Annotated in this window: 191 protein-coding genes (2 of these 191 cut by a window edge); 110 read left to right on the top strand and 81 right to left on the bottom strand. The window is 68.7% G+C overall.

Annotated features, from left to right (window positions below):
* A protein-coding gene (locus CBM2594_RS23205; RefSeq protein WP_116359138.1) for a methyl-accepting chemotaxis protein crosses the window boundary here: on the bottom strand, nt 1-943 show its 5' portion. It extends 149 nt beyond the left edge of the window; 943 of the gene's 1,092 nt are visible here — the first part of the coding sequence; its start codon is at nt 941-943; its stop codon lies beyond the left edge, outside the window.
* A gap of 114 nt (nt 944-1,057) precedes the next feature.
* On the opposite strand from CBM2594_RS23205, the gene CBM2594_RS23200 reads away from it, so the two are divergent.
* From CBM2594_RS23200 to CBM2594_RS23180, 5 genes are all read left to right on the top strand, one after another.
* The gene (locus CBM2594_RS23200; protein ID WP_116359137.1) at nt 1,058-1,489 is read left to right on the top strand and encodes a hypothetical protein; all 432 of its coding nucleotides are present in this window, start codon (nt 1,058-1,060) and stop codon (nt 1,487-1,489) included.
* A gap of 134 nt (nt 1,490-1,623) precedes the next feature.
* Nucleotides 1,624-3,735, top strand: a complete 2,112-nt coding sequence (locus CBM2594_RS23195; RefSeq protein ID WP_116359136.1) for a TonB-dependent receptor — start codon at nt 1,624-1,626, stop codon at nt 3,733-3,735.
* A 21-nt stretch (nt 3,736-3,756) separates the two neighbouring features.
* Entirely contained in the window at nt 3,757-4,473 is a 717-nt protein-coding gene (locus CBM2594_RS23190) for an ABC transporter ATP-binding protein (protein ID WP_116359135.1), read from the top strand.
* Nucleotides 4,470-5,888 (top strand): ABC transporter permease, encoded by a 1,419-nt coding sequence (locus tag CBM2594_RS23185; protein ID WP_116359134.1) that lies wholly within the window; start codon nt 4,470-4,472, stop codon nt 5,886-5,888. Before CBM2594_RS23190 ends, CBM2594_RS23185 begins: the two co-directional genes overlap by 4 nt.
* A complete protein-coding gene (locus tag CBM2594_RS23180; RefSeq protein WP_116359133.1) occupies nt 5,885-7,285 on the top strand; it encodes a DUF3526 domain-containing protein in 1,401 nt (466 codons plus the stop codon). The genes CBM2594_RS23185 and CBM2594_RS23180 overlap by 4 nt, the downstream gene beginning before the upstream one ends.
* Nucleotides 7,286-7,295: 10 nt before the next feature.
* On the opposite strand, the gene CBM2594_RS23175 is transcribed toward CBM2594_RS23180, so the two are convergent.
* Nucleotides 7,296-7,916 carry a flavodoxin family protein gene (locus tag CBM2594_RS23175; RefSeq protein WP_116359740.1) on the bottom strand — a complete coding sequence of 207 codons (621 nt, stop codon included), beginning with the start codon at nt 7,914-7,916 and terminating at the stop codon, nt 7,296-7,298.
* A gap of 306 nt (nt 7,917-8,222) precedes the next feature.
* On the opposite strand from CBM2594_RS23175, the gene CBM2594_RS23170 reads away from it, so the two are divergent.
* The 3 genes from CBM2594_RS23170 (at nt 8,223) to treF (ending at nt 13,813) form a co-directional block, all read left to right on the top strand.
* On the top strand, nt 8,223-10,412 hold the full coding sequence (locus CBM2594_RS23170) for a TonB-dependent receptor family protein (RefSeq protein WP_116359132.1): 2,190 nt from the start codon (nt 8,223-8,225) through the stop codon (nt 10,410-10,412).
* Between the two features lie 102 nt (nt 10,413-10,514).
* On the top strand, nt 10,515-11,939 hold the full coding sequence (gene mdtD / locus CBM2594_RS23165; RefSeq protein WP_116359131.1) for a multidrug transporter subunit MdtD: 1,425 nt from the start codon (nt 10,515-10,517) through the stop codon (nt 11,937-11,939).
* A gap of 80 nt (nt 11,940-12,019) precedes the next feature.
* Entirely contained in the window at nt 12,020-13,813 is a 1,794-nt protein-coding gene (treF, locus tag CBM2594_RS23160) for an alpha,alpha-trehalase TreF (RefSeq protein ID WP_116359130.1), read from the top strand.
* A gap of 18 nt (nt 13,814-13,831) precedes the next feature.
* On the opposite strand, the gene CBM2594_RS23155 is transcribed toward treF, so the two are convergent.
* Both CBM2594_RS23155 and CBM2594_RS23150 read right to left on the bottom strand, forming a co-directional pair.
* Entirely contained in the window at nt 13,832-14,761 is a 930-nt protein-coding gene (locus CBM2594_RS23155) for a siderophore ABC transporter substrate-binding protein (protein ID WP_116359129.1), read from the bottom strand.
* Nucleotides 14,762-14,830: 69 nt separating this feature from the next.
* Nucleotides 14,831-16,819 carry a ligand-gated channel protein gene (locus CBM2594_RS23150; protein ID WP_116359128.1) on the bottom strand — a complete coding sequence of 663 codons (1,989 nt, stop codon included), beginning with the start codon at nt 16,817-16,819 and terminating at the stop codon, nt 14,831-14,833.
* A gap of 221 nt (nt 16,820-17,040) precedes the next feature.
* Here CBM2594_RS23150 and CBM2594_RS23145 point away from each other — a divergent pair, with 221 nt between their 5' ends.
* The 9 genes from CBM2594_RS23145 to CBM2594_RS23105 all read left to right on the top strand — a co-directional run bounded on the left by CBM2594_RS23145 (nt 17,041) and on the right by CBM2594_RS23105 (nt 32,327).
* Nucleotides 17,041-17,760: a response regulator transcription factor gene (locus CBM2594_RS23145; protein ID WP_116359127.1), complete on the top strand. Its 720-nt coding sequence runs from the start codon at nt 17,041-17,043 to the stop codon at nt 17,758-17,760.
* A complete protein-coding gene (locus CBM2594_RS23140) occupies nt 17,757-19,166 on the top strand; it encodes an ATP-binding protein (RefSeq protein WP_116359126.1) in 1,410 nt (469 codons plus the stop codon). Before CBM2594_RS23145 ends, CBM2594_RS23140 begins: the two co-directional genes overlap by 4 nt.
* Before the next feature lie 375 nt (nt 19,167-19,541).
* On the top strand, nt 19,542-20,096 hold the full coding sequence (locus tag CBM2594_RS23135; RefSeq protein ID WP_116359125.1) for a fimbrial protein: 555 nt from the start codon (nt 19,542-19,544) through the stop codon (nt 20,094-20,096).
* A 132-nt stretch (nt 20,097-20,228) separates the two neighbouring features.
* Complete coding sequence (locus CBM2594_RS23130) at nt 20,229-20,999, top strand: fimbria/pilus periplasmic chaperone (protein WP_116359124.1); 771 nt, start codon at nt 20,229-20,231, stop codon at nt 20,997-20,999.
* Nucleotides 21,000-21,113: 114 nt separating this feature from the next.
* Nucleotides 21,114-23,696, top strand: coding sequence for a fimbria/pilus outer membrane usher protein (locus CBM2594_RS23125; protein ID WP_116359123.1), 2,583 nt, complete (start codon nt 21,114-21,116; stop codon nt 23,694-23,696).
* A 191-nt stretch (nt 23,697-23,887) separates the two neighbouring features.
* Complete coding sequence (locus CBM2594_RS27045; protein WP_116359122.1) at nt 23,888-27,244, top strand: ATP-binding protein; 3,357 nt, start codon at nt 23,888-23,890, stop codon at nt 27,242-27,244.
* A 133-nt stretch (nt 27,245-27,377) separates the two neighbouring features.
* Nucleotides 27,378-28,019: a response regulator transcription factor gene (locus CBM2594_RS23115; protein WP_111516845.1), complete on the top strand. Its 642-nt coding sequence runs from the start codon at nt 27,378-27,380 to the stop codon at nt 28,017-28,019.
* A gap of 133 nt (nt 28,020-28,152) precedes the next feature.
* On the top strand, nt 28,153-28,926 hold the full coding sequence (locus tag CBM2594_RS23110) for a LuxR C-terminal-related transcriptional regulator (protein WP_232346719.1): 774 nt from the start codon (nt 28,153-28,155) through the stop codon (nt 28,924-28,926).
* 92 nt (nt 28,927-29,018) lie between these two features.
* A complete protein-coding gene (locus CBM2594_RS23105) occupies nt 29,019-32,327 on the top strand; it encodes a hybrid sensor histidine kinase/response regulator (protein ID WP_116359120.1) in 3,309 nt (1,102 codons plus the stop codon).
* A gap of 25 nt (nt 32,328-32,352) precedes the next feature.
* Here CBM2594_RS23105 and CBM2594_RS23100 read toward each other — a convergent pair whose 3' ends face one another.
* On the bottom strand, nt 32,353-33,264 hold the full coding sequence (locus tag CBM2594_RS23100; RefSeq protein ID WP_116359119.1) for a LysR substrate-binding domain-containing protein: 912 nt from the start codon (nt 33,262-33,264) through the stop codon (nt 32,353-32,355).
* Nucleotides 33,265-33,571: 307 nt separating this feature from the next.
* Here CBM2594_RS23100 and CBM2594_RS23095 point away from each other — a divergent pair, with 307 nt between their 5' ends.
* The 5 genes from CBM2594_RS23095 to CBM2594_RS23075 all read left to right on the top strand — a co-directional run bounded on the left by CBM2594_RS23095 (nt 33,572) and on the right by CBM2594_RS23075 (nt 38,846).
* Nucleotides 33,572-34,537 (top strand): pyridoxal-phosphate dependent enzyme, encoded by a 966-nt coding sequence (locus CBM2594_RS23095; RefSeq protein ID WP_232346718.1) that lies wholly within the window; start codon nt 33,572-33,574, stop codon nt 34,535-34,537.
* A gap of 26 nt (nt 34,538-34,563) precedes the next feature.
* Nucleotides 34,564-35,532 (top strand): tripartite tricarboxylate transporter substrate binding protein, encoded by a 969-nt coding sequence (locus CBM2594_RS23090; protein WP_116359117.1) that lies wholly within the window; start codon nt 34,564-34,566, stop codon nt 35,530-35,532.
* Between the two features lie 304 nt (nt 35,533-35,836).
* Nucleotides 35,837-36,592, top strand: a complete 756-nt coding sequence (locus CBM2594_RS23085; protein ID WP_116359116.1) for a Crp/Fnr family transcriptional regulator — start codon at nt 35,837-35,839, stop codon at nt 36,590-36,592.
* A gap of 164 nt (nt 36,593-36,756) precedes the next feature.
* Nucleotides 36,757-38,352 carry an MDR family MFS transporter gene (locus tag CBM2594_RS23080; protein WP_116359115.1) on the top strand — a complete coding sequence of 532 codons (1,596 nt, stop codon included), beginning with the start codon at nt 36,757-36,759 and terminating at the stop codon, nt 38,350-38,352.
* A 32-nt stretch (nt 38,353-38,384) separates the two neighbouring features.
* Nucleotides 38,385-38,846: a MarR family winged helix-turn-helix transcriptional regulator gene (locus CBM2594_RS23075; RefSeq protein WP_116359114.1), complete on the top strand. Its 462-nt coding sequence runs from the start codon at nt 38,385-38,387 to the stop codon at nt 38,844-38,846.
* A 48-nt stretch (nt 38,847-38,894) separates the two neighbouring features.
* Here the strand turns inward: CBM2594_RS23075 and CBM2594_RS23070 are convergent, their stop codons facing one another.
* On the bottom strand, nt 38,895-39,560 hold the full coding sequence (locus CBM2594_RS23070) for a response regulator (RefSeq protein WP_116359113.1): 666 nt from the start codon (nt 39,558-39,560) through the stop codon (nt 38,895-38,897).
* A 391-nt stretch (nt 39,561-39,951) separates the two neighbouring features.
* Nucleotides 39,952-40,911, bottom strand: coding sequence for a LysR family transcriptional regulator (locus CBM2594_RS23065; RefSeq protein ID WP_116359112.1), 960 nt, complete (start codon nt 40,909-40,911; stop codon nt 39,952-39,954).
* Nucleotides 40,912-41,731: 820 nt separating this feature from the next.
* On the opposite strand from CBM2594_RS23065, the gene CBM2594_RS23060 reads away from it, so the two are divergent.
* The 5 genes from CBM2594_RS23060 (at nt 41,732) to CBM2594_RS23040 (ending at nt 45,988) form a co-directional block, all read left to right on the top strand.
* Nucleotides 41,732-42,022, top strand: coding sequence for a transposase (locus tag CBM2594_RS23060; protein ID WP_174077344.1), 291 nt, complete (start codon nt 41,732-41,734; stop codon nt 42,020-42,022).
* Nucleotides 42,023-42,091: 69 nt separating this feature from the next.
* Entirely contained in the window at nt 42,092-42,472 is a 381-nt protein-coding gene (locus CBM2594_RS23055) for a hypothetical protein (protein ID WP_174077343.1), read from the top strand.
* A gap of 52 nt (nt 42,473-42,524) precedes the next feature.
* Complete coding sequence (locus tag CBM2594_RS23050; RefSeq protein WP_116359110.1) at nt 42,525-43,871, top strand: DUF3300 domain-containing protein; 1,347 nt, start codon at nt 42,525-42,527, stop codon at nt 43,869-43,871.
* A gap of 3 nt (nt 43,872-43,874) precedes the next feature.
* On the top strand, nt 43,875-44,753 hold the full coding sequence (locus CBM2594_RS23045) for a DUF2950 domain-containing protein (protein ID WP_116359109.1): 879 nt from the start codon (nt 43,875-43,877) through the stop codon (nt 44,751-44,753).
* A gap of 155 nt (nt 44,754-44,908) precedes the next feature.
* Nucleotides 44,909-45,988 (top strand): extracellular catalytic domain type 1 short-chain-length polyhydroxyalkanoate depolymerase, encoded by a 1,080-nt coding sequence (locus tag CBM2594_RS23040; protein ID WP_116359108.1) that lies wholly within the window; start codon nt 44,909-44,911, stop codon nt 45,986-45,988.
* A gap of 187 nt (nt 45,989-46,175) precedes the next feature.
* Here the strand turns inward: CBM2594_RS23040 and CBM2594_RS23035 are convergent, their stop codons facing one another.
* Nucleotides 46,176-47,150, bottom strand: coding sequence for a Bug family tripartite tricarboxylate transporter substrate binding protein (locus CBM2594_RS23035; RefSeq protein ID WP_232346717.1), 975 nt, complete (start codon nt 47,148-47,150; stop codon nt 46,176-46,178).
* Nucleotides 47,151-47,241: 91 nt separating this feature from the next.
* Nucleotides 47,242-48,282, bottom strand: coding sequence for a mannonate dehydratase (gene uxuA / locus CBM2594_RS23030; protein ID WP_116359106.1), 1,041 nt, complete (start codon nt 48,280-48,282; stop codon nt 47,242-47,244).
* Between the two features lie 259 nt (nt 48,283-48,541).
* On the opposite strand from uxuA, the gene CBM2594_RS23025 reads away from it, so the two are divergent.
* The gene (locus tag CBM2594_RS23025; RefSeq protein ID WP_116359105.1) at nt 48,542-49,282 is read left to right on the top strand and encodes a FadR/GntR family transcriptional regulator; all 741 of its coding nucleotides are present in this window, start codon (nt 48,542-48,544) and stop codon (nt 49,280-49,282) included.
* 182 nt (nt 49,283-49,464) lie between these two features.
* Here the strand turns inward: CBM2594_RS23025 and CBM2594_RS23020 are convergent, their stop codons facing one another.
* Complete coding sequence (locus CBM2594_RS23020) at nt 49,465-50,775, bottom strand: MFS transporter (protein WP_116359104.1); 1,311 nt, start codon at nt 50,773-50,775, stop codon at nt 49,465-49,467.
* Nucleotides 50,776-51,088: 313 nt separating this feature from the next.
* Here CBM2594_RS23020 and CBM2594_RS23015 point away from each other — a divergent pair, with 313 nt between their 5' ends.
* Both CBM2594_RS23015 and CBM2594_RS23010 read left to right on the top strand, forming a co-directional pair.
* On the top strand, nt 51,089-55,042 hold the full coding sequence (locus CBM2594_RS23015; protein WP_116359103.1) for a DUF748 domain-containing protein: 3,954 nt from the start codon (nt 51,089-51,091) through the stop codon (nt 55,040-55,042).
* Nucleotides 55,043-55,148: 106 nt separating this feature from the next.
* A complete protein-coding gene (locus tag CBM2594_RS23010; protein ID WP_116359102.1) occupies nt 55,149-55,346 on the top strand; it encodes a rubredoxin in 198 nt (65 codons plus the stop codon).
* A 76-nt stretch (nt 55,347-55,422) separates the two neighbouring features.
* On the opposite strand, the gene gabT is transcribed toward CBM2594_RS23010, so the two are convergent.
* The 3 genes from gabT to CBM2594_RS22995 all read right to left on the bottom strand — a co-directional run bounded on the left by gabT (nt 55,423) and on the right by CBM2594_RS22995 (nt 59,119).
* Complete coding sequence (gabT, locus tag CBM2594_RS23005; protein WP_116359101.1) at nt 55,423-56,688, bottom strand: 4-aminobutyrate--2-oxoglutarate transaminase; 1,266 nt, start codon at nt 56,686-56,688, stop codon at nt 55,423-55,425.
* A gap of 67 nt (nt 56,689-56,755) precedes the next feature.
* Nucleotides 56,756-57,784 carry a histone deacetylase family protein gene (locus tag CBM2594_RS23000; RefSeq protein WP_116359100.1) on the bottom strand — a complete coding sequence of 343 codons (1,029 nt, stop codon included), beginning with the start codon at nt 57,782-57,784 and terminating at the stop codon, nt 56,756-56,758.
* 27 nt (nt 57,785-57,811) lie between these two features.
* Nucleotides 57,812-59,119: an MFS transporter gene (locus CBM2594_RS22995; RefSeq protein WP_116359099.1), complete on the bottom strand. Its 1,308-nt coding sequence runs from the start codon at nt 59,117-59,119 to the stop codon at nt 57,812-57,814.
* A gap of 129 nt (nt 59,120-59,248) precedes the next feature.
* On the opposite strand from CBM2594_RS22995, the gene CBM2594_RS22990 reads away from it, so the two are divergent.
* The gene (locus CBM2594_RS22990; protein WP_116359098.1) at nt 59,249-60,253 is read left to right on the top strand and encodes a LysR family transcriptional regulator; all 1,005 of its coding nucleotides are present in this window, start codon (nt 59,249-59,251) and stop codon (nt 60,251-60,253) included.
* 7 nt (nt 60,254-60,260) lie between these two features.
* Here the strand turns inward: CBM2594_RS22990 and CBM2594_RS22985 are convergent, their stop codons facing one another.
* Nucleotides 60,261-60,425 (bottom strand): hypothetical protein, encoded by a 165-nt coding sequence (locus tag CBM2594_RS22985; protein WP_198048200.1) that lies wholly within the window; start codon nt 60,423-60,425, stop codon nt 60,261-60,263.
* A gap of 46 nt (nt 60,426-60,471) precedes the next feature.
* Complete coding sequence (locus CBM2594_RS22980) at nt 60,472-60,651, bottom strand: hypothetical protein (RefSeq protein ID WP_041228702.1); 180 nt, start codon at nt 60,649-60,651, stop codon at nt 60,472-60,474.
* A 281-nt stretch (nt 60,652-60,932) separates the two neighbouring features.
* Between CBM2594_RS22980 and CBM2594_RS22975 the strand changes: the two genes are divergently transcribed.
* The 6 genes from CBM2594_RS22975 (at nt 60,933) to CBM2594_RS22950 (ending at nt 66,558) form a co-directional block, all read left to right on the top strand.
* Nucleotides 60,933-61,436, top strand: a complete 504-nt coding sequence (locus CBM2594_RS22975; protein WP_116359097.1) for a hypothetical protein — start codon at nt 60,933-60,935, stop codon at nt 61,434-61,436.
* Between the two features lie 204 nt (nt 61,437-61,640).
* On the top strand, nt 61,641-62,999 hold the full coding sequence (locus CBM2594_RS22970) for a cytochrome c oxidase subunit II (RefSeq protein ID WP_116359096.1): 1,359 nt from the start codon (nt 61,641-61,643) through the stop codon (nt 62,997-62,999).
* Between the two features lie 10 nt (nt 63,000-63,009).
* Complete coding sequence (gene ctaD, locus CBM2594_RS22965; protein WP_116359095.1) at nt 63,010-64,767, top strand: cytochrome c oxidase subunit I; 1,758 nt, start codon at nt 63,010-63,012, stop codon at nt 64,765-64,767.
* Nucleotides 64,764-65,411 (top strand): bb3-type cytochrome oxidase subunit III, encoded by a 648-nt coding sequence (locus CBM2594_RS22960; protein WP_116359094.1) that lies wholly within the window; start codon nt 64,764-64,766, stop codon nt 65,409-65,411. The genes ctaD and CBM2594_RS22960 overlap by 4 nt, the downstream gene beginning before the upstream one ends.
* Before the next feature lie 23 nt (nt 65,412-65,434).
* Nucleotides 65,435-66,151 (top strand): heme-copper oxidase subunit III family protein, encoded by a 717-nt coding sequence (locus CBM2594_RS22955; RefSeq protein WP_116359093.1) that lies wholly within the window; start codon nt 65,435-65,437, stop codon nt 66,149-66,151.
* An 8-nt stretch (nt 66,152-66,159) separates the two neighbouring features.
* Nucleotides 66,160-66,558 (top strand): cytochrome C oxidase subunit IV family protein, encoded by a 399-nt coding sequence (locus CBM2594_RS22950; RefSeq protein ID WP_116359092.1) that lies wholly within the window; start codon nt 66,160-66,162, stop codon nt 66,556-66,558.
* 44 nt (nt 66,559-66,602) lie between these two features.
* Here the strand turns inward: CBM2594_RS22950 and CBM2594_RS22945 are convergent, their stop codons facing one another.
* Nucleotides 66,603-68,030: an NAD-dependent succinate-semialdehyde dehydrogenase gene (locus tag CBM2594_RS22945; protein WP_116359091.1), complete on the bottom strand. Its 1,428-nt coding sequence runs from the start codon at nt 68,028-68,030 to the stop codon at nt 66,603-66,605.
* A 167-nt stretch (nt 68,031-68,197) separates the two neighbouring features.
* Nucleotides 68,198-68,989 carry an MHYT domain-containing protein gene (locus CBM2594_RS22940; protein ID WP_116359090.1) on the bottom strand — a complete coding sequence of 264 codons (792 nt, stop codon included), beginning with the start codon at nt 68,987-68,989 and terminating at the stop codon, nt 68,198-68,200.
* Nucleotides 68,990-69,368: 379 nt separating this feature from the next.
* Between CBM2594_RS22940 and CBM2594_RS22935 the strand changes: the two genes are divergently transcribed.
* The 4 genes from CBM2594_RS22935 (at nt 69,369) to CBM2594_RS22920 (ending at nt 73,851) form a co-directional block, all read left to right on the top strand.
* Nucleotides 69,369-70,859: an MATE family efflux transporter gene (locus tag CBM2594_RS22935; RefSeq protein ID WP_116359089.1), complete on the top strand. Its 1,491-nt coding sequence runs from the start codon at nt 69,369-69,371 to the stop codon at nt 70,857-70,859.
* Between the two features lie 469 nt (nt 70,860-71,328).
* Nucleotides 71,329-71,790 carry a tripartite tricarboxylate transporter TctB family protein gene (locus tag CBM2594_RS22930; protein ID WP_062803477.1) on the top strand — a complete coding sequence of 154 codons (462 nt, stop codon included), beginning with the start codon at nt 71,329-71,331 and terminating at the stop codon, nt 71,788-71,790.
* A gap of 13 nt (nt 71,791-71,803) precedes the next feature.
* Complete coding sequence (locus CBM2594_RS22925; protein WP_116359088.1) at nt 71,804-73,306, top strand: tripartite tricarboxylate transporter permease; 1,503 nt, start codon at nt 71,804-71,806, stop codon at nt 73,304-73,306.
* 218 nt (nt 73,307-73,524) lie between these two features.
* Nucleotides 73,525-73,851, top strand: coding sequence for a helix-turn-helix transcriptional regulator (locus tag CBM2594_RS22920; RefSeq protein WP_116359087.1), 327 nt, complete (start codon nt 73,525-73,527; stop codon nt 73,849-73,851).
* Between the two features lie 103 nt (nt 73,852-73,954).
* Here the strand turns inward: CBM2594_RS22920 and CBM2594_RS22915 are convergent, their stop codons facing one another.
* The 8 genes from CBM2594_RS22915 to CBM2594_RS22880 all read right to left on the bottom strand — a co-directional run bounded on the left by CBM2594_RS22915 (nt 73,955) and on the right by CBM2594_RS22880 (nt 83,606).
* Nucleotides 73,955-74,734 (bottom strand): DUF4397 domain-containing protein, encoded by a 780-nt coding sequence (locus CBM2594_RS22915; protein ID WP_116359086.1) that lies wholly within the window; start codon nt 74,732-74,734, stop codon nt 73,955-73,957.
* A 317-nt stretch (nt 74,735-75,051) separates the two neighbouring features.
* Complete coding sequence (locus CBM2594_RS22910) at nt 75,052-76,086, bottom strand: diguanylate cyclase (RefSeq protein ID WP_284497082.1); 1,035 nt, start codon at nt 76,084-76,086, stop codon at nt 75,052-75,054.
* A 52-nt stretch (nt 76,087-76,138) separates the two neighbouring features.
* Complete coding sequence (locus CBM2594_RS22905) at nt 76,139-77,176, bottom strand: chemotaxis response regulator protein-glutamate methylesterase (RefSeq protein ID WP_116359084.1); 1,038 nt, start codon at nt 77,174-77,176, stop codon at nt 76,139-76,141.
* Nucleotides 77,173-79,479: a hybrid sensor histidine kinase/response regulator gene (locus tag CBM2594_RS22900; protein ID WP_116359083.1), complete on the bottom strand. Its 2,307-nt coding sequence runs from the start codon at nt 79,477-79,479 to the stop codon at nt 77,173-77,175. The genes CBM2594_RS22905 and CBM2594_RS22900 overlap by 4 nt, the downstream gene beginning before the upstream one ends.
* Nucleotides 79,476-80,171 (bottom strand): chemotaxis protein CheW, encoded by a 696-nt coding sequence (locus tag CBM2594_RS22895; RefSeq protein WP_116359738.1) that lies wholly within the window; start codon nt 80,169-80,171, stop codon nt 79,476-79,478. Before CBM2594_RS22895 ends, CBM2594_RS22900 begins: the two co-directional genes overlap by 4 nt.
* Nucleotides 80,164-81,483: a CheR family methyltransferase gene (locus CBM2594_RS22890; protein ID WP_116359082.1), complete on the bottom strand. Its 1,320-nt coding sequence runs from the start codon at nt 81,481-81,483 to the stop codon at nt 80,164-80,166. The genes CBM2594_RS22895 and CBM2594_RS22890 overlap by 8 nt, the downstream gene beginning before the upstream one ends.
* Nucleotides 81,480-81,950, bottom strand: coding sequence for a chemotaxis protein CheW (locus CBM2594_RS22885; protein WP_116359081.1), 471 nt, complete (start codon nt 81,948-81,950; stop codon nt 81,480-81,482). The genes CBM2594_RS22890 and CBM2594_RS22885 overlap by 4 nt, the downstream gene beginning before the upstream one ends.
* A 39-nt stretch (nt 81,951-81,989) precedes the next feature.
* Nucleotides 81,990-83,606: a methyl-accepting chemotaxis protein gene (locus tag CBM2594_RS22880; protein WP_116359080.1), complete on the bottom strand. Its 1,617-nt coding sequence runs from the start codon at nt 83,604-83,606 to the stop codon at nt 81,990-81,992.
* Between the two features lie 287 nt (nt 83,607-83,893).
* Here CBM2594_RS22880 and CBM2594_RS22875 point away from each other — a divergent pair, with 287 nt between their 5' ends.
* Nucleotides 83,894-85,222, top strand: coding sequence for a putative bifunctional diguanylate cyclase/phosphodiesterase (locus tag CBM2594_RS22875; RefSeq protein ID WP_116359079.1), 1,329 nt, complete (start codon nt 83,894-83,896; stop codon nt 85,220-85,222).
* Between the two features lie 304 nt (nt 85,223-85,526).
* Nucleotides 85,527-88,151, top strand: a complete 2,625-nt coding sequence (locus tag CBM2594_RS22870; protein ID WP_116359078.1) for a DUF6600 domain-containing protein — start codon at nt 85,527-85,529, stop codon at nt 88,149-88,151.
* Nucleotides 88,152-88,244: 93 nt separating this feature from the next.
* Here CBM2594_RS22870 and CBM2594_RS22865 read toward each other — a convergent pair whose 3' ends face one another.
* From CBM2594_RS22865 to CBM2594_RS22840, 6 genes are all read right to left on the bottom strand, one after another.
* A complete protein-coding gene (locus tag CBM2594_RS22865) occupies nt 88,245-89,417 on the bottom strand; it encodes an ABC transporter substrate-binding protein (protein ID WP_116359077.1) in 1,173 nt (390 codons plus the stop codon).
* Between the two features lie 215 nt (nt 89,418-89,632).
* Nucleotides 89,633-90,340 carry an ABC transporter ATP-binding protein gene (locus CBM2594_RS22860; protein ID WP_116359076.1) on the bottom strand — a complete coding sequence of 236 codons (708 nt, stop codon included), beginning with the start codon at nt 90,338-90,340 and terminating at the stop codon, nt 89,633-89,635.
* Nucleotides 90,327-91,091: an ABC transporter ATP-binding protein gene (locus CBM2594_RS22855; protein WP_012356559.1), complete on the bottom strand. Its 765-nt coding sequence runs from the start codon at nt 91,089-91,091 to the stop codon at nt 90,327-90,329. The genes CBM2594_RS22860 and CBM2594_RS22855 overlap by 14 nt, the downstream gene beginning before the upstream one ends.
* Nucleotides 91,084-92,142, bottom strand: coding sequence for a branched-chain amino acid ABC transporter permease (locus CBM2594_RS22850; RefSeq protein WP_116359075.1), 1,059 nt, complete (start codon nt 92,140-92,142; stop codon nt 91,084-91,086). The genes CBM2594_RS22855 and CBM2594_RS22850 overlap by 8 nt, the downstream gene beginning before the upstream one ends.
* A gap of 13 nt (nt 92,143-92,155) precedes the next feature.
* Entirely contained in the window at nt 92,156-93,019 is an 864-nt protein-coding gene (locus tag CBM2594_RS22845) for a branched-chain amino acid ABC transporter permease (protein ID WP_116359074.1), read from the bottom strand.
* A gap of 111 nt (nt 93,020-93,130) precedes the next feature.
* Nucleotides 93,131-93,286, bottom strand: coding sequence for a hypothetical protein (locus CBM2594_RS22840; protein WP_198048199.1), 156 nt, complete (start codon nt 93,284-93,286; stop codon nt 93,131-93,133).
* Between the two features lie 368 nt (nt 93,287-93,654).
* Between CBM2594_RS22840 and CBM2594_RS22835 the strand changes: the two genes are divergently transcribed.
* Nucleotides 93,655-94,734 carry a glycosyltransferase family 4 protein gene (locus CBM2594_RS22835; RefSeq protein WP_116359073.1) on the top strand — a complete coding sequence of 360 codons (1,080 nt, stop codon included), beginning with the start codon at nt 93,655-93,657 and terminating at the stop codon, nt 94,732-94,734.
* Nucleotides 94,735-94,766: 32 nt separating this feature from the next.
* Nucleotides 94,767-96,977, top strand: a complete 2,211-nt coding sequence (locus CBM2594_RS22830; RefSeq protein WP_116359072.1) for an amylo-alpha-1,6-glucosidase — start codon at nt 94,767-94,769, stop codon at nt 96,975-96,977.
* Nucleotides 96,978-97,025: 48 nt separating this feature from the next.
* Here the strand turns inward: CBM2594_RS22830 and CBM2594_RS22825 are convergent, their stop codons facing one another.
* Nucleotides 97,026-97,976, bottom strand: a complete 951-nt coding sequence (locus CBM2594_RS22825; RefSeq protein ID WP_116359071.1) for a LysR family transcriptional regulator — start codon at nt 97,974-97,976, stop codon at nt 97,026-97,028.
* Nucleotides 97,977-98,108: 132 nt separating this feature from the next.
* Here CBM2594_RS22825 and CBM2594_RS22820 point away from each other — a divergent pair, with 132 nt between their 5' ends.
* From CBM2594_RS22820 to CBM2594_RS22810, 3 genes are all read left to right on the top strand, one after another.
* Nucleotides 98,109-99,938: a gamma-glutamyltransferase family protein gene (locus CBM2594_RS22820; RefSeq protein ID WP_116359070.1), complete on the top strand. Its 1,830-nt coding sequence runs from the start codon at nt 98,109-98,111 to the stop codon at nt 99,936-99,938.
* A 67-nt stretch (nt 99,939-100,005) separates the two neighbouring features.
* Nucleotides 100,006-100,974: a Bug family tripartite tricarboxylate transporter substrate binding protein gene (locus CBM2594_RS22815; RefSeq protein ID WP_373457616.1), complete on the top strand. Its 969-nt coding sequence runs from the start codon at nt 100,006-100,008 to the stop codon at nt 100,972-100,974.
* A gap of 1 nt (nt 100,975) precedes the next feature.
* Complete coding sequence (locus CBM2594_RS22810; RefSeq protein WP_116359068.1) at nt 100,976-101,488, top strand: GAF domain-containing protein; 513 nt, start codon at nt 100,976-100,978, stop codon at nt 101,486-101,488.
* 86 nt (nt 101,489-101,574) lie between these two features.
* On the opposite strand, the gene CBM2594_RS22805 is transcribed toward CBM2594_RS22810, so the two are convergent.
* A complete protein-coding gene (locus CBM2594_RS22805) occupies nt 101,575-102,762 on the bottom strand; it encodes a CaiB/BaiF CoA transferase family protein (protein ID WP_116359067.1) in 1,188 nt (395 codons plus the stop codon).
* Between the two features lie 90 nt (nt 102,763-102,852).
* On the opposite strand from CBM2594_RS22805, the gene CBM2594_RS22800 reads away from it, so the two are divergent.
* The 6 genes from CBM2594_RS22800 to CBM2594_RS22775 all read left to right on the top strand — a co-directional run bounded on the left by CBM2594_RS22800 (nt 102,853) and on the right by CBM2594_RS22775 (nt 108,604).
* The gene (locus CBM2594_RS22800; protein ID WP_116359066.1) at nt 102,853-103,992 is read left to right on the top strand and encodes an acyl-CoA dehydrogenase family protein; all 1,140 of its coding nucleotides are present in this window, start codon (nt 102,853-102,855) and stop codon (nt 103,990-103,992) included.
* Between the two features lie 8 nt (nt 103,993-104,000).
* Nucleotides 104,001-105,146: an acyl-CoA dehydrogenase family protein gene (locus tag CBM2594_RS22795; RefSeq protein ID WP_232346716.1), complete on the top strand. Its 1,146-nt coding sequence runs from the start codon at nt 104,001-104,003 to the stop codon at nt 105,144-105,146.
* Nucleotides 105,139-105,921, top strand: a complete 783-nt coding sequence (locus tag CBM2594_RS22790; protein ID WP_116359064.1) for an enoyl-CoA hydratase/isomerase family protein — start codon at nt 105,139-105,141, stop codon at nt 105,919-105,921. Before CBM2594_RS22795 ends, CBM2594_RS22790 begins: the two co-directional genes overlap by 8 nt.
* A 45-nt stretch (nt 105,922-105,966) precedes the next feature.
* Nucleotides 105,967-106,929: a tripartite tricarboxylate transporter substrate binding protein gene (locus CBM2594_RS22785; RefSeq protein WP_116359063.1), complete on the top strand. Its 963-nt coding sequence runs from the start codon at nt 105,967-105,969 to the stop codon at nt 106,927-106,929.
* 211 nt (nt 106,930-107,140) lie between these two features.
* Nucleotides 107,141-107,749, top strand: coding sequence for a TetR/AcrR family transcriptional regulator (locus CBM2594_RS22780; protein ID WP_232346715.1), 609 nt, complete (start codon nt 107,141-107,143; stop codon nt 107,747-107,749).
* A 150-nt stretch (nt 107,750-107,899) separates the two neighbouring features.
* Nucleotides 107,900-108,604 (top strand): IclR family transcriptional regulator, encoded by a 705-nt coding sequence (locus CBM2594_RS22775; RefSeq protein ID WP_232346714.1) that lies wholly within the window; start codon nt 107,900-107,902, stop codon nt 108,602-108,604.
* 16 nt (nt 108,605-108,620) lie between these two features.
* Here the strand turns inward: CBM2594_RS22775 and CBM2594_RS22770 are convergent, their stop codons facing one another.
* A complete protein-coding gene (locus CBM2594_RS22770) occupies nt 108,621-109,529 on the bottom strand; it encodes an HpcH/HpaI aldolase/citrate lyase family protein (protein ID WP_116359061.1) in 909 nt (302 codons plus the stop codon).
* A gap of 252 nt (nt 109,530-109,781) precedes the next feature.
* Here CBM2594_RS22770 and CBM2594_RS22765 point away from each other — a divergent pair, with 252 nt between their 5' ends.
* The 13 genes from CBM2594_RS22765 (at nt 109,782) to CBM2594_RS22705 (ending at nt 121,809) form a co-directional block, all read left to right on the top strand.
* Nucleotides 109,782-111,152, top strand: coding sequence for an MmgE/PrpD family protein (locus CBM2594_RS22765; RefSeq protein ID WP_116359060.1), 1,371 nt, complete (start codon nt 109,782-109,784; stop codon nt 111,150-111,152).
* Nucleotides 111,149-111,685: a MaoC family dehydratase gene (locus tag CBM2594_RS22760; RefSeq protein WP_198048198.1), complete on the top strand. Its 537-nt coding sequence runs from the start codon at nt 111,149-111,151 to the stop codon at nt 111,683-111,685. The genes CBM2594_RS22765 and CBM2594_RS22760 overlap by 4 nt, the downstream gene beginning before the upstream one ends.
* A gap of 26 nt (nt 111,686-111,711) precedes the next feature.
* The gene (locus CBM2594_RS22755) at nt 111,712-112,926 is read left to right on the top strand and encodes an acyl-CoA dehydrogenase family protein (protein ID WP_232346713.1); all 1,215 of its coding nucleotides are present in this window, start codon (nt 111,712-111,714) and stop codon (nt 112,924-112,926) included.
* Complete coding sequence (locus CBM2594_RS22750) at nt 112,923-113,411, top strand: MaoC family dehydratase (protein WP_116359058.1); 489 nt, start codon at nt 112,923-112,925, stop codon at nt 113,409-113,411. The genes CBM2594_RS22755 and CBM2594_RS22750 overlap by 4 nt, the downstream gene beginning before the upstream one ends.
* Nucleotides 113,408-114,661 carry a CaiB/BaiF CoA transferase family protein gene (locus CBM2594_RS22745; RefSeq protein WP_116359057.1) on the top strand — a complete coding sequence of 418 codons (1,254 nt, stop codon included), beginning with the start codon at nt 113,408-113,410 and terminating at the stop codon, nt 114,659-114,661. The genes CBM2594_RS22750 and CBM2594_RS22745 overlap by 4 nt, the downstream gene beginning before the upstream one ends.
* 52 nt (nt 114,662-114,713) lie before the next feature.
* Nucleotides 114,714-115,625: an HpcH/HpaI aldolase/citrate lyase family protein gene (locus tag CBM2594_RS22740; protein ID WP_116359056.1), complete on the top strand. Its 912-nt coding sequence runs from the start codon at nt 114,714-114,716 to the stop codon at nt 115,623-115,625.
* Between the two features lie 99 nt (nt 115,626-115,724).
* Nucleotides 115,725-116,762 (top strand): Bug family tripartite tricarboxylate transporter substrate binding protein, encoded by a 1,038-nt coding sequence (locus CBM2594_RS22735; protein ID WP_116359055.1) that lies wholly within the window; start codon nt 115,725-115,727, stop codon nt 116,760-116,762.
* 290 nt (nt 116,763-117,052) lie between these two features.
* Entirely contained in the window at nt 117,053-117,406 is a 354-nt protein-coding gene (locus CBM2594_RS22730; protein ID WP_116359735.1) for a cyclophilin-like fold protein, read from the top strand.
* A 17-nt stretch (nt 117,407-117,423) separates the two neighbouring features.
* A complete protein-coding gene (locus CBM2594_RS22725; protein WP_198048197.1) occupies nt 117,424-117,924 on the top strand; it encodes a (R)-mandelonitrile lyase in 501 nt (166 codons plus the stop codon).
* 106 nt (nt 117,925-118,030) lie between these two features.
* Entirely contained in the window at nt 118,031-118,711 is a 681-nt protein-coding gene (locus CBM2594_RS22720; protein WP_116359734.1) for a carboxymuconolactone decarboxylase family protein, read from the top strand.
* A 239-nt stretch (nt 118,712-118,950) separates the two neighbouring features.
* Nucleotides 118,951-119,874, top strand: coding sequence for an IclR family transcriptional regulator (locus CBM2594_RS22715; protein ID WP_116359054.1), 924 nt, complete (start codon nt 118,951-118,953; stop codon nt 119,872-119,874).
* A gap of 49 nt (nt 119,875-119,923) precedes the next feature.
* Nucleotides 119,924-120,736: an SDR family oxidoreductase gene (locus CBM2594_RS22710; protein ID WP_116359053.1), complete on the top strand. Its 813-nt coding sequence runs from the start codon at nt 119,924-119,926 to the stop codon at nt 120,734-120,736.
* A 95-nt stretch (nt 120,737-120,831) separates the two neighbouring features.
* The gene (locus tag CBM2594_RS22705; RefSeq protein ID WP_116359052.1) at nt 120,832-121,809 is read left to right on the top strand and encodes a Bug family tripartite tricarboxylate transporter substrate binding protein; all 978 of its coding nucleotides are present in this window, start codon (nt 120,832-120,834) and stop codon (nt 121,807-121,809) included.
* Nucleotides 121,810-122,013: 204 nt separating this feature from the next.
* Here CBM2594_RS22705 and CBM2594_RS22700 read toward each other — a convergent pair whose 3' ends face one another.
* The 3 genes from CBM2594_RS22700 to CBM2594_RS22690 form a co-directional block, all read right to left on the bottom strand.
* Nucleotides 122,014-123,405, bottom strand: coding sequence for an MFS transporter (locus CBM2594_RS22700; protein WP_116359050.1), 1,392 nt, complete (start codon nt 123,403-123,405; stop codon nt 122,014-122,016).
* Between the two features lie 130 nt (nt 123,406-123,535).
* Entirely contained in the window at nt 123,536-126,946 is a 3,411-nt protein-coding gene (locus CBM2594_RS22695; RefSeq protein WP_116359048.1) for an ATP-binding protein, read from the bottom strand.
* A gap of 35 nt (nt 126,947-126,981) precedes the next feature.
* Nucleotides 126,982-127,629, bottom strand: coding sequence for a response regulator transcription factor (locus CBM2594_RS22690; protein ID WP_116359046.1), 648 nt, complete (start codon nt 127,627-127,629; stop codon nt 126,982-126,984).
* 420 nt (nt 127,630-128,049) lie between these two features.
* Here CBM2594_RS22690 and CBM2594_RS22685 point away from each other — a divergent pair, with 420 nt between their 5' ends.
* Together CBM2594_RS22685 and CBM2594_RS22680 are read left to right on the top strand one after the other, a co-directional pair.
* Entirely contained in the window at nt 128,050-128,214 is a 165-nt protein-coding gene (locus tag CBM2594_RS22685) for an FmdB family zinc ribbon protein (RefSeq protein WP_116359044.1), read from the top strand.
* A 144-nt stretch (nt 128,215-128,358) separates the two neighbouring features.
* Nucleotides 128,359-128,613: a hypothetical protein gene (locus tag CBM2594_RS22680; protein WP_116359043.1), complete on the top strand. Its 255-nt coding sequence runs from the start codon at nt 128,359-128,361 to the stop codon at nt 128,611-128,613.
* Between the two features lie 40 nt (nt 128,614-128,653).
* Here the strand turns inward: CBM2594_RS22680 and CBM2594_RS22675 are convergent, their stop codons facing one another.
* Together CBM2594_RS22675 and folE are read right to left on the bottom strand one after the other, a co-directional pair.
* Nucleotides 128,654-129,097 carry a BLUF domain-containing protein gene (locus CBM2594_RS22675; RefSeq protein WP_116359041.1) on the bottom strand — a complete coding sequence of 148 codons (444 nt, stop codon included), beginning with the start codon at nt 129,095-129,097 and terminating at the stop codon, nt 128,654-128,656.
* Nucleotides 129,098-129,135: 38 nt separating this feature from the next.
* A complete protein-coding gene (gene folE, locus CBM2594_RS22670; RefSeq protein ID WP_116359039.1) occupies nt 129,136-129,882 on the bottom strand; it encodes a GTP cyclohydrolase I in 747 nt (248 codons plus the stop codon).
* A gap of 296 nt (nt 129,883-130,178) precedes the next feature.
* Here folE and CBM2594_RS22665 point away from each other — a divergent pair, with 296 nt between their 5' ends.
* The gene (locus CBM2594_RS22665) at nt 130,179-130,370 is read left to right on the top strand and encodes an arsenite efflux pump ArsB (protein WP_116359037.1); all 192 of its coding nucleotides are present in this window, start codon (nt 130,179-130,181) and stop codon (nt 130,368-130,370) included.
* A gap of 9 nt (nt 130,371-130,379) precedes the next feature.
* Here CBM2594_RS22665 and CBM2594_RS22660 read toward each other — a convergent pair whose 3' ends face one another.
* From CBM2594_RS22660 to CBM2594_RS22650, 3 genes are read right to left on the bottom strand one after another with little or no spacing between them, the layout of a single operon-like run.
* Complete coding sequence (locus CBM2594_RS22660; protein ID WP_116359035.1) at nt 130,380-131,633, bottom strand: arsenic transporter; 1,254 nt, start codon at nt 131,631-131,633, stop codon at nt 130,380-130,382.
* Between the two features lie 34 nt (nt 131,634-131,667).
* Nucleotides 131,668-133,791 carry a PBP1A family penicillin-binding protein gene (locus CBM2594_RS22655; RefSeq protein WP_116359033.1) on the bottom strand — a complete coding sequence of 708 codons (2,124 nt, stop codon included), beginning with the start codon at nt 133,789-133,791 and terminating at the stop codon, nt 131,668-131,670.
* A 57-nt stretch (nt 133,792-133,848) separates the two neighbouring features.
* Nucleotides 133,849-134,781 carry an alpha/beta hydrolase gene (locus tag CBM2594_RS22650; protein ID WP_116359031.1) on the bottom strand — a complete coding sequence of 311 codons (933 nt, stop codon included), beginning with the start codon at nt 134,779-134,781 and terminating at the stop codon, nt 133,849-133,851.
* Nucleotides 134,782-134,971: 190 nt separating this feature from the next.
* Between CBM2594_RS22650 and CBM2594_RS22645 the strand changes: the two genes are divergently transcribed.
* Entirely contained in the window at nt 134,972-135,214 is a 243-nt protein-coding gene (locus tag CBM2594_RS22645; RefSeq protein WP_112775693.1) for a hypothetical protein, read from the top strand.
* Nucleotides 135,215-135,296: 82 nt separating this feature from the next.
* On the opposite strand, the gene CBM2594_RS22640 is transcribed toward CBM2594_RS22645, so the two are convergent.
* From CBM2594_RS22640 to CBM2594_RS22585, 12 genes are all read right to left on the bottom strand, one after another.
* Nucleotides 135,297-135,692 (bottom strand): DUF779 domain-containing protein, encoded by a 396-nt coding sequence (locus tag CBM2594_RS22640; protein WP_116359030.1) that lies wholly within the window; start codon nt 135,690-135,692, stop codon nt 135,297-135,299.
* Nucleotides 135,693-135,706: 14 nt separating this feature from the next.
* Entirely contained in the window at nt 135,707-136,735 is a 1,029-nt protein-coding gene (gene adhP, locus CBM2594_RS22635) for an alcohol dehydrogenase AdhP (protein ID WP_116359028.1), read from the bottom strand.
* A 114-nt stretch (nt 136,736-136,849) separates the two neighbouring features.
* Nucleotides 136,850-138,370: an aldehyde dehydrogenase gene (gene adh / locus CBM2594_RS22630; protein WP_116359026.1), complete on the bottom strand. Its 1,521-nt coding sequence runs from the start codon at nt 138,368-138,370 to the stop codon at nt 136,850-136,852.
* 403 nt (nt 138,371-138,773) lie between these two features.
* Entirely contained in the window at nt 138,774-140,057 is a 1,284-nt protein-coding gene (locus CBM2594_RS22625; protein ID WP_116359024.1) for a cytochrome c, read from the bottom strand.
* Nucleotides 140,057-140,617: a (2Fe-2S)-binding protein gene (locus CBM2594_RS22620; RefSeq protein WP_116359022.1), complete on the bottom strand. Its 561-nt coding sequence runs from the start codon at nt 140,615-140,617 to the stop codon at nt 140,057-140,059. The genes CBM2594_RS22625 and CBM2594_RS22620 overlap by 1 nt, the downstream gene beginning before the upstream one ends.
* A complete protein-coding gene (locus CBM2594_RS22615; protein WP_116359020.1) occupies nt 140,614-143,457 on the bottom strand; it encodes a xanthine dehydrogenase family protein molybdopterin-binding subunit in 2,844 nt (947 codons plus the stop codon). Before CBM2594_RS22615 ends, CBM2594_RS22620 begins: the two co-directional genes overlap by 4 nt.
* A gap of 313 nt (nt 143,458-143,770) precedes the next feature.
* Nucleotides 143,771-146,257: a GcvT family protein gene (locus CBM2594_RS22610; RefSeq protein WP_116359018.1), complete on the bottom strand. Its 2,487-nt coding sequence runs from the start codon at nt 146,255-146,257 to the stop codon at nt 143,771-143,773.
* A gap of 90 nt (nt 146,258-146,347) precedes the next feature.
* Nucleotides 146,348-147,199, bottom strand: a complete 852-nt coding sequence (locus CBM2594_RS22605) for an EamA family transporter (RefSeq protein WP_116359016.1) — start codon at nt 147,197-147,199, stop codon at nt 146,348-146,350.
* A 210-nt stretch (nt 147,200-147,409) separates the two neighbouring features.
* Nucleotides 147,410-148,543: a 2-aminoethylphosphonate--pyruvate transaminase gene (locus CBM2594_RS22600; RefSeq protein ID WP_116359014.1), complete on the bottom strand. Its 1,134-nt coding sequence runs from the start codon at nt 148,541-148,543 to the stop codon at nt 147,410-147,412.
* A 37-nt stretch (nt 148,544-148,580) separates the two neighbouring features.
* On the bottom strand, nt 148,581-150,407 hold the full coding sequence (locus CBM2594_RS22595) for a putative 2-aminoethylphosphonate ABC transporter permease subunit (protein ID WP_116359012.1): 1,827 nt from the start codon (nt 150,405-150,407) through the stop codon (nt 148,581-148,583).
* The gene (locus CBM2594_RS22590; RefSeq protein WP_116359011.1) at nt 150,398-151,510 is read right to left on the bottom strand and encodes a putative 2-aminoethylphosphonate ABC transporter ATP-binding protein; all 1,113 of its coding nucleotides are present in this window, start codon (nt 151,508-151,510) and stop codon (nt 150,398-150,400) included. The genes CBM2594_RS22595 and CBM2594_RS22590 overlap by 10 nt, the downstream gene beginning before the upstream one ends.
* Before the next feature lie 92 nt (nt 151,511-151,602).
* On the bottom strand, nt 151,603-152,637 hold the full coding sequence (locus CBM2594_RS22585; protein ID WP_116359009.1) for a putative 2-aminoethylphosphonate ABC transporter substrate-binding protein: 1,035 nt from the start codon (nt 152,635-152,637) through the stop codon (nt 151,603-151,605).
* 265 nt (nt 152,638-152,902) lie between these two features.
* Here CBM2594_RS22585 and CBM2594_RS22580 point away from each other — a divergent pair, with 265 nt between their 5' ends.
* The 10 genes from CBM2594_RS22580 to CBM2594_RS22535 all read left to right on the top strand — a co-directional run bounded on the left by CBM2594_RS22580 (nt 152,903) and on the right by CBM2594_RS22535 (nt 166,184).
* A complete protein-coding gene (locus tag CBM2594_RS22580; RefSeq protein WP_116359007.1) occupies nt 152,903-153,625 on the top strand; it encodes a phosphonate utilization associated transcriptional regulator in 723 nt (240 codons plus the stop codon).
* An 83-nt stretch (nt 153,626-153,708) separates the two neighbouring features.
* Nucleotides 153,709-154,971 carry a phosphonoacetate hydrolase gene (gene phnA, locus CBM2594_RS22575; protein WP_116359005.1) on the top strand — a complete coding sequence of 421 codons (1,263 nt, stop codon included), beginning with the start codon at nt 153,709-153,711 and terminating at the stop codon, nt 154,969-154,971.
* Nucleotides 154,972-155,013: 42 nt separating this feature from the next.
* Nucleotides 155,014-156,477, top strand: a complete 1,464-nt coding sequence (phnY, locus tag CBM2594_RS22570; RefSeq protein ID WP_116359003.1) for a phosphonoacetaldehyde dehydrogenase — start codon at nt 155,014-155,016, stop codon at nt 156,475-156,477.
* A gap of 256 nt (nt 156,478-156,733) precedes the next feature.
* Nucleotides 156,734-157,489 carry a DeoR/GlpR family DNA-binding transcription regulator gene (locus tag CBM2594_RS22565; RefSeq protein WP_116359001.1) on the top strand — a complete coding sequence of 252 codons (756 nt, stop codon included), beginning with the start codon at nt 156,734-156,736 and terminating at the stop codon, nt 157,487-157,489.
* A gap of 287 nt (nt 157,490-157,776) precedes the next feature.
* Nucleotides 157,777-159,120, top strand: a complete 1,344-nt coding sequence (gene gdhA, locus CBM2594_RS22560; protein ID WP_116358999.1) for an NADP-specific glutamate dehydrogenase — start codon at nt 157,777-157,779, stop codon at nt 159,118-159,120.
* 333 nt (nt 159,121-159,453) lie between these two features.
* Entirely contained in the window at nt 159,454-160,140 is a 687-nt protein-coding gene (locus tag CBM2594_RS22555) for a hydrolase (protein ID WP_116358997.1), read from the top strand.
* Nucleotides 160,141-160,212: 72 nt separating this feature from the next.
* Nucleotides 160,213-161,034 (top strand): alpha/beta fold hydrolase, encoded by an 822-nt coding sequence (locus CBM2594_RS22550; RefSeq protein ID WP_116358995.1) that lies wholly within the window; start codon nt 160,213-160,215, stop codon nt 161,032-161,034.
* Nucleotides 161,035-161,040: 6 nt separating this feature from the next.
* Nucleotides 161,041-162,981: an amidohydrolase gene (locus CBM2594_RS22545; RefSeq protein ID WP_116358993.1), complete on the top strand. Its 1,941-nt coding sequence runs from the start codon at nt 161,041-161,043 to the stop codon at nt 162,979-162,981.
* Nucleotides 162,982-163,017: 36 nt separating this feature from the next.
* Entirely contained in the window at nt 163,018-164,637 is a 1,620-nt protein-coding gene (locus CBM2594_RS22540; protein WP_116358991.1) for an MFS transporter, read from the top strand.
* A 95-nt stretch (nt 164,638-164,732) separates the two neighbouring features.
* Complete coding sequence (locus tag CBM2594_RS22535; RefSeq protein ID WP_116358989.1) at nt 164,733-166,184, top strand: aldehyde dehydrogenase family protein; 1,452 nt, start codon at nt 164,733-164,735, stop codon at nt 166,182-166,184.
* 7 nt (nt 166,185-166,191) lie between these two features.
* Here the strand turns inward: CBM2594_RS22535 and CBM2594_RS22530 are convergent, their stop codons facing one another.
* Nucleotides 166,192-167,166, bottom strand: a complete 975-nt coding sequence (locus CBM2594_RS22530; RefSeq protein WP_116358987.1) for a tripartite tricarboxylate transporter substrate-binding protein — start codon at nt 167,164-167,166, stop codon at nt 166,192-166,194.
* Nucleotides 167,167-167,350: 184 nt separating this feature from the next.
* Between CBM2594_RS22530 and CBM2594_RS22525 the strand changes: the two genes are divergently transcribed.
* On the top strand, nt 167,351-168,280 hold the full coding sequence (locus CBM2594_RS22525) for a LysR family transcriptional regulator (RefSeq protein WP_116359732.1): 930 nt from the start codon (nt 167,351-167,353) through the stop codon (nt 168,278-168,280).
* 112 nt (nt 168,281-168,392) lie between these two features.
* Nucleotides 168,393-168,698 carry a DUF1272 domain-containing protein gene (locus CBM2594_RS22520; protein ID WP_116358985.1) on the top strand — a complete coding sequence of 102 codons (306 nt, stop codon included), beginning with the start codon at nt 168,393-168,395 and terminating at the stop codon, nt 168,696-168,698.
* 12 nt (nt 168,699-168,710) lie between these two features.
* Here the strand turns inward: CBM2594_RS22520 and CBM2594_RS22515 are convergent, their stop codons facing one another.
* The gene (locus tag CBM2594_RS22515; RefSeq protein ID WP_116358983.1) at nt 168,711-169,139 is read right to left on the bottom strand and encodes a phasin family protein; all 429 of its coding nucleotides are present in this window, start codon (nt 169,137-169,139) and stop codon (nt 168,711-168,713) included.
* Between the two features lie 283 nt (nt 169,140-169,422).
* On the opposite strand from CBM2594_RS22515, the gene CBM2594_RS22510 reads away from it, so the two are divergent.
* Nucleotides 169,423-170,964 (top strand): methyl-accepting chemotaxis protein, encoded by a 1,542-nt coding sequence (locus CBM2594_RS22510; protein WP_116358981.1) that lies wholly within the window; start codon nt 169,423-169,425, stop codon nt 170,962-170,964.
* Nucleotides 170,965-171,416: 452 nt separating this feature from the next.
* Entirely contained in the window at nt 171,417-173,654 is a 2,238-nt protein-coding gene (locus CBM2594_RS22505) for an NADP-dependent isocitrate dehydrogenase (protein ID WP_116358980.1), read from the top strand.
* A gap of 84 nt (nt 173,655-173,738) precedes the next feature.
* Here the strand turns inward: CBM2594_RS22505 and CBM2594_RS22500 are convergent, their stop codons facing one another.
* A complete protein-coding gene (locus CBM2594_RS22500) occupies nt 173,739-173,966 on the bottom strand; it encodes a hypothetical protein (RefSeq protein WP_116358978.1) in 228 nt (75 codons plus the stop codon).
* A gap of 282 nt (nt 173,967-174,248) precedes the next feature.
* Between CBM2594_RS22500 and CBM2594_RS22495 the strand changes: the two genes are divergently transcribed.
* From CBM2594_RS22495 to CBM2594_RS22480, 4 genes are all read left to right on the top strand, one after another.
* Nucleotides 174,249-174,452: a cold-shock protein gene (locus CBM2594_RS22495; protein WP_112775604.1), complete on the top strand. Its 204-nt coding sequence runs from the start codon at nt 174,249-174,251 to the stop codon at nt 174,450-174,452.
* A gap of 179 nt (nt 174,453-174,631) precedes the next feature.
* Nucleotides 174,632-174,931 (top strand): hypothetical protein, encoded by a 300-nt coding sequence (locus tag CBM2594_RS22490; protein ID WP_116358977.1) that lies wholly within the window; start codon nt 174,632-174,634, stop codon nt 174,929-174,931.
* Nucleotides 174,932-174,996: 65 nt separating this feature from the next.
* Entirely contained in the window at nt 174,997-175,323 is a 327-nt protein-coding gene (locus CBM2594_RS22485) for a hypothetical protein (RefSeq protein ID WP_116359731.1), read from the top strand.
* A gap of 104 nt (nt 175,324-175,427) precedes the next feature.
* Nucleotides 175,428-175,802 (top strand): hypothetical protein, encoded by a 375-nt coding sequence (locus CBM2594_RS22480; protein WP_116358975.1) that lies wholly within the window; start codon nt 175,428-175,430, stop codon nt 175,800-175,802.
* 78 nt (nt 175,803-175,880) lie between these two features.
* On the opposite strand, the gene CBM2594_RS22475 is transcribed toward CBM2594_RS22480, so the two are convergent.
* The 4 genes from CBM2594_RS22475 to CBM2594_RS22460 all read right to left on the bottom strand — a co-directional run bounded on the left by CBM2594_RS22475 (nt 175,881) and on the right by CBM2594_RS22460 (nt 178,143).
* Nucleotides 175,881-176,135 carry a translation initiation factor 1 gene (locus tag CBM2594_RS22475; protein WP_116358973.1) on the bottom strand — a complete coding sequence of 85 codons (255 nt, stop codon included), beginning with the start codon at nt 176,133-176,135 and terminating at the stop codon, nt 175,881-175,883.
* An 84-nt stretch (nt 176,136-176,219) separates the two neighbouring features.
* Nucleotides 176,220-176,441, bottom strand: a complete 222-nt coding sequence (gene infA / locus CBM2594_RS22470; protein ID WP_008646230.1) for a translation initiation factor IF-1 — start codon at nt 176,439-176,441, stop codon at nt 176,220-176,222.
* An 89-nt stretch (nt 176,442-176,530) separates the two neighbouring features.
* Nucleotides 176,531-176,764 carry an isochorismatase gene (locus CBM2594_RS22465; RefSeq protein ID WP_116358971.1) on the bottom strand — a complete coding sequence of 78 codons (234 nt, stop codon included), beginning with the start codon at nt 176,762-176,764 and terminating at the stop codon, nt 176,531-176,533.
* 470 nt (nt 176,765-177,234) lie between these two features.
* Complete coding sequence (locus tag CBM2594_RS22460) at nt 177,235-178,143, bottom strand: LysR family transcriptional regulator (RefSeq protein WP_116358969.1); 909 nt, start codon at nt 178,141-178,143, stop codon at nt 177,235-177,237.
* Between the two features lie 148 nt (nt 178,144-178,291).
* On the opposite strand from CBM2594_RS22460, the gene CBM2594_RS22455 reads away from it, so the two are divergent.
* Nucleotides 178,292-178,969, top strand: coding sequence for a hydrolase (locus tag CBM2594_RS22455; protein WP_116358967.1), 678 nt, complete (start codon nt 178,292-178,294; stop codon nt 178,967-178,969).
* 222 nt (nt 178,970-179,191) lie between these two features.
* On the opposite strand, the gene CBM2594_RS22450 is transcribed toward CBM2594_RS22455, so the two are convergent.
* The 3 genes from CBM2594_RS22450 to CBM2594_RS22440 all read right to left on the bottom strand — a co-directional run bounded on the left by CBM2594_RS22450 (nt 179,192) and on the right by CBM2594_RS22440 (nt 183,830).
* The gene (locus tag CBM2594_RS22450; protein ID WP_116358965.1) at nt 179,192-180,547 is read right to left on the bottom strand and encodes an MFS transporter; all 1,356 of its coding nucleotides are present in this window, start codon (nt 180,545-180,547) and stop codon (nt 179,192-179,194) included.
* A gap of 47 nt (nt 180,548-180,594) precedes the next feature.
* A complete protein-coding gene (locus tag CBM2594_RS22445) occupies nt 180,595-182,199 on the bottom strand; it encodes a benzoate-CoA ligase family protein (RefSeq protein WP_116358963.1) in 1,605 nt (534 codons plus the stop codon).
* An 83-nt stretch (nt 182,200-182,282) separates the two neighbouring features.
* Nucleotides 182,283-183,830 carry a 3,4-dehydroadipyl-CoA semialdehyde dehydrogenase gene (locus CBM2594_RS22440; RefSeq protein ID WP_116358961.1) on the bottom strand — a complete coding sequence of 516 codons (1,548 nt, stop codon included), beginning with the start codon at nt 183,828-183,830 and terminating at the stop codon, nt 182,283-182,285.
* Between the two features lie 448 nt (nt 183,831-184,278).
* Between CBM2594_RS22440 and boxC the strand changes: the two genes are divergently transcribed.
* The 3 genes from boxC (at nt 184,279) to boxA (ending at nt 188,930) form a co-directional block, all read left to right on the top strand.
* A complete protein-coding gene (gene boxC / locus CBM2594_RS22435; RefSeq protein WP_116358959.1) occupies nt 184,279-185,937 on the top strand; it encodes a 2,3-epoxybenzoyl-CoA dihydrolase in 1,659 nt (552 codons plus the stop codon).
* 84 nt (nt 185,938-186,021) lie between these two features.
* The gene (gene boxB / locus CBM2594_RS22430; protein WP_116358957.1) at nt 186,022-187,449 is read left to right on the top strand and encodes a benzoyl-CoA 2,3-epoxidase subunit BoxB; all 1,428 of its coding nucleotides are present in this window, start codon (nt 186,022-186,024) and stop codon (nt 187,447-187,449) included.
* 200 nt (nt 187,450-187,649) lie between these two features.
* A complete protein-coding gene (boxA, locus tag CBM2594_RS22425) occupies nt 187,650-188,930 on the top strand; it encodes a benzoyl-CoA 2,3-epoxidase subunit BoxA (protein ID WP_116358956.1) in 1,281 nt (426 codons plus the stop codon).
* 292 nt (nt 188,931-189,222) lie between these two features.
* Here boxA and fusA read toward each other — a convergent pair whose 3' ends face one another.
* Complete coding sequence (gene fusA, locus CBM2594_RS22420; RefSeq protein WP_116358955.1) at nt 189,223-191,286, bottom strand: elongation factor G; 2,064 nt, start codon at nt 191,284-191,286, stop codon at nt 189,223-189,225.
* A gap of 783 nt (nt 191,287-192,069) precedes the next feature.
* On the opposite strand from fusA, the gene CBM2594_RS22415 reads away from it, so the two are divergent.
* A complete protein-coding gene (locus tag CBM2594_RS22415; RefSeq protein WP_116358954.1) occupies nt 192,070-192,843 on the top strand; it encodes an SDR family NAD(P)-dependent oxidoreductase in 774 nt (257 codons plus the stop codon).
* Here the strand turns inward: CBM2594_RS22415 and pdeM are convergent.
* The 8 genes from pdeM to CBM2594_RS22375 all read right to left on the bottom strand — a co-directional run bounded on the left by pdeM (nt 192,828) and on the right by CBM2594_RS22375 (nt 204,629).
* The gene (gene pdeM / locus CBM2594_RS22410) at nt 192,828-193,547 is read right to left on the bottom strand and encodes a ligase-associated DNA damage response endonuclease PdeM (protein ID WP_116358953.1); all 720 of its coding nucleotides are present in this window, start codon (nt 193,545-193,547) and stop codon (nt 192,828-192,830) included. The two genes, CBM2594_RS22415 and pdeM, sit on opposite strands and share 16 nt — an antisense overlap.
* Nucleotides 193,544-196,261: a ligase-associated DNA damage response DEXH box helicase gene (locus tag CBM2594_RS22405; RefSeq protein WP_198048195.1), complete on the bottom strand. Its 2,718-nt coding sequence runs from the start codon at nt 196,259-196,261 to the stop codon at nt 193,544-193,546. The genes pdeM and CBM2594_RS22405 overlap by 4 nt, the downstream gene beginning before the upstream one ends.
* Nucleotides 196,258-197,931 carry an ATP-dependent DNA ligase gene (locus CBM2594_RS22400; protein ID WP_116358952.1) on the bottom strand — a complete coding sequence of 558 codons (1,674 nt, stop codon included), beginning with the start codon at nt 197,929-197,931 and terminating at the stop codon, nt 196,258-196,260. The genes CBM2594_RS22405 and CBM2594_RS22400 overlap by 4 nt, the downstream gene beginning before the upstream one ends.
* Complete coding sequence (locus CBM2594_RS22395) at nt 197,928-199,046, bottom strand: ligase-associated DNA damage response exonuclease (RefSeq protein ID WP_116358951.1); 1,119 nt, start codon at nt 199,044-199,046, stop codon at nt 197,928-197,930. The genes CBM2594_RS22400 and CBM2594_RS22395 overlap by 4 nt, the downstream gene beginning before the upstream one ends.
* Before the next feature lie 455 nt (nt 199,047-199,501).
* Nucleotides 199,502-200,947, bottom strand: coding sequence for an NAD(P)/FAD-dependent oxidoreductase (locus tag CBM2594_RS22390; protein ID WP_116358950.1), 1,446 nt, complete (start codon nt 200,945-200,947; stop codon nt 199,502-199,504).
* Nucleotides 200,948-200,962: 15 nt separating this feature from the next.
* Complete coding sequence (locus tag CBM2594_RS22385) at nt 200,963-201,364, bottom strand: nuclear transport factor 2 family protein (protein WP_116358949.1); 402 nt, start codon at nt 201,362-201,364, stop codon at nt 200,963-200,965.
* Nucleotides 201,365-201,504: 140 nt separating this feature from the next.
* Nucleotides 201,505-203,067: a MocR-like pyridoxine biosynthesis transcription factor PdxR gene (gene pdxR, locus CBM2594_RS22380; protein WP_116358948.1), complete on the bottom strand. Its 1,563-nt coding sequence runs from the start codon at nt 203,065-203,067 to the stop codon at nt 201,505-201,507.
* Nucleotides 203,068-203,198: 131 nt separating this feature from the next.
* Nucleotides 203,199-204,629, bottom strand: a complete 1,431-nt coding sequence (locus tag CBM2594_RS22375) for an amino acid permease (protein ID WP_198048194.1) — start codon at nt 204,627-204,629, stop codon at nt 203,199-203,201.
* Nucleotides 204,630-204,962: 333 nt separating this feature from the next.
* Here CBM2594_RS22375 and CBM2594_RS22370 point away from each other — a divergent pair, with 333 nt between their 5' ends.
* The 3 genes from CBM2594_RS22370 to CBM2594_RS22360 are packed head-to-tail and all read left to right on the top strand — an operon-like array spanning nt 204,963 to nt 208,605.
* Nucleotides 204,963-205,811 (top strand): IclR family transcriptional regulator, encoded by an 849-nt coding sequence (locus CBM2594_RS22370; protein ID WP_116359728.1) that lies wholly within the window; start codon nt 204,963-204,965, stop codon nt 205,809-205,811.
* A 47-nt stretch (nt 205,812-205,858) separates the two neighbouring features.
* Nucleotides 205,859-206,887 carry an AAA family ATPase gene (locus tag CBM2594_RS22365; RefSeq protein ID WP_116358947.1) on the top strand — a complete coding sequence of 343 codons (1,029 nt, stop codon included), beginning with the start codon at nt 205,859-205,861 and terminating at the stop codon, nt 206,885-206,887.
* Nucleotides 206,884-208,605 (top strand): cobaltochelatase CobT-related protein, encoded by a 1,722-nt coding sequence (locus tag CBM2594_RS22360; RefSeq protein ID WP_116358946.1) that lies wholly within the window; start codon nt 206,884-206,886, stop codon nt 208,603-208,605. The genes CBM2594_RS22365 and CBM2594_RS22360 overlap by 4 nt, the downstream gene beginning before the upstream one ends.
* 39 nt (nt 208,606-208,644) lie before the next feature.
* Here CBM2594_RS22360 and CBM2594_RS22355 read toward each other — a convergent pair whose 3' ends face one another.
* Genes CBM2594_RS22355 through CBM2594_RS22340 form a run of 4 tightly spaced genes read right to left on the bottom strand, consistent with a single transcriptional unit; the run spans nt 208,645 to nt 211,261 of the window.
* Nucleotides 208,645-208,974 carry a 2Fe-2S iron-sulfur cluster-binding protein gene (locus CBM2594_RS22355; RefSeq protein ID WP_116358945.1) on the bottom strand — a complete coding sequence of 110 codons (330 nt, stop codon included), beginning with the start codon at nt 208,972-208,974 and terminating at the stop codon, nt 208,645-208,647.
* A 33-nt stretch (nt 208,975-209,007) separates the two neighbouring features.
* Nucleotides 209,008-209,325, bottom strand: a complete 318-nt coding sequence (locus CBM2594_RS22350) for a ferredoxin (protein WP_116358944.1) — start codon at nt 209,323-209,325, stop codon at nt 209,008-209,010.
* 1 nt (nt 209,326) lies between these two features.
* Nucleotides 209,327-209,662 (bottom strand): 2Fe-2S iron-sulfur cluster-binding protein, encoded by a 336-nt coding sequence (locus CBM2594_RS22345; protein ID WP_116359727.1) that lies wholly within the window; start codon nt 209,660-209,662, stop codon nt 209,327-209,329.
* Nucleotides 209,663-209,722: 60 nt separating this feature from the next.
* Nucleotides 209,723-211,261 carry a hypothetical protein gene (locus CBM2594_RS22340; protein ID WP_116358943.1) on the bottom strand — a complete coding sequence of 513 codons (1,539 nt, stop codon included), beginning with the start codon at nt 211,259-211,261 and terminating at the stop codon, nt 209,723-209,725.
* 359 nt (nt 211,262-211,620) lie between these two features.
* Here CBM2594_RS22340 and CBM2594_RS22335 point away from each other — a divergent pair, with 359 nt between their 5' ends.
* From CBM2594_RS22335 to CBM2594_RS22290, 10 genes are all read left to right on the top strand, one after another.
* Nucleotides 211,621-212,388, top strand: coding sequence for a sulfite exporter TauE/SafE family protein (locus CBM2594_RS22335; protein ID WP_232346770.1), 768 nt, complete (start codon nt 211,621-211,623; stop codon nt 212,386-212,388).
* Nucleotides 212,389-212,446: 58 nt separating this feature from the next.
* Nucleotides 212,447-213,379, top strand: a complete 933-nt coding sequence (locus CBM2594_RS22330; protein ID WP_116358942.1) for an ornithine cyclodeaminase family protein — start codon at nt 212,447-212,449, stop codon at nt 213,377-213,379.
* Nucleotides 213,380-213,537: 158 nt separating this feature from the next.
* Nucleotides 213,538-214,269, top strand: a complete 732-nt coding sequence (locus CBM2594_RS22325) for a TenA family transcriptional regulator (RefSeq protein WP_116358941.1) — start codon at nt 213,538-213,540, stop codon at nt 214,267-214,269.
* 25 nt (nt 214,270-214,294) lie between these two features.
* Nucleotides 214,295-215,740: an aldehyde dehydrogenase family protein gene (locus CBM2594_RS22320; RefSeq protein WP_116358940.1), complete on the top strand. Its 1,446-nt coding sequence runs from the start codon at nt 214,295-214,297 to the stop codon at nt 215,738-215,740.
* Between the two features lie 28 nt (nt 215,741-215,768).
* Nucleotides 215,769-216,248 carry a GlcG/HbpS family heme-binding protein gene (locus tag CBM2594_RS22315; protein ID WP_116358939.1) on the top strand — a complete coding sequence of 160 codons (480 nt, stop codon included), beginning with the start codon at nt 215,769-215,771 and terminating at the stop codon, nt 216,246-216,248.
* Nucleotides 216,249-216,269: 21 nt separating this feature from the next.
* Complete coding sequence (locus tag CBM2594_RS22310; protein WP_116358938.1) at nt 216,270-217,271, top strand: 2Fe-2S iron-sulfur cluster-binding protein; 1,002 nt, start codon at nt 216,270-216,272, stop codon at nt 217,269-217,271.
* Between the two features lie 70 nt (nt 217,272-217,341).
* The gene (locus tag CBM2594_RS22305) at nt 217,342-218,052 is read left to right on the top strand and encodes a GntR family transcriptional regulator (protein ID WP_116358937.1); all 711 of its coding nucleotides are present in this window, start codon (nt 217,342-217,344) and stop codon (nt 218,050-218,052) included.
* A gap of 171 nt (nt 218,053-218,223) precedes the next feature.
* On the top strand, nt 218,224-218,400 hold the full coding sequence (locus CBM2594_RS22300) for a hypothetical protein (RefSeq protein WP_198048192.1): 177 nt from the start codon (nt 218,224-218,226) through the stop codon (nt 218,398-218,400).
* Between the two features lie 253 nt (nt 218,401-218,653).
* Nucleotides 218,654-220,156, top strand: a complete 1,503-nt coding sequence (locus tag CBM2594_RS22295) for an amidase (RefSeq protein WP_116358936.1) — start codon at nt 218,654-218,656, stop codon at nt 220,154-220,156.
* Nucleotides 220,157-220,199: 43 nt separating this feature from the next.
* Nucleotides 220,200-221,504: an MFS transporter gene (locus tag CBM2594_RS22290; protein ID WP_116359725.1), complete on the top strand. Its 1,305-nt coding sequence runs from the start codon at nt 220,200-220,202 to the stop codon at nt 221,502-221,504.
* A gap of 34 nt (nt 221,505-221,538) precedes the next feature.
* Here the strand turns inward: CBM2594_RS22290 and CBM2594_RS22285 are convergent, their stop codons facing one another.
* Together CBM2594_RS22285 and CBM2594_RS22280 are read right to left on the bottom strand one after the other, a co-directional pair.
* Nucleotides 221,539-222,513, bottom strand: a complete 975-nt coding sequence (locus tag CBM2594_RS22285; RefSeq protein WP_116358935.1) for a Bug family tripartite tricarboxylate transporter substrate binding protein — start codon at nt 222,511-222,513, stop codon at nt 221,539-221,541.
* Nucleotides 222,514-222,570: 57 nt separating this feature from the next.
* Entirely contained in the window at nt 222,571-224,169 is a 1,599-nt protein-coding gene (locus CBM2594_RS22280) for a sulfatase-like hydrolase/transferase (RefSeq protein ID WP_116359724.1), read from the bottom strand.
* Between the two features lie 132 nt (nt 224,170-224,301).
* Between CBM2594_RS22280 and CBM2594_RS22275 the strand changes: the two genes are divergently transcribed.
* From CBM2594_RS22275 to CBM2594_RS22265, 3 genes are all read left to right on the top strand, one after another.
* Nucleotides 224,302-225,210 carry a LysR substrate-binding domain-containing protein gene (locus CBM2594_RS22275; RefSeq protein WP_198048191.1) on the top strand — a complete coding sequence of 303 codons (909 nt, stop codon included), beginning with the start codon at nt 224,302-224,304 and terminating at the stop codon, nt 225,208-225,210.
* Nucleotides 225,211-225,334: 124 nt separating this feature from the next.
* Entirely contained in the window at nt 225,335-226,378 is a 1,044-nt protein-coding gene (locus tag CBM2594_RS22270; protein WP_198048190.1) for a type IV toxin-antitoxin system AbiEi family antitoxin, read from the top strand.
* Entirely contained in the window at nt 226,362-227,264 is a 903-nt protein-coding gene (locus CBM2594_RS22265; RefSeq protein ID WP_116358932.1) for a nucleotidyl transferase AbiEii/AbiGii toxin family protein, read from the top strand. The genes CBM2594_RS22270 and CBM2594_RS22265 overlap by 17 nt, the downstream gene beginning before the upstream one ends.
* A gap of 35 nt (nt 227,265-227,299) precedes the next feature.
* Here CBM2594_RS22265 and CBM2594_RS22260 read toward each other — a convergent pair whose 3' ends face one another.
* Both CBM2594_RS22260 and pta read right to left on the bottom strand, forming a co-directional pair.
* A complete protein-coding gene (locus CBM2594_RS22260; protein WP_116358931.1) occupies nt 227,300-228,070 on the bottom strand; it encodes a sulfite exporter TauE/SafE family protein in 771 nt (256 codons plus the stop codon).
* Nucleotides 228,067-228,942, bottom strand: partial view of a phosphate acetyltransferase gene (gene pta, locus CBM2594_RS22255; RefSeq protein ID WP_116358930.1) — the 3' portion only. 159 nt of this gene lie beyond the right edge of the window; the window shows 876 of its 1,035 coding nt (coding positions 160-1,035); its start codon lies beyond the right edge, outside the window; its stop codon occupies nt 228,067-228,069. Before pta ends, CBM2594_RS22260 begins: the two co-directional genes overlap by 4 nt.

The raw sequence follows: 228,942 nt of genomic DNA, 5'->3' as shown, positions 1-228,942 counted from the left end.
CGGCGCTTTGCTGTTCCGATGCCGTGGTGATCTCGCCCAGCAGACCGGTGACGCTGGCCACTGCCTGCACGATCTCCTGCATGGTGGCGCCGGCCTGGCCCACCAGCGCCGAGCCGCTGTCGACCTGCTGCACCGAAGCATCGATCAGCTGCTTGATCTCGCGCGCCGCGGCGGCGCTGCGTTGCGCCAGCGTGCGCACCTCGCCGGCGACCACGGCGAAGCCGCGGCCCTGTTCGCCCGCGCGCGCGGCTTCCACCGCGGCGTTCAGCGCCAGGATATTGGTCTGGAAGGCGATGCCCTCGATCACTTCGATGATGTCGGTGACCTTGCGCGAGCTGGCGCTGATCGCCGACATGGTCTGCACCACGTTGCCGACCACTTCGCCGCCGCGCGCGGCGATGCCCGACGCGCTGGCTGCCATGCCGTTGGCTGCACGGGCGCGTTCGGTGTTCTGCTGCACCATGGCGGTCAGCTCGCCCATGCTCGACGCGGTTTGCTGCAGCGCCGCGGCCTGTTCCTCGGTGCGCTGCGACAGGTCGGTATTGCCTGCGGCAATCTGGTGCGACGCATCGGTAATGGAATCAGTGGCGGTGCGGATGCGCGTGACCAGGTCGGTCAGCATGTCCTCCATCTCGCCCAGGCCGCCCAGCAGCCGGCCGAACTCGCCGCCGCGCTCGGTGTTGAACTCCTGGCTGAGGTCGCCGGCGGCCACGGTCTCGGCGATGTGGACGGCTTCGGACAGCGGCGCCTCGATGCTGCGCGCAAGCCCCCATACCGCGCCCACGGCCAGGCATAGCCCGGCCCCGGCCAGCGCGATCAGCAGGCGCCGCGCGTCGGCGGCGTCCTGCAGGCGCGGCACGGCCACCGCGGTCCCGATCGCCATCAGCGACCACATGGCGCCAAACGCCGCGCCCAGGCGTATGCGTATCCCCAGGTTCTGCATCTTCGCTCCCGTCTCCGTCCCGTCTTGTCCTGATCCGACCCCATTGCTTAACGGCGGGGAAGGGCAAAGGCTTTAGCGCGCGGCCTTCGCTTACATTTGCAATTGAGTTGCGTTATGATGGCGCCCGTCGATCTCGCCAGCGCCATCTCAATGCGTCTGCATGCCAACCTCGTGCGTCTCGCCTGGGCCGTGCTCCTGCTCGTTCTCGTGCAGGCGTGGGCGTCGGTGATGCACGTGCATGCAACGCCGGAGACGCGGGCGCAGAGCGCGAGCCTGGCCGTAGCCGCCGACCGGTACGAAGACGCCGGGAACATCGACGCCGACCGCGCGCCGGCCGAAGGCGAGACGGAGTGCGATTGCCTGTGGTGCTCGCCCAGGCTGCACCTGTTCCTGTGCATCGCGCTCGCGGCGTCGCTGCTGGGCGTGATCCGGCGCTTGCGGTCGCGCATGCCGCCGGTCGATGTCGCCGCGCCGCCCTGGCGCACCCGCTTCCTGTCTCCACCCACCTTGCGCGCGCCGCCGGCGCTGCCCCGCGCCGCCGGCTGACCGCCGCGGCGCCCCCTCCCTTTACGTCTGATTCCGCGCCCGCGCCATGCCGGCGCGCGGCTTGCTCACGTCTGGATTTGGTACGGCCAGCCCGGTGCCCGTAGCGGCTACCGCCCGCGCTGCCGCAAGGGTTCATGAACAACAACGAATACACGGGTACCGCGCGCGCCCTCGCTTGCGCGCTGTTGCCGCTGGCCTCTGGCGTGCTTAGCCAGGCCGCATCGGCCCAGGCCGGGCATGTGGAACTGCCGCAAGTCAGCGTGGTGGCGACGCAGGACGAGCGCCCGCATGACCAGCGCAATGTCGTCACGACCGACAGCGCGGGGCTGCCCGCAGCGGTGTCGGTGGTCACCGCCGACGAGCTGGCCACGATCAATATCGGCCGCGACATCTCCAACATGTTCCGCCGCGTGCCCGGCGTGGTGGCCAATAACATCGACCAGGGCGATACCGGCAATGGCTTTCGCATGCGCGGCTTTGCCACGCAGGGCACGCACGGGGCCGACACCGCGGTCTATGTCGACGGGGTGCCGCAGAACATGCCGTCCAGCCAGGCCGGGGCCGGGCATGGACCGGCGTTCCTGGAATGGCTGACGCCGGACATGATCGGCCAGATCGACGTGATCAAGGGACCGGTATCGGCGTTGTACGGCGACCAGAACCGCGCGGGCGCGGTGCCGATCCAGACCCAGTCCGGCGACGTGCCGTCGAGCTTCGGCATCGGGCTGGAGCGCTACGACGGCAAGCGCGCCACGCTTGTGCTGTCGGGCCGCCACGCGCTGCGGCCCGAGTCGGAACCGATCCAGTCGCTGTTCGTGGCGGACCTGTACCGCACGCACAGCTACCGCTACGACGGCAGCACCGAGCGCGACAACCTGTTCTGGAAGCTGTCGACCCGGATCGGCGACGGCCTGTACAGCCTGCGCCTGAATCACTATCGCGCCGAATCGACGGCGGCCGGCTACCTGCTGCTGAGCGACCTGCAATCCGGCAAGGTGGACCCGCGCTCGACGCAGTACGGCCTGCCCGGCTTCGGCAGCGGCAAGCGCTCGATGTTCGCGCTGAACCGCGCGCCGGCGCATGGCGAAGAAGGCTGGTACGCGACCTTGTACGGCGAAGCCTTCGAGCGCGAGCGCGGCATCGCCACCAGCAGCGTGCAGCATACGGTCGGGTCGGACGACCGGAATATCTTCGGCGGCCGGCTCGCCGCCAACCTCACCTTCACCGACCGGGCCGCGCTGATGGCCGGGCTGGAAGTGCGCCGCGACCACGGCGACGCGCAGCGCCAGATCTGGCTGCGGGGCGCGCCGACGGCCAACTATGTCAACGCCCAGCGGCTCAGCCTGCTGACCTACGGGCTGTTCGTGCAGGGGCAGATCAAGCCGGTCGATTCGGTCAAGCTGAGCGCCGGCCTGCGGCGCGACTGGTTCGACTACGACATCGTCAACCGCAAGCTGCCGGCCGCGAGCACGGACTATTTCAAAGGGGTCACCACGCCGAAGATCGGCGCGGCGTGGACCGTGCTGCCGGGGCTGGACCTGTTCGCCAATGTCGCGCAGGGCTTCCGTTCGCCTGCGGCGGAGCAGATCAGCAGCAGCGGCGCGCCCGGGCCGCTGGGCGCGCCTGGCGGCACGGTCCATGACGTATCGCCGTCGAAGGTGAAGTCCTACGACGTGGGCTTTACCGCAAGCCCGGCCCGCAACCTGACGCTCACCGCCGCGGCCTACTACACGCTGAACCAGGACGAGATCGTGGGCCAGCCCGACGGATCGTTCCGCTCGGTGGGGGACACGACCCGCAAGGGCTATGAGGTGGAGGCGCGCTGGCGGCCGCTGCGGCCGGTGTCGCTCTACGCCAGCTACGGACACATCATCCAGGCCGAGGCCAACAACCCGCTGCCCAACACGGGCGCCAGGCTGTCGGTGCCGCGCCACCAGCTCAAGATCGGGGCGGAGTACCGGCAGCGGCTGCACGGCGCGCAGCTGACCGTCAATGCCGATGCCTACCTGACCACCGGCATCCCGTATTACATGGGAACGCCGCAGACCCAGCTGCGCTTTATGCCGGCCTACACGCGCTTCGACCTGCGCGGGGTGCTGGACTGGAAGCAATACCAGCTGTCGCTGTTCGCGGTGCTGCAGCCGCACCGGTTCTCGACCGAGGCGGCCTATGGCGCGGCGGCCGGGCTGCTGGTATCGCCGCAGCCGAAATGGCAATTTGGCATGGCGGCACGCTACTTTTTCTGACCTGTCCGACGGAGACCCGACATGCTTGAAATCCGTGACCTGGTGGTGCTGCGCGACGGGCGTCGCGCGGTCGACCGCCTGGATCTTTGCGTACCCGCAGGCTGTGTCTATGCCTTGCTGGGCGGCAATGGCGCCGGCAAGACCACGACCATCGACGCGATCCTGGGCTTTGTCCCGCCGGCGGGCGGCATCGTGCGCGTGGACGGTTTATCGCCCGTGGCCGACCCCGTGGCAGTGCGGCGGCGCGTGGCCTACCTGCCGGAAAACGTCGCGCTGTATCCCTACCTGTCTGGCGTGGAAAACCTGGACTACTTCTGCGCGATGGCGGGGATTGCGCTGTCGCGCGCCGAGGCCGCCGCGCTGCTGGACCGCGCCGGGCTGGCGCGCGAGGCGCAGGGCCGGCGCGTCGGTGCCTACTCGAAGGGCATGCGCCAGAAGGTCGGGCTGGCGATTGCCCAGGCCAGGGCGGCGTCGCTGCTGCTGCTCGATGAGCCGACCTCGGGACTGGACCCGGCCGCGGCCGACGACATGGCGCGCCGCGTGCGCGAGGCCGCCGATGCCGGCATGGCGGTGCTGATGGCCACGCATGACCTCTACAACGCCAGGCAGCTTGCCGACCGCATCGGCATCCTGCGCGCCGGCGTGCTGGTGGCCGAGCTCGACGCGGCCACGCTCGACCACCAGGCGCTGACCGCCGCCTACCTGGCGCATGCGCGCGCAACGGAGGCGGCATCATGATCGGGGCCGTGTTGCGCAAGGAACTCAGGGCGATGGCCAGGGAGGGGCGCATCGCCGTACTGCTGGGCGTGGGCGCGGTGGTGCTGGCGATCGCCATGCTGATGTCGCTGCAGCGCCATGCCACGCGTGCCGGCGAGGTGGCGCAGGTCGCCGCATCGACCCGGCAGCAGTGGGACGACCAGGGCGACAAGCACCCGCATCGCGCCGCGCACTTCGGCCTCTATGTGTTCCGGCCGGCGTCGCCGCTGACGGCGATCGAGCCGGGGCTGGGCGATTACTTCGGCCAGGCGCTGTGGCTGGAGCCGCACCGGCGCAATGTCGCGCGCTTCGAGCCCGCGCAGGACGCGCTGCCATCCGCGCGCCTTGGCGACCTGAGCGCCGGCTTCGTGTTCGCGGCGCTGTTGCCGCTGCTGGTGCTTGCCGTCAGCTTCGATGCCGTCAGCGGCGAGCGCCAGCGCGGCACGCTGCGGATGCTGCACGGCGCCGGCATGGCCCCGCCCAGCCTGCTGGCCGGCAAGTTCCTGGCGCTGGCCGCGGTCTTTGCCGGCTTTGCGCTCGCGCTGGCGGCGGCGCCGGTGGCGGCGAGCTATGCGCAGGGCGCGCTCGATGCCGGGGTGTGGTGGCGCGCCGCGGGCCTGGGCGCCGGCTACCTGCTCTACATCGCCATCCTGGTGGGCGTGGGGCTGGCGGTCTCGACGTGGATGGCCGACGGCAGGAGCGCGTTGCTGGCGCTGGCGGGATTGTGGCTGGCCTTTGTCTTCGTCATTCCGGGCGCCGGCGCGGCCGTAGCGCGGCATGCCGTGCCGCTGCCATCGGCGCAAGCCTTCTGGGCCGGGATCCAGCACGACTACCAGCAAGGGCTGCCGGGCGACGGCAACCTGGCCGCGCGCACCGCGCGCCATGACGCGGCGCTGCTGGCGCGCTACGGCGTGACGCGCCTGGCCGACCTGCCGGTGGGCGCGGCGCCGCTGCGCAGGCTGGAGCGCGACGCCTACGCCGACCGCGTCCACGCGCTGCATTTCGATGCGCTGTGGCAGCGCTACGCGGCGCAGGAGAACGTGATGCGTGCGGCCGCGCTGCTCAGCCCGACGCTGGCGATCCGCAACTTCGCCATGAGGATGGCCGGCACGGACCTCGCGCACCAGCGCCACTTCGAGACCGCAGCGGAGCGCTACCGGCAAACCGTCAATACGGCCATCGACACCTGGGACGCAAGCCATACCCGCGGCCTGACCTCGTTCGACGAGAAATATGCCGGCGCATCGCTGTGGCGCGCGATCCGGCCCTTTGCCTACACCATGCCGCCGGCGCAGTTCGCGCTGCGCGCGGCGTGGCCCGAGATCGCATGCCTGCTGTGGTGGTGCGGGCTGGCCGTGGCCGGGCTATACGGTTCCCTGCGGAGGCTTAAGCCATGAATGTCACCAAACAGACCGGGCGACTCCTGTCCGCCCAGTGGCGCGCGCTGTGGGCCGCGCGTGGTGCACGGTGGGCGCTGTTGCTGTGCGCTGTTGCGCTGTGCGCCTGCGCGGTGGTGTCGGGGCTGAATGCGCGTGCGTGGCAGGCCAGGTTCCAGCAACTGGACGCCGGCGCACAAGCCGCCTTGCATCAGGCCGGGTCGCGGGCGTTGCCAGCGGCGCCGGATGAAGCCGCCATGGCGGCGTTCCGTTTTGCCCGGGCGCATGCGCCGGCGGCGCTGCTGCCCGCCGCGGGCGGCCGGGCGCTGACCAGCGGCATGCTCGAGCTGCTGCCGCCAGCCATCCGCGTCACCGTGGAAAGCCGTTATACCGACGCGCGCAACGAGGAAAAGCTGGGCAACCCGCTGCTGCAGCGCTATGGCATGGTGGACCTGGCGACAGCGCTTGCGTTGCTGGTGCCGCTGCTGCTGGTGTGCCTGGGCGCGGGCGTGGTCCAGGGCGAGCGCGAGCGCGGTACGTGGCGGATGTCGCTGGCGCAGGGCGCAGCCGGCTGGCGGCTGCTGCTTGGCGCGATGGCGGTGCGGGCGGGCGCGGTGTGGGGGGTGGCGATGCTGGCTTCGCTGCTGGCGTTCATGCTGGACCCGGCGGCGACGCTGCGCGCCTTCGGGGCGTGGGTGTTCTGCATCAGCGTGTTCGTCGTGTTCTGGAGCGCAGCCAGCGCATGGCTGAACCTGCTGCCGGGTTCCGCCGCCACGGCGGTGCTGGCCGGCCTGGGCCTGTGGGCCGCCGTTACCTTCGGCGCTCCGGCGGTGATCGCGGCGGCGGCGGACCGCAGCGCGCCGATGCCGTCGCGGCTGGCCGCGATCGTGCAGATGCGCGCCGCCCAGCAGGACGCCGAAGCCGCCGCGGCGGACCTGGTGCGGGCATGGTATCGCGCCAATCCGCAATGGGCGCCGGCCGCGCCGCGCCAGCACAGCTGGCCAGTTTCATTCATGCCGCGCTATCTCGAGCAGGCCGCGCGCATCGAACCGGTCGCGGCCGCGTTCGACCGCACGCGCGCGCAGCGGTTCGAGTACGCGGAAAACTTGGCGTGGCTGTCGCCGCCGCTGTCACTGCTGCTCGCGGCGGAACGGCTGGCGGGGCACGATGCCCCGCGCTACGCCCGCTACATGGAGCAGGTGAACCGCTTCGAAACGCAGTGGCGGGACTTCTTCGTGCCGCGCATCATGAGCTATCGCGGCGTGTTGCCGCACGACTACGCCAACGCGCCGCGCTTCGCCTGGGCGGACAATCCCTCATGGCGCGCAGTGTGGCGTGGCGGGCTGCAGCAACTGGCATTGGCCGCTGCGCTGCTGGGCCTGCTGTGGCGGTGCCGGGCCCGGCTGGCCCGGCCCTGACGCGCTGCGCTCAGGCGGCTTCCTTCAGCGCTGCCAGCGCCTGCCGGCCCGCGACCAGCTGCTGCGCCACTTCGGCCACGCGGGCGCCCAGGTGTTCAGCGGTACGCAGGTCGGCCGGCGGCGGCGCGACTTCGGCGCTGACATCCGCATCCGATTGCGCGGCCGCGCCCAGGAAGAAGCCATGGCGGTTCAGCGTGTCCTCGGTCGACCTGGAGTTGTTGTGGCCCGAAGTCAGGCCCAGGTTGACCCAGTGCATGCCGTGCTGCGCCGCGAAGATGGCGATCTGCTGCAGCGTGGCGAGCTTGTCGCCGGAGCGCGAGGCGGCGTTGGTAAAGCCGGCGGCGACCTTGTTGGCCCACTTGCCGCCCTTGGCGAACACGTTGCGCGAGGTCGCGTCCATGAAGCCCTTGAACTGGGCCGAGGCGCTGCCCATGTAGGTCGGCGCGCCGAAGACGATGGCGTCGACCTGTTCCAGCGTGTCCCAGTGCTGGTCGATGTCCTCGACCGGGATCAGCAGGCTCTCGGCGCCCGCGACACTGCCGGCGCCGCGCGCGACGGCCTGGGCCTGCCTGGCGGTGTGGCCGTAGCCGCTGTGGTAGACGATGGCAACGCGGGTGGGGGCGGTGGTCATGATTTCGATCCTTTTGATTTCGAAAATCTGAATATCGTTATGCTGCATTGCCTGGGTAGAAGTTTGCGGGCTGCAGCGGCTGGTGAAGAAAGTGTAGGGGCGCGAAGCGGGGCCGGCAGGGGGCGCTGCGCAATAAGTTGTTGAAATTCTCTGAACGTTGGTTTCGACGAGCCTCCGGCGCCGGTCCACGGGTTTTCCCCGCGCCTCGGCGCGTAGCCATCGGGCCACGGCCGGGATAAAGTTGCGCCATATCCACCCACGCCCCGGCGCTGCCCGACTTCGCGCCCCCAACCGCTTTCGATTCCCATGAACCCAGGCGGCAGGCAGATTCCGGCGATGCGGCAGCAGCGCCGCTTCCCTTATCGTTTCCCGGCACTTTCTGCGCTGGCGTGCGCGGCGCTGCTGCTGGCCAGCGCCGCCGCGCGCGCGGCGGATGCGCCCGACACGGCCGTGGCCGCGGCCACCGGCGAGACCCTGCCCGACGTGGTGGTCAGCGCCACCCGCAGCGAGCAGCGCCGCTTCGATGCGCCCGCCGCGATCGACAGCGTGCCGGTCGATCCCCTGCGCAGCGCCACGCCGCTGGTGAACCTGTCGGAAGTGCTGGCCGGCGTACCGGGCGTGGCGGTGCGCGACCGCCAGAACTATTCGCAGGACCTGCAGCTGGCGGTGCGCGGCTTCGGCACGCGCTCGACCTTCGGCGTGCGCGGTGTGCGGCTTTATGTTGACGGCATTCCCGCCACCATGCCGGACGGGCAGGGGCAGGCGTCCACCGCCGACCTGGCCAATGCCAGCCGTGTCGAGGTGCTGCGCGGCCCGTTCGCGCAGCTGTATGGCAATGCCTCGGGCGGGGTGGTGCAGGTGTTCACGCCGGATCCGCCGAAGGACGGCTTCACCGGGCGCGTATCGACCGGCTTCGGTGCCGACGGCCAGTGGCAGGCCGGCGTGGCGCTGGCCGGCGGCAATGACCGGCTCGGCGCGTCGCTCGATGCATGGACCTACCAGACCGACGGCTACCGCGAGCACAGCGCGGCGCGCCGCTACCAGCTCAATGCCAGAGTGGTGGCGCAGCCGGCCAGCGGCACGCGCGTGACCGGCCAGTTCAACTACTTCAACCAGCCGCTGGCGCAGGACCCGCTCGGCCTCACCCGGGCGCAGGCCGATGCCGATCCGCGCCAGGCCGTGGCCGCGGCGACGCAGTTCGATACCGGCAAGAGTGTCGAGCAGGCCCAGGCCGGGGTGGCGGTGGACCACCAGCTCAGCGAGACCGACAGCCTGTCGGCACGCCTGTACGGCGGCACCCGCAACCTGTACCAGCGGCTGGGCTTCAGCGGCGCCGCGCTCACGTCGTCCGGCGGCATCGTCGACCTCGACCGCACTTACGGCGGCGCCGCGCTGTCCTGGAGCCGGCGCACCACCACGGCCGCGGGTTTGCCCTTGCTGTGGAGCGCCGGGCTTGAAGCCAACGGCATGCGCGATGGCCGCAACGGCTACGTCAACCAGAACGGCACGCAGGGCGCGCTGCGCCGCGATGAAACCAATACCGCGACCGACCTCGGCGCCTTCGCTCAGTTCGACTGGACTTTCCATCCGGCCTGGCAACTGGTGGGCGGGGCGCGCGCCAGCCGGGTGCGGCTGGGCATCGACGACCATTTCATCACCGCGGCCAGCCCCGATGACAGCGGCCATGCCAGCTACAGCAACGTCAGCCCGGTGCTGGGCCTGGTCTGGCATGCGCTGGATTCCCTCAACGTCTACGCCAACCTCGGCCGCGGCTTCGAGACCCCGACGCTGACCGAGGTGGCCTACGGGCCCGGCGGCGTCGGCAGCAACCTGGGCCTGCAGGCCTCGACCAGCCGCCAGGGCGAGATCGGCATCAAGTGGCAGGCGGCGGGCCAGCGGCTGGAAGCGGCGCTGTTCGATGCCGACAGTCATGACGAGGTGGTGCCGCTGGCCAACAATGCCGGGCGCACCGTCTACCAGAACGTCAGCGGCGTGCGCCGGCGCGGGCTGGAGCTGGGCTGGCGCGGCGGCTTTCTCGATCAGGTCGGCACGCCGGGCCAGGGCGGCGGCAGCCGGATCGAGGCCGGGCTGGCCTATACCTGGCTCGACGCCTACTTTGGCGACGGCTTTACCAACGCGCAGGGCCAGGCGGTGGCGGCCGGCAACCGGCTGCCCGGCACCGCGCGCCACAGCCTTGCCGCCGACCTGTCGTGGCGGCCGCTCGCGCCGCTGACGCTGGGGGCCGAGCTGCGCGTCGACAGCCGGGTCTATGCCGACGACCTCAACACCCAGGCCGCGCCGGGCTATGCCGTGATCAACCTGCGCGCCGGCTATGCCTTCCGCATCGGCCCGACGCACTTTTACCTGTTCGGGCGCATCGACAACCTGGCCGACCGGCGCTACATCGGCTCGGTGATCGTCAACGAGGCCAACGGGCGCTACTTCGAGCCGGCACCGGGCCGGCGCTTCTTCATCGGGCTGCGCGCAGCGCTGTAAGCCTCGCGCCGATTGCCTCGGCTGTCGTTGCCCTTTAAGGTGTTGGCTTTGGCCGGCGCCCCCACCGGGTTGGACAGCGCAGGCCGGACCCGGAGCCGCACCATGACCTCGCCCGCGCCCGACGACCGCACCCGCCGCATCATGCTGTGGGTGGTGGCGGTCGGTTTCTTCATGCAGACGCTGGACTCGACCATCGTCAACACCGCGCTGCCGTCGATGGCGCACAGCCTGGGCGAGAGCCCGCTGCGGATGCAGTCGGTGGTGATTGCCTACTCGCTGACGATGGCGGTGATCATCCCGGCCTCGGGCTGGCTGGCCGACCGCTTCGGCACCCGCACCATCTTCCAGACCGCGATCGCGCTGTTCGTCGCCGGCTCGCTGCTGTGCGCCTACGCGCCGACGCTGAACTTTCTGATCGGCGCGCGCGTGGTGCAGGGCGTGGGCGGCGCGATGCTGCTGCCGGTGGGGCGGCTCTCGGTGCTGCGCACCTTTCCGCGCGAGCAATACCTGCAGGCGCTCAGCTTCGTCGCCATTCCCGGCATGATCGGCCCGCTGATCGGCCCCACGCTGGGCGGCTGGCTGACCCAGGCGCTGTCCTGGCACTGGATCTTCCTGATCAACGTGCCGGTGGGCGTGCTGGGCGCGCTGGCCACCGTGCGCTACATGCCCAACGCGCGGCTGGCCGGCGTCGGCCGCTTCGACCTTGCGGGCTACCTGTTGCTGGCCACCGCCATGCTGGCGCTGTCGTTCTCGCTCGACGGGCTCGCCGGGCTGGGCTTCCAGCACGCCACCGTGCTGATGCTGCTGATCGGCAGCATGGCCGCGCTGACCGCCTACGGGCTGCACGCCAACCGCAGCAAGCAGCCGCTGTTCCCGTTGCGGCTGTTCCGCATCCACAGCTTCAGCGTCGGGCTGCTGGGCAACCTGTTCGCGCGCATCGGCAACGGCTCGATGCCGTTCCTGATCCCGCTGACGCTGCAGGTCAGCCTGGGCTATGCGCCGCTCGATGCCGGCCTGATGATGCTGCCGGTCACCGCCGCCGGCATGGCGTCCAAGCGGCTCGCCACGCGACTGATCCAGCGCCATGGGTATCGGCGCGTGCTGGTGTCGAATACGTTCGTGGTAGGGGTGGTGATGGCGGGATTTGCGCTGATCACGCCGCAGCTGCCGCTATGGCTGCTGGTGCCGCTGCTGGCCGTGTTCGGCATGGTCAATTCGATCCAGTTTACGGCGATGAACACGGTCACGCTGAAGGACCTCAGCGGCGCCGGCGCCAGCAGCGGCAACAGCATGCTGTCGATGGTGCAGATGCTGTCGATGAGCCTGGCCGTGACCGCGGCCGGCGCGTTGCTGGCAACCTTCCAGCACCGCTTTGGCGGCGATCCCGCCGCGGTGCTGCCGGCCTTCCATGCCACCTTTATCTGCATGGGGCTGATCACCTGCGCGTCGGCCTGGATCTTCATGCAGCTGGGCGTGCGCGAGGCCGCGCCGGCGCTGCCGGTGCAGCATGGCGAGAAGGAGGTGTAGCGCCCGGAACTTACCGTGCGCTGCGCGGCTCCTATTTCTATCCCGTTGAAGCCGGCCGCGGCCGGTACCAGGAGGCGCCCATGCGGCCGACCGGCAAGCCCGACTCCGAACCCGCGGTGTCATCACCCGGCGCCGCCGCCAGCGCCAGCGGCAGCACGGTGCCGCGCAGCGCCCCGGCCACGCCGGACGGCGCCGGCGCCGTGGCCGGGCCCGCGGCGGCGCCCGGCAAGATCCACGCGGCGGCGCGCCCGCGATTGATCACACACCGCGACTGCCCGCCGCCGCACACGCTGCCGGGCTGTGCCTGCGCCGACATGCTGTCGCCCGCGGCGCGCTATGGCGAGCTGTTCGTCGACGTCCAGCACAGCGGCCTGTTCGCCGACAGCAAGACCTTCCCTGACTGCATTCCCAACTGCGACCCGGACCTGATCGTGGCGCGCTATCGCGAGCTGCGCGGCACCCCCGGCTTCTCGCTGGCGGATTTCGTGGAGTCGTATTTCACCCGGGCCACCGTGCCGGACAGCCACTACGTGTCCGATCCCGCCAGCACCCTGCGCGAGCATATCGACAGCCTGTGGCCGGTGCTGACGCGCGCGCCCGTGGCCCATCCGCCGCTGTCGTCGCTGTTGCCGCTGCCGCACCGCTACGTGGTGCCGGGCGGCCGCTTCGGGGAACTCTATTACTGGGATTCCTACTTCACCATGGAGGGGTTGGCCGGCAGCGGGCACGACGACCTGATGGTGGAGATGACGCGCAATTTCGCCTACCTGATCGACACCTACGGGCTGGTGCCGAACGGTACCCGCAACTACTACCTGAGCCGCTCGCAGCCGCCGGTGTTTGCGCTGATGGTGGACCTGCTCGAACGCGAGCAGTTGGCCCGCGCGCTCGACTTCCTGCCGCAGCTGCGCCGCGAATACGCCTTCTGGATGGACGGCGCCGACGGCCTGGGTCCCGGCCACGCGCACCGCCGCGTGGTCTGCCTGCCCGACGGCGCGTTGCTCAACCGCTACTGGGACGACCGCGCCTGGCCGCGCGAGGAGGCGTTCCTGGAAGATATGGAGACCGCGCTGCGCAGCGGCCGGCCGCACCATATGGTGTTCCGCGACCTGCGCGCCGCGGCGGAGTCGGGCTGGGACTTCAGCTCGCGCTGGCTCGATGCGCCTGACTTGCCCGACGGCCAGCCCGCTGACCTTGCCACCATCCGCACCACGGCGCTGCTGCCGGTCGATCTCAATGCGCTGCTGTGGCACCTGGAAACGCGCCTTGCCGCGCTGTGCGATCAGGCCGCCGACGCCGCCGCGGCAGCAACTTACCGCGCCGCGGCGCAACGGCGCAAGGCGGCCATCCGGCAATACCTGTGGCACGGCGCGGCGGGTGTCTTTGTCGATTACGACTGGTGCCGCGGCGCGCCGCGCCGGCATCTCACCGCGGCCACCGTGATGCCGCTCTATCTCGGCCTGGCCAGTCCGGCGCAGGCGCAGGCGGTGGCGCAGGCGCTGCAGGACCGGCTGCTGGTCGACGGCGGGCTGGCCACCACGGAGTGCACCTCGGGCCAGCAATGGGACCATCCCAACGGCTGGGCCCCGCTGCAATGGCTGGCGGTATGCGGCCTGGAGCGCTATGGCCATAAGGCCCTCGCAGGCGAGATTGCGCGGCGCTGGCTGGCTACCGTGGCCAGCCTGTACACCCACGAATGCAAGCTGGTCGAGAAATACCGCATCCGGCGTATCGAAGGCGCCGCCCAGGGTGGGGGCGGTGGCGAGTATCCGCTGCAGGACGGCTTTGGCTGGACCAATGCGATTGCCGGCGCGCTGATGGCACGCTACGGCGAGGTGCCGGCAACGTGCCGCGCGGATGACGTGGCCGCCTGAGCCGCGGATGCGCTGGGCTCAGCATTGCCGCGCGAGCGCGTCGGCGATCTGCTTCACATTGTCCTGCATGGCGCCCAGCCCGGCGCCGCCGAGCAGGTACCAGCTGGCCGGATCGAGATACACCACCTGTCCGCGCTGCCAGGCACGCCCGCCATGCAGCGGCGCCACGTCGAGCAGTTCTTTTGCCGACGGGCCGGCGCGGCCGATGGCGGCATCGCGGTCGATCACCAGCAGCCAGTCCGGATCGGCCTGGCGGATATCCGCCGGCGTCACCGGCATGCCGCGCGCGCCGGCTTCGGGAGCGGCGGCCAGCGCCGGGCGCAGGCCGAAGGCCGCATGGATGACGCCAAAGCGCGTGCCTGGCGGCTGCGCGCTGATCTTGCCGCCGGTGGTCAGCAGCACCAGCGCGGTACCGGCGCCCGCTGCCTGCGCCTGCAGGCGCGCCACCGCCGCGCGCAGCGCCGCCACCTGCTGCGCGGCCCGTGCCTGGCGGCCGGTCAGCTGGCCCAGCAGCGCCGCCTGCGCGGCGACGCTGCCTACCAGGTCGTCGCGGGACGGGCTCAGGTCCAGCGTGGGGGCCAGCTTCGCCAGCGCTTCATACTTCGATGCCGAGCGCCCGCCGACCACGATCAGCTGTGGCGCCAGCGCGCGCAGCGCGTCCATGTCGGGCTCGCCCGCGGACCCGATGCGGGTGTAGCGCGCGTCCTCGTAGACGCCCAGCCTGCCCGGCAGCTTGCCGTCGGGCACGCCGGCCACCGGGGCGTCCAGCACGCGCAGCGTGTCGAGCGTGGCCAGGTCGAACACCGCGATGCTGGCGGGATGGTCGGGCACCTCGGCGAGGCCTTGTGCATGCCTGACCTGCAGCGCGCGGGCGGGCAGGGCGGGCGCCAGCAAGGCCGCCGCGCAGGCGGCCAGCAGGCGCCGCCGGGTGGATTGGTGCTTCGTCATGGAATTCCTCTTTGAGATCAAGGCGCCGCCCGGCCCGCACGGGGCGAGCGGGAGCACGCCAACAGGGGCTCAGAACTTGACCGCCACGCTCATCCAGTAGCGCCGGCCGTCCTCGACATAGCCGTAGTCGGTGTAGTTCACCTGCTTGTCGAACAGGTTGTAGATGCCGGCGAACACCGACACGTTCTTGGTCAGCGCGTAGGTCGCGCCGAGGTCGACGAAGGTGTAAGACGGCGCCACCACGGTGCTCGACGACGGCCCGGTGATCGGCTGGCTCTCCTTGCCGCGGTAGTTGACGCGCGCCCACGCGTTGACCTTCTCGCTCGGCCGCCAGTTCAGCGTGGCCACCAGCAGGTGCATCGGCAGCTGGTTCAGCGGCTGCCCCTGGTACTGCCCGGTCTTCTGTTCCGAGCGGGTATAGGTATAGCTGCCGGTCAGCGACCACGCCTGCGCGATGGGCCAGCGCAGGCTGGCTTCCACGCCGCGCGAGTAGGCGCGGTCCACGTTCATGTAGGTGGTCGGGGCGGCGCCGAACTGGTTGGGGCCGTCGGTGCATTGCGTGAGCGGGCAGGCCACGCGCGTGATCTTGTCCTTGAAGTCATTGTTGAACAGCGTCACGCCGGCCTGCAGGCCGTTGCCCTTGTCGTAGAGCAGACCCAGTTCCTGCGACACCATGGTCTCGGGCTTCAGGTCCGGGTTGCCGTACATATTGCCGCCGCGGCTGGTCTGGCCCCAGCCGGCCACGGTCTGGCGCAGGTCCGGCGCACGGAAGCCGGTGGACACGCCGCCCTTGACGGTCCACCGCTCGGCCGCGTGCCACACGCCGTACAGGCGCGGGCTGTAGTGCTGGCCGAAGTTCTGGTCATGGTCCATGCGCACGCCGCCGGTCAGCGCAAAGCTCTGCGCCAGGCGCCATTCGTCCTCGGCGAACAGGGCCCACTGGTAGCGCTCGACCTGGCTGGGGCCGCCGGCGATCTGGTTGCCGGTCTGGTCGTTCAGGCGCTGGTTCAGGTATTCGGCGCCGACCGACAGCATGTGGTTGCCCAGCGGCATGGCCCAGCTGGTGCGCGCATCCAGGTTCTTGATCTTCATCCGGCGGCTGCGGTTGTCGAATTCCTCCTGCTGGATATAGCTGTCGGAGACGCCGAAGCCCCAGCGGCCGGTGTGCGACAGCGCGTATTTCTCGCTGCGGTAATCGGTCTCGGACGACGTGGGGCAGCCGGTGCGCGGGCACGGCGTGCCGGGCGGCAGCGGCGGCAAGGTCTTGCCCACGGTCTCGCTGCGCTGCTGGCGCATGCCGGTGGCCTCGAACACGATGTCGTGCTGGCGCGTGGGCGTCAGCGCCAGCTTGGCGGTCAGGCTTTCGGCGCGGCGGCCGCGGAAGCCGTAGTCGATCTCGTCCTCGACGCGGTGGGTGCTCTGGCCGTACAGCTGCAGCCCCAGCAGGTCGCTCTTGAGCGGGCCGGCCAGGTAGAAGTTGCCCTGGTACTGGTTGCCGGAGTCGCTGTGCTGCTGCAGCGTGGCATCGCCGCGCAGCTCGCCGGTCCATTGCTTCGGCACCTTGCGCGTGATGATGTTGACCACGCCGCCCATGGCATCGGAGCCATACAGCGACGACATCGGCCCGCGCACCACCTCGATCCGCTCGATCGCGGCCAGCGGCGGGGTCCAGCTGCTCTCGACGCCGGACGAGTCGGAGTTGGTGCGGGTCTCGCGCGAACTCTGGCGCTTGCCGTCGATCAGCACCTGGGTGTACTTGGCGCCCATGCCGCGCAGGCTGATATCGGTGCGGTCGCCGCCGCCGCTGACGATCACGCCCGGCACCTCCACCAGTGCGTCGTTGATGTCGCGGTAGGCCTTGTTCTCCAGCTCCGAACGCGTGACCACGCTGATCGAAGCGGGCGCGTCGCGGATGTCCTGCGCGCTGCCCGCCGCGGTCACCACCACGGTGGCGAGCGTGGCTTCCGTCCTGGAATCCTGCGGCTGCGCCCCGGCCCCCGCCATGCCCGAGGCCGCGCATATCGCGGCTAGCCCCTTGGCCCATGGCCCCCGCGGCATGCCCGCCGCTTGTGCTGCCGCCTTCAATGCCAACCCGCTTGCGGCTGCCTGCCTGTCCTTCATTATTTTCCCCGCTTCATGCAAATAACAATCATTCTCATATTAGAATTGGGGGCGCAAATTGCTTACCAGTCACTTTGGAAAGCTTTTGTTTTCTTGACGTTTCTTGACGGAACCGGGAGCCGGCGGCAGTCCCTCGCCCGCCAGGCCCGGCAAGCTGCATGCTGATGTGTTCTGACCCGCCGCCTGCGCGCGTGCTGCTGATCGACGACGACCTGGAACTGGCGCAGATGCTGCGCGAGTACCTGGAGCCCGACCACTGCACCGTCACGCTGGCGCATACCCGCGCCCAGGGCGAGACCCTGCTGGCCCGCGATGACTACGATGTCGCGCTGCTGGACCTGATGCTGCCCGACGGCAACGGGCTGGAGCTGCTGCGGCGGCATCGCGCGCGCTCGCAGCGCCCGGTGATCATGTTTACCGCGCATGGCGACGAGACCGACCGCGTGCTCGGGCTGGAACTGGGTGCCGACGACTACCTGAGCAAGCCCTTCAGCCCGCGCGAACTGCGCGCGCGCATGCATGCGGTGCTGCGCCGGTTCCGCTGCGCGCTGCCGGCCACCGGTGCCAGCCCGTGGCTGGAGACCGGCGCGCTGCGCCTGAACCTGGCTTCCGGCGAAGCCATGCACGGCCCGGCGCGGGCCGTGCTGACCGGCGCCGAGCAGCGCGTGCTGGAAATCCTGATGCGTTCGGCGGGCCGGGTGGTGACGCGCGAGGAGATCGGGCGCTTCGCGCTGGGACGCGCCCCGGAGCGCTACGACCGCAGCCTCGACACGCATGTCAGCGCGCTGCGCCGCAAGCTCGCGCTCGACGGCACCGCCGCGCCGCTGCGCATCCGCAACCTGCGCGGCCAGGGCTACCTGCTGGTGCAGGCGCCGTGAACGGCTGGCGTCGCGTGCGCGCGCTGTTTCCGCTGTCGCTGTTCTGGCGCAACTTCCTGGCGTTCTGGCTGGGCATGGCCGCGATCGTCGGCATCGGCATGGCGCTGACGGCCGCGGTGGCGTGGTACCGCTTCGAGGCGCTCGACGGCCTGAGCCCCGCCGCGCTGACCGCGGACGCGGTCGAGGTGGCGCGCACCCACGGCCGTCCCGGACTGCGGCGCTGGCTGCGGGCGATGGACTCGCATGCGTCGGCGCTGGACGTCTATATCGTCGACCACGCGCTGCACGACATGCTGGGCCGCCAGCTGCCGGCGCGGCTGCGCAACCATCTCGCCGACCGCATCGTGCCGATGTGGGGCGCGGGCATGATCGGCCAGGCGGTCGCGCAGGTGCCGCGGCCCGGCGCGCGTGTGTCCTGGTGGGATCCGCAACCGATCACGCTGCCGGACGGCAGCGAAGTGCTGATGCTGTTCCTGCCGTTCGACTCGTCGCGCTGGGAGGTTTTGCACCTGTCGCCGGTGGCGCTGGCGCTCGGCCTGTTCGCGCTGGCGGTCTCGGCGCCGCTGTGCTGGGCCCTGACGCGGCACGTGAGCGGCCCGGTGCGCCGCCTGCGCGAAGCCACGCAGGCCCTTGCCGACGGCGAACTGGCCACGCGCACGCCGCCGGTGCTGGCGCGCCGCGCCGACGAGCTGGGCCAGCTCGCTCGCGATTTCGATGCCATGGCGGACCGGCTGCAGCGCCTGGTCGACTGGCGCGAGCAGCTGCTGCGCAATATCGCGCATGAACTGCGCTCGCCGCTGGGGCGGCTGCGCCTGTCGCTGGAACTGGCGCGCCGCCGCGACGCCACGCTCGAACTGCAGTTCGAGCGCATCGAGCGCGAGACGGAGCGGCTCGATGCCCTGGTCGAGCGCACGCTGCAGCTGGCGCGGCTGCACGCGATGGCGCCGGTGCGCAGCGCCATCGACCTCGCCGGACTGGTCGACGTGATCGTGGCCGATGCCCGCTTCGAGGCCGCGGCCCGCGGCGTGGCGATCCGCTGGACCGCGCCCGACGAACTGCGCTTCGACGCCGATGCCGCGGCGCTGGGCAGCGCCATCGAGAACATCCTGCGCAATGCCATCCGCTACACCGACCCGGCCGCGCCGGTGAGCGTGACGTTGCGGGCCGACGCGCAAGCGATCCGGCTCGACATCGTCGACGGCGGCCCGGGCGTGCCGGCCGAAGCGCTGGCCAGCCTGTTCGAACCGTTCTATCGCGTGCGCAGCGGGCCGGGCCAGCCGGCCGGCGCGGGACTGGGGCTCAGCATCGCGCAGGCGGGCATCGCCGCGCATGGCGGCACGGTGTGCGCGCGCAATGCCGCGCCGCGCGGGCTGGCGGTGTCGGTTTGCCTGCCGCGCGCGGCATGACCTACGGACTGGCGACCCTGCAATAGGGCGCCCTGCAAGGCGCCCTGCAAGCGGCGCCGGCCGTGCCCTTGGCGGCACATCGCATTTGCCGCGCCGGCCTTGTCCGGCGCCGGATCCAGCCGGTGACCGGCAACCCTGCCCCGCCTCGGGTGACGTCTACGCATGATGAGATTGCATTGGCGTGTCAAAGGGAAAATTCCGAACCAGATCTAAGGCTTGCCTGATTGGTGGCATTAAGCCCCATCCCTATATTCCACATGTCCCCGGGGCGGCCGGCAACTGCGCACCCTCATCGGCAATTGCACGCGGCACGGGGCAGGGCGGGATCCGCCGGATCCGCATGCCATTGACCTACCAACCTTCGAATCACCCATCATGACCAATAACAAGCTTCTCGCCGCACTGATCGTCGCCGGTACCGCCATGGGCGCGCAGTTTGCCCATGCCACCGATGGCACCATCACGTTCAATGGCAAGATCGTGGGCCAGACCTGCACTATCAACGGCAACGGTAATGGCCCCGGCATTGCCAGCTTTACCGTGCAGTTGCCGACGGTCTCGACCTCGACCCTGAACCAGCCCGGCAACGTTGCCGGACAGACGCCCTTCAACATCGCGCTGACCAACTGCACGCCGGACAGCGGCAACGTGCATACCTTCTTCGAGGCAGGCCCGACCACCGACGCCACCACCGGCAACCTGATCCTGGATGCGGGCGGCGCCCAGAACGTGCAGATCCGCCTGCTGAACGGCGGCACCGCCAACACCCCGATCAAGGCCGGCTTCACCGATGCGGCGCAGAATTCGAACTCCGTTTCCATCCTCGGCGGCGCGGCCACGATGTGGTACTACGCGCAGTACTACGCCACCGGCGTGGCAACTGTCGGTCCGGCGAACTCCAGCGTGATGTATTCCATCTCCTACGAGTAAGCCTGGGGCCCCAGGGTGCGGAGCGTGTTACCGGCGCGCTCCGCGCCTTGCACTACCCGACGTCGCGCCGGTAAATCAATCTGGCGGTCCATCAGGTTGCCGGTTCCTCGGAACCATGCACCCGCTGCCATCATGAACATGACGATCAAGTCCCTGATTTCCGCCGGCGTTGTTGCGCTGGGACTCTTGAGTGCAGTGCAAGCGCAGGCCTCCGTGGTCATCGCCGGTACGCGGGTCATCTATCGCGCCCAGGAGACCGAGGTCACCATCAAGCTGACCAACGAAGGCAAGGCGCCTGCGTTGACGCAAACGTGGATCGACAAGGGCGATCCCAAGGCGGCGCCGGCCGCCATCGAAGTCCCATTTACCGTGACCCCGCCCGTGTCGCGCATCGACCCGGGCAAGGGGCAGACGCTGCGCATCCTCTACACCGGCGAGCCGCTGGCGCAGGACCGGGAATCCGTGTTCTGGCTCAACGTGCTCGAAATCCCGCCCAAGCCATCGGCGGAAGAGGCCGAGACCAACAAGCTGCAACTGGCGTTTCGCTCGCGCATCAAGCTGTTCTTTCGACCTGCGGGCCTGCAGGGCACGGCGGAAGAGGCGCCGCGCACGATCCGCTGGCGCATCGTCCAGGCGGGCGGCAAGCCTGCGCTGGAAGGCAGCAATCCCAGCGAGTATCACGTCTCTTTTTCCAGGATCGAAGTGGTCGGAGGCGGCAAGACCGCGCGCTTTGAAGAGGGCGGCATGATCGCGCCGGGCGAAACCCGGAGCTTCCCGCTGACCGGCGAGGTGGCGCAGGGCCCGGACACCAAAATCCGCTTCAACACCATCAACGATTACGGCGGCGCCGCGCACGGTGAAGCCGCGCTTGACGGCGGCGCCACCCAGGCAGTTTCACGCTGACCTTGCGCCGGGCGGCGCCCGGCGATCTTCCAGGCTGATTCCTTCGATTGACGATGCCGCGCAGGCGGCAGGGGCAAGTCTTGCCCGCGCAGTGCCAGAAATCCGGCATATATCATGAAATTCAAGAAGACCTCGTCGTTCCCGTCGCGGCTGCGTCCGGCCAGCGCGGTGGTGTTGTCCTTGTTTGCCAGCGTGAGTGCGTGGGGAGCGCCCGGCAGTTCCAGCGGTTCGGCGCTGGTCGCCGAAGTCGAGTTCAACGACACCTTCCTGCAACAGCCCGGCGGGGTCCGCATCGACATCAGCCGCTTCAACAAGGGCAACGTGGCCTTGCCCGGCAACTATCGCGCCGAGCTCTACGTGAACGGCATCTGGCTGGGCCGGACCGAGGCGACGCTGCGCCAGGTGGGCGACGACACCCGCAATGTGCAGCCGTGCTTTGACCGCGCCGCGGTCGAGCGCACGGGGATCGACCTGGCGAAGCTCTCGCCCGAGGCCACGGCAAAGCTGGTGGCAGGCTGCGTGGCGTTGCCCGAGCTGGTGCCCGACGCCACCGCCAGCTTCGACAATGGCGAGCAACGGCTGGACCTGACCGTGCCGCAGATTGCCATGTCGCGCACGGCGCGGGGCTATGTCGACCCCAAGTACTGGGACGACGGCGTCACCGCGGCGCGGCTGCAGTACAACGCCAACGTCTACCACTCGGATGCAAGCGGGCTGTCGACCACGCAGAGCTACGTCGGCCTGAACGCCGGCTTCAACTTTGGCGGCTGGCGCTTCCGTCATGTCGGCAACCTGACCCATGGCGATTTCGAAGGCACCCGCTACCAGAGCGTGCAGACCAGCCTGCAGCGCTCGCTGGCGCCGATCCGCAGCCAGCTGGTGATAGGAGAGGCCTATACCGACGGGGCGCTGTTCGACAGCTTCGGCTTTCGCGGCGTGCAGGTCGCCAGCGACGACCGCATGTATCCGGAATCGCAACGCGGCTACGCACCGGTGGTGCGCGGCATTGCCAACAGCAATGCCCGCGTGCAGGTGCGCCAGAGCGGCAACATCATCTACGAAACCACGGTCGCTCCCGGCGCGTTCGAAATCACCGACCTGTACCCGACCGGCTATGGCGGCGACCTGGAACTGGTGATCACGGAAGCCGACGGCAGCGTGCGCACCTCGCGCCTGCCCTTTGCCGCGGCCGTCAATGCGCTGCGCCCGGGCATCACGCGCTACAGCATTACCGTGGGGCAGTACCGCAATGTCTCGCTGCAAAGCCGGCCGATGATGATGCAGGCAACGGTCCAGCACGGCATCAACAATATGGTGACCGGCTACGGCGGCTTTATCGCGGCGCAGGACTACACCGCGGTGATGGGCGGCGGGGCGCTGAACACCGACCTGGGTGCGTTCGGTGCCGACATCACGCAAGCCTGGACCACCCTGGAGGCGGGCGGGCGCAGCGGCCAGAGCGTGCGGCTGTCGTACAGCAAGCTGGTGGCGCCGACCAACACCAACCTGACGCTGGCCGCCTACCGCTACTCCAGCAGCGGCTACCTCAGCATGGCCGATGCCATGGCGCTGCGCGATCTGGAACAGCGCGGCATGGCCGCGGGCATGTTCATGGGCGGAATCCAGCGCGGGCGGCTGCAGATGACCATCAACCAGATGCTGCCGCAGGGCTACGGCTCGTTCTACCTGACCGGGTCCACGCAGAACTACTGGAACCGCAGCGGCAGCGACACCCAGTTCCAGGCGGGCTACAACAACAGCTACAAGCGCATCAACTACGGCGTCTCGGCATCGCGCCAGTTCAACGTCAACGCCGGCAAGTGGGATAACCGGGTGATGCTGACGGTGGGCATCCCGCTCGGCACCGGCCAGCATGCCCCTTACTCGATGACCAGCGTGTCGCACGACTCCAATGGCGGCACGTCGCTGCAGGAGGCGGTGACCGGCACGCTGGGCCTCGACAATGCGTTCACCTACGGGGTCAACGCCGGCTACACCGGCGGCGGCAACAGTACCGACACCGCCACCGTCGGTGCCAATGTCGGCTATCTGTCGCCCTTCGCCGCCCTTACCGCCAGCGCGAGCAAGGGGCGCAACTACTCGCAGGCCGGCTTCGGCATCAGCGGCGGCATCGTCGCCTATGCCGGCGGCGTGGCGTTCACGCCGATGCCTGGCGACACCATGGCCATCGTCGAGGCCGCGGACGCAGCCGGCGCGCGCCTGACCAACGGCAGCGGCCTGCGCGTGGACCCGTGGGGCCACGCCATCGTGCCAAGCCTGACGCCGTTCTCGACCAACCAGGTCGAGATCGACCCCAAGGGGCTGCCGATCAGCGTGGCGCTGAAGACCACGCAGCAGAACACGGCACCCACCGCCGGCGCCATCGTGAAAATGAAGTTCGAGACCGAGAACCCCGGGCGTGCCGCGATCCTGCGGGTCATGGGGCCGGATGGCACGCCGGTGCCGTTCGGGGCGGAGGTCACCGACGCGCAGGGCCAGGCGGCCGGCACCGTGGGGCAGGGCGGGCGCATCATCGTGCGCGGGCTGAAGCAGGACAGCGGCGAGCTGCTGGTGAAATGGGGTAGCGATGCAAAATCCTCATGCGCGCTGCACTATGCGCTGCCGCCCGAAGCCGCGAGCAAGGCCAACCCGTTTACGGTGCTCGACGCGGCGTGCGTGGCATCGGCGGCGCGGTAACCTGGGGCATGACATTGCCCGTGGCCATCCGCCGGCCCAGGCGACGCGGCTGTCTGGCGGGGTGAGCCGGGATGAGCCCGGATGAGGCGGGATGTTGATGCATAATCCATAGGCAATTCCCTAGCCACCGGGCGCCGGGCGAACCGGGCCCCGGGCGGCATCCGGCAGGTTGCTGAGAAGGAGCTTCGCCAATGACCAATTGGCTGTCTCGCGCAAACAAGCAGTTTTCCGGTCGCCTTCTCGCCGTCGTCGTTGCCCTGCTGATCGTGGTGATCAGCGGCTGTCTCGCCTTGTTTCTGCATAGCCGGTTCCAGCGCGTCGTATGGGAGCAGGCGTGGGCCGCGCGCCAGCACTTCGGCGCCGTGCTGGCGGCCAAGGCCACCCATGAGTACTTTATCCGGCGCATGGCCGAGATCACCGGGCCGGAGTACCGGCTGGTGCGCAACGACCGGCCCGCGACCCAGCTCGACGCTTTGCTGAGGGCCGTGCCGGCCGGCAGCGCGCGTGCCGTCGCGTTGCCCGGACTGATCAATCCCGCGACCCTGATGCGGGGCGCGCCGGTGCCCGGCGCGGACCGCTCCGTGGCGGTGTCGCACATCATCCGCTTTGCCATCTTCGAGCGCGCGTATTGGGGCACGGCGCCGCAGGGCGTGCGCTCGGTATTTCTGCTGGCCGACGGCAGCGAGGCGCTGGTGACGCCCGCGGTGCCGGCGGCGCTGCCGCTGAGCGGGCCGCTGGTTGCCGATGCGGTCAGCAACTGGGCCAAGGCGCTGGCGCGCCGCTCGCACGAGGCGCGCGCGTCGACGCCGGCAGGCACGCCGCTGTGGGCCGGGCCCTACCCTGGCGTGATCGGGCAGGAAACGATGCTGAGCTGCTTCCTGCCGGTTCACGATGCCGCGGGCACGCTGCTGGGCTATGCCGCGACCGCCATTCCCGTGCGCGCGCTGATGGGCGATGTCAGCATGCCGGCGGGCCAGGTGGGGCAGGTGGGCCAGCCGGTATCCGGCAAGCGCGCCGTCTTCTTCGATGAACGCGGCAAGCTGCTGTTCCAGGGCCGCGATGCCGGCTGGTTGCGTCCACACGCCCTCAACGAGCGGGTCGCGCGCGAGCTGGCCGCCAGCGAGCAGGGCGTGGCCTACTGGTTCGAACAAGGCAGCCTGATGATCGGCAGCATGGGGCGCGACCACGGCTGGCGCGCGGCCTATGCTTATCCGCTGTCGCAAGCGCTGGCCGACCACGGACTGGCGCTGGCGGCGGCGCTGCTGCTCTATGGGCTGGGCATCGCCGCGGTGCTGCAAGGCGCGCGCATGGTCCGGCGCCGGGTCCTGGTGCCGATGCAGCGCAACGCCGAACGCATCGAGGACAGCGAGCGCTTCAACCGCACCGTGATGCAGGCCGCGCCGGTGGGCCTGCGCGTGGTGCGCACCGCCGATGCGCACGTGCGCGCCGAGAACGCGCTGGCCGCGCAATGGCTGCCGCTCGATGCACGCACCCAGGGCCGGCCATGGCTGGACGCCATCCTCGCGCTGCGCGGCGATGCGCCGGTGCGGCTGGAAGTGCGCGTGCCGGCAGGCACCGGTGCCGCGCGCGACGTGCTGGTGATCGGCTGCCGTACCCGCTTCGAAGGCGAGGACGTGTTGCTGTGCGCGATCCATGACGTCACCGACGAACGCGAGGCGCACCGCAAGCTGGCACGCGCCCGCCAGCTTGCCGACGAGGCCAGCGCCGCCAAGCTGCGCTTCCTGGCCACCATGAGCCATGAGATCCGCACGCCGTTGTACGGCATGCTGGGCACGCTGGAACTGCTGTCGCTGACCAGCCTGGCGCACAGCCAGCGCGAGATGCTGTCGACCATCCGGTCCTCGTCGCAGGTCCTGCTGCAGATCCTGGACGACCTGCTCGATTACTCGCGCGCGGAAGCGGGCCAGATGCAACTGGACAGCGTGCCGTTCGATCCGGTCGACCTGCTCGAGTCGACGGTGCGCGCGCAGGCGCCGATTGCGCTGCAAAAGGGCCTGGCGCTGTCGTGCTATCCGGAGCCTGGCCTGCCCTGCCTGGCCGGCGACCCGGTGCGGGTGCGCCAGATCATCGGCAACCTGCTCGGCAATGCGCTGAAGTTCACCGCCACGGGCCATGTCATCGTGCGCCTGGGGCGCGCGCAGGGTAGCGAGGCGGCCCACGCCGCAGGCCGGCTCACGATTCAGCTCGAGGTCGCGGATACCGGGCCCGGCATCGCGCCCGAGATACAGGAAAAGCTGTTCGAGCCGTTCGTGCAGGCTGACCCCTCCACCGCCAGGCGGTATGGCGGGACCGGCCTGGGCTTGTCGATCTGCCGGCGCCTGGCCGCGCTGATGGATGGCAGCGTTTCCGTGCACAGCGAGCCGGGTAAGGGCAGCGTGTTCCGCGTCTTGCTGAGGTTGCCGCAGGCGGGCCCGCGCACGGCGCTGGAGCCGGTGCTGCCGCCGGTGGCCGTGCTGGCCGATGACGGCGACATCCGCCAGCATGCCATCGACACGCTGCGCGCGCTGGGCGGCAAGGCGATCGCCTGCAGCGGGTCGGCGCCGGAGGCGGGCATGGTGCTGTTCGTCGGCACCCGCCGTATCACGGCCATTCCGGAGGGCTATGCCGGCGTGGTGTTCGGACGCGCCGATGGCCCCACTGAACCGCAGGTGGTCGGCGGCAGCTGGGTGGTCAACGCCTACCACCAGGCCGGCATCCTGCGCGCGCTGTGCCTGGCCGCCGGCATGACGCCGGCGAGCGCGCCGCCAGTGGCCGCGGCCGCCGATCCGGTGCCGCAGCTGGGCCTGGAAATCCTGGTGGTCGACGACCATCCCTACAACCGCCTGCTGATGCAGCAGCAACTCGACCGCCTGGGCTGCCGCGCCACGCTGGCGGCCGGTGGCGAAGAAGCGCTGGCGCTGTGGCAGCAGCGCAAGTTCGACCTGGTGCTGACCGACGTCCACATGCCCGGCATGGACGGCAATGAACTGAGCCGCAGGCTGCGCGCGCAAGGCGCCACCGTACCCATCGTGGGCCTGACCGCGAGCATCGCGCAGGGCGAGGCCGAGCGCTGCATGGAAGCCGGCATGGACCGCTACCTGTCCAAGCCGGTGCTGCTGGGCCCCCTTGCCGATTGCCTGCGCGCCGTGCTGCCGGCGCGTGCCGCCGCTGCGGCGCAGCCGGCGGTCGAGGCAGCGGAATTGCCGCGGCTGAACGACAGCATCGTCAGCCAGGCGCTGCTGGCGCACACCATGCGCGAAGATTTCGCGGCGCTGTCTGCTGCCGCGCGCAGCGGCGAACTGAAGACGATCCGCCACCACGCCCATCGCATGCGCGGCGCCATGTCGCTCGCCGAAGACGGCGACGAAATCGTCGCGTTGTGCCGGGACCTGGAACTGGATGTGACCCAGGCGCAGGAGGCGGTGCAGGCCCATGTCGATAACCTGGCTTTGTATCTTGCCGCGTACTTTGACGGGCCCGACGATCCGGCAAACAGCCAGCATGGCAGCGGGAACGGCCACGCCGGCGATCGGCGGAGTAGTATTTAAGGAATACCTTAATTCAGGTTTTTCGGAAGACTCCTAATATTCAAGGCAGCGAAGATGACCGGTATCGAATACCGGCTCAGTTCCCCGGCACACCGGTGCGTGGCCGTGGAACCAAAAAAATCAGGGGGTAAGCATGATCAAGATAATCATCGCCGATGACCACCCCGTCGTCCTGGACGGAATGAGCCGCGTGCTGGCGCTTGAAGTGGGCATGCAGGTCGTGGGCAGCGCCACCAATTCGACGCAACTGGTCGCGTTGCTCGAAAGCACCGATTGCGACGTCATCGTGACCGATTATTCCATGCCCGGCGGGCAGTTTGGCGACGGTCTGCCGATGCTGCAGATGCTGCGGCGCCGCTATCCCACCACGCGCATCGTGGTGATGACCATGCTGGATAATCCGGCGCTGATCCGCAATATCCAGAAGGTCGGCATCTCGGTAATCCTTAACAAGACCGATCCGGTGCAGGAACTGATTCCCGCGGTGCGCGCCGCGTTCAGCGGCCTGAGCTACCAGCCGGCGTCGGTGCGCGCCATCCTCGCCTCTGGCGGTCTCGATGAGCTGTCGCGTCGGCCGATCCTGACGCGGCGGGAACTCGAAGTGATCCGGCAGTGCGCGGCCGGCGTGCCGGTCATCGAGATTGCGCGCCAGGCCAATCGCAGCAGCAAGACCATCAGCGCACAAAAGAGCATTGCCATGAAAAAGCTGGGCCTGGCAAACGATTATGAGCTTTACGAATATGCCCGCACCAACGGCCTGCTTGGCGGTGCGTGATAATCGCGGCCGCCGCGCGGCCGCACTTGCGTAAGCGTCCCCTTTCCGCTTCTCATTCCCCCTCTCGTTTTCACTGCCGATTTCCGTGCGGGCGCCGGCCCGTTGCGAATTGCCGGTTTGCGTTCGCGCCCGCGTGGCCTCGGCAAGTGCTGATCAGAAAATACCGCGAACATTTCAGGCTTGGCTGATTCCGAAAGCGCGTCGCTTGGCTCATCCTGAAGCCGGGACAACGCTGGAGCGTAAGGCGGCCATGGAAAAAATCCGGGTGATCGTCGCGGACTCGCAACCTGTGATGCGGCGGCTGTTGGGCCGGCGACTCGCGGCCAGTGCCTGCATCGAACTCGCCGGCCTGGTGGCCGATGAACGTGGCCTGATGCAGGCGCTGGGGCAGGGCGCCTGCGATGTGGTGGCGCTGCGCTTCCCGCTCTGCAACGGCAACGGCCGCGGCGCGGCCGGCTACGCCCACCTGGGCGAGCGGCTGGCCGCGCTGGGCCGCCAGCGCGTGGTCGCCATCGCCAACATCGCGGATCGCGCCGGCGTGCTGCAGCTGATCAAGGACGGCTGCCGCAATGTCGTCACCGCCCGCGACCACGCCGACGAGGTCGTCAAGGCGGTCCGGCTGGCGCACCTGGAACTGGCCTCGGTCTCGGAAATTGCCTGTGACCTGATCTGGGGGCGGCGCTGCCGCAGCCTGGGCGACTGCGACGACTGGGCCGAGCTGCTCACCACCCGCGAAAGCGAAGTCCTGCGGCTCTATCTGTCCGGCTTGTCCGTGACCGAGATCGCCGTGCGTACCGGGCGCACCGTCAAGACGATCAGCACGCAAAAGCAGAGCGTCATGCGCAAGGTCGGCGCCGACAACGACGTCGAGCTCGCCGCCTTCGCCATCCAGCGCGGCATGTTGTGAAGGGCCGGCGCTGCGCGCGCCCGTTTCTCGTCACAACCATTTTCAACCGGCCGGACGCTCCGGCCGGTCGCGATTTCTATACGAGGTATGTCATGAAAAGGCTGATGCCGGCCGACAACAGCGCCGCATTGCCGCTGAGCATTCGCCAGATCCGTTATCTGGTTTATCTGTTCTCGGCCTGCGTGGTGGGCCTGACCGTGTTGTCCTGGGGCGTGCTGCTGCATTACCGCCTGCGCGAGGCGATCGACCGGCAGGGCATGGTGCTGCGCGTGCAGTCCGAACAGCTGCAGGCGACGCTGCACCGGGCCGAAGCGCTGACCGTGCGCGCGCAGGGATCGCTGACGCGGCTGTCCGATATCGGCCTTGCCGACGAAGTCGCGGCTGTCCGCGACGCGCAATGGACCGACCGCCTGCAGCGCCGCGGCGACCGGCCGTATATCGCCTTGCCGGTCCCGCCAGCGCCCCCCAGCGTGCCGCGCAAGCGGCTCAGGGACCTGGCCGAAGTGATGATGTTCACCTTTCGCGTCAACAACCTGCAGTACCGCGACGTGCAGAACGCTTACCTGATCGACCTGCAGGCCGACCAGCTGTACGTGATCCCGCGCCGGCTCAATCCGGCGCGCGCGCTGTTGCAGCGCGAAGACGCGCGCCAGACCTTCCTGAGCGACACCCTGCAGCGGCTGCGCAACGACGCGCTGGTGGCGCGCCTGCGCGCACATCCGGGCCAGGCGGTGATGCTGCCGCCGGGACAGGACTGGATCAGCGGCATCCGCACCGTCACCTTTGCCACGCTGGTGCAGGACGGCGGCGAGGCTGACGCGGTGCTGGCGATGGAATTCCCGCTGTCGCCGATGCTGCCCGACGGGCAGGCCATGGAGGGCGACTTCATGCTGCTGACCGACGCCGGCATGGTGCTGGGCGCCGACGGCATGCCGGCCGGCCCGCTCGATGCGCCCGTCGCCGCGGCGCTGGCGTCCGACGGCGCGCAGCCGGGTACGGTGCGTTCCGCGCTGGTGCGGCACGGGCTGCTGCAGCATGAGGTGGTGCTGGAGTACCCGCTCGACGCCTGGGGCTGGCGCACCGTGGCCGTGGTCGAGGTCGGCCGCGTGTGGCGGCAGTTCCGGGAGAACACCTTGTGGATGCTGGGGCTGACCGGTTCGCTGTCGCTGCTGATCTTCGGCTGGATCCGGCTGATCGACCGGCGCATCATGCGCCCGGCGCAGCGCCAGTCCCGGCGCCTGCAGGAAAGCGACGCGCTGGGGCGCTTCGTGATCGAAGTGGCGGGGGTGGGCCTGATGATCGTCGAGCGCAATACGCGCCAGGTGCTGCTGGCCAATGCCGCGGCGCAGTCGCTGATCGGCCAGGCCACGCCCGCCGCGCTGGCGCAATTGCAGGACGCTTGCGAAACGCGACTGGCGAGTTGCGATGCCAGCGCCGAGGGACCGCCGCAGGTGCTGCCCTGCTTCGACGTCGACATGGCCTGCAGCAACGGCGAGACGCGCTACCTGGAAGTCCGCCTGGTGCAGATCACCTACGAGGTCCGCGCGGCGCTGCTGTGCGCGCTCAACGATGTCACCGAGGCGCGGCGCGGCGAGGCGCGCCTGCGCGAGGCCATCCGCGCCGCGGATGCCGCCAACCGGGCCAAGTCTTCGTTCCTGGCCACCATGAGCCATGAAATCCGCACCCCGCTGAACGGCATGCTGGGCAGCATCGAGCTGCTGAGCATGACCCGGCTCGACCCGCGCCAGCGCGACCAGCTGGCCGTGATGCAGCACGCCTCGCAATCGCTGATCGACATCATCAACGACGTGCTCGACTTCAGCAAGATCGAGGCCGGGCAGATGTCGCTGCAGCCGCGGCCGTGCCGCCTCGATGAGGTGGTCGAGGAAGTGACGCGGGGCTTTGCCGCCGAAGCCGCGCGCAAGCACCTGCGCCTGCTGTGCATCAACGATCCGGCGCTGTCCGAACCGGTGATGGCCGACGTGGTCAAGCTGGAGCAGATCCTGAACAACCTGGTCAGCAACGCGGTCAAGTTCACCGAACAGGGCAAGGTAATCATCGTGGCCAGGCGCATGCGGCCGGCGCAGGGTGGCGGCGAAGGTGTCGAGATCCGCGTGGTCGATACCGGCATCGGCATCGCGGCGCACGACCAGCGCCGCCTGTTCGAGCCGTTCGTGCAGGCCGAGCAGCCGGATACGCGCCACTATGGCGGCACGGGGCTGGGCTTGTCGATCTGCCGGCGGCTGGTCGAGCTGATGCACGGCGAGATCCGCGTGGTCAGCGAACCGGGGCTGGGCAGTTGCTTTATCGTCAGCCTGCCGCTGGCCGGTGCCGGCATCGCCGCGCCCGCGGAGGCATGGCCGCAGGCTGCGCTGCGCGGGCTGACCGTCGGCCTGAACGTCACCCTGCACGAGCTTTATCAGGGCATCGAGCAACTGCTGCGGTTCTACGGCGCGCGCGCGGTCCGGTACGATCCCGGCGCGCCCCCGGTGACACCGGTCGACGTGCTGGTCTGCGACGCCGAGGCGCTGTCGGCCTGCCCCGACGCCGATGTGGTGATTTCCGCGCTGGCGCCGATCACTCCGGACCTGACCCAGAGCCCGGTGGTGGCCTCGCCGTACGCCTGGCAAGGCCTGGTCGCCGCGATCGCGGCCGCGGCGGGCGCGGAAGTGGCGGCGGTGCCCACCGTGGCGCCGGCCCGCGCCGAGGCGCCCGCCGCGCAACTGGCCTTGCTGCTGGTGGAAGACCACCCCATCAACCAGGTCGTCATGCGCGAGCAGCTGGAAAGCCTGGGGCAATCGGTCGACCTGGCCAGCGACGGCCCCGAGGCCCTGTCGCTGGCGTCGGGGCGGCACTACGACCTGATCCTGACCGACCTGCAGATGCCGGGCATGGACGGCTTCACGCTGGCGCGGCGCCTGCGCGAGGCGGGACATGCCATGCCCATCGTCGCCATTACCGCGAGCGTGGGGCCCGATGTGTCCGAGCGCTGCCGGCAGGCCGGCATCGACCGCTGCCTGACCAAGCCGGTCGGCCTGGCCACGCTGCGCGAGCTGCTCGAGGAGTTCTCCGGCACGCGCGTGGGCGCACGCGCCGTGCCCGAGCGGCATGCCGGCGGCGGCGCCGTGCTGCATGCCGAGGCGCTGCGCAGCGACCAGCGCGCCCTGGCCGAGGCGCTGCTCGCCGGCGATGCCGAGACCTTCGCCCAGCGCCTGCACGGGCTGGCCGGCGCGCTGGCGGTAATGGGCCATTCGGTGCAGAGCCAGGCCTGCCGCTGGCTGGAGCAGACCGTGCGGCGCGCCGGGCTGGGCGCGATCGGTGCCGACTGGCAAGCCATCCATGCCGAACTGGAGCAACTGGCGGAGCGGCTGGAAGCGCAGTGCGGCAGCCACGCCGCCTGATGCCGGCGCCGCGGTCGCGCGTGCATTACTGCAGATCGGCGAGCCGCTGGCGGCACAGGCTCACGAACTGCTGGGCCGCGGTGGATTGGCCCAGGCCCGGATGGAAGGCCAGGATGGCGCGGAACCGGACCGGCGCGGTCAGCGGTACGCTGCGCAGCCCGAGCGCGACATAGGTGCGGGCAACCAGGGGATTGGTGATGGCCAGCCCGGCACCGGCCAGCGCCAGCGAGCACTGCGTATGGCTGTACGGCGTCGTCGCGACGAAACGCGGCGCGATGCCGAGTTCGGCAAAGCAGGCCTGCAGCCGGCGTTGCGCGGGGTCCGCGGCATCCAGTCCGATCAGCGGTACGTCGACCAGGTCCTCGATACCGATTTTTGCGCGGGCCGCGAACGGATGCGTTGCCGGCGCGACGCAAACTGCCTGCACCGCATAGAATTCGGAAGCGGTCAGGCCGCTGGTGTCCGCTTCGTCGCCCATGAATGCGATATCGAGTTCGCGCTGCAGCAGGCGCTCGCGCAGGCCGCGGGAACTGTCCACCTCGAGCTGGCAGCGAACGCGCGGATAGTGGTGGACGAAGTCCGCCACCGCCGCCGGCATCACGCTGGACGCCATGGCGTGCAGCACTCCCACGCGCAGCACCGTATCCTCATGGGTGCGCAATTGATCGATCCTGCGCTGCACGGCGTCGAGGCCGACATAGACGCGTTCGACTTCGTCCATCAGCGACGCCGCCTCGGGCGTCGGCACCATGCGCCCCTTGCTGCGATCGAACAGCCGCAGCCGCGCCGCCTTTTCCAGTTGCAGCACGATCTGTGTCACGGCGGGCTGGCTGATATGCAGCGCCTCGGCGGCGCGTCGCGCCGATCCCAGGCGCATGACCATGCGGAACACCTCGATCTGGCGGGCGCTGATGCCTGTGTCTGCGGCAGTTTCCATCTCTACCCTATAAGTTTTGCTTAAGTTGATCATCTACCCGCCTGCGCAACGGGGCCGTGGCCTGGCATAGACTCAAGCCACTTTCACTCCGGCCTTTGCCATGCACGCCAGCCGCACTCCGTCCCCGATCAAACCGCTCATCAATCCGGCGATGCAGGGGCTGCGATGCATCACCTGCGAGGCCCGCTATCCGCTCGAAGACATGCCGGAAGGCTGCCCGGCCTGCGCCGCCGCAGGTCAGCCGAGCAGCCTTGAAGCGGTCTACGAAGCCCGGGCACTGGATTTTGCACCGAAAAGCGGAAGTTATATGTGGGGCCACTGGCAGCCATACCTGGACGGCATGTCCCTGGGCGAGGGCGCCACGCCATGCGTGCCGGTGCCTGCGCTGGCTTCGCTGGCCGACGTGGCGTCCGTCTGGATCAAGAATGAAGGCGCCAACCCGACCGGCTCGCACAAGGACCGCATGTCGGCGCAGGCCATCAGCCGGGCCCTCGATATCGGCGCGCGCGAGGTGGTGCTGGCGTCGAGCGGCAACGCCGCCGTCTCGGCCGCGGCCTATTGCGCCGCCGCGGGGCTGGACTGCGAGGTCGCGACTTACCAGGCGCTACCCGCCGTATTCGACACGGCGTTGCGCTATTACGGCGCGCGGCGTGTCGTCTGCGACGACGGCCACGCGCGCTGGGCGCATGTGCGCCGGCGCGTGGAGCACGAGGGCGCCTTCGCGCTGACCAACTACAGCGTGCCCGCGGTGGGCAGCCCTGTATTCGGGGTGGAAGGGTACCGGGCCGTGGCACTGGAGTGGGTGGCGCAAGGATGCCGGCCCGACCATGTCATCGTGCCGACCGCGCGCGGCGACCTGTTGTGGGGCATCTACAGCGCGCTACGGGATCTCGTCGCGCTGGGGCACCTGCCGGGCATGCCGCGACTCTGGGCCGTCGAGCCGTTTCCGCGGCTTTCGCGGGTGCTGGCGGGCGCATCGCAGCAGGCTGACTTCGCTGGCACGACCCGGCAATTCTCCACGGCCGGCTCGACCGTGACCGCGCAACAGGTGCTTGCCGTCAGGCGCTCGGGCGGCGGCGCGGTGGTCGTCGGCGACGCGGCGGCACGCGACGGCACCCGCCATCTCGCTGCCGCGGGATTCTGGGCCGAACTGTGCGCCGGCGCGGGATTTGCCGCGACGCAGGCACTGCGCGCCGACGGGCGCATCGGCAGGACGGATGCCGTGATGCTGATGCTGACCGCGCGCGGCGACCGCGATCCGGGACAAGCCTGAACTTCAAACACCTTGGGGAGACACTGATGAAGCTGCGTTACCTGTTGACTGCCATCGTCTGCAGCCTGGCCGCCCACGCGCCTTCGGCGCAGGCCGGCTATCCGGAAAAATCGATCCGGCTGATCGTGCCCTGGGCCGCCGGCGGCAGCACCGATGCGCTGGCCCGCGCGGTTGCGCAGCGCATGAGCGAATCGATGGGCCAGCCCGTGGTGGTCGACAACCGCGCGGGCGCCTCCGGCCGCATCGGCGCCGACATGCTGGCCAAGTCCGCGCCAGACGGCTATACGCTCGGCGTCATCGAACTGGCGCACACCGTGGCGCCGTCGGTGTTCCGCCAGATGCCCTACGATGTGCTGCGCGACTTCACGCCGGTTTCGCTGCTGGGCGAGGCGCCGCTGGTCCTGTTCGCCGACAGCGCGCAATACCGCGCCGGAGAGATCCAGCGTTTCCTGGCGGACGCGCGCAAGGCCGGAAAGCCGCTGCAGCTTGCCACCAGCGGCAATGGCTCGATCAGCCACCTGGCCGCCAAGATGCTGGAAAGCCAGGCCGGCATCCCGGTCGACCCCGTCCCGTACCGGGGCTCGGCGCCGGCGCTGACCGATGTCTCGGCGCAATTGGTCAAGGGGCATTTCGCCACGCTGGCAAGCGGCAGCAGCTTGCTAGGCGGCAACAAGATCTCGGCGTTGATGGTGACGGGCCCGGCGCGCGTGCCCGCGCTTCCCGGCGTGCCGACCGCAGCCGAAGCCAGGCTGCCAGACCTGCAGGTCAGCCAGTGGTGGGCCCTGGTGGCGCCCGCGCGGACACCGACGGCGGTGGTGACGAGGCTTGCCGATGAAGTCCGCTCGGCGTTGGCCAATCCGCAGACCAAGGCCCGGCTCGACACGCAGGGCATCGAACTCAAGGCGTCGACGCCCGCGCAACTCGGTGACCGGCTGCGCACGGAGGTGGAGCGATGGGGCGGCCTGGTGAAGCAGGCGGGTATTCAACCGGAATGAGTCGGGCGCCTGCGCCGGTTATGGCGATGTCTCTGCTCAGCGCCGTGAGGATGATCGGCAGGCTTCCGGCCGAACGGGTGTTGGGTCGACGACCGGCATCGACAGCGGCCTGGCCACGGTGAATGCCGATTTCGTTCAACCGATTGAAAAAAACATTCACTTCCGAGCTTGTGTGCGGATCCTTAAGATGGGGCCCATCTAGCAGGCGGGCGTGCGGGCATCGGGGAAACGTGATGGAGGGCCCGCCGGTTGGCGCTGCCAGATTCGCTTGCAGCCCGCTTGCAGTCTTCACACGGCCTTCCCAATGTCTGCTCCGCTGTCCGAACCGGCTTGCCACCTGTGCATGCTCGACCCGGTCTGCGCTGCGCGCGCAGGCCGGGCCGCCGCCCCGATTCAGCCGCGACAGCGCAATCTGCGCGCCGGCGACCCGCTGTACCGCCAGGAGCGGCCTGCACTGGCCGCGTTCGCGCTGCGTGCCGGCGCTGCCAAGCTGGTGTACCGGGCAGCCTCGGGCCGCGACCAGGTTATCGACTATGCGTTGGCCGGGGACGTGCTGGGTATCGGGCTTTGCCCGGACAGCGCCCAGTACGCGGAGAGTGCAACGGCCTTGCAGCCGAGCGTGGTGTGCGAGGTGCCGGTCGAAGCGTTGCGCAGCGCGCTGGCCCACGGCGCCGTGCACGCCGCCATGCGCGCCGCGGTCCAGCGCGCCGACCAGCGGCGGCGCACGCAGCTGGTGTCGCTGGGTTCGCTGAGCGGTCCGCAGCGCCTCGCCACCTTGCTGCTGGACCTGCAGGCCGAGCATGCCCGGCGCGGACTGCCCGCGCCGATCACGCTGCCCCTGTCCCGGACCGATATCGCCAGCTATATCGGCGTGACGCTGGAGACGGTGTCGCGGCTGGTGACGCGCTTCGCCGGCGCGGGACTGATCCAGGTGCAGCAACGGTTCGTGCGCATCATCGACCCTGCCGGCCTGCAATGGCTGCTGGCCGGCGACGGCGACTCCCCCAGGATTGCAGCGCCGCTGGCGTCTCCCATGGCCGGAGAAGACGTTACCGCCTGATGCCGGCTTCGCCGGTGCGCCTGCAGTCACCGTCGCACGAACGCGAGCCGGTCCGCGTTGATGGTCCCCGCGTTGTGTCGCGCCAAGCTTCGCTTTTCCCTCCGGCAATGCATCCGGACTTGCCCTATAATTCTTGACAATGCAACGATTGACCGAGCAATAAAATGAATCCCGAGCCACACAGCGTCCCGCCCGCCGGCCAGGTCCTGCCTTTTCGCGAATCGCTGATGGCCATGCTGGGCGTGGCCTTCGTGGTGATGCTGGTGGCGCTGGACCAGACCGTGGTCGGCACCGCGCTGCCCACGGTGGTGGCGGAGTTGCAGGGGTTCGAGTACTACGCGTGGGTTGCCACCGCCTACCTGCTGACCTCGGTGATCACCGTGCCGGTGTTCGGCCGCCTGGGGGACTATTACGGGCGCAAGCCGTTCGTGCTGGCGTCGATTGTGGTGTTCTCGGTGGCGTCCGCGCTGTGCGGCATGGCGCCGAGCATGCCGTTCCTGGTAGTGGCGCGCGCGCTGCAGGGCATCGGCGGCGGCATGCTGGTCGGTACCGCCTTTGCCTGCATTGCCGATCTGTTTCCGGATTCGCATGTGCGGCTGCGCTGGCAGGTGATGCTGAGCGCGGCGTTCGGCATTGCCAATGCGGTGGGGCCGTCGCTGGGCGGCCTGCTGACCGAGTGGTATGGCTGGCGCGCGGTGTTCTACGTCAACCTGCCGGTGGGCGTGCTGGGGCTGTGGTTCGCCTGGCGTTACCTGCCGCATCTGCGCCAGCAGTCGCACCGCGGGCCGATCCGCGTGGACTGGCTGGGGGCGCTGCTGATTGCGGCGGGCCTCGGCAGCTTGCAGATGAGCGTGGAATTGCTGCCGGCGCGCGGCCTCGATGCCTACACCGCGGGGCTGCTCGTGCTGGCAGCGGTGGCGCTGGTGGCGCTGTGGCAATGGGAGCGGCGCTGCGCCAATCCGATCCTGCCGGTCGAAATGTTCCGCGATCCGGGTCTGGCGCCGTTGTTCAAGCTGTCGGTGTTCGCCGGCTTCACCATGTTTGCGCTGCTGCTGTACGCACCGCTGCTGTTCCAGGGCGGCTTCGGCTACTCGCCGAAAGAGGCGGGCCTATTGATCACGCCGCTGGTGGTTTGCATCACCATCGGCAGCATCCTGAACGGCCGCATCGTGACCCGCATCCGCCGGCCGAACACCATGCTCTATGCCGGCTTCGGCATGCTGGCGCTGGCGTGCCTGGGCCTGTCGCAGGCCACGCGCGGCATGCCGCACGGCGTGTTGATGGCGATCATGCTGGTCGGCGGGCTGGGCCTGGGCTTTATCATGCCCAACCTGACAGTGTTCGCGCAGCAGACCGCGGGACGCGAGCACCTTGGCATCGCCACGGCCATGCTGCAGTCTTTGCGCATGGTCGGCGGCATGGTCGGCACGGCGATCGTGGGCACGCTGGTGACGCGCACCTACACTGGTGGCGTCGAGCAGGCGCTGTCCGGCGCCAATGCCAGCCAGTGGGCGTCGCGCATGGCCGACCCGCAGGTGCTGATCGACAAGGCGTCGCAGCTGGCGCTGCTCGGCCAGCTGGACCAGGCCGGGCACAATGGCGCATTGCTGCTGGAGCAGGCGCGGGTGTCGCTGGTGGGGTCGATCCACCTCGGCCTGGTGGTGGCGGGGGCGGCGGCCGCGCTGGGCGTGTGGTGCGCGCGCCAGGTGCCGTCGATCAAGCTGACCCGCGGCGCTGCGCCGGCGATGGCGGCCGACTGAAGCCCGCCGCCAACTTACCCTGAGGAGAACGGATGGAACTGGAGCGACAAAGCGTGGCCGTATTGCAGCAGTTCGGCCGGACCTACCGCGCCTATGCGGGGGCGTTCGAGCAGCGCATGGGACTGCCCTTGCCGCGCTGGCGCATCCTGCATGCGCTGCATCACCAGGAGGGCGCCATCGGCCAGAAGGCACTGGCCGACCTCGTCGTGATGGATCCCGGCGCGCTGACACGCCAGCTCAAGGCCATGCAGGAACTGGGCTGGGTCGAGCGCACCACGTCCGAGCGCGACAATCGCGTGACCCATGTCACGCTGTCTGCGGCCGGGCGCGAGGTGGTGGCGCGCGCCATGCCGCTGCGCTCGGCGTTTCTCGAGGACGTGCTGTCCGAAGTCTCGCCCACGACCATGCGCGAACTGTCGCGCGGCCTGGCGCGCCTGGAGGCGGGCATCGCCCACGCGCAGGCCCGCGCGACGGAGCAGGCCGACGCGGCCTGATACCGTGGCCGCACAGGCCGCACAGGCCGCACAGGCCGCGCGCTGCGCTCACCCGCTCAGCAGCAACCCGTTGAGCGCCGCAAACTCGAACAGCTCGCGGTCGTTGCTGACGCCGAGCTTCTGCATGGCGCAGTTCTTTTGCCGGCTGATGGTCTTGACGCTGCGGCATATCTGGATCGCGATCTCGCTGACCGAGCGCCCGGTCAGGTATAGCCGCAAGACCTCCATCTCACGCCGCGACAGGCGTTCCGCGCCGGCCAGGCCCGCACCCAGTGTGCTGCCCGGGTCGGCCTGCGACAGGACTTCCATGGCCGACTTGCCGATGTAGTGAAAACCGCGCTGGATGCGGTACACCACCGTGACCAGTTCGGTCAGTGGGGCGTCTTTCAGCACCAGCCCATGCACCTGGGTGTCGAGGATGGAGCGCAGCACCAGCGGGTTGGTGATCATGGTCAGCACGATCACCGCCATCGACGGATGCCGCCGCCGCAGGCTGGCGAGCAGCCGCAGTCCGTCGCAGTTGCGCTCGCCCTGCGCGGGCATGTGGTAGTCGGTGATGACGACATCGGGGCGCAGGCTGTCGATGCTGTTGAGCAGCGCTGTCGCGCTGGTCACGCTGCCGCAGACTTCCCAGCCGGTCTGGGTGTGCAGGCGGTCGGCGACGGCCGCCGAGACCAGCGGGTGGTCGTCGGCAAGCAGGATCCTCAGTGCCATCGGGTTGGTCCTCGATTCTGGTTCAGGCGGCGCAGCCTTCGGCGAACGTCAAGAAAACGCCGCACGCCAAGGGGACGTGCGGCGCAAAATGACGCCAGACAGGGAGGCGCCGGACAACTGCTCGCATTGCCGCCGGTCCGGGCCAAACGGGAGACGGCCGGACTGCGGCAATGCCATGGCAGCATAGCGGCGCGTCAGTACGGCGGAACTAGGAGGATTCGTAAATCACTGCACGAGACGATGCCTGCGCCGGTTAATGCGCGAGGCTAGCGTGCGCCTGTGGCCGGAAAAGCTGTCTCAGGGAACGAGATGAATGACGTGTCGTCGCCGATCGGTGACACGATGAGCGCTGGCGCCTTACGGCGGACAGCGCCTCGATCATGCCTTAGCCTCAGGTGGTCGCGGTCTCGGCCTCGACTGCAGGGCGGCCGTTGCGGCGCCCGTCGATGGCCCTGAGCGGGTCGCGCAGCACCGCGCTGCCGACCTCCATGACATCGTGCAGCACGCCCTGGTCGCGGCTGCGCTCCGGGCCCCAGAAATGCAGGGCGGCCCATTCCGGGAAGCTGCTGGGCGGTGCCAGCAGCCGGGTCTTGCGCTCGCGCGTCACCAGCGGCACGTTGAAATCCAGCACCGGGCAGATCCCGCCGGCGGAATGCAGCAGCGTGATCTGCGTATGCCAGGACGGCACCACGGTCTCGCGATGGCCAGGCGTGCTGGCCTGCCGGCTCAGGAAGGCACGCAGCGGGCTGCCGGCCTCGCTGTCTTCCTGCAACAGGATCCAGGCGCTCTCGCTTTCATCCTGGCTGCCGCCGCGCGTGGCGCTGACCAGCCGGCGCGGCGTGGCCATGATGTTGTGCTGGCGCACGCGTTCCGGGTCATGCCCGCTGTCGACGACGAAGGCGCAGTCGAGTTCGCCGTCGCCCAGTTGGCCGGCAAGGGCGGCGTCCGCTATCACCGGACGCGTGACAAAGCTGTCTTGTGGAAACTGCTCGCACAGCGCGGTCAGGATTTCGGTGATGACGGGATCGCCGATCGATGAGGAAAAGCCGATGGAGACACGCCTGCCGCCGTCGCGCCGTTTGCTCAGGCCGGGTTCGCCGGGCCGCACCAGGTGATTCCACTTGGCCAGGATCTGGCGCGCGGTCTGCTCCAGGCGCAGCGCGTGCGGCGTGGGCTCGAGCATGCCGTTGCGCTTGACGAACAAGGGGTCGCCGGTGATCTCGCGCAAGCGCGCCAGGCTGTAGGCAACGGTAGGCACGCGTCCCTGGGTACAGGCGGCAACCGCGCTCAGGTCACGGTACTCCATGACCAGAACAAAGACATGCAACAACTTCGTGCTGACATGACGCATTCCGACTTCTCCCGATACAGGACTTTGCTTTCTTTTTTTTCGGCCCGGCGCGAACAGCGATGCGCCAGTCATGGGGCGCATGAAACCAGGACACCCCGCGGCGCTTTTGGCCGCGGTGGCTCACTATTGGCGCCACGCGATGCGAGTCGAGTCAAGTGGACCAGTACGAAGTCCTGCATGCAAAGGCTTCGGCAGGATGCTTCATTACCCGTGTGACACGCTGGTGTCCGCCTGGCTTCGAGCCACTGCGTAGCGACGCTTTGTCCATCAAGGCCGGCGTAATGCCGGCGGCCGCGATGGGCACCGGTGTACTGCGCGGCTTTTCGTTGCTGCGCGTTGCCGGGCCGCGCTTCGGCCGGTGCCGCAAGGGCGCCGTGCGAAGGCGTCTGAAATTTAGTTGTGCCGAGGAATCTTAATACATGCTTAGAAAAAGTCATAGAAACTTGAATTGATGACTGACTTGTCAATTCTTTTTCGGCGCTTTTGTATCACGCCTGATACATGGCTTGAAATCAGCGTTTCCGGGCGGGTCTGGCGTCAAATACCGCTGTTTGAACCGGCGGCGCATCCCCCGCGTGGGTGACATTTCGGGACTTTCGGTGGCAGTCAGTCCACGCGCTTTCCAAATTGGAATAACGAAATTTGGTAATGCATGCCGGGTGCGTGCGATCGCCGCTGGCGATAATTTTCTTAACTCGCACTGCGAAGACACTGAATTGCCTTTTGCGGCGGCCCTGGGCTAACTTACGGCGAGAGTCGGCACGGTTGGCGTCGCGGCTGTGCGACGCCTGGGCCCCGCCGTTGCGAAGCGGAGAGATTCGTGAACAGACGGTATTCGGAAGAGCAGATCCGCGGTTATCTCGCCGAAGCGGCCAGCGGCGTGCCGGTGCGCGAGTTGTGCGCGCGCTATGGTTTCAGCGACGCGTCGTTCTACGGATGGCGCAGCCGCTACGGCCAGCCAGCCAACGGCGAGGCGCGCGACGGGCGCAAGCTGCGCGAACTGCAGGAAGAGAATGCCCGGCTGAAGAGTATGCTTGCGGATGCGCTGCTCAAGCTTGAGTTGATGCGCAACCGTACCGGCCGCCGCGGCGGCAGCGGCAAGGATCGCTAGCGGCGGACGGTTCCCGCAACACGCCCACGGCAGGCGCGGATTTGCCGTGGACGGCTCTGGAGTATGGGTTTGACGAAGTTTTGGATCAAGGCGGGCATGCTGGCCTGCACCGCCATGGCGGCTGCCCCGTTGTGGGCCGCTGGCAATGTCACAGCGGCATCGGCCGCGGCGGCCGGCGCGCCGATGGTGGCGCCGCCGCCGCCGCGGATGCTGGATGAGGCCACGGCAGTGGTGGAAGGGCCTGGCGGTACGCTCTCGGCGTCGCAGCGGCAGCACTGCCAGGGTTTGCTCGACCAGATCAATGCATTGCCCGGCGGGCCGCAGTGGTCCAGCGGCAAAGGCTCGGTCACCACGGCCGACGGGCGCACCTACCCGACCCTGGAACGCCAGGCGGATCGCAAGCGCCTGGAAGAAGCGTATCGCCAGCAGTGCGCGCAGGAGCGCCGCTGAGCGGTTCTCCCCGGACGGCCGGCTGTCACTTGCGGACTTGTGGAGCGTCAACATGCATCGTCTTCAACAATTCTTCGCATGGTGCCTGGCACTGATGCTGATGGCGCCCCTGCAGCCCGCACTGGCGCAAACCACGCTGAGCCAGGCGCAGCTGGACCAGCTGACCGCGCCGGTTGCGCTGTATCCGGATGCGCTGCTGTCGCAGGTGCTGATGGCCGCCACCTATCCGGCCGACGTGGCCGCGGCGGCGCAATGGTCCAAGGCCAATCCCAGCCTGTCCGGCGACGCCGCGACCAAGGCGGTGGCCAGCCAGAACTGGGATCCCAGCGTGCAGTCGCTGGCCGCCTTCCCCTCGGTGCTCGACATGATGGGACGCCAGCCGCAGTGGGTTCAGTCGATCGGCGATGCATTCCTGGCGCAGCCCAACGACGTCATGGACTCGGTGCAGCGGCTGCGCGTGCAAGCGCAGAACGCGGGCACGCTCAAGACCACCGAGCAGCAGAAGGTGGTGACACAAAGCTCCGGCGGCACCACCATCGTGCAGATCGAGCCTGCCAATCCGCAAGTGGTCTACGTGCCCACCTATAACCCGACCACGGTCTACGGCACCTGGCCGTATCCGGCCTATCCGCCGGCGTATTACCCGCCGCCGCCGGGCTCGGTGTTCGCCACGGCGCTGGTGTCCGGCATCGGCTTCGGGCTGGGCGTGGCCGCGGTCGATGCGATGTGGGGCGGATTCGACTGGCACGACCACGATGTCAACATCAACGTGAACCGCTACAACAACATCAATGTCAACCAGCGCCTGGACGTGAATCGCGCCAACGTGAACTGGCAGCACAACCCGGCCCGGCGCGGCAATGTGCCCTACAACAACGCCGCGGTGCGCGGGCGCTTTGACCAGCAGCGCCAGGCCGGCCTGGCCAATCGCCAGGCAGGCGCGCAGCCGGGCCAGCGCATCGGCGGCGCCGGGGCCGTGCAGCGCGAGCCGTCGGCGCGCGACCAGGCCCGCGATCGCGCCGCGCGCTCGTTCGAAGGCCGTACCGGCCAGGCGATTCCCGGCCATGCCGGCGGCGTGGCCGGCCGCACCGAGGGCGCGCGCCCCGGCGCGGGCGGCGCCGGCGCGCGCAATCCGCGCCCCGCGGGGGCCGAGCACCAGCGCGCGGACCAGGCCGCGGCGCGCGACCGCGCGCGCCATGCCAATCGGGACAGCGCGCTGCGCGATGCCGGCAATGGCGACCGCCTGCGCCAGCAGACGCAGCGCGCCGGCATGGCGCACCGCGAGGCGGCGCCGGTGCGCCCGGCCGGCCTCAACCAGGGCGGCATGCGCCACGGCGGCGGGCTGGGCGGCGGCGGCCGGCCGCGCGGCGGTGAACACTTTGGCCATGGCCGGAGGTAAAGCATGATGCGCAAGACCGGTAACCTGATTTCCGCCGTCTCGTTCGCCCGCGGCGCCCGTTTGCTGCCGCTGCTGGCCGCTACCGTAGCCCTGTCGCTCGCCATGCCTGCCGCGGCCCAGCAGGTCTACCCGAGCCCGGAAGCGGCGGCCGAAGCGCTCGGCGATGCCATCGCGCGCAGCGACGGCGACGCGCTGCAACGCGTGCTGGGCCGGCAATACCAGTCACTGGTGCCACAAGGCTCGATCAACCAGGACGACGTCTATGACTTCCTGGGCGCATGGGCGCGCCACCACGCCGTGCAGCCCGAAGGCGACAACCGCGCGCGCATCGCGGTGGGGGAGAGCGGATGGACCTTCCCCGTGCCGCTGGCCCGGCACAAGGACGGCTGGCAGTTCGACCTGCGCGCCGGCCAGCAGGAAGTGCGCCGCCGCCGCCTCGGGCGCAATGAACTGGTCACCATGGAAACCCTGCTGCAGCTGGCCGACGCCCAGCAGCGCTATGCCGATCAGGTAGGCCAGGGCCGCTACGCCAGGCGGCTGGTCAGCACGCCGGGCAAGACCGACGGACTCTACTGGCCCGCCGCCAGCGAGCAGGACGCCAGCCCCGTCGGCCCCGACGCGCTGGCGATGGGCCCTGAAACGCCCGCCGCCGACGCGTTCTACGGCTATCACTACCGCATCCTGCCCCCGGCCAGGGGCGGCGACGCCGCATACGGCCTGATCGCGTGGCCGGCCCGCTACGGCGATACCGGCGTCCATACCTTCATGCTCGGCAGCGACCGCGTCTTCTATGAACGCGACCTCGGGCCCGGTACGGCAGCGCGCGCCAAAGCCATGCGCAGGTTCTCGCCCGACGGCTGGCAGCGGGTGGCCGATCGCTGATTTTTCCGGCCTTCTGCGGCCGGCGGCTAGGCACGCCGCGTCTTTCCCCACCTGACCACACGTGGCCGCCAATGGCGGGTGGGCTTCTCATGGCTGTGGTATGCTGCAACGCAACAATAAGGCATAGGAGGAGATTCCGTCATACAGGAGTCCTCATGACCAAGAGCCTTGCCGCCGACTGGCATGCCCGCATGCGGCGTTTGAGCCGTGCGCAGGCCCGCACGGAAGCCCAGGTAAAGTCCTGGCTCGAGCGCATGGATTCGCTGAATCCGCTCACCCCCACGCGCCAGCCCGACGCCCCCAGACCCTTACGGCCGGCCGCCGAACCCGCCCGCCTGCGCGGCACCTGGCAGGCACACCGGCTGCGCCTGGCGCCCATGCCGGGCGAACTGGTGCCGCAACTGTCTTATCACCTCTACGTGCCGTCAAAGGCCCATCGTGGCCCGCTGCCGGTCGTGGTGGTGCTGCACGGCTGCCGCCAGACCCCGGATGACCTTGCCGCCGGCACGCGCCTGAATGCGCTCGCCGAACGCGAGGGCTTTATCGTCGCCTACCCGCAACAGCCCTTGCGCCGCCAGGTGCAGCGTTGCTGGCAGTGGTTCGACCTTGGCGCAGCCGACGGCGGACGCGAGGCGCAGGCAATCGCCATGCTGATCGACGCCCTGGCGGCGCGCCATGACGTGCGCGATCGCGAGATCTACCTGGCTGGCATGTCCGCCGGCGCCGCCATGGCCGCGGTGGTGGCGCTGCGCTATCCCGACAAGGTAGCCGCCGTAGCGCTTCATTCCGGCGTGGTCATCGGCGCCGCCGGCAACCCTCGCGCCGGCCTGCGCGCCATGCAGGAAGGCTCAGAGGCCGAACCCGCCTGGCTGCTCGACGCCGCCGGCGTCACGCCGGGCGGCCCCGAGATGCCCGCGCTGGTGATCCATGGCCTGGCCGACGACGCGGTCCATCCGGTCAACGGCCGCCTGCTGGCGCGGCAGTTCCTGGCCTACAACGGCCTGGAAGACCGCCTCGCCGGCCACCCCCCGCGCTTCGAGGCCGAAGGCGATCTCTCGGGGCGGTCGCATGAATACCGCTTCGGCCGCTGGCATCGAGACCTGGTGACGTTGGTCGAGGTGGAAGGCCTGGGGCACGCGTGGAGTGGTGGCGATGACCGCTACAGTTATCACAGCGATATCGGGCCGGATGCGAGCGCGATGATGTGGGGGTTCTTTCGGCAGTACCGGCGCTGAGCGGCGCCAGAGCGCCTGCGCATAAACAAGAAGGGAGGGCGCCAGCCCTCTCTTTGGCTGTCTGCTTGCATCGGAGGCGGCATTTGCCACGCGACCGCTTCTTGACGAACAACGCCATGCGATTTGCCAGCTTGCCGTTTCCGAACTTGGCCTGGCGACAGGCCGGCATTAACCGGCCTGCGCGACCTCAATCAGCCGTGATGTTGTTCGCCTTCACCACCTCGCCCCACATCTTGTAATGGGTGCGGGTCAGCGTTGCGAGCTGCTCGGGCGTGCCGCCGCCGGGCTCGTCGCCGCGGTCGACGATGCTCTTGACGACGGCCGGGTCCTTCAGCGCCGTATTCAATGCACCGTTGGCTTTCCTGACGATTTCAGGGCCCAGGCCCGGCGGTCCGTACAGGCCGATGAACGAGATGATGGTGAAGTCCTTGATGCCGCTCTCGGTGGCGGTTGGCACGTCCGGGATCATTGCCACGCGCTTGGGTCCCGTGACCATCAGCGGCCGCAACTGGCCCGACTTGATGAACGGCGCGACGACCGACGTGGCATCGAACATCGCATCCAGGCGTCCGGCCATCAGGTCGACCATAGCCGGGCTGCTGCCTTTGTAGGGCACATGGTTCATCCTGGGGCCGCCCATGCGCTCGCGCAGCAGTTCCATCGTGACATGCGGCAATGCGCCGGTACCGCCCGAGCCATAGTCGACGGTCTTGCCCGACTTGTCGCGCGCCTTGACCTCTTCGACGAACTGCGCGTAAGTCTTGATGGGCGAACTGGCGGGCACGACCAGGACCAGCGGCGACTGCAGCATCACGCCTATGGGCGTCAGCTTCTGCGGATCGACGATGCCAAGCTTGGTGTAGACATGCGGCATGATCGTCATCGAGCCGTTGCCTACCAGCAGCTTGTTCCCGTCGGGCGCCGCGCGCATGACCTCAATGGAGGCGATATTGCCGTTCACGCCGGCCTTGTTGTCGATGACAAACGACTGGCCGAGCGAACTCTGCAAGCCGTTAAGCAGCGCACGTCCCGCGAAGTCGGTCTGGCCACCGGGCGGAAAGCCGACCAGCAGTGTCACCGGCTTGGTTGGCCAGGTGGTCTGCGCCCACGCGGCCGTCGTCGCCAGCGCGCCAAGGCCGAGCGCGGCGACGCTCAGGATCAATGCGGAACGGCGCGAATTGACGGGCGATTTCTTGGTGATTGTCATGACAGGTCTCCGATTATGTTTTGAATGGACCGCAGCCCAAGGCGCTTCAGGCCGTCTTTTCCATCGCTTCCCACATCCCGTTGATATAGACCGCGCCGAGGGCCCGGTCATAGAGGCCGTATCCCGGCTTGCCCGTCTCGCCCCAGATCATGCGGCCGTGGTCGGGGCGGTAATAGCCCTGGAAGCCGACGTCGTGGTACGCCTTGACGATCGCGGCAATATCCAGTGATCCGCAACTCGACAGGTGGGCGGTTTCCTCGAAATCGCCTTCCGGCGTGATCTTGACGTTGCGGATATGGGCGAAATGGATGCGTCCCATGCCGCCGAACTCGCGCACCAGTGCCTCGACGTTGTTCTGCGGGCCGGCGCCAAGCGAGCCGGAGCACAGCGTCAGGCCGTTTGCCGGCGTGTCGACGATCCCCAGGATGCGCGCCAGGTCGTCGCGGTTCTTGACGATGCGCGGCAGTCCGAAGATGGGGCGCGGCGGATCGTCCGGATGAATGGCCATCTTGATGCCGCACGCCTGGGCCACCGGAATGATCGCGCGCAGGAAATGCTCCAGGTGCTCCCAGAGCCTGCCTTCGTCGATGCCACGGTATTCGGCCAGCAGCGACTGCAGTTCTGCTGGCGCGTAGCTCGAATCCCAGCCGGGCAGGGCGATACCCTGGCTGACGTCGACCCGTTCGACCTCGCGGGTGCTGAAGGCAAGGCAGGTCGAGCCGTCATCGAGCTTTTTTGCCAGTTCCGTACGGGTCCAGTCGAACACCGGCATGAAGTTGTAGCAGATGACCTCGATGCCCGCGGCGGCCAGATTCCTGATGTTCTGCTGGTAGTTCGCGATCAGCCGCTCGCGCGTCGGCTTGCCGAGCTTGATGTCCTCATGGACCGGAACCGACTCCACCACCTTGAACTGCAGCCCCGCCGCCTCGATGGTGGACTTGAGCGCCAGGATCTTTTCCAGCGGCCATACCTCTCCGACCGGTTCGTCGTAGATGGCCGAGACGATATGGGTCATGCCCGGGATCTGCCGGATGTATTCGAGGGGGATGGGGTCGGTCGGGCCAAACCAGCGGAACGACATCTTCATGGGTGGGGCTTCCTTGGGGCGACTCTGATGCGGCAGAAGAGGGCGGAAAAATAATCCGTCCCGGACCGCCGCGTTTTGGCCGGGAGTCCACGCGGCATTGGTGTACCGGATCGGACTATCTGGTTCACCAATTATGAACAGGTTGCCCAATTTTGCCGTCATGGTTTACCATGGTGTGCATCAGGCACTGCCCGGCCATGTCTTCTCGTGGCGAGTGATCAACCGGTGATCACATGGGTCAGCCGCCGCCTTACCTGCGATGCCACATTCCACCAGCAATCTTGCAACCCGTCCGTCAGTCGATAACCCGCCAGCGGCCAGCGACCGTTCGTACCTGAGCCTGGCCAGCCAGGTGCAGGGATTGATCGCATCCGGAGAGTTCTCTGCAGGCATGCGGCTGCCGTCCGAACGCACGCTGGCCGAGCGGTTCAGCGTCAGTCGTACCCTGGTGCGCGAGGCCATCATCGCGCTGGAGGTGCAGGGGCTGGTCGAAGTGCGCGGCGGCTCCGGGATCTACGTCTGCGCAGAGGCGCCCGCGCCCGGTCGCGAGCCGTTTGAGATGCCCTGGCGGCCGGGGCCGATAGAATCGCTGCGCGCCCGGGCGCTGATCGAATCAGAAATCGCCGGCCTGGCGGCCAGCGAGCGCAAGGACGGCGACCTCGACCGCATGTTCGCGGCCCTGAGCCTGATGCGCGAGCACATGGACGACAAGCAGGCCAACGAGGCGGCGGACCGGCAGTTCCACCTGTGCCTGGCCGAATCGACCGGCAACAGGGTTCTGCTGCATATGGTCACCGCACTGTGGGACAGCGGGCGCAGCGATCCGCTATGGGGCAAGATTGAGGAACACTTCCATACCACGGCGCTGCGCGAGGCATCGCAGGAAGACCATCAGCGAATCTTCGCGGCGGTGATGGCGCGCGACGCGACAGCGGCGCGGGCGGCAATGCGTAACCACCTGGAGAGGGTGATCAGCGAGTTCACGCAGGCGTGGCGTTGAGGGATAGCCCGTTGGGCCAGTTGGGCCAGTTGGGAATCTGTTGCGCCGGGCCGCTCAGCCGATTTACGCAATCAGCCGCACGACCCCGTTCACGACAGGCGGTGTCGCCGGCATCTTCTTCTGGCCGGCAGATACGCGAAAGAGGCGCCCCAGCCCTCTCTCCGCCTGCCGCGACAGCCCCCTCACCCCCTCGTCCGATCCTTAACAAACAACGCCGTCCCCATCCCCACCACACACAGCGCCACCACGTAATGCGCCGGCGCCAGCGGATCGTTCTTCAGCATCAGCGTCACCACCATCGGCGTCAATCCGCCGAAGATCGCATAGGACACGTTGTACGAGAACGATAGCCCCGAGAACCGCACCTGCGCCGGGAACGCATTGACCAGCACGAACGGCACCGCGCCGATGGTGCCGACCAGGAAGCCCGCCAGCGCGTACAGCGGCAGCAGCAGGTCGGGGCGGGTGAAGATGGTGGTGTAGAACGCGTAGGCGCAGAGCGCCAGCAGCAGGCCGCCGAAGAACAGCGTGCGGCGCGCGCCGATGCGGTCGGCGAGCGCGCCCGAGACGATGCAGCCGACGGTCAGGCACAGCGTGGCGACGCTGTTGGCGACCAGTGCGGTGCGTGCGTCGAAGCCATACAGTTTCTGCAGGAAAGTGGGGGTCATCAGGATCACCACCACGATGCCGGCCGACAGCATCCAGGTCAGCAGCATCGATACCGCGACGCTGCCGCCGTGGTCGCGCATCACCGACTTCAGCGGCATTTCCGCGGCCAGCGCCTTGCGCTGCTGCAGTTCGGCAAAGACCGGGGTTTCATGCAGCCAGCGCCGCAGGTACATCGAGGCAATGCCGAACACGCCGCCGATCAGGAAGGGCACGCGCCAGCCGTAGTCGGCCAGCTCGGCCGGGGTGAAGACCGTGTTGATGCCGGTGGCCACCAGCGAGCCGAGCAGGATGCCTGCGGTCAGCCCCGCGGTCAGCGTGCCGCAGGCATAGCCGACATGGCGCGCCGGCACGTGCTCGGAGACGAAGACCCAGGCGCCCGGCACTTCGCCGCCCACGGCCGCGCCTTGCAAGATGCGCAGCACCAGCAGCAGCACCGGCGCGGCCAGCCCGATCGACTGGTAGGTCGGCATCAGGCCCATCAGCAGCGTGGGCACGGACATCAGCAGGATCGACAGCGTGAACATCTTCTTGCGGCCGAGCAGGTCGCCGAAGTGCGCCATGATGATGCCGCCCAGCGGCCGCGCCAGGTAGCCGGCCGCGAAAATGCCGAAGGTCTGCAGCTGGCGCAGCCAGTCGGGCACAGACGGCGGGAAGAACAGCTGGCCGATCACCGTCGCGAAGAACACGAAGATGATGAAGTCGTAGAATTCGAGCGCGCCGCCCAGTGCGGCAAGGGAAAGGGTCTTGTAATCCTGGCCGGTGAGCGCGCGCGCGCCGGCGCGCGGCGTGCCGGCACCCGCGGCGGTACTGCTGGTGGTAGACATGGAATGGACTCGCATGGAAGAGGAACGCATGCGAAGCGCGCAGCACGGAATAACGTGATGGGTGTGGCCGGAGGGTACAGCGCAGGAGAGGCAGGCACGACGCGGCGGGTAAGCCACAGGCTTGCGACGGAACGCTTCGCAAAGGCCGTAAAGATACCAGATCGGCCCACCGGCCGTTGAGCCGTCAAAACCGGGGCCGGAATCGATATCTTTGCTTTGTCCGGAAGCGTTGCCATAATGTCGAAAAATGTGAAATCCGGGGCACAAAGAATCGTGCAACGCCGGTGCGCGGGGTCAGAATTTCTGGAACGTCATGGCATTCAAGCAATCCATCCAGGCGGCCGCCACGGTGGCTGCCACGCCGCGCGGCCGGCTGGCCGTGCGCATTGCGGGCGGCGTGGCGGCGGCGCTGGCGGTGTTCGGGCTGGCGGGGTATTTCGGCGGGCCGCCGCTGATCAAGTACCTGGTCGAAAAGAACGCGACCGAGGCGCTCGGGCGCAAGGTCACACTGGGGCAGGCGCATGTGCGTCCGTTCGAACTGGCGGCCACGCTGACCGACCTGACCATCTACGAGCGTGACGGCAAGACGCCGGCGCTGACGCTGGGCGAAGCGCAGGCCAATACCTCGCTGGCCTCGCTGTGGCACCTGGCGCCGGTGGTGGACAACCTGCATGTCGATCGCCTGGCCGTGCACGTGGTGCGCGGCGCCGATGGCCGCATGAGCTTCGCCGATGTGCAGGAGAAGTTTGCGGCGCTGCCGCCCAAGCCGGCCGATGCCAAGCCGGCACGCTTCTCGGTGAACAACATCGCGTTGACCGGCAGCAGCCTGCGCTACGACGACAAGCTGCTCGATACCACGCTGCGCGTCGACAACCTGACGCTGACACTGCCGTTCCTGTCCAACCTGCCGCACGATGTCGAGATCGTGACCCGGCCCACGCTGAGCGCGCAGGTCAACGGCACGCCGCTGGCGCTGGACGGCGAGGTGCTGCCTTTCGCCGATTCGCGCCAGACCCGGCTCAATATCAACCTGGACGGGCTCGAGGTGGCGCGGATGATGGCGTTCGCGCCGCCGTTGCGCGATGCCGAGGTCAAGGCCGGCAAGCTCGATACGCGCCTGACGGTGGCCTTCCGCCAGCAGCAGGACACGCAGGAGATGGTGGTGATGGGCACCGCCGCGCTGCGCGATGCCGACGTGCGCACGCGCGCCGGCCAGCCGCTCGTCCGCAGCGGCAAGCTGGCGGTCGATATCGCCAGGCTGGAGCCGCTGGCGCACCGCGCGCAGCTGCGCAGCGTCGAGATCGACGGGCTGGCGGTGGAGGCGGCGCGGCGCGCGGATGGCTCGCTGAACCTGGCCACGGCGTTCCTGCCGCAGGCGGTGAGCCGATCGACCGATGGCGTGGCGGCGGCACCGGCGCCGGCCTCGGCGCCTGCTGCTGCGTCGGCTGCGTCGGCTGCATCGGCCGCCCCGGCGACGGCCGCGCCCAAGGAAGTGCCGTGGCGCTATGCGGTCGACCGCATCGCAATCAGGCAGGCCCGGGTGGGATTCGAAGACGCGCTGGCGCCCTCGGGCCCGGGCAAGCTTGCGCTCGGGCCGCTCGATGCCGAGGTCAAGGGCTTTGCCGGCACCGACGGCGACAAGCCCGTGCGCGTCGAGGCCACGCTGACCGTGGCCGATGGCCAGACCCTGCACCACAGCGGCGACCTGCTGCTGCGCGACGGCTCGATGGCCGGCACGCTGGAAACTACCGGCTTGCGGCCGCAGGGGTTTGCGGCCTGGTGGCCGCGCGAGCTGCGCAGCCAGTTCGGCACCACCGCAGTCAACGCGGAGCTGCATTACCGCATGGCATGGGGCACGCCGCAGTTCCAGTTCGTGCTGGAAAAATCGCGGCTGGAGCTGGCGCCGCTGTACGTCGCCACGCGCGACCCGGTGGTGATGCCGGCCGCCGCACCGCGCGGCGATGCAGCCAATGCGCCCGCCGCGGACCGGGCCGGGCGCGCCGGCCGACGCATGCGCGACCGCGCAGGCGACCGTGAAGGTGCCGCACTGCCGCTGCTGCAGGCGCAGAAGCTGGTGCTGGACGATATCCAGTTCGACCTCGCCAAACAGACCTTTGCCACCAGCCAGGTCACGCTGGCGCAGCCGCAGATCGCCGCCACGCGCGATCATCGCGGCGAGCTGATCGAGATGGCGCGGCTGTGGGCGAGCGAATCCGCGCAGCAGGCGCGCGGCACGCCGCGACGCGCGGCGCCGGCCAGCGCCAACGGCGCTGCCGCGGGCGGTGGCTGGAAGGCCAATATCGGCAAGGTGGTAGTGGAGCGCGGCAACGCGCGCCTGGCGGACTACCAGCCGGCGCAGGCCAACCGAGGCCGCCCGGTGATCCACCAGTTCCGCAATATCGGCCTGACCACCGGCGCGGTGGCCTGGCCGCTGACGCCGGCGGCGGTGCCGATCAAGCTGCATGCCGAATCGGGCCGCCGCGGCGTGATCGGCATCGATGGCACGGTGTTGCCTGCCGTCCCGGCCAGCCGGCTGCAGCTGGACCTGCGCCAGGTCGACGTAAGCCCGTTGCAGCCCTACCTGGCTGACCGCTTCAACGCGGCGCTGCGCAGCGGCACGCTCTCGGTCAAGGGCAGGCTCAATGTCGATGCGCCCACCGGCAAGCCGCTCGCCGCGCATTTCAGCGGCAATGTGCAGACCGGCAATGTGCGCACGGTGGACCGCGTCAGCGGCGACGACTTCCTGCGCTGGCGCGCGCTGGCGGTCTCCGGCATCGACTTTGCGATGGACGAGAGCAAGGGGCCGATGCGCGTGAGCCTGGGCAATATCGCGCTGTCCGACTTCTACGCCCGCGTGATCCTGAACGCCAACGGCCGCCTGAACCTGCAGGACGTGCTGGCCGGCGGCGCGGAGAAGGGCGAGGCGGCGCCGGCCACCAGCCTGACGCAGGCCAATCCCGCGTCGGCCCCGGCCGCGGCACCGGTGCAGGCCGGCGACACGCGCACGGCCCAGGTCGAGCAGAAACCGGGCGGGCCCAAGCCGCAGATCCGCATCGGCGGGGTCTCGGTCGACCGCGGCAACATCAATTTCTCGGACTTCTTCGTCAAGCCCAACTACACCGCCAACCTGACCGGCATGAAGGGCTCGGTGTCCAAGGTGTCGTCGGGCGATCCCACGCCGGCCGACCTGGTGCTGGACGGCCGCATCGACGACGACGCGCCGGTCAATATCAGCGGCAAGCTCAATCCGCTGGGCGAGCAGCTGTTCCTCGATATTGCGGCGAAGGCCTCGGGCGTCGAGCTGACGCGGCTCACGCCCTACGCCGCCAAGTACGCGGGCTACCCCATCACCAAGGGCAAGCTGACCGTCGACGTGGCCTACAAGATCGAAAACGGCAAGCTCGATGCGCGCAACCACCTGTTCCTGGACCAGCTGACCTTCGGCGAGCGCGTCGACAGCCCCGATGCGACCAAGCTGCCGGTGCTGCTGGCGGTGTCGCTGCTCAAGGACCGCAATGGCGTGATCGACGTGAACCTGCCGGTGTCGGGCTCGCTATCGGACCCGGAATTCAGCATTGGCGGCGTGATCGTGCGCGTGATCGTCAACCTGCTGACCAAGGCGATCACGTCGCCGTTCTCGCTGATCGCCTCGGCCTTCGGCGGCAGCGGCGAGGAGCTGGGCTACGTCGAGTTCGCGCCCGGCACCGCCACGCTGACGCCGGCGGCGAAAGACAAGATCGCGAAGCTCGGCCAGGCGCTCAATGACCGGCCCTCGCTGCGGCTGGAAATCAGCGGCCGCATCGATCCCGCCACCGACGAGGCCGGCGCGCGCCGCGCCTGGCTGGATGCTCGCGTCGCCGAGCAGAAGCGGCGCGACCTGCGCGACAACGCGCAGGCCGGCGCCGAAGCCGGCGACGACGAGGCCGGCGAGCAGGGCGCCGAGGTCAAGGTCTCGAAGGCGGAGTACCCGAAGTACCTGGAGCACGTCTACAAGCGCACCTCGATGAAAAAGCCGCGCAACTTCGTCGGCTTTGCCAAGACCCTGCCGCCCGAGGAGATGGAAAAGCTGCTGATGGCCAACGCCACCGTCACCGAGGCCGACCTCAAGCGCCTGGCGGAACAGCGCGCGCTGGTGGTCAAGCAGGCGCTCGAGCGCGAAGGCAAGGTGCCCGAGAGCCGGCTGTTCCTGACCGCGCCCAAGCTCAGCGCCGACGGCGTCAAGGACAAGGGCGCGCCCAACCGCGTGGACTTCTCCATTCGCAGCTAACCCGGGTGTCGGTGCCGCAGCGCGCGGCGCCGACACGGGCCTGGCTGCGAAAACCGGTATGATTCGGCCCGGACAATCCGTTCCATCGCCGAATCAGGAGTGAGTTTTGCAGCAGGAGCCAATCGAAGCCGCCGTCGCCTACAAGACGTGGGTGTGCGTGATCTGCGGCTGGGTGTACGACGAAGAGCAGGGCTGGCCGGAAGACGGCATCGCCCCCGGCACGCGCTGGGAAGACATCCCCGATGACTGGCGCTGCCCGGAATGCGACGTCGGCAAGGGCGAATTCGCGATGATCGAGCTGTAACGGCGCAGGCACTTCGCGGCGCGTCTTCCAGATGCTTGCCGCCATGACTTGGACTCAGGCCGCACTCAGGCCGCACTCAGGCCGCAGTCAGGGCGCGCGCCAGCATGTCCAGCCCTTCGTCCATTACCGCATCGGGGATGGTGAGCGGGAACAAGAAGCGGATCACGTTGCCGTGCACGCCGCAGGTCAGCAACAGCAGGCCCTGGTCCAGCGCGCGGCGCTGTACCTGCCTGGTGAACCCGGGATCGGGGCTGCCATCGCGGCCGCGGAATTCGACCGCCACCATCGCGCCCACGCCGCGCACCTCGGCAATCTCGGGCACGCTTGTTTTCAGGCCTTCGAGCCGCTCCTGCAGGCGGCGGCCAAGCGCGATGCCGCGCTCGGGCAAACCTTCGCTTTCCAGCACGTCGATCACCGCCAGCGCCGCGGCGACGGCAAGCGGGTTGCCGGCATAGGTGCCGCCCAGGCCGCCGGGCGCGGGTGCGTCCATTAGCTCGGCCCGGCCGCACACCGCCGACAGCGGGAAGCCGCCGGCGAGGCTCTTGGCCATGGTGGTCAGGTCGGCGGCCACGTCGTAGTGCTCCATGGCGAAGAGCTTGCCGGTGCGGCCGAAGCCGGTCTGGACTTCATCTGCAATCAACACGATGCCGTGCTCGTCGCAAATTGCGCGCAGCGCGCGCACGAACGCCGGCGGGGCAATATTGAAGCCGCCTTCGCCCTGCACCGGCTCGAAGATGATCGCGGCCACGCGCCGGGGATCGACATCCGCCTTGAACAGCTGGCGCAGCGCGCCGATGCTGTCCTCGACGCTGATGCCGTGCAGGGCTTGCGGGTACGGCACATGGAAGACCTCGGCGGGGAAGGGGCCGAAGCCGAGCTTGTACGGCTCGACCTTGCCCGTCAGCGCCATGCCCATCATGGTGCGGCCATGGAAGCCGCCGGAGAACGCGATCACGCCGGCGCGGCCGGTGGCGGCGCGGGCGATCTTGACTGCGTTCTCGACCGCCTCGGCGCCGGTGGTGAAGAGCGCGGTCTTCTTGGTCCAGGCGCCAGGGACGCGCTGGTTGATCTGCTCCGCCAGCTGGATATAGCCGGCGTAGGGAACGACCTGGTAAGCGGTATGGGTAAAGCGCTGCAACTGCTCCTGCACCGCCTGCATCAGGCGCGGATGCCGGTGCCCGGTGTTCAGCACGGCAATGCCCGCGGCGAAGTCGATATAGCGGCGGCCCTCGATGTCCCAGAGCTCAGCGTTCTCGGCGCGCTCCGCGTAGAAGTTGCACATGACCCCGACGCCGCGGGGAATGGCGGCGTCCTTGCGCTGCGCCAGGTCGGCATTTTTCATGATGGCTCCGATGGGTAGGTCTTGCCGGCACCGCGCTGGCGCCGGCGTGGATCTGTAAACGGGCGCGCTAGCCGGCGACGCTTGCGCCGATGCCGCCGAAGAAGGCGCTGGCATTGGCGGCGAGCGAGTCGAGGTGGTAACCGCCTTCCTGCACCACCAGCGTGGGCAGGCCCAGTGCGGCAACGGCGCGGCCGAGGCGGCCAAAGCCCGCGGTGGACACGTCCACCTGTGATTGCGGATCTTCGCGGTAGATGTCGAAGCCGAGCGACAGCACCAGCACCTCGGGCGCAAAGCGTTCGATCGCGCCGCGCGCGGCGTCCAGCTTGTCGAAGAAGACCGGCTCGGCAGAACGGTGCGGCATCGGCAGGTTGAGGTTGTGCCCGGCGCCCGCGCCGCTGCCGCGCTCATCGTCGAAGCCCGCGACCGCCGGATAGAAGTTGGTCGGGTCGCCGTGGATCGACACGTACAGCACGTCGGCCCGCTCGTAGAAGATCTCCTGGATGCCCTGGCCGTGGTGCATGTCGGTATCGAGGATGGCCACGCGGCCAAAGCGCGCGCGCAGCGCCTGCGCGGCGATGGCGGCATTGTTCAGGTAGCAGAAGCCGCCCGCCGCGTCGCGCCGCGCGTGATGGCCGGGCGGACGGCACAGGGCATAGGCGCGGCGCTCGCCGTCCAGCAACGCCCGCGCGCCGGCCACCGCGCTCTGCGCCGACCAGTAGGCCGAGCGCCAGGTGTGCGGGCCCACCGGGCAGCTGCCGTCGGCAAGGTAGCGCGCGGCTTGCGCCAGCACGCCGCGCAGGGCGTTGGGCTCGCGCACGAAGATGTTCGACATGACTTCGTCGCCCCAGTCTTCCGGCAGTTCGCGCCAGCGGCCATGCGCGTGTTGCAGGAACTGCAGGTAGCGTTGGTCGTGCACCGCGGCCAGCGGCGCCAGGCCATGGTCGGCGGGAGCGTGCAGCGCAAAGCCCAGCGCCTGGACCGCCTGCACCAGCCGCTGCGCGCGCGCGGGCAGCTCCTGCGGCGCGCGCATGCGGCCGCGCGAGAAGTAGCTCTGTGGATGGTGCAGCAGTTGCTCGGGATGGAAAAACGTCAGCATGGGCTTGCAGTCTCGGGTTGCCGGCGCTCAGGCCTGCGCCGCTTGCGCGGTGGGGTGCTGCTGGCGCTGGCGCGCATCGACGCAAACGATGCACAGCAGCGATACGCCGGCCAGCAAGGTGTAGAACACGGCCAGCGGCCACCATTGGCCCTGGAAGCGCTGCGCCAGGATGGTCCCGACCAGCGGCGTCAGCCCGCCCGCGATCGCGCCGCAGACCTGGTAGGACAGCGAGATCGCCGAGTAGCGCACGCGGGTCTCGAAGACCCCGCTGACAAAACCCGCGATCACCGAATAGAAGCTCGCCATGCACACCACTGCCAGCGCGATGCCCAGCACGATCGCGGGCGCCTCGCGGGTCTGCACCAGCAGGAACATCGGGTAGGGCGAAGCCATGGCCAGCAGCGCGGCCAGCTTGAGGAAGCGCGCCCCGCCAAGCTTTTCCGCGAGCCAGGCGGCCAGCGGCTGCGACAGGAACTGGATGATGGCGACGGCAAACAGGCAGTCGAGGATCAGGGTCCGCGACAGCGACAGGTATTGCGTGGTGTAGGCGATCATGAAGGTGTTGGTGAAGTACACCCCGGCGATGCCGATGGTATTGGCGCCGATGCACAGCAGCACCGGCACGCGCGCGGTGCGCCAGACTTCGGCAAGCGGCAGCCTGGCGGTCTTGCGCTGCGCCTGCACCTGCGCGAATTCGGGCGATTCATTCACGCCCAGGCGGATCGCCACGCCCACCAGCAGCAGCGCCGCGCTGGCCAGGAACGGCAGGCGCCAGCCCCAGTCCATGAACGCGTCGCGCTCCATCGACGTCACCGCGCGGAAGGCCAGCAGCGACAGGATCAGGCCGGCGGGGCTGCCGAGCTGCGCGAACGAGGCGAAGAAGGTGCGGCGGCCGCGCGGCGCGTGCTCGCCCGCCATCAGCACCGCGCCGCCCCATTCGCCGCCGACGGCGATGCCCTGCACCACGCGCAGCAGCACCAGCAGTACCGGCGCGATCGCGCCGGCGGTGGCGTAGGTCGGCAGCAGGCCGATGCCGATGGTGGCCACGCCCATCATCATCAGCGTGACCATCAGCGCCTGCTTGCGGCCGATGCGGTCGCCCCAGTGGCCGAACACGATGCCACCGAGCGGGCGCGCGAAGAAGCCGACCGCGAAGGTGCCGAACGACGCCAGCGTGCTCAGGAAGGGATCGCCACCGGGGAAGAACAGCGGGCCGAACACCAGCGCGGCCGCGGTGGCGTAGATGTAGAAGTCGTACCACTCGATCATGGTGCCGACAAAGGCGGCGGTGGCAGCGCGCACGGGCTGGCGCTTGCCGGCTGGGGATACGGGCATGGACGGTCTCCTCACGATTTGCGTGTCGCTGCATCGGGGCAGCTGTGGGAGTAGTTAGCGCCCGTTGACAGGCATCAGTCAAATTTCTAGTATTTATATTTTACATAACTTCAACTTATAGGTGAGGTCATGGAGCGTTCTGCGCTGGACCGGGCCTTGCTCACCGACCGGCTCGACTGGAACCTGCTGCGCACCTTCCTGACCATCGTCCATGAGCGCAGCCTTAGCCGTGCCGCGGTGCGGCTGCATATCACCCAGCCTGCCGTGAGCCTGGCACTGCGCCGTCTCGAGGAACACCTGGGGCACACGCTGATCGAACGGCGCGGCAGCGCTTTCCGGCTGACCCGGCCCGGGGAAGAGGTGCTGCGCATTGCCACCGAGGTCTATGGCAGCATTGCGCGCCTGGGAGCGGAACTGACGGGGCAGCAGGACGAGGTGAGTGGGCTGCTGCGGCTGCTGACAGTCAGCCGCATCCACTCCGGCGTCTATGACGAATGCCTGGCCGCGTTCCATCGCCAGCATCCGCGCGTCACGCTGCAGGTGGACGTGTTGCGCAGCAGCGAAATCGTGGACGCGCTGGCGCAGAAGGCGGGCGGCGTGGGCCTGAGCCTGTATCGGCAGGCGGGCGACAGGCTCGCTCACATGCTGTTCCTGCGCCAGCGCTACGCCATCTTCTGCGGGCGTCATCACCGGCTCTTTGGCCGCACCGGGCTTGGCATTTCCGACCTTCTGGCCGAGCACTTCGTGTCATTCAGCAGCGACCAGCTTGGCGACGTGCTCGCGCCATTGGCGGTATTCCGCGACCAGCACGGCTTCTCGGGGCGCATCGTGGCGACGTCGTCCAGTCTCGATGAAATCCGGCGGCTGGTGTTCGCGGGCTATGGCATTGGCTGCCTGCCCGAACATATCGTGGCAGACGACGTGGCGCAGCAACGGCTGTGGCGCCTGCCGCCGGAAGAGGGCGTGGCCGATATCGACCTGTACCTGCTGTGGAACGCTGAGCGCCGCCAGACGCCGGCCGAGGCGGCGTTCATCGCGCACTTCCGCCACTATGTGGCCCGCTACTCGTTGATGGAGCGCCTGGGGGACGCCGTGAACGCGCCCCTGGCCGCGCTGCGCACGCCGACGGTTTAGGCGGCGTTCAGCCGTGCCTGCGCTGCGTATGCCGGCACAGCCCCGCGCGCTGACGCTGCGCAGCGCAGCGCCGATACCGCATCCGGTACGGATGGCTGCAGCGCCACAGCGCCCGCAATACGGTAATGCACAGCAATGCCGCCATGATGGCGGCAAGCAGGCCGATCGACATGGCGGCCTCCTCCCCGGATGCTGCGTGGACCGGACTCCGGGCGGGGTCAGATCAGCAGCGGTAATGCCTCCAGCACCAGCACTGCGACCAGCGCGCCGATCAGCGCGCCCATGGTGCGGCAACTGATGCGCAGGAACTTGGCGGTCACCGGGATCGAACCCATGGCGATCACGCCTACCAGCGCCATCGGAATCAGGAATACAAGATCATGCGCGGTGAAGTGCATGGCGGTCTCCTGTCTCTCTCTTTTGTGATTCCAGTATAGGCAGTGTGTGCCGGATGCACGGTGTGCGCATCGGGATTGTCCCGGATGCGGCGCTTGCGCTCGCACGGGCAGGTATCGAAGCACGCACTTGCCCGTGCCCGGGCGTTGTGCCACGTACGCATTGCGAGCCTTTTTTCGGCGTGCCGGCCCGAACCGCGAAACCGGTGTCCTATGCTGAGCAAAGACGCGGGGCGTGTTTCCCCTTTCGTGCGATGCCCCGCCGACGAGAGACGGAGGTGGCTATGGAACTTCACATGCAATCGCACCACTACGTGCGGCGACTGCCGGACTGGACCGCGGCAGCGGTGTCGGGGCTGGCGGCGGGCGCGTTGCTGCTGGTGCTGGAACTGTTCTGGTCGTCGATGGTGTCGGGCGTGAACCCCTGGGTGGCCACGCGCATGATCGCGGCGATCGTGATGGGGCCTGACGTGCTGCAGACCTCGCTGTTCAGCGTCGGCACCGTGGCCGCGGCACTGGTGATCCACTTCGTGCTGGGCGCCGTGCTGGGCATGATCCTGGCGGCGATCCTGGCGCCGTTCACGCTGGATTCGAGCCTGGGCCTGGCCATGCTGGCGGGCGCGGTGTTCGGCGTGCTGGTCTATGTCTTCAACTTCTATGTGATGACGCGGGCGTTCCCGTGGTTTGTCGAGGTGCGTGGCTGGCATACCTTCGTCGGGCACCTGATCTTTGGCATCGCGGCGGCGGCGTGCTACTGGAAGCTGGAAAGCAAGGACGTGTCGCACTGAGCCGGCAGCGGGAGCCTGCACAATCGCGCCGCGGCGGCGGGGACTACGGGTTCCCGCCGCCGCTTTTTCTTGTGCCGCACGCTTGTGCAGTGCGACACCGATGCCCCGGCGTGTCGCCTTGCAGTGACCTGACGGCATGCACTAGTCTTATCTCTACCTGCGTGACTTGCGCATCCCTCGCCGCGTGCGAGGAGGAGGGTGGATATGGCGATGGCCATCGCACTCGTCGTCATGGTTGCCGCTTCGGTGCTCTTCCATTTCCTGAGCCCGTGGTGGGCAACGCCGCTGGCGTCCAACTGGAAACAGATGGACGACACGCTGACCATTACCCTCGTCATCACCGGCATCTTCTTCATCGGCATCAACCTGTTCGTCGGCTACATCGTCTGGCGCTTCCGCCATGATGCGCCGCATCCCAACGGCGGCAGCGGGCACCGCGCGTCCTACCACCCCGAGAACGGCAAGCTTGAACTCTGGCTGATCGGCGGCACCACGCTGGGCGTAATCCTGCTGCTGGCACCGGGCCTGTTCGTCTACGCCGACTACGTGCGCCCGCCGCGCGAGGCGATGGTGATGGAAGTGGTCGGGCAGCAGTGGTCGTGGGCCTTCCGCTTTCCCGGCAAGAGCGGGCAGCTGGGCGCCTCCGACGCGCGCTTCGTCACCGGCGCGAATCCGCTCGGGCTGGACCCGGACGACCCGCGCGGGCTCGACAACATCATCATCGTCGGCCCCGAGGTGCACCTGCCGCTGAACAAGCCGGTCAAGGTGCTGCTGCGCTCCAAGGACGTGCTGCATGACTTCTACGTGCCGCCGTTTCGCGCGCGCATGAACATGGTGCCGGGCATGGTGACGTCGTTCTGGTTCACGCCGACGCAGCCGGGCCGCTTCGACATCCTGTGCGCGCAGCTGTGCGGCGTGGGCCACTACAACATGCGCGGCACGGTGGTGGTGGAAGAGCCCGCCGCCTACGAAGCCTGGCTGGCCAAGCAGCAGACCTTTGCCATGACGCTGGCGAAGGCCGCGGCGCCGCCGGCGGCGATGGCCGCGGCCGCCCCCGGCGCGGCGGGCGCGGCCGGCACCATCGAGAAGGGCCGCGCACTGGCGCAGAGCAAGGGCTGCGTCGGCTGCCACAGCATCGACGGCAATCCGGGCGTGGGACCGACCTGGAAGGGCCTGTACGGCAAGACCGAGACCTTTGCCGACGGCAGCAGCGCAAAGGTCGACGATGCCTTCCTGCACAAGGAGATCGCCGATCCGCATGCGCGGCTGGTCAAGGGCTACGGTCCGGTGATGCCGAAGGTGCCGATCAGCGACGACGAGGTCGCGGCGCTGACCGCGTATATCAGATCCGTGGGCAGCGGTGCGCCAGAGGCCGGCATGGTGGCGCCGGTCGCTCCGGCGGACGTGCCCGCCGGAGCCGCCGCCACCACCAGCGCCGCGACCACGGCGGCCGCCGGTTCGGCAGCGCCCGCGGCCACCGCCGGCGCCGCGTCCGGCACCTATACCACTTCGACGGCCGTCGCGGTGCCGCCCACGGCCGCGCCCGCGCCGCCGCGCCAGTGAGGAGACCTGCATGGCCTACGCCGATGACGCCGCCCATCATGCGCCGCAGAGCTTCTGGACGCGCTATGTCTGGAGCCAGGACCACAAGGTCATCGCCGTGCAGTACACCATCGTGGCGATCGTGGTGGGGCTGGTGGGAGTGGCGCTGTCCAACCTGATGCGCATGCAGCTGGGCTTCCCCGGCCGCTTCGAGTTCATCGACGCCAACCGCTACTACCAGTTCGTCACCATGCACGGCATGATCATGGTGATCTACCTGCTGACCGCGCTGTTCCTGGGCGGCTTCGGCAACTACCTGATCCCGCTGATGGTGGGCGCGCGCGACATGGTGTTCCCCTACCTCAACATGCTCAGCTTCTGGGTCTACCTGCTGTCGGTGATCGTGCTGCTGGCCAGCTTCTTCGTGCCGGGCGGGCCCACCGGCGCGGGCTGGACGCTGTATCCGCCGCAGGCCATCCTGCCCGGCACGCCCGGGCACGACTGGGGCATCATCCTGATGCTGGTGTCGCTGGCGATCTTTATCGTCGCGGCGACCATGGGCGGGCTCAACTACGTCACCACGGTGCTGCAGGCGCGCACCGAGGGCATGACGCTGCTGCGCATGCCGCTGTCGGTGTGGGGCATCTTCATGGCCACCATCCTGGCGCTGCTGGCGTTTCCGGCGCTGTTCGTGTCGGCGGTGATGATGCTGCTCGACAAGACCATGGGCACCAGCTTCTTCATGCCGGCGATGGTGTCGATGGGCCAGCAGCTGCAGTACAAGGGCGGCAGCCCGCTGCTGTTCCAGCATCTGTTCTGGTTCTTCGGCCACCCGGAGGTGTATATCGTCGCGCTGCCGGCGTTCGGCATCGTCTCGGACCTGGTCAGCGTGCATTCGCGCAAGAGCATCTTCGGGTACCGCACCATGGTCTGGGCGATCCTGGCGATCGGCGTGCTGTCGGTGGTGGTGTGGGCGCACCATATGTTCGTCAGCGGCATGAACCCGTACTTCGGCTTCTTCTTCGCCACCACCACGCTGATCATCGCGATCCCGACCGCGATCAAGGTCTACAACTGGGTCATCACGCTGTGGCGCGGCGATATCCACTTCACCGTGCCGATGCTGTTCGCCATCGCCTTTATCAGCACCTTCATCATCGGCGGGCTGACCGGGCTGTTCCTGGGCAACGTCAGCGTCGATATCCCGCTGTCGAACACGTACTTCGTGGTGGCGCACTTCCACATGGTGATGGGCGTGTCGCCGATCCTGGTGGTGTTCGGCGGCCTCTACCACTGGTATCCCAAGGTCACCGGGCGGATGCTGAACGACAGCATGGGCCGCATCCATTTCTGGGTGACCTTCGTCGGCACCTATGCCATCTTCTTCCCGATGCATTACCTGGGCGTGCTGGGCATGCCGCGGCGCTACTACGCCTACGAGAACTACGCCTTTATCCCGGAGTCGGCGCATGTGATGAACATGTATATCTCGGTGGCCGCGTTCGTCGTTGCCACGGCGCAGCTGCTCTTCGTCTTCAACCTGTTCTGGAGCCTGCGGCACGGGCAAAAGGCCGACGGCAACCCCTGGCGCGCGGCCTCGCTGGAATGGCAGACGCCGCAGACGCCGCCGGCGCACGGCAACTGGGGCCCGCACCTGCCGGTGGTGTACCGCTGGGCCTACGCCTACAGCGTGCCGGGCGCGCGCGAGGACTTTATCGCGCAGAACGCGCCGCCGGAAGAGGGCGGTGCCGAGCCTGAACCGCACGCCAGCCGCGGAGCCGTAGCATGAACGCCGACGCCGTCTACAAGGTCAGCCGCGACGACTTCGGCGGCAACCCTTCCGGCGAGAACGCCGCCAACCGCCACCCGCAGCGCCGCGCGCCGGCGAGCATCGGGCTGTGGGTGTTTATGGGCGTGGTCACGTCGCTGTTCGCGCTGTTCCTGACCGCCTATGCGCTGCGCATGGACAGCCCGGACTGGCACCGCATCGCGCTGCCGTGGCAGGTATGGCTGTCGACCGCGCTGCTGGCCGCGGGCAGCGTGGCGATGGCGGCGGCCGCGCGCGCCGCGGCCCGGGGCGAGATGGCCGCAGCAAGGCGCGCGCTGCGCCTGGGCGGGCTGGGCGCGGCCGGCTTTGTCGCCTCGCAGCTGTGGGCGTGGCAGGCGCTGGGCGCGATGCAGGTGATGCCGGCCGGCAACCCCGCCGGCAGCTTCTTCTACCTGCTGACGGCGATGCACGGCCTGCACGTGCTGGGCGGACTGGCCGGCTGGGGCGTTGCCATGACGGCGCGCGGCAGCGGCGAGGCCGCGGTGCTGCGCCTGCGGCTGTGTGCGCGCTACTGGCATTTCCTGCTGGCGGTCTGGGCGGTGCTGCTGGCGGCGCTGGGCTGGCTCACGCCCGAGCTGGTGCGATACATCTGCGGCACGGCCTAGCGGCGGCGGCAAGGAGGAGCGGCATGTCCACGCAACTGTCTTCACCATCGGCCACCCCGGCGGTGGCACCTGCTGCGCCTGCGCCAGCGGTCGGCGGCGTGCGCGGCATGCTGGCCGACTGGTCGTCGGACCAGCAGGCCTTCAAGGTGTCGTGGGGCAAGGCGATGATGTGGATCTTCCTGCTGTCCGACACCTTCGTCTTCAGCTGCTTCCTGACCGGCTACATGACCGTGCGCATGTCGACCACGGTGCCGTGGCCCAACCCGAGCGAGGTGTTCGCGCTGCACGTGGGCGGCGCCGACATCCCGCTGCTGCTGATCGCGATCATGACCTTCGTGCTGATTACCAGCAGCGGCACCATGGCGATGGCGGTCAACTTTGCCTACCGGCGCGCGCGCCGCGAATGCGCGCTGCTGATGTTCGCCACCGCGACGTTCGGCGTGCTGTTCGTCGGCATGCAGGCCTTCGAATGGACCAAGCTGATCGTCGACGAGGGCGTGCGGCCCTGGGGCAACCCGATGGGGGCGGCGCAGTTCGGCTCGACCTTCTTCATGATCACGGGCTTCCACGGCCTGCACGTGTCATGCGGCGTGATCTACCTGCTGGTGGTGGCCACGCGCGTGCTGCGCGGGCGCTACGAAGCCGCGGGCAACTACCAGATCGTCGAGATCGCCGGGCTGTACTGGCACTTCGTCGACCTGGTGTGGGTATTCATCTTTGCGCTGTTCTATCTCTGGTGAGGGTGGCCATGGCATCTAACCCGGCAACACCCGCGGCAACTCCCGCGGCGCCGGCAACGCCGGCACAGCACGGCTCCGGCCATGACGCCGGGCACGGCGCGCATTCCGGCCAGCAGCACCCGATCGGGCTCTACCTGAAGATCTGGCTGCTGCTGTTCGTGCTGTCCGCGCTGTCCTACATGGTCGATTACTTCCATGTCAGCGGCTACCTGCGCTGGACCCTGATCCTGCTGTTCATGGGGCTGAAGGCCGGGCTGATCGTCGCGGTGTTCATGCACATGGCATGGGAGCGCATGGCGCTGATCTGCGCCATCCTGATCCCGCCGCTATGCCTGCTGGTGCTGGTGTGGCTGATGGCGGAAGAAGCGAATCACACGTTCCTGACGCGCGGCATCTTCTTCCGCTGACGGGGCGGCACGCCGTGCTGGCGTGCGCCCGCGTGCCGGGCCGCTCAGGCCTGGGTGATGAACTTGGTGACCAGGTAGCCGTCGAAGGTCTCCTGGCCGCCTTCGCTGCCGATGCCCGAGTCCTTGATGCCGCCGAACGGGGTCTCGGCCAGCGCCATGCCGAAGTGGTTGATGTTGACCATGCCGGCTTCGAGGCCGTTGGACACTTCGGTCGCGGTCTTCAGCGAGTTGGTGAAGACATACGACGCCAGCCCGAAGGGCAGGCTGTTGGCGCGGCGCAGCACCTCGGCGGTGTCCTTGAAGCGCGTTACCGGCGCCACCGGGCCGAACGGCTCGTCGGTCATCAGGCGCGCGTCGTCGGGCAGGTCGGTGACCACGGTCGGGGCGAAGAAGTAGCCCTTGTCGCCCAGTCGCGAGCCGCCCGCGACCACCTTGCCGCCGCGCTGGCTGGCATCGTCCAGGAACTGTTCCATCGAGAGCACGCGGCGCTCGTGCGCGAGCGGGCCCATCTGGGTGCCGTCTTCCAGGCCGTTGCCGACCTTGATCGAGCCGATCACCTCGGTGAAGCGCGCCAGGAAGCGGTCATACGCTTTCTCCTGGACGTAGAAGCGCGTGGGCGACACGCACACCTGGCCGGCGTTGCGCAGCTTGAAGCGCGCCAGCATCTCGGCGGCCGGGTCGATATCGGCATCGTCGAACACCAGCACCGGCGAATGCCCGCCCAGCTCCATGGTCACGCGCTTCATGTGCGCGCCGGCCAGCGCCGCCAGCTGCTTGCCCACCGGCACCGAGCCGGTGAACGAGATCTTGCGCACGATCGGCGATTCGATCAGGTAGGTCGAGACCTCGGCCGGAACGCCCCAGACGATGTTCAGCACGCCCGGCGGCAGGCCGGCATCGTGGAACAGCTGCGCCAGCGCCACCACCGCGCTGGGAGAGTCCTCCGGTCCCTTCAGGATCAGCGTGCAGCCCGCGCCCACCGCGGCGACGATCTTGCGGATGGCCTGGTTGAAGGGGAAGTTCCACGGGGTGAAGGCGGCGCAGACGCCGATCGGCTCGCGCACCACCAGCTGGCGCACATTGGGCTGGCGCGGCGGGATCACGCGGCCGTAGATGCGGCGGCATTCCTCGGCGTGCCAGTCGGCGTGCTCGGCGCAGACCATGATCTCGCCGACCGCCTCGGCCAGCGGCTTGCCCTGGTCCAGCGTGATATTGCGGCCGATGTCGCGGGCGCGCTCGCGCGCCAGTTCGCCGACGCGGCGCAGGATCTTGCCGCGCTCCAGCGGCGAGGTCTTCTTCCAGGTTTCAAAGGCGCGCTGCGCGGCGGCCAGCGCGCGGTCCAGGTCGGCGCGCGTGGCGTGCGGCAGCTGGCCCAGCACTTCCTGCGTGGCCGGGTTGATGACCTCCTGCCCGCGCCGGTCGCCTCCCTTGATGAATTCTCCGTCGATATAGAGGGCGAGATCCTGGTACATGCGTGTTCTCCTGGTGGGCGGTGAAACCGCAAGCTTAACCCGGCCGCCGCGTTCATGCAGCGCGCCGGGTGGGTGCCCGCCAGGAATGTGCGGGAACGGGCGCGCCGGCCCGTTCCGTTGGTCGGGAGTCCGTCAGGCCGTTTGTCCGTCAGCCCGCCGATCCGGTCTCAGGCGGGATCGCGCGTGCGCGCCATGGCGACGGTTCCGGCCGCGCCGGCGCGCGTGGCCTCCACCACCAGGATCACCAGCAGCGTGATCAGGCTCAGCCCGAACACCGCATAGCCGATGCTGTCGCCCTCGATCGCAAACAGGCTGGGCGCGTAGGTCGGGCTGGTGCAGATCATGGTGCCGGCCGACATGCCGGTGTAGTGCATGCCGCAGACCGCCACGCCCATCACCACGGCCGCCACCAGCTGCTTGCCGGCGGTCTTCACCGTGATGGCCAGCCACAGCGCCACCACCGACACCACCACGGCGATCACCACCGACAGCCCGATGACGGCGATGTCCCAGTCGAAGCGGGTATTGGAGCGGATCGCCGCCATGCCGGTGTAGTGCATCGCAACCACGCCCAGCCCGGTCAGCACGCCGCCCTGCACCACGTTGCGGGTGCGGCTGCCGCGCGGGCGCGACGCGAGCGCCAGCCCGGCCCCGGCCAGCACCATCACCACCAGCAGCGAGGCCAGCGTGGTGAACAGGCCGAACTCGCGGTGGGTCGGGGTCTGGTAGGCCACCATGCCGATGAAATGCATCGACCAGACCGCGCCGCCGCCCAGCGCCACGCTGGCGCACAGCAGCCGGTCGACGTCCAGGCGACCGTCGGGCAGGCGCACCCGGCGCGACCAGCGCAGGCCGACATAGGCGCCGCACACCGAGATCAGGAACGACAGGCCCACCATCGGCCAGTCATAGGCAAACGGCACCAGGGCGCCGGCAACAGGCTCGAAACCGACAAACATGACCCCACCTCCTTGTTTTGACTGCGACGGAAGGCGCTCGCGCATGCCGGATCCATCCGGACAAGCCCGGATAACCCCGATAACCCCCGGATAACCCCGTCCGGCAGCCGGCCCGGGACGCGCTGGTCCCTGCCGGAGTATGCGGCGGCGGTCGTTGTCCGGAAATAACTCATTCAGGTAAAAAGGGCGGTCGCAGCCGGTCATGCCGTTCAGTGAAGGCATCAAACACTACCGTCATTCCCGCGTAGGCGGGAATCCAGCGTCTTTAAAGGTCACTGGGTTCCCGCCTTCGCGGGAACGACGGTGGTTTAGGGTCTGCGTGCTTGTACGCCCCCGGGGGCAGGAATAGACTGGGCGGATTTCCCCCGCGCGACCCCCCATGAAGCCCGATGCCAGACTGACCACCGGCCCGATCGGCCGGACCTTGCTGCTGTTCTCGCTGCCGGTGCTGGGCAGCAACATCCTGCAGTCGCTCAACGCCTCGATCAATTCGGTCTGGGTCGGGCGCTTCCTGGGCGAGGCCGCGCTGACCGCCACCTCCAACGCCAACATCATCCTGTTCTTCCTGCTGGGCGTGGTGTTCGGCATCAGCATGGCCAACACCATCATGATCGGCCAGGCCGTCGGCGCGCGCGACGTGGACGAGGCGCGCCGCGTGGTCGGCACCAGCACCACCTTCTTCGTCGCGCTGTCGGTGCTGGCGTCTGCGCTCGGCTACATCTACACGCCCGACATCCTGGCCGCGATGCGCACCCCCGCCGACGCCGCGCCGCTGGCGGTGGCCTACCTGCGCATCATCTTCCTGGCGCTGCCGTTCATGTACTTCTACAACTTCGTGATGATGACGCTGCGCGGCGCCGGCGATTCGCGCACGCCGTTCTGGTTCATGCTGCTGTCAGTGGTGCTGGACGTGGTGCTCAACCCGGTGCTGATCTTCGGCGTGGGCCCGATCCCCGCCATGGGCATCGCGGGCTCGGCGCTGGCCACGCTGATCGCCCAGCTGGCGAGCCTGGCGGCGATGATGGTGCTGCTGTACCGGCGCCGGCATTTCCTGCTGCTGCATCGCGGCCAGCTGGCGCTGCTGGTGCCGGACCCGGCGATCCTGCGCGCGCTGGTGGTCAAGGGCCTGCCGATGGGCCTGCAGATGGTGGTGATCTCGTCGTCGGCCATCGTGATGATGGCGCTGGTCAACGCCTATGGCTCGCAGACCACCGCCGCCTACGGCGTGGCGTCCCAGCTCTGGACCTATGTGCAGATGCCCGCGCTGGCGGTGGGCGCCAGCGTGTCGTCGATGGTGGCGCAGAACGTCGGCGCCGGGCTGTGGCAGCGCGTGGCGCGCATCACGCGCATGGGGCTGCTGTTCAACGTGGCGATGACCGGCGCGCTGGTGGCGCTGATCTACCTGTTCAACCGCCATTCGCTGGGCCTGTTCCTGGGCACCGACAGCGTCGCCATCGGCATCGCCCAGCATATCAACGTGGTGGTGCTGTGGTCGTTCATCCTGTTCGGCTTCACCATCGTCATCTTCGGCACGGTGCGCGCCACCGGCGCGGTGATGGCGCCGCTGGTGATCCTGTTCCTGTCGATGTGGGTGATCCGGCTGCCGTTCGCGTGGGTGCTGGGTCCGCGCATCGGCGCCGACGCGATCTGGTGGAGCTTCCCGCTGGGCTCGGTGGTGTCGCTGGCGCTGGCGATCGGCTACTACCGCTTCGGTAACTGGCGCCGCAGCCAGATCCTGCCCGCCGCGCCGCACCCGGCAGGGGCCGTGGGGCAGGCGCCCGATACCAGCATGGGCACGCCCTGCGAAGACGCCGGCGATGTTGTCGACGCGGACGACGCCGCAACGCCCGCGGCCCAAGCCGCGCGGTGATGACATCGAAGTCCGGCATCGGAATTCGGCATCGGGCGCTGCGTTGAAAGCCTTCCGAAAGATCGATGTGTCATCGTGTCGCTGCTGGCTCTCCCTTCCAGCGTACGCGCGGCCTGCCGGCACGCATGGGCGCGCGTTTTTTCGGCCGCGCCTTGCGTTGATGCAAGGGCGCGCGCCGTCTTGTTCGCCTGACGTTCCTGTCGATTTTCCCCCTCTGTTTTTTTTCGCGCAAATACATCACAACGTGATGTATTTTTTCGCGCCACGCGGCCGGATTTGCCTTGTTTTCAGGGGGTATCGGTAAATACCCCTAAAACAGGACAAATGAAAGGCACCTGAAAGATCACGTCTCTAAGGTTCGGGTCAACCGTCGGGGAGCATGCCTTGTTGCATGCCAGCTCGCATGCCTTGCGCGCCTGAGCCAGTGCGCCCCCGGCACGGCATTTCGTGAACTTTGAGGAGAATCGTTTTGCGCATACGCAGCCAAAAGGACTTTGCCTCCGGCCTGATGTTCATTCTGGTCGGGCTGGGCTTTTCCTGGGTCGCTCGCGGCTATTCCATGGGGACAGCCGCCAAGATGGGACCCGGATACTTTCCATTCCTGCTGGGACTGGTGCTGGCAGTGCTGGGGGCAGTGGTGCTGCTGGCCTCGATGTCGCCCAAGGGCGAGCAGGACCACCTGGCCCGCTGGGACCTGAAGACGTTGCTGTGGATCCTCGGCTCGGTGGTGCTGTTCGGCCTGCTGCTCAAGCCGCTGGGCATGGTGCTGTCGGTGTTCGTGCTGGTGCTGGTGTCGTCGATGGCCAGCCATGAGTTCAGCTGGAAGGGCGCGCTGCTCAACGCGGTGGTGCTGGTGCTGATCAGCCTGGGCGCGTTCGTGTACGGCATCAACCTGCAGATGCCGGTGTGGCCGGCCTTCATTACCGGTTAAGGAGCGCCGCATCATGGAATTGTTTGATCACCTTGCGCTGGGTTTTTCCACCGCGCTGTCGCTGCAGAACCTGGCCTACGCCTTCCTCGGCTGCGTGCTGGGCACGCTGATCGGGGTGCTGCCGGGCCTGGGGCCGCTGGCCACCATCGCCATGCTGCTGCCGATCACCTACACGCTGCCGCCGGTGGCGGCGCTGATCATGCTGGCCGGCATCTACTACGGTGCGCAGTATGGCGGCTCGACCACCGCCATCCTGGTGAACCTGCCCGGTGAATCGTCGTCGGTGGTGACCACCATCGACGGCTACCAGATGGCCAGGCGAGGACGAGCGGGGGTGGCACTGGCCACTGCCGGACTGGGCTCGTTCTTCGCCGGCTGCGTCGCCACGCTGATCCTTGCCGCGTTCGCCACGCCGCTGTCGGAAATCGCCTTCAAGTTCGGTCCCGCCGAGTACTTCTCGCTGATGGTGCTGGGCCTGATCGGCGCGGTGGTGCTGGCTTCGGGCTCGCTGCCCAAGGCCATCGCCATGATCGTGCTGGGCCTGCTGCTGGGCCTGATCGGCACCGACGTCAACTCGGGCGCCGCGCGCTTCTCGTTCGACGTGCCGGAGCTCACCGACGGCATCGACTTCGTCGCACTGGCGATGGGCATGTTCGGCTTCGCCGAGATCATCGCCAACCTGGAGCAGAAGGAAGCCCGCGAGACCTTCACCAACAAGGTCACCAACCTGTTCCCGACCAAGGAAGACTTCAAGCGCATGATTCCCGCGGTGCTGCGCGGCACCGTGCTGGGCTCGGCGCTGGGCATCCTGCCGGGCGGCGGCGCCTCGCTGGCTTCGTTCGCGGCGTATTCGCTGGAGAAGAAGACGTCCAGGAACGCGCATGAATTCGGCAAGGGCGCGATCGAAGGCGTGGCCGGTCCGGAATCGGCCAACAACGCGGCTGCGCAGACCTCGTTCATCCCGCTGCTGACGCTGGGCATTCCGCCCAATGCGGTGATGGCGCTGATGGTGGGTGCGATGACCATCCACAACATCCAGCCCGGCCCGCAGGTGATGACCAGCAATCCGTCGCTGTTCTGGGGCCTGATCGCTTCGATGTGGATCGGCAACCTGATGCTGATCATCCTGAACCTGCCGATGATCGGCATCTGGGTCAAGCTGCTGACCGTGCCGTACCGCTTCCTGTACCCGGCCATCCTGGTGTTCTGCGGCATCGGCGTGTACTCGGTCAACAACCAGACCTTCGACGTGTTCATGGCCGCTGGCTTCGGCGTGATCGGCTACCTGTTCCTGAAGCTGAAGTGCGAACCCGCGCCGCTGCTGCTCGGCTTCGTGCTGGGGCCGATGATGGAAGAGAACTTCCGCCGCACGCTGCTGCTGTCGCGTGGCGACTTCAGCGTGTTCGTGACCCGTCCGCTGTCGGTCGGCCTGCTGATCGCCGCGGCCGCGCTGGTGGCCGTGGTGGCGCTGCCGTCGATCAAGGCCAAGCGCGAGGAAGCGTTCCAGGAAGACTAGCCCCGGCCGCGCCCCGGAACGGCGCCGGCGCCATGCGGCGCCCGGCGCCTGCAATGCAAGCATTCGGGGTGCCTTAGCGCACCCCGTTTTCTTTCGCGGGCGCGGCGCGCGCCGCGCATCCCGCCCGCCTTACCCCGAGAGTGCCCGACTGCGGCAGCAGTCATGGGCTGCGCATGATGATCAGGATTCCCGCACCATCGGGTGCGCCGACAGCGCCCATGAAACCGCCTACCCTTGACCGGTTTTTCTCACGCATCTATGTGCTCAAGCTGGTCCAGTCCAGCCCGTCGACCGTGCTCAGCCTGGTCGAACGCCTGCGCGAGCGCGGCATCGACAAGAACATCCGCTCGCTGCGGCCGATCCTGCGCAGCCTGATGATGGCCCGCGCCATCACCGCGGAACTGGTCGAAGGCAGCGGCCGCGTGTATTGCATCACCGCGCAGGGGCGCGCCGAGCTGGAGGCCTATATCTCGCACCTGGCGGTGCTGAAGGCGGAGCTGGAGCCTGTCACCGATAACGCAGCAAGCAGGCTGCCACCGAACTAAAGTCGGGTTCGTCGCAAAAAAGAGGCCGGTCCCTCCGGACCGGCCTGTTCGCATGCTGCCCGCCTGCCACGGGCCACCGCGACAGCGGTTATCGCATCAGCGCTTATTGCGTCACCAGTTCCAGACCGGCTTGCGATTCGTCGTCGCCACGCGCCACCAGCACCTTGATCTTGTTCGGCGTCAGGCCGGCGATGCCATCCGTCGGGATGGTGGTGATCAGCCAGTCGGCATTGTTGGCCAGCGTCAGCGCCCCCGAGTCGAAGATCACGGTCTTGGTGCCGGCGGTGGTGATGCGCAGGCGGTAGGTGGTGTTGCCGTCCAGCTCGATCGAATCCTGGCCCGATGCCGGCGAGGCCTGCTTGTAGCCCACCGCGGCAAAGGTCGGCGCGACCGTGTTCAGGTCGATCGCGGGCATGGTGATGTAGACGTCGATGTTCTGCGCATTGAACGAGGCGTTCAGCGAGCGCACGCGCGCCTTGTTCGACAGCAGGCCCTTGCCGAACGGATCATCGATGGTCACCGTCTCCGCGGTGGCCGCTCCCGGCAGCGCCACCACGGTGTACTTGTGGCCGGTGGCGGCGACCAGGCTGGCGCGGCCCAGTTCGGTCTGCGTGCCGGCGGTGTTGAACGAGATCAGCTGGTTGCCGGTCTCGACGTTGAAGTAGGTCGAGACGAACTTGTAGGGCTTGTTGACCATGCTGGTCAGCGTGCCGTTCTGCAGCACGTCGACATTGGGGCCGCCGGTCACGGCGTGGATCACGCGCACGCTCGGCTTGCTCAGGCCGACGCGGTCGTCGATGCCGTCATCGCCGCCGCCGCAGGCTGTCAGCACGGCGGTCGCGGCCAGCGCGAGGCCGAGGAAAAGGGTCTTGGATCGAAGCATGGGTCACCTCTTGCTGTTGGATTCAGAGACGAGCTGGCCCATGCCCGCGCGCGCATTGCGGCGGCCGCGTGGCCAGTTGCTATCTGTATGCAGGCGCGGGATCACGCTTGCCGTGATGCAACGATAGGTTTGAACCGGTAGGCCAGGCAGGCGCAACGCTCCGAATTCAATGTCGGACGATTCCGACAGGAAGTGGTGCCTGCGCGGGACCGGGGGCGGCCGGCCTTGGCGGCGCAAGGCCCCGTGGCGCGGCGGCTGCGGCCGCGCAACCGCGATGCCGGGCGAGGAGATGTGTAACCGGTTGTTGCGGGCGCGGTTCAGCCTTGCGCCATCATCACCTGGTTGCGGCCATTGCGCTTGGCCTGGTACAGGCCGGCATCGGCCGCTTCCACCAGCGTGGCTGGCTGTGCGCCGGGCTGCGGCACCAGCACCGCGCCGCCGATGCTGACGGTGACGCAGTCGAGCGTGGACGAGCCGCTGTGGGCGATGGCCAGCCCCTGCACCGCGCGCCGCACCTTCTCCGCCAGCAGCCGCACGCCGCCGGGCGAGGTCGCCGGCAGCACCATGGCGAACTCCTCGCCGCCGAAGCGCGCGGGCAGGTCGGTGGCGCGCACGCAGTTGTCGCGGATCACCGCGGCGATGCGGCGCAGCACCTCGTCGCCGGCGACGTGGCCGTAGGTGTCGTTGTAGGCCTTGAAGGCATCGACATCGATCATCAGCAGCGCCACCTGGCTTTGTTCGCGCAGCGCGCGCCGCCATTCCGCGCCGAGGTACTCGTCGAAATAACGCCGGTTGGACAAGCCGGTCAGCCCGTCTGAGTTGGTCAGGCGCTGCAGCTCCAGATTGGTCTCGAGCAGCTGCTGCTGGCTTTGCCGCAGCGCGCGGTAGGCTTCGTCGCGCTGCAGCTGGTTCAGGTACGAGCGCGAGTGATAGCGGATGCGCGCAATCAGCTCGATGCTGTCCGGCAGCTTGACCAGGTAGTCGTTGGCGCCGGCGGCAAACGCCGCGCCCTTGGTCGCGGCCTCTTCCTTGGTCGACAGCACGATGATCGGGATATCGCGCGTGGCGGGGTTGTCGCGATAGCGCTGCACCAGCGTCAGGCCGTCCACGCCCGGCATCACCAGGTCTTGCAGGATCACGGTGGGCTTGGTGCGCTGCGCCACGGCCACCGCTTCGTCCGGCTGCGCGCAGTAATGGAAGTCGATATCCGGCTCGGTGGCCAGCGCGCGGCGCACCGCTTCGCCGACCATGGCCTGGTCGTCCACCAGCAGCACCATGGCAAGGTACTCCTGCCGGTCGGCAGCGAGTGCCGGCGCGGGCACGGCGGGTGGGTTGGAGGATTCGGGTTGCATGTTCAATTCCTGTTGTCGCGGTCCCGGCGTGGCCGGAACCCGTTGCATGCTTTCAGGCGGGCGGCGCGGGCCACGGCAGCGCGGCGGGGCCGCACGCCTGCACCAGCCGCGGGGCGATGCGCGGCAGCGGCAGGATCTCGGCGGCGGCGCCGAGCGCGGCGGCGGCCTTGGGCATGCCGTACACGGCGCTGGTGGCGCGGTCCTGGGCGATGGTCAGGAAGCCGCGCTCGCGCATCGCCTTCAGGCCAAGCGCGCCGTCGCGTCCCATGCCGGTCAGCAGCACGCCGATCACGTCGCCGCGCCACTGTTCCACCACGCTTTCGAAGAATACGTCGATGGAGGGGCGATAAAGGTAATCGCAGGGTTGTTCGGTGTAGGCCAGCCGGCTTGGGGTGGCCAGGCGCAGGTGGTCGTTGGTGCCGGCCAGCAGCACGGTGCCGGCCTGCGGGGTCTCGCCGGCGCGGGCGATGCGCACCGGCAGCGCGCACTGCCCGTCGAGCCAGTCGGCCATGCCGGCGGCAAAGGCCTCGTCGACATGCTGCACGGTGACCACCGCGGCACTGAAGTCCGCCGGCAGCGCGCCCAGCAGCGTGGCCAGCGCGGCCGGGCCGCCGGCCGACGCGCCGATTGCCACCAGCCGCGGCGCGCTGACCGCGCGCGGCGCCACCGCCAGCGCGTGCTGCGGCGCCACCCGGCCCGCGAGCAGCCGTGCGATATTGCGCAGCTTGCGCAGCAGCGGCCCGGCGGCAAGCTGGGCATCGGCCTCGGCCAGCGTGGGCGTGTCGACCGCGTCGATGGCGCCATGGCTCATCGCGTCGAAGACTTGGGTGGCGTTGCGGCCCAGATCCATGGTCACCACCACGATGGCGCAGGGGGTGGCGGCCATGATCCGGCGCGTGGCCTCGACCCCGTCCATCACCGGCATCAGCAGGTCCATCAGGATCAGGTCCGGGGTCTGGCGCGCGGCCATCTGCACCGCCTGGGCGCCGTCGCCGGCAATCCACGCGACCTCGAACGACGGATCCAGCGCCAGCGCGCGGCGCAGCGCGGCGACCGCGAGCGCGGAATCATTGACGATGCCGATTTTCATGGACGTGCCTCGCCGATCAGGTCCTGGACCGCGTCGAGCAACGCGGCGTCGTGGAAACTGCCCTTGGCCAGATAATAGTCCGCGCCGGCCTCCAGGCCGCGCTGGCGGTCCTGCTCGCGGTCCTTGTACGACACCACCATCACCGGCAGCTGGCGCAGCGCCGCGTCCTGGCGGATGCGGCGCACCAGCTCGATGCCGTCCATGCGCGGCATGTCGATGTCGGTGATGACCAGGTCGAAGGGCTCGGCGCGCAGCACGTTCCAGCCGTCCATGCCGTCGACCGCGACCGTCACGTCATAGCCGCGCCCGGCCAGCAGCTTGCGCTGCAGCTCGCGCACGGTCAGCGAGTCGTCCACCACCAGCACGCGCCGCGCGCGCGCCTGCGTGATGGCCGCGGCCGGCTGCCGCACGCCTTCGATGCGGCCCTCGGACACCAGCTTCTCGACCGAGCGGATCATGTCCTCGACATCGAAGATCAGCACCGGCGTACCGTCGTCGGTCAGGCTGCCGGCGGCAATGTCGCGCACCTTGCCCAGCGCCGCGGGCAGCGGCTGCACCACCAGCAGGCGTTCGCCCAGCATGCGCTCGACGGCAATGCCATAGGTGCGCTCGCCCTCGCCGATGATGACCACCGGGACCCGCTCGCGCGCGTCGCCAGGGTCCGCCCCGGCCCGCTGCAGCACCTGCGCCGCGCTGATCAGCCCGATGGCGCGGCCCTCGTGGCGGAAATGCTGGTGGCCCTCGGTCTGTTCGATCTCGCCGCGCGCCACCGAGGTCGCGCGCAGCACGCGGCCCAGCGGAAAGGCATAGGCTTCGCCGGCGACATCCACCAGCAGCGTGCGCACCACCGACAGCGTCAGCGGCAGCTCCAGGCTGAAGTGCAGCCCCTGGCCCGGCTGCTGCGTCAGGCGCAGGCTGCCGCGCACGCGCCGCACCATCTCCTGCACCGCGTCGAGGCCGACGCCGCGGCCCGAGACTTCGGAGACGGTGTCGCGCATGCTGAAGCCGGGCAGCAGCAGGAAGTCGAGCAGCTCGGCCTGCGACAGCCGCGCCGCGGTCTCTTCGGAGGCCAGCCGCCGCCGCACGATGGCGCGCCGCAGCGCTTCGAGGTCGACCCCGGCGCCGTCGTCGGAGATCTCGATCTGCAGCCGGCCGGCGTTGTGGCGCGCGTGCAGCGTGACGCGGCCCTCCGCGGGTTTGCCGAGTGCCTCGCGCACCGCCGGGGCTTCGATGCCATGGTCGACGGCATTGCGCAGCAGGTGTGCCAGCGGCGCGTCCAGCGCCTCGAGGATGTCGCGGTCGACCTGCGTGCCGGCGCCGGATAGTTCCAGATGCACGGACTTGCCCAGCGCGCGGCCCAGGTCACGCACCATGCGCGCGTAGCCGGCCAGGCCGTCGGACAGCGGGCGCATGCGCGACGCCAGCGCGCTGTCATAGAGCCGGCGCGCCAGCCGCGTGGCGCGGTGGTCGTACTGCTCGAACTCGTCCAGCCGCGCGGCCAGTTGCTGGTGGCCATCGTCGAGCAGCTGGCGCAGCTCGGCCAGCGCCGCCTGGGCCGCGGATAACGCCTGCGCGCCGCCGGACTCCTGCGTTTCGCGCAGGGCCTGCTGCAGCGTGTCGGCCGCGCGCAGCGCACGCGCCTGCTGGCGCCGCGCCTTTTGCAGCGATGCGCCGAAGGGGCGCAGCCAGTGCGACTCGACCATGGCCTCGCCCGACAGCGCCAGCAGCTGGTCCAGCGCATCGGCATTGATGCGCAGCATGCGCTCGGGGCCGTCCGCGGTGTGCGCGGCCAACGGTGCCAGTGGCGCCGGTTCGGGGTCGAGGGGAGGTGGCGCGGCGGAGGTGCGGAGCGGCGATGCCACGGACGCGTCAGTTGTGGCGGGCTGCGCCGGCGCGTTGCCGCCGTCGAGCGAATGCAGCCGCTGCACCACCGCGTCGATCTCGGCACGGCCGGCGTGCTCGGACCAGTCCGGGTCGCCGCCGGGAGGATGGCCGATGCGCAGCAGCAGGTCGGTGCCCTGCAGCAGCGCATCGATATGCGCGGCAGCCAGCGGCATGCCGCCCTGGGCGGCGACCAGGCAGTCTTCCATGGCATGCGCCAGCCGCACGCCGCCGTCGAGCCCGACAATGCGCGCCGCGCCCTTGAGCGAGTGGGCCGCGCGCATGCACGCTTCAAGCTGCCCGGGCGCGCCCGGGTTGCGCTCCAGCGCCAGCAGGCCGGCGTTGAGGATCTCGGCCTGCGCGTCGGCTTCGAGCGCAAACAGCTCCAGCAGCGAGGCGTCGCGCAATTGTTCGGGGTTCATGCCAGGCTCCGTGCCAGCGCCTGGCGGACCTGCGCGGCGTCGAGCAGGCCGACGCTGCGCCCGTGGTCGAGGAACAGCGCCTGTGTATAGCGCGCCGAGCCGCGCGCCAGCGTGGCCGGCAGCGGCAGCAGCGCGGCGCGCTGCACGCGCACGATGCCGGAAACCTCCGCCACCGGCAGCGCGATCGCGGCGCGGCCTTGCCCCAGGACCAGGAAGCGGCTGCCGGCGGCGTCGGGCTCGGCGCGCGCGGCGCCGGCGTCGAACAGGTGCGCCAGCGACAGGCAGGCCAGCAGGTTGCCGCGCACCGCGGCCAGCCCCAGCACGGCGGCGTCGCGCCGGTGCGGCAGCGAATGGACCGGGCACGGCGCGGTGACTTCGCCCAGCGCGGCGGTGGGCAGCGCCAGCCATTCATCGCCGATGCGGAACACCAGGCAGGCCAGCGCGGTGGCGCTGTCGGTGCTGCCGTGGCTGTCCGCGCCGGCGGCCTCGGGCAGGTCCTGCAGGTCTTGCTCCAGCTGGCGGGCATCCAGCAACATGGCCGCGGCCTGCGCATAAGTCGGGCAATTGCGGCAGTGGGCGTGCTCGGCCAGCGCCGGGCAGCTGCCGTCGCCGCGCACGCCGATGCGCCGCCAGCAGTCGTCGACCTCGGCGCGCACCACGGTGGCAAAGGGATGGACCGGGGTTTCAGCCATGGTGCTTGCGGGAGTGGCGCTGCGCGCGCTGGCGCAGGCGGGTGGCGCCGTCATGGTCGCCTTCGGTGTCGAGCAGCGCGGCCAGGTGATACAGGCTTTCCTGGTGCGACGGATCCAGGTACAGCGCCTTGCGGTAGGCCGCGTGCGCCTGGGCGACACGGCCGGCGGCGTCGTGCAGCACGCCGAGCATGCAATAGGCATTGGCCATGGCGCCGCCGCCGGCATCCGGCGCGGCGTGGTCGAGCAGCGCCAGGCATGCGGCGGTGGCCGCGTCCAGTTCGCCGCGGTCGGCCATGGCGGCGATCGCGGCCAGCGCGGCGGCGTGCGCATCGGCCGCTGGCGCAGCGGTCGGCGCTGCCCCCGGTGATGCTGGCGGCGTTGGCGAGCGCACCGCCACCGGACGCATCGATGCCGGCGGGCGCGGCAGTCGCGGCGGCGCGGCCATGCGGGGCGGCAGGGTGGCGTGCGGCGGCGGGTGGGACGGGGCCCTCGCCCGCGCCGCCGCGGCCGCCGGCTTGCGGAAGGCAAAGGTCAGCGGGATGCCGACCGGCTCCAGCCCCTGCGCGCTCAGCACGCTGGCCTCGGCCGGCCCGACGAAGAGCAGGCCGTCGGCCATGGTCAGGCGCACCAGCGTCTGTACCGCCTGCCGCTGCCCGGCGGCGTCGAAGTAGATCAGCAGGTTGCGGCAGAACACAAAGTCATAGGGCGCTTCGCCCGCCAGCAGGCCGGGCTCGACCAGGTTGCCCTGCAGCAGCCGCACCTGCGCGCGCACGCGCGCATCCAGCGCATAGCCGGCGGGCGTGGCGGTGAAGTAGCGGTCGCGGAAGTCCAGCGGCGCGCTGCGGAAGGCGTTCGCGCTGTATTGCGCCTGGCGGGCAAGGGCCAGCGCACGCGCGCTGATGTCCACCGCGTCGATATAGAAGCGCCCCGGCGGCACGCCCGCATCGAGCAGCGCCATGGCGATCGAATACGGTTCTTCGCCGGTGGAGCAGGGCAGGCTCAGCAGCCGCAGCGTGCGCCTGCCGTCGGCAAAGGCGCGTTCGGCGGCAAAGCGGCCCAGCGTCAGCAAGGCTTCGCGGTGGCGGAAGAACCAGGTCTCGGGCACCACCACGGCCTCGATCAGCGCCTGGAATTCGTCGGCGGTGCCTTGCAGCAGCTGCCAATAGGCCTCGGCATCGGGCGCTTGCCGCGCCTGCTGGCGCTCGCGCACGGCGCGCGCCACCGCGCCGCTGCCGATGGCGCCGGCGTCCAGGCCGATGCGGGCCTTCAGCAAGGCTTCGATATGCGCGGCGGTGTGCGCGGCGGTGCTCACGCGGGCTCCCCGGCGTCGGCGAACAGCATGGCGTGGACCACGTCCGGCAGCAGGGCGCCGACCCTGACCCATTGCACCAGCCCGCGCGCATCCTGCCGCACCGGTCCGAGATAGCGCGGGCTGGCGCCGGACATGCCGGCGTCGACGAACGAATCCGCCGGGCAGCGCAGCGTCTGGGTGGCCGCTTCCAGGCGCAGGCCCAGCAGCCGCACGGGCTCGCTTTGATCGCGGCGGTAATGGACCAGCACCGTGCGCGTGCTGGTGCGCAGCGCCGCGGGCACGCCGGTGGCGAGCGCGGGCAGGTCGATCACCGGCACCGGCTGGCCGCGCCGCTGCAGCAGCCCGGCCACCCAGGCCGGCGCGCCGGGGATCTGCTTCAGCCGGGTGAGCGGCAGCACCTCGGCCACCTCGGCGGCATCGAGCGCGTAGTGGTCGGCGCCAAGGCGGAACAGCAGGAAGAGTTTCATGGCGGCGGCGCGCAACGGCCCGGTGCGGGAACCGGCAGCCTAGACCTTGAAGCGCGACACGCCGCTGCGCAGGTCGTTGGCGACCAGCGTCAGCTCGTCGATCGCCTGGCTCGACTGGCGCAGCGATTCGACGGTCTGCTGCGCGGCCTCGGACAACTGCATCAGCGCCTGGTTGATCTGCTCGGCGCCGCCGGCCTGCGCCTGCATGCCTTCATTGACCATCAGCACGCGCGGCGCCAGCGACTGCACCTGGGCGATGATCTGCGACAGCTGGTCGCCCACCTGCGTGACCTCGGACATGCCGCGGCGCACCTCCTCCGAGAACTTGTCCATGCCCATCACGCCGGCCGACACCGCCGACTGGATCTCGCGCACCATCTGCTCGATGTCGTAGGTGGCCACCGCGGTCTGGTCGGCCAGGCGGCGGATCTCGGTGGCCACCACGGCAAAGCCGCGGCCGTATTCGCCGGCCTTCTCGGCCTCGATCGCGGCGTTCAGCGACAGCAGGTTGGTCTGGTCGGCGACCTTGGCGATGGTGGTCACCACCTGGTTGATATTGCCGGCCTTCTCGTTGAGCGTGGCCAGCTTGGCGTTGACCGAGCCGGCGGCATCCATCACATGCTGCATGGTGCCTTCCATGCGCGACAGCCCGACCTGCCCGGTGCCGGCCAGCGCCGCGGCCTGCTCGGCCGCGCTGGAGACTTCGTGGATGGTGCGCACCAGGTCGCGCGCGGTGGCCGAGATCTCGCGCGAGGTGGCGCCGATCTGCGTGGTGGTGGCGGCGGTCTCGGTGGCGGTGGCCTGCTGCTGGCGCGCCGTGGCGGCGATCTCGTTGACCGAGGTGGTGACTTGGATCGCGGTGCGCTGCGCCTGGCCCACCAGCGAGGTCAGCTCGCCGGTCATCTGGTTGAAGCCTTCCTCCACTTCCTGGAACTCGTCCTTGCGGCGCAGCGCCATGCGCAGGCGCAGGTCGCCGCCGCGGATGCCGGCCAGCAGGCCGACGATCGACTGCATCGGCACCGTGATCGCGCGCAGCAGCAGGTAGCCGCAGACCAGTGCCACCACCAGCGCGACGATCAGCGCGGCTTCGATGCCGATCTTGGCGGCATTGACGGCATCGTCGATGCCCTGCGCGGCGCGCGCGTTGACCGCGTTGTTGTCGTCCACCAGGCGCTGGGTGGCCTTGCGCGCCTCCATCCAGTGGTCATGCGCCTCGCCGCGCAGCGCCGCCGCGGCGGCGACGGCGTTCCACTCCGCCTGGCCCGACAGCACCTGGGCCGCCTGCTCGTAGCGCGCGCGCATGTCGCGATAGACCTTGAACGCGGCGCGGTCGTCGTCGCGCGTGATCGAGGCTTCGTACTGCTGCTCGAGCTTGTCCAGGCGGCCGGCCGCGTCCTGGCCCTGCTGCTGGAAGCGGCGCCGCTCGGCCTCGCTGGTGGCGTTGATGGTCTGCCAGGCCAGCACATAGCGCTCGCCCCAGACGCCGCGGATGCCGGTGCTGTAGTTCAGTCCGGGCAGCGCGTCACGCAGCATCAGCGCGGTTTCGCGCTCGATCGCGACCAGGCGGGTATAGGCAACCACGCCCATCAGTGCCATGACCAGCAAGATCAGCGAGAAGCTTGCCAGGATGCGCGTGCGGATGGTCCATTCATTCACGGTGAGATCCCGGTGATGTTCTTGTTCCGGGCGCGGCCGGATGCCGGCAAGGCTGGCCGCGGGGGCGCAGTGGAACCATGCGGCGGGCGGGGGCGCCCCTGATGCGCGGTAGGGTACTGTATGCGGCCGGCCGATTCAACGCGCAGCAGCATGCCGGCGGGCCCGGCGTTGCGCCGGCGCCCAGGGGTTTTGGCGCGTATCGGAACTGCTTGATTTTTTCCAAGTTTTCGTCACACTTGCTAAATTGCTAGCGGGTAACAATGTCGACAATTACAGATGGGGCAGGGATGGTGGCCAAGTCGGGGGCGAAGTCGGCTGGCGCCTCGCCAGGCTCGGATCTCGATCCGCTGACCGGCGTTGACAAGCGCCAGGGCTTTCTGGAGCGGCTGGAGGCACGCCTGCATAGCGAGGCGGTGCCGCGCTGCGCATTGCTGCTGATCGGCATCGACGACTTCCGCGCCTTCAACGACATGCACGGCCATGCCGAAGGCGACATCATCCTGCAGCGCGTGGCCCGCCGCCTGCGCGATGCCTCGCCCCGCGACGCCGTCATCGGCCGCATCGGCAGCGACGAGTTCGGCGTGCTGCTGCCCTCCATTGCCGACCCCACGCTGGTGCGCCACGTCAGCGCCGCGATCCTGTCGATGCTGTCCTCCCCCCACGAACATGCCGGGCGCCGCCATCACGTGCTGGCCAGCATCGGCGCCTGCGTGGCGCCCGCGGCCGGCGAGCAGGGCTCGGACATGCTGGCGGCGGCCAGCCTGGCGCTGGCGCGGGCCAAGCACGACGGCGGCCGCACCATCCGCTTCTTCAAGCCGCAGATGCGCTCGGACGTGACCACGCGGCTGTCGCTGGTGCAGGCCCTGCACGAAGCCTACGCCCAGCGCCAGTTCGAGCTGCTGTACCAGCCCCAGGTCGACCTGCGCGACGGCCGCGTCCATGGCGCCGAGGCGCTGATGCGCTGGCGCCATCCCACCCGCGGGCTGCTGTCGCCGGCCGCCTTCATCGACGCGCTGGCCGGCAGCAGCATCGCCAGCGATGTCGGCATGTGGCTGCTGCAGACCGCCTGCGCGCAGGCGCGCGCGTGGTCGCTGTCGTTTGCGCGGCCGCCGCGCGTGGCGATCAACCTGTTCGCGGCCCAGCTCTCCGAAAGCCGCCTGCTGACCGAGGTGCGCCACGTGCTGCGTGCGCTGGAGCTGGCGCCCGACTGCCTCGAGATCGAGATCACCGAGACCATCGCCCTGCAACAGGGCGACGAGGTCTCGGACCAGCTGCAGGCGCTGCGCCGCGACGGCGTCACGCTGACCTGCGATGACTTCGGCACCGGCTATGCGTCGCTCAGCTTCCTGAAATCGTTCCCGGTGGACCGGCTCAAGATCGACCAGTCCTTTATCCGCAACGTGACCGAAGACCCGGTCGACGCGGCCATCGTGCGCTCGGTGATCAATGTGGGCGCCAGCCTGCACATCGGCGTGGTCGCCGAAGGCGTGGAAACCGTCGAGCAGCGCGATTTCCTGCTCGCCAACGGCTGCCATGAGGCGCAGGGCTACCTGTACGGGCGCCCGATGCCCGCCGAGCGCCTGACCGAAATGCTGCGCCAGCAAGCCGGCGGCTGAGCGGCCTGCGCGCCGCGGCTGCCCGCCCCGGGCAGCGAAGTTGTTTCCACCTTTGACGGCGAAGCGGCCCCCTTTGCGGCGGCGCCGACCGCCGGCCCGCCCGCAGCCTGCCCAGCGCACCGGCTGGCCCGCCCGCTCCCTGCGCATGGCGAAATACGAGCTTACAAACTGTGCCGCGCCGGACGCGCCGCGGCATCCCGGGCCATGTATGGTGACAATAGGGTGGCCGCCGGCGTGGGCCGGCCTGCCCCGCTACCCGGCGCTACCCGGCGCTGTCCCCGGTGCTGTCTCGCTCCTGCCTTTCATGTCCGATCCTTCCCAATCCGCTGGCTTCATTCCCGCTCGCTCCGGCAGTCGCACCCGTGGCCGGCGGGCGCTGACCGCGCTGGCAGCCGCAGCCGGCCTTGCCGTGGCGGCTGCTGCACTGGCGCAGGCGCCCGCCGCCCCGGGCGAACCCTATCTCGACGCGCCGGCTGCCGACGCCGCGCTGCAGCAGGCCGACCCTTCCTCGCGCATTGCCACGCTGACCGCGGTCGACGGCAACCTCAGCTTTGCGCCCGCCGGCTCGGATGCCTGGGCCGCGGCCGGGCTGAACCGGCCGGTCACCACCGGCGACCGGCTCTGGACCGAGCCGGGCGGACGCGCCGAACTGCACGCCGGCACGGTGGCGCTGCGCATGGGCGGCGCCACCGCCGCCAGCATCCTGAACCTGGACGACAGCACCACGCAGGTCAAGCTGACGCAGGGCACGCTGCAAGTGCGCGTGCGCGCGTTGCCGCCGGGCCAGACCGTCGAGGTCGATACCCCCAACCTGGCCTTCGTGCCGCGCGAGCCCGGCGACTACCGGCTGGACGTGGCGCCCGACGGCAGCACCACCACCGTGACCCTGCGCCACGGCAGCGCGGTGGTCTACGGCGACAGCCGCACCATCGAGCTGCAGCGCGGCGACCGCATGCGCTTTGCCGGCACCGACCTGGCCGATGCGGGCGGCGGCGGCGCGGCGGAAGACGCGTTCGACCGCTGGACCGCGGCGCGCGACGCGCGCGAAGACGCGTCGCCGTCGGCGCGCTATGTGCCGCGCGAGATGCCGGGCTACGCCGCGCTGGACGGCTATGGCGACTGGCAGGAAGACCCCGGCTACGGCGCGGTGTGGTTCCCGCGCGTGGTCAGCGCGGGCTGGGCGCCGTACAGCGCCGGCCACTGGGCCTGGATCGCGCCGTGGGGCTGGACCTGGATCGACGATGCGCCATGGGGCTTCGCGCCGTCGCACTATGGCCGCTGGGCCTATGTGGGATCGCGCTGGGGCTGGGTCCCCGGGCCGCGCGTGCGCCCGTGCTATGCGCCGGCGCTGGTGGCCTTTGTCGGCGCCGCCGGGCCGAACTGGAGCGTGCGCGTAGGCAGCGGACCGGCCGTGGCCTGGTATCCGCTGGGGCCGCGCGACGCCTACCGGCCGGTCTATCGCGCCAGTCCCACCTACGTGGCGCGCATCAACCGGGTGACGGTCAACAACTTTGTCATGGGCGAGCGCCGCCCGCCGCCTTACGTCAACCGCACCGTGCCCGGCGCCATCACCGGCATGCCGGCGCGCAACTTTGTCGAAGGCCGCCCCGCGCGCGGCCTGCACCGCCCCGAATGGCGCAACGTGCCGGCGGGCGAGGCCCACGGCGCGCCGCCGGTGGCGCCGGTCAAGGGCAGCCTGGTGGGCGCGGCGCCGCTGCGGCCGCTGCCGCCGCAGGCGCGCCATGGCTTTGAACGCCAGGCGATTGCCGCGCGCGCGCCGGGCCGCCCGGCCACGGAAGACCTGGCGCGGCGCTTTGCGCGCGAAGGCGGGGTCGTGCCCGGTGCCGGCCCGGCCTGGCGCGGCGGCAACGAACGGCGGCCCGGCCGCGACGCACGGCCGGTGCCCGATGTGCGCATGAGCCAGGCCGCGATCGGATCGCGCGACCACGTCCAGGCCCAGCCGCGCCCCGGGCGTATCGATGCCGACGGCGACGGCCGCGCGGATCGCAATGATGCGAATGCGCGGGGCGAGCCATGGCGTGGCCCTGGCCGCAGCCAGAGCACCCGGCCCGACGAGGCGCGCGGCTTTGCCGGACAGCCGGGCGCGCCGGGCGACGTCCAGCGCCAGCAACAAGCCATGCAGCGCGAGCAGCAGCGCCAGCAGATGGAGCAGCAGCGTGAGCAGCAAGTTGAGCAGCAGCGCGCCCTGCGTGAGCAGCAACGGCACCTGGACCAGCAGCGCCAGCAGCGCATGCCGCCGCGCCAGTGGGCCGACGGGCAGGAGCGCCCCGACCCGGCGCGGCAATCGCAGGAGATGCAGCGCCAGCGCTTCGAACAGCAGCGCCAGATGCAGGAAGGGCAGCAGCGCCAGGCCGAACAGCAGCAGCGGCAGATGCAGGAGCAGCAGCGCGCGGCGCAGGAGCAGCAGCGCCAGCAGGCCATGCAGCGCCAGTCCGAGCAGCAGCGGCAGATGCAGGATCAGCAGCGCGCCGTGCAGGAACAGCAGCGCCAGCAGGCCATGCAGCGGCAGGCCGAGCAGCAGCAGCGCCAGATGCATGAGCAGCAACGGGCCATGCAAGAGCAGCAGCGCCAGCAAGCCACGCAGCGTCAGGCCGAGCAACAGCGGCAGATGCAGGAGCAGCAGCGCGCGGTGCAGGAGCAGCAGCGCCAGCAGGCAATGCAGCGGCAGGCCGAGCAGCAGCGCCAGATGCACGAGCAGCAGCGCGCCATGGAGGAGCAGCAGCGCCAGCAGGCGATGCAGCGGCAGGCCGAGCAGCAGCAACGGCAGATGCACGAGCAGCAACGGCAGATGCACGAGCGCCAGCGTCAGCAGATGGACCAGCAGCGGCAGATGCAACAACAGCAACGCGCGCAGCAAGAGCGCGGCCAGATGGAGGCACGCCAGGGCCGTGACGGCGATCGCCGCTAGTCGCGCCTTGCCGCCGCAATGAAAAACCCCGGCAGGCCTCGCGGCCTGCCGGGGTTTGCGCTGCGCGCCGTGGTGCCGGCAGCGTGTCTCGCTTTACTTGGCCAGTTCCGACAGGCGCACCTGCGAGATCTTGCCGTTTTGCACCCAGCCGACCACGGTGTCGGCCATCGAGCCGCCCTTGGCATCGATGCCGTCGACTTCGTTGGGGTTGACCTCCTTGGCCAGGCCCTTGACCGCATCCGGCATCTTCGCGCGGATCGCCGCGGCATCGCTGGTGGTGCCGGCCAGCTTCATCGCCCCGGCCAGCGCATACACCATGGTGTAGTTCAGCGACATCTCGGTGGTGGCATCGCGCCCGTCATGCAGCTTCTTGTAGCGGGCGTTGAAGTTCTGCGCGGCGGGGCGGCTGTCATTGACCAGCGGCAGCACGCCGATCGAGCCCTCCAGCATGCCCAGGCCGTTGGTGACCCTGGCCATCTCGTCCATCTTGGCCTGGTCCATCACGATAAAGCCGCCCTTGAAGCCCAGTTCGCGCGCCTGCTTGACGACCAGCGCGGTGGGCTCCGACGGGCCGCCGACGAACATCACGTCCGGCTTCTCGCTGATGGCGCGCGACACGCCGCTGTAGAAGTCGGTGGCCTTGGTGTACGACATCGGGTTGTTCGCCACCACCTTGCCGCCGGCGGCTTCCCACGCCGGCAGGAAGGCCTGCACCCACGCCTTGGCGTAGTCGTGGTCGGCCGGGGCCAGCGCCACGTTCTTGCCATAGCGCTTCATCTGCGCCTTGATGAACGGCTCGATATAGCCGGTATAGGCCGGCGGGATGCGGATGGTCAGCTTGTTGCCGGCGTCGGTGATGCGCGGCACGCTGGAGTAGGCCATCACCAGGAACTTCTCCTGCTCGTTGAACGCCTGCAGCGCGAAGATGCCGCCCGAATGCGGCACGAACACCGCCGGGGTCTTGTGCTGCTGCACCAGGCGGCGCCCGTTGATCGCGGCCTCGGCGGGCGAGTACTTGTCGTCCAGCGCCACCACTTCCAGCTTGACCTTCTTGCCCTTGACCTCCAGGCCCGAGGCATTGATTTCGTCCACCGCCATCTGCACGCCGGACAGCACGTTCTTGCCATACAGCGCGGCGCCGCCGGAAAGCGGGCCGGTATAGCCGATCTTGACCACTTCCTGCGCCAGCGCGGCGCCAGAGGCCAGCATCGCGGCCACGGCGGTGGCGGCCAGCGGGAAGATGCGGCGCATGATGTTGTTTTGCATGGTTTGTCTCCTGAAAGTACGGCTTGTCAGTTCCGGTTGTCTTCAATGACCCCTCGGTTTTCTCCCCTCTCCCGCTTGCGGGAGAGGGGCAGGGGGTGAGGGCAGGACGTCGCTATGCCAACGTGTTGACTTCGTTGCCGCGCCCGGCCCCCACCCCAACCCTCTCCCGCAAGCGGGAGAGGGAGCACGCAATTGGTAGTGGAAGCCTTTCGGATTCAGCCCCCGATATACGCCTTGCGAATCCCTTCATCCTTCAACAACGTATCCCTGTCCCCCTCCATCACGATCCTGCCGCTCTCGATCACATACGCGCGATGCGCGATCCCCAGCGCCGCGTAGGCATTCTGTTCCGCCAGCAGCACCGTCGTCCCCGCGCGGTTGATGCGCTGGATGATCTCGAACATCTGCTTGACCACCAGCGGCGCCAGCCCCAGCGACGGTTCGTCCAGCAGCAGCGCGCGCGGGCGGCTCATCAGGGCGCGGCCCAGCGCGACCATCTGCTGCTGCCCGCCGGACAGCGAACCGGCAGGGTCGTCCTTCTTCTGCCGCAGGATCGGAAAGAGTTCATAGACCTCGTCCAGCGTCTTGCGGATGCCCGCGCCATCCCGCCGGTGCACGTATGCGCCCAGCACCAGGTTCTTTTCCACGCTCATCGCCGGGAACAGCTTGCGGCCCTCCGGGCAGTGCACCAGCCCCGCCTGAACGATCTGCGACGGCTTCATGCCGGACAGCTCGCGCCCGTCGAAGCGCATGCTGCCGCCGCTGATTCGGTGGATCGCGCTCATCGCCAGGAAGATCGAACTCTTGCCGGCACCATTGGCGCCCAGCAGCACCACCAGCTCGCCGGCGCCGGCGTGCAGGGTGATGTTGTCCAGCGCGCGGAAGCTGCCGTACGACAGCGAGACGCGTTCAAGCTGCAACATGGTCGGCTCCCAGGTAGGCCTCGATGACATGCGGATCCTGCTGGATCTGCGCGGGCGTGCCTTCGGCGATCTTCTCGCCATAGTTCAGCACCATGATCTTGTCGGCCAGGCGCATGATCATGTCCATCTTGTGTTCGATCAGGCAGACCGTCTTGCCATGCCGAACCATCTTGCGGATCAGCTCGGCCAGGCCGACGGTCTCTTCCGGGTTGACGCCGCCGGCGGGCTCGTCGAGCAGCAGCAGTTCCGGGTCGGTCGCCAGCGCCAGCGCGAACGCCACGCGCTTGCGCGCCTCCTGCGTGATATCGGCGGCAACCTCGTGCGCCAGGTGCGACAGGCCGACGAAGTCCAGCGCGGCCTCGGCCTTGTCGCGGCACAGCCGCTCTTCTTCACGCAGGCGCCGGGTGTTGAACAGCACGTCGCCCAGTCCCGAGCGCGTGCGCAGGCGGTGGCCGACGATCAGGTTGTCGAGCACCGTGGCGCGGTCGAACAGCGCCGTCGCCTGGAAGGTGCGCGCCACGCCCAGGCGCGCGATCTGGTCGGCGCGCAGGCCGGCGACGTCCTGCCCCTTGAACAGGATCTGGCCGGAACTGGGCGCATGGGTGCCCGCGACCAGGTTGAAGAAGGTGGTCTTGCCGGCGCCGTTGGGCCCGATGATGGCGTTGATATGGCCTTGCTCGAACGTCACCGAGACATCGTGCACCGCGGTCAGGCCGCCGAATTTCTTGGTCAGGTTGCGGATCTCAAGCATGGTCGGCTCCGGCGCGGGTGGTGGGGACGGGGGCTGCGGCGTTCTGCGTAGCGGACTGCCCTGCGGGCTGGCTGACGGACTGGGCGGCCAGCTTGCCGCGCCGCTCGGCGGCTGCCTTGCGCGCCTGCTTCTTCAGGTAGGAGCCGACGATGCCGTCCGGCACGAAGATGATCAGCAGGATCAGCACCGGGCCGAACACCAGCATGCGGTAGTCCTGCATGAACTGCAGCGACTGCGTGATCCACGGCACCAGCACCGCGCCAAGCAGCGGCCCGAACAGCGTGCCGATGCCGCCCACCAGCATCGACATCACCATGTCGAAGGTCAGGTCGGTGCGGGCGATGTCCGGGCCCAGGAAACGCACCTGCCCCGCGTACAGCGCCCCGGCAAAGCCGGCGTAGCCCACCGACAGCACGAACGACAGCACCTTGGTGCGCATCAGGTTGATGCCCAGCGCCTCGGCCAGCGCGTCGCTGTTGCGCACGGCCATGAAGCTGCGCCCCACCAGCGAGGTGACGATGCGGTGCATCAGGAACACGCCGACCGCCAGGAACGCCAGTACCAGGTAATACTGCGCCTGCACGCTGTCAAAGCTGAGCGGCCCGATCGCCGCCGGCACCGGAATGCCGATCAGGCCCACGGTGCCGTGCGTCAGGCTTTCCCATTTTTCGATCAGCAGGTAGATGATGTAGCCCACGCACATGGTGAAGATCGAGAAGTAATGGCCCTTCAGGCGCAGCGACACCACGCCGACCACATAGCCCAGCACCATGCAGATCACCCCGGCCAGCGCGAAGGCCAGCCAGAACGGCACCTGGTGGTCCACGGTCAGGATGCCCAGCGTGTAGGCGCCGATGGCCATGAAGCCGCCATGGGCCAGGTTCAGCTGGCCGGTGTAGCCGGTGATCAGGTTCAGCCCGAGCGTGGCGATGGCATAGATGAAGGCCAGCGTCATCACGGTCAGGTAGTAGCTGTTGGGCGTGACCAGCGGGAACGCGATGGCGAGAGCCAGCAACAGCATCCAGCCGGTCTTTCCTTGCAGTGCTTTCATGTCTTGAGACTCCTCAGGCTGCCTTGCCGGCAAACAGGCCCTGCGGCCGGATCGACAGGATCACCACCAGCAGCACGAAGGCGATGATGTCCTTGTAGTCGGTGGAAACGTAGAAGCCGCCGAAGCTCTCGGCCATGCCGATGATCAGCCCGCCGACGATGGCGCCCGGAATGCTGCCCATGCCGCCCAGGATGATGATGACGAAGGCCTTGGTGATCACCAGGTTGCCCATGCTTGGGTAGACCAGGTTGATCGGCGCGTAGAGCGTGGCGGCGATCGCGGCGAGCGCGCCGGAGATGGCAAAGACCAGCAGCGTTACGCGGGTGGCGTCGATGCCGACCAGCGCAGCGCCCTCGCGGTTCTGCGCCATCGCCATGATGGTGGCGCCGGTCATGGTGCGCGTCAGGAACAGGTGCAGCAGCACCATCAGCGCAAACGCTGCGCCGATGATCAGCAGGCGCTGCAGCGGCGCGGTCAGGCCGAACACCTCGACGATCTGTCCGTACGGCGTGGGCATGCGGTGGAAGTCCGCGCCCCACAGCGCCTGCGCGCCGGCTTCCAGGAACAGCAGGATGCCGATCGCGGCGATCATGTCGTGCAGCTCGGGCGAATTGCGCAGCGGGTGGAACACCAGCCGGTCGGCCAGCATCGACAGCACCGCCACCACCAGCGCCGCGCCCAGCATCGCCAGCCAGTAGTTCACGCCCAGCGTGGTCATCAGGTAGTACGACACGTAGGCGCCGGCCATGTAGAAGGCGCCGTGCGCAAAGTTGGGCACGTGCAGGATGCCGTAGACCAGCGTCAGGCCAAGCGCCACCAGGCTGTACACACCGCCCAGCGTCAGGCCGTTCAGAATCTGTTGAAGGAACAATGCCACAGGGGTACCTCGTACGGTTCGGGAAACCAGGCACGCGCCGGCACGGGCCGCGCGTGTTCCGCCGCGGCGGCGCCAGGCGCGGCCGCGCAGAAAAAAATCAGGTGCGCGGGATCAGGCGGGCAGCGCCCGCTGTCGTGCGTCGTCGTGCGCCGCGGTGCGTGTGGGAATGAGTACGGTGGTGCGCCGGCTCGGGCCCATATGCGGGCCCTGCGGGCCGTGCGGGCCGCGGCAATGGCGCTGCGCAATGGTGTGCTGCGGATGCTGCATGGCGGTGTCTCCTGTGCGATGCGGCGCGGTGGCCGCCCGGCAAGCCGGACGGCGTTGCGCCCGGTGACGCCGTGTCGGGAAGTGTTCCCGCACGATCGTTCGTTTTCGCCGACTTTTGCATAGGCCCGCGGGCACCGTCAAGGAAAGCGGCCCGCTATTCCGCACCGCGAAATAGCAAAACACGCGCCTCCGGGTAAGTCCTGACGCGCGGGCCTGCCACCATCGCTGCGCTACATGGTTGCCATGCCGCGCCTGCATGGTCCGGGCCATCTTGAAAAAGCCGCCGCCGCTTTCTATGGTGCCTTCATCAGCCAAGGCACTGTCGCGGCAAGCCACCCTGCAGTTTGCTGATGAGCCGGGGGAAGCCGATGAAGATTGCGCAGATAGCACCACTCGCCGAGCGCTGCCCGCCCAGCCTGTACGGCGGCACCGAGCGCATCGTTTCGTACCTGACTGAAGAACTGGTGCGCCAGGGCCACGAGGTCACGCTGTTCGCCAGCGGAGACTCGGTCACGCGCGCCGAGCTGGTGCCGTGCTGCGACATGGCGCTGCGCCTCGATGCACGCGTGGGCGACCACCTGCCCTACTACGTGATGATGCTGGACCGCGTGATGGCGTGCGCAAGCCGCTTCGACGTGCTGCATTTCCATATCGACATGCTGCATTGCCCGCTGCTGCGGCGCATGCCGGTGCGGGCGGTGACCACGCTGCACGGCCGCCTGGACCTGCCGGAGCTGCAGCCTTTCTATGCGCACTTCCCGGATTTTCCGCTGGTGTCGGTCTCCGACGCGCAGCGCGCGCCGATGCCGCCGGTGAACTGGGTGGGCACGGTGCACCACGGCATCCCGGGGACGCTGCTGGACTACTGCGCCCATCCCGCCGGCGACTACCTCGCGTTCCTCGGCCGGATTTCCCCGGAGAAGCGGCCGGACCACGCGATCGAGGTCGCCGCGCGCGCGGGCCTGCCGCTGAAGATCGCGGCCAAGATCGACCGCGTCGACCGCGCCTACTGGCAGGAGGTGATCCGCCCGCTGGTGGCGGCCCATGCCAACGTCGAGTACATCGGCGAGATCGACGAGGCGGCGAAGTCCGCCTTCCTTGGCAATGCGCGCGCGCTGCTGTTCCCGATCGCGTGGCCGGAGCCGTTCGGGCTGGTGATGATCGAGGCCATGGCGTGCGGCACGCCGGTGATCGCGTTCTCGTGCGGCTCGGTGCCGGAAGTGATCGAGCCCGGCGTCAGCGGCTATATCGTGCACAGCGTCGATGAAGCGGTCGCCGCCGTCGCCAGCGTGGCCAGCCTGCCGCGCGCCGGCGTGCGCGCCGCGTTCGACAAACGCTTTACCGCGGACCGGATGGCGCGTGACTACGTGCGCATCTACCAGGGCTTGTCGTGTCCCGGCGACACCGGCGCGGCACATGGCGAGGCCGGTGAACTGGCGCTCGCGTAACCGGACACGACCACTGCTGGAGAAACCCCCTCATGTCTGCGGATCCCACGGAACATCCCAACCGCTCGGTGGCGGTCGCCGGCGCCAGCGACGTCGCGCAGTTCTATATCCCGGCGGCGGCGTCGCTGCAGGAGCGGCGCCCGCGCACGCTCAAGCATGGCGACACTTTCGCGCTGTTCGACCATAACGGCGACGCCATCGGTGCGCCGGGCAGCCCCGAGGGGCTGTTCCATTTCGATACCCGCCATCTTTCCTTCCTGCGGCTCACGGTGGAAGGGCAGCGGCCAATGCTGCTGTCATCCACGCTGCGCGACGACAACGCCGCGCTGACCTGCGACCTGACCAACCCCGACCTGTTCGACCCGGAGGGCGCGCTGTGGCTGGAGCACGACCTGATCCACCTGCGCCGCTCGCGCTTCCTGTGGAACGGCGCCTGCTATGAACGCCTGAGCTTGCGCAACTTCGACGACCGGCCGCGCCACGTGCGCATCGACATCGCCTTCGATGCGGACTTTGCCGACCTGTTCGAAGTGCGCGGCACGCAGCGGCTGCGGCGCGGCACCCTGCATGCGCCGCAGGTCGACGGCGCGGCGGTCACGCTCAGCTATACCGGCCTGGACCAGGCGCGGCGCGAGACCCGGATCTCGTTCGATCCGCTGCCGCAGGCGCTGAGCGGCAACCAGGCCAGCTTCACGCTGCTGCTCAAGCCGTCCTGCGTGCAGCTGCTGCGCATGGAGATCCGCTGCCAGTCCGTCGATCGCGAGAGCGACGACCCGCAGCCCTTCCTCGGCGCGCTGCTGCAGTCCAGGCGCGAGCTGCGGCGCTCATCCGGGCGCGCGGCGGCGATCACCACCTCGAACGAGCTGTTCAACGAAGTCGCGCGGCGCAGCATTTCGGACCTGTATATGCTGCTGACCAACACCGTGCACGGACCCTACCCGTATGCCGGCATCCCGTGGTTCAGCACGGTGTTCGGCCGGGACGCGCTGATCACCGCGTTGCAGACGCTGTGGCTCGACCCCGAGATCGCGCGCGGCGTGCTGCAGTACCTGGCCGCGATGCAGGCCGAAACGGTCGACCCGCACGCCGATGCCGAGCCCGGCAAGATCCTGCACGAAATGCGCCACGGCGAGATGGCGCGCCTGGGCGAGGTGCCGTTCGCGCTCTACTACGGCAGCGTCGACGCCACGCCGCTGTTCGTGCTGCTGGCCGGCGCCTACCTGCGGCGCACCGGCGATATCGACACCATCCGCGCGCTGTGGCCGAACCTGCAGGCGGCGCTGGACTGGATCAGCGATTACGGCGACCGCGACGGTGACTTGTTCGTCGAATACGGCCGGCTGTCGCCGGAAGGCCTGATCAACCAGGGCTGGAAGGACAGCCGCGACTCAGTGTTCCATGAAGACGGCCGGCTCGCCGCCGGCCCGATCGCGCTGGCCGAGGTGCAGGCCTACACCTACGGCGCCTGGCTGGCCGCGGCGCAGATCCGCGCGGCGCTGGACGACAGCGAGGGCGCCGCCATCTATGCCGCCAGGGCCGAAGTGCTGCGCGACGCCTTCGACGCGCGCTTCTATGACCCAGCGCTGGGCACCTACGTGCTGGCCCTCGACGGCAGCAAGCAGCCGTGCCGCATCCGCGCCTCCAACGCCGGCCATACGCTCTTCACCGGCATCGCGCTGCCGGAGCGCGCGCCGTCGGTAGTGGCCGCGCTGATGCAAAGCACGTCCTTCTGCGGCTGGGGCATCCGCACCGTCGCCGCCGATGCCGCGCGCTTCAACCCGATGAGCTACCACAACGGCTCGGTATGGCCGCACGACAACGCCCTGATCGCGGCCGGCATGGCGCGCTACGGCTACCACCCCGAAGCCAACCGCATCTTCGAAGGCCTGTTCGCGGCATCGAGCTATATCGACCTGCGCCGCCTGCCCGAACTGTTCTGCGGCTTCGCGCGCCAGCGCAGCCAGGGCCCGACCTTCTACCCGGTGGCCTGCGCACCGCAGGCCTGGGCCGCGGCCGCGCCGCTGCTGATGCTGCAGGCCTGCCTGGGGCTGGACTTCGACACGCAGCAACCGGCGATCACGTTCGAGAACCCTTCGCTGCCGCCGTTCCTGGATGAGGTGGTGTTCCGCAACCTGGGGGTCGGTGGCGGCAGCGCGGATGTGGCGGTGCGGCGCTCCGGCGAGCGGGTGGTGGTGGATGTGCTGGAGCGGCGGGGGCCGGTGCGGGTGTTGACGCGGAATTAGTCAGTAGCGCTCAGCGGGCGCAGGCGTGGTCCGGGCGCGAGCCGCGGGCTAGGCGAGGTCTGCCGGCAGCGCGCGCAGGCAGGCCACCAGCGCTGCCACCACATCGTCCTCCACCGGCTGGCGCCGCCACATCACGCCTACCGGCGGCAAATCCCAGCTCAGCGCATGCGGCAGCGCCACCGCCCCCCTGGCCTCGGCCAGTTCGCCAGCGACCGCCCTGGGTACGATGGTTGTCGCCGCCGGATGCTTGCGCATCAGCGTGGCCATGGTCTTGATCGAATAGGTCTCGACGATCGGCGTGGGCTGCGCCACGCCCGCCACCGCGAAGATGGTATTGATGGTGCGCCGGATCGGCGTGTTGGGTGGCGGCAGGATCCAGTCGCGTTCGGCCAGCTGGTGCCAGTCGAGCGCGCCGCGCGACAGCCGCGTGGCGGCCGCGGTGGGCACGACCAGTGCCGGCTCTTCGCGATACAGCGCTTGCTGCACGATGTCCGCGCCCGGCGCAAAGAAGGTGCGCGCGATGACGCAGTCCAGCTCATGCTCGCGCAGCGCGCTGACCAGCTCGTCGGTGGTGCCTTCGCGCACCAGCACCGATACCCGCGGGGTCTGCGCCAGCCCGAAGGTGCAGGCCGTGTCGAGCACGCTGCGGCTGATGTAGGGAATCACGCCGAGGCGCAGCCGGCCCGACAGCCCCGCTTCGATCGCCGCCAGTTCGCGCCCGAGCGCATCAGCGTCGGCCAGGGTCAGCCTGGCATGCGCCAGCACCGCGTGGCCGGTGGGCGTGGGCTCCAGTCCGCGCCGGGTGCGGGTGAACAGCGGCACCATGAAGATGTCTTCGATCTCGCGCAGGGTCTTGGTGACGGCCGGTTGCGACAGGTTGAGCTCGGCCGCCACGCGCGACACCGAGCGCTGCCGCGCCAGCGCGAGCAGCAGCGGCAGGTGCCGCAGGCGCAGGCGCGATACCAGGTTGTGGACCAGCTTGTCGGGGGCGACGGACATGGGGGCTTGCGACGACGGGCGCGCTAGCGGGGCGCGGTGAAATTATTACCGGATGGTAATACCACAATAACCAAACAGGCGCATCTGGTTATTCGGCAAACCTATACTGGCCGGCATCACAGGAGCATCCCCATGTTCACCACCCGTCCCGAGATTGTTGGCACCTTTGGCGTTGCGGCTTCCACGCACTGGCTGGCCACGCAGACCGCCATGGGCGTGCTGGAGCGCGGCGGCAACGCCTTCGACGCCGCAGTCGCCGCGGGCTTTGTGCTGCAGGTGGTCGAGCCGCACCTGAACGGCCCCGGCGGCGAAGTGCCGATCCTGTACTGGAGCGAGCGCGAGCGCGCCATGCGCTCGGTATGCGGGCAGGGCCCGGCGCCGGCGCTGGCCGATCCCGCCGCGCTGCGCGCCATGGGCCTGGACCTGGTGCCCGGCATCGGCCTGATACCGGCCGCCGTGCCCGGCGCCTTCGGCGCATGGCTGACCATGCTGCGCGAGCATGGCACCTGGTCGCTCGCCGATGTGCTGGCGCCCGCCATCGGCTATGCGCGCGACGGCTTTCCACTAGTGCCGCGCATCGTGCGCGCGATCCTGGCAGTGCAGGCGCTGTTCCGCGATGAATGGCACAGCTCTGCCCAGACCTGGCTGCCCGACGGCAAGGTGCCGCGCCCCGGCAGCCTGCATACGCTGCCGGTGCTGGCCGCTACCTATACGCGCATCGTCGAAGAGGCGCAGCGCCGCAGCGATACCCGCACCGGGCAGATCGACGCGGCGCTGGACTGCTGGTACCGCGGCTTCGTCGCGCAGGAGATCGATGCGTACTGCCGCGATACGCCGGTGCGCGACACCACCGGCGACAAGCACGCCGGCCTGCTGCGCTTCGAAGACATGGCCGGCTGGACGGCCGAGACCGAAACCCCGGTGACCCTGGATTTCGGCCGCTATACCGTTGCCAAGTGCGGCATCTGGAGCCAGGGGCCGGTGTTCCTGCAGCAACTTGGCATGCTGCGCCATGCCGGCCTCGAGCAATATGCGCCGGAATCGCCGGAGTTCGTGCACCGCATTGCCGAGGCCGCCAAGCTGGCCATGGCCGACCGGCTGGCGTGGTACGGCGATCCGCATTTCGCCGCCAGCCCGCTGGCGGGTTTGCTGGACGACGGCTACCTGGCCGCGCGCGCGCAGTGCATCGGCGCGCAGGCGGCGCAATCGATCGAGCCGGGTACGGTCAACGGCGTTGCGCCGCGCCTGCCAGACCTGGCCGCGGCCACGCGCACGCTGCAGCGCGCCGACGTGCGCTTCGGCGTGGGCGAGCCGACGTTTGCCGAACTGCCGCCGGTCGCCGAATGGGCCGAACAGGAGCTCTTTGTCGGCGATACCTGCCATATCGACGTGATCGACCGCCACGGCAACATGGTCGCCGCTACGCCGTCGGGCGGATGGCTGTCGTCGAGCCCGACCATCCCGGCGCTCGGCTTTGCGCTGAACACCCGCCTGCAGATGACGTGGCTTGAGCCGGGCCTGCCCAATACCCTGGCGCCCGGCAAGCGGCCTTGCACCACGTTGTCGCCGTCGCTGGCACTGCGCGACGGCGAACCCTACATGGTGTTCGGCACGCCCGGCGGCGACCAGCAGGACCAGTGGTCGCTGGCGTTCTTCCTGCGCCATGCCGTGCATGGCATGAACCTGCAGGAGGCGATCGACGCGCCGGCCTGGCATGTCGACCACTTCCCGGCTTCGTTCTGGCCGCGCCAGACCGTGCTCAACCGCATCAGCATCGAATCGCGCTTCCCGGAAAGCACGCTCGCGGCGCTGCGCGCGCGCGGCCACGACGTGCGCGTGGGCGAGCCGTGGTCCGAGGGCCGCATGTCGGCGTGCTCGCGCCAGTTCGACGCCCGGGGCCGGCTGGTGCTGCGCGCCGGCGCCAATCCGCGCGGCATGCAGGGCTATGCCGCCGGGCGCTGATGCGTTACCAGGTCACCCCAAAAAAGATAGACAGACACGAAGACGGAGGAATCACACCATGCGATGGATGACCAAGACCCTGCTGGGCGGCATGGCCGCGCTGGCGATGTGCCTGAGCGGCGCCGCGCGCGCGGCCGACAGCTGGCCGCAGAAGCCGATCACGCTGATCGTGCCGTGGGCCGCCGGCGGCTCGACCGATATCCTGGCGCGCGTGCTGTCCGAGCATCTGACGCGCTCGCTCGGCCAGCCGGTGATCGTCGACAACAAGCCCGGGGCCTCGGGCAATATCGGCTCGGCCATGGTGGCGCGCGCGCGGCCCGACGGCTACACGCTGCTGGTCGGTTCGATGAGTACCCACGCCATGAACCCGGCGCTGATGCCCAACATGCCGTTCCGCGGCGTGGAAGACTTCACGCCGCTGGGCCTGCTGGCCTACGTGACCAACACGCTGGTGGTGCACCCGTCGGTGCCGGCGCAGAACGTCAAGGAACTGATCGCCTACGCCAGGGCCAATCCCGGCAAGCTGGCCTACGCCAGCGCCGGCCCCGGCTCGACCAATCACCTGAGCGCGGTGCTGTTCGAGAAGATGGCCGGCGTGCAGATGCTGCACGTGCCGTACAAGGGCGGCGCACCCGCAGTGGTCGATACCGTGGCGGGCCAGACCCAGCTGCTGTTCTCCGCGGGTACCCAGACGCTGCCGCACGTGAAGGGCGGCAAGCTGCGCCTGCTGGCCGTCACCGAGGGCAAGCGCTCGCCATTGCTGCCCAATGTGCCGACCGTCGCCGAAACGGTGCCAGGCTATGAACTGGCGGTCTGGTACGGTGCCTTCGGTCCGAAGGGGATGCCGGCCGAACTGGCCGCGCGCCTGAACCGCGAGATCAACGCGGTGATGTCGCTGCCCGAGGTCAGGTCCAAGATGAACGCCATCGGCGTCGAGACCGCGACCTCCACGCCGCAGCAATTCGGCGCCATCCTGCAGCGCGATGCCGACCGCTACGGCAAGCTGATCCGCGAACTCGGCATCAAGGGGGAATGACATGAGCCTGCTGCGCACCGCCTCGCTGGTGGCCGCGGCCAACATGCTGTGCGACCAGCTGCAGCAGGCCAGCGATCCCGGCGCCGCGTTCGACGCGATCGGCGCCGCCACCCTGCAGGCGCTCGGGCCGGGCCTGCTGACCATCAACGCCTGGCACGCCGGGCCGGCCCAGATCGAACGCCTGTGGTCTTCTCACCCATCCGCGTACCCGGTCGGCGGACGCAAGTCGAAGGGCGACAGCCCCTGGCGGCGCCAGCTGCTGGAACGCGGTGAGCTTTTTGTTGGCGAGGGCGACGCCGCGCTGGCGGCGGTGTTCGATGACGTGCAGGTTATTCGCGAGCTGGGCTGCACGGCGGTGGTCAATGTGCCGCTGTGCTACCAGTCGCGCGTGACAGGCACCTTCAACTATCTGGCGGATCGCTCCGCATGGTCGCCGGCGGAGCTAGCGGCGTTGCGTGTGCTGGCCGCGCTGGCCGCGGCCGCCGTGCGCGACTGGCTGGCGGCGCAAGGCTGACGGCAGCGCCTGGTACCGCTGCCCGGCGCTGGCATGACAGGCTTGCATTGCCCTGTGTGGGAGTGTTGTTGGATACGCCCGTCGCGTCACAGCGCGGGATTCAGGATACGTTCGGTATCCTCGCCCAGATTGGGAGCGGCCTTATAGATGGATGCAGGCGTTCTCGAAAAAAGCGCAGTCGGCCGGGTCGTCACCACTTCGCCTTCGGTGGGGTGCGTCATGGTCTGGAACAAGCCGATGCTCTGCACCTGGGGATGGTTCTGGATAGTGTCGATCGAGTACATCTGCGCGACCGGGATGTCCATCTCCCGGCAAACGTCGATCATTTCCTGGGTGGTGTATTGCGCGGTGATATTTCGCAACTCCGCGTAGATTGCCTGGATGTTCTTGTTGCGCTCGATGCGGCTGCTGATATTGAACTGTTCGATGAACTCGCCGCGCCCGAAGCGGTGGAAGAAGGCCTTCCAGTGCTGCTCCGTGTAGGGCAGCACGGCGATATAGCCATCCCGTGTCGGCGAGGGCTTGCGCCCGCCCTTGAGCAGGCGCGCATAGCCGGCATCGCCGATGGGCGGATGGAAACCACGGCCGCCCAGGTGTTCCGTCATGGTAAAGGCAACCATAGTCTCGAACATCGGCACTTCCACGTACTGGCCTTCGCCGGTGCGGGCCTTGTGCACCAGTGCGCCGAGAATGGCGTTGGCCGTGGCCAGGCCGGCAATCTTGTCGGCCAATAGCGTGGGCGGATAGTCGGGTACGCCGCTCTCGTGGCCCACCAGATGGGCCAGGCCGCAGGCCCCCTGAATGATGTCGTCGAACGCAGGCTGGCCGGCAAAGGCGCCGCTCTCGCCAAAACCGGTGGCGGCGCAGTAGACGATGCCCGGGTTGATCTGTGCCACCGCATCGTAGTCAAAGCACAGCCGCTGGATCGCCTTGACGCGGATGTTATGCACCAGCACGTCGCACCGCGCAATCAGCCGGCGCAGCTGCGCCTTGCCTTGCTCCGTCTTCAGGTCGATGCAGACCGAGCTCTTGTTGCGGTTGATATTCATGAAGGTCGAGCTCATGCCGGGCGTGCGGCTTACGCCGTTGGCACGCATCAGGTCGCCCTCGGGCGGCTCCACCTTGATCACTTCGGCCCCGTAGTCCGCCAGCACCTGCGTGGCGACCGGACCGAGCACCACGGCGGTCAGGTCCAGCACGCGGATACCGGCGAGGGGGCCGCGGGGAACCGTGGCGTGAGGTTGCGTCGGGTCGGTCGTGTCGCTTGCTTTCATGATGGACTGGCTTCTCCTCGTAATTACCTAGAGCGGACTCGATGCATTGACTATAAAGTTTTGCTTGTTCGCAAGCAAGTAAGGATAAACATGGATACGTTGCACATCTCGGTAGGCGACCTGCCGCCGGAATGCGAAGCGCTGCGCGAGGAAGCCAGGGCGTTTGCCAAAGAGCACATGACCAAGTATTCCCGCGTCGAGCGCGCGCACAACTGGGCCGGGCGGGACCCCGCATTCTCGAAGAAGATGGGGGAGAAGGGTTGGCTCGGCATGACTTGGCCGACCGAGGTCGGCGGCGGCGGCAAGAGCATGCTGGAGCGCTATGTGATGCTCGAGGAACTGCTCGCAGTGGGCGCGCCGATGGGCGCGCACTGGGCCGCGGACCGGCAGATGGGGCCCCTGCTGATCCGCTACAGCCGCGACAAGCTTGCCCCGAAGATCATTCCGCAGATCCGCCGCGGCGAGGCCTTTATCTGCATCGGCATGAGCGAGCCGGACTCGGGTTCCGACCTGGCTTCCATCCGCACCCGCGGCACCCGGGTGGAAGGCGGCTGGAAGATCAACGGCCGCAAGGTATGGACCTCGGGTGCCCACCATGCGCACTACATGGTGGCACTGGTGCGCACCAGCGAGCGCGGCGATGACCGCCACGCCGGCATGAGCCAGATCTTCATCGAGATGGACCGGCCTGGCGTGACCGTGCGCCCGATCGTGTCGCAACTGGGCACGCGCATCTTCAACGAGGTGATCCTCGACGATGTCATTGTTCCCGACGACCACCTCGTCGGCGAAGAGGGCAAGGGCTGGAGCCAGGTCATCAACGAGCTGAAGTACGAGCGCTCCGGCGCGGAGCGCTTCCTGAGCAGCACGCAGTTGTTGCTGGAGATGCTCGATGCCGCCGATGCCGGCAACCGTCAGCAGGCGGTGGCGCTTGGCAAGGTGATCGCGCGCTATGCCACCTTGCGGCAAATGTCGCAGGGCATCGCGCTGATGCTGGCCGAGGGTCAGGATCCGTCGTTAGCCGCCTCCATCGTCAAGGACCAGGGCGCGCTACTGGAACAGTCGCTGCCCGACATTGCCTATGAGGTATTCCCTGACCGGCTTGGCGACGGCAGCGAGTTTGACCAGGTGTTGAACCTGGTAACGCTCGCGGCGCCGTCGTTCTCGCTGCGCGGGGGCACGAGAGAGATTTTGCGCGGGATTATCGCGAAAGGACTGGGACTGCGATGAGCGACAACATGATTGAAGAAACGGTCAGGCGACTGCTGGCCAACGAGGTGAGCCGCGAACTGCTGACGGCGGTCGAGGCCGGCGCATTCGCCGGCCAGCTGTGGCAAGCCATCGCCGACGGCGGCATGACCAAGATCCTGTGCCGCGAGGCGCACGGCGGAATCGAGGCGACCTGGCCCGAGGCGTTGCCGCTGTTCTACCAGGTGGGCTACACGCAGGCGCCGGTACCGCTGGCGCAGGCCGTGGTGGGCCAGTACCTGGCATCGCGCTGCGGGCTCGACCTGGCCGCCGAGAGCGTGTTCGCGCTTGCTGCGGGGGCGCAGACCCGGTCATTGGTATTGACCAGCCATGAAGCCAGCAAGCCGGCCACCCTGTCCGGCAAGATCTCCGCCGTGAAGTGGGCGCGCCATGCCCACTGGCTGCTGGTCGAGGCGGCTGGCTACCTTGCGCTGGTGGATGCCAAGGGGCCCGGCGTGCGGATAGAGCCCAAGGCCGATGCCGCATCGCTTCCGGCCGATACGGTGGTGCTGGATCAGGCTGCGGTTTCTCATGCGTTGGCTGCCGACATTGCGGGCCTGAGCCGGCCGCTGGAAGTGTGCTACGCCGCCACTACCGCGGCGCAGCTGACCGGCGCACTGGACTACGCGCTAGACCTGGCGGTGCAGTATGCGAAGGACCGCGTGCAGTTCGGCAAGCCCATCGGCAAGAACCAGGCGATCCAGCAGCAACTGGCGGTGCTGGCCGGCGAAGTGGCCTGCAGTTATGCGGCGGCCACGACGGCGCTGCGCGACCTGCCAGCGATCCACCAGCACAGTGCGCCGCAGGCGGAATTCAGCGCCGCGGTCGCCAAGGTGACGACCAGCGACGCGGTGCGCACCGGGGCCTCGATCGCGCACCAGGTCCATGGCGCCATTGGCTTCACCTACGAATACCCGCTGAACTTCGCCACCCGGCGCCTGTGGGCCTGGCGCGCCGAGGCCGGCACCAGCACCGAATGGGCCGAGCGCCTGGGCCAGGCCTTTATCCAGGCCGGCTCCGGGCAGTTCTGGCCGAACCTGACGGCGCGCACCCTGCCATCCGCAGAGGACGCGGCCAGCCCGGCTGCCAGGCAAGCCGAATCGATGCAAGTAGAAAGGAACGCGAACCATGCCTGACACGAAGGAACCCCTCGTGCTGAGCCGACGCGATGGCCATGTCGCCATCCTCGAGCTGAACCGCCCGCCGCACAATTTTTTCGATGTGGACATGATCGCCTGGATCGCCGACGAGCTGGACCTGCTGCAGGGCGACAAGACCTGCCGCGCGGTGCTGCTGCAAGCGGGCGGCAGCGCATTCTGCGCGGGTGCGGATTTTTCGCGGCGCGACGGCGCCGCGGCACCGCGCAGCGCCTCGCGCATCAATCCCATTTATCTCGAGGCCTTGCGCATCTTCAGCTTCTCCAAGCCGATCGTGGCGGCGATCGAGGGGGCGGCAATCGGTGGCGGCCTGGGCTTGGCCCTGGCGGCGGATTTTCGTGTGTCGTGCGCGCAGGCGCGCTTTTCCGCCAACTTCAACCGTCTCGGTTTCCATCCCGGGTTTGCCCTCTCGTACACGCTGCCCGCGCTGATCGGCAAGCAGATGGCGGCGTGGATGCTCTACACCGGCACCCGCGTCGATGGAGCACGCGCCCGGGAGATGGGGCTGGTGGACTTCATCGTGCCCAAGGCAGAGGTGCGCGGCGCCGCGCTGGCACTGGCGCGGGAACTGGCCGCTTCGTCGCCACGGGCACTGCAGTCCACCCGCCAGACCTTGAAGGCCGACTCCCTCAGCCATATCCGCAATGCCATCTCGCGCGAGAGCGCGGAGCAGGCGGTCCAGTTTGCCGGGCCGGACCTTGCCGAGGGGGTGAAGGCCATGGCTGAAAGGCGCCCCCCGGTCTTTGAAGACTGAAGCCTGCAGGACAGGCGCGGACGATGATAAAAAGGAGACAAAGACATGCAACGCAGACAATTCGGCGCCACCCTGATGGCGGGCGCGGCAACGCTGGCATTTCCCGGCATCGCCCGGGCGCAGGGCAAGGCGATTCGCGTGATCGTGCCCTTCACGGCGGGTAGCGGCTCGGACGAGGGCGCGCGCTTTTACGCAGAGCAGATCGGCAAGGCCCTGGGCCGCGCCATCGTGGTCGAGAACAAGCCGGGCGCCAGCGGCCTCATCGCCGTGCGCACCGTGCTGGCGGAGCCGGCTGACGGCAACACCATTCTGCTGGCCAGCAACTCCCTGATCGCGGTGAACCCGGTGATGGTGCAAAACCTGGGCTACGATCCGTTCAAGGACCTGGTGCCGCTGCACGGCCTGGGCATCTCTGCCGCGGCCTTCGTCGCCAGCAACGATTCGCCGTACCACACCATTGCCGACGTAGTGGCCCGCTACAAGGCCACCGGCAAGCCGATCTCGGTGGGTAACTATTCCGAAGGCTACCGACTGGTGGGCGAGTGGCTGGCGCAGGCGACGGGCATCAAGACCACGCCCGTGCCCTACAAGGGCGGCGCGCCGATGGTGACGGACGTGATCGGCAACCGGCTCGACATCGGCCTGAACGATATCACCGGCATCGCGCCCATGGAAAAGGCCAGGAAGCTGCGCGTGCTCGCCATCACCGGCGCAGAGCGCGACAAGCTGTTGCCCAATGCCCCGACCATGAAGGAACTGGGCTACACAGACTTCGAGTCCTACGTGTGGGCGTCCTTCTCGATGAAGGCCGGCACCCCGCAGGACAAGCTCAGCGAGCTTGCCGCAGCCATCTCCGCCGCGCAGAAGACCCAGGAGGCAAAGGCTTACCAAGGCAAGCGCGCCGGCACCTTCCTCAACAAGTCGCTTGGCGAGCTGGGCGAATTCCAGCGCGCGGAATATCTGCGCTTCAAGCGTGTGGCGGAAAAGGCCAATATCCAGGCGGGCTGAACCGCCGGGCACCGCGGTTGCGCCGGCGATTTGCGAACTCGGCGGCCGGCGTTGCCTGCGTGGCAGGCCGGCGCTGCCTGGAAAGCGACCTTTTCCCTTCGGTACAATCTGGCTGCGGCACAACTTCGCGTTGAACCAGCCGGACCCTTGGTCAACGCGAGGCACGGCGACACTACCGATCATCCGCAGGCGCGCATCACATTCACCACCTATGAAGCAGCGATCCAATCGCACCCAGGAGCAACGGCGCGAAGAGTCCGTCGGCCGCATGGTGCAGGCCGCTATCGAGCTGATTTCCGAGAAAGGTCTGGCGGGGCTGACCATGAATGAAGTCGGAACCAAGGCCGGCTATAGCCGCGGCCTGGCGCATACGCACTTCGGCTCCAAGGAAAAGCTGCTGGCGGAGTGCCTGGAACAGTTGTCGCGTGAATTCAATGCCCAGCGCAAGAAGGATGGCAGCGATACCAGCGGCATTCGCGGCATCTATTCGTTGGTGGATGCCTACACCCAGCGCCCGGAAAGCGCGGTCAACAATATCCGGGCGATGTTCTTCATCGTGCTCGATTCGTCCGTGGCCGACTCTCCGCTGCACGGCTTTGTCCACGACTACAATGAAAAGAACATGGCCTACGTCGAGTACAAGCTCAACGAGGCCAAGGCCCTCGGGCAGATCCGGGCGGACGTCGATGCAAAATCCGCAGCCTTTATCCTGATGAGCCTGCTGCGCGGTATCTCCGTGCATCGCCTGAACCGGGCCTCCATGGATCCGGCTGCAGTAAAGGCGGAAATCCTGCGGATGATCGGGGAGTGGTTGCTGTAGAAGAACCATCGCCATGGCGATGGCCAAGGGTGGGGTGCAGGGCAAGCACCCGGGCTCGGCCGCCCCGAAGCATGGCAAAGGCAGCGCCGCAGCGGCGCGGGCCAGGGAGGGACTGCTATGGACAGCGGAACGGTCAAATCCGCAAATCGCGTGTTTGACCTGCTCGAACTGTTCGAGCGGGTGCGCCGGCCGCTGCGCGTCGGCGAGATTGGCGAGCGGTTAGGCATCCCCCAGTCCAGTGTCTCGATGCTGCTGCGGACCATGGTGGCGCGCGGCTACCTGGAGTTTGACGCGCAGCTGCGCACCTATTGCCCCTCGGTGCGGGTGGCGTTCCTGTGCGGATGGACCACGCGCAAGCCGGGAGCGGGCGCGTCCGTGCACGACGCCATGCGCCGGCTGTCGAGCGAGACCGGCGAGACCGTACTGCTTGGCCGCCAGAGCGGCAACATGCTGCAATACCTGTCCGTGATCGAATCCAGCCATGCTTTGCGCCTGTCGGTCTCGTCGGGCACGATTCGGCCCATGCATCGGACCGCGATCGGCATCATGCTGATGAGCCGGATGGAAGACGAACAGATCGGGCGCCTGCTGCGCCGCTATAACGCCGAGGCAGCGCCCGGCGAGTCGCTGGCCCGGCCGGGCGAGGTCCTGCGCGAAGTCGAGGTGGCGCGCCGCCAGGGCTACTACGAGTCGGCCAGCCTGGCGTCGCCGGGGGCCGGCGTGATCGCCACGCTGGTGGCGACCCCGATCCGCGGGCAGTGGCTGGGTATCGGCACCGGCGGCCCGGTCGCGCGACTGCACGCGCGCCGGAAAAAACTGCTGGCCGCGGTGCTGGCCGTGGCGCAGGACTGCTGAACGCCGCCGCGTGCGTTCAGCAGCCGGGCCGTTGCCGGCGCGCCCGGATGGCATCCATCCGCGCCAGCAGGCGCGTGGCCTGTTCCAGGTGCAGGCGCTCGACCATGCGCCCGTCCAGGTTGATGACCCCCGCCGCGGCATGCTCGGGCCGGGCGAAGGCCGCGACGATGGCCTGCGCCTCGGCGGTGGCTGCGTCCGACGGGGTGAACGCCGCATTGGCCGGATCGACCTGCGTCGGGTGGATCAGCGTCTTGCCGTCAAAGCCCATCCTGACTGACTGCAGCACTTCCTGGGCGAAGCCCGCGCGATCGCCGAAGTCATTCCACACGCCGTCGAGCACGTCGGTGCCGTAGCGCCTGGCCGCCAGCACCACCGACATCAGCCAGGGCAGAAGATAGACGCGCTGGTCGCCCGGATAGACGCCGGTTTCCTTGGCCAGGTCATTGGTGCCCACCACCAGGCAGTCAAGCTGCACCTGCCGGCGCCGGCCGGCTTGCAGGATGCCGTCGATGTGATGGACCGCGGCAGCCGTTTCGATCATGGCCCACAGCTTCGGCACCGGGCCCTTGCCGAAGGCGCCGATGGCCGCGGCATAGCGCTCCAGGTCCGCACCGGTGTCCACCTTCGGCAGCAGGATGGCATCGGCCCCGCAGGCGGCGGCAGCGCGCAGGTCGGCATCGAACTCCGCGGTACCCAGCGCATTGATGCGGATCACCGTTTCATGCGCCGCGAACGGCTGCGCGGCAAACGCGCTGGCCAGGCTGTCCCTGGCCTGGGCTTTCATCGCCGGCGCCACGGCGTCTTCCAGGTCGAACACGATGGCGTCGCAGGGCAGGTTGCGGGCCTTCTCGATGGCGCGGGTATTGGTTGCGGGCACATACAGCACGGAGCGGCGGGGCGTGGTCAGGTTCGCGTTGTTGGTCATGGGCAATAGCGTCGTCGCTGGCGACGCGGGGTATCAAGGATTGAACGGGATGTGCGGCCGTGGCGCGACACGATGCGGCGCGCCTGGCTGCAGTCGAAAGTCTGGCTGCCGCGCGCTCCCGCCGCCATCACATACGTGATGGATGCCGGCAGCCGGCATTCATCACATATGTGATGCCGTGCCTGCCGGCGTTCGCCAATACTCGGTTCATCGACAACAACACGGCGCCGACCAACGCGGCGATGCTTCCGAGTGGAACCTGACCCTACCAACGACAAGACAGCGGACGGCGCCGGCTTTACCCGCGCGCTGGCCGGCTGGATCAGCACGGTCGACGATGCCGAGCTTGGCGCGCCGGCTTTCACCTGGGCACGCCATGCCATGCTCGACTGGATCGCGGTGACCCTTGCCGCCGCCCGCGAGCCGCTGGTCGAAATGCTCGTTGCCGAATATGCCGGCTTGCGCGACCTGCCATGCGCGCTGGTGGGCAGCCCGCTGCGCGCCGAACCCGCGCAGGCCGCGCTGATCAACGGCGCCGCGGGCCATGCCCTCGACTTCGACGACGTTGCCTCGGCCATGCGCGGCCACCCGACCGTGCCGGTGGCACCCGCGGCGCTGGCGGTGGCCCAGGTGGCCGGCGCGAGCGGCAAGGACCTGCTGCGCGCGCTGATCCTGGGCCATGAAGTCGAAAGCCGCATCGGCGAAGTGGTGGGGGACGAGCAGTATCGGCTCGGGCTGCACCCGACCGGCACCACCGGCACGCTCGGCGCGGCGGCCGCCTGTGCGCGGCTGGGTGGGCTCGATCCCGCCGCCACGGCCAATGCACTGGGTCTCGCCGCGACGCAGGCGGCCGGGCTCAAATGCATGTTCGGCACCATGGCCAAGCCGCTGCACGCGGGCAAGGCGGCCATGAACGGCGTGATCGCGGCGCGCCTGGCCGCGCGCGGGTTCACCGCCAACGCCAACGGCATCGAGTGCGAGCAAGGTTTCGGCCGCACCCAGGCGGCCGCCGCGCCAGCGTTCCCGGCCACGTTCGAGCGCCGCGCCGGCATGGCGATCGAACGCACGCTGTTCAAGTTCCACGCGTCCTGCTACCTCACGCACTCCACCATCGAAGCCGTGCGCCAGGCCTGCCGCGAGCACCGCATCGACCTGGACATGCTGGAATCGATGACGATCCTGGTCTCGGGGCCGCATCGCGGCGTGTGCGATATCGCCAACCCGCAGACCGGCCTGGAGATCAAGTTCGCGATCCAGCATCTTGCGGCGCTGGCGATGGACGGCGCGCCTACCGCATCGCTTGCCCTCTATTCGCCAGAGACCGCGCTGGCGCCGCGCTATGTCAGGGCGCGCCAGCGCATCGCGCTGCAGGTCGTGCCCGGTCCGGACCGCAACGCCGCCACCGTGGAGATCCTGACGCGCGACGGCCGCACGCTGCGCGCGCAGGCCAACGTGGCGGTGCCGGCGGCCGACCTTGCCATGCAATGGCGGCGCCTGGTCGACAAGGCGCAGGCCATCGTCGTGCCGCGCATTGGTGCGGCCAAGTTCGCGAAGCTGGTGTCGGTGGTCGACACGCTGGACCGGCTTCCTTCCGTCGAACCCTTGTTTGAGGCCATGCAATGACAACCATCGACCCCGCCATCGCAGGCGCACCCGCGGTCCCTGCCGACCCCGTGGTCGCCCGCCTGAAAGCCGAGGCCACGCTGCGCAGCCGCGGCAACCGTTATGAGGATTTCGAGCCCGGCCGGCGCTTCGCCCATCACTGGGGCCGCACCGTTACCGCAGCGGACAACACCATGTTCTCGGTGCTGACGCTGCACTACAACCCGCAATACACCAATGCCGACGCGGCCCGGGCCAACGGCCACCCCGGCGTGCCGGTCAATCCGCTGCTGTTGTTCAACACCGTGTTCGGCCTGTCGGTCGAAGACCTGTCCGAGGGCGGTGGTCCGTTTCTGGGCGTCGACGAGCTGGCCTATCTGCGGCCGGTGTATCCCGGCGAGACGCTCTATGCCAGCTCCGTCGTGGTGTCGCGCAGGCCGGCCAGCAACCGGCCCGGCTACGGCATCGTGACGTGGCACACGCGTGGCGCCAACCAGCAGGGCGATGCCGTGATCGAATTCAAGCGTACCAATCTGGTCAGGATGAGGGGATAAGCATGTCAGGAGACGGTCTGGGGTACATGACGGAAGCGCGTTGCATGATCCGCGATGCGGCGCGCGAGTTCACGATGAAGGAGGTGCTGCCGGTGGCCAACGCGCTGGACGGCCCGGATGCGGAGATCCCGATGTCGCTGCGCGACAAGATGGCCGAGATGGGCTACTTCGGCATCACCATCCCGGAGGAATATGGCGGCCTGGGCCTTGGCATCTTCGAGTACTGCCTGATCTGCGAGCAGCTGTCGCGCGGCTGGATGTCGGTGGCGTCGATCGTGGCGCGCGCGCAGGGCGGCTGGATCATGAAGTCGATGCCGGAAGACATGCGGCGCGAATACCTGCCGCGCGTGGTGCGTGGCGACTTCCTCAACGCCAGCGCGCTGTCCGAGCCGGATACCGGTTCCGACCTGGCGTCGATCTCGTGCCGCGCGGTGCTGGAGGGCGACGAGTGGGTGCTGACCGGCAACAAGTACTGGTGCACCTTTGCCGACGGCGCCGACTACCTGATCGTGTTCGCGCGGACCTCGGCGCCGCCGTCGCCCGACAAGCGCTGGGAAGGCATTTCCTGCTTCATGATCGAGAAACAGCGCGGCGCCTTCCCGCCCGGCATGACCGGCTCGCCGATCCCGAAGATCGGGTACTTCGGCTGGAAGACCTTCGAGCTTGCGCTCGACGGCGTGCGCGTGCCCAAGCGCAACCTGATGGGGCCGGAAGGCAAGGCCTTCCTGCTGATGGCCAAGGGGCTGGAGGGCGCCCGCGCGCATACCGCGGCGCGGGCGATCGGCCTGGCGCAGGGCGCGCTGGAAGACGCGACGGCCTACGCGCTGGAGCGGCGCCAGTTCGGCATGCCGATCGCCGAGTACCAGGCGATCCGCTTCAAGATCGCCACCATGGCGACCGAGATCGAGGCCGCGCGCCAGCTGCTCTACTTCGTCTGCAACGAGATCGACAGCGGGCGCCGCTGCGACAAGGAGGCGTCGATGGTGAAGTACTTCGCCTCGGAGATGGCCGAGCGCGTGACCTCGTCGGCGCTGCAGATTTTCGGCGGGGCGGGCTATACCAAGCTGTTCGCGGTGGAGCGCTACTGGCGCGATGCGCGCCTCACCAAGATCTTCGAGGGCACTTCCGAGATCCAGCAACGCATCATCGCCAACAGCCTGCTCGGCAAGTCCGAAGTCGAGGGCATGATCGCCAGCCGCGCCTTCGGCGGCCAGGTCCGGCAGTCGAAGGAGGCAGCATGAAGCTCTGCGAACTGACCAGCCCGGATGGATACTTCGAGCACTTCGAGCCCGGCATGCTGATCCGCCATGCGCGCGGCAAGACCGTCACCGAGATGGACAACGTCATGCTGACCAACATGGTCATGAACACGGCCGAAGGGCACTTCAACGAAGATGCCATGCGGCGTGCCGCCGGCGGCATCTTCGCGCAGCGCGTGGTCTTCGGTGGCATCAACCTGTCGATGGTGCTCGGGCTCGCGGCGCAGGACACCGCCGAGCACTGCCTGCAGGAGCTGGGGCTCGACAAGATCCGGCTGTCGCATCCGGTCTTCCACGGCGACACGCTCTATGCCTATACCGAAGTGCTGGGCAAGGAAGACGGCGACCGCGAAGATGCCGGCATCGTGCGTTTCCGCCACTACGGCGTGAACCAGGACGACAAGCTGTGCGTGCAGGCGGAGCGTACCGTTCTGATCCAGCGCAAGAGCCACTGGGGCGGGCGATGAGCGCGGATGGTAGCGCTGAGGGGCGCACAAGCGGTGCTTTGCATGGCATGGTAGTGCTCGACCTGACCCAGATGCTTGCCGGCCCTTATTGCTCGATGATGCTCGCCGACCAGGGCGCGCGCGTGATCAAGATCGAGCCGCCCGGCGGCGACCAGACGCGGCGCAACGGCCCGCATCTCGACGGGGCCTTGCGGATCGAATCCGGCGGCTTTGGCGGCTACTTCGGCTCGATCAACCGCAACAAGGAATCGCTGGTGCTGGACCTGAAGCAGCCCGCCGGGCGCGAGACCCTGCTGCGGCTGGTGCGCGGCGCCGACGTGCTGGTCGAAAACTACCGCGCCGGCGTGATGGAGCGCTTCGGGCTGGGCTACGAACGGCTCGCCGAGGAAAACCCCCGGCTGGTCTACGCGGCGCTGCGCGGCTTCGGCGACCCGCGCAGCGGCGAAAGCCCCTACGCCGGTTGGCCCGCCTACGATCCGGTCGCGCAGGCCATGGGCGGCATCATGGGCATCACCGGTCCGCAGCGCGGCGGCGCGCCGACCAAGATCGGTCCCGGCGTCGGCGATATCGTGCCGGCCATGTTCCTGGCCTACGGCATCGCGGCGGCTTGCTGGCATGCCGAACGCACCGGCCGCGGGCAGTTCGTCGACGTGGCCATGGTCGACGCCGTGCTGGCCGTATGCGAGCGCATGGTGTTCCAGTACAGCGCCTCGGCGCAGGCACCCGGACCCGAGGGCAATGGCCATCCGCTGCTGTGCCCGTTCGGCCTGTTCCCCGCCAGCGATGGCTTTATCAGCCTGGGGGTGCCGAACGACCGCTTCTGGCGCTTGCTGGTGGAGCGCATGGGCCATCCGCAATGGGCCGACGACCCGCGCTTTGCCACCAACGAACTGCGCGTGCGGCACCGCGCCGAGGTGGAGCAAGCAGTCGGCGCCTGGACCGCACGCCACACCAAGCGCGCGCTGGCCGAGATGCTGGGCGGCGAGGTGCCGTTCGGCCCCGTGTTCGACGCCGCCGACATTTTCGACGATCCGCATTTCCGCATCCGCGCGATGCTGGTCGACACCGAGCAGCCCGGTGCGCACAAGCCCCTGACCATTGCCGGCAGTCCGGTGCGGATGAGCGCCACCCCTGGCGGTGTACGGCGCCGGGCGCCGATGACCGGTGAACACACCGACCGGACCCTGGCCGGCCTCGGCTTCGATGCGCGCGAGATTGCCGCGCTGCGCGCGGACGGCGTGGTGCAGTAGGACCACGCCACCGCAAAGAACAACATCCCTATAACAGACAGGAGACAACATCATGCAGGAACGAACCAGGCGGCTGCGCCGCTGCCAGCTGTCCGTGCCGGGATCGAGCGAGAAGATGATGGCCAAGGCCGCGGGCATGGGCGTGGACTTCGTCTTCCTTGACCTGGAGGACGCGGTCGCGCCCAGCGAAAAGCGCCCGGCACGGCGCAAGATCGTCGAGGCCCTCAACGGGCTGGACTGGGGCCGCACCACGCGCTGCGTGCGCATCAACGACCTGACTACCGAATACGCCTACGAGGACATCATCGAAGTGGTGGAAGGCGCCGGCCGCAACCTCGATGTCATCATGCTGCCCAAGGCGATGTCGGCCGCGGACGTGCAGTTTGTCGACAAGCTGCTGTCGATGATGGAGAAGAAGCTCGGCCTGCAGCACCGCATCGGCATCGACGTGCTGATCGAAGAAGTGGAGGCGATGATGAACGTCGAGGCCATCGCCGCATCGACGCCGCGGCTGGAATGCCTGATCTTCGGCATGGGTGACTATTCGGCCAGCCAGGGCGTATCGATGCGCGACATCGGCGGGGGCGGCGGCTATCCGGGCGATATCTGGCACTACCAGCGCCAGCGGCTGACGATCGCCGCGCGTGCCCACCGGCTCGACGCGGTCGACGGCCCGTTCGCCGACTTCCGCAGCCCTGATGCGTTCCGCGAGGAAGCACGCCGCGCCATGATCCTCGGCATGGTCGGCAAGTGGGCCATCCACCCGTCGCAAGTGGAACTCGCGCAGGATGTCTTCTCGCCGGCCGCCGCCGACGTGGCGCGGGCGCGCGACATGATCCGCGCCTACGACGAAGCCCTATCGCAGGGGCTGGGCGCGGTCCAGTACGAGGGCAAGATGATCGACATTGCCTCGGTCCGCATCGTCAGGAACCTGGTGCAGCGCGCCGACCTGATCGGCATGTAGCAGCACGCCCTGCGTGCCGGCCGTGGCAAGGCGCCGCGGCCAACCGGCGTGCCCGCGTGCCATCGCGGGCACAGGCTTGAAGCTTTCGGGAGAAGATTCATGCGTTCCATTGCTGGTTCGGGCAAGGACTTGCCCGCGGATGCCGTCGACCTGCGGCGGCGCCAGATGCTGGGTGCGGCGGCCGGGGCCGCCGCGTTGCCGTGGCTGCTGCCACGCCATGCGCTGGCCAGCGACTGGCCGTCACGCCCCATCCGCATCATTGCCGCGCAGGCGCCGGGTTCGTCCAACGACAGCACCGCGCGGGCGTTTGCGGAGTTCTTTTCCGCCAGGCTGAAGGTGCCGGTGTTGGTCGAGAACAAGCCCGGCGGCATCGGCATGATCGCCGCCGAGGCGGTGGCCCGCGCCAGGCCCGACGGATACACGCTGCTCTGTACCTTGCACAGCCAGCTGGCGCAGGCGCCGGTGTTGCTGAAGAAGCCGCCCATCGATCCGTCGCGCGACCTCACGCCGGTGGCGTCGATCAGCACCGGCGTCGGCGTGATGGTGGCCAACAAGGGTCTGCCGGCCAGCACGTTCAAGGAGCTGCTCGCGCTGGCACAGAAGCGGCCCGTCAGCGTCGGCAACTACGGCATCGGCTCGGGCTGGCAACTGATGGTGGCCCAGCTGAAGAAGCTGACCGGGGCCCAGCTCGACATCATCAACTACAAGGGCACCGGTGCGATGATCGGCGACCTGCTGGCCGGGCATATCGATATCGGCGCCGGCTCGCTGCTCGGCATGTCAGGCGGACTGGCGTCCGGCGGCCTCAAGCCGCTGCTGGTGATCTCGGGGCCGCGCTCCGCCAAGCTGCCGGGCGTGCCGACCTGGACCGACGAGGGCATTTCCGATCCGGTCTTCAGCAACCTTGCCGAGTGCAACATGCTGCTGGGCCCCGCCGGCCTGCCGGCCGGCATCGTCGCCGGCCTCGCCACGCTGGTACGGCAGTCGGTCACCGAGTCGGAGGCCGTCAGGAACGTGCGCGAACAGCTTGGCAGCCAGGACACGCCCCTGACCGGCGAAGCGCTGCAGCGGTTCATCGGGCGCACCTGGCCAACCTACCAGGCCATGACCAGGACGGTGGGACTCAAGATGGAGTGAGGGTCAGGGCGGAACCGGTGCCGCGGTGGCTGGCTGGTGGGAGTCATCTGATGGCCGGCGCGGCGACCATTGATTAGCCTGGCTTATAAGGCCTTTAAGCACCCATTTGCTACTCAGGCCGGCGTGAATCCGCGAAGATGCAGCGGATGACAACGCGCCTCTCTCGTCCACGGAACCCGTTGCGCCGCGGCATGCTGCTGTTGCTTGCCAGTTCTCTGCTTGCACCGGCAGCGTGCTTCCCGACCCATTCCGTGGCCCAGCTGCGGGCGCCCGGTTCCAACAAGGCCCGCATGCAGATTCGGCTGACCGTCAACGGCCAAAGCGCCACGGCAACGCTGTACGACAACGCCACCGCGCGCGATTTCGCCGCACTGCTGCCGCTATCGCTGACGATGGAGGACTACGCCGCCATCGAGCGCGTGTCCAGCTTGCCGCGCAAGCTGTCCACGCAGGGTGCACCGGATGGCATGGCACCCGTGGCCGGCGAACTGACGCATTACGCGCCGTGGGGCAACCTGGCGCTTTTCATCAAGGGCCGGTCCTATGCGCGCGGCCTGCTGCCGCTCGGCAAGGTCGACGAAGGCCTGCCCTTGCTGGCGCAAGCGGGCCCGTACCAGGTGCGGATCGAGCGGGTCGAACCCTGATTTCATCAAGGAGCCTCATGCACGCTCTCAAGACAATCGCCTTGTGCGCCACAGTCATGCCGTGCGCGATCGCCTGCGCGGCAGGTGGGCAGGCGGGTTCGGCGACGGCCGCACCCACCCAGCAGATCGCACGCGCCGGCAGCCAGCCCTCGATAGCCGGCCCTGCCGACTACTTTACCGGCCGGGCCCGGATCGATCCGGTGTGGCCGGCCGACCCGCATATCAACGCCTCCGGCGGGTTGGTGACGTTCGAGCCCGGCGCGCGCTCGGCCTGGCACACACACCCGGCCGGGCAGCGGCTGGTAGTGATATCGGGCGTGGGGCTCACGCAGGAATGGGGCAAGCCCGTGCAGGAAATCCGCCCCGGCGATGTGGTCTGGTGTCCCCCCGGCGTCAAACACTGGCACGGCGCGGCGCCCACGACCGCGATGACTCACCTTGCCGTCACCGGCACCGTGGAGGGGACGAACGTCACCTGGATGGAGAAGGTCACCGATGCGCAATACAACGCCCGCTAGGCTGTGCAACCGGCGTCGCGGGGCCGGCGTAATCATGCTGGCCGTCGGCTGCGTGCTTGCGACCGCCATCAGCCATGCCGCCCCCACAGCGCAGGAATCCCGGAACATGACCAGCACACCAGCCGCCGCACCCAGCCCCGCTGAAACCCTGACCGCGCGCCAGCAGGCCATCGCACCGATTGGCGCGCTTGGTGCCGCAGGCGATATCGCCAGATTGAACGGCGCCTTGAACCAGGGGCTGGATGCCGGCCTGACGGTCAATGAAGCCAAGGAAATCCTGGTGCAGCTCTACGCTTATGCGGGATTTCCGCGCAGCCTCAATGCGCTGGCCGAATTGATGAAGGTGGTGGAGGCGCGCGGGCAGCGTGGCATCGACGACGCTGCAGGCGCGTTGCCCAGCCGTGCCGCGCCGAAGGGCGACGCGCTGCTGGCGGCGGGGACGGCCAACCAGACCCGCTTGTCCGGCGCGCCGGTGACTGGCGCGCTGTTTGATTTCGCGCCGGCCATCGATGAATACCTGAAGACCCACTTGTTCGGCGATATCTTCGAGCGCGACAACCTGGACTGGCAAAGCCGTGAGCTGGCCACGGTCGGCATGCTGTCGGCACTCCCTGGAGCCGAGTCGCAATTGCAGGCGCATATGCGTATCAGCCTGAACGTCGGACTCACGGCCGGCCAGCTGCGGCAGCTTGCCCGGGTACTGGCCGAACGCGTGGATGCCGACAGCGCGCGCAGGGCAGGCGAGGCCCTGGCACGGCATCTGGCCCGTTCCTCCGGGGCGAAATAGAACGCTTGCCGGGGCGGCGCCGCAGCCGCGGGGGAGTACAGCGCAATACTGTGCTCCCCGCCCGCGCATTTGCACACACCGGCCAGCCCGCCGGAAATCTGCTCTGGTGCCACAAACAGGCCGCATCGTCCCGGATCGGCCCCATGAACACCGTTTCTAGGGCACATGCTTTCCCTACATAGCGCCCCCGCGCAGCCGCGTTTCCTGCAATCTAATAGGCTCGCCCCAAGCCGCCGCCCATGAAACGCACCACCACCATTCCCACGCCGCCGCCCGATGCCGCACATATCCTGGTGCCGGCCGACGTGCCCGCGGGCAATGGAAGTGCCGATGACCGCAATTTCGTCACGGCACTGGCGCGCGGCATGGAGCTGTTGCGCGCGTTCGGGCCCCAGGACGATTACCTGGGCAATGCCGAGCTGTCGCGGCGCACGGGCATTCCGCGGCCCACGGTGTCGCGGCTGACCTATACGCTGGCCACGCTGGGCTACCTGACCTATATCGAGGCGACCGAGAAGTACCGGCTGGGGCAGGGCGCGATGGTGCTGGGGCACCGCTATGTCGGCGGCGCCGGCATCCGCGAGATCGCGCAGCCGCTGATGCAGTCGCTGGCGTTCGCGACGGACTGCACGGTGGCGCTGGCGATGCCGGACCGCCATGCCATGGTCTACCTGGAAAGCTGCCAGCCGCGCGGTGCGCTGGTGATCCGGCTGGCGCCCGGGGCGCGGCTGCCGATGGCGACCTCGGCGATCGGGCGGGCGTGGCTGGCGGGACTCGATGCCGATCACCGCGAGGCCGCGCTGGCGGAGCTGGCGCGCCACTACGGCGCGCGCTGGCCGGCGGTGCGCGCTGGCGTGGACCGTGCGCTGCGCGACCATGCCCGGCGCGGCTTCTGCGTGGCGCATGCGGAATGGGACCGCACCGTCAGCGGCGCCGCCGCGCCGCTGCGGCTGGCGGGCAGCAGCGAGGTGCTGGCGCTGAATATCGGCGGCGCCGCGGCGCGGCTGTCGCCGGAAATCCTGGAAGCCAACCTGGGTCCGCGCGTGCGCGAGCTGGCGCAGACCCTGCAGGCGCGGCTGTGGCAGCCTGGCGGCGCGCGTGCGACGGCACGCTTTGCCTCCGCGCAGCCTGAACCTGACCCGGGTCCGGCGAACGCGGCGTAATACGTTTGGCCGCTGACGCCGGCAATCGAATTCAACGAGGAGACAACCCATGGAAGTTCGCAACAAGACCGTCGTGGTGACCGGCGCGGCCACCGGCATCGGCCGCGCGCTGGCACTGGCCTTTGCGCAGGCGGGCGCGCGCGGCGTGGCCGTGGCTGACCTGAACGCGGCCGGCGCCGCCGCGGTGGCCGCCGAGGTCCAGGCCGCCGCGCCCGCCTGCCAGGTGTTTGCGCAGCCGGTCGACGTGGCCGACGCGGCCGCGGTGCAGGGGCTGGCCGACCTGGCGACGCAGCGCTTCGGCCAGGTCGATATCTTCTGCTCCAACGCCGGCATCATCCTGCGCAAGGGACTGGACGCCAGCGCCGACGAGTGGCAGCGCATCTGGGAAATCAACGTGATGGCGCATATCCACGCGGCGCGCGCGGTGCTGCCGCAGATGCTGGAGCGCGGCGACGGCTACTTCGTCAACACGGTGTCGGCGGCGGGCTTGCTGTCGCAGATCGGCTCGGCGCCTTATGCGGTGACCAAGCACGCGGCCATCGGCTTTGCCGAGTGGCTGTCGATTACCTATGGCGAGCGCGGCATCAAGGTCAGCTGCATCTGCCCGCAGGGCGTGCAGACCAATATGCTGTTCGGCGAGAACGGCGAGCGCAAGGGCTTCCTGCAGGAAGGCTCGGTCACCGCCGAGCATGTCGCCGCGGTGACGCTGGAAGGCGTGGCCGACGAGCGCTTCCTGATCTTGCCGCACCCCGAAGTGCTTGAGTACTATCGCCGCAAGGGCCAGGACTATGACCGCTGGCTGCGCGGCATGCGCCGCCTGCATGACAAGGTGATGCAGGAGTTCGGCGGCATCGCGGTCTGAAGGGAACGGCAGACTGGCAGGTTTCGGCGGCGGCTTTGCCGCCGCTTTCACAATGCGCGCCGCCACGCAGCCGCGCGCAACCGGAGGAGCATCCCATGCGTTTCGGTACCGTTGCCGCGGCGGCAGTGCTTGCCGCATCCACCGTGATCAGCCCCGCCGCCGCGCAGGCACAGGGCTATCCCGCCAAGCCCATCCGCATCGTGGTGGGCTTTCCCACTGGCGGCGCGCCCGACACGCTGGCGCGCATCGTCTCGGAGAAGATCTCGCCCGCCTGGGGCCAGCCCGTGGTGGTCGACAACAAGCCGGGCGCGGGCGGCAATATCGGCGCCGAGGCCGTGGCCCACGCGCCGGCCGACGGCCATACCCTGGCGCTCGGCACCGTCGGCACGCATTCGATCAACGGCGCGCTTTACAGCAAGATGCCGTACGACATGGTCAAGGACTTCACGCCGGTGGTCCTGATCGCCTCGACGCCCAACGTGCTGGTGGTCAATCCCGGCGTGCCGGCGAAGAACGTGGCGGAGCTGATCGCGCTGGCCAAGGCCAAGCCGGGCGGCCTGACCTTCGGCACGCCGGGCATCGGCACCTCGCCGCATGTGGCGGGGGAGATGTTCAATGCGATGGCGGGCGTCAAGATCACGCACGTCCCATACAAGGGCCGCGCCATGGCCATCCCGGATTTGCTTGGCGGCCATATCACCATGATGTTCGACAACCTGCCGTCGGCGCTTCCGGTGGTGCGCGAGGGCAAGCTGCGCGCGCTGGGCATTACCAGCGCAAAGCGCTCGGCTTCGGCGCCGGATATCCCGACGCTGGCGGAGCAGGGCTTGCCGGGCTTCGAGGCGGATTCGTGGTTCGCGGTGTTCGCGCCGGCGAATACGCCGAAGGAGGTCGTTGTCAAACTGAATGCCGAGCTCAACCGCATTTTCACGCTGCCTGACGTGCAGGCGAAGCTGAAGACGCTGGGGCTGGACCCGGTGCTGGGCACGCCGGAAAAACTGGCGGCGTACCAGCGGCAGGAAATTGCGAAGTGGGCGCGGGTGGTGAAGGAGTCCGGGGCGAAGGCGGAGTAGTTGCAGCGCTGGTGCGTGCAGCGCTGGTGCGGAGCATTTATCTACCGATTGTGTACTCCCTCTCCCGCAAGCGGGAGAGGGGAGCAAACCAGCAGCGGAATCATTGCCTCGAACTTTCCAATTCCCGCTTGTGTACTCCCTCTCCCGCAAGCGGGAGAGGAGAGCAAACCGGCAGGAACGGATGCGTTCGTAGCGCACTTCCCTCTACGCATCCGGCTCCACCGACTCCCGCCCCATCGTCTCGCCGCTGGTACCACGCAACCGGCTCAGGCTGATCATCGCCCCCACTGCCGCCACCGCCGCCGCCACATACAACGCCATGCGCGCCGCGCCGGCCGGCGACAGGCTGAACAGCAGCGCCACCAATGCCGTGCCGGTGGTCTGCCCCAGCAGCCGCGTCGTCGCCTGCGCGCCGCTGGCGCCGCCGCTGCGTTCCGGAGGGGTGGCGCCGATCATGGCGCGGTTGTTGGGGGACTGGAAGAAGCCGAAGCCGGTGCCGCACATGGCCATGCGCCAGGCGATGTCGAAGCTGCCGGCGTCGGGCCCCAGCGTCGCCAGCCCGACCAGGCCGCCGCCCAGCATGGCCAGGCCGATGCCGGCGAGGATGCTGGCCGGATAGCGGTCGGACAACCGGCCCGAGACTGCCGCCATCACCGCCACCATCAAGGGCCACGGCGTAATCAGCAGGCCGGTCTCCTGCAGCGAGCGGCCGAGCTGGTACTCCAGATAGAACGGCAGCGCCACGAACGACAACATCTGCGTCATGAACGAGCAGAACGAGGTGCCCACCGCCAGCGTAAAGGCCCGGCTGGCGAACAGGTCCACCGGCACCAGCGGCGCGGCGCGCCCGCGCTGGCGCCGCATCAGCAGCCAGCCCAGCACCACCGCGAGCGCCACGCCCGCGCTGCCGGCCAGGCGCCAGCCGGGGTGGCCCAGGCCGTCGACGCTCAGGATAAACATGCCGAACACCAGCGCCGACAGCAGCGCGCTGGGGTAGTCGAAAGCGCGCGGCTGCGGCGGCGTGGCCGGCAGCGCGGTGCGGCTCAGCGCCAGCGCGGCGATGGCGACCGGCACATTGACCGCGAACAGCCATGGCCAGCTGGCCACCGCCAAAATCAGCGCGCCCAGCGACGGCCCCACGGCGATGGTCACGCCCACCACCAGGGCATTGAGGCCGATGCCGCGGCCCAGGCGCGTGGGCGGATAGATAAAGCGCACCAGCGCGGTGTTGACGCTCATGATGCCGGCGCCGCCGATGCCCTGCAGCACGCGCGCGGCCACCAGCATCGGCAGGTTGACCGCCAGCGCGCACAGCAGCGACCCCACCAGGAAGGTGGCAAGCCCCGCCCGGTAGACCCGCTTGTAGCCAAGGATATCGCCCAGCGACGACAGCGGCAGCAGGCACACGGTGACCGTGAGCTGGTAGGCGTTGACGACCCAGATGGTGCTGGCGGGATCGGCCTGCAGTTCGCGCGAGATCGAGGGCAGCGCGATATTGGCGATCGAGCCGTCGAGCACGGCCATGATCAGGCCGAAGAAAACGGTGAGGATCGCCCAGGTGCGCTGGGGTTGGGGAAGGCCTTGTTCTGGCTGCATGAGGGAGACATTGGAGACAATGCCGCGCCCGGATCGGATAAGCCTGGCCAGGCGGCCACGGCGCGGCGTTGCCATTATGGTCGCGCGTGGGGCTGCTCGCAAATCCGCCAATTGTGGTAATTCGAGGCTGCTAGGGCGCGGCCGCGGCGCCGAGCGCGTAGCGCTGCAGCCGCTGGTACAGGGCGCTGGCGGCTTCCGTCATGGCCGGGGCCCAGGCCGGGGCTGCTTCGCACAGTGCTTCGACCGCCCGGCATTCCCTGACGATGGACTGCCGCCGCACGATCATGAAGGCGCCTGCCGCGGCATGCACCCAGTGCCGCAGGCCGGCCAGGTCCTGCTGCGCGACGATGCGCGACAGCGCCGGCAGGTCTTGCCGCAGCTGCCGGCGCAGCATGTCTTCGTAGCGGCGGCGCGGGGCCTGCACCGGCGCGGCCGGCTCGCCTTGTGGCGCGGTCGGGCCGGCGTGGCCGGCGGGTACTGGCAGGCTGCGCAGGCAGGCTTCGAGGTCCTGCAGCGAGGCGGGCTTGGCGAGGTAGCCGGAGAAGCCTTGCAGGTGCCAGTCCTGCGCGGGATCGCTGCACGCCAGCGCGCTGAAGGCCAGCACGGGCAGGCCCGGATGCCGGGCTTGTACCGCGTGCAGCAATGCGTGGCCGTCCATGCCAGGCATATGCAGGTCGGTCAGCAGCGCGTCGACGCGCGCGTGCTCCAGCACCGCCAGCGCCTGCTTGCCGTTGCCGGTGACGATAGGGTGGCAGCCGAGCGCCTGCAGTTGCTCGGCGATCAGCGACTGGTTCAGCGGGTTGTCCTCGGCGACAAGGATGGTCAGCGGCGCGGCTGAGGGCGCGGGCAGCGCCGGCAACGCGGGCGCGGGCCCGGCGGTCGTCGCCGTTTGCGTCTCGCCGCAGGCTGCCGCCACGGCGTCGAGCAGCGCGCGATGGCTGAACGCCGACGCCTCCAGCATGCCGGGCCCGCGCTGCCGCGGACGATGCGGGCCGTCGGCCGACAGCCACACCAGCGCCACCGGCGCGGCGCGGCGCAGCGTGGCCAGCGCCGCCGCGGCGAACTCGTCGGTCGCGACCACGGCTGCAGGCGCGTGGCGCTGCACGCGTTCCTGCGCCGCCGCCAAAGACGCGACGCCCTCGGTGCGCCAGCCCGCGGTCCTGAGCCACGCTTCGATCGAGGCGCCGCTGCGTTCGTCCTGGGACAGCACCAGCACATGGCCACGGTGCGCCACGCTGGCCGCCGCGGGTTCCTGCCGGTCTTTATCGGCCGGCTGCAGCGGCAACGATACCGTGAACGCGCTGCCCACCCCCGGCACGCTGTCCACGACGATGCTGCCGCCCATCAGCTCGCACAGCCTGGCGCAGATCGACAGCCCCAGCCCGGTGCCGCCATAGCGGCTGGCGGCGCCGGCATCGCCCTGCACGAACGGCTGGAACACGCGTGCCGCCAGCGCCGGCGCCATGCCGATGCCGGAATCGCTGACGCGGCAGACCAGCCGCTGCATGCCCGGCTTTCCCGGCAGATCGGCCTGCAGTTCGCCGCTCAGCGTGATGCGGCCGCTGGCGGTGAACTTGAAGGCGTTGTTCAGCAGGTTGCCGAAGACCTGCATCAGCCGCGTGCGATCGCCCATGACTTCGGTGTCCAGCGTGGGCGATAGCTGCAGGCACAAGCGGACCGGGCGGTCCGCCGCCATGGGCGCATAGGCCAGTGCCAGGCTCTCCAGCGCCTCGACGGGACGAAATGGAGCATCGACCAGCGCCAGCTGGCCCGCATCGATCTTGGAGAAGTCCAGCACGTCGTTGACGATGCGGCGCAGCGACCCGGCGGCGGTTTCCAGCGCGCGCAGCCGCGCCGCATGCGGCTCCAGCCCGCCGCTGCGCGCCAGCAGTTCCAGGTTGCCCAGCAGCGCATTCAGCGGCGTGCGGATCTCGTGGCTCATCGCGGCGAAGAAGTTCGAGCGCACCCGCAGCATGGCTTCGGTGGCCTGCTGGGCGGAGCGCAGCTGCTGTTGCAGCGCCTGTTGCGCGGTGCAGTCCTGCACCGCGCAGAACAGCACGGCTTCATCGCGGTAGCGCGCTGGCGCATAGGTGATCTGCAGGAAGCGCGGCGCCGCGTCGGCAGGGCCGGGCGGCTCAGGGGCCGCGACGGTGATGGTGGAGACGGAGGCGGGGCCACCGCCGGCGCCGCACGGCTGCCGGTCCAGCGCGTCAGCCACCGCGGCGGGCAGGGGCTGGTGCGGCCGCGCCGGCAGCAGCGACGCCGCCAGCGGATTGCACGCCAGCACGGCGTGGTCGTGCTGGCGCACGATGCACAGGCCGACCGGCGTGGCGGTGACCAGCACCTGGTTCATCAACTCGCTTTCCAGCGCGCGCCGCGCTTCGGCATGCGAGCGCCGCAGCAGCTGCCGGCTCCAGTAGCGCGCCGCGAGCACGATGGCGCCGGTCAGCAGCAGCATGGCGCCGCCGATCACCGCCAGTTCGGCGGCCAGCGCGTTGGCCAGCAGCCGGTACGGCAGCTGGTAGACCAGCAGGCCGAAGCCGCCCTGCAATGGCTGCACCAGCACGACGCCCGCGCGCGTCAGGCGCATCGCGTTGTGCGGCAGGCCGCGGCCGCGCGCGGCGATGCCGCGGGCGCTGGCCAGGCTGAGGGCGGCGGCATGCGGCCACACGTCGATCAGTTGATCCGTGTCGTTGAGCAGCGCCAGGCCGGCGTGGTCCGGTGGCGGCGGCAGGCCAGCCAGGAACGCCTGCACCGGCACGCAGGTCGCCACCAGCATGGTGGCGCGATCGCCGGCATAGGCGGCGCCGGCCAATACCATGACGGGGGTGTCGTCGACGGGATCGCGCAGCGGCCCCAGCCACACCGGCTGGTCGCGCGCGGGCACGGCGTGGCCGGTGCGGTCCAGCAGCGCGCGCGTCAGCTGCGTGCGCAAGAGCGGGATCAGCGCCGGATCCAGCGCCCGCGGCGCGCCCGCGCCGGCTTGCGGCTGGCGGATCACGACCGCGCTGTCTTCGTCCAGCGAGACTGCATAGGCGCCATGACCGAGATCGAAGGCCTGCTGCGTGGCCACCGTGGCCAGCGCGATTTGGCGCAGCCGCGCGAATTGCATGGGCAGGCTGGCGCCCCATGCCTGGCGCGTGGCGTCGGCGGCGAGCAGATGGTAGTCCTTGCGCACGGCCTCGACATGGGCCGCGGCCGCGCCGGTGCGGCGCAAGGCATCGAGGCCGGGGTCGCGCGACGGGTCCGGCGCGGCGGTGCCAAGATGGTAGCGGATGCTCAGCGCGGTCCGGCGCACGAACGACGCTTCGTTATGCAACCGCTGCGACACCGTGCCGACATAGTGCGCGACCTGGCTGCGGCGATAGTCCAGGTGCTGGTCCGCCGCCAGCCCGGCCAGCAGCGTGCCGGCGCACAGCACGATGGCGATCAGCGTCGCGACGGTCACCGAATACAGGCGTTGCTGGCGGCGCGCGTGGCCGGCAAGCGCGTCGAAGGTGCTGGTCAGGCTGTCGCGGGTGCGGTCGGGGTCTTGCTGCATGGTCGTGGAGGGCTGCGGGCCGGGTCGAAGCCCGGTCAGATCAACCCGCTTTCATAGGCATAGCGGATCAGCCCGGTATTGGTCTGCACCCCCAGCTTGCGCATGGCCACGGTCTTCTGGCTGGAGATGGTGCTGACCGAGCGGCCCAGCTTGGCGGCGATCTCGGTCAGCTGCGCGCCCTGCGCATAGAGCCGGATCACCTCGAGCTCGCGCTGGGTCGGCTCCCGCGCGGGCGAGCCGGCCAGCGCCGCGCGCTGCAGCACGCGCTGCACCGCGGGCGAGCAGAAGCAGCCCCGGCCGAACGCGGCGTGGGCGCAGGCGCGCACCACTTCATCGAGCGGATCTTCCTTGCTGACGAAGCCGCGCACGCCCAGCTTCATGGCGCGGCGGACGATGGCGGCGTTGGAGCGGGCGCTGATCACCACCACCCGCGTCGCGGGATGGCGCCGCGCCAGGCGGCTGAGCAGGTTGAAGCCGTCCAGCGAGGCGTCGCCGTGGCCCATGCAGAAATCGGTGATGGCGATATCGGCGGGATGCCGCGCCAGCGAGCCCAGCAGCTCGGTGCCGTTGCGGCATTCGCCGCTGATCTGGACGCGCGCGCTGCGCTGCAGGCAGTCGCGCAGCGCAGCCACCACCAGCGGGTGGTCGTCGGCCAGGGCAACGCGCAGGACTCGTTCGTTCATCGGCAATCTCCGGGTGAGGCGGCAACCGGTTGCTGCCGGCAGCGCGGGGCGGTGGCGTCATCACAAGACTCGCATTCTGGCCAGATTCCACGCCCCGCTGAATCGGAATTCCGCTAGTTCATGGCGCCCCGGCGGGGATGCGCAGCGGACCGGATCCGGCCAATGCAATGACATGCCTGCATGATCGGTGCTATGCCGCGCCGGCTTGGCCCGGGTTTGCGCAGGAACCCTGCCTTTGTCTTGCGCTACACCCATTGCGGGAGATCAATGCACGGCAAAGTGCGGCGGCGGCGACATTGCCGGCGGACTTCCGGCGGACTTCCGGCGGGCCGGAATTTTTGCCGCTTGGCGGCGCGGACCGCTGTCCTAGAATGAAGCTGACACGCGCCCCGCGGCGTGTGCACCGCGTGGGGGAATGCCATGCCCGTCTATCAATACCGCTGCGAGAAGTGCGGCCATATGTTCGAGAAAACCGAGCATCTCGCGGAACATGCCTCTGCCCATCCACCGTGCCCGAATTGCGGCAGCCAGTCCGTGCAGCACGCACCGGCGCCGTTCGTGGCGGTGACCCAGCGCAAGAGCTGAGTTTCGAACAATAACCTTGCAGGAGGGTGCGGACGCGCCGCCGGCCGGCTGCCGGCGCGCGTCCTGCTTCATGCGTGGCGCCCGCGGTGCCACGCGCGTTCGCGCTGCGCGCAAGCGGCGATCTCAACCTTGACGGAGGATGCCATGGCAACGAGACCGTTCACCGAATTTCCCGCCGACGAGCAGCAGCAGGTCCTGGACGCATGCCGGCATGTCGGGCTGGCGGCGGAGATGTTCGACATTACCGACGAGCGCGACGGCGACGGCGCGCGGCGCGTCAGCGTGCGCCGCGTCGGCACCGACAAGACCAGCGTCTACGAGGCCGGCGCCGGCACGGCGTGGATGGAAGAGTTCGAGAGCGACCTGGAGTGCGGCCTGTACGGGCCAGTCACGGTCTAGCGGCGGTCTAGCGGCGGTCTAGCGGCGCCGCCGGCGCGGCTCAGTGCCGTGCGCGCTCGCCGGTGCGCGACACCACCGACGCGCCGGCGATCAGTTCCTTGAGCAGCGCCAGCGAGGCCGCGCCGCCGGTGCGGTAGGGATCGAGCTCGGCGCGCGCCGAGAACTTGAGCAGGGTGGCCGCATTGAGCCGCGCCGCATTGACCTGCCCCATGGCCCAGCCGGCAAAGTCGCGCGTGCAGGTTTCCTCGAAATGCAGCAGGGTCACGTCGTGGTGGCGCGGATCGCGCGCGATCGACTGGAACAGCTGCGACACCTCCTGCCGGTCGCCTTCCAGCGCCTGCAGGAAGATGCCGTTGCCATGGCACAGCACCCCGGTGATGCCGTGGCGCGGGTTGCGCTCCAGGCTGGTGGCCAGGATGGCATCGAGCAGGGCGGCATCGATGGCCTGGCGGGCACGGCTGGCATAGAGCAGGCGGACTAGCATGGTCGTGGCGCTCGGTGGTGGCGGCCGCGGGCAGGCCGCTAGCCGCGGTTATGGTTCAGCAGCGTGAGGAATTCGCGGCGCAGGCTGTCGTCCTTCAGAAAAGAGCCGCGCATCACGCTGTTGGTCATCTTGGCGTCGGTGTCGCGCACGCCGCGCCAGTGCATGCAGAAGTGCTCGGCCTCCATCACGATGGCCAGCCCGTCGGGACTCATCTTTTCCTGCAGCAGGTCGGCCACCTGCGCCACCGCCTCTTCCTGGATCTGCGGGCGGCACATGATCCATTCGGCCAGCCGCGCGTACTTGGACAGCCCGATCAGGTTGGAATGCTGGTTCGGCATCACGCCGATCCACAGCTTGCCGATGATGGGACACAGGTGGTGCGAGCAGGCGCTGCGCACGCGCAGCGGCCCCACGATCATCAGTTCGTTGAGCTGGCCGACGTTGGGGAATTCCGTCACCGGCGGGGCCTTGGCATAGCGGCCGGCAAAGATCTCCTTCAGGTACATCTTGGCGACGCGGCGCGCGGTTTCCTGCGTGTTGTGGTCGTTGTCGACGTCGATCACCAGCGCCCGCAGCACGTCCTGCAGGCGCGCCTGGACTTCGGCCTGCAGCTGTTCCATCTCGCCCGGCTCAATATAGCGGGCGATATTGTCGTTGGCGTGGAAGCGCTCCTGCGCGGCCTCCAGCCGCGCGCGGATGCGGGCCGAGACGCTGCCGGCGGGATGGCTGGCACCTTCGCCGGCGTTGCTGTCCTGTGCGCGGTGCGCGGCGTCCTTGCTGGTCATGGATCGGTGTGGTGATGGCGTGATTGGCGGCGCAGCGGGGGTGTGCCGGATTCACTATATGGCAGATGCCGTGGCCTCACAACCCGCGCGGTGGCCGGCAAAGGACGTTGCGGTGGGCCGGATACGCCACAACCGATGCGCGCTCGATGAAGAGTTCGTGACATCGCTCAAGCCCGCCCCGCACGGCGCCGACAAGCCCACATAATGTCTGCACAACACCAGGCGGCCCGTCGCAGGCCGCCGGCCCCCGGCCGCGGCCATGCGCGGCCTGACGCTTTGTCGGGATCCACCTCATCATGCCGATCGCCTTTCCGTGCAGCAGCCTGATGTTGCTCCATGTGGTGACAGTGCCGGTACCTGCCACGCCGGTGGAAACCGGTGTGGCGGAACACCATGCCCGCGCCGTGCGCCAGGGCGCGGGCGGACTGCGCCGGCCGCTGTCGCCGGCGCCGCGCAGCCCGGCCGCGGAAGTCCCCGCCAGCGGCTGAAGCTGCGGTCTAAAGCAGCAGCAGCGCCAGCGCCGGCAGCATGGCCGCCGGCATGACCACCGCGCCCACGCGCAGGAACTGCCCGGCGCTGACCTGCAGCCCGTCGCGCCGCAGCGCCGTCAGCCACAGCAGCGTGGCGAGCGAGCCGGTGACGGACAGGTTGGGGCCCAGGTCGATGCCGACCAGCACCGCGCCGCTGACCGCATGCGAGGCCTGCCCGGCATCCAGCGCCGACGCGGCAATCAGCCCCGCCGGCAGGTTGTTGGCGAGATTGCCCGCCAGCGCCACCACCGCGCCCACGCCCAGCAGCGCCAGCGCGCCGCCATCGCGCGAGGCCGCGGCAACGGCGTCGGCAAGGTGGCGGATCACAGCAGTCTGCTCCAGCGCCGCCACCAGCACGAACAGCCCCGCCACCATCGGCAGCACGCCCCATGACACCCCGCGCAGCGTCGGCCACATTAGTTCGCGCCGGGTGGCGCAGACCAGCAGCAGCGTGGCCACGCCGGCGGCGCAGGTGGGCCAGCCCAGCGCGCTGCCGCGCAGCGAGGCCACCAGCAGCACCAGCCCGGTCAGCACGATGCCCAGCGCGCTCAGCCACGCCTGGCGGGACAGCGGCGGCACCGGCACGTCCTGCGCGATGGGCTCGGCCAGCGCCGCGCGCTGGGTCCACCACAGCGCCGCCAGCGTCGCCAGGACCGCGGCCAGCGAGGGCAGCGCGAAGCTGGCCAGCCACCCCGCCAGCGGCGGCATGCGCTCGCCGAAAATCACCAGGTTGGCCGGGTTGGAAATCGGCAGCACGAAGCTGGCGGCGTTGGCGATAAAGGCGCAGGCGTACAGGTAGGGCAGCGGCTGGCGCACGCGCGCGGCGCGGGTGGCGGCCAGCACCGCGGGCGTGAGCACCACCGCGGTGGCGTCGTTGGACATGAACGCCGTCACCAGCGTGCCGAAGCCATACACCAGCAGGAACAGCCGCGGCGCCGAGCCGCGCGCCTGGCGCACGGCGAGCGCGGCAACGTGGTCGAACAGGCCGGTCTTGCGGGCCAGTTCCGCAATCAGCATCATGCCGGCCAGGAACAGGTACACGTCATGGCCGCGCAGCACCGCGGCCAACGCCTCGGGCGGCGCCATCAGGCCGGTGGCGCACAGCAGCAGCGCGCCGCCGGCGGCCCAGAAGGCTTCGGGCAGGCGGAAGGGACGGAACAGGACGCCAGCGGTGGTCAGCGCGGCGACCGACCAGATCAGCAGCGGGCTGTGGCTGGACATCGGGTTCGGGACGGAAAGCGTGGAAGCGGCAAGTCTACAGCGGGTTGTCGGCGGGTGCGGCCGGCGCGGCGGCTGGCGCCTCGCTGGTCACGGGGGTGGGCGCGGCCGCGGAGGGTGCGCCTGGCGCGGCTGGCGCACCGGGTGCGGCCTGCGCCGGGCCGTTGCTGGCGAACGGGTCCGTCAGCGGCGGGCTGGCCGGCGTCGCAGCCGGCGCTGGCGGCGGGAAGCCGATCGAGGCGATGCCGTGGCTGCCGTCGGCGTTCTCGGCGTAGATCCACTCGCCGCCGGTTTGCACCACGCCGGCGGGCGCCTGCGCGTCGGCCTCCGGCACGCCGGCCAGGCGGCCCTCCATGTAGGCGGCCCACACCGGCAGCGCGGTGGTCGCGCCGAACTCACGCTCGCCCAGGCTGCGGTTGTCGTCATAGCCCATCCACGCCACCGTGACCACGCCGCCGGCATAGCCGGCGAACCAGCCGTCGACCGAGTCGTTGGTGGTGCCGGTCTTGCCGGCCACGTCGTCGCGGCGCAGGTAGCGGCGCACGCCGGCGCCGGTGCCGGCATCGACCACGCTGCGCAGCAGGCTGTCCATGACGAAGGCATTGCGCGCGCTGATCACGGGCGGCGGCGCCGGGCGCTCGTCGGTGTCCTGGTTGGCACTGAACAGCACGTTGCCTTCGCTGTCGGTGATGCGCTCGATCAGGTAGGGCTCGATGCGGTGGCCGCCGTTGGCGAACACGCCGTAGGCCGCCGCCAGGCGCAGCGGCGAGGTGGTGCCGGTGCCCAGCGCCAGCGGCAGGTAGCGCGGCAGCCGCCTGGGCGAGAAGCCGAAGCGGCTGGCGAATTCCACCGCATAGGGGATGCCGATCGCCTGCAGCGTGCGGATCGCCGGCAGGTTGCGCGATTCGGCCAGCGCCTGGCGCACGGTGATGGGGCCGACAAAGCGCCCGTCGTCGTTGGACGGCTGCCAGCGGGAGCCATTGGGCAGCGGCGCGTCGTTGATCAGCGTGCCGGGCGACACGCCGCGCTCCAGCGCCGCGGCATAGATGAAGGGCTTGAAGGTCGAGCCGGGCTGGCGCTGCGCCTGGGTGGCGTGGTTGAAGCGGCTGGCGCCAAAGTCGGCGCCGCCGACCATGGCCTCGATCGCGCCGCTGCCGGCGTCGAGCGACACCAGCGCGGCCTGCGGGCCTTGCGACAGGTCCCTGACGAACTGGCGGTGGCGGCGCGCGTAGCCCTCCAGCCCGCCATGCACGGCATCGTAGGCCAGGGTCTGGCGCACGGAAGACACCGTGGTGTAGACGTTCAGGCCGCGCGTGTAGGCCTCGTCGCCGAAGCGCTCGCGCGCCAGCTGGCGCGCCAGTTCGGCCACGTGTTCGGCATGGCCGGCAAAGCTGCCGGGGCTGTCGTCGGTGATCACCAGGCGCGTGGCGCGGGCTTCGCGGTAGTCGTCCTGGCTGATCATGCCCAGCGCCAGCATCCGACCCAGCACATATTCCTGGCGCCGCTTGGCACGCGCGAAATTGACCACCGGGTTCACGGCCGAAGGTGCTTTCGGCAGGCCCGCCAGCATCGCGCTCTCGGCCAGCGACAGCGACGCCAGCGGCTTGCCGAAGTACGCGTGCGCGGCGCTGCCGAAGCCATAGGCATGCTCGCCCAGGTAGACCTGGTTCATGTACAGCTCGAGGATGCGGTCCTTGGGCAGCGCGTGGTCGATGCGCCAGGCCAGCAGCATTTCATACCACTTGCGCGCCAGCGTCTTCTCGCGCGTCAGGTAGAAGTTGCGCGCCACCTGCATGGTGATGGTCGAAGCGCCCTGTGCGTAGCGCTGGCCGAGGTTGGCCAGCGCGGCGCGGAACACGCCGGGGATGTCGATGCCCTGGTGTTCGTAGAACTGGTCGTCCTCGGCGGCGAGCAGCGCCTGGACCATGCGCCGCGGGATCTGCTCGAAGGGGATGAACTCGCGGTGCTCGCTGCCGAACTCGCCGATCTGGACGTGGTCGCTGGTGTAGATGCGCAGCGGCACATCGGGCCGGTAGTCGCGCAGCGCTTCGACGGGGGGAAGCTGGCGCAGGCTGACCACGGCGGCAAAGCCGGCCAACAAGGCGCCGGCGGCAGCCAGCGCCAGCGCGGCGCCGCCTGCCTTGACTGCGAATTTTTTCATGGGCCGCATTTTACCCGCTGCACCTGACGGCCCGGCTTCACCGACCCGGCGGCCGGCTCAGCGGTTTGCCGCCAGCGGCAGGGGATTGCCCAGCTCGTCATGGTCGACCGGCTGCGGTGCGGGAGGGCTCGCCGGCGCTGGCTGCGGCGGCGCGGACTGCACCGCCGCCACGCGCAAGCGCGCCTGGCTGTGCTGGCGCGCGAATTCGCACAGCGACAGCCAGGTCTGCTCGCGCTCGATGATGGTGAAGTGATCGGTGTCCGGCACGGTCTGCAGCGCCACCGGGCCGGGCCAGGCCGCCATGAGCCGTTCCGAGCAGGCGTGCGGCACCACTTCGTCTGTAGCCGCCAGCAGCACCTTGGTGCTCTGCACGACCTTCTTGCAATGCGAGATCGAATCGAAGTGGTGGCGCATCAGTTGGCGCAGGGGCACCAGCGGAAAGCGCTTGCGCACCAGTTCCAGCAGCGAGTCGTAGGGGGTGATCAGCTGCAGGCTCTCGAAATCCTGCAGGTCCGCCAGCTGGATCGCCACGCCGGTGCCCAGGCTGCGCCCCACCACGTGCACGCGGGTCTCGGGGAACACGCGCCGCACGTGCAGCAGGAACTGGCTGGCGTCGGCCACCGCGGCGCCCTCGGACGGGCGCCCGTCGGAGTGGCCCAGGCCGCGGTAATCGTAGGTGGCGAAGGCCATGCCGGCGGGCAGCCAGCGTGCGTATTGCAGCGTTTCCAGCACATCCTCGCCGCGGCCCGGCAGGTAGAACAGCAGGTCGTGCACGCTGTCGCCGGGGGCGTGGTAGATGTAGCCGCGCACCACGCCGCCGGGGATCAGGTGCGAATAGCCGATGATGCCGTCGGGCAGGTCGCGCGGCGGGCGCCGGCGCGCGTCGAACAGCAGCCGGTCCTGGTTCACGGTCAGGTAGGTCCAGTAGCAGGCGAAGCCGCTGGCGGTCATCAGCGCGGCTGCCAGCGCGCGGCGGGTGGTCAATGGCATGGCATTCTTCGGTGGCCGCGGCCAGGCGTGGCGCAAGCGCGCCGGCCTTGCCGCCCAGCCGCGCAGCCTACCCTATTTTTGCCGGGGGCGTGGCCGCGGCGCAAGCCGGCCGGCGCAGTTCTTGTACGATATGCCTCATACGGGCGCGCGCACCCCACCGAGACGACGCGCCTTCAGGGAGCCGACCGGCATGAACGAACAGAAGCACGAGCAATACCGCGCCGAAGAGGCGCAGGCCATGGAACGCGTGGTCGCCGCCACGCGGCAGGTGCAGGTCGCCTTCACGGCGCTGCAGGCTCACTATCCGCCGCAGGGCAGCGGCAAGCCGTCGAAACTGGCGCTGCAGACCTTCGACGCGGCGCTGCAGGCGCTGGAGGACGCCCAGGCCACCTTCGACGAAATCCTGAACGACCTGCTCGACGAGAAACGCTGAGCCGCGGCGCTGAACCGCGGCGCTGAACCGGGGCATGGCGTGCGGGCACCAGTTGCCCCGCACGCCATCGCCTGCCAGGGGATCACGGCTCCGGCTGTTGCGCCAGCCACGCGGCCTCGGCGTCGCTGAACAGCTCCGAGCGCGTCAGGAAGCGCCGGCCCGTGCGTCCCTCCAGCGAGAACATGCCGCCCGCGCCCGGCACCACGTCGATCACCAGCCGCGTGTGGCGCCAGTACTCGAACTGCGCGCGCGTCATGTAGAACGCGGCGCCGCCGATCTGGCCCAGGCAGACATCGGCCGGTCCCACCAGCAGCTCGCCGGCGGGATAGCACATCGGCGCGCTGCCGTCGCAGCAGCCGCCGGACTGGTGGAACATCAGCGGGCCGTGCCGCGCGGCCAGCTCGGCGATCAGCGCGAGCGCCGCCGGCGTGGCCACCACGCGGGCCACGGACGGGGCAGCGGATGCGGAAATCGGCATGGATGGGGTCCTCGTCAGGCGTTGAAGTCCAGCACGACCCGGCCTTCGACCTTGCCGTCGCGCAGGCGCCCGAACACCTGGTTGATGTCGTCGAGCTTCGCGGTGGACACGGTCGCCTTCACGTCGCCGTGCGCGGCAAAGTCCAGCGATTCCTGCAGGTCGCTGCGCGTGCCGACGATCGAGCCGCGGATGGTGATGCCCTTGAGCACCACGTCGAAGATCGGCGTGCCGAACTCGCCCGGCGGCAAGCCGTTGAGCGCGACGGTGCCGCCGCGGCGCACCATGCCGATTGCCTGGGAGAAGGCGATCGGCGATACCGCGGTGACCAGCACGCCGTGCGCGCCGCCGATTTCCTTCTGCAGCCACGCGGCGGGATCGGTGGTGCGCGCGTTGACGGTGGCTTCGGCGCCGAGCTGGCGCGCCAGCGCGAGCTTGCCGTCATCGATGTCGACCGCGGCCACGCGCAGCCCCATGGCTCGCGCATACTGCACCGCCACGTGCCCAAGGCCGCCGATGCCGGAGATCACCACCCACTGGCCGGGCCGCGTATCGGTGACCTTGAGCCCCTTGTAGACCGTCACGCCCGCGCACAGGATCGGCGCAATCTCGACAAAGCCCACCTTGTCGGGCAGCAGGCCGACGTAATCGGGATCGGCGACGACATATTCGCCATAGCCGCCGTTGACGGAATAGCCGGTGTTCTGCTGCTTCTCGCACAGCGTCTCCCAGCCTTGCAGGCAGTGCTCGCAATAGCCGCACGCGCTGTACAGCCAGGGCACGCCGACGCGGTCGCCTTCTTTCACGCGGGTCACGCCGCTGCCCACGGCGCAAACGTAGCCCACGCCTTCGTGGCCGGGGATAAAGGGCAGGGTGGGTTTGACCGGCCAGTCGCCATCGGCGGCGTGCAGGTCGGTATGGCAGACGCCCGAGGCCGCGATCTTTACCTGGATCTGGCCGGGGCCGGGTTGAGGAACAGGAACTTCGTCGATCACGAGCGGCGCGCCGAATTCACGCACTACCGCGGCTTTCATCGTTGCTGGCATCTCGACTCCTTGAGTGACTCCTTGTCCGGATGGCCCCGCGCCCGCGGGGCACAAGCGGATCATCGCATGCGCACGGCCCCTGAAGGGGGCCATTGCGCCATGCCTTGAGCACCGTCAGAAGAACCCGAGCGCGTTCGGGCTGTAGCTGACCAGCAGGTTCTTGGTCTGCTGGTAGTGGTCGAGCATCATGCGATGGTTCTCGCGGCCGATGCCGGACTGCTTGTATCCCCCGAATGCGGCATGGGCGGGGTAGGCGTGGTAGCAGTTGGTCCACACGCGCCCGGCCTGGATGCCGCGGCCCATGCGGAACGCGCGCGCGCCGTCGCGCGTCCAGACCCCGGCGCCGAGGCCGTAGAGCGTGTCGTTGGCGATCGCCAGCGCCTCTTCCTCATCCTTGAACGTGGTGACCGAAACCACCGGCCCGAAGATCTCTTCCTGGAAGATGCGCATCTTGTTGTGGCCGGCAAATACCGTCGGCTTGACGTAGTAGCCGCCCGCGAGGTCGCCGTCGATCACGTTGCGTTCGCCGCCGGCGAGGCACTGCGCGCCTTCCTTGCGGCCCAGGTCGATGTACGACAGGATCTTCTCCAGCTGTTCGGCCGACGCCTGCGCGCCGATCATGGTGCCGGTGTCGAGCGGATGCCCCTGGCGGATCGCGGCGACGCGCTTGAGCGCGCGCTCCATGAAGCGGTCATAGATCGATTCCTGGATCAGCGCGCGCGACGGGCAGGTGCAGACCTCGCCCTGGTTCAGCGCGAACATGGCAAAGCCTTCCAGCGCCTTGTCGAAGAAGGCGTCGTCGGCGGCGAGCACGTCTTCGAAGAAGATGTTGGGCGACTTGCCGCCCAGTTCCAGCGTCACCGGGATCAGGTTCTGCGAGGCGTACTGCATGATCAGCCGGCCGGTGGTGGTCTCGCCGGTGAACGCCACCTTGCTGATGCGCGGGCTCGATGCCAACGGCTTGCCCGCTTCCAGCCCGAAGCCGTTGATCACGTTGACCACGCCCGGCGGCAGCAGGTCGCCGATCACTTCCATCAGCACCAGGATCGAGGCCGGCGTCTGCTCGGCGGGCTTCAGCACCACGCAGTTGCCGGCGGCCAGCGCCGGCGCCAGTTTCCAGGTGGCCATCAGCAGCGGGAAGTTCCACGGGATGATCTGCCCGACCACGCCCAGCGGCTCATGGAAGTGGTAGGCGATGGTGTCGCCGTCGATCTCGGAAATGCCGCCTTCCTGCGCACGGATGCAGCCCGCGAAGTAGCGGAAGTGGTCCACCGCCAGCGGCAGGTCGGCGGCAGTGGTCTCGCGCACGGGCTTGCCGTTGTCGATGCTCTCCGCCACCGCAAGCAGCTTCAGGTTGGCCTCGATGCGGTCGGCGATGCGGTTCAGGATATTGGCGCGCTCGGTGGTGGACGTGCGCGCCCACGCGGCCTTGGCAGCGTGCGCGGCATCCAGCGCGGCATCGACGTCCTGCTGCTGCGAGCGCGGCACGCGCGTGAACGGCTTGCCGGTGATCGGCGTGATCGACTCGAAGTACTCGCCGCCGGCGGGCGGCACCCACTGGCCGCCGATGTAGTTGTCGTACTGCTGCTTGTAGGGGTTGCTGACGCCCAGCTGGGCGATTTCCGCCATGTCCATGTCTCGCTCCGTTCGAATGATCTGTGTGGTGCCGTCACGGCGTGGGCCGTGCGCGGGGGAACAGATCGCAAGAGGTGTGCCGGGGGCGGGAGGGCGGAAAAGCGGGGGAGGAATCGAAGATCTGGCCGCGGCCTCGGGCCAGGTGTGTCAGCGTGTGACAGTGAGTGTCCCAGACTGGGACACATGGCGGATCGCGCTGCCATGCGACAGCGTTTGGGCTTGCCACCACCCCTCGCATACGCACCCCTCTCCCGCGCGCGGGAGAGGGGTGGGGGTGAGGGCCGGAGCGTCAACGAAGTGAAGCGCGTCGGTATGCCAGCGCCTGCCCTCACCCCCGGCCCCTCTCCCGCAAGCGGGAGAGGGGAGCAAACCGGCGGGATGGTTAGCGTCGGTGGCGCAGGCCTTAATGCCCTGGCCCGGCCGCGCGCAGCGCCTTCACATCACCCGGCTTCACATCAGCTGCCTGCCCACCCCACGTAGCACGCAGATAGTTCGCCAGCTGCGCCAGCTCCTCGTCGCTCATGCGCTCGGCAAAACCCGGCATCTCCTGCATCGCCTCCACACCCGGGAAGCGCTGCGCCTCGATGCCATCGAGCATCGACACGATCAGGTTGCGCGCGTCGGCGTTGCGCACCGTCGAATTGCCGGCCATCGATACCGCGACGTGCGGCTTGCCTTCGCCCTCGCGCCCATGGCAGCCGGCGCAGACGGCCACATAGTGGCGGCGGCCCGGTGCCAGTTGCGCGGCGTCGGCATTCACCGCCTTCACCGGCTGCGGCGCGGGCGGCTGGTCGCCCAGCAGGTAGGTGGTCATCGCGGCCAGGTCGCTTTGGTTCAGGTACTGGCTGCTCAGATGCACCACCGGGTACATCTCGCCGAAGGCCGAGCCTTGCGGCGCGATGCCGATCGCAAAGAACTGCTGCAGGTCGGCCGCGGTCCAGCCGCGCGCGGCCAGGCCGGCTGGCGTGATGTCGGGCGCGCCGACGCGTGCCAGCGCCGAGCCGGCCAGCGGCTTCGACGCATCCAGCCGGCCGAAGGCGGCGCGCGGCGTGTGGCATTCGGCGCAGTGCCCCAGCGCGTTGGACAGGTAGCGGCCGCGCTGCCACGACTCCGAATTGCCCTTGGATGCGTCCGGCAGCTTGTCCTCGAGGAACAGCAGGTTCCAGCCCGCCAGCGCGAAGCGCAGGTTGTACGGGAACTGCAGGTCGTGCGGGCGGTTGGCCACGGCGGCCGGCCTCACCTGCATCAGGTAGGCGTACATGGCGTCCGAATCCGCGCGCGACAGGCCGCGGTACGACGTGTACGGCATCGCCGGATAGAGCGGTTTGCCCGGCGCCTTGCCGTCATGCAGCGCCTTGTAGAAGTCGTCCGCGCTCCAGTTGCCGATGCCGTGGGTCTTGTCCGGCGTGATGTTGGTGCCGTAGAACTTGCCGAACGGAGACGCCAGTTCCACGCCGCCGGCGAACGGCGCGCCTTGCGGCGCGGTATGGCAGGCGGCGCAGTCGGCGGCGCGCACCAGGTAGCGGCCGCGCGCGATCTGCTCGGCAGGCGACAGCTGCGCCTTGGGCGCCAGGTCCGCGGCGGGGGCAATGGCTTCGGTGCGGCTGCCGCAGCCCGCCATGGCCGCGGCAGCGGCGATGGCTGCCAGCGCGGCGCGCGTGGCGATCATCAGGGGCGTGCGCTGCATCACTTGTCGCTCCCGCTGTCCTGCACCAGCCCCGGCGTGCTGGTGATCACGTCCTTGACCGCCTCGTAGTAGCGCACGTAGCCGGTGCAGCGGCAGATGTGGCCGTCCAGCGCCCTGGTGATGGTGGCCTCGACCTGGTCCTTCGGCACCGGCTTGCGCCTGAGCTGTTCCACCAGGATGGTGGCGCCGTTGACGAAGCCCGGCGTGCAGTAGCCGCACTGGAAGCTGAAATGCTCCAGGAACTTCTGCTGCACCGGCGTCAGCTCGACCACCTCGCCCTGCTCGTTGCGCTTGCCGTGGCCTTCCACCGTGCGCACCTTGCGGCCGTGGAACCAGTGCGCGCCGGTGATGCAGCTGCGCACTTCCTCGCTGGTGCCGTCGGGCTTGTCGTGGATCACCACGCAGGCGTGGCAGATGCCCTGGCCGCAGCCCAGGCGCGAGCCGGTCAGGTCCAGGTATTCATGCAGGAAATCGATCATCATCAGGCCTTCGGGCACGTCGACCGGGCCGACGTCCTTGCCGTTGATGTTGAGCGTGATGGGTTGGGTGGCGATGCTCATGCCAGTACCTCCTGGATCTTGGCCGCCGATACCGGCAGGTCGGTGAAGCGGTGGCCGATGGCATGCGCGATGCCGTTGACGATGGCGCCCACCACGGGAATCATCACCACTTCGGCGATGCCCTTGGGCGGGTCGGTTTCCGAGACCGGCGGCAGCACCGTGCCGGTCTGGCTCCACACCGCCACGTCGCTGGCGCGCGGCAGGTGGTAGCGGTTGAAGTTCCAGGTGCCGTTGCCGGGCCCGTCCTCGTAGAGCGGCAGGTATTCATGCAGCGCGTGGCCGATGCCCATGGCGATGCCGCCCTGCAGCTGGCCTGACACCAGCTGCGGCGACAGCTGCGTGCCGCATTCCATGATCGAATGGTGCGACAGGATCTCGACCTTGCCGCTGGCTTCGTGCACCGACAGCTCGACGAAGGTGCCGACCGCGCTGTAGTAGGTCACCGCGGCGTTGTTGCGCTGCGTGGGCGCGATATAGACCTTGCTGCGGTCGAGCACATGCCAGCCGCCGGGGCTGCGCATGCGCGCCTTGCGCGCGAGATCGACGCCATCGGCACCGTCGCCGTAGCGCACCGACAGGCCATCGACCGGCAGCCGCGCGGCTTGCCCGTTGATGTCGAAATCGGCCTCGCTCCATTGCCAGCGGTTGAAGGCGTGCACGGTGGCGCCGGTGACCAGCCCCAGTTCATGCGCCTTGGCCGCGAGCTGCGCCAGCGGCAGCGCCTGCAGGCCGCCGGCGCTGAGCTTGCCGTCGACCCAGCGCGCGTCTTCCACGCGCACCACCAGCGAGGCCGCCTGGCCGCCGCCGATGCCCTGGCTCCAGATCGCCATCGCCGCCGGCCACAGGCCGTGCAGGAACACCACGCGCGCGGCCTCGCGCGTGCTGTGCGTGAAGTAGTACGCCGAGTTGGTCGCGCTGGCCGGCGATGCATAGGCCGGCGACCAGCGCGGGTTGGCCGACAGCTTGTCCTGCTCGGCCTGGCTCATCAGGTAAGGATCGCCCGAGGTGGTCACCGGCAGGTCGGACCAGTCGGTGACGGAGGTGCGCACCTCGCCCGCCGGCTTGCCCAGCCAGCGCGCCACCGCGGCGGCCTGCGAAGTCGACATGCCGGTGCCGATCTCGGCGCCGGAATGATGCAGCGCGATGCTGCCGTCGGCCTTCAGCTCGACCTTGGCGAATGACGCTTCCGCGCCCGTGCCGAAGTCCTTCTGCACGCAGGCAAAGCCCACGCCATAGCGGCGGCCGGGGTTGGCGGCTTCATACTCCGCCTTCCTGCTGGCGCGGTGGGTCCACAACGGATAGGCCCTGGCCGCTTCCAGCACCTCGTCGACGCGGATCGCACCGGCGGGGATCGCGCCCTGCGTGTTCTTCATGCCCGAGCGCAGCGCGTTCTTCAGCCGGAACTCGATCGGGTCGAGCTTGAGCTGTTCGGCGAATTCGTCGACCATCATCTCGGTCGCGGCCATGCTCTGCAGCGTGCCGTAGCCGCGCGCCGAGCCCGCGTCGACGGCGCGCGAGGCGATCGCCACGGCGGTCAGGTCGTTCTTCGGGAAGTAGTAGATCGATTGCGCCGCGGTGGCGCCCACCATTGCCACCGACGGCGAGAAGTTGGAGCGCCCGCCGCCATTGGCCTCCAGGTCGCCCTGGAACGCCTGGAACAGCCCGGTCTTGCGGTCCACCGCGATGCGGTAGCGCATCTTGAAGGCGTGGCGCTTGATCGAGGTCTGGAACTGCTCGTAGCGGTCGTTGGCCAGCCGCACCGGCTTGCCTTCGGCGTACAGCGCCGTGACCAGGCCGTAGAACGGGAAATTGTAGTGGTCCTTGGAGCCGTAGCCGACGGTGTAGCACGGGTGCAGGAACACCTGCTTCACGGGGAACGCGCCCCTGGCCTTCGCCAGCATCTCGGCCACGCTTTCGGCGACCTCGTTCGGCCCTTGCGTCGGCACCACCATGTGCAGCGCCTGCGCGGCGGCGTCGTACCAGCAGTTGGCGTTGTCGGGCTCCAGCGCGGCGGTATCGACGGACTGCGAGTTGTACTCGCGCTCCAGCACCAGCCAGTCGTCGGACGGCTTTGCGAGTTGCGCGCGGATCTGCGCGGCGTGGTACATGCCCTGTTCGCCGAGCTGGCCGTGGTCCTTGCCGTCCGGCCATACCGGCTGGTGCTTGCGCATCATGCTGGGGAACACCGGCGCGTTTTTCAGGCTGGAGAACACATCGTCCGCGTAGGGCGTGGCGCCGCCCACGCGCACGAAGCGGAAGGTGCCCCACGGATCGCGTTCCAGCGCGCCGGTCTTTGCGCCGTAGCGGATCACGTCGTCGCGGAACTTGAGCTTGTCCTTGGCAAAGCGGAAGCGCGCGAAGTCGTGGTAGATCAGGATCGCCACCGCGTGGCCCAGGTAGGCAGGCGTCTTGCCGGCGGGCAGCAGCATGTCGTCGCCGTAGAACGCGGGGAAGGCGACGCCGTCGCGGGCCAGGTCCGCCGCGGTGACCACGCGGTCAGGCTTCAACTCGTCGCCGAGCGCCGCGAGGTCGAAGCCTTCATAGGTGCGGTCGGCCTGCGTGGCGCGCAGGATGAAGGCGTGCGACTGCTGCTGCGGCCAGTGCGGCATGTCGCGCGCGCGGATATCGCGCGCGAACACCTTGGCGCCGCTGACCTTGGCGATGCCGTCGATCCGGAACCGGGGGGCGCCGGCCTTGGCGTCCCACTGCACGGGGGTCAGGATCTTGTCTTCGAACAAGGCCGCGAAGGCCTTGCCGCCGATGGGTGCGATATAGACCGACACCCCGGCCACGACGCTGGCTTTGAGGAAGGTGCGCCGTGAAGGGTTGAAGCTGGGCATGGGTTTCCTTGGGGATGGCGCAAGATTGCGCGGCAAGGGCAGCCATCCGCGGGCCAGCCCGGAGGCTGGCGCGGATACGGTTCAGATGTTCAGGGAGCGCGGCCGCGATGGTGCGGCCGCTGCAGGGCATGGCGTGCCGCCAGTCACTACGGCTGCGGCGCGGGTGAGTCGGGGCGGGGCATGGTTGTCATGGTCCTGGCGCTGAACGGCTGCGCTGACCCCGCGATTGTCGCCGCGGCCTAGGGTTTACCTCAAGGCGGGGCGTTGAATAGTGGTTATCAGCCGGCGCGAATATTCCCCGCCGGCTTTTGGTTCAGGCCTTCGGCCGCGCCGAGGCCGGATCGTAGGGCGCGCGCAGGTGCACGCGTGCGGGCAGCAGTGCGCCGGCCAGGTCGACATGGTAGGTGCCGGATTCCAGCCACGCCGCATCGGCCGGCCCGTCCTCGCGCGCCAGCAGGGCCATGCCGACCGGGCAGCCCAGCGTATGGCCGAAGGCGGCGGAACTGAGCGCGCCCACCGCGCGTACGCTGCCGTCGGGGCCGGTGCGCAGCACGGCTTCGCCGCCCCACAGCATGGCATCGCTGGCGCCGTCCACCGTCACAACCACCATGCGCCGCGCAGGCGCGCCCGCCTGCTTCAACCGCAGCAGCGCCTCGCGCCCGCGGAAGTCGATGCCGCTGGCCAGCTTGCAGGCGAACGACAGTCCCGCCTCGAACGGGTCGACCGACGGCGACAGCTCGCGGCCCCATGCGCGGTAGCCCTTTTCCAGCCGCAGCGATTCGATCGCGTAGTAGCCGGCATTGACCAGCCCGTACGCGCGGCCCGCCTCGTGCAGGGTCTCGTACACGCCCACCGCGAATTCCACCGGCACGTACAGTTCCCAGCCCAGCTCGCCCACATAGGTCAGCCGCGTCGCGCGCACGGTGGCGTAGCCGAGGTCGATCTCGCGCGAACTGCCGAAGGGGAAGCCGTCATTGGAGAAATCCGCGCGCGACACCTGCTGCAGCAGCTCGCGCGAGCGCGGCCCCATCACCGCCAGCACCGCGTATTGCCCGGTGACATCGACGATCACGCAGCGCCTGTCGGCCGGGATCAGCCGCTCGATATAGCTGAAGTCGCGCGTGGTCTGCGCCGAGCCGGTCACCACCAGGTACTGGTCATGCGCCAGCCGGGTCACGGTCAGGTCGGATTCATAGGTGCCGCGATCGTTGAGCATCGCGGTATAGACGGTCTGCCCCGGCGGCACCGCTACGTCGTTGCTCATCACGTACTGCAGCACCGTTTCGGCATCGGCGCCCTTGACCAGGTACTTGGAGAACGAGCTCATGTCGAACAGCGCCACGCCCTCGCGGCAGGCGCGGTGCTCGGCGCCGCTCCATGGCAGCCAGTTCTGCTGGCCGAACGAATAGCGGATCTCGGGCGATTGTCCGGCAGGCGCGAAGAAGTTTGGCCGCTCCCACCCCATCTTGCTGCCGAAATTAGCGCCGGCGGCGTGCAGATGGGCATAAAGCGGCGAGCGGCGGAACGGCCGCGCCGTATCCAGTTCCCGGTTGGGCCAGGGCATCGCGTAGTGCAGGCCCAGCGTTTCCTTGATGCGGTCGTGCAGCCAGCTCTGGTTGCCGTTGAAACCGGCGAAGCGGCGGATATCGACCGGCCACAGGTCCATGGTGGGCTCGCCCGCCACGATCCACTCGGCCAGCGCCATGCCGGCGCCGCCGGCCGAGGCGATGCCCATCGAGTTGAAGCCCGCGCCGACGTAGAAATTGCGCAGCTCGGGCGCCTCGCCCAGGATGAAGTTGTTGTCCGGCGTGAAGGATTCCGGCCCGTTGTAGAACTGCTTGACCTGCGCCGTTTCCAGCGCCGGCACGCGCACCAGCGCGTTTTCCATCAGGATCTGGAACTGGTCCCAGTCATCGGGCAGCAGCTGGAACTCGAACGGCTCGGGAATGCCCTGCATGCCCCACGGCTTGGCGTCCGGCTCGAAGCCGCCCATCACCAGTCCGCCGACTTCCTCCTTGAAGTAGATAAAGCCATCGGGGTCGCGCATCACCGGCAGGTCAGGGTGTACGCCGGCAATGCGCTCGGTGACGATGTAGTAGTGCTCGGCCGAGTGCAGCGGCACGGTAACGCCGCACATCTGGCCCACCTGGCGCGCCCACTGGCCGGCGCAGTTGACCACGATCTCGGCCTCGATGCGGCCTTCGTCGCCGGCCTTGTTGCGCCAGCTGACGCCGGTGGCGCGGCCGTCGCGGGTATGGATCGCGGTGATCTTCGTGTCTTGCGCAATCCGGGCGCCGCGGCTGCGCGCGCCGCGCGCCAGCGCCTGGGTCAGGTCGGTCGGGTTGGCCTTGCCGTCGCCCGGCAGCCAGACCGCGCCGAGCAGGTCGTCGGTGCGCATCGCCGGCCACAGTTCGCCGGCCTGCGCGGGCGAGATCACCTCGCAGTCCACGCCATAGGCACGCGCCACCGCCGCGGTGCGGCGCAGCTGCGTCATGCGCTCGGCGGTGCGCGCGACCGACAGCGAGCCGCATTGCTTCCAGCCGGTGCCGAGGCCGGTTTCCGCTTCCAGTTCGCTGTACAACTGCGTGGAGTAGCGGATCAGCTTGGTCATGCTTTCCTGCGAGCGCAGCTGGCCGACCAGGCCGGCGGCGTGCCAGGTGGTGCCGCACGACAGCTGGCCCTGCTCGAGCAGCACCACGTCGGTCCAGCCGAGCTTGGTCAGGTGATAGGCAACGCTGCAGCCGATGATGCCGCCGCCGATGACGACGACGCGGGCCTGGGAGGGGATGGCAGGGGACATGGGATTCAACGCGCGGGGCGAAAGCGGTGGAGGATGATTGCCATGGTATGCCACAAAATGCCAATAAACAACGCAAAATGCAACAAATCGTCAGCGTGCCAGTTGCAGTGTCACGATGCCCAGCAGCACCAGCGCAGTCGCCACCACGCGGCGGCGGTCAAAGGCCTCGCGCAGCAGGAAATGCCCCAGCAGCGCGGCGAAAATCACGCTGGATTCGCGCAGCGCCGCCAGCTTGGCCACCGGCGCCATGGTCATCGCCCACAGCATCAGCGCGTACGAGCCCACGCGGTTGATGCCGCCGATGCCGGCGCGCTTCCATTCCGTGCGCAGCAGCGCCAGCAGCGCCGTGCCGCGGCGGCTGAAGGCATAGCCGGGCATGAACACATGCGACAGCGCCTGCAGCCAGACGATGTAGGTCAGCACCTCGCCATGGCGCTTGACCGCGGTGCCGTCGATCACGGTGCCGCCCGCCAGGCAGGCTCCGGCCAGCAGCGCAAAGCCGAGCAGGTCGGGCGCCTGCCGGCGCCAGTGCACCAGGCTGACCAGCCCGCAGCAGATCAGCGCGATGCCGGCATAACCGCCCGGGCCAAGCCGCTCGCCGCCGCTCAGCAACAGCAGCATCGCCACCATCATCGGCGCCGAGCCGCGCATCAGCGGATAGGCCTGGCTGAAGTCGCCGCGGTTATACGCGGCGACCAGCGACAGCTTGTAGACCACCTCCAGCGCCACCGTGGCCAGCAGGAATGGCCACACCTGCGGCGCCGGCACGGGCACCAGGAACAGGAAGGGCAGGGCGACCAGCAGGCAGAAGGTATCGATCAGCGCCATCGACGAAAGCCGGTCGCCGCCGATCTTGACGATGGCGTTCCACGACGCATGCATCAGCGCCGACAGCATCACGGCGGCAAAGGCAAGGCCGTGGAAATCGGGGGGGAGGGACATGAGGGGGGTGTTGGTCTTTGATCTGCTGGTGCATTCGTACGCCCGCTTGTTTGCTCCCCTCTCCCGCTTGCGGGAGAGGGGCCGGGGGTGAGGGCAGGCGTGTGGCAAGCACGAAGCGTTTGCACTTCGTGGTGGCCCTCACTCCAACCCTCTCCCGCAAGCGGGAGAGGGAGTACCCAAGCGGGATTCGAAAGGCCCGCGGCACTTGACTTACGCCGCCTCCGCCAACTGCGCCTGCATCTCGATCCCCATCTCCCGCAGCACCTCGCCGATCGCCGTCACCACGTTGCGCATCTCGTTGTCATCGATCGCACCAATGCAGCCGACCCGGAAGGTCTCCACCTGGGTCAGCTTGCCCGGATACAGGATGTAGCCGCGCTCGCGCACCTTGGCGTAGAAGGTCTTGAAGTCATAGCGCGCATCCGCCGGCGCATGGAAGGTGACGATGATCGGCGCCTGCACCGCCGCCGGCAGGAAGGCGCGGAAGCCCAGCGCCGCCATGCCCTGCACCAGCGCGTCGCAGTTGCGCTGATAGCGTGCGCCGCGCACCGGCTGGCCGCCTTCCTCCAGGAACTGGTCGAGCGCGGCGCGGAAGGCCGCCACCACGTGCGTGGGCGGCGTGAAGCGCCACTGCGTGGTCTTCTGCATGTAGACGTACTGGTCGTACAGGTCCAGCGCCAGCGAGTGGCTGTTGCCCTGGCTGGCCTCCAGCACGTCCTTCCTGACCAGCACGAAACCCATGCCCGGCACGCCCTCGATGCACTTGCCGGTGGCAGCCACCAGCGCGTCGAACGGCATGGTGCGGGCGTCGATCTCGAGCGCGCCGAACGAGCTCATGGCATCGACGATCAGGCCCTTGCCCAGCCGCTGGCACAGCAGCGCGATCTCCTGCAGCGGGTTCAGTACGCCCGCGCCGGTCTCGCAATGCACCTGCGCCACGTGCGTGATCGACGGGTCGCGCCGCAGCGCGTCTTCGATCAGCGCGGCGCTGGCGGGCTGGTCTTCCGGGATCGGCAGTTCCACGCTGGCGCGGCCGAGCACCTTGCAGATCTTCAGGATGCGCTGGCAGTAGGCGCCGTTCTGCGGCACCAGCACCTTGCCGTCGCGCGGCACCACGTTGGCGATTGCCGCTTCCACCGAGAAGGTGCCGCTGCCCTGCATCGGCACGCACACATGGGTGCCTTCGCCGTGGACGATGCGCACCAGGTCGTCGCACAGGCTGCGCGTGATGGTGTTGAAGGCGGCGTCCCACGAGCCCCAGTCGCGCAGCATGGCCTGCTTGGTGGCGAGCGAGGTGGTCAGGGGGCCGGGGGTCAGAAGGATCGGGTCGTTGCCGCGGATCATGGTGAGCTCCTGATTGGGAAGGAGTGAAAGAGGGAATTCAGTCGTTGCCCTGGCCCTGGCGCCAGGCCTGGGTCTTGCAATCGAGCACGCGTTGCAGCAGGTAATAGAGCAGGCAGGCGAAGGCCGAGGTCAGCACCACCAGCGTGGCCATCGCCGCGGCCGGGCCGATGTCGCCGGACTCGTCCAGGTTGACGATCTCGACCGAGGCCAGCTTGGTGTCGGCGCCGTACAGGAACACCACCGCCGAGACCGTGGTCATCGCATTGATGAACAGGTAGCGCGAGATCTCCAGGATGGCGGGCAGGCACGCCGGCACCGTGACCCTGAAGAAGGTCTTGTAGAACGGCACCTTGAGCGACGCGGACACGGCCTCGAACTCGGCGTCGAGCTGCTTGAGCGCGGTTACGGCGGTCAGGTGGCACGACGCGTAGTAGTGGACGATGGTCACCAGCACCAGGATGCCCAGCGTCTGGTACAGCCCGTGCAGCGGGTTGGCCTGCGGCACGAAGAAGAAGATATAGCCCAGGCCCAGCACCAGCCCCGGCACGCCCATCGGCAGTACCGCCATCAGCCGCACGAAGCTGCGCAGCCAGTCCATGCCGCGCGTCTTCTCCAGCAGGTAGGCGGTGGCGAAGATAAACACCGGCCCGATCACCGCGGCCAGCCCCGCCATGCGCAGGCTGTTCAGGTAGGAATCGACCACGCCGCCCTCGACCAGCCCGACCCGGTAGTGGTTCAGCGACAGCGAGAAGTTGTACGGCCACAGCTTGACGAAGGACGCGTACACCGCCATGCCCATCACCGCCAGCATCAGCGCCGCCATCACCCAGCAGAACACCGCCATGGCCAGGTCGAAGCGCGGGCTGCGGCGCGGCACGTAGGGCACCGAGCGCGCCGACATCAGCGCCATCTGGCGGCGCTGGACGCGGGCGTCGACACAGTAGGTCACGGCCACCGGCACCAGCAGCATCAGCGACACCACCGCGCCCTGCGAGAAGTCCTGCATGCCGATCACCAGCTTGTAGATGTCGGTCGCCAGCATATGGAAATTGCCGCCGATCACCTTGGGAATGCCGAAATCCGAGATCGCATAGGTGAACACCACCATCGCCGCGCTGACCACGCCGTAGCGCGCGCCCGGCAAGGTGATGGTGAAGAACTTGCGCACGGTCGAGGTGCCGAGCGCGTCGGCGGCTTCATACAGCCGCGCGTCGGTCAGCGACAGCGCGGTGATCAGGATCATCAGCGCATGCGGGAAGGTGGCGAACACCAGCGAGGCGACGATGCCCAGCGGCCCGTAGATCTGGGTGCTGCCCATCCACGGCTTGAACAGCCCCTGGTTGCCGAACCAGAAGATGAACGAGATCGCCGCCAGCAGCGAGGGCGCCAGCAGCGGGATCAGCGCCAGGTTGCGCAGCAGGCCCTTGCAGCCGATGCGGCTGCGCGTCAGCGCATACGCAAAGCCGAATGCCAGCGGCACCGTGATGCAGGTGGCCAGCGCCGAGACCCACAGGCTGTTCCATACCGAGCGCAGCAGCGCGGGCGACTCGAAGTAGGCGCGGAAATGTGCGATGCCGGCCAGGGAGCCATCGCGGTTCTGCACGCTCTGGGCCAGGATCATCACGATCGGCGCCAGCACGAAGCAGGCCAGCGCCAGCGCGGCCAGCGCCAGCAGCACGTGGGCAAGGCGGTCGGTCCAGTGCGCGCGCACCGAGGTGGCGACCAGCGCCGGCGGCGCAGGCTGGGTGGGCTGCGTGGGCTGCGAGGGTCCCGCCGGCGCGCTGGCCGGGGTGGGAGAGAGGGTATCGGTAGCCGGCAGGGTGGCAGACGTAGCGGCCGGCGCCGCAGTGAGGCTCATGCGCATGCGTGGCGGAAGATTCGGATACGGTCAGCGGGAATGGCCAGGCGCAGCCGGTCGCCGGTGTGCGGGCGCAGCTCGTGCAGGTCATTGAGCGAGAGGTCGGCGTACAGCGCGCCGGAGGCTGCGTCAGGCAGGCGCAGCGTCAGCCGCGAGAACGCGCCGAGGAACTCGATCTTGTCGACGGTGGCCTCCAGCACATTGGGGCCGTGCTGGTCGATGCCGCGCACGCAGACGTCTTCGGGTCGGAAGAACACCTGCACGTCTTCGTCGGGACAGCAGCCGGCGGGCGCGGTGCAGTGCATGCGCACGCCGCCCAGGTGCAGCTCGCCGTCGCCGCAGACGCGCGCGCCCAGCATGTTGGTCTTGCCGACGAAGTCCGCCGCGAACGGCGTCGCCGGGCGCTGGTAGATCTGCGCCGGGGTGCCGACCTGCTCGATCGCGCCCTGGTTCATCACCACGATGCGGTCCGCCATCGACAACGCCTCTTCCTGGTCGTGCGTGACCAGGATGGTGGTGATGTTCAGCCGCTGCTGCAGCGCGCGGATCTCGCTGCGCAGCCGCACCCGCACGCGCGCGTCGAGCGCCGACAGCGGCTCGTCCAGCAGCAGCAGGCCGGGCGAGGTGGCCAGCGCGCGCGCAATCGCCACGCGCTGCTGCTGGCCGCCGGACAACTGCGCGGGGTACTGGTTGCCGCGGTCGGGCAGTCCCACCAGCGTCAGCAGCTCGTCCACGCGCGCGCGGCGCTGGTCGCGCGGCATGCGGCGGTTGACCAGGCCGTAGGCGACGTTGTCGGCCACGGTCAGGTTGGGGAACAGCGCATAGGACTGGAACACGATGCCGTAGTCGCGCTCCATCGGCGGCAGCGTGGAGATGTCGCGCCCGCCCTGGTGGATGGTGCCGGCGTTCTGCGATTCGAGCCCGGCGATGATGCGCAGCAGCGTGGTCTTGCCGCAGCCCGACGGGCCCAGGAAGCACAGCAGTTCGCCCTGGCGCACGTCCAGGTCGATGTTGTGGAGGGCGACGAAGGCGCCGCTGCTGCCGCCGAAGCGCTTGTGGATGCCTTTCAGGCTGAGGTAGGTCTCGGCCGTGGATGGGGAGGTCTGCATGGCGTGGGGCCTGGTGTGTTCTGTTGGGGGCCCGGCCGCCGCCTGCCCGCAACGCGGGCCGGCGGCGCCGGTACAGGACGGCGTTCAGGCGCTCAGGGCTGCTTTTCCGACTTGCTGGCGTAGCGCTTCTGCCATTCGGTCAGCACGCGTTCGCGGTTCTTTGCGATATAGCTGAAGTCGTTCTTGACCAGCATCTGCTCGTAGTTGGCGGGGATGGTTTCCACCTTCCGCGCCACGCCCGGGTAGGCCACGATGGCCCAGTCCTTGGCGAACAGCTGGTTGGCTTCCTTGCTGGCCAGCCAGTCCATATAGCGCTGCGCTGCCTCCATCTTCTTGGTGCCCTTGACGATGCCGGCGGCCTCGATGTCGTAGCCCAGGCCCTCCTTGGGGAAGACCATCTCGATCGGCGCGCCCGACGCCAGCGTCTTGTGCGCGCGCAGCTCGAACGAGATGCCGATCGGGAATTCCCCTGAGCCGGCCTGCTTGCACGGCTTGGAGCCGGAATGCGTGTATTGCGCGATGTTCTCGTGCAGCGCGTCCATGTACTTCCAGCCTTCCTGCTCGCCGAACAGCTGCAGCCACGCGGTCACGTCCAGGAAGCCGGTGCCGGACGAGGCCGGGTTGGGCATCACGATGGCGCCCTTGTAGACCGGCTTGGCCAGGTCCTTCCAGGTTTCGGGGCGGGGCAGGTTGCGCTTCTTGGCCTCGACGGTGTTGAAGCAGATGGTGGCGCCCCAGACGTCCAGCCCCACCCACGACGGCGGCGTGGCCTTGTCGCTGTAGTCGCGCGTCAGCTTCTCGAAACCCTTCGGCGTGTACGGCGTCAGCATCCCTTCCTGCTTGAGCAGTTCCAGGCTCGACGCCGCCAGCCCGGCGATCACGTCGGCCTGCGGGTTGGCTTTCTCGGCCAGCGCCTTGGCGGTGATGACGCCGGTGGAGTCGCGCACGTATTTCAGTTCGATATCGGGCGCCACCTTGGCGAAGCCCTCGGCATAGGGCTTGAGAGTCTCGGTCTCCCACGCCGTATAGACGGTCAGCGTGGTTTTCTGGGCCAGCGCGGTGCCGGAGGCGGCTAGCGCAAGCAGGGCAGCGGCGGTGCGCAGGGTGGTGGTGAAGGACGGTTGCATGGGGACTCCTTCCGGCATTGTAGGTGGAGAAATGTGTCAATATGGTGAATATGTTGCAATGCCGTGGGGCGCGCTGCACAACATTGAATCACCGTAAAACCCTTGTGCTACAACACTTGCAAGACATGTGCCCGACTTTTGACGCGTTCCGTTGCCACCCGAGGTTCTGCGCCGATGCCTTGATTGTTGACAATATACAAACCGCTTGCTTTAATGGCAATAAGGATTTTCGATATAGCCGAATCCGTCACAAACGGGAGTCTTCATGTCACGCCAAGCGCCGCTGGCGAACGAAATCACCATCCTGCAGAGCCAGTCCCTGACCACCCTGGTGCAGCGCGAACTGGAGTTGCGGATCATGTCCGGCGAACTGGCACCCGGCGCCAAGCTCAACGAGATCGAAGTCGCGGGGCAGCTCAATGTGTCGCGTGGTCCGGTGCGGGAAGCGTTCCGCGCGCTGGAGCAGGCCGGCCTGCTGCGCACCGAGAAGAACCGCGGCGTGTTCGTGCGCGCCATCTCGGTGGAGGAAGCCGATGAGATCTATGAACTGCGCGCCGTGCTGGATGAGTTCATCGGCCGGCAGCTGGCCGCGCGCATCACGCCTGACAGCCTGCGCGAGCTGCGCGCACTGGTGGAGGCGCTGGGCGCGGCCAGCCAGTCGCGCGATGTCGATGAGTACACGCGGCTGAACCTGGCCTTCCACGACCGCATGGTCGAGCTGGCCGGCAACCGCAAGCTGCTGGATACCTACCGGCGCCTGGTCAAGGAACTGACGCTGTTCCGGCGCGAGGCGCTGTCGCGCAGCCACGCCGCCATGCCCGATTCCACCCGCGAGCACCGCGCCATCGTCTCGGCGATTGCCGCGCGCGACGGCGAGCTGGCCGCGCGCCTGATGCGCGAGCACGTCGAGCGCGGCCGCGCGCGCATGCATGCCGCGGTGGCGTCATCGGGCACCGGCGCCGCCACCGGCACCGATGCCGCCGCCTGACCCCGACCGAATCCATCGCAGCTACCGCAACGACTCCCCGCAAAGACTCCCGCAAAGACCGCGACCCCGTACAGGAACCGACCATGCCCGATACCAACGCCCGCACCATTACCGTCAACCAGCGCACCTATCGCTGGATGCAGCAGCCCGTCGTGGTGGTCTGCGTCGACGGCTGCGAGTTCGACTACCTGGAAGCTGCCGCGGCCAGCGGCCGCGCGCCGTACCTGAAGCGTCTGCTGGAGGGCGGTTCGGCCTTCCGCGGTGCCTGCGTGGTGCCGACCTTCACCAACCCCAACAACCTGTCCATCGTCTGCGGCGCGCCGCCGGCGGTGCACGGCATCTGCGGCAACTACTTCTTTGACCGCAGCGCCAACGGCGGGCGCGGCGAGGAAGTGATGATGAACGACCCCAAGTACCTGCGCGCCGGTACCATCCTGGCGGCCTTTGCCGAGGCCGGTGCCAGCGTCGCCGTGGTCACCGCCAAGGACAAGCTGCGCCGGCTGCTGGGCCATGGCATGCGGGGCATCTGCTTCTCGTCGGAGAAGGCCGACCAGGCCACGGTGGCAGAGAACGGCATCGACGGCGTGCTCGAGCTGGTCGGCATGCCGGTTCCCGACGTGTATAGCGCCGAGCTGTCCGAGTTCGTCTTCGCCGCCGGCGTGCGCCTGATGGAGACGCGCCGCCCGGACCTGATGTACCTGTCCACCACCGACTATATCCAGCACAAGTTCGCCCCCGGCACGGATGGCGCCAACGCCTTCTACGCGATGATGGACAAGTACCTGGCGCGCCTGGACGAACTGGGCTGCGTGGTCGCGCTGACCGCCGACCACGGCATGAACGCCAAGCACGACGACGCCACCAAGGCGCCCAACGTGATCTACCTGCAGGACCACCTGGACGCCTGGCTGGGCCGCGGCGTGGCCGACGGCGGCGCGCGCGTGATCCTGCCGATCACCGATCCGTACGTGGTCCACCACGGCGCGCTCGGCTCCTACGCCACCATCTACCTGCCCGACGATGCCGACGCCGCCGCGATCCAGGCGCGCCTGCGCGACCTGCAGGGCGTGGAGAGCGTGCTGACCAATGCCGAGGCCTGCGCGCGCTTCGAGCTGCCGCCCGACCGCGTCGGCGACCTGGTCGTCACCAGCGACAAGCACGTCGTGCTGGGCACCAGCCGCAGCCGCCACGACCTGTCCGGGCTGGACGCGCCGCTGCGCTCGCACGGCGGCGTGTCGGAGCAGACCGTGCCGCTGGTGTTCAACCGCGCCACCGCCGGCATTCCCGGCAAGGCCCGGCTGCGCAATTTCGACATCTTCGATGTCGCGCTGAACCACCTGCACTGAGTGCATCGGGCCGTAGCGAACCGTATTGACCGGAGGAGACCCATGAACGCCCCCCAATTTCCCGCTGGCGCCGTCAGCCCCCATTTCCGCGCCGAGGCGCTGCGCATCGACGCCCAGAAGATCGTGCGCGAGCGCGTCATCGAAGTGCGCAACCCGTTCGACGGCGCGCTGGTGGGCACCGTGCCCAAGGCGACGCTGGAAGACGTGCGCCGCGCCTTCGAGGTGGGCCAGGCCTACCGCGCCACGCTGACGCGCTATGAGCGCGCCGCCATCCTGAACCGCGCCGCGGCGCTGCTGCGCGAGCGCACCGAGGAGGCGTCGGACCTAATCACGCTGGAATCCGGCCTGTCGAAGAAGGATTCGCTGTACGAGATCGGCCGCGTCGCCGACGTGCTGGGCTTCGCCGCCACCGAGGCGCTGCGCGACGACGGCCAGCTGTTCTCGTGCGACCTGACACCGCACGGCAAGAAGCGCCGCGTGATGACCCAGCGCGAGCCGCTGATGGGCGTGATCTGCGCCATCACCCCGTTCAACCACCCGATGAACCAGGTCGCGCACAAGGTGGCGCCGTCGATCGCCACCAACAACCGCATGGTGCTCAAGCCGTCGGAAAAGGTGCCGCTGTCGGCGTTCTACCTGGCCGACCTGCTGTATGAAGCCGGCCTGCCGCCGCAGATGCTGCAGGTGGTCACCGGCGACCCGCGCGAGATCGCCGACGAGCTGATCACCCACCCCGCGGTGGACCTGGTCACCTTTACCGGCGGCGTGGCGATCGGCAAGTACATTGCCAGCAAGGCCGGCTACAAGCGCGTGGTGCTGGAGCTGGGCGGCAACGACCCGCTGATCGTGCTGGACGACGCCGACCTGGACCGCGCCTCCGACCTGGCGGTGCAGGGCTCGTACAAGAACTCCGGCCAGCGCTGCACCGCGGTCAAGCGCATGCTGGTGCACCAGGCCGTGGCGGCGCGCTTCACCGAGCTGGTGGTGGAGAAGACCCGCGCGTGGAAATACGGCGACCCGATGGACCGCGGCGTCGATATGGGCACCGTCATCGACGAGCAGGCCGCGCAGCTGTTCGAAGCCCGCGTCAACGAGGCCGTGGCGCAGGGCGCGCGGCTGCTGGCGGGCAACCAGCGCAACGGCGCCAGCTATTCGCCGACGGTGCTGGACCGCGTCGATCCGTCGATGACGGTGGTGCGCGAGGAAACCTTCGGCCCGGTCTCGCCGATCATCACCTTCCGCGACGTCGACGATGCCATCCGGATTTCCAATGGCACCGCGTTCGGGCTGTCGTCGGGCGTGTGCACCAACAATATCGAGGCCTTTACGAAGATCGCCAATTCACTGCATGTTGGCACGGTCAACCTGTGGGAGGTGCCGGGCTACCGCATCGAACTGACGCCGTTCGGCGGCATCAAGGATTCGGGGCTGGGGTACAAGGAGGGGGTGCAGGAGGCGGCGAAGAGTTTTACGAACTTGAAGACGATTACGTTGCCGTGGGGGTGAGCTGAGGCCGAAACCCGCTGAGAGTTTGCTCCCCTCTCCCGCGTGCGGGAGAGGGGCCGGGGGTGAGGGCCGGCGCTGGCAATCGCGAGGGCCTTCACTTCGTGGAGCCTCTCCCTCACCCCGACCCTCTCCCGCAAGCGGGAGAGGGAGCACCCAGTCGGTCATGGGAAGGGCTATCGCGGTTGGCGCAAGGTCGCCTGAGTCATCCCCGCTGCGCTAGAATCAGCCCCCAATCCCCGACCCTCCCGGAGTCACCGTGCTCGCCGAACAACGGCAGAAATACATCCTCGATCAGCTCTCCGCCACCGGCGCGCTGGCCATCAGCGAGCTGGTGAGCGAACTCGACGTGTCGCGCGAGACCATCCGGCGCGATCTCAACGCGCTGGCCACGCGCGGGCTGCTGGTGCTGACCCACGGCGGCGCGCTGGCCCCTGACCGCACCGAGCCCGATACCCAGACCCGCGCGCAGGTCAATGCCGAAGGCAAGCGCGCCATCGGCGTGCGCGCGGCGGAGCTGGTGCGCGACGGCGCCTCGCTGATCCTGGACTACGGCACCACCACGCATGCGGTGGCGCAGGCGCTGCACGGCCACCACAACCTGCTGGTCTACACCAACGACCTTGCCATCGCCCAGCTGCTGGGCCGGCGCAACGGCAACCGCGTGATCGTGCTGGGCGGCGAGCTGCAGGACAACGAAGACGCCACGCACGGCTGGGACACCATCGAACAGCTGTCGCGCTACCACACCGACTTTGCCTTTATCGGCATCGGCGGCATCACGCCGCGCGGCGAGATCTGCGATTTCTCGCGCGCCGCGGCGGAGCTGCGCAGCCGCATGCTGCTGGCCGCCGACGTAGCCTGCGTGGTCGCCGACCACACCAAGTTCGGGCGCAACACCGGCGTCACCATCAAGCACGCCGAGCTGGCGGCCTGGGTCATCACCGACATGGCGCCGGAACCGGACGTGGGCGCGGCGCTGAAGGAACGGGGCAACAAGTTGCTGATTGCCTGAAGTCCAGCCTCGGCGCTTGCGGCCGCATTGTCCGCTGATCGCACGGAAATCCGGCCGGACACGCACCAAAAAGCGGCCTTGACGCCGCTGTCACAGGTGTTTTGACTGTCGTATGCCCCACGCCGGTGCTAAAGTGCTGGGTTGTCGGACCGGCATGGCCAGCCGTGCCCGTCCGATAACCGGAGGCAACCCACCTTCCATCGGCGCAACGCCACACGGCACCGCAGACCGGCACCCAGCCGGCAAAGGCTGCCGGTCCAGCCACTCCAGCACAGCAAGAGACATCCGTGAATTCTCCTTCCCTTGAAGCGTTTCTGGCGGGGGTAGCCCGCCGCGACCCCAATCAACCCGAATTCCTCCAGGCCGTGAAGGAAGTCATGATGACGCTGTGGCCGTTCGTCGAGCGCAACCCGCGCTACGCCGACCAGGCCCTGCTCGAGCGGCTGGTGGAGCCCGAGCGCGTGATCCAGTTCCGCGTGGCATGGACCGACGACCAGAACCGCGTGCAGGTCAACCGCGCCTTCCGCGTGCAGCACAGCTCCGCCATCGGCCCGTTCAAGGGCGGCATGCGCTTCCATCCGACCGTGAACCTGTCGGTGCTGAAGTTCCTGGGCTTCGAGCAGACCTTCAAGAACGCGCTGACCACGCTGCCCATGGGCGGCGGCAAGGGCGGCTCGGACTTCGATCCCAAGGGCAAGTCCGACGGTGAAGTGATGCGCTTCTGCCAGGCGCTGGTGACCGAGCTGTACCGCCACCTGGGCCCGGATACCGACATCCCGGCCGGCGATATCGGCGTGGGCGCGCGCGAAGTCGGCTTCATGGCCGGCATGATGAAGAAGCTGTCGAACCAGTCGGCCTGCGTCTTCACCGGCAAGGGCCTGGCCTACGGCGGCAGCCTGATGCGCCCGGAAGCGACCGGCTACGGCACGGTCTACTTTGCGCAGGAAATGCTGCACCGTCGCGGGCGCGGCTTCGACGGCCTGTGCGTGCTGATTTCCGGCTCGGGCAACGTGGCGCAGTACGCGGCCGAGAAGGCGATCGAGCTGGGCGCCAAAGTGCTGACGCTGTCCGACTCCGGCGGCGTGCTGCACTACCCGCAGGGCATGACCACCGAACAGCTGGCCGAAGTCATGGCCTTCAAGAATGAAGAGCGCGGCCGCCTGTCGGACTTTGCCGCCCGCCACGGCATGACCTTCGAAGCCGGCCGCACCCCGTGGCACGTGCCCGCCGACGTGGCGCTGCCGTGCGCCACCCAGAACGAACTGGACGGCAACGACGCCGAGACCCTGCTCGGCAACGGCGTGATCTGCGTGGCCGAAGGCGCCAACATGCCGTCGACGCTGGAAGCGGTGGACCGCTTCGTCGATGCGAAGATCCTGTACGCCCCGGGCAAGGCCAGCAATGCCGGCGGCGTTGCCACTTCCGGCCTGGAAATGTCGCAGAACGCGATGCGCCTGTCCTGGCACCATGCCGAGGTCGACGAGAAGCTGCACGCGATCATGAAGGACATCCACCAGAACTGCATCCACCACGGGCAGAAGGCGGACGGCTACATCAACTACGTGGAAGGCGCGAATATCGCCGGCTTCGTCAAGGTGGCGGATGCCATGCTGGCGCAGGGCGTGATCTGACCTGAAGTTCCGGCCGGCGCAATGCCGGCCGTTGCCGGGCGGGTGCGGGCACCCGTCTGGCGCATCTCCCTCCAATTCCCCCTTGGCAGTACCTGCCCCGGCATCGCTGGGCGGCCCCGCATGCCCGTCATTCCCCGCCGCGGCCGCCCGCCTGCATCTCCCGATTATTCGCAAACCGCGAACACTGTCGTCGGACTTCGCACTGTAGTCAGTGCACGGCGCCTTTCCTACTATGCACACACACCAAGTGAACACCACTGGTGAATGAATGCAGCGGTAGCCGTCACTAACTTGCAAGCCAGCCTGTCCATGCGCCCCTGATCGGAGATCATCATGACGAACCCCAAGCTCGAAGTCCTGACCCCGCAAAACAGCCAGCTGATCTTTATCGACCACCAGCCGCAGATGGCCTTCGGGGTGCAGTCGATGGACCGCCAGGCCCTGAAGAACAACACCGTCGGCCTGGCCAAGGCGGCCAGGATCTTCAACATCCCGACCACCATCACCACGGTGGAAACGGAGTCGTTCTCGGGCTTTACCTACCCGGAACTGCTGGATGTGTTCCCGGACCACAAGCTGCTGGAACGCACCTCGATGAACTCGTGGGACGACCAGAAGGTGCGTGATGCGCTCAAGGCCAATGGCCGCAAGAAGGTGGTGGTGTCCGGCCTGTGGACCGAGGTCTGCAACAACAGCTTTGCCCTTTGCGCCATGGCCGAAGGCGACTATGAGATCTACATGGTGGCCGATGCCTCGGGCGGTACCAGCAAGGAAGCGCACGACTACGCCATGCAGCGCATGGTCCAGGCCGGCGTGGTGCCCGTGACGTGGCAGCAGGTACTGCTGGAGTGGCAGCGCGACTGGGCCCACCGCGACACCTATGACGCCGTGATGAAACTGGTCAAGGAGCACTCGGGCGCCTACGGTATGGGGGTGGACTACGCCTACACCATGGTCCACAAGGCCGCGCAGCGCACCGCCACGCCGCATCAGGCACTTGCCGCCGTGCCTGCCCGCTGAGCCGGCACCGAACCCGCCACCGAACCCGCCACAAGCCAACCCGATCCCTTGATTGCAGCCAGGAGCCCCATCATGAGCACCATCACGACGCAGGACGGTACGCAGATCTTCTACAAGGACTGGGGCAGCGGCAAGCCCGTGGTCTTCTCGCACGGCTGGCCGCTGAATGCGGATGCGTGGGACGCGCAGCTGCTGTTCCTGGTGCAGCAGGGCTTCCGGGTGATCGCCCATGACCGCCGCGGCCATGGCCGCTCGGACCAGCCGGCGCAGGGCAACGACATGGATACCTATGCCGACGACCTGGCCGCGCTGCTGGACGCGCTGGACCTGCGCGATGCCGCGCTGGTGGGGCATTCCACCGGTGGCGGCGAGGTGGCGCATTACATCGGCCGCCATGGCACCGGCCGTGTTGCCAGGGCGGTGCTGATCGGCGCGGTGCCGCCGCTGATGCTCAAGACCGCGACCAACCCCGGCGGGCTGCCGATCGATGTGTTCGACGGCATCCGCAAGGGCGTGGCCGACAACCGCTCGCAGTTCTACCGGGACCTGGCGACGCCGTTCTTCGGCTTCAACCGTCCCGGCGCCAAGGTCTCGCAAGGCACCATCGATGCCTTCTGGGCGCAGGGCATGGCCGGCGGCATCGTCGGGCAGTACGCCTGCATCAGGGAATTCTCGGAAGTGGACTACACCGAGGACCTGAAGAAGTTCGACGTGCCGACGCTGATCCTGCATGGCGACGACGACCAGATCGTGCCCATCGACGCTTCGGCGAAGCGGTCGGTGGAACTGGTCAAGGGCGCCACCCTCAAGGTGTATCCGGGCGCTTCGCACGGCATGTGCGTGGTCAATGCCGACCAGGTCAACGCCGACCTGCTGGCATTCCTGAAGGGCTGAGCCACGATGTCAGTGTCCCGCCGGCAATTCATCGCCTCGGCCGCCGCGCTCGGCGCGGCGCCATTCTCGGAGACCTTCGCCATGTCGCCTGGCAGCCAACCCAGCCTTGTCCTCGTCAACGGCAAGTTCGCCACGCTCGACAAGTCCAACCCGCAAGCGGACGCCGTCGCGATCCGCGACGGGCGCTTCGTCGCCGTCGGCACGCGCCAGGACATCATGAAGCTGGCCGGCGCGCAGACCAGGGTGGTCGACCTGAATGGCCGGCGCGCCATTCCCGGGCTGATCGACAGCCATATGCATATCATCCGCGGCGGCCTGAACTACAACATGGAGCTGCGCTGGGACGGCGTGCGCTCGCTCGCCGACGCCATGCGCATGCTGAAGGACCAGGTCGCGCGCACGCCGGCGCCGCAATGGGTGCGCGTGGTGGGCGGCTTCACCGAGCACCAGTTCGCCGAGAAGCGGCTGCCGACCATCGGGGAACTGAATGCGGTGGCGCCCGACACCCCGGTCTTCATCCTGCACCTGTACGACCGCGCCATCCTGAACGGCGCCGCGCTGCGCGCGGTGGGCTACAACAAGGACACGCCGAACCCGCCGGGCGGCGAGATCGTGCGCGATGCACGCGGCAACCCCACCGGCCTGCTGCTGGCCAGGCCCAACGCGACCATCCTCTATGCCACGCTGGCCAAGGGTCCGAAGCTGCCGCCCGAGTACCAGAAGAACTCGACCCGCCATTTCATGCGCGAGGTGAACCGGCTCGGTGTGACTGGCGTGATCGACGCCGGCGGCGGCTACCAGAACTATCCCGAGGACTACAACATCATCGAGGCGCTGCACAAGGCAGGGCAGCTCACGGTGCGCCTCGCCTACAACCTGTTCACGCAGAAGCCCAGGGAAGAGCTGAGCGACTTCAAGACCTGGACGTCAACCGTCAAGCCCGGCCAGGGCGACGACCTCTACCGCCACAACGGCGCCGGCGAGATGCTGGTCTACAGCGCCGCCGACTTCGAGGACTTCCGCGTCGAGCGCCCCGAGATGGCGCCGTCGATGGAAGGCGACCTGGAGCCGGTGATCCGCCTGCTGGCCGAGAAGCGCTGGCCCTGGCGCCTGCATGCCACTTACGACCAGACCATCTCGCGCGCGCTGGACGTCTACGAGAAGGTCGCCAGGGAGGTCCCGTTCGACGGCCTGAACTGGTTCTTCGACCACGCCGAGACCATCTCCGAGCGCAATATCGACCGCATCGCCGCGCTTGGCGGCGGCATCGCGGTGCAGCACCGGATGGCCTACCAGGGCGAGTACTTTGTCGAGCGTTATGGTGCGCGCGCCGCCGAGGCGACGCCGCCGGTGAAGAAGATGCTGGAAAAGGGCGTGAAGGTCGGCGCCGGCACCGATGCCACGCGCGTGGCCTCTTACAACCCGTGGGTGTCGCTGTACTGGCTGACCACCGGCAAGACCGTGGGCGGCATGGCGATGTACCCGCAGGCCAACCTGCTCGACCGCGAGACCGCGCTGCGGCTGTGGACCGAGGCCAATACCTGGTTCTCGTCCGAGACCGGCAAGAAGGGCCAGATCAAGGCGGGCCAGCTGGCCGACCTGGCGGTGCTGTCCGCGGACTATTTCAGCGTGCCGGGCGACGAGATCCAGGACATCACCTCGGTGCTGACCCTGCTGGGCGGCGAAGTGGTCTATGGCGACGGCGACTTCGGCAAGCTGTCGCCCGCCATCCCGCCCGCCATGCCGGACTGGTCGCCGGTGCGCCACGCGGGCGGCTACCAGCCGCGCCCGCAAGCCCGGAAGCTGGCCCTGAGCACCGCGTGCGGCTGTGCCAGTTCGTGCGGCGCGCACGGCCATGCGCATGCCAGGGCCTGGACCGCGGGCATGCCGGTTTCGGACGAAAGCACCTTCTGGGGCGCGCTCGGCTGCTCCTGCTGGGCCTTCTGAGCAAGCCTGGTGCCGACCCGATCCGGAGACATCGCCATGACTGCCAGTTCTTCCAGCGCGACGGACGCGGCCAGGCCGCACGGCGGCAGTTTCGCGCCGCTGGCGCGCGGCACCTTCGCCGTGCTGTGGGCGGCGACGGTGCTGGGCAATATCGGCAGCTTCATGCGCGATGTGGCCAGCGCCTGGCTGGCGACTGACCTGTCGGGCTCGCCCGCGGCCGTTGCCATGATCCAGGCGGCGGGCACGCTGCCGGTGTTCCTGCTGGCGATTCCCGCCGGCGTGCTGTCCGACATCCTGGACCGGCGCCGCTTCCTGATCGTGATCCAGGTGGGGCTGGCCATGGTCAGCGGTACGCTGATGGTGCTGGCATGGCAGGACGGACTGACCATCGAGCTGCTGATCGGCCTGGCCTTCCTGGGCGGCATCGGCACGGCGATGATGGGGCCGACCTGGCAGTCGATCGTGCCGGAGCTGGTGCCGGCCAGCGAACTGAAGCCGGCGGTGGCGCTGAACTCGCTGGGCGTCAATATCGCGCGCGCCATCGGGCCGGCCGCGGGCGGCCTGTTGCTGGCCGCGTTCGGCGCGGCGGCAACCTATGGTGCGGACGTGGCCAGCTATCTGTTCGTGATTGCCGCGCTGCTGTGGTGGAAGCGCCCGGCACGTGCCGAAGACCCGCTGCGCGAGCATTTCTTCGGTGCTTTCCGCGCCGGCGTGCGCTTTGCCAGGGCGCACAGCAAGCTCCATGTGGTGCTGCTGCGCGCGGCCTGCTACTTTGCGCTGGGCAGCAGCATCTGGGCCTTGTTGCCGCTGGTCGCGCGCCAGATGCTGCACGGCGGCGCATCGCTGTACGGCATGCTGCTGGGCGCGGTCGGCATAGGTGCGATCCTGGGTGCGCTGGTGATGCCGCGCCTGCAGAAGCGGCTGGACCTGGACCAGCTGATGCTGGCCGCGGCGCTGGCGACAGCGGTGGTGATGGCGGTGCTGTCGATGGCGCCGCCGGCATGGGTCGCCATGCTGGCGCTGCTGCTGCTTGGCGCCGCGTGGATCCTGGCGCTGACCACGCTGGCCGGTACCGCCCAGGCGATCCTGCCCAACTGGGTGCGCGGCCGCGCGCTGGCGGTCTACCAGATGGTGTTCAACGGCGCCATGGCGCTGGGCAGCCTGGTGTGGGGCTTTGTCGCGCAGGGGCTGGGGACGCCGGCGGCGCTGATGATCGCCGCGGCCGCGCTGGGCATGGCCGCCTTCGTCATGCACCGGGTCAAGCTGCCGCGCGGCGAGGAAGACCTCGGCCCGGCCCGGCACTGGCCCGCGCCCGAAGCCGCTGGCGAGTTGGCGCACGACCGCGGCCCGGTAATGATCCTGATCGAATACCGCGTGCGCGCGGCCGACTGCCGGGGCTTCCTGCAAGCCATCCACAAGCTGTCCGAGGAACGGCTGCGCGACGGCGCCTTCAACTGGGGCGTGATGGAGGACCCGGCCGATGCCGGGGCCTACACCGAGTGGTTCCTGGTCGAATCCTGGGCCGAGCACCTGCGCCAGCACGAACGCGTGCCGCACGCGGATGCCGACCTGCAGCGCGAGGTCGCGCGCTTCCACACCGGCGAAGGGCCGCCGCGGGTGCGGCACCTGCTGGCAGCGGGGCGGCCGCTGGAATGAGCAACGGCGAGGGCAGGCGCTGGCGGACCGGCGTCGTCCCCCAGGCAAGACCGCCATCTTCTGCCACCAAAGCACTCCCGGTTCCCAAGGACCCCATGCACAACCAGCTGTTTATCGACGGCCGCTTTGTCGACGCCCTCGACGGCGACACCCTGGACGTCGTCAATCCGCACGATGCCAGCCTTCTTGCGCGCGTGGCAGCGGGCGCACAGCTCGATATCGACCGCGCCGTGGCCGCGGCGCGCCGCGCCTTTCCCGCATGGTCGCGCCTGGCCGCCGGTGCGCGGGGCAGGCTGCTGGCGCGGCTGGCCGATGCCATCGAAGCCGACACGGGGATGGCCCAGCTTGAGAGCGCCAACACCGGCCATCCCATCCGCGATGCGCGCGGCCTCGACGTGCCCCGCACCGCGGCTTGCTTGCGCTATTTCGCGGGCATGGCCGACAAGCTCGAAGGCACCGTGGTGCCGGTCGAGCCCGGTTTTCTCAACTACGTGCAGCGGGCCCCGATCGGCGTGGTGGGGCAGATCGTGCCGTGGAACGTTCCGCTGATGTTCACCGGCTGGAAGCTGGGGCCGGCACTGGCGGCAGGCAACACCGTGGTGCTCAAGCCGTCGGAGCTGACGCCGCTGTCCGCGCTGCGCGTGGCGGCGCTGGCGGCCGAGGCAGGCTTCCCGCCGGGTGTGATCAACGTGGTGCCCGGCTTCGGCAACGTGGCGGGGCAGCGGCTGGCGAACCATCCCGATGTCGGCAAGATCTCGTTCACCGGCGCATCGGCCACCGGGCGGCGCATCGTCGAGGCCTCGCGCGGCAATCTCAAGCGCATCCAGGTCGAGCTGGGCGGCAAGGGGGCCAATCTCGTCTTCGCCGATGCCGACCTGGATGCCGCGGTCGCGGGCGCGGCCTGGGCCATCTTCCGCAACCAGGGCCAGGCCTGCATCGCCGGCTCGCGCCTGCTGCTGCACGAGGACATCGCCGATGCCTTCCTGGAGCGCTTCGTCGCGCTGGCGCGCTCGATCCGCGTGGGCGATCCGGCCGATCCCGCCACCGAGATGGGGCCGCTGACCTCGGCGGCGCATCGGGACCGCGTGCTGGAGCATGTGGAGATGGCGCAGGCCCAGGGCGGCACCGTGCTGACCGGCGGCAACCCGCCTGCCGATCCCCGCCTGCGCCGGGGTTTCTATGTCGAGCCCACCGTGGTCGCGGCGCGCCCGCACGACCGCATCGCGCAGCAGGAGGTCTTCGGGCCGGTCGTCGCGGTGCTGCGCTTTGCCAGCGACGAGCAGGCGCTGGCCATTGCCAACGGCACGCAATATGGACTGGGCAACGGGCTATGGACGCGCGACCTGGCCCGCGCCCACCGCCTCGCGCGCGATCTCCGCGGCGGCATGTGCTGGGTCAACTGCTGCCAGCGCGTCCATCCGGGCAGCCCCTTCGGCGGCGTGGGCGAATCCGGCTACGGGCGCGACATGGGCTTCGAGGCGATGCACGGCTACACCGAAGCGCGCTCGGTGTGGATCAACGTGGACGCCGGCGCTGCGCCGCACTAGCGTTGCACTAGCCCAGCACCAACGCCCGTTGCCGCACCAGTGCCGCCCAGCGCGCGGCTTCCGACGCGACCAGCGCGTTCATCGCTGCGCCGGAGCCGGCCACGATTTCGAAGCCATTGTCGTGCAGGCGCTGCGCTACCGCCGGCTCGCGCAGCGTCTGGCTGACCGCTGCGGCCAGTTGCCCGATCCGTGCGGACGGCGTGGCGGCCGGCGCGATCATGCCGACCCAGGAGTAGGTGACCAGGCCAGGGAAGGTGTCAGCCAGCGTGGGCACCGTTGGCAGATGCGGAGTGCGGTCAGAAGCGCTGACCGCCAGCGCCCGCAGCTTGCCGGCCTGGAGTTGCGCCAGCACCAGCGGCAGGCTGGCAAACATCGAATCGACATGGCCGCCCAGCAGGTCTTTCAGCGCCGGCGCGCCGCCCCGGAACGGCACGTGCAGGCCATCGGTGCCGGCGGCCTGGTGGAACCATTCGGCGGTCAGGTGGTTGGAGCTGCCGATGCCCACCGATGCATAAGACACCTGGCGCGATTGCCGGCACGCCCGCACATAATCTGCAAGCGTGCGCCACGGCGAGGCGGCCGGCACCACCAGCGCCATCGGCGCGCGCACCATGTACGACACGCCGGTCAGGTCGCGCCCGGCGCGGTAGGGCAGGTTGGGGTAAATGAGCGGCTCGGTCGCATACGAGTCATAGACCAGGCCGATGGTGTGGCCGTCGGCCTTGCCGCGCGCCACCATGCCCGTGCCGATGGTGCCGCCGGCGCCGTCGTGGTTCTCGATCACCACGGTCTGGCCGAGCCGCCGCACAAGGCCCGCATGGATTTCGCGCGCGGCCTTGTCGACCACGCCGCCAGGGGCGAACGGCACAACCAGCACCAGCGGGACGCTGCTGCGTGCTTGTGCGCCGGCGCGCCCGGCCAGCAGCATGGCCGCGGCCCCGCCCAGCACCAGGCGACGGCGCTGCAATGCATGGTTCTGCATGACGGATCTGCCCCTTGTTCGCTATGATTGCCGTCGAGCTGCCTTCTGATCGCGGCTGGCATGGCGCCGCGCACCAGCGTTGTGCGGCAGCGGCAAGCTGCCGGGCGCTCCCAGCGGCCCCGGAGTGCGCCAGATGGTAGCACTGCCGCGGGTCAACCTCGACCCCTTCGCCCCGGGGTTTGCCATGGACCGTTTTCTCAGTATCGAAGCCTTCGTCAGGGTTGCGGACACGCTCAGCTTTGCCGAGGCCGCGCGCCAGCTCGGCGTGACCAATTCCGTCGTCAGCCACCGCGTGCAGCAGCTGGAGAAGTACATCAACGCGCCGCTGTTCCACCGCAGCACGCGGCACGTGCGCCTGTCGGAAGTGGGCGAGACCTACTACCGCCAATGCGCCGACGTGGTCGCCAACCTCGCCGACCTGACCGACCAGATGCGCGACCTGCGCGCCACGCCGGCCGGACGCCTGCGCATCCAGGTGCTGCCCGGCTTCGCCATCCGGCATTTCGCCGACATCCTGGCCGGCTTCAGCCGGCAATACCCGGATATCGAGCTGGACATCGTCGTCAACGACCGCGTGGTCGATCCGATCGAAGAAGGCTTCGACGTGGCCTTCCAGATCTTCGCGCCCCAGAACGATTCGCTGATCGCGCGCCGGCTGTTCACGCTGCGCCGCATCTTCTGCGTGGCACCGGAGTTCATTGAACGCTGGGGCAAGCCGGAACGGCCGGCGGACCTGGTCTGCAGCAAGGTGGCGCTGTACTCCGCCTACCCGACGCGCAACAGGTGGACCTTCACGCGCGATGCCGAATCGGTCGAGATCGACCTGGCCCCGCGCATGCGCACCAACTCCGTCCACCTGCTGCGCGACTACGCCGTCAGCGGCGCCGCCGTGGTCTGCCTGCCCACGCTGGTCGCCAGCGACGACCTGCTGGCCGGCCGCCTGGTGCCGGTGCTGCATGACTATGCCTTGTCATCGTTCGAGTTCGCCGCCGTGTACCCGGCCACCCAGCGGCAGGCGCTGAAGGTGCGGGTGCTGGTGGACTACCTGGCGGAAAGCCTGCAGGGAGAGCCGCCGTGGGATGTGCCGCTGATGGAGAAGGGGTGGCTGCGGTGAGGCCGCCATCACGGAGCCGGGCCCGCGGCGGCAGTGCCAGGGCGGCCTGACCGGAAATGCGGCTACGATAGCGATGATTCCGAATCGTTCATTCACACGGAAAACAAACGCCATGCTGGAACTCAGACCAGGCTGCGAACACTGCAACAAGCCCCTGCCGCCCGATTCCACCGAAGCCCGCATCTGCTCGTACGAATGCACCTTCTGCGCCGGCTGCGTCGACCTGCTCGGCAATGTCTGCCCGAACTGCGGCGGCGGTTTCGCGCCGCGGCCGGTGCGGCCGGCGCGGGACTGGAAGAACGGCAACTTCCTCGGCAACGACCCGGCCAGTACCAAGGTGAAGCACCGGCCGGTCGACCTCGAGGCGCATGCCCGCTTTGCCGGGGCGATTGTCCCGGTTCCGCCCGAGCAGCGCTAGCGCTGGCCTGCGCTAGCCTTTGGTTTTCGGCTGGAGCAGTTCGCCAGCCTCCTTCACGTTCTGCTCGGCGCGCTGGCTGATCACCGCAAGCGCCTCGGCTTGCGCCTTCTGCGCGGTCTCGGCGAGCGCGCGCATGTTTTCCAGCGCCTGGTGCAGCTGCTGCTGCACGAATTCACTGTGCCTGGCCATGGCCTCGGCCGGATTGCCCGCGGTGCCGTACTGCTGCGCGGCCGCCTGCAGCTGCTGCATGGTCTGGGCGAAGATCTCCTGCTGTTTCTTCACGATGGCCTGCATGCCTTCATAGGCCAGCCGGTTGGCCTCGGTCAGGGCCTCGATGTCCTTGCGGCGCGCTTCGATCACCGCGCTCATGTCCACGCCTGGCAGGCGGAACTGTTCCATCATCCTGGTGAAATCTGCGAAGGGATTGGGAGGCGTGGCCATGCTGGGTCTCCTGGTGGAAGGACTGGCAGGTCGGCCGGCGGCGGGGGCGGCGTGCCCCTGGGCCGGGATCTTGTCCACTATAGCCGGTATCCGCACACTTCTGGCCGTCAATCGAGGAAGACCCTAAAGTTACCGCCCTCCATGCCGTTGGCATCCATAGCCCGCCTGTGCGTCGGCCCGACCCGGCCCGCCCGCGGACGATGAGAGCGAAGAGCGCCGCGCCGAGCCGTTGATTCGGGCGCGGCAGCACTTCGCCATGACCAATGCTAATCAGGTAGAAGATATGAAGAATCTAGGTATCGGGGTTCGCCTCGGCATCGGTTTTGGGGTGGTATTGCTGCTGGCGGCGCTGATGACGGGCCTGGGCATGCTGCGCCTGCAGCAGGTGGCCGAGCGCACGCACGCGATGATGCAGCAGCCGCTGACCAAGGAGCGGCTGGTCAGCGACTGGTACCGCCTCATGCATACCAGCGTGCGCCGCACCACGGCGGTGGCGCGCAGCGCGGACCCGTCGCTGGGCCAGTTCTTTGCCGCGGAGACCAAGGCATCGATCGAAGGCATTGCGCAGCTGCGCGACAAGCTGCAGCCGATGCTGACCTCCGAGCAGGAAAAGGCCGCGTTCCAGAAGATCCTGAGCGTGCGCGACCCGTACAACAACGGCCGCGACAAGATCACGAAGCTGAAGCAGGAAGGCCTGACCGAAGAGGCCAACCAGGTGCTGGAGCAAGAGTTCGTGCCGGCCGGCGACGCCTACCTGGCCGAGATCCAGAAGCTGCTCGACATCCAGCGCGCCAGCATCGACGACACCGCGCGCGAGATCAACGGCATCTACGTCAATGCGCGCAACAGCCTGATCGGGCTGGGCGTCGTGGTGCTGGGGATCGGCGTTGCCTTTTCGGTGTGGCTGACCATCGGCATCACGCGTCCGCTGCATCGCGCCGTGGCGGTGGCGCGCACCGTGGCGTCGGGCGACCTGACCAGCCGCATCGAGGTCGACAGCCGCGACGAAACCGGCCAGCTGCTGCAGGCGCTGGCGGACATGAACGCCAATATCCTGCGCATCGTGCGCCAGGTGCGCGCCGGCACCGAATCCATCGTGTCGGGCACCAGCCAGATCGCGGCCGGCAACACCGACCTGTCGCAGCGCACCGAGGAGCAGGCCTCGTCGCTGCAGCAGACCGCGGCCAGCATGGAGGAACTGACCAGCATCGTGCGCCAGAACGCCGACAACGCGCGCCAGGCCAGCACGCTCGCGGTCAACGCCTCGGATATCGCCGAGCAGGGCGGCGCGGTCGCGGGCAAGGTGGCCGAGACCATGGAAGAGATCAACGGCGCATCGAAGAAGGTGGTCGACATCATCGCCGTGATCGAGGGCATTGCGTTCCAGACCAATATCCTGGCGCTGAATGCGGCGGTGGAAGCCGCGCGTGCCGGCGAGCAGGGCCGCGGCTTTGCGGTGGTGGCGGGCGAGGTGCGCACCCTGGCGCAGCGCAGCGCGACCGCGGCCAAGGAGATCAAGGCGCTGATCGGCGATTCGGTGGCCCGCGTCGAGAAGGGCTCCATGCTGGTGACGCAGTCGGGCCAGACCATGGAAGAGATCGTCGCGGCGGTCAAGCGCGTGACCGACATCATGGGCGAGATCAGCGCGGCGTCGGCCGAGCAGAGCGCGGGCATCGAGCAGGTGAACCAGGCGGTGACGCAGATGGACACGGTGACGCAGCAGAACGCGGCGCTGGTGGAAGAGGCCGCCGCGGCGGCAGGGTCGCTGGAGGAGCAGGCGCAGCGGCTGAAGGAGGCGGTCGCGACGTTCAGGCTGGCGGCTTGATCGTAAGCCGCTTGTTTTCTCCCCGAGTAGCCCGCACGCTGGCCCTGCCGCCTTGCTCCAGTAACCGACACGTCGTCCCCGCGTAGGCGGGGACCCAGTGTCTTTGAAGCGCAAGCGCTTCTCAAAGTCGCTGGGTTCCCGCTTTCGCGGGAAATACGTTGCACCGCGCCTTCAAAAAACTCCTTCGAGTGAACAAAGGCCGACATTGTCAGTGCCGGGTTTGACAACTGCGTGATCCGCCGGCCAGGCACCGTTGAGGTGCAAAGAATGCCATCTGGCCGCGCAAGCCAGTCTCCAACCCAAATTTCTGCCCGATTGCCGCCCCAATGCGGTGGTTTTCAGATTCCTGAAAGCAAACTGAGGCAAAATTCTACTTTTCGCCTAGTTTGTTGCCCTGACCGTGACCCGGCAGGCAGAAGTCCCACCCACCGATAGAGGATCTGAGAGAAGCAATGAGTACCCAGCAACCCACCATCATCTACACGCTGACCGACGAAGCCCCGCTGCTGGCGACCAGTGCGTTCCTCCCGATCATCCAGACCTTCACCAAGCCGGCCGGCATCAACGTGACCACCAGCGATATCTCGGTGGCGGGCCGTATCCTGGGTGAGTTCCCCGAATTCCTGACCGAAGCGCAGCGCGTGCCGGACAACCTGGCCGAGCTGGGCAAGCTGACGCAGCTGCCGGACACCAACATCATCAAGCTGCCGAATATCTCGGCCTCGGTGCACCAGCTGGTCAGCGCCATCCGCGAACTGCAGGGCAAGGGCTACAAGGTGCCCGACTACCCGGAAGACCCCAAGACCGACGAAGAGAAGGCGATCCAGAAGCGCTATTCCAAGTGCCTGGGCTCGGCCGTGAACCCGGTCCTGCGCGAAGGCAACTCCGACCGCCGCGCCCCGGCCGCGGTCAAGAACTACGCACGCAAGCACCCGCACAGCATGGGCGAGTGGAGCATGGCCTCGCGCACCCACGTGGCGCACATGAAGCACGGCGACTTCTACCACGGCGAAAAGTCGATGACGCTGGACCGCGCCCGCGACGTCAAGATGGAGCTGATTACCAAGAGCGGCAAGACCATCGTGCTCAAGCCCAAGGTGTCGCTGCAGGACGGCGAGATCATCGACAGCATGTTCATGAGCAAGAAGGCCCTGTGCGCCTTCTATGAAGAGCAGTTCGAAGACGCGCGCAAGACCGGCGTGATGCTGTCGCTGCACGTCAAGGCGACCATGATGAAGGTGTCGCACCCGATCGTGTTCGGCCACGCCGTCAAGATCTTCTACAAGGAAGCCTTCGCCAAGCACGGCGCGCTGTTCGACGAACTGGGCGTCAACGTCAACAACGGCCTGGTCAACCTGTACGAGAAGATCGAGGCGCTGCCCAGCTCCAAGCGCGAAGAGATCATCCGCGACCTGCACGCCTGCCACGAGCATCGCCCGGAACTGGCGATGGTGGATTCGGCCAAGGGCATCTCCAACCTGCACGCGCCCAACGACGTGATCGTTGATGCGTCTATGCCGGCCATGATCCGCATCGGCGGCAAGATGTGGGGCGCCGACGGCCGTCCGAAGGACACCAAGGCGGTGATCCCGGAAAGCACCTTTGCCCGGATCTATCAGGAGATCATCAACTTCTGCAAGACCAACGGCAACTTCGACCCGACCACCATGGGCACCGTGCCCAACGTGGGCCTGATGGCGCAGAAGGCGGAAGAATACGGCTCGCACGACAAGACCTTCGAGATCGCCGAAGACGGCGTCGCCAACATCGTCGACCTGGCCACCGGTGAAGTGCTGCTGACGCAAAACGTCGAGCAGGGCGACATCTGGCGCATGTGCCAGGTCAAGGACGCGCCGATCCGCGACTGGGTCAAGCTGGCCGTCACGCGCGCGCGCAATTCGGGCATGCCGGCGGTGTTCTGGCTGGACCCGTACCGCCCGCACGAAGCCGAGCTGATCAAGAAGGTCGAGACCTACCTGAAGGACTACGACACCAGCGGCCTGGACATCCAGATCATGTCGCAGGTGCGCGCCATGCGCTACACGCTGGAGCGCGTGATCCGCGGCCTGGACACCATCTCGGTGACCGGCAACATCCTGCGCGACTACCTGACCGACCTGTTCCCAATCATGGAACTGGGCACCAGCGCCAAGATGCTGTCGATCGTTCCGCTGATGGCCGGCGGCGGCATGTATGAAACCGGCGCCGGCGGCTCGGCGCCGAAGCATGTCAAGCAGCTGGTCGAAGAGAACCATCTGCGCTGGGATTCGCTGGGCGAGTTCCTGGCACTGGCGGTGTCGCTGGAAGATGTCGGCATCAAGACCGGCAACGCCCGCGCCAAGATCCTGGCCAAGACACTGGATGCCGCCACCGGCAAGCTGCTCGACAACAACAAGAGCCCGTCGCCCAAGACCGGCGAGCTGGACAACCGAGGCAGCCAGTTCTACCTGGCGATGTACTGGGCGCAGGAACTGGCCGCGCAGTCGGACGACGCCGAACTGGCCGCCAGGTTCGCGCCGCTGGCCAGGACGCTGACCGACAACGAGCAGAAGATCGTTGGCGAACTGGCCGCCGTGCAGGGCCAGCCGGTCGACATCGGCGGCTACTATCAGCCGGACGCCGCCAAGCTCAGCGCCGCGATGCGCCCGAGCCAGACGCTGAACGCCGCGCTGGCCTCGGTGGCAGCCTGAGCGCCTTCGGCCCGCGTTGCGGGCCGGCCGTGAGCAAGACCCCGGGCCCTGGTCCGGGGTTTTTTGTTTGCGCCGCGGGTGCGCCTATTGCTGCGGCGTCGGCGCAGGCAGGTCCCACCCTTGCTCGGGTCCGCTCTTCTGGTCGCGGTAGGTCCACAGCGCGCCGCAATCCTGGCAGACGAAGCTGCTGATGGTGACGGCCGCCGAACGCGGCGGCTTGATGCGGCGGGTGTCGGTGATGCGCAGCGCGGCATGCCCGGGGGCGCCGCGCACATGGCGTTCAATGGCCTGGCAGGCAGTGCAGAGTGTCATCCGTGGTGTTCCGTTCGATGGGCCACTGTAGCATGCATGCCGCCTGCGGGACGGCAAGACCCTCAACCCGCACTTTGTCCGCGATTCTGGACGGATTCGGCGAAGTTCGTTGACATGGCAGGGGGTGACCTGTATAAGGGTGGATGCAGGATCAATCAAGCAGCAATCTCGAAGTCCAGGTGCTTGCCCACACGGCGCCACTTTTTCTCCAAGTTACTTCCTTGATCGTCATGCCTTGCCGACGCTTTTGTCGGCCGAGAAACAATTATTAAGGAATCCAACATGGAAACCGGTACCGTCAAGTGGTTCAACGATTCGAAGGGTTTTGGCTTCATTACCCCGGATGCAGGCGGCAACGACCTGTTCGCACACTTCTCCGAAATTCAGGGCAACGGCTTCAAGTCGCTGGCTGAAGGCCAGAAGGTGCGTTATGTGGCCGGCGTCGGCCAGAAGGGCCCGGCCGCAACCAAGATCGAGCCGATCTGAATTGCACCGACCCCATTAAGCTGAGCGCCCCAGCGCCAGTTTGATAAAAAAGAGCTCCGCCTTGGCGGAGCTTTTTTATTGTGGCCGGCATGATGACGGCCGCTGGCGAAATAAAGCCACTGCGCAGCGGGCAACAGGCGTAGAGTGGGGGCAACACCACGATTGCGCCGGAGGCTGCCATGGATATCTATCCCGCTGCGACATACAAGGGGTATGACCTCTACCCCCTGGTGTACAAGCACGCCATCACGCGCGTATGGCCGGAGCCGCGGCCCGATCGCTCGTTCGATGCGGCGGTGGTGATCTGCGTCGAAGGCGAGTCGCCCGAAGGCGCGCAGGCGCGCACGTTCCGCCTGGAAGCCACGCCGTGGGATAACGTCGGCGGCGCACGCCGTGGTGCGCTGCGCTATGCCGAGGCCATCATCAACGGCGCGGTGCCGGGGCTCTCGGTAGCATCGTCGGCCATGCCGGCGTCCTGAGCCAGGCCCGGCGCCGGTCCTGCATTTCTTCCCATCAACGCGGCACGATGCCGCATGGAGCCGTCGTGAGCGACAGCAGTCCCAGCCGCAGTCCCGGCAACAATGTTCCCGGCAGCACGCCCTTTGCCAGCTACAAGGGTTTTGACCTTTACCCCCTGGTTTACCGCCACCGGCCCGAGCAGGCCTGGCCCCGCACCAGGCCCGACACCAGTTTCCTGGCTTCCATCGTGATCTGCCGCGAAGGCTATCGCCCCGGCGAAGACCATGCGCGCGTGTTCCCCGTGGGCCAGTCGCGCTGGGAGAACATCGGCTCGGCGCGCCGCGGCGCGCTGCAGTTCGGCGAAGACATCATCAACGGGCTGGTCGCCGGCGAATCGGTGGCGTCGCTGTAGGTGTCGCTATAGGGCTTCGTTGCTTGCAGCGTGCCGGGCCCATCCGGCGCGTTGCGCAACCGGAGGCGCGCGGCGTTATCCGTCAGACTGCAAGGAGTCCGTTCATGGACATGCGTACGGGATCATCCGGTTTTCTGTGTACCTTGCCCGGCGAGGGCAAGGGCATCACCTATCACGTGGCCATCTGCTTTATCGATGCGGAGCGTCCCACCGGCGTGCTGTTCACCAGCTTCGTGGGCGTGGGGCGGCGTTCGTTCGGCGTGCTGACCGACCCTGCCGCATTGCGCGGCGAGCTTGCCGACAGTGGCGAGGCGCTGTGCCGCCTGGCCATCGGCCAGGTGGTGCGCGACCAGCTGCACGACAAGGCGCGCGAGGGCGACTACGTGCTGGACCTGGCCGCCGCCCCGTGGGACGGCGATTTGCGCACGGTCGGCGCCGGACTCAGGACGGTCCGGCCGCATGTGCGCGTGCTTGGCTGAGGTGCCGGCACGCCGGCGCTGTCAGCGGTAAAGCTCTGGCACTGGCGCGCACGCGCGCCGCGCCTTGCGCTCCAGGAATCAGATCCGGAACACCGGGTCGCCGTGGCGCTCCAGCAGCGCTTCGATCAGCGCCATGTCGGTGATTTCCGGGGTGCGGTCTTCGACCGCGCGCGACGGCCCGCAATAGGTCGCCGTCACGTGGCGCCTGACGGTCAGCACGCCCGCTGCCGGCGGCGCGACTTCCACGGCCTGCCACGGCGCGTGCCGGTAGCTTCCCGCTTGCCAGCCTTCCGGCGTCAGATGCAGGGCTTCCCATTCTTCGATGACGGACATGATCGGTTCTCCTTGATTGAGGGATAAGGGGTTAGGGGATGGCACGCGCGCGGCGGCGCATGCCATGGCGAAGGGCGCGTCAGGCTACGACTTGTGCCGGTAGTTGATGCGTCCCTTGGTCAGGTCGTAGGGCGACATCTCCAGCGTGACGCGATCGCCCGCGAGCACGCGGATGCGGTTCTTCTTCAGCCGCCCGGACGAATACGCCCAGACTTCGAAACCGTTTTCCAGGATCACGCGAAAGCGGTTGTCAGGCAGCACTTCCGATACCTTGCCGCCAAATTCGACCAGTTCTTCTTTTGCCAAGGAGGCTCCTTGCTGTAGCCGCGCGGCTTGCGCGCGTGCTGTGGTGGTGGCCAGCCGTTGACGGCGGACCGGGGGATAAGGCCTGCGGCTTACTGCTGGCGCAGCCGGGATGCGGCATGTTCGCCCGCGCGGCGGGCAGCCTGCCTGGCGCGCGCTTCGGAGCGGTGGGTGTCGTGGCGCATGGCCACGTTGGCGACGATGCGTTCGGCGCCATTGCGGTATTCCGCAATCATGTAGGTCGCGAACCAGAGGCCGGGTTCCTGCTGGATCGGGTAGACGGAAACGGTATAAGGGCTGTGATGGATAGGGTTGACTCGATTCAATGTGTTGCCTGTTCATGGGCGCGGCCGTGGCGGCGCGGGGCATCGGCATGCCGATGTCGCGGGGCGCGGTGGCGGCCGTCAGCCGTTGCGGTGTGCCAGGATCTGGCCCGCGCGATCGCACGGGCGTTGCATCTGGCGTGAAGGGGACCATGCCTGCGCAAGCCGATACGCCGGCGTACCAGAGTGCAGGAGTGCAGCGGTACGGGTGATCGTTGCGGAGCGGACCAGCCGCCGGTCGGAAAAGGGTGATGGGCCGTCCGGCCCGAAGACGCACAGGGTACCGATGGATCGGCCCGGGTTTGCGCCTGATATGCCGCTGCTGAAGTGCTTCCAGTGGACAGAGGACTGCGGCAGATGCGCAGCAGTCGGGCGTTGCCGGTCTGGTCTGCACATAGGATCCCGGATGATACCACTTCCGGGCCAAACCTGCCCGCGTGACCGGCGCTGCCCGTGGCGCCGGTCACGCGGGCTCAGGATTCCTCGATCTGCGCGAAGCGCTGCGACAGGAAATCGATCAGCTCGCGCACCGACGGCAGCAGCCCGCGCCGCGAGGGGAACACGACGTGAATGACGCCGCCCTTGACCGACCATTCCGGCAGCACCCTGACCAGGCGGCCATCGCGCAGCTCGTCGGTCATCATCATCACCGGCAGCTGCACGATGCCGGCGCCGGCCACCGCCGCGGTGCGCAGCATGATCATGTCGTCGGTGACCAGGCGCGGCTTGTGGTGCAGGTCGGCGCTGGCGCCGCCCGGTCCGTACAGCGACCACGTATGCGACGGCCGCGGTGGGCCCAGGTCCAGCGTGGGCAGTGCGTTCAGGTCGGCCGGCGCCTGCAGCGGTCCGTGGGCCGCAAGCAGCGCCGGGCTGGCCACGAAGCTCCAGGCGCGCTGGGACAGCACCCGCATTACCAGGTCGCTGTCCTCCAGCGGCGGCACGCGTACGCGCACGGCCAGGTCGATGCCCTCGGCCACCACGTCGACGCGCCGGTTGGTGGCCTCCAGGTGCACGATGACCTTGGGGTTGGCGGCCATGAAGTCGGCCACCATCTCGCCCACGCGCGCATGCAGCAGCGCCACCGGACAGGTCATGCGCACCAGGCCGCTGGGCTCGGCACGGCTTTGCTCGATCGCGCTCTCGGCGGCCTCGGCCTCGACCAGCATGGCCTTGCAGTGGGCGTAATAGGTCTGCCCCAGTTCCGTCACCGAGAAGCGCCGCGTCGAGCGCTGGATCAGGCGCACGCCCAGGCGCTCCTCCAGCAGGGCCACGCGCCGGCTCAGCTTGGACTTGGGGATGCCAAGCACGCGGCCGGCCGGGGCAAAGCCCTGGTGGTCGACCACCTGCGCGAAGTAATACAGGTCATTGAGGTCCGGATGCAAAGGCGGCTCCTGTCGTCCTGCCAGTAGGACGCTGAAGGCAGATTTTCCGGTCTACCGGGCACATTTGCCAAGTCCTATGCTTTCGCAACACGGTCGGTTCCGGATGGTCCGGTCCGCCGGTTTTGCCAACTGCATAGGAGAACGCCAAATGACCACACCCGCCAATTTCAACGGCAAGCGTCCGGCCATCGATCCCGCCGATACGGCAATGCTGCTGATCGACCACCAGAGTGGCCTATTCCAGACCGTGGGCGACATGCCGATGCCCGAACTGCGCCTGCGCGCCGCCGCGCTGGCCAAGATGGCGACGCTGTCCAAGCTGCCCGTGATCACCACCGCATCGGTGCCGCAAGGTCCCAACGGCCCGCTGATCCCCGAGATCCACGAGAACGCCCCGCACGCCAAGTACGTCGCGCGCAAGGGCGAGATCAACGCCTGGGACAACCCCGACTTTGTCGACGCCGTGCGTGAAACCGGCAAGAAGACCCTGATCATCGCCGGCACCATCACCAGCGTTTGCATGGCGTTCCCGTCGATCAGCGCGGTGGCCGACGGCTACAAGGTGTTCGCGGTGGTCGACGCCTCGGGCACCTATTCCAAGATGGCGCAGGAGATCACGCTGGCGCGCATCGTCCAGGCCGGCGTGGTGCCGATGGACACCGCCGCGGTGGCGTCGGAACTGCAGCAGACCTGGAACCGCGCGGACGCGCAGCAATGGGCCGAGGTCTACACCAAGATCTTCCCGGCCTACCAGCTGCTGATCGAAAGCTATCTGAAGGCGCAGGAAGTGCAGAAGAACCACGAGGTGCTGGACTCGCAGCGTTGAGCGCCTTGGGGTGAGACCACCGTCATTCCCGCGAAAGCGGGAACCCAGCGACTTTGAGAAGCGCTTGCGCTTCAAAGCCACTGGGTCCCCGCCTACGCGGGAAAGACGTGTCGGTTAGCGATAGCAAGTCGGCGTGGCCAGCGTTCGGATCCCTCTCCCGCGCGCGGGAGACGGGAGAAAACAACCGGCACGCGGGAGGACTCATGGGGCAAGCAAGTTCCCTCAGGCCTCCCGCACAGCCACCCGCACCGGCGCCGCGACTTCCGCCTGCGCCGATGCCGACCTCCGGTGGTTGATCATCGACACTGCGCCCGCCGCGATCACCGCGGGTATCGCCATCGCCATGAAATTCTGCTGCAGCGGCAGCGACATTCCCACCAGCACCCCGATCACGATCGGCGCGAGGATGGCGCCGCTGCGGCCCACGCCTGAAGCCCAGCCGATGCCGGTGCCGCGCACCGCGATCGGATAGAACTGGCCCGCATAGGCGTAGGTGACGATCTGCGTGCCGATGGTGGACGCGCCTGCCAGGCCCACCACGACGAACAGCGCGGCGGTCGGCATCGGATAGCCCAGCAGCGTGATCGACACCGCCGCCAGCGCATACATGCCGACCAGCACGTGCTTGATCGGCAACCGGTCGGCCAGCCATCCGCCGCCGATGGCGCCCAGCATTGCGCCGAAGTTCAGCACCAGCACGAAGGTCAGCGCCGAGCCCAGGCTGTAGCCCGCGCCCGCCATCAGTTTGGCCAGCCACGAACTGAGCGCATACACCATGAACAGGCACATGAAGAACGCGACCCAGAACATCGCCGTGCTGACGCCGCGGCCGTCCTGGAACAGGCGCCGGATCGGCGCGCTGCCGGCCTTGTCGTCGGCGGCCAGCGCAAACACGTCGCCGGCCTGCGCGCGATGCGAAGGCACCAGGCGCGATACCACCGATTGCAGCGCATCGGTCTGGCCGGTGCGGATCAGGTAGGGCATCGACTCCGGCAGCGCGCGCAGCACCAGCGGAATCAGCACCACCGGCACGCCGGCGGCCAGGAACACCGACTGCCAGCCGTAGCTTTCGATCAGCCCCTTGCCCAGCAGCGCGGCCAGCATGCCGCCGACCGAGTAGCCGCTGAACATCAGCGTCACCAGCGTGCCGCGCAGCTTGCGCGGCGAGTACTCGGTCATCTGCGCCACCACGATGGGCATCACGCCGCCGATGCCCAGCCCCGCGAGGAAACGCGTGACGCTGAAGCTGACGGGGTCGCTGGTCAGGCCCGCCGCCGCGGTGAACACGCTGAACAGCGCGATGCAGATGGCGATGGCGCGCCGGCGCCCGATGCGGTCGGCCACGGTGCCGAGAAAGATCGCGCCGAACATCATGCCGAACAGCGCCGAGCTGACCATGAAGCCGGCGCTGGTGGCGGTCACGCCCATCTCCTTCATGATCGACGGCAGCGCGATGCCGGCCACGGCGAGGTCGTAGCCGTCGAAGATGATGATCAGCGCGCACCAGAACAGGATGAGCGCGTGGAAGCGGTTGAAGCGGGCCGTGTCGGCCAGCTGGTGGACATCGATCTGACGCATGGTTTGTCTCCGGTATGGTGGTATGACGGGGCGGGCGGCGTTGCCGCTCACGCCACCGCGACGGCGCGCTCTGCGGCGGCCTGCAGTTCCCGTTCACGCAGCATGAAGCGCTGGATCTTGCCGGTGGCGGTCTTGGGCAGCGCGTCGACGAAGGCGATCGCGCGCGGGTATTTGTAGGCGGCCAGGCGTTCCTTGACGAAGGCCTTCAGTTCGTTTTCGCCCAGCTGCGCCCCCGCCTTCAGCACCACGAAGGCCTTGGTCTTGACCAGCCCGTCGTGGTCGGGCACGCCGATCACCGCGGCTTCCAGCACCGCGGGGTGCTGCACCAGCGTGGCCTCGACTTCAAACGGCGAGACATAGATGCCGCTGACCTTGAGCATGTCGTCGCTGCGGCCGGCGTAGCTGTAGGTGCCGTCAGGGTTGCGCACGTACTTGTCGCCGCTCTTGGTCCAGCCGCCGCGGAAGGTCTCGCGCGACTTCTCGCGGTTGGCCCAGTACATCATCGCCGCGCTGGGGCCCTGGATATACAGGTCGCCGATCTCGCCGTCGGGCACCGGGCGCCCGTCTTCGTCGCGCAGCTCGATGGTGTAGCCCGGCACCGGCCAGCCGGTGGTGCCGTAGCGCACCTGGCCGGGACGGTTGGACAGGAAGATATGCAGCATCTCGGTGGAGCCGATGCCGTCGATGATCTCGCAGCCGAAATGCGCGGTGAAGCGCTGGCCGATATCGGCGGGCAGCGCTTCGCCGGCCGACGAGCACAGCCGCAGCGCGACGTCGGCGCGCTGCGGCAGCGCCGGCGAGGCGAGCAGGCCGGCGTATCCGGTCGGGGCGCCGAAGAACACCGTTGGCCGGTGCTGCAGCCAGCGGCGGAAGGTGGCCTCGGGCGTGGGGCGCTCGGCCATCAGCACCACCGTCGCGCCCACGCTGAGCGGAAAGCTCAGGCCGTTGCCAAGACCGTAGGCGAAATACAGCTTGGCCGCGGAGAAGCATACGTCCTGCTCGCGCAGCCCGAGCACCGGGCCGGCATAGAGCGCCGCGGTCCAGTACGGGTTGCCGTGGCTGTGCACCACGCCCTTGGGCTGGCCGGTCGAGCCCGACGAGTAGAGCCAGAAGCCGGGATCGTCGCAACCGGTGGCGGCAGGCGCCTGCAGCGGCGGCTGCGCGGCCAGCGCCGCGTCAAGCGCAGCCATGCCATCGGGCAGCGGCGCCTGCGCACGCGACACCAGCACCTGCCGCACCTCATGCCCGGGCCGCGCCAGCGCGTCCTGCAGCACCGGCAGCAGCGCCGCCGACACCAGCACCGCCTGCGCGCGGCTGTGCTGCAGCATGTAGGCGTAGTCGTCGGCGGTCAGCAGGGTATTGACGGCAACCGGGACGATGCCGGCATACATCGCACCGAGGAAGCACACCGGCCAGTCGGTGCAGTCGTGCATCAGCAGCAGCACGCGCTCTTCGCGGCGGATGCCGGCGCCGAGCAGCGCCGCGGCCAGGCGCCGCACGCGCTGGTCGAGTTCGCCATAGGCGAGCTGGCCGTCGTCGTCGAGATAAGCCACCTTGCCGGGGCGTGCTGCGTTGCAGGCGAGCAGGTGCGCGGCAAAGTTGAAGGTCGGGCCGGGTGGCCGGACCGGGGGCGCTGCGGGCGTGGCGTTCATGGGTTGTCTCCCCGTTGCTGGTGTACGGTGTGCCGCGCCGCCATGCGAATGTGGCGGCGCGGGAAAGCGATGGACCGGATCGCTCAGGCGAAGCTGCCGAGCACCGCGGTGCTGGCCTGGATGGCGCTGCGGCGGTGATAGAAGTGCAGCGCGCGCAGGCCGCCCAGCTCTTCGCCGCCGCCGGCGCGGCCGGGGCCGCCGTGCAGCGATTGCGGCATGACGTTGCCGTGGCCGGTATGCAGCTGCGCCACGTCCGGCGAAACCACATGCACGCGGCCATGGCTGCCTGCCAGCTCCAGCGCCGCGGCGCCAAGCGCCGCCGCGTCGCTACCATAGAGCGAAGCCACCAGCGACCCCTGGCCGCGGCGCACCAGTTCGAGGGCGTGGGCGGTATCCCGATAAGGCAGCAGCGTCGCGACCGGGCCGAAGACTTCGGTGTCGTGCACCGGCGCGGCCGAGTCGGCATCGGCTGCGCCCAGCAGCGTCGGGCCGATGCAGCAGGCCACCGCCGGATCGGCATCGACCAGCGGCCGGCGCGTACCGTCATGCAGCACCTGCGTGTGACGGCGCAGTTCGGCAAGTCCTGCCTGCACGGCGTCGAACTGCGCGCGGCTGACCAGTGCGCCCATGCGCACTGTGTCGTTGCGCGGGTTGCCCACGGTCACTTTCGACAGCCGCGCACCGATCGCCTCGGCGGCCTGGGCGTACAAGGCCTCGGGCACGAATACGCGCCGGATCGCGGTACATTTCTGCCCGGACTTGACCGTCATCTCGCGCACGACTTCCTTCACCAGCAGGTCGAAGGCGGCGGTATCGGGGCCATGCTGCGGCAGCAGCACCGCGGAGTTGATGCTGTCCGCTTCGATGTTCACGCGCACCGAGCGCTGCGCGATGGCGGCATGCGAGCGGATCACCGCCGCCGTAGCGGCCGAGCCGGTGAACGACACCACGTCAAAGGGTTGCAACGGGTCGAGCAGCCCGGCCGGGCTGCCGCAGACCACCGACAACGCGCCCGCCGGCAGCACGCCGGCCTCGACCACGTCGCGCACCATGCGCTGGGTCAGCCAGGCGGTGGCGGTAGCGGGTTTGACGATCACCGGCACACCCGCCAGCAGCGCCGGCGCTGCCTTTTCCCAAAGTCCCCAGCCCGGGAAGTTGAAGGCATTGATGAACAGCGCCACGCCGCGCGTGGGCACCAGCACGTGCTGCGACTGGAACAGCGGGTCCTTGCCCAGCCGGGCCGCTTCGCCGTCAGGCAGGTAGTGCCGGTCGCCCAGCGCATCGCCCAGCTTTGCATAAGTGCCCAGCGTGAAGATGCCGCCGTCGATGTCGACCGCGGAATCGTTGCGCACGGTGCCGCTGTTGGCGGTGGCGATGTCGTAGTAGGCGTCGCGATTGGCCTGCAGCACCTTGACGATGTCAGCCAGCAACGCGGCACGCTGGCGATAGGTCAGCGCGCGCAGGGCAGCGCCGCCCTGTTCGCGGGCAAAGGCGAAGCCGGCAGCGAGGTCCAGCCCGGTGGCGTCCACGCGCGCCAGTTCATCGCCCAGCACCGGATCGAACAAGGGCGTGCCGGCACCGCTGCCGGCCTGCCACTTGCCGCCGAGGTAGTTGGATAGCAATTCAGTCATGGGGGACCTCGGCGCTTGAAGTCGATGCGGCCTTGGGGCAGGGGGCAGGGCACCGGCGCGTGGCCGTTGCTGGCGGCGCGAGCTGGCCGTGGAATTCAGTGGGGGACATGTGAAGGGGGCTCCGTCTGATTCGCCAGCGATCCCGCTGGCGCCATGCATTATTGTGCATGGATGAAAAATAGAGCCGCGGCGAAACCGTGTCAAGCACTATATTGCATGGATTCGCGCCGCCGTCTCCAGATCTGCATCGCAGTTACGGCCACCAGTGGCTTGGGTGCCGGGCCGTGCGCCCGCTTATCGCCGAGTGCGCGCACCGGGAGAAGTGATCGGCACCCCCTGAGTGTCTGCGCAATAGTGCTTGCGTAAATCTAAAGCTATGAACTATAGTGCGTGAACCGAGATGCCTTGTTAGTGCACTATAGTTCAGTTTCGCAAAGGAGACACCGCCGTGACCACCGCCCCCCGCGTCGACTACCAGACCGATCCCTCCCAATACAAGCACCTGAAGCTGGCATTCGACGGCGCCGTCGCCACGCTGGCGGTGGATATCGACGAGAACGCCGGCCTGCGTCCCGGCTACAAGCTCAAGCTCAACAGCTACGACCTCGGTGTCGACATCGAACTGAACGACGCGCTCAACCGCGTCCGCTTCGAGCACCCGGAAGTGCGCACCGTCGTCATCACCAGCGGCAAGGACAAGGTGTTCTGCTCCGGCGCCAACATCTTCATGCTCGGCGTCAGCAGCCATGCGTGGAAGGTCAATTTCTGCAAGTTCACCAACGAGACCCGCAACGGCATGGAGGACTCGTCGCAATACAGCGGCCTGAAATTCCTCGCCGCGGTCAATGGCGCCTGCGCCGGCGGCGGCTATGAACTGGCACTGGCCTGCGACGAGATCCTGCTGGTCGACGACCGCTCGTCGGCCGTAAGCCTGCCGGAAGTGCCGCTGCTGGGCGTGCTGCCGGGCACCGGCGGCCTGACCCGCGTGACCGACAAGCGCCATGTGCGCCATGATCTCGCCGACATCTTCTGCACCACCACCGAAGGCGTGCGCGGCCAGCGCGCCAAGGACTGGCGCCTGGTCGACGATATCGCCAAGCCGGCGGTGTTCGCGCAGAAGGTGCGCGAGCGCGCGCTGGCGCTGGCCGCGCAGAGCGACCGCCCGGCCGATGCGCAAGGCGTGGCGCTCGCGCCGATCGACCGCACGATCGAAGCGGATGCGCTGCGCTACACGCATGTAACGGTCGAGATCGATCGCGCCGGCCGCACCGCCACCTTTACGGTCAAGGCGCCGACGGGCACGCAGCCGCACAACATCGATGAAATCGTGGAAGCGGGCGCTGCGTGGTACCCGCTGCAACTGGCGCGCGAACTGGAAGACGCGATCCTGTCGATGCGCACCAATGAACTGGACATCGGCACCTGGCTGATCAAGACCCACGGCGACGCCGCCGCGGTGCTGGCCGCCGACGCCACGCTGCTCGCGCACCAGGATCACTGGTTCGTGCGCGAGACCATCGGCCTGCTGCGCCGCACGCTGAGCCGGCTGGACGTGTCGTCGCGCAGCCTGTTCGCGCTGATCGAACCGGATTCGTGCTTTGCCGGCACCTTCCTGGAGCTGGCGCTGGCGTGCGACCGCAGCTATCACCTGGCGCTGCCCGACGACGAGGCGCGCGCGCCGAAGATCACCGTGGCCGACGTCAACTTCGGCCTGTACCCGATGGCTACCGGCCAGAGCCGGCTGGGCCGCCGCTTCTATGACGAACAGCCCGCGCTGGACGCGGTGCGGGCCAAGGCCGGCCAGCCGCTCGATGCCGATGCCGCCCACGCACTGGGCCTGGTCACAGCCAACCCGGACGATATCGACTGGACCGACGAAGTGCGCATCGCGCTGGAAGAGCGCGTGGCGATGTCGCCCGATGCGTTGACCGGCATGGAAGCCAACCTGCGCTTCAACGGCCAGGAAAACATGTTCACCCGCATCTTCGGCCGCCTGACCGCGTGGCAGAACTGGATCTTCCAGCGCCCCAACGCGGTCGGCGACAAAGGCGCGCTGAAGGTCTACGGCAAGGGCGACAAGGCCGCGTTCGACTGGAACCGGGTCTGAGTATCCACCGTCGTCCCCGCTCTCGCGGGGGCGACGAGATTAGCCATCGCACGAGATTAACGAATACTCCCCCAGGAGACCACCATGTCCGGCATCAACTACAGCGACAAGATCCCCAACAACGTCAACCTCAGCGAAGACCGCACCCTGCAGCGCGCGCTCGAGCAGTGGCAGCCCAATTACCTGAACTGGTGGAACGACATGGGCCCGGAAGGCTCGCACCAGCATGACATCTACCTGCGCACCGCGATCAGCGTCGACCCGCAGGGCTGGGCCCACTTCGGCCACGTCAAGATGCCGGACTACCGCTGGGGCATCTTCCTGAACCCCGCCGAGGCCAACCGCAAGATCCATTTCGGCGACCACAAGGGCGAGGATGCGTGGCAGGACGTGCCCGGCGAGTACCGCGCCAACCTGCGCCGCATCATCGTGACGCAGGGCGATACCGAGCCAGCGTCGGTCGAGCAGCAGCGCCACCTGGGCCTGACCGCACCCAGCATGTACGACCTGCGCAACCTGTTCCAGGTGAACGTGGAAGAGGGCCGCCACCTGTGGGCCATGGTCTACCTGCTGCACAAGTACTTCGGCCGCGACGGGCGCGAAGAGGGCGAGGCGCTGCTGGAACGCCGCAGCGGCCAGCAGGACAACCCGCGCATCCTGCAGGCGTTCAACGAACAGACGCCCGACTGGCTGTCGTTCTTCATGTTCACCTACTTCACCGACCGCGACGGCAAGTTCCAGCTGTGCGCGCTGGCCGAAAGCGCGTTCGACCCGCTGGCGCGTACGACCAAGTTCATGCTGACGGAGGAAGCGCACCATATGTTCGTCGGCGAATCCGGCGTGTCGCGCGTGATCCAGCGCACCTGCCAGGTGATGAACGAACTGAAGACCGACGATCCGGCCAGACTGCGCGCCGCCGGCGTGATCGACCTGCCGACGCTGCAGCGCTACCTGAATTTCCACTACAGCGTAACCATCGACCTGTTCGGCGCGGATGAATCAAGCAACGCCGCCACCTTCTACAGCACCGGCCTGAAGGGCCGCTACGAGGAAGGCAAGCGCATGGACGACCACGTGCTCAAGGGCCAGACCTACCGCGTGCTGCAGACGCAGAACGGCCAGCTGACTGAGAAGGAAGTGCCGATGCTCAACGCGCTGAACGAAGTGCTGCGCGACGACTACATCAAGGACAGCATGGCCGGCATCGAGCGCTGGAACAAGGTCATCGACAAGGCCGGCATCCCGTTCCGGCTGAAGGTGCCGCACAAGGCGTTCCACCGTAATATCGGCGCGCTGGCCGGCGTGAAAGTGTCGCCCGACGGCCGCGTGATCTCCGACGCCGAATGGCGCGACTTCCGCGACCAGTGGCTGCCCAGCGACGGCGACCGCGCCTTCGTCGCCAGCCTGATGGGCCGCGTGGTCGAACCCGGCAAGTTCGCCAACTGGATCGCGCCGCCGGTGATGGGTATCAACCGGCAGCCGGTGGATTTCGAGTATGTGCGGTTTAACTGAGGCGCTGGGCGTTACCCCGCTGCGGGTTTGCTCCCCTCTCCCGCGTTGCGGGAGAGGGGCCGGGGGTGAGGGCAGGGAGCTTCCACGAAGCGCCGGTGCTTAAACCACCCCTCACCCTGCCCTCTCCCCTGAGGGGAGAGGGGAACACCGCGGGCACGGACTATATGCCGTGGAAGCCCTCTGATTTTTTGGAGACCGCCATGGACATGGCAGAAATTCAAGTCATCAAGCAGCACCTGATCGATCCCGAGATCTGCATCCGCTGCAATACCTGCGAAGCCACCTGCCCGGTCGGTGCGATCACGCACGACTCGCGCAACTACGTGGTCGACGCCGACCAGTGCAACCTGTGCATGGCCTGCATTGCGCCGTGCCCGACCGGCTCGATCGACAACTGGCGCGCCATGCCGAAGCTGCGCGCCTACAGCATCGCAGAGCAGCTCACCTGGGACGCGCTGCCGGAAGAACTGACGCCCGCGCAACTGGCCGACCTGGCGCCCGGCGCCGGGATGCAGACCGCCGCGCCGGAGATGCCCGCCACGTCGCCGGTGGCCGGCGCCGATGACGACGCCTTCCACAGCGCCCGCTACGGCGCCACGGTGCCGCCGTGGTCCGCCGCGCATGCCTACACCAACCTGTATGGCGCGAAGTCCGCGCACAAGACCATCACCGCGACCGTGACCGGCAATGTGCGCGTGACCGAAGTCGGCCGCGAGTACGACACCCACCACATCGTGCTGGACTTCGGCGCGACGCCGTTCCCGGTGCTCGAAGGCCAGTCGATCGGCATCGTGCCGCCGGGCACCGATGCCGGCGGCCGCCCGCACCACGCCCGCCAGTATTCGGTCGCGAGCCCGCGCAACGGCGAGCGCCCCGGCTACAACAACCTGTCGCTGACGATCAAGCGCGTGCTGCAGGACCACGACGGCAACCCGGTGCGCGGCGTCGCCTCCAACTACATGTGCGACCTGAAGGTCGGCGACCGGGTGGAAGTGATCGGCCCGTTTGGCGCCAGCTTCCTGATGCCGAATCATCCGCGCTCGAACATCGTGATGATCTGCACCGGCACGGGCAGCGCACCGATGCGCGCCATGACCGAATGGCGCCGGCGGCTGCGCCAGGCGGGCAAGTTCGACGGCGGCAAGCTGATGCTGTTCTTCGGCGCGCGCACGCGCGAGGAGCTGCCGTATTTCGGCCCGCTGCAGAACCTGCCCAGGGACTTCATCGACATCAACCTGGCGTTCTCGCGCACGCCGGGACAGCCCAGGCGCTACGTGCAGGACCTGATGCGCGAGCGCGCGGCTGACCTGGCGGCGTTGCTGTCTTCACCGGATACGTACTTCTATGTCTGCGGGCTCAAGAGCATGGAAGAGGGCGTGGTGCTGGCGCTGCGCGACGTGGCGCAGCAGGCGGGGCTGAACTGGGAGGCGCTGGCCGAGGGGATGAAGCGGGAGGGGAGGTTGCATCTGGAGACGTATTGAACGTGCTGCGTCCCGCAGCGCCCTGCCGGTTTGCTCCCCTCTCCCGCTTGCGGGAGAGTAGCCCGCACGCTTGCCATGCCGACTTGCTCCCGGTCACCGACACGTCGTCCCCGCGTAGGCGGGGACCCAGTGTCTTTGAAGCGCAAGCGCTTCTCAAAGTCGCTGGGTTCCCGCTTTCGCGGGAATGACGGTGGTCTTTGATTCTTTGGTGGCACTAAAAAATCAATGGCTTAGCGAAGGTTCCTGGGTAGGGAGTACACAATCGCATGCGCAATGTCCCCGATGCTGTGCCTCACTCCGTATCCACCTGCGCCCTGTGGCGCGCCGCCATCTTCTCCTGCTGCGCCGGCGGCACGTTGTCGTAGTGGCTGAACTGGATGGTGTAGCTGCCATGCCCGCCGGTGATGCTGTTCAGCCGTGACTGGTAGTCGTTGAGCTCCGACAGCGGAACCTGCCCGGCGACGATCACCGCGTTGCCGGCCGCGGTGCGCGTGCCATGGACCTGGCCGCGCTTGGTCGACAGGTCGCCGATGATGTCGCCCATGGCGCTGCCTGGCACCGTGACCTCGATATCGACGATCGGCTCCAGCACGCTCGGCCGGGCCTTGAGCACCGCGTCGATAAAGGCCTTGCGCCCCGCGGTCGCGAACGCGACTTCCTTGGAGTCGACCGGGTGGCTCTTGCCGTCGTACACGGTCACGCGCACGTCCTGCATCGGAAAGCCCGCCAGCGGTCCGCTGTCCAGCGCCTGGCGGATGCCTTTCTCGACCGCGGGAATGAATTGCCCTGGAATCGCGCCGCCCTTGACCGCATCGACAAAATCGAAGCCCGCGCCGCGCGCCAGCGGCTCGACGCGCAGCATCACCTCGCCGAACTGCCCCGCGCCGCCGGTCTGCTTCTTGTGGCGGTGATGGCCCTCCGCCTTCGCGCCGATGGTTTCGCGGTAGGCGATCTTGGGCGGGCGGGTCGCCACTTCCAGCTTGTACTGCTCGGTCAGCCGCTCCAGCGCGCAGCGCAGGTGGAAATCGCCCAGGCCGAACACCACGGTCTCGTTGGTGCCGGCCGGATGCTCGACACGCAGGCAGGGGTCTTCCGCGCTGAGCTTGTGCAGCACCTCGGCCAGGCGCTGCTCGTTGCCGCGCCGCGCCGGTTCGATCGCCAGCCCGTAGATGGGCGTGGGGAATTCCAGCGGGGTCAGGTGGATGTCGCCGTCCTCGGTGGCGTCGTGCAGCACCGCGTCGAAGCCCAGTTCATCGACCTTGGCCACCGCGCAGATATCGCCCGGGCCGGCTCGCGGCACTTCCTGGGTTTCCTTGCCCTGCAGCCGCAGCAGGTGCGCCACCTTGAACGGCTGGCGCCCTTCGCCGATATAGAGCTGGCTGTCGCGCGTGATGGTGCCCTGGTGGATGCGGAATATCGCCAGCTTGCCGACATAGGGGTCGATCACCACTTTGAACACATGCGCAAGCACATGCTTGTCGGGCACCGGCTCGGCGCGCACCGCCCGGCGTTGCTCCGTGCCCTCGGCGTCCGCGCCGGTGGCGCGGTAGAACAGCGGCGGGTTGCCTTCGGTGGGATTGGGCAGCAGCCGCACGAACACGTCCAGCAGGGCTTCGATGCCGACGCCGGTGGCCGCCGAGGTAAAGCAGATCGGCACCAGGTGGCCTTCGCGCAGCGCGCGCTCGAACGGGGCGTGCAGTTGCTCGGGGGTGATGGCCTCGCCTTGCTCCAGGTACAGCTCCATCAGCTCCGGGTCGATCTCGATCACCTGGTCGATCAGCGCATCATGCGCGGACGCCACCGATAAAAAATCCGACTCGCCGGCCGGATTGAAGAAGCAGTCGACCACCTTGCCGCCGTGGTCGGCCGGCAGGTTGATGGGCAGGCATTCCTTGCCGAAGGCCTCCTGGATCTCCGCCAGCAATGCGGGCAGGTCGACCTTGTCGCCGTCGATGCCGTTGATGATGATCATCCGGCACAGCTGGCGCGCCTGCGCCCACGCCATGGCGCGGCGCGTGGTCATCTCGATGCCGGTCTGCGCATTGATGACGATGGCCGCGGTCTCCACCGCGGCCAGTGCGCTGATGGCGTGCCCGGAAAAATCCGGGTAGCCGGGGGTGTCGATCAGGTAGATGCGGGTGTCGCGGTAGTGCAGGTGGGCAACCGCGGCGCTGAGCGAGCGCTTGTACTTGCGCTCGAGCGGATCGTTGTCGCACACGGTGGACCCGCGCTCGATGCTGCCGGGCGTGTGCACCGCACCGCCCTTATGCAACAGTGCCTCGGCGAGCGAGGTCTTGCCGCTTCCTGCGTGCCCGAGCAGGGCGACAGTGCGGATGGCATCGGGACTCTCGTGCATGGTGGCTCTCGGTTCGTCCGGCAATGACTCTCAGGGCATTATTGGCGAAATTCGGCGGAAGCGACATAGACGCGTGCCCGCCACGGTGCCATGCCAGACTCGACGGCAGCGACAAGTGGTGCAGCGGGCGCTCGGCCCCGGCCATCGCCAGTGCCGGGACGGCGCTTGGCCCGGCCGCCGCGGCGCTGATGCGCTGCAGCACGGCTGGCGCGACGCAGGTTTCGCGCGTTTGTAATTCAGGCGTTGTTTTGCCGTGTAATCCCGAACGTCACGCCGCTGCCGGGTGCGGGTCCTGCGCAGAACCGCCGCAGCGCGCGAACGCCACGGCACCCGGCGCGTCGGCATGAATGTTGCGGCGTATCCCGCAGCGATGAGCAGGTCGCGCGGGGTCGACCTTCCCACTCGCCACGCGGCGTCGGTCGGCGTCCGACCTCAGCAGCGCTGAATCATTTGAACAAGGAGAGCTGTCATGAATATCGTCTGGCTGGTTGGGGCCGTGGTCATCATTCTCGCGGTGCTGAGCTTCTTCGGCTTGCGCTAGGCCCACATCGCGCGGCGTGCCGGCGCGGGGCCAGCGGCCCGGCAGCCCGCAGCACGCGCAGATCCGCTGGCACCTGACGGTGCCCTTGCTGCAATGCGGCGTGGCAGCGCCACGCCGCTTCCCTGTTTTCTTCTCTCTCTACTTTCCCCGGGCAATTTCATCTGATCCGACGACGAGCTTTGGCGCCGGTCCTGGCAACAATGTCCGGCCAAGACAGCGACAAACCATCCGAGGAGACAGACATGAGCAAGCATCCGTTCGACCTGAGCGGCAAGGTGGCACTGGTGACCGGCGGCAATGGCGGCATCGGCCTGGGCATTGCCGAAGGGCTGGCCGCGGCCGGTGCCGATATCGCAATCTGGGGCACCAATGCGGACAAGAACGCCGCTGCCGCAGACCGGCTGGGCCGGCATGGGGGCAGGGTGCATACCGAGCTGTGCGACGTCGGCGACGAGCAGGCGGTCGACGCCGCGATGGCGCGCACGGTGGCGGCGCTGGGCCGCATCGACGGCTGCTTTGCCAACGCGGGCGTCGGCAGCGGCAACAAGGGACCGTTCGACCAGATGGCCACCGAGACCTGGCGCCGGACCCTGCGCGTCAACCTGGACGGGGCCTTCTTCACGCTGCGCGCGGCGGTGCGGCAGATGCTGGTGCAGGGCGAGGGCGGCGTGCTGTGCAGCACGGCCTCGGTCGCCGCGATCGAAGGCGCGCCGCGCGCCGAACACTACGCCGCCACCAAGGGCGGCGTGATCTCGATGATGCGTGGGCTTGCGGTGGAGTACGCGCGCAAGGGCATCCGCGCCCATTCGATCCTGCCGGGCTGGATCAAGACCGAGATGACCAGCGCGGCGCAGGGCAACGATGCGTTCCAGGAGATGGTGCACAAGCGCGTGCCGATGCGCCGCTGGGGCGAGGGCAGCGACTTCGCCGGCATCGCGGTCTACCTGATGAGCCCGGCCTCGGCCTACCACACCGGCGATACCTTCGTCATCGACGGCGGCTACACGCTGTTCTGACCGCTGTTCTGACGCCTGGGCCCCACCGGCCAGACCCTGCCGCCGCCGACCACATAGGCGCGCTCGTCGGCCTGCGGCCGCACCGTGGCATGGCCGGTAAAGGCGCCGAACGCGGGCAGGATGGCGCCGCGCGGCCCGAACAGGAAGCAGGGCAGGCGCAGGCTGTCGGCGCCGCTGCCGCGCAGCCGGCAGGCCGGGTGCAGGTGACCGGCGAGCACATAGCCGAGCGGTGAAGTGCCGGGCATATGGCACAGCGCGAACGGCCCCGCCACCGCCGGCTCGGACACCACGGCAATCTCGAGCGACGCGGGCGGGTCGCCCGCGCGCGCGTCGTGGTTGCCGCGCACCAGCGTGCAGCGCAAGTGCGCCGGCAATTCTTGACGCCAGTCGTACAGCGCCTGCATTACCGACGGCGTGCGCGACGCGCGCGCGTGCAGGAAGTCGCCCAGGAACACCAGTTCGTCGACCGGCAGTTGCCGCACCAGGCGGGTCAGCACTGCGAGGTTGTCGCCGGTAGTGCCGTGCGGCACCGGCTGACCCAGCGCGCGGAACGCCGCGGCCTTGCCGAAATGGACGTCGGCCACCATCAGCATGCTGGCCGCCGGCCACCACAGCGCATGTTCAGGCAGCAGCCACAGCGTTTCGCCGACGGCCGAGACGGCAAGCGCGCCGCCCTGCTGCAAGGTGCGGGCGTCGGGATTCATAGCAGCGGCAACGGCTTCGACGGCTTGCGCGGGCGCCGCGGCCGGCGCGCGGTACGGGCGGACGGGCCGGCGTGGTCGGCCATGCCGAAGCGCGCGGCTTCGGCCACGGCGTCGGCCATCACCCCGGCCGGCATGCCGGCGGCTTCGCCGGGCTCGGGCCCGGCCGCCAGTTCCAGGTCGGCCAGCATCCGGGCGATGCGATCGGCGAGCTTTTCGGTGCTGAGCTTTTCGCGCAGGAACTCCACCACCAGCGGGAACGACAGCGGCGTGGGCCGCTTCAGCGCGTGCAGGTCCAGCTTCAGTGCGGACAGCCGCTCCAGCGTCGCGGCCAGCCGGTGCGCGTCCAGCTCCTGCATCAGTACTTCGCGTTCGGCCTGGCCCAGCAGCAGGTTGCCGGGGTCATGCTTGCGGAACACCTCGTAGAACAGGCTGGACGATGCCTGCAGCTGGCGCGCGCTCTTGGGCGCACCAGGGTAGCCCTGGAAGATCAGCCCGGCGATGCGGGCAATCTCGCGAAAGCGCCGCAACGACAGCTCGCCCGCGTTCAGGCTGCCCAGCACATCGGCGGCCAGATCGCGCCGGCGTTCGTCGGCCAGCACCTGCGGCAGCCAGCGGGCCCAGTCCACCGGCGCGGACGCCAGCAGTTCCAGCCCGTAGTCATTGACCGCCACCGAGAACGTGGCCGGCACCTGTTGCCCCAGCCGCCAGGCCAGCAGGCTGCCCAGGCCAAGATGGACCGAGCGCCCGGCGAACGGGTAGAGGAACAGGTGCCAGCCCTCGCGCGAATGCAGCGATTCGGCCAGCAGGGTGTGGCGCGAGGGCAGCGCGGACCACTGCGCCTGCAGGTCGACCAGCGGCTGGATCAGCGGCAGCTCGGGCGTGTCGCGCGGATCGAGCCGGCCCGCCGCGGCGGCGGCGAGGGTGTCGATCACCGCCTCGGCCAGCTCGGTCGACATCGGCATCTTGCCGCCGTTCCAGCGCGGCACCACCGGGCGCCTGCCGGTGGCGCGGCGCACGAAGGCGGTCATCTCCTGCACCCGCACCAGCTCCAGCAGCCGGCCGCCGAACAGGAAGCAGTCGCCGGGCGCCAGCCGCGCGATAAAGCCTTCTTCCACCGAGCCCAGCGAGGCGCCGCCGGTGCCCGCGCGGCTCCAGTAGCGCACCTGCATGGTGGCATCGCTGACGATGGTGCCCACGCTCATGCGATGGCGCCGCGCCAGTCCCGCGTCCGGCACGCGCCAGACGCCTTCCTCGTCGGGCACCGCACGGCGGAAATCCGGGTACGCCGACAGCGTGGCGCCGCCCTGGCGCACGAAATCCAGGCACCACTGCCATTCGTCGCCGGTCAGCCCGCGGTAGGCCCAGGCGGAGCGCACCTCGGCCAGCAGCGCTTCCGGCCGGAAGCCGCCGCCCAGCGCCACCGTGACCAGGTGCTGCACCAGCACGTCGAGGGGTTTGTCGGGCGACTCGCGCGCCTCGATCCGCCCGGCCCGCACCGCGTGCCGCGCCGCCACGGCCTCGACCAGTTCCAGGCTGTGCGTCGGCACCACCGTCACGCGCGAGGCGCGGCCCGGCGCATGGCCCGAGCGCCCGGCGCGCTGCAGCAGCCGCGCCACGCCCTTGGGCGAGCCCACCTGCAGCACACGCTCCACCGGCAGGAAGTCGACGCCAAGGTCCAGGCTGGAGGTGCAGACCACCGCGCGCAGCGCGCCGTTCTTCAGGTTCAGCTCGACCCATTCGCGCACCGCGCGGTCGAGCGAGCCGTGGTGCAGCGCGATCTCGCCGGCCCACTCAGGCCGCGCGTCGAGCAGCGCCTGGTACCACAGCTCGGCCTGCGAGCGCGTGTTGAGGAACACCAGCGTGGTGCCGCCGTGCGCCAGCTCTTCGACCACATGCGGCAGCATCGACAGCCCCAGGTGGCCGGCAAACGGGAAGCGGCTGGCGTTGTCGGGCAGCAGGGTGTCGATCACCAGCTGCTTCGGGGTATGGCCGTGCACCAGCACGCGCCGCTCGCCGGGAATGCCGCTCAGCAGCACGTCGGCGGCGTGCGGCAGGTTGCCTAGCGTGGCGGACAGCCCCCACACCATCAGCGCGGGCTGCCATTGCCGCAGCCGCGCCAGCGCCAGCTGCACCTGCACGCCGCGCTTGTTGCCGAGCAGCTCGTGCCATTCGTCGACCACCACCATGCGCACGCGCCGCAGGGTATCGTGCGCGTCGGCACGCGTCAGCATCAGCGTCAGGCTTTCGGGGGTGGTCACCAGTGCGGTGGGGAAGCGCCGCTGCTGCGCCGCGCGCTCGGCGCTGCCGGTGTCGCCGGTGCGCAGCGCGACGGTCCAGTCGAGATCGAGCTCGGCCAGCGGCGCCTGCAGCGCGCGCGTGGTGTCGGCCGCCAGCGCGCGCATCGGCGTCAGCCACAGCACGGTCAGCGGCGGCGCGGGCTTGTCGTGCGACGGGGCCGCGCGCGGCGTGGCAAACGCCATCAGCGCACCGAGCCACGCCGCGTAGGTCTTGCCGGTGCCGGTGGTGGCATGCAGCAGCCCGCTCTGGCCGCGCGCGACCGCGGTCCAGACTTCGCGCTGGAAGGCGAAGGGTTGCCAGCCGCGCGCGTCGAACAGCGCCTGCATGCCCTGGGCAACGGTCAGCGGCTGCGTGGCGGGCGGGGCCGGATCGATCGCAGCCGTCGCCGTCTGGCGTGCGGCGCGGGGCGGATTCATGCCGCATCCTCGCGCGGCGCGCCGGCCGCCGGCAGCATGGCTTCGAGCGTGGCCAGCGTGTCGGCCTCTTCGATCGGCTTGTCGGTGCGCCAGCGCAGCATGCGCGGAAAGCGCACCGCGATGCCGCTCTTGTGGCGGCCGCTGCGGGCAATGCCTTCGAAGCCCAGCTCGAATACCTGGGTCGGTTCCACGCTGCGCACCGGGCCGAACTTCTCCACCGTGGTGCGGCGGATGATGGCGTCGACGGCGCGCATCTCGGCATCGGTCAGTCCGGAATAGGCCTTGGCGAACGGCACCAGCGCGCGGCCAGGCGTGCCCGGCGGGCCGTTCCAGACCGCGAAGGTGAAATCGGTATAGAGGCTGGCGCGGCGGCCGTGGCCGCGCTGCGCGTAGACCAGCACGGCATCGACCGAGTACGGGTCGATCTTCCACTTCCACCAGACCCCGACATCCTTGGTGCGGCCCGCGCCATAGGCCGCGCCGGCGGCCTTCAGCATGAAGCCCTCCACCCCCAGCTCGCGCGAGGCGTCGCGCAGGCGGGCATAGTGTTCCCAGTTGTCGGCCCCGACCAGCGGGCTCAGTTCCAGCGCGGGGTGGACGTATTCCGCCACCACCTGCTCCAGTTGAGTACGGCGCCCGGCTTGCGGGCGGGTACGCCAGTCCTCGCCCTGCCATTCGAGCAGGTCGTACGCCATCAGGATCGCCGGGGCATCACGCAGCAGCCTGGCGCCCAGCGTCTTGCGGCCGATGCGCTGCTGCAGCAGCGCGAACGGCTGCACGCGGCCCTGCTGCCAGATCACGATCTCGCCGTCGAGCACGGTGCCGTCCGGCAGTTGCGCGGCGGCTTCGACGATTTCGGGGAAGCGCTCGGTGATCAGTTCCTCGCCGCGCGACCACAGCCAGGTCTGGCCGCCGCGCCGCACCAGCTGGGCGCGGATGCCATCCCACTTCCACTCGACCAGCCACGCGCCGGGCGCGCCCAGCACGGTGTCGAACTGCTCGACCGGCGCCTGCAGCGGGTGCGCCAGGAAGAACGGATACGGCTGGCCGCCGGCGCGCAGCGCGTGGTCGCCTTCGTCCTCGGGCGCCAGCAGGGCCAGGAAGCGCGCCGCGTCGGGCCGCGCAGAGAGATCGGTGTAGCCGACCATGCGCTCGGCCACGCGCTTGGGGTCGATGCCGGCCACCTCGCCCAGCGCGCGTGTCACCAGCAGCCGCGACACGCCCACGCGGAAGGCGCCGGTGATCAGCTTGAACAGCACCAGCCGGCCGTGCGCGTCGAGCGGCCGCCACAACGCGTCGAGCCGCGGCATCAGCGCCTCCGGCGCCAGCCCGCGCAGCGGCAGCAGCCGTTGCTCGACCCATTCGGCCAGGCCGGCATGGTCGGCATCGCGCGGGTCCGGCAGCAGCAGCGCGATGGTTTCGGCGAGATCCCCGACCGCCTGGTAGCTCTCTTCGAACAGCCAGTCGGGCAGGTCGGCGGCCTGGCGCGCCAGGTCGCGCAACTGCGACACCGGCACGATCTGGCGCGGCTTGCCGCCGGCAAGGAAATACACGGCCCAGGCGGCATCCTCGGGCGGCGCGGCGCGCAGGTAGTCGACCAGCGCGGCCAGCCTGGCCTTGGTGGACGTGGTGCCGTCCAGCGCGGCGTAGAGTTCGGCAAAGGCCTTCATGGCGCGGCCTCTGCCGGGTTCGGTTCGGCGGACGCCGCGTTGTCCGGGCGCGCGGCTTCATCGTCGTCGCCGTACTCGGTATCGAAGGCCTGCGCCTGCCAGCCGCGTTCGTTCAGGTAGCGCACCATCACCGGCACGTTGCCGTGGGTCACGATGATGCGGCCGGCGCCGGTGGCGCCGATCGCCTGCAGCAGCCCCGGCCAGTCGGCATGGTCCGACAGCGCAAAGCCACGGTCCACGCCGCGCCGCCGGCGCGTGCCGCGCAGCTGCATCCAGCCGCTGGCGAAGGCGTCCGAGGCATCGCCGAATCGCCGCAGCCACGGCGAGCGCTGCGCCGACGGCGGCGCCACCACCAGCGCCTGGCGCAGCAGCGGGCTGCGCGCGGGCAGCTCGGACACCAGCGCCGTCGTCGGCAGTGCGACGCCCGCCCCGGCATAGGCGGCGTTGAGTTGCGTCAGCGCGCCATGCACGATCACCGGGCCCGGCATGCCGTCGGCGCCGGCATGGCGCAGCACGCCGTGCAGGATGCGCTGCGCCTTGCCGAAGGTATAGGCGTAGACCACGCTGGCGCGCCCGGCGCGGGCATTGGCCTGCCACCAGTCGAAGATCTCCGCCATCAGCGCGGCCTGCGGCGGCCAGCGGTAGATCGGCAGGCCGAAGGTGCTTTCGGTGATGAAGGTGTCGCACGGCACCGGCTCGAACGGGTCGCAGGTGCCGTCGGCTTCCAGCTTGTAGTCGCCGGAGGCCACCCAGACCTGGCCGCCGTGCTCGAGCCGCACCTGCGCGGAGCCCAGCACGTGCCCGGCCGGATGCAGGCTCAGCGTGACGCCGTGGTGGGTGATGCGCTCGCCGTAGCGCAGCGTATCGAGCCGGATGCCCGGCAGCCGCGCCAGCAGCACCCCGCGGCCGGGCGCGGCGCACAGGTAGTGCGCGTGGCCGAAGCGGGCGTGGTCGGAATGGGCATGGGTGATGACGGCGCGCTCGACCGGGCGCCAGGGATCGATGTAGAAATCGCCGGGCGGGCAATAGAGGCCTTCCGGCCGCGCGACGATGAGGTCGCCGGGGCGTGTGGCCGGGTGCGCAAGTTCGGGCGGTAGCTGCCGGGTCGAGTCCAAGCGTGCCTCCTGATGCACTGCGGCCGGCGCGCGGCCGCGATGCTCCCGCGGAGGGAGACCAGGGCATCATACTGCGCGGGATTGCGGGGCGTGGAGGCGGTGGGCGCTGGTTCGGGTGTCGGTGGGGGTCTGACAATATGCAGGGCGCAGAGGCTGTGCTTGGGCACGACGGTTTGTTCCCTTCTCCCGCGCGCGGGAGAGTAGCCCGCACGCTGGCCATGCCGGCTTGCTCACAGTAACCGACACGTCGTCCCCGCGTAGGCGGGGACCCAGTGTCTTTGAAGCGCAAGCGCTTCTCAAAGTCGCTGGGTTCCCGCTTTCGCGGGAATGACGGTGGTCTTTGATTTTTTGGTCGCACTAACCAAATCAAAGGCTTGGCGAAGGTTCCTGGGTAGGGGAGCGATCACGCTGGGCGGTGGCAAACGCAGTCGCGCCCGGCAAGCAGCGCCGCACCTTCAGAACACGTCGTCCTTCCAGTGATACCAGTGATACAACACCCGCTGCCCCAGCCTGCGGAACGGCGCGAACATCTGCGATTCCACCATCTCGCGCACGTTCGGGAACGGCAGGGGCGAGCCGAAGATCGGCAGTTCCGGCAGCGCCGACGACTTGCCCGCGATCAGCGCGGCCAGGCGCTTGCCGGCCTGGGCGGAGTACATCACGCCGTTGCCGCCGTAGCCCATGGCGTAGTAGATCGATTGCGCCGGATCCGGCTGGGTGATGCGCGGCATCATGTCGTGGCTGACGTCGACCCAGCCCCACCAGGAATAGTCGACCTGGATGCCCTGCAGCGCGGGAAACTTGCGGTGCATGTCGGCGATCAGCTTCTGCTTGTACTGGTCCTGCGGCGCGTCGTTGCCGGTGATGGCGCTGCGGCTGCCGATCTGCAGGCGGCCGTCGGGCATCAGCCGGTAGTAGTGGCGCAGGATGCGGGTGTCGGTGATGACCTGCGTGGTGCGGAAGTTGCACGCGGCCAGTTCGTCGGCGGTGAGCGGGCGCGTGACGATGGAGTTCGACAGGATCGGGAACAGCCGGTTCTTCAGCTCGCGGTGCAGCGACTGCGAGGTGTAGCCGCCGGTGGCCACGCCCACCGCGCGGGCGCGCACGATGCCGCCGGGGGTGCGCAGGTAGTGCACGCCGTTGCGCGTTTCCCAGCCGGTGACGGGGCTGGACGGATGCACCCGGGCGCCCAGTTCGCGCGCGCGGCGCAGGTAGCCGAAGGCCAGCTTGCCGGCATGGATGCCGATGCCTTCGGGCTCGTGCATGGCGCCCGCGGCTTCCTTGTCGTCGACGTATTCGCGCCGCACGGTGGCGGCGTCGAGGATGCGCGCATCGTAGTTGAACACCTCGCGCAGCAGCTTGGCTTCCTTTTCCAGCGCGGGCATCACCTTGTCGCGGTGCGCGATATACAGGTGGCCGCCGGGCTGCGGATCGCAGTCGATGTTCCGGATCAGCCCCTTGAAGGTCTCCATGCCGTCGCAGACCTCTCGATGCAGGCGCAGCGCGGTATCGAGTCCGTAGCGCTGGATCCACTGCGAGCGCTTGAGCCGTCCCGACGCGCATTGCGCCTGGCCGCCGTTGCGCGTGCTGCAGCCCCAGCTGACGCGGTTGGCCTCGAGCACGGTAGCCTTGATGCCGTATTCCTGCGCCAGGAAGATGGCGCAGGTCAGGCCGGTGAAGCCCGAGCCGATGATCGCCACGTCGACGTCGATGTCATGCGTGATCGGGCCGTCGTCGGCGGGCGGCTCGCCCGCGGTACCGATCCAGTAGGTGGGGGCGTATTCCCGGCCATGGCCGGGCGTGGGGGTGTGCAGCGGGTCGTAGGCGGGGTCGTACGGCCGGGTCGGCGCGGTCGACTGCTCGCCGGCCAGGAGGCTGCTGCGGGGGGCTACGGCTTGCATGGCGCGTCTCCTCGCTCAGGCCGCGGCCACCACGGGCGGGCGGTCCTTGCGGTAGGCGTTCTTTACCGCGATCTTGCCGCCGCGGAAGGTGAAGACGTCGACCATGCGCGCCTCGATGCGGGCGCCGTCGGCACGGGTGCCGCGGAAGGTCGATTCGCTGACGCCGCGGTCGCCCACGACGAAGTGGTCGCCATCGACCCACTGCGCATCGGGGAAGGTCTGCCAGGCCAGCTGGAAGCCTTCGCGCACCGCCTCGCGGCCGATAAAGCTGCGCCCCAGCAGGTCGGGGCCGGCCACGCCGTGGAACACGCAGTCATCGGCCATGCAGGCCATCAGCGCGTCGATGTCGTGGCGGTTCCAGGCGTCGTTGAAGGCTTGCAGCAGTTCGATGCCGGCGGCGGTATTGTCCTTGGACATGGCTTGGTCTCCGTGAGTGTTGTGGGCCGGTCCGTGGGGAACCGGCCATGACTCGAGGATAGGGAAGCCGGCCGCGGCGCTGTAGCGCCAGTTCGGGACAATCGCTTGGGCCAGCGGCGCAAGGCCCGCCGCGGCCCAGGTCAGGCGGCGGGGCGCGCTCGCGATGTGACGGCGGCGGGGGCCGCCGTGCCGCCGGCGGTGGCCTGCAGTTCACGCGCGACGCCGGCCAGCACGCGGATGCCGGGCTCGATGCGATCCAGCGAGATCGACGAGTAGCCCAGCCGGAAGCCGTTGCGCGGCGCGGGCTCGGCCATGAAGAAGACGCTGCCGGGCTCGATCAGCACGCCCTGCAGTTCCGCCAGCCGCGCCAGCGCATCGGCATCGAGCCAGCCCGGCCCCTCGATCCAGCATGACGCGCCGCCGGCGATCGGCACCGCGTGGAAGTCGGGCATATGCGTGGCCAGCGCCGCCAGCACGGCTTCGGCGCGCTCGCGGTGCGCCGCGGCCAGCCGGCGCAGGTGCGCGTCATAGTGGCCCAGCGACAGGAACAGCGAGAACGCGCGCTGGATATACGCCGACGGGTGCCGCAGCATCAGCCGCCGCGCGCCGCGCAGCTCGGCGATCAGCGCGGCGGGGCCGACGATGTAGCCGATGCGCAGCCCCGGCGCCAGGCTCTTGGACAGGCTGCCGACGTAGATCACGCGGTTGCTGCGGTCCAGGCTCTTGAGCGTGGGCGTGGGGTCGCCCTCGAAGCGGCTCTCGGCCTCGTAGTCATCCTCGATCAGCACGAAGTCCGCTTCCTCGGCCTGCCGCAGCAGCGCCTGGCGGCGTGCCAGCGGCATGGTGACGGTGGTCGGGCACTGGTGGCCGGGGGTCACGTAGACGTAGTCGCAGGCGCGCTGCGCATCGGACAGCGTCAGGCCGTCGTTGTCGACGGGCAGCGGCACCAGGTTGGCAGTGTGCGAGCCGAAGATATTGCGCGCGTCCGGATAGCCGGGGTCTTCGATGCCCACCGGCGTGTCGGGGCTGACCAGCAGGTCGGCCAGCAGGTACAGCGCCTGCTGCGCGCCCACGGTGATCACGATCTCGTCGGTGCCGGCCCAGACCCCGCGGCGCGGCAGCACGCGGGTGCGGATCTGCTGCACCAGCGACTCGTCGTCGCGCAGGATCATGTCTTGCGCCCAGTCGTGGATGTCGAGCACGCTCAGCGCCTTCAGGCAGCATTCGCGCCAGTCCGCGGTGGGGAACAGCGCCGGGTCGTACTGGCCGTAGATAAAGGGGTAGGGATAGTCGCGCCAGTTGGCGCGCTTGACGATATTGCGCTGCTGCGTCGGGCGGAACACGAAGCGCCGTTCCCAGTCGGGCTCGCCCGCGCGCGCGGGCACGGGCTCGCCGCGCAGCGAGGCGACGCCGCTGACGCGGGTGCCGAGGATCTCCGGGTTGACGAAGTAGCCGCTGCGCTCGCGTGCCACCAGGTAGCCCTCGTCGACCAGCTGCTGGTACGCCAGCACCACCGTGTTGCGCGCCACGCGCAGCTGCGCCGACAGCTCGCGGCTGCTGGGCAGCGGCTCGCCCTGCGGCAGCTGCTCGTCGAGGATGGCCGAGACCAGCATCTGCCGGATCTTGCCCTGCAGGCTCAGGCCCGAATGCACATGCTGCTGGAACAGCTGCGACCAGAGGGTGGTGGGAGACTTCAGGCTCATGGGGCAGGGGGCGTGTTGTGGATGGCGAAGCGCTGAATGGCGAAGCGCGCCAGCATACTGCACCGGCGCGCCACGTCAGTCATGGTTGGGTTGCAATGGCCCAGGCATCGTCAGGCATCGTCAGGCATGCATCAATACTCGTGCAGCTCAGGACGCGGCACCTCCGCCAGCGGCACTACCTGCCCACGCCGAAACAGTTGCCGCGCCGCGTAGGCCACCAGCAGCAGCGCCAGGCTCACCACGCCCAGCGCCAGGGGCGTGCGCTGGTCAGGGATGAAGGCCATCGCCACCACGATGCCGAGCATGCCGACGATCGCCACATAGGTCAGGTACGGATAGCACCACATGCGCACGCGCAGCTGGCCCGGCGCCTCGCGCTCCAGCCGCGAGCGCAGGCGCAGCTGCGAGATCGCGATCAGGATGTAGACGAAGATCGCCACCGTGCCGTATGAATTCACCAGGAAGGCGAACACCGTATCGGGCGAGACATAGGACATCACCACCGCGCCGTAGCCGAACAGCGTCGCCACCAGGATGGCGCGCACCGGCACGCCGTTGCGGCTGACGCGGGCCAGCGACTGCGGCGCGTCGCCGCGGCGGGTCAGCGCAAACAGCATGCGCGACGACGCGTACAGGCCCGAGTTGAGCGCCGACAGCACCGCGGTCAGCACGATCGCGTTCATGATCTGCGCGGCCGCCGGCACGCCCATCACGTTCAGCGCGCTGACGTACGGCGTGGCGATGCTGGTGGAGTTCCACGGCACCAGGCACACCACCAGCAGGATCGAACCGACATAGAACACCAGCACGCGCGTGATCACCGAGCTGGTGGCCTTGGCCACCGCCTTCTGCGGCTCGGCGGTCTCGGCGGCGGCGATGGTGACGATCTCGGCGCCAAAGTAGAAGCCGGTGGCCGCCACCGCGCCCGTCAGCACCGGCACGATGCCGTTGGGCATGAAGCCGCCGTTGGCGGTCAGGTTGGCCACCTCCATGCCGTGCGACCCGGGAGCCAGGCCCAGCACATAGACGCCCGCGACGAACAGGAACACCATGATCGCGGCCACCTTGATCGACGCAAACCAGAATTCGAACTCGCCGAATGACTTGACCGAGACCAGGTTGGTCAGCGTCAGCATCACCAGCAGCACCAGGCTGATGATCCAGTTGGGTACATCGGGCAGCCAGTAGCGCACCAGGTCCGCGCCCGCCACCGCTTCCAGCGCCACCACGATGACCCAGAAATACCAGTACATCCAGCCGGTCAGGAAGCCGGCCAGCTTGCCGACCGCGGGACGGTCGCGCCAGGCTTCGCGTGCATACTCGTAGAAGCCGCCGCCGCCGGGCATGGCGCACGCCATCTCGCCCAGCATGCGCATCACCAGCACCACCAGCAGGCCGGTGATCAGGAAGGAAATGACCGCGGCCGGGCCGGCCGACTTGATGACCACGCCGCTGCCGACGAAGAGGCCCGCACCGATCACGCCGCCGAGCGCGATCATGGTCATGTGGCGTTGCTTGAGGCCGTGGGATAGTCCGTTGGCGGACGGTGATTGTTGCATCATGTTGTGTCTCCTGTGCTGCGCTTGCTGTCGGTACTGCATCGCAGCCAGTCCAGCGTTTAAGGCAGGCGCCACGGCTTCTCTTCGGTATAGGTGGCAGGGCAGTAAATGCCAGCCTGGGCCGTGGTCGTTCAGTATTTGCAATCCCCGGAAGAGGATGGCCTATCCGTACATGTCGCTTGTCTCCGGTATTCGCTTAAAAAATGGAACCAGAAGTTCCGAAAAATTATGGTTTAACCGGAATGTAGGCCGTCCGAGCGGGAAGGTCAACCCGAAGTTTCGATAATTGATATGATTTGACTCTGAAAATGAAACTTACCTATGATGGAGCCAGGCATGAACGATATGCGCCTCGCCAAAAGTGAAGCCAGGCCGGACGGAGACACGCCGGCGCTGCGCTTGTTCGGCCTGCTCGAGGTCATCGCCGAGAAGGACCAGTCCTTCAACCTGCAGGCGCTGGTGGAAGAAACCGGACTGCCCAAGCCCACGCTGCACCGCATGCTGCAGCAGCTCGAGGCAGCGGGGCTGATCCAGCGCAACGGCGACGGGCGGCAATACGGCACCGGCCTGCGGCTGCGCCGGCTGGCGGAGAACCTGTTGCTCAACAGCACCTCGCACGGCGCGCGCCACATGGTGCTGCGCCGGCTGGTGGAAGAGGTGGGCGAGAGCTGCAACCTGACCGCGTTTTCCGGCGGCGAGGTGCTGTACCTGGATCGCGTGGAAACGGCGGCGCCGCTGCGCTTCTACCTGCATCCGGGCTCGCGCGTGCCGGCGCACTGCTCGGCCACCGGCAAGCTGTTCCTTGCGCAGCTGGCGCCGGCGCAGCGGCAGCGGCTGCTGGCCAACGTGGAGCTGGAACGCTACACGCAGAACACGCTGACCGACCACGCGCAGCTGGAGGCGGAACTGGAGCGCGTGAAGCGCGACGGCTACGCGATGGACGATGAAGAATTCCTGCCGGGGCTGGTCTGCATCGGCGTGCTGGTGCCGGCGGCCGATGGCGGCAAGTCCAACCTCGGGCTGGCGCTGCAGGCCCCGGTGATGCGCGTGGCGCGCGACAAGGCGGTGCAGCTGCTGCCCGCGCTGCAGCGCGCGGCGGCGGCGCTGTCGAAGATCGAGGCCGACAGCGCCGGCCACTGGCAGGGCGGCGCCGAGGCCACGGACGCCGCGGAAGAGGACGAATAGCGCACGGCGTCACGCGGAAATGCTCCGCTTGCCGCCGTGCCGATCGCATGGATGGCGACGAGCCACGAGGCAACGAGGAGCATGAGGTGACGCAAGAACAGTTCGGCAAGCCGGACCGGATGATTCCGGTGCGCAGCGTGTTTGGCATCGATTCCGGCCTGATGGTGCCGGCCTTCAGCCAGCGCGACGACCACGTGCCGGAGATCGATCCGGCCTACCGCTTCCAGCCCGAGGTGACGCTGGCGATCCTGTCCGGCTTCATGCGCGACCGGCGCGTGATGGTGCAGGGCCTGCACGGCAGCGGCAAGTCGACCCATATCGAGCAGGTGGCGGCGCGGCTGAACTGGCCGTGCGTGCGCGTCAACCTGGACGGCCACATCAGCCGGCTGGACCTGGTCGGCAAGGACGCCATCGTGATCCGCGACGGGCGCCAGGTCACAGAGTTCCAGGAAGGCATCGTGCCGTGGGCGCTGCAGCGCCCGGTGGCGCTGATCTTCGACGAATACGACGCGGGCCGGCCCGACGTGATGTTCGTGATCCAGCGCATCCTGGAGCGCGACGGCAAGTTCACGCTGCTGGACCAGAACCGCGTGATCCGCCCGCATCCGTCTTTCCGCTTGTTTGCGACATCCAATACCGTGGGCCTGGGCAATGTCAACGGGCTCTATCACGGCACGCAGCTGCTCAACCACGCGCAGATCGACCGCTGGAACGTGGTGGCGACGCTGGACTACCTGGCGCACGACGAAGAGGCGGGCATCGTGCTGGCACGCGTGCCCGAGCTGGACGACGCCGACGGGCGCGCGCTGGTCGATGCCATGGTCGCGCTGGCCGGCCTGACCCGCCGCGGCTTTGCCGCCGGCGATGTGTCGGCGCTGATGTCGCCGCGCACGGTGATCAGCTGGGCCGAGAACTGCCAGATCTTCCGCGACCCAGCGCTCGCCTTCCGCCTGACCTTCCTGAACAAGTGCGACGAAGCCGAGCGCCCGGTGGTGGCGGAGTACTACCAGCGCTGCTTCGGCCACCTGCCGGGCGAGGCCGCCGGCGTCAGCGCCGCGGCGGAGCCCGCGCGATGAACGCGGCGGCGCTCGCCCAGCAGCTGCGCCGGCGCCAGCGTCAGGATGAACTGTCCGGCGCGGCCGTGCGCGCGCTCACCGGCGACGCGGCGCTGCATTTCCGCGACGGCCAGCTCTGGCGCGCGCTGCGCCCGCTGCCGCAGCATGCGCCGCACCTGCGCACTGACCTCGAAACCGACACGGCCACTTGCCTGCGCGGCGCGGCCGATGGCGCCGCTTTGCGCCAGGCGCATTCCGACGCCGCGCTGCATCGGCAGCTATGCCCGGCCGATCCGGTCGAGCGCCTGCTGTTCGAACTGCTCGAGCAGTTGCGTTGCGAGACCCGCCTGCCGCGCGGCATGGCTGGCGTCGCGGCCAACCTGCGCCATCGCTTCCTGGCGTGGTCGCGCGCCTTCCATCGTTCCGGGCTGACCGACGGGCATCTCGGCATCCTGCTCTATACGGTGGCGCAGGTGGCGTGGTCGCGCCTGAACGGCGAGCCGGTGCTGGAAGAAACCGAAGACCTGATCGAGGCCACGCGCGCCGCCATCGTGCCGAGGCTGGGCACCCCGCTGGCGGGGCTGCGAGCGCACCGCCACGACCAGGCCGCCTATGCCGCGCACGCGCTGGCGCTGGCGCACGCGGTGGCGCAGATGATCCGCACCGAAGCGCCCGGGGCCGGTGAAGACGACGACAAGGCCGCCTCCGCCGCACGCGCGGGCTTTGCGCTGTGGCTCGACTTCGACGAACCGCCCGCGGAAGACTTTGCCGTGGCCGACAGCGGCCACAGCCGCGTGCTCGCCGACGCCACTGACGGCTACCGCATCTACACCACCCGCTACGACCGCGAAGTGCGCGCCGCCACGCTGGTGCGCCGCGCCTTGCTGGACGAGTACCGCACGCGGCTCGACGCACGCATCGCGCGCGCGGGCGTGAACCTCGCCCGGCTGGCCCGCCGGCTGCGCGCCGCGTTGTCGCAACCGCGCGTCGACGGCTGGTCCTTCGGCGAGGAAAGCGGCCGCATCGACGGCCGCCGCCTGGCGCAGCTGGTCAGCTCGCCCGCCGAGCGCCGGCTGTTCCGCCAGGAAGCGCACAAGGCCCACGCCGACTGCGTGGTCGGCTTCCTGGTCGACTGCTCCGGCTCGATGAAGGCGCAGGCCGAGCCCCTGACCCTGCTGATCGACCTGCTCAGCCGCGCCCTGGACCAGGCCGGCGTCGCCACCGAAGTGCTGGGCTTCACCACCAACGCCTGGAACGGCGGCCGCGCGCGCAGCGACTGGCTCGCCCGTGGCCGCCCGCAGCACCCCGGCCGGCTCAACGAAACCTGCCACATGGTGTTCAAGGACGCGCAGCGCAGCTGGCGCCGCGCGCGCACCGACATCACGGCGCTGCTGAAGGCCGACCTGTTCCGCGAAGGCGTGGACGGCGAAGCCGTCGAATGGGCCTGTGCGCGCCTGCACGCCACTGGCAAGGCTCGCCGCATCCTGGTGGTGGTGTCCGACGGCAGCCCCATGGACACCGCCACAGGGCAGGCCAACGACGCCTGCTATCTCGACAACCACCTCAAGGCGGTGGTGGCGCGGCACGAAGCGCTGCGCGACGTCGAAGTGCTGGGGCTGGGGGTAGGGCTGGACCTGAGCCCGTATTACCGGCATACGCTGGCGCTGGACCTGTCGCAGCCGGTGGATATGGCGATGCTGGATGAGGTGGCGGGGCTTGTGGGAGCGCGGCGGCGGTAGCGGCCGCGCCACCCGGGCCCGCTGGCGTGCACCGTTCGCCTATTCGCTGCCGGCGGCGGCCGGCTGAGGCCGCCCGGGCATCGTCTTCGGCTGCCACGAGACCGCGATATCGCCGGCCATGAAGGTCTGGCATGCCAGCCGGAAGCCATCGGCCAGCTCGGCTTCCGTCAGCAGCTTCCTTTCCTTCGGCTTGACCGCATCGGTATGCTCGCGGCCCTGCTCGATGCGGCACTTGCAGGTGCCGCACAGCCCGCCGCCGCATTTGAACGGGATGCCGCCCTGTTCGCGCAGCGACACGCGCAGCAGGTTGCTATTGGCCGGTGCACTGACGGTCTTGCCGTGGTTGGTGAGGAAGGTGATCTGGATCATGGCGATAAATGCCTGGCGTGCAGGCGTAAGGCTTCAGGAGCGGCCGTCCACGGCAACCGGCACGGGTACGAGGGTAATGTCCATGCTGCCGAAGCTGGCCAGCTGGTGCAGCGCGTCGCGGGCGGCTTGGAGCGTCGCGTACTTGTCGAGGAAACGGGTCGAGACCAGGTTGACGATGCCGGGCGGCGTTTCCTCGCGCACCCGGACCTTGGTATCGGCGCCCAGTTCGGCAATGACGAAGCGGGCGGTGCGCTTGCCGTAGAAGACGTAGTCGTAGGCCTCGACGGCGGTCATGCCGTCGGTCGGTTCGGTACGGAACTGGCCGGGGCGGCTGGTCAGCAGCACGAACATGTCAGGCCCCCGCGGTCGCCCCGGCCAGCGCGGCAGGCGCTGGCACATCGTCCTGGGCCAGTTCGATGTCATGCTCGATCCACAGCTGGCAGGCAAGCCGGTAGCCGTGTGCGAGCCGTTCGCCAAGCTGCTTCTTTTCCTTCCAGTTGGGCGGCGGCAGGTGCTCCGCGCCGGCGATCACGCGGCACGCGCACTTAGAGCATTTGCCCATGCCGCATTCGTATTGCAGGTTGGGGTAGGGGAACTGCCGGATGCCGGCGCGGACCACCAGGTTGGTCCTGGGGCCGACCTCGTCGGTAAAGGTCTGGCCGAACTTGTGCAGGATGACTTTTGGCATCGTCGGTTTGGGCAAAGGACACGAAATAGGACAGTAAAGTCGGCGCGTTGCTGCTTTCGCCTACGACCACAACACCATCGCCGCCACGGTGGAGCAGGCCAGGCCGATCAGCACCGGGATCAGCAACGCGCGCACCGCTTCGAGCACCGGCACGCGGGCAAAGCCGGCCACCGCGATCAGCGATGACCACGCCACCAGCGTGCCGCCGCCGGTCCAGACCGCGCCCATCTGGCCGACCGCCGCCAGCGTTGCGGGGTCGAAGCCGACCACCGGGCCCAGCGCGCCCGCCAGCGTGCCGGTCAGCGGCAGGCCGGCGAAGCCGGAGCCGTCGATGCCGGTGATCATGCCGACCAGCAGCACGCCGAAGGCGACCAGCATGTGGTTGTCGGGAATCAGGTGCTGGTAGGCCTGGATCAGCTCGAACAGCAGGCTGGGCGCCTTGCCCGGCGGCAGGCCGAGGATCTGCGCCGCGGTCTCGCCGGCGCCGACGAAGAAGAAGCCCGCGATCGGCAGCACCGAACCCATGGCCTTGAAGGCAAAGACGAAGCCGTCGGTGATGTGCTCCGGGCAGACATCGAGCATGCGGCGCGGGCCTTCCGCGGCCAGCGTCGCCAGCATCATCAGCACCGCCGCGACCCCGCCCACCAGCGCGGCGGCCTCGCCGCCCTTCAGGTCATGCACGCCGGCGCCCAGCTTGGGCAGCACCATCACGGCGACCACGGCAAGAAAGGCCAGCGGCGTCACGATGGCAAAGCACTTGGACCACTTCACCCGCCGCAGCGCGACCATCGACAGGCTGGCTTCGATATTGCTGTCGGTGCCGAGCGGTTCGGCGTGGGCGGTGCCCTTCGCGATCTCGGCCTTGTCGAAGGTGATGCCGCCATCGATGGCTTCGGCGCTGCCGCCGGCGCGCGCCTGCCAGCGGTCGAGCAGCGTGCCGCAGGCCGGCACGATGTGCTTGCGCATCGACAGGTAGGCCAGGCACAGCGCAATGCCGCCGGTGATCAGCGACAGCGCCAGCGCGCGGTCTGCCACCACCGCGGCACTGACCGCCGCGCCGGCGGCCTTGGCGCTGATGCCGGGCGCGACGCCGATCACATAGTCCGACGACAGCGCCATGCCCTGACCCGCAATGGCAATCGCCATCGCGCCCGCCAGCGGCGGCAGCCCGGCAGCGATCGCGGCCGGCAGCAGGATGGCGGATACCAGTGGCACGGCCGGCGTCGGCCAGAAGAACAGGGAGATCATATAGGTGATGCCTGCCAGGATAAAGAACGCCGAATGCCCGTTCTTCATCACCACGCGGAAGGGCTCGACCATGCGGATGTCCGAGCGCAGCGTCTTGAGCGCATTGAGCAGCGCGGTCATGAACGCGATCACCAGGAAGATGTTGAACAACTCGCGCGCGGCGACCAGGCTGGCCGAGAACACCCCCGCCAGCGCCGACACGGGGCTGCCGGTCAGCGCAAATACGACCAGGGCGGTGCCGACGATCGACGGGACTACGACATTGGCGCGCAGGATCATCGTCAGCACGATGACTGCTACCCCTGACAGATAGATCCAGTGCGCGGCACCGATCACGACTTGTTGTGACATGAAGACTCCCTGGGGGCGGAGGGGTTTGGGGGCGGGTTCTATCGGACTTCGCTCGGTCCGTTTCGGTATACTATATTCCGACATGATGCCGCGCCAAGCGATTTTTCATTGGGGCTTACGCGGATGCCAAAGCGGTGCGATCCGCCTGTAACCCGCACATTTATTGGGCTGACGGGCGCCGCATGTCACGTGATGGTGCACCGGGCAGCTCACGGGTTGTTGATAATCACGCCGCTATGTAGACTGTATACCGTTAGGTGAATGGGAACGGCAATGGGCGCAAGATGAGAAGGGCGCATGGCCGTGTCCCGGATGTGCCCGCCGTCCCCCGATCCCGCCCCCATGCTTTTCCCATGCCGATGACCGACGCCATGCCCGCCGCCTTGCTGACGCTGCTGCCTCCAGGCCTTTCCGCTCCGGACTATCTGTGGATGGGCGCGCTCATCCTGGCCGGCGCGTGCCTGCAAGGCGTGGGCGGGATCGGCTTTGCCATGCTGTGCGCGCCACTAGGCGCGATCTTTTTCCCGGAGCTGGTGCCGGGGCCGTTGCTGGCGATGGGTTGCTGCCTGTCGTTGATGGGCGCGCTGCGCGAGCGCGAAGCCATCGTCTGGCCTGTCGCCGGCTTTGCGCTGGTGGGGCGGGCAATCGGCGGCGCGGGGGCGGTGCTGACCATCGCCTGGCTGGCACCGGGCCCGCTCGCAATCTTGTTCTCGCTGTCGATCCTGGCCGCGGTGGCGCTGAGCCTGCTCGGCTGGCGCCTGTTGCCGGGTGCGCGCAACGTGGTGATCGCCGGCACGCTGTCCGGCTTCATGGGAACCATCACCTCGGCCGGCGCACCGCCGTTCGCGCTGGTCATGCAGCACATGCCGCCGGCGCCGATGCGCGCGACCATGGGCTGCATCCTGTCGGGTGGCGCCGTGCTGTCGCTGGCCATGCTGACGCTGGCCGGGCGCTTCGGCATGCCGCAGCTCTTACTGGCGCTGGCGCTCGCGCCCTTCCTGCTGGCCGGCTTCGCGCTGTCGAACCGGCTGCGCGGGCGCGTTTCCGCCAGCGCCGTGCGCCGCTTGCTGCTGGGCCTGTGCGCGGCCGGCGCGCTGGGCGTGCTCGGCCGGGCGGCCTTCGCCTGAGGCGCCGCCGCCATACGCATTTCCTGGCTTTACCGATCCACCAACCAGCGGAGTTTCCATGCAGCACATCACCGATGCCATGATTGACGCCCATGTCACCCCGGAAGCGGCCCGAGAGGTCATGGAGTCCGCCTTTTCCAGCTTCGGACGCGGCGATGCCGCCATGCAGGCGCGGATCCGCACCGAGGCGGGCGGCGTCAAGCTGTCGACCCTGGGCGCGGTGATCCCGCAGCAGGGCGTGGCCGGGGCCAAGGTCTACACCACCATCAACGGCCAGTTCTCCTTCGTCATCCTGATCTTCTCGTCCGACGACGGCCGCCCGCTGGCTTCGTTCGACGCCGGCGCCATCACACGCCTGCGAACCGCCGCCTGCACCACGCTGGCGGCGCAGCGACTGGCGCGGCCCGGCGCGCGCACGCTGGCGTTGTTCGGTGCCGGCACCCAGGGCGCGCAGCACGCGTGCCAGCTCAGCGCCACGCTCGGGCTTGAGCGCATCCTGGTGTCCGATCCGCACGCCGATGCCGGCATGCCGCAACGGCTGTCGGCGCAGTGCGGCATCCCGGTGACGCTGGCCGAACCCGATGCCGCAGTGGCCGAGGCCGACATCATCGTCACCGCCTCGCGCGCGACCACGCCGCTGTTCTCCGGTGCGGCGATCCGGCCAGGTGCCTTCGTCGCCGCCATCGGCTCCAGCCTGCCCCACACGCGCGAACTCGACGACACCGCGCTGCGCCGCGCCGCCGCCGTGGTGGTCGAGTGGCGGCCGCAAGCGACGCGCGAGGCCGGCGATATCGTGCTGGCCGATCCCGGCGCGCTGCCGCCGGAAAAAATCGTCGAACTGCACGACGTCGTGCTCGGCAGGGTGTCGCCGCGGCAGCGCGAGGACGACATCGTGATCTACAAGTCGGTCGGCGTGGGGCTGGAAGACGTCGCGCTGGCGGGATACGCGTGGTCGCGTATCGCGGACAAAGCGGCTCGCCATACCAGCTGAGCGGTTCGGGTAAACACTGGCGTGATGAGTCAACAGAGCCCTTGTCGTCGTCCATTGAGTGTATATAGTATACAACCATGCCGGGGCCGCTCCCGACGGGCCTGGATTCCGGCATCCATCCATCGCATCGCCCCACCTCGACAACCTGGAGTCCCGTTATGGCCGAACTGATGAACCGCGAAGATTTCCGTGCCGCCCTCGAACAAGCGATCAAGGGCAAGAGCGCCAACCAGGCGCCGTTCAGCGTGGCCTGGGCCAGCGGCAAGCTGACCCGCGCCCATCTCGCGCGCTGGGCCGAAAACCACTACCACTACGTCGGACCGTTCGCGGATTACCTGGGCTACATCTATGCGCGCACGCCGGACCGCTACACCGAGGCCAAGGACTTCCTGCTGGCCAACATGTACGAGGAAGAGATCGGCGGCGACCGCCACACCGATCTGCTGATCCGTTTTGCCGAAGCCTGCGGCACCACGCGCGAGCGCGTGACCGACCCGGACAACATGTCGCCCACCACGCGCGGCCTGCAGAGCTGGTGCTACGCGGTGGCGATGCGCGAGGACCCGATCGTGGCCGTGGCCGGCCTGGTGGTGGGGCTGGAATCGCAGGTGCCGTCGATCTACCGCAAGCAGACGCCGACGCTGCGCGACAAGTACCAGTTCACCGACGAAGAGGTCGAGTTCTTCGACCTGCATATCGTCTCGGACGAGATCCACGGCGAGCGCGGCTACCAGATCGTGCTGGAGCACGCCAACACGCCGGAACTGCAGCAGCGCTGCCTGAAGATCTGCGAGATCGGCGCGCAGATGCGGCTGCTGTACACGACCGCGCTCTATCACGACTATGTCGAGAAGGAGCTGCCGCTGCCGGAACTGGACATGGCTGCCTGAGGGGCGCCACGCAACGGGATCGACGATGACTGTGTTCCTCAACCATATCGACGGCGAATGGACGGCCTGCCAGTCGGGCCGGACCTTCGACAACGTCAACCCGGCCGACACCGCCGACATCGTGGGCCGCTTTCAGGCGTCGTCCGCGGTGGACGCGCAGGCGGCCGTCGCGGCCGCGGCAGCGGCCTTTGCCGGCTGGAGAAAAACGCCGGTCGGCAAGCGCGCCGCCATGCTCAACCGCGCCGCGGAACACCTGGAAGCGAACGCCGACAGCATTGCTGCAGAGCTGACCCGAGAGGAAGGCAAGTCCCTGGCGCTTGCGCGCGATGAGGTGTTGCGCTCGGCCCAGACGCTGCGCTTCTATGCCGTGGAAGGGCAGACCTTTACCGGCGAGGTGTATCCCAACGACGACCCCGACCAGCTGGTCTACAGCCAGGGCGAGCCGCTCGGCGTGGTCACGGTGATCGCCCCGTGGAACTTCCCGGTGTCGATTCCCGCGCGCAAGATCGCGCCGGCGCTGGTGACCGGCAACACGGTGGTGTTCAAGCCGTCCTCCGAGGCGCCGCTATCGGGCTACCGGTTGGCCGAGGCGCTGGTGCAGGCAGGCCTGCCCAAGGGCGTGCTCAACTTCATCACCGGCAGCGCTGGCGAGATCGGCGCCGCCATCACCGAGGCGCAGGCGGTGCGCGCGATCTCGTTCACCGGCTCGTCGCGCGCGGGCGAGCAGATCCACCGTGCGGTGCCGCTGACCACGCGCACGCAGATGGAACTGGGCGGCAAGAACCCGCTCATCGTCATGGAGGATGCCGACCTCGACCGCGCTGTCGACCTGACTATCAAGGGCGGCTTCTCGCTGTCGGGTCAGGCGTGCACCGGCACCAGCCGCGTGCTGGTGGCCGAGGCGGTCAAGGCAGCCTACACCGAGCGCCTGCTGGCAAAGGTTGCCACGCTCAAGATCGGCAGCGGCATGACGCCGGGGATGGACCTGGGGCCGCTGGCCTCGGCCCGGCAATTGGAGACGGTGCTGCGCTACCTCGACATCGGCAAGGCTGAGGCGACGCTGCTGTGCGGCGGTGCGCGGCTGACCGGCGGTGCTTACGACAAAGGCTACTACGTCGCACCGACCGTGTTTACCGACGTGACGCCGCAGATGCGGATCGCGCGCGAGGAAATCTTCGGCCCGGTGATCGCCATCCTCGGTTTCACCGATTACGGCGACGCCATCGCCAAGGCCAACGATACCGAATACGGGCTGGCCGCGGCCATCGTCACCAGCAACCCGCGCTACATCCACCACTTCGCCAACGATATCGAGGCCGGCACGGTCAAGATCAACCGCACCACCACCGGCAACCTGGTCAATGCGCCGTTCGGCGGACTGAAGCGGTCCAGCACGTCGACCTTCCGCGAGTCGGGCCGCACCGGGCTGGAGTTCTATACGCAGGTCAAGACAGTCTACCGGGGTGCCTGAGCCCGCCCCGCAGCAAGGAGCCATAGCAATGAAGCAAGCCATCAAGCTGGAACTGCGCGAAGCGCGCCACATGGTTGCCGCCGCGATCCGGCGCTCGGAAGAGATCGGCGTGCTGGAGTCGATCTGCGTGGTCGACGAGGGCGGCTACCCGCTCGCGCTCGAGCGCATGGACGGTGCGCGCATCACCGGGCCGCAGATCGCCTGGAACAAGGCCTTCACCGCCGCGGGCCACAAGCGCTCCACGCACCTGTTCACCACGCCGCCGAACGGGCCGGCGCTGCCGGGCAACGAGGCCTTCGGCATCCAGTGGAGCTTCGAGGGCAAGTTCGCCGCCTTCGTCGGCGGCTTCCCGATCGTGGTCAACGACGAAGTGATCGGCGGCATCGGCTTGTCCGGCGGCAACGGCGAACAGGACACGCAGGCCGGCCTGGCCGCGTTGCAGGCGCTGGCGGAACTGCTGGCGCCGCAGGACCTGAAGGTGCTGGTGCAGGCCGACATCAAGAAGTAAGCTAGATTGCGCGGAGGTGACATGTCGTACCGCATCCAGATCGCCGAAACGCAGCAGGTCTTTTTCGTTGAACGCGGCGAGACACTGCTGCAGGCCGCGCAGCGCGCCAGCATCGTCTTGCCCCATGATTGCCAGCTGGGTGGTTGCGGCACCTGCCGCATCCGGCTGCTCCAGGGGCAGGTCTGCTACGACGAGGAACCGTTCGGCCTGGCGCCGGATGAGGCTGCGGCCGGCTATGCGCTGGCCTGCCAGGCGCAGCCGCTGGGCGACCTCGTTATCAGCCCGGCGCGCGCCGATGACGCGTGCGCCGAGCCAGCGCGTTATCGGGCGCTTGTACAGGCTGTACGCCCGTTGTCGGCTGATGTCTTGCACATCGAGCTGGAAGTGCCGGACGCCGGCGCCCTTGACTATCGCCCCGGCCAGTACCTGAAGCTGCTGAGCGCAGACGGGCGCGCGCGTAGCTTCTCGATGGCCTCGGTGCCGCGCGACGGACGGGTCGACCTGCACGTGCGGCGGATTCCGGGCGGGGCCTTCACCGATGGCATCTTGCCGCGGATGAAGGCGGGCGATGCCATCGACGTCGAACTGCCGCTCGGTACCTTTTTCTACCGCGCAAAGGACTACCGGCCGCTACTGATGGTGGCCACCGGTACCGGACTGGCGCCCATCAAGGCGATCCTGGAATCGCTGATGGACGATCCCGACTGCCCGCCGGTGTCGTTGTACTGGGGCATGCGCCACGTACAGGACCTGTACCTGCACGGCGAGATCCCCGCCTGGGGCGAGCGGCTCTATGAGTTCCGCTATGCGCCGGTACTGTCGCGTGCCGGCGCGGACTGGCAGGGCCGCCGCGGCTATGTGCACGACGCGGCGCTGGCCGACCTTGGCGACCTGAGCGAATACGCCATCTACCTGTGCGGCTCGCCCGACATGATCCGTGATGCGCGCGCCGCCTTTATCGCGCACGGGGCCAGTCCGGACCACCTCTATGCCGACAGCTTCACATTCCAGCACCTTTGTTAGGACACGCCGGTATGCATAAATGGCTGGTATACAATGACGCCAGCCTCTCCGCTTACGCCTCTGCCGACCCATGTCCCTTACTCCGTCTCCTGCCGCGCCCGCCGAGCCGCTGAGCCTCGGTGCCAGCCACTCGCCGCTGTTCGCCCTTGTCACCGACAAGCTGCGCGAAGGCATCCTGAACGGCAAATATGCGCCGGGCGAACGGCTGGTGGAGAACAAACTCTCGGCTGAACTGGGCGTATCGCGCATCCCGGTGCGCGAGGCGCTGCGCGCGCTCGCCAGCGAAGGACTGGTGCTGATCGAGCCGCGCCGCGGCGCGACCGTGGCCAGCCTGTCGCCGGTGATCGCGCGCGAGATGGTCGAAGTGCGCGCTACGCTTGAGGGCCTCAACGCCAAGCTCGCCGCGCAACGGCGCGACCCGGCGCTGGTGGCGGAGCTGGAAAGCGTCTTGCGGCAAGGCATGGATGCAGCGGCGCAGGGCCGCGCGGATGAGTTGCTGGCGCTCAATACGCGCTTTCACGAAGTACTCGGCACCATCGCGGCCAACAGCGTGCTGCAGGAAATGATGCGTTCGCTGCGCGAGCGCACCGCGGTGCTGTTCGGCCCGGCCAACGTGGTGCGCGCGCGCCAGAACTGGGACGAGCACGCGCAGATCCTGCAGGCGGTGATTGCCGGCGACGCCGATCTCGCGGCACTGCTGGCCGCGCGCCATGTCTACAGCGCCGCCAAGGCGGCTGACCTGCCGGTGGAAGGGCAGGGCAGCGCGGCGCAGGCGGCCTGAACGCGGGTCGGCTACCTCCCCTCTGCTATCCCGTCGTTGTCCTGACGCACGGGAGTGTCCCGGATTCCCCCCTGCATGGATGCCCACCGGCAGGGCGTGGCGTGCCCTGTTATGACGCACTGCACCAATTGAGTGTATACTGTAGCCATTCAAGGTCCCATGAGATTTGCCATGCAGTCGCCCGAACAACGCTATCTTTCGCAACCCGTCGGCCAGCAGTTGCTGGGCCACTTTGCCGCGCGCGATACGGTGCGCCATGCCACGCCGCTGGTACCGCTGCGTCTGCGCGATATCGGCCGCTTCTTGCTTGCGCTGGGCGGCCGTACGCCGCGCCGCAGCCATTGCTGACCCGCACTGAGTGACGCGCGGCGGAACTCCGCCGCGCACCCCGTCTGTTCCCGCCTTCCTCCCTGGCACGCGTCCTGCGCGCCATTCCTCCCTGTCATCCCAAAGCCCTCGCACGCCTCAGGCGGTGTATTCGCGCATTGTCCTTGCACTGCCGGCGATACGGAATATAGTATACCAACGCAATCGCGGTACCCCTGAGCCCCTCATACGCCCCCACCGCGCCGAACGGCGCGGATAACGACAAGGAGCCGATGTGAACCTGCCCGACTGGACGACTGGCGGCTTTCCGCCGCTATGGGAGGTGGCACAGCGGCTTGCCGGCGGCAAGGTGTCGTCGGAGGAACTGGTCGACGCCTGCGAGGCGGCGCAAGGGCAATGGCACGGCATCATCAATGCAATGGTGCTGTCGGATTTCGGCGCGGCCCGCGCAGCCGCGCGGGACAGCGACCGGCGCCGCCGTGCCGGCCAGGCGCGCGGCGTGCTCGACGGCGTGCCGTTCTCGGTCAAGGAGTCGTTCGACGTCGCCGGCTGGCCGACCACCTGCGGCAATCCGGCCCTGCGCGGGCACGCGGCCCAGCGCGACGCGGTGGTGGTGCAGCGGTTGCGCGACGCCGGCGCGATATTGCTTGGCAAGACCAATGTCCCGCTCGGCCTGCGCGACTGGCAGAGCTACAACGCAATCTACGGCACCACCCGCAACCCCCACGATCCGACGCGCACGCCGGGCGGCTCGTCCGGCGGCAGCGCGGCGGCAGTCTGCGCCGGCGTGTCGTTCTTCGACGTGGGTTCCGACATCGGTTCCTCGCTGCGCAATCCGGCGCACTACTGCGGCATTTTCTCGCTCAAGCCGAGCCATGGGTTGGTGCCGCTGGCCGGACACGGTGCCGGTGCCGCGCGCTTCGGCGAGCAGGACATCAATGTCGCCGGCCCGCTGGCGCGCAGCGCGCGCGACCTGGAGCTGGTATTGCGCACCATCGCGGGCCCGGCCGGCGACGATGCGCTGCCATACCGCTTGCAGTGGCCGGAATGCCCGCACCGCCGGCTCGCCGACTTCCGCATCGCCGTGCTGCCGACTCATGCCCAGGCGCAAGCGGACGGCGAGGTCGCGGCGCAGATTGAGCGGCTGGGTCACTGGCTGGCGGGGCAGGGAGCCCATGTTGGCTGGCACGCGCGACCGGACTTCGACGCCGCCGAGCTATGGCATGCCTACGTGACGCTGTTGCGTGCCACCACCTCCGTGCACATGGATGACGCCGCCTTCGCCGATGCACTGGCCCGCAGCGCCACTGCCACCGCCGGCGACCACGACTACGCGACCCTGCAGTACACCGGTGCGACGCTGAGCCACCGCGACTGGCTGCGCCTGCAGGTGGCGCGTGAACGCTTTGCCGCCGCATGGCGCCGCTTCTTCACCCGCTACGACGTGCTGCTGTGCCCGGCCGCCACCACCACCGCATTTGCGCTCGACGAAGCGGGCGAGCCCTGGCAGCGCACGCTCACGGTCAACGGCCGCGCTCAGCCGATGACCACCCAGTTGTTCTGGGCCGGCCACTCCGGGCTGTGCGGCCTGCCCTCTGCCGTGGCGCCGATCGGCCGCGGCGCCGGCGGGCTGCCGGTCGGCGTACAGATCGTCGCCGGCCGCTACCAGGATCTCACCGCCTTGCGTTTTGCCAGCCTGCTGGAGGAAGCCGGCTATGAATACCGGCCGCCGCGGCCGCCGCAGCCGGCTGTCTTGCCGGCTGCGCACCACAACTGACTACACCGACCACAACACATCACACACCACTGGGGAGGGGATCATGTTCGATTGGTTCCGTGATTTGTCGCGCATGGAGCGCAAGGGATTCTATGGCGCGTTCCTGGGGCATGCCGTCGACGTGTTCGACTTCATGATCTATTCCTTCCTCATCTCCACGCTGCTGGGGCAGTGGGGCATGAGCAAATCGACCGCGGGCGCGATCGTCACGTGGACGCTGGTGTCGTCGCTGGTCGGCGCGATCGGCGCCGGTATCCTGGCCGACCGCTACGGGCGCGTGCGTGTGCTGCGCTGGACCATCATCGTGTTCGCGGGCGCCTGCTTCCTGTGCGGGCTGGCGCAATCGCCGGAGCAACTGATGGTGTTCCGCATGATCCAGGGGCTGGGGTTCGGCGGCGAGTCGTCGCTGTGCATGGTGCTGGTGACCGAGATGATCCGCAACCCGGCGCACCGCGGCAAATATTCCGGCTTTACCGCGAGCAGCTATTCCTTCGGCTGGGGCGCCGCGGCGATCGTGTATGCGATCACGTTCAGCGTGCTGCCCGCGGAGACCGCATGGCGCGTCTGCTTCTTCCTCGGCATCCTGCCGGCATTGGTGGTGATCTACCTGCGCCGCAACCTGGAAGAGCCCGAGATCTTCCTGAAGAGCCGCGCCGCCGGCAACAACGGCTCGGCGCTGGCCGGACTCGGGCGGCTGTTCCGCGGGCCGCTGCTGGCCAAGACGCTGCTGTGCAGCCTGCTGTCCGGCGGCATGCTGGGGGCTTACTACGCAATCGCCACGTGGCTTCCGACCTTCCTCAAGACTGAGCGCGGCCTGTCGGTGTTCGGCACCAGTTCCTACCTGGCGGTCACCATCATCGGCTCACTGGCGGGCTATGTAGCGGGGGCCTATGCCACTGACCGCTGGGGCCGCCGGCTGACCTACATCGTGTTCGCGGCGGGCGCCTTCGTGGCCGCGCTGGTGTATATGGTGATTCCGGTATCGAACACTTCGATGCTGTTCCTGGGCTTTCCGCTGGGTGTGCTGATGCAGGGGGTGTTCGCCGGCATCGGGGCTACCATTGCCGAGTCCTATCCCAACGATATCCGCGCCACGGGGTATGGCGTCTCGTACAACGCCGGCCGCGTGATCGGTTCGCTGTTCCCGCTGTCGGTGGGGTGGCTCAGTTCGGGGCATACCTCGCTGCCGATCGCGATCGCCATTGTCGCGGGGGTCGGCTATGCAATGGTGGTGGTCGCCGCAGCGCTGCTGCCGGAAACCACCGGCATGGATCTGGAGCTGGCTGGCGGCAGTGGCGGCAAGGAGGATGCCGAGCCGCTGGCGCGGCCCGCGGGGACGGCGGCCTGAACCCAGCCGTCAACCTCGGCACGCACAGAGAACCTCAATCCAGCGCGACACCAAGCCTGCGGATCACCTCCCCCCAGCGCTTGCTGCCCGCGCTGAGCCACTGTGCCGCCTGGGCGCCATCGGTGGCCTGCGGCCGCACGCCCTGGCCCGCCAGCTTCTTCTGGAAGTCGGCATCCGCGAAGATCGACTTGAGCTGCTGCTCCCAGCGCGCGCGGATGGGCGCTGGCGTGCCCGCCGGAACCAGCATCACGAAGGCAAACTCCGCATCGAAGCCCGGCACCCCGCTTTCTGCCACCGTGGGCACGTCCGGCAGCAGCGGATCGCGCTTCTGGCCGGATACCGCCAGCGCCAGCAGCTTGCCGCTGCGGATGTACTGCACCGCGGTTGGCGTGGCCAGGAAGCCGGCCGGCACCTGGCCGGCGAGGACGTCGCTGAGCGCAGGGGCATTTCCCTTGTATGGCACGTGGGTAGCCTGGATCTGCGTACGCGCCTTGAGCATCTCGAAGGCGATATGGCCCGGCGACGCGATGCCCGCTGACGCATAGGACAGGTCCCCGGCTTTGGCCAGCGCCAGGAACTGCTTCAGGTCGCCGGTCTTGGTGCCGGGATGCGTCACCAGCACCTGGTTGAAGGTACCGGCCAGACCGACCGGCTGCAGGTCGCGCACCGGGTCGAACGCCATCTTGCGATAGGCGAACGGGTTGACGGTCACCAGCGTATCGGTCGACATCAGCAGCGTATAGCCGTCGGGCGTGGCGCGCGCGGCGGCTTCCGCGCCGACGTTGCCACCGGCGCCGGCGCGGTTCTCCACTACGACGGGTTGTTTCAGGTCGCGCGTGGCGCGCTCCGCCACCAGCCGGGCCACGGTATCCAGCGGACCGCCGGCGGGGAAATTGACGATGATGCGCACCGGGCGCGACGGGTACGCGTCCTGCGCCTGCACGGGCACGGCGGCCAGCAAGGCGGCGCCGGCCAGGACCGGAAAGAGGAAAGCCGAGGGGCGGGTCATGCTGTTGTCTCCGTTGATATTGTTTGGGGTGCCGCGTGCCGCGCACCGATGGGCGCGTCAGGCCAGCGCCGTCGGATTGGGGCTGGCGTCGCTGTGCGCGATCATCGCAACGACCAGTTGCTGCAGCAGTTGCTCGCGCACGCCGGCCAGCGCCGGCACCTGCCACAGGTTGTGCGATTCGGTGGGGTCGTTTTCCAGGTCGTACAGTTCGCCCCAGTCGGCGCCCTCGTAGACGCTGAGCCGGTAGCGCGCGGTCTGCAGCGTGCGCATGCGCGTGCGCATCGGGAAATCGAACAGCGTGCGCTGGTTCTCTTCCTCGATCAGCAGCGCTTCGCGCGGCAGCGGCTGGCCGGCCATCGCCGGCAGCAGCGGCAGGCCCTGCATGCCGTTGTAGGGCAGGCAGCCGGCGCGCGCGAGGATGGTCGGGGCGATATCGATGGTGGAGCACAGCGCCCGGCTGTGCGTGCCCGGCGCCGTGCCGCGCGCACGCGCCTCGGGCTCGGACCACACCAGCGGCGTGCGGATCAGGCCCTGGTAGTGCAGCGGCCCCTTCCACAGCAGCTGGTGGTCGCCGAAGAAGTCGCCATGGTCGCTGGTGAACAGCACCACGGTATCGCGGTCCAGCCCCAGCGCGGCCAGCCGCGCCATCACCCGGCCGATGGTGTCGTCGATATGCGCGATCGAGCCGTAGTTGAGCGCCAGCGCCTCGCGCGCCTCGCGCTCGCTGCAGGCGAACATGGCCGGTGTGTGCTTGACCGCGCGGCCGGCGTCGCGTTGCGCATGCAGCCAGCGCAGGTGCGGCGGCGCCAGCGCCGGGTCGTCGTGGAACGAGGCCGGCAGGGTCATGTCCTCCGGGCGGTACATGTCCCAGTAGCCGCCGGGCGGGGTGAAGGGGTGGTGCGGATCGGGGAACGAGCACTGGATCATGAACGGCGCGTCGGCCCGCGCATATTGCTCCAGCAGGTCGATGGTGCGGTCGCCGATCCACGCCGTGGTCGACAGGGTCTCGGGCACGCGCGTGCGCCACGCCTGGCGCGCGGCGGACAGCGCGTAGTCCGGTGTCGGGATCGCATGCGCCTGCCCGCAGAGGGCTGCCACTTCGGGATGGTGCTGTTCCAGCCAGCGGCGGTAGTGGCCGCCGGCGGTGTCGCCGTGGTCGGTCACCAGCTGCACGTCGCCAAAGCCGTAGAACGGCAGCGACATGTCGAAGCCGGCATCGTCGCGCCAGGCCGGACCCCATTCCTGGTCGAAGCGGCCGGCCTCGGGCCGGCGTGCCTCGCCTTCGGTGCGCGGGTCTTGCGCACGCGGCCACACCGGCGCCAGCCCCGTCATGTTCTGCAGGTGCGACTTGCCGACCAGCCCGGTGCGGTAGCCCGCGTCGCGCAGCCGCTCGACAAAGGTCACCTGCGACAGCGGCAGCGGAATGCCGTTGTGGCGCGCGCCGTGCACCGACGGCATGCGTCCCGTCATCAGCGAGGCGCGGTTGGGCATGCAGATCGGCGACGCCACATAGCAGCGCTGCGCCACCCAGCCGTGCTGCCCCAGCCGGTCGATATTGGGGGTTTGCACCACGCGGTTGCCGTAGAGGCCGAGGTGGTCGGCACGGTGCTGGTCGGTGATGAAGAGCAGGAAATTGGGACGGGAAGATCGGAGCATGGCCTGTGAGGGGAGCGGGAACTTGGGGCGCAGCGAGTGCGCCACGGCGCATCTGTCGCAAAAATTATGGCATCGGCCGTGATGACATTGAAATGATTAAAATAGCCGCTGCTATCACCCAAAATGCATACCATGGACTGGACCCAGCGCCTGCGCATCCGGCAACTGCATGTACTGGTGGCGCTCTACGAGACCCGCAATGTCAGCCACACTGCCGAGCGACTGAGCATGACCCAGCCGGCCCTGTCGCGCTGGCTGGCCGAGCTGGAAGGCGAACTGGGCGTGGCGCTGTTCGAGCGCCATTCGCGCGGGCTGGTGCCCACGCGCTTCTGCGATGCGCTGGTGGTGCACGCGCGCACCATCCTCAGCGAGATCGAGCGCACCCAGGCCACCATCCGGGTGATGGCCGACGGCGCGGCTGGCCAGCTGGCCATCGGCGCAACACCGACCGTTGCGGTCGATCTGCTGCCCGGCGCGATCCGGCGGTTCCGCGCAGCGTTTCCCGACGCCCACCTCACGCTGGCCGAAGGCACGGTGGAAGACATGCTGCCCGCGTTGCGCGAGGGCCGGCTGGATTTCGTGGTGGGACGCACCGAGGTGCAGGGCATCGACGCGCCGCTGCGCTGCGACCTGCTGTATGCCGAGACCATTCGGGTAATTGCCGGGCCGACGCATCCGCTCGCGCGCCGGCGCAAGCTGAAGTGGGAAGAGACGCGCCCGTATACCTGGATCGGCCCGCCGCCCAACAGCCAGATCCGGCGCGAACTGGACTATGAACTGGCGCTGGCCGGCGAGCCGGCGCCCACGGTCCGCATCGAAAGCGCCACCGTGCTGGCCAATGTGGCATTGCTGCAGCAAGGCGAATTGCTGGCGGTGATGTCCGGCCGGATGGCCGCGTATTTCCGTGCGCTGGGACAGGTGGTGCCGTTGCCGCTGCCTTACCGGCGCGAGGGAACAGTGGGGGTGCTCCGGCATCGCAATGCCGAGCAGACGCCGATGCGGCAGGCGTTCATGGCGGCATTGCTGGAGGCAGCAGGCTGAAGCGCCATGTAAGCGCTCCGCATACAACACTGACTATTCGTACGCGAGCCGACAGGCGTTGTATGATGTTTGCACGGAGTACGCGTTACGCGTACAACAAATACAGTTCGAACATCTATATGTGATGCATAAAGCTTCTGAAGAGAACGAGCTGCTGATTCACGCTGCCGCCAGCGCATTCCACAACGCAACCGGCGTACGAGCGATGTTTGTCCCGGCACCGACCCCTTCCGATTTGCCGCCGGACGGCTCAATGCGCTTCGATCTGGGCGACGGCCGTGTCTGCACCTTGCCGGTGACCGTGCGGCGCGCGGTGGATCGCTTCTCCGCCGTGTCCGCGATCGTGGAAATGCAGCGCCAGCTTGGACAAAAGGTCCTGCTTGTCACCTCCTATGTGTCACCGGACATGGCCGAGCGCCTGCGCAGCCAAGACATCGCCTTCATCGATACCGCGGGCAACGTTTCGCTGCGGCTGCCCCAGGCATTGCTATATGTGGTGGGTCGCCGCGCGCCAGCTGGCGGGGTGCCGGCGCGACGCGCACGGACCGCCAGCCCCAAGCAGCTGGAGGTCCTGTTCGCACTGATTGCGAACCCTGGTCTGCTGGGCGCTCCTTATCGTTCGATCGCCCATGCGGCTGGCGTTGCCCTGAGCACGGTCAATCTTGCGTTGGACGACCTGCTCCAACGCGGCCTGGTCGGGGTAGGCGATGATGGCAAGCGCTGCTTCAGTGCCTGGGCGCGTGTCGTCGACGAATGGGCGACGCTTTATCCGTTGCGGCTTCGGCCGAAACTGGCGAGCAAGCGCTTCACCGCGACGCGGCCGGATTGGTGGCAGGGCATCGATCTTCATCGATACGACGCCGTCCTTGGGGGCGAGGCGGCCGCAGAGAAGCTTGCGCATAATCTGCGAGCCGAGCGCATCACGCTGTACGCTGGCTCGTCGATGCCTCGCGAACTCATCCTTGACGCGAGGCTGAAGGCGGACCCGGCAGGCGAGGTGGAGATCTCGCAGCGCTTCTGGCCAGCAGGGCTCAAGGCGGCGACGATCGTGGCGCCCGGTGTTGCGCATCCGGTGCTCGTGTATGCCGACCTGCTCGATACCGGAGAATCGCGCAATGTCGAGGCGGCGCGGCAGATAAGGGAACAGTACCTTGCCCATCATCCTTGAAGTTCCCGCGGCGCGGCCGATCGATGCCGAAAGCAAGGCCTTGCTGAGCGACCTGGATGCCGTTGCGCGGCAGCTTGGCATCTCATACTTCGTTGGCGGTGCGACAGCCAGGCAGGTGATCCTCGAAAACATCTTTGGCAACCGGCCGGCCCGGCGCACCTACGATATCGACATCGGGATCTGCATTGCCGACTGGGCCGAACACGAAGCGCTGCGACAACACCTGGTTGCTAGCGGCCGGTTCCAGACGGTCAACCAGAACGCACACAGGCTGACTTACCACCGCGGCGGTGAACGCGTGATGGTGCTCGATATCATTCCGTTCGGAGCCATCGAAAGGCCCGCCGCAAGCATCGCGTGGCCGCCGGCGATGGATACGGTGATGAATGTCGCTGGCTTTCGCCAGGCCTTCGATGCGGCAATCCGCATCATTATCGATGACGGACTGATGATCGCGTTCGCCTCGCTGCCCGGACTGGCCATGCTCAAGCTGCTGGCATGGCACGACCGCCATCGCGACGACAGGCGCGACGCCACAGATCTGTTGGCCCTGTTATGCAGCTATGAAATGGCCGGGAATCAGGACCGGCTATACCAGCAGGAAGCCGCCCTGCTGGAGCAATATGATTTCGATCTGGACATCGCCGCAGCAGCGCTGCTCGCGCGCGACGCTGCTGCACTGGCTTGCGGCGACGACGCAGTGGCGAGGCAACTTGTTGCCGTGCTTGGCGACGACAACGTCTTTAGCCGGCTGCTCGCGCACATGGCGTTTTTTGGCGACCGCCACCCAGTGCCCGGAGACAGCATGGACCCGAAGCGGGTCTATCCGCGCATGCACGCATTCCGGGCGGAATTCTTGTCGATGCTGAGTTCCAGACGGTCGTAAGCGAAGGCGCAGTCCGCGGGCAAGAACGTCTTTTCTCAACGCGCCCACGAAGTCAGCGCCGGCAGCATCAAACTCACCCCAATCCCGATCAACACTCCGAACGCGACACGCCGCGTCGTGGTCGGCGAGAACGGCGGCGGGAAGCGCCGCCCCAGCAGCGTGGCGAGCACCACCACCGGCACCCCGACGGCGGCCTGCAGCCAGATCGCGGTATCCAGCTGCCCTTGCCAGGCCGAGAACAGGGTGCGCACGGTCGAGGTCACGGTAAACACCAGGATCAGCGCGCAGCGGATTTCCACCGGCTTCATCGGCTGCCGGTAGAACTGGAAGATCAGCGGCGGTCCGGAGACGCCGAACATGCCGCTCAGCAGCCCGCCGAAGACGCCGCTCATGAAGAAGCTGCCGTCGCCGGAGCGCTGCCGCAGCGGCTCGGGTTTGAAAGCGGCGCTCAGGCCGCCGTACAGGATCACCGCGCCCAGCAGCAACTGCAGCAGCGTGGCGGCGGTGCTGCTCAGGTATTCCAGCACCAGCACGCCAACCAGCACCGAAGGCAGGATGCCGATCGCCGCGGCACCGACCGCGCGCCAGTCGATATGCTGGAACTTGCCGGGCAGCGCGCATGCGCTGTTGGCCAGCGTCACCAGGCTGACCACGGCGGCCACGGTGGCCACGGGCGCCAGCCCGAGCCCGCTGGTCGCGCCCATCACGATCATGCCGAGGCCGAAGCCGGTCACCGTCTGGAAATAGGTGCCGGCGCCGAGCAGCGCCTGCATGCCCAGCAGCGGCAACAACAGTTCTGCTTTCATGCCGCCGCCTGCTCGCCCTTGGGCGCCTGTGCGGCGCTTGCCTGCGCCTGCACCACGGTGACGGCGATGACATGGAACACGTCGTCGGCGCTGCAGCCGCGCGACAGGTCGTTGGCGGGCTTGTTGAGTCCCTGCAGCATCGGCCCGATGGCCTTGGCGCCGCCGACGCGCTCGGCCAGCTTGTAGCCGATATTGCCGGCCTCCAGGCTGGGGAACACCAGCACGTTGGCATGGCCGTTCACCTGCGAATGCGCGACCTTGCGCGCGGCGATCTCGGCGACGATGGCTGCATCGAGCTGCACGTCGCCGTCGATGGCCAGTCCCGGGCGCTGCGCGCGCACGCGCTCGGTCGCGGCCACCACCTTGTCCACCGCGGCATGGTGGGCGCTGCGGCTGGTCGAGAACGACAGCATCGCCACGCGCGGCTCGTCGTTGAGCAGCGCGCGCGCGCTGTCGGCCGCGGCCATGGCGATATCGGCCAGGGCCTCGGCATCCGGGTCGACCACCAGCCCGCAGTCAGAGAAGATCAGCCCGCCCTTGAGCGTATGGAACGGTTCGCACAGCATCATCAGGAAGAAGCTCGACACCAGCCGGAAGCCCGGCGCCAGGCCGATCAGCTGGATGGCGTTGCGCACGACGTCGGCGGTGGTGTGGTCGGCGCCCGCGACCGAACCGTCGGCATGACCCAGTCGCACCATCAGGTTTGCGAAGCACAATGGGTCCAGCACCGCGCGCTTGGCTTCGTCCAGCGTCATGCCCTTCTTCTGGCGCAGCGCAAAGAGTTGCTGCGCGAACGAGGGCGTCAGCGCCGAGGTCGAGGGATCGACCAGGGTCATGCCTGCCAGGTCGATGCCATGGATGGCGGCGGCGGC

This window comes from Cupriavidus taiwanensis (assembly GCF_900249755.1).
GTDB classification, from domain to species: domain Bacteria; phylum Pseudomonadota; class Gammaproteobacteria; order Burkholderiales; family Burkholderiaceae; genus Cupriavidus; species Cupriavidus taiwanensis_D.
Note: the sequence above shows the minus strand (reverse complement) of the source record. Positions and strands in the feature narration are given on the sequence as shown.

What these genes read in the sequence shown, in the direction of transcription:
- CBM2594_RS22690 (WP_116359046.1), bottom strand. Translation starts at nt 127,629, where the DNA reads ATGAACGAACGAGTCCTGCGCGTTGCCCTGGCCGACGACCACCCGCTG.
- adh (WP_116359026.1), bottom strand. Translation starts at nt 138,370, where the DNA reads ATGGACATGGCGGAAATCGCCCAGCTGGGCGTCAGCAACCCCTACAAG.
- CBM2594_RS22940 (WP_116359090.1), bottom strand. Translation starts at nt 68,989, where the DNA reads ATGTTTGTCGGTTTCGAGCCTGTTGCCGGCGCCCTGGTGCCGTTTGCC.
- CBM2594_RS23080 (WP_116359115.1), top strand. Translation starts at nt 36,757, where the DNA reads ATGAATCCCGAGCCACACAGCGTCCCGCCCGCCGGCCAGGTCCTGCCT.
- CBM2594_RS23025 (WP_116359105.1), top strand. Translation starts at nt 48,542, where the DNA reads ATGCCACATTCCACCAGCAATCTTGCAACCCGTCCGTCAGTCGATAAC.
- CBM2594_RS22505 (WP_116358980.1), top strand. Translation starts at nt 171,417, where the DNA reads ATGAGTACCCAGCAACCCACCATCATCTACACGCTGACCGACGAAGCC.
- CBM2594_RS23070 (WP_116359113.1), bottom strand. Translation starts at nt 39,560, where the DNA reads ATGGCACTGAGGATCCTGCTTGCCGACGACCACCCGCTGGTCTCGGCG.
- CBM2594_RS22985 (WP_198048200.1), bottom strand. Translation starts at nt 60,425, where the DNA reads ATGTCGATCGGCCTGCTTGCCGCCATCATGGCGGCATTGCTGTGCATT.
- CBM2594_RS22370 (WP_116359728.1), top strand. Translation starts at nt 204,963, where the DNA reads ATGAACGATATGCGCCTCGCCAAAAGTGAAGCCAGGCCGGACGGAGAC.
- CBM2594_RS22600 (WP_116359014.1), bottom strand. Translation starts at nt 148,543, where the DNA reads ATGATCCGCGGCAACGACCCGATCCTTCTGACCCCCGGCCCCCTGACC.
- uxuA (WP_116359106.1), bottom strand. Translation starts at nt 48,282, where the DNA reads ATGAAGATGTCGTTCCGCTGGTTTGGCCCGACCGACCCCATCCCCCTC.
- CBM2594_RS22790 (WP_116359064.1), top strand. Translation starts at nt 105,139, where the DNA reads ATGCCTGACACGAAGGAACCCCTCGTGCTGAGCCGACGCGATGGCCAT.
- CBM2594_RS22805 (WP_116359067.1), bottom strand. Translation starts at nt 102,762, where the DNA reads ATGAAAGCAAGCGACACGACCGACCCGACGCAACCTCACGCCACGGTT.
- CBM2594_RS22785 (WP_116359063.1), top strand. Translation starts at nt 105,967, where the DNA reads ATGCAACGCAGACAATTCGGCGCCACCCTGATGGCGGGCGCGGCAACG.
- CBM2594_RS22840 (WP_198048199.1), bottom strand. Translation starts at nt 93,286, where the DNA reads ATGCAGCATCCGCAGCACACCATTGCGCAGCGCCATTGCCGCGGCCCG.
- CBM2594_RS23125 (WP_116359123.1), top strand. Translation starts at nt 21,114, where the DNA reads ATGAAATTCAAGAAGACCTCGTCGTTCCCGTCGCGGCTGCGTCCGGCC.
- CBM2594_RS23200 (WP_116359137.1), top strand. Translation starts at nt 1,058, where the DNA reads ATGATGGCGCCCGTCGATCTCGCCAGCGCCATCTCAATGCGTCTGCAT.
- CBM2594_RS22830 (WP_116359072.1), top strand. Translation starts at nt 94,767, where the DNA reads ATGTCTGCGGATCCCACGGAACATCCCAACCGCTCGGTGGCGGTCGCC.
- CBM2594_RS22980 (WP_041228702.1), bottom strand. Translation starts at nt 60,651, where the DNA reads ATGCACTTCACCGCGCATGATCTTGTATTCCTGATTCCGATGGCGCTG.
- CBM2594_RS22510 (WP_116358981.1), top strand. Translation starts at nt 169,423, where the DNA reads ATGAAGAATCTAGGTATCGGGGTTCGCCTCGGCATCGGTTTTGGGGTG.
- CBM2594_RS22270 (WP_198048190.1), top strand. Translation starts at nt 225,335, where the DNA reads ATGCATAAAGCTTCTGAAGAGAACGAGCTGCTGATTCACGCTGCCGCC.
- CBM2594_RS22580 (WP_116359007.1), top strand. Translation starts at nt 152,903, where the DNA reads ATGTCACGCCAAGCGCCGCTGGCGAACGAAATCACCATCCTGCAGAGC.
- CBM2594_RS22515 (WP_116358983.1), bottom strand. Translation starts at nt 169,139, where the DNA reads ATGGCCACGCCTCCCAATCCCTTCGCAGATTTCACCAGGATGATGGAA.
- CBM2594_RS22305 (WP_116358937.1), top strand. Translation starts at nt 217,342, where the DNA reads ATGTCCCTTACTCCGTCTCCTGCCGCGCCCGCCGAGCCGCTGAGCCTC.
- CBM2594_RS22920 (WP_116359087.1), top strand. Translation starts at nt 73,525, where the DNA reads ATGAAACCGCCTACCCTTGACCGGTTTTTCTCACGCATCTATGTGCTC.
- CBM2594_RS22315 (WP_116358939.1), top strand. Translation starts at nt 215,769, where the DNA reads ATGAAGCAAGCCATCAAGCTGGAACTGCGCGAAGCGCGCCACATGGTT.
- treF (WP_116359130.1), top strand. Translation starts at nt 12,020, where the DNA reads ATGCGGCCGACCGGCAAGCCCGACTCCGAACCCGCGGTGTCATCACCC.
- CBM2594_RS22275 (WP_198048191.1), top strand. Translation starts at nt 224,302, where the DNA reads ATGGACTGGACCCAGCGCCTGCGCATCCGGCAACTGCATGTACTGGTG.
- CBM2594_RS22735 (WP_116359055.1), top strand. Translation starts at nt 115,725, where the DNA reads ATGCGTTCCATTGCTGGTTCGGGCAAGGACTTGCCCGCGGATGCCGTC.
- CBM2594_RS23155 (WP_116359129.1), bottom strand. Translation starts at nt 14,761, where the DNA reads ATGACGAAGCACCAATCCACCCGGCGGCGCCTGCTGGCCGCCTGCGCG.
- CBM2594_RS22730 (WP_116359735.1), top strand. Translation starts at nt 117,053, where the DNA reads ATGCAGATTCGGCTGACCGTCAACGGCCAAAGCGCCACGGCAACGCTG.
- CBM2594_RS22640 (WP_116359030.1), bottom strand. Translation starts at nt 135,692, where the DNA reads ATGCCGATTTCCGCATCCGCTGCCCCGTCCGTGGCCCGCGTGGTGGCC.
- CBM2594_RS22365 (WP_116358947.1), top strand. Translation starts at nt 205,859, where the DNA reads ATGGATGGCGACGAGCCACGAGGCAACGAGGAGCATGAGGTGACGCAA.
- CBM2594_RS22705 (WP_116359052.1), top strand. Translation starts at nt 120,832, where the DNA reads ATGCGTTTCGGTACCGTTGCCGCGGCGGCAGTGCTTGCCGCATCCACC.
- CBM2594_RS23195 (WP_116359136.1), top strand. Translation starts at nt 1,624, where the DNA reads ATGAACAACAACGAATACACGGGTACCGCGCGCGCCCTCGCTTGCGCG.
- CBM2594_RS23015 (WP_116359103.1), top strand. Translation starts at nt 51,089, where the DNA reads ATGGCATTCAAGCAATCCATCCAGGCGGCCGCCACGGTGGCTGCCACG.
- CBM2594_RS23115 (WP_111516845.1), top strand. Translation starts at nt 27,378, where the DNA reads ATGATCAAGATAATCATCGCCGATGACCACCCCGTCGTCCTGGACGGA.
- CBM2594_RS22540 (WP_116358991.1), top strand. Translation starts at nt 163,018, where the DNA reads ATGACTGCCAGTTCTTCCAGCGCGACGGACGCGGCCAGGCCGCACGGC.
- CBM2594_RS22340 (WP_116358943.1), bottom strand. Translation starts at nt 211,261, where the DNA reads ATGTCACAACAAGTCGTGATCGGTGCCGCGCACTGGATCTATCTGTCA.
- CBM2594_RS22915 (WP_116359086.1), bottom strand. Translation starts at nt 74,734, where the DNA reads ATGCTTCGATCCAAGACCCTTTTCCTCGGCCTCGCGCTGGCCGCGACC.
- CBM2594_RS22685 (WP_116359044.1), top strand. Translation starts at nt 128,050, where the DNA reads ATGCCCGTCTATCAATACCGCTGCGAGAAGTGCGGCCATATGTTCGAG.
- CBM2594_RS22450 (WP_116358965.1), bottom strand. Translation starts at nt 180,547, where the DNA reads ATGCGTCAGATCGATGTCCACCAGCTGGCCGACACGGCCCGCTTCAAC.
- CBM2594_RS23020 (WP_116359104.1), bottom strand. Translation starts at nt 50,775, where the DNA reads ATGTCTACCACCAGCAGTACCGCCGCGGGTGCCGGCACGCCGCGCGCC.
- CBM2594_RS22695 (WP_116359048.1), bottom strand. Translation starts at nt 126,946, where the DNA reads ATGCAGCAAGACCCCGACCGCACCCGCGACAGCCTGACCAGCACCTTC.
- CBM2594_RS27045 (WP_116359122.1), top strand. Translation starts at nt 23,888, where the DNA reads ATGACCAATTGGCTGTCTCGCGCAAACAAGCAGTTTTCCGGTCGCCTT.
- CBM2594_RS22320 (WP_116358940.1), top strand. Translation starts at nt 214,295, where the DNA reads ATGACTGTGTTCCTCAACCATATCGACGGCGAATGGACGGCCTGCCAG.
- CBM2594_RS22700 (WP_116359050.1), bottom strand. Translation starts at nt 123,405, where the DNA reads ATGCAGCCAGAACAAGGCCTTCCCCAACCCCAGCGCACCTGGGCGATC.
- CBM2594_RS23065 (WP_116359112.1), bottom strand. Translation starts at nt 40,911, where the DNA reads ATGCGTCATGTCAGCACGAAGTTGTTGCATGTCTTTGTTCTGGTCATG.
- CBM2594_RS22760 (WP_198048198.1), top strand. Translation starts at nt 111,149, where the DNA reads ATGACAACCATCGACCCCGCCATCGCAGGCGCACCCGCGGTCCCTGCC.
- mdtD (WP_116359131.1), top strand. Translation starts at nt 10,515, where the DNA reads ATGACCTCGCCCGCGCCCGACGACCGCACCCGCCGCATCATGCTGTGG.
- CBM2594_RS22400 (WP_116358952.1), bottom strand. Translation starts at nt 197,931, where the DNA reads ATGAAGGCCTTTGCCGAACTCTACGCCGCGCTGGACGGCACCACGTCC.
- CBM2594_RS22825 (WP_116359071.1), bottom strand. Translation starts at nt 97,976, where the DNA reads ATGTCCGTCGCCCCCGACAAGCTGGTCCACAACCTGGTATCGCGCCTG.
- CBM2594_RS22870 (WP_116359078.1), top strand. Translation starts at nt 85,527, where the DNA reads ATGTCCGATCCTTCCCAATCCGCTGGCTTCATTCCCGCTCGCTCCGGC.
- CBM2594_RS22285 (WP_116358935.1), bottom strand. Translation starts at nt 222,513, where the DNA reads ATGACCCGCCCCTCGGCTTTCCTCTTTCCGGTCCTGGCCGGCGCCGCC.
- CBM2594_RS22780 (WP_232346715.1), top strand. Translation starts at nt 107,141, where the DNA reads ATGAAGCAGCGATCCAATCGCACCCAGGAGCAACGGCGCGAAGAGTCC.
- CBM2594_RS22935 (WP_116359089.1), top strand. Translation starts at nt 69,369, where the DNA reads ATGAAGCCCGATGCCAGACTGACCACCGGCCCGATCGGCCGGACCTTG.
- phnY (WP_116359003.1), top strand. Translation starts at nt 155,014, where the DNA reads ATGAACGCCCCCCAATTTCCCGCTGGCGCCGTCAGCCCCCATTTCCGC.
- CBM2594_RS22625 (WP_116359024.1), bottom strand. Translation starts at nt 140,057, where the DNA reads ATGCAGCGCACGCCCCTGATGATCGCCACGCGCGCCGCGCTGGCAGCC.
- CBM2594_RS22750 (WP_116359058.1), top strand. Translation starts at nt 112,923, where the DNA reads ATGAAGCTCTGCGAACTGACCAGCCCGGATGGATACTTCGAGCACTTC.
- CBM2594_RS22850 (WP_116359075.1), bottom strand. Translation starts at nt 92,142, where the DNA reads ATGAAAGCACTGCAAGGAAAGACCGGCTGGATGCTGTTGCTGGCTCTC.
- CBM2594_RS22480 (WP_116358975.1), top strand. Translation starts at nt 175,428, where the DNA reads ATGGACATGCGTACGGGATCATCCGGTTTTCTGTGTACCTTGCCCGGC.
- CBM2594_RS22445 (WP_116358963.1), bottom strand. Translation starts at nt 182,199, where the DNA reads ATGAACGCCACGCCCGCAGCGCCCCCGGTCCGGCCACCCGGCCCGACC.
- CBM2594_RS22725 (WP_198048197.1), top strand. Translation starts at nt 117,424, where the DNA reads ATGCACGCTCTCAAGACAATCGCCTTGTGCGCCACAGTCATGCCGTGC.
- CBM2594_RS23045 (WP_116359109.1), top strand. Translation starts at nt 43,875, where the DNA reads ATGATGCGCAAGACCGGTAACCTGATTTCCGCCGTCTCGTTCGCCCGC.
- CBM2594_RS23040 (WP_116359108.1), top strand. Translation starts at nt 44,909, where the DNA reads ATGACCAAGAGCCTTGCCGCCGACTGGCATGCCCGCATGCGGCGTTTG.
- CBM2594_RS22615 (WP_116359020.1), bottom strand. Translation starts at nt 143,457, where the DNA reads ATGCCCAGCTTCAACCCTTCACGGCGCACCTTCCTCAAAGCCAGCGTC.
- CBM2594_RS22810 (WP_116359068.1), top strand. Translation starts at nt 100,976, where the DNA reads ATGAGCCTGCTGCGCACCGCCTCGCTGGTGGCCGCGGCCAACATGCTG.
- CBM2594_RS22910 (WP_284497082.1), bottom strand. Translation starts at nt 76,086, where the DNA reads ATGCAACCCGAATCCTCCAACCCACCCGCCGTGCCCGCGCCGGCACTC.
- CBM2594_RS23135 (WP_116359125.1), top strand. Translation starts at nt 19,542, where the DNA reads ATGACCAATAACAAGCTTCTCGCCGCACTGATCGTCGCCGGTACCGCC.
- CBM2594_RS22875 (WP_116359079.1), top strand. Translation starts at nt 83,894, where the DNA reads ATGGTGGCCAAGTCGGGGGCGAAGTCGGCTGGCGCCTCGCCAGGCTCG.
- CBM2594_RS22260 (WP_116358931.1), bottom strand. Translation starts at nt 228,070, where the DNA reads ATGAAAGCAGAACTGTTGTTGCCGCTGCTGGGCATGCAGGCGCTGCTC.
- CBM2594_RS22405 (WP_198048195.1), bottom strand. Translation starts at nt 196,261, where the DNA reads ATGAATCCGCCCCGCGCCGCACGCCAGACGGCGACGGCTGCGATCGAT.
- CBM2594_RS22740 (WP_116359056.1), top strand. Translation starts at nt 114,714, where the DNA reads ATGCAGGAACGAACCAGGCGGCTGCGCCGCTGCCAGCTGTCCGTGCCG.
- CBM2594_RS23085 (WP_116359116.1), top strand. Translation starts at nt 35,837, where the DNA reads ATGTCTGCTCCGCTGTCCGAACCGGCTTGCCACCTGTGCATGCTCGAC.
- CBM2594_RS23090 (WP_116359117.1), top strand. Translation starts at nt 34,564, where the DNA reads ATGAAGCTGCGTTACCTGTTGACTGCCATCGTCTGCAGCCTGGCCGCC.
- CBM2594_RS22855 (WP_012356559.1), bottom strand. Translation starts at nt 91,091, where the DNA reads ATGCTTGAGATCCGCAACCTGACCAAGAAATTCGGCGGCCTGACCGCG.
- gabT (WP_116359101.1), bottom strand. Translation starts at nt 56,688, where the DNA reads ATGAAAAATGCCGACCTGGCGCAGCGCAAGGACGCCGCCATTCCCCGC.
- CBM2594_RS22655 (WP_116359033.1), bottom strand. Translation starts at nt 133,791, where the DNA reads ATGAAAAAATTCGCAGTCAAGGCAGGCGGCGCCGCGCTGGCGCTGGCT.
- CBM2594_RS22715 (WP_116359054.1), top strand. Translation starts at nt 118,951, where the DNA reads ATGAAACGCACCACCACCATTCCCACGCCGCCGCCCGATGCCGCACAT.
- CBM2594_RS22330 (WP_116358942.1), top strand. Translation starts at nt 212,447, where the DNA reads ATGCAGCACATCACCGATGCCATGATTGACGCCCATGTCACCCCGGAA.
- fusA (WP_116358955.1), bottom strand. Translation starts at nt 191,286, where the DNA reads ATGCACGAGAGTCCCGATGCCATCCGCACTGTCGCCCTGCTCGGGCAC.
- CBM2594_RS22800 (WP_116359066.1), top strand. Translation starts at nt 102,853, where the DNA reads ATGGATACGTTGCACATCTCGGTAGGCGACCTGCCGCCGGAATGCGAA.
- boxA (WP_116358956.1), top strand. Translation starts at nt 187,650, where the DNA reads ATGGACATGGCAGAAATTCAAGTCATCAAGCAGCACCTGATCGATCCC.
- CBM2594_RS22520 (WP_116358985.1), top strand. Translation starts at nt 168,393, where the DNA reads ATGCTGGAACTCAGACCAGGCTGCGAACACTGCAACAAGCCCCTGCCG.
- CBM2594_RS22375 (WP_198048194.1), bottom strand. Translation starts at nt 204,629, where the DNA reads ATGATGCAACAATCACCGTCCGCCAACGGACTATCCCACGGCCTCAAG.
- CBM2594_RS22970 (WP_116359096.1), top strand. Translation starts at nt 61,641, where the DNA reads ATGGCGATGGCCATCGCACTCGTCGTCATGGTTGCCGCTTCGGTGCTC.
- CBM2594_RS22490 (WP_116358977.1), top strand. Translation starts at nt 174,632, where the DNA reads ATGGATATCTATCCCGCTGCGACATACAAGGGGTATGACCTCTACCCC.
- CBM2594_RS23050 (WP_116359110.1), top strand. Translation starts at nt 42,525, where the DNA reads ATGCATCGTCTTCAACAATTCTTCGCATGGTGCCTGGCACTGATGCTG.
- CBM2594_RS22605 (WP_116359016.1), bottom strand. Translation starts at nt 147,199, where the DNA reads ATGTCCCTCCCCCCCGATTTCCACGGCCTTGCCTTTGCCGCCGTGATG.
- adhP (WP_116359028.1), bottom strand. Translation starts at nt 136,735, where the DNA reads ATGCCAGCAACGATGAAAGCCGCGGTAGTGCGTGAATTCGGCGCGCCG.
- CBM2594_RS23150 (WP_116359128.1), bottom strand. Translation starts at nt 16,819, where the DNA reads ATGCCGCGGGGGCCATGGGCCAAGGGGCTAGCCGCGATATGCGCGGCC.
- CBM2594_RS22675 (WP_116359041.1), bottom strand. Translation starts at nt 129,097, where the DNA reads ATGCTAGTCCGCCTGCTCTATGCCAGCCGTGCCCGCCAGGCCATCGAT.
- CBM2594_RS22555 (WP_116358997.1), top strand. Translation starts at nt 159,454, where the DNA reads ATGACGAACCCCAAGCTCGAAGTCCTGACCCCGCAAAACAGCCAGCTG.
- phnA (WP_116359005.1), top strand. Translation starts at nt 153,709, where the DNA reads ATGCCCGATACCAACGCCCGCACCATTACCGTCAACCAGCGCACCTAT.
- CBM2594_RS22955 (WP_116359093.1), top strand. Translation starts at nt 65,435, where the DNA reads ATGTCCACGCAACTGTCTTCACCATCGGCCACCCCGGCGGTGGCACCT.
- CBM2594_RS22360 (WP_116358946.1), top strand. Translation starts at nt 206,884, where the DNA reads ATGAACGCGGCGGCGCTCGCCCAGCAGCTGCGCCGGCGCCAGCGTCAG.
- CBM2594_RS22795 (WP_232346716.1), top strand. Translation starts at nt 104,001, where the DNA reads ATGATTGAAGAAACGGTCAGGCGACTGCTGGCCAACGAGGTGAGCCGC.
- CBM2594_RS22885 (WP_116359081.1), bottom strand. Translation starts at nt 81,950, where the DNA reads ATGAAACTCTTCCTGCTGTTCCGCCTTGGCGCCGACCACTACGCGCTC.
- CBM2594_RS22865 (WP_116359077.1), bottom strand. Translation starts at nt 89,417, where the DNA reads ATGCAAAACAACATCATGCGCCGCATCTTCCCGCTGGCCGCCACCGCC.
- CBM2594_RS23000 (WP_116359100.1), bottom strand. Translation starts at nt 57,784, where the DNA reads ATGCTGACGTTTTTCCATCCCGAGCAACTGCTGCACCATCCACAGAGC.
- CBM2594_RS22620 (WP_116359022.1), bottom strand. Translation starts at nt 140,617, where the DNA reads ATGAGCATCGCCACCCAACCCATCACGCTCAACATCAACGGCAAGGAC.
- CBM2594_RS22660 (WP_116359035.1), bottom strand. Translation starts at nt 131,633, where the DNA reads ATGTCCAGCCACAGCCCGCTGCTGATCTGGTCGGTCGCCGCGCTGACC.
- boxB (WP_116358957.1), top strand. Translation starts at nt 186,022, where the DNA reads ATGTCCGGCATCAACTACAGCGACAAGATCCCCAACAACGTCAACCTC.
- CBM2594_RS22310 (WP_116358938.1), top strand. Translation starts at nt 216,270, where the DNA reads ATGTCGTACCGCATCCAGATCGCCGAAACGCAGCAGGTCTTTTTCGTT.
- CBM2594_RS23180 (WP_116359133.1), top strand. Translation starts at nt 5,885, where the DNA reads ATGAATGTCACCAAACAGACCGGGCGACTCCTGTCCGCCCAGTGGCGC.
- CBM2594_RS22345 (WP_116359727.1), bottom strand. Translation starts at nt 209,662, where the DNA reads ATGCCAAAAGTCATCCTGCACAAGTTCGGCCAGACCTTTACCGACGAG.
- CBM2594_RS22495 (WP_112775604.1), top strand. Translation starts at nt 174,249, where the DNA reads ATGGAAACCGGTACCGTCAAGTGGTTCAACGATTCGAAGGGTTTTGGC.
- pdeM (WP_116358953.1), bottom strand. Translation starts at nt 193,547, where the DNA reads ATGAATCCCGACGCCCGCACCTTGCAGCAGGGCGGCGCGCTTGCCGTC.
- CBM2594_RS22455 (WP_116358967.1), top strand. Translation starts at nt 178,292, where the DNA reads ATGACCACACCCGCCAATTTCAACGGCAAGCGTCCGGCCATCGATCCC.
- CBM2594_RS22335 (WP_232346770.1), top strand. Translation starts at nt 211,621, where the DNA reads ATGACCGACGCCATGCCCGCCGCCTTGCTGACGCTGCTGCCTCCAGGC.
- CBM2594_RS22815 (WP_373457616.1), top strand. Translation starts at nt 100,006, where the DNA reads ATGACCAAGACCCTGCTGGGCGGCATGGCCGCGCTGGCGATGTGCCTG.
- CBM2594_RS22585 (WP_116359009.1), bottom strand. Translation starts at nt 152,637, where the DNA reads ATGCAACCGTCCTTCACCACCACCCTGCGCACCGCCGCTGCCCTGCTT.
- CBM2594_RS23075 (WP_116359114.1), top strand. Translation starts at nt 38,385, where the DNA reads ATGGAACTGGAGCGACAAAGCGTGGCCGTATTGCAGCAGTTCGGCCGG.
- CBM2594_RS22680 (WP_116359043.1), top strand. Translation starts at nt 128,359, where the DNA reads ATGGCAACGAGACCGTTCACCGAATTTCCCGCCGACGAGCAGCAGCAG.
- CBM2594_RS22925 (WP_116359088.1), top strand. Translation starts at nt 71,804, where the DNA reads ATGGAATTGTTTGATCACCTTGCGCTGGGTTTTTCCACCGCGCTGTCG.
- CBM2594_RS22755 (WP_232346713.1), top strand. Translation starts at nt 111,712, where the DNA reads ATGACGGAAGCGCGTTGCATGATCCGCGATGCGGCGCGCGAGTTCACG.
- CBM2594_RS23105 (WP_116359120.1), top strand. Translation starts at nt 29,019, where the DNA reads ATGAAAAGGCTGATGCCGGCCGACAACAGCGCCGCATTGCCGCTGAGC.
- CBM2594_RS22355 (WP_116358945.1), bottom strand. Translation starts at nt 208,974, where the DNA reads ATGATCCAGATCACCTTCCTCACCAACCACGGCAAGACCGTCAGTGCA.
- CBM2594_RS22525 (WP_116359732.1), top strand. Translation starts at nt 167,351, where the DNA reads ATGGACCGTTTTCTCAGTATCGAAGCCTTCGTCAGGGTTGCGGACACG.
- CBM2594_RS22530 (WP_116358987.1), bottom strand. Translation starts at nt 167,166, where the DNA reads ATGCAGAACCATGCATTGCAGCGCCGTCGCCTGGTGCTGGGCGGGGCC.
- CBM2594_RS22590 (WP_116359011.1), bottom strand. Translation starts at nt 151,510, where the DNA reads ATGCAGACCTCCCCATCCACGGCCGAGACCTACCTCAGCCTGAAAGGC.
- CBM2594_RS23185 (WP_116359134.1), top strand. Translation starts at nt 4,470, where the DNA reads ATGATCGGGGCCGTGTTGCGCAAGGAACTCAGGGCGATGGCCAGGGAG.
- CBM2594_RS22300 (WP_198048192.1), top strand. Translation starts at nt 218,224, where the DNA reads ATGCAGTCGCCCGAACAACGCTATCTTTCGCAACCCGTCGGCCAGCAG.
- CBM2594_RS22440 (WP_116358961.1), bottom strand. Translation starts at nt 183,830, where the DNA reads ATGACTGAATTGCTATCCAACTACCTCGGCGGCAAGTGGCAGGCCGGC.
- CBM2594_RS22710 (WP_116359053.1), top strand. Translation starts at nt 119,924, where the DNA reads ATGGAAGTTCGCAACAAGACCGTCGTGGTGACCGGCGCGGCCACCGGC.
- CBM2594_RS22900 (WP_116359083.1), bottom strand. Translation starts at nt 79,479, where the DNA reads ATGAACCCCGAACAATTGCGCGACGCCTCGCTGCTGGAGCTGTTTGCG.
- CBM2594_RS22650 (WP_116359031.1), bottom strand. Translation starts at nt 134,781, where the DNA reads ATGCCATTGACCACCCGCCGCGCGCTGGCAGCCGCGCTGATGACCGCC.
- CBM2594_RS23175 (WP_116359740.1), bottom strand. Translation starts at nt 7,916, where the DNA reads ATGACCACCGCCCCCACCCGCGTTGCCATCGTCTACCACAGCGGCTAC.
- CBM2594_RS22860 (WP_116359076.1), bottom strand. Translation starts at nt 90,340, where the DNA reads ATGTTGCAGCTTGAACGCGTCTCGCTGTCGTACGGCAGCTTCCGCGCG.
- CBM2594_RS22350 (WP_116358944.1), bottom strand. Translation starts at nt 209,325, where the DNA reads ATGTTCGTGCTGCTGACCAGCCGCCCCGGCCAGTTCCGTACCGAACCG.
- CBM2594_RS22390 (WP_116358950.1), bottom strand. Translation starts at nt 200,947, where the DNA reads ATGCAAGCCGTAGCCCCCCGCAGCAGCCTCCTGGCCGGCGAGCAGTCG.
- CBM2594_RS22475 (WP_116358973.1), bottom strand. Translation starts at nt 176,135, where the DNA reads ATGTCCGTCATCGAAGAATGGGAAGCCCTGCATCTGACGCCGGAAGGC.
- CBM2594_RS22835 (WP_116359073.1), top strand. Translation starts at nt 93,655, where the DNA reads ATGAAGATTGCGCAGATAGCACCACTCGCCGAGCGCTGCCCGCCCAGC.
- CBM2594_RS22280 (WP_116359724.1), bottom strand. Translation starts at nt 224,169, where the DNA reads ATGCTCCGATCTTCCCGTCCCAATTTCCTGCTCTTCATCACCGACCAG.
- CBM2594_RS23190 (WP_116359135.1), top strand. Translation starts at nt 3,757, where the DNA reads ATGCTTGAAATCCGTGACCTGGTGGTGCTGCGCGACGGGCGTCGCGCG.
- CBM2594_RS22550 (WP_116358995.1), top strand. Translation starts at nt 160,213, where the DNA reads ATGAGCACCATCACGACGCAGGACGGTACGCAGATCTTCTACAAGGAC.
- CBM2594_RS22595 (WP_116359012.1), bottom strand. Translation starts at nt 150,407, where the DNA reads ATGCGCATGAGCCTCACTGCGGCGCCGGCCGCTACGTCTGCCACCCTG.
- CBM2594_RS22995 (WP_116359099.1), bottom strand. Translation starts at nt 59,119, where the DNA reads ATGCCCGTATCCCCAGCCGGCAAGCGCCAGCCCGTGCGCGCTGCCACC.
- CBM2594_RS23100 (WP_116359119.1), bottom strand. Translation starts at nt 33,264, where the DNA reads ATGGAAACTGCCGCAGACACAGGCATCAGCGCCCGCCAGATCGAGGTG.
- CBM2594_RS22820 (WP_116359070.1), top strand. Translation starts at nt 98,109, where the DNA reads ATGTTCACCACCCGTCCCGAGATTGTTGGCACCTTTGGCGTTGCGGCT.
- CBM2594_RS22325 (WP_116358941.1), top strand. Translation starts at nt 213,538, where the DNA reads ATGGCCGAACTGATGAACCGCGAAGATTTCCGTGCCGCCCTCGAACAA.
- CBM2594_RS22895 (WP_116359738.1), bottom strand. Translation starts at nt 80,171, where the DNA reads ATGGCTGAAACCCCGGTCCATCCCTTTGCCACCGTGGTGCGCGCCGAG.
- CBM2594_RS22665 (WP_116359037.1), top strand. Translation starts at nt 130,179, where the DNA reads ATGCCGATCGCCTTTCCGTGCAGCAGCCTGATGTTGCTCCATGTGGTG.
- CBM2594_RS22290 (WP_116359725.1), top strand. Translation starts at nt 220,200, where the DNA reads ATGTTCGATTGGTTCCGTGATTTGTCGCGCATGGAGCGCAAGGGATTC.
- CBM2594_RS22500 (WP_116358978.1), bottom strand. Translation starts at nt 173,966, where the DNA reads ATGACACTCTGCACTGCCTGCCAGGCCATTGAACGCCATGTGCGCGGC.
- CBM2594_RS22545 (WP_116358993.1), top strand. Translation starts at nt 161,041, where the DNA reads ATGTCAGTGTCCCGCCGGCAATTCATCGCCTCGGCCGCCGCGCTCGGC.
- folE (WP_116359039.1), bottom strand. Translation starts at nt 129,882, where the DNA reads ATGACCAGCAAGGACGCCGCGCACCGCGCACAGGACAGCAACGCCGGC.
- CBM2594_RS23130 (WP_116359124.1), top strand. Translation starts at nt 20,229, where the DNA reads ATGAACATGACGATCAAGTCCCTGATTTCCGCCGGCGTTGTTGCGCTG.
- CBM2594_RS23145 (WP_116359127.1), top strand. Translation starts at nt 17,041, where the DNA reads ATGCTGATGTGTTCTGACCCGCCGCCTGCGCGCGTGCTGCTGATCGAC.
- CBM2594_RS22645 (WP_112775693.1), top strand. Translation starts at nt 134,972, where the DNA reads ATGAACGAACAGAAGCACGAGCAATACCGCGCCGAAGAGGCGCAGGCC.
- CBM2594_RS22745 (WP_116359057.1), top strand. Translation starts at nt 113,408, where the DNA reads ATGAGCGCGGATGGTAGCGCTGAGGGGCGCACAAGCGGTGCTTTGCAT.
- CBM2594_RS22610 (WP_116359018.1), bottom strand. Translation starts at nt 146,257, where the DNA reads ATGTCCCCTGCCATCCCCTCCCAGGCCCGCGTCGTCGTCATCGGCGGC.
- CBM2594_RS23095 (WP_232346718.1), top strand. Translation starts at nt 33,572, where the DNA reads ATGTGGGGCCACTGGCAGCCATACCTGGACGGCATGTCCCTGGGCGAG.
- CBM2594_RS22535 (WP_116358989.1), top strand. Translation starts at nt 164,733, where the DNA reads ATGCACAACCAGCTGTTTATCGACGGCCGCTTTGTCGACGCCCTCGAC.
- CBM2594_RS22990 (WP_116359098.1), top strand. Translation starts at nt 59,249, where the DNA reads ATGGAGCGTTCTGCGCTGGACCGGGCCTTGCTCACCGACCGGCTCGAC.
- CBM2594_RS22385 (WP_116358949.1), bottom strand. Translation starts at nt 201,364, where the DNA reads ATGTCCAAGGACAATACCGCCGCCGGCATCGAACTGCTGCAAGCCTTC.
- CBM2594_RS22945 (WP_116359091.1), bottom strand. Translation starts at nt 68,030, where the DNA reads ATGTACCAGGATCTCGCCCTCTATATCGACGGAGAATTCATCAAGGGA.
- CBM2594_RS22905 (WP_116359084.1), bottom strand. Translation starts at nt 77,176, where the DNA reads ATGAAAATCGGCATCGTCAATGATTCCGCGCTCGCGGTCGCCGCGCTG.
- pdxR (WP_116358948.1), bottom strand. Translation starts at nt 203,067, where the DNA reads ATGAGCCTGAAGTCTCCCACCACCCTCTGGTCGCAGCTGTTCCAGCAG.
- CBM2594_RS23170 (WP_116359132.1), top strand. Translation starts at nt 8,223, where the DNA reads ATGAACCCAGGCGGCAGGCAGATTCCGGCGATGCGGCAGCAGCGCCGC.
- CBM2594_RS22770 (WP_116359061.1), bottom strand. Translation starts at nt 109,529, where the DNA reads ATGACCAACAACGCGAACCTGACCACGCCCCGCCGCTCCGTGCTGTAT.
- CBM2594_RS22975 (WP_116359097.1), top strand. Translation starts at nt 60,933, where the DNA reads ATGGAACTTCACATGCAATCGCACCACTACGTGCGGCGACTGCCGGAC.
- CBM2594_RS22960 (WP_116359094.1), top strand. Translation starts at nt 64,764, where the DNA reads ATGAACGCCGACGCCGTCTACAAGGTCAGCCGCGACGACTTCGGCGGC.
- CBM2594_RS22720 (WP_116359734.1), top strand. Translation starts at nt 118,031, where the DNA reads ATGACCAGCACACCAGCCGCCGCACCCAGCCCCGCTGAAACCCTGACC.
- CBM2594_RS22415 (WP_116358954.1), top strand. Translation starts at nt 192,070, where the DNA reads ATGAGCAAGCATCCGTTCGACCTGAGCGGCAAGGTGGCACTGGTGACC.
- ctaD (WP_116359095.1), top strand. Translation starts at nt 63,010, where the DNA reads ATGGCCTACGCCGATGACGCCGCCCATCATGCGCCGCAGAGCTTCTGG.
- CBM2594_RS22950 (WP_116359092.1), top strand. Translation starts at nt 66,160, where the DNA reads ATGGCATCTAACCCGGCAACACCCGCGGCAACTCCCGCGGCGCCGGCA.